The sequence below is a fragment of the Cystobacter fuscus genome, from assembly GCF_002305875.1.
Lineage (GTDB): Bacteria > Myxococcota > Myxococcia > Myxococcales > Myxococcaceae > Cystobacter > Cystobacter fuscus_A.
This window is the reverse complement of the sequence record NZ_CP022098.1, coordinates 629806-860491: the sequence shown is the minus strand read 5'-3', so window position 1 is coordinate 860491 and position 230686 is coordinate 629806. Positions and strand designations below refer to the sequence as shown.

The 230686-nt window shown below is 68.8% G+C and carries 190 protein-coding genes and 2 pseudogenes (1 of these 192 cut by a window edge); 81 read left to right on the top strand and 111 right to left on the bottom strand.

Features of this window, described 5'->3' with window-relative positions; translation table 11 throughout:
- Positions 1-293: the 5' portion of a cupin domain-containing protein gene (locus CYFUS_RS03665; protein WP_095983966.1), read on the bottom strand. 211 nt of this gene lie to the left of the window's left edge; the window shows 293 of its 504 coding nt (coding positions 1-293); its start codon is at positions 291-293; the stop codon falls past the left edge of the window.
- Between the two features lie 134 nt (positions 294-427).
- On the opposite strand from CYFUS_RS03665, the gene CYFUS_RS03660 reads away from it, so the two are divergent.
- A complete protein-coding gene (locus CYFUS_RS03660; protein ID WP_095983965.1) occupies positions 428-1726 on the top strand; it encodes a citrate/2-methylcitrate synthase in 1299 nt (432 codons plus the stop codon).
- 67 nt (positions 1727-1793) lie between these two features.
- Here CYFUS_RS03660 and ychF read toward each other — a convergent pair whose 3' ends face one another.
- The 6 genes from ychF to CYFUS_RS03630 form a co-directional block, all read right to left on the bottom strand.
- Complete coding sequence (ychF, locus tag CYFUS_RS03655) at positions 1794-2903, bottom strand: redox-regulated ATPase YchF (RefSeq protein WP_095983964.1); 1110 nt, start codon at positions 2901-2903, stop codon at positions 1794-1796.
- 32 nt (positions 2904-2935) lie between these two features.
- Positions 2936-3478, bottom strand: a complete 543-nt coding sequence (atpF, locus tag CYFUS_RS03650; protein WP_095983963.1) for a F0F1 ATP synthase subunit B — start codon at positions 3476-3478, stop codon at positions 2936-2938.
- 95 nt (positions 3479-3573) lie between these two features.
- Positions 3574-3804: an ATP synthase F0 subunit C gene (locus CYFUS_RS03645; RefSeq protein WP_071902781.1), complete on the bottom strand. Its 231-nt coding sequence runs from the start codon at positions 3802-3804 to the stop codon at positions 3574-3576.
- 99 nt (positions 3805-3903) lie between these two features.
- On the bottom strand, positions 3904-4962 hold the full coding sequence (gene atpB / locus CYFUS_RS03640) for a F0F1 ATP synthase subunit A (RefSeq protein ID WP_095983962.1): 1059 nt from the start codon (positions 4960-4962) through the stop codon (positions 3904-3906).
- Positions 4962-5360, bottom strand: a complete 399-nt coding sequence (locus CYFUS_RS03635) for a hypothetical protein (protein WP_095983961.1) — start codon at positions 5358-5360, stop codon at positions 4962-4964. The genes atpB and CYFUS_RS03635 overlap by 1 nt, the downstream gene beginning before the upstream one ends.
- Positions 5357-5620, bottom strand: a complete 264-nt coding sequence (locus tag CYFUS_RS03630) for an AtpZ/AtpI family protein (RefSeq protein ID WP_095991775.1) — start codon at positions 5618-5620, stop codon at positions 5357-5359. The genes CYFUS_RS03635 and CYFUS_RS03630 overlap by 4 nt, the downstream gene beginning before the upstream one ends.
- A gap of 229 nt (positions 5621-5849) precedes the next feature.
- Here CYFUS_RS03630 and CYFUS_RS03625 point away from each other — a divergent pair, with 229 nt between their 5' ends.
- The 4 genes from CYFUS_RS03625 (at position 5850) to CYFUS_RS03610 (ending at position 11251) form a co-directional block, all read left to right on the top strand.
- Positions 5850-7982: an ATP-binding protein gene (locus CYFUS_RS03625; RefSeq protein ID WP_232537342.1), complete on the top strand. Its 2133-nt coding sequence runs from the start codon at positions 5850-5852 to the stop codon at positions 7980-7982.
- Positions 7983-8253: 271 nt separating this feature from the next.
- Complete coding sequence (locus CYFUS_RS03620) at positions 8254-9276, top strand: hypothetical protein (RefSeq protein ID WP_095991774.1); 1023 nt, start codon at positions 8254-8256, stop codon at positions 9274-9276.
- Between the two features lie 34 nt (positions 9277-9310).
- A complete protein-coding gene (locus CYFUS_RS53785) occupies positions 9311-10717 on the top strand; it encodes a hypothetical protein (RefSeq protein WP_269770207.1) in 1407 nt (468 codons plus the stop codon).
- 60 nt (positions 10718-10777) lie between these two features.
- Positions 10778-11251 (top strand): ankyrin repeat domain-containing protein, encoded by a 474-nt coding sequence (locus CYFUS_RS03610; RefSeq protein ID WP_095983959.1) that lies wholly within the window; start codon positions 10778-10780, stop codon positions 11249-11251.
- A 34-nt stretch (positions 11252-11285) separates the two neighbouring features.
- Here the strand turns inward: CYFUS_RS03610 and CYFUS_RS03605 are convergent, their stop codons facing one another.
- Entirely contained in the window at positions 11286-12236 is a 951-nt protein-coding gene (locus CYFUS_RS03605; RefSeq protein ID WP_095983958.1) for a hypothetical protein, read from the bottom strand.
- 334 nt (positions 12237-12570) lie between these two features.
- Here CYFUS_RS03605 and CYFUS_RS52305 point away from each other — a divergent pair, with 334 nt between their 5' ends.
- From CYFUS_RS52305 to CYFUS_RS03580, 5 genes are all read left to right on the top strand, one after another.
- Positions 12571-14253, top strand: a complete 1683-nt coding sequence (locus tag CYFUS_RS52305; protein ID WP_095983957.1) for an ATP-binding cassette domain-containing protein — start codon at positions 12571-12573, stop codon at positions 14251-14253.
- Entirely contained in the window at positions 14159-14893 is a 735-nt protein-coding gene (locus CYFUS_RS03595; RefSeq protein ID WP_269770261.1) for an ABC transporter permease, read from the top strand. Before CYFUS_RS52305 ends, CYFUS_RS03595 begins: the two co-directional genes overlap by 95 nt.
- A gap of 58 nt (positions 14894-14951) precedes the next feature.
- Positions 14952-15956: an ABC transporter substrate-binding protein gene (locus CYFUS_RS03590; RefSeq protein ID WP_095983955.1), complete on the top strand. Its 1005-nt coding sequence runs from the start codon at positions 14952-14954 to the stop codon at positions 15954-15956.
- A 129-nt stretch (positions 15957-16085) separates the two neighbouring features.
- Positions 16086-16550 (top strand): hypothetical protein, encoded by a 465-nt coding sequence (locus tag CYFUS_RS03585; RefSeq protein ID WP_095983954.1) that lies wholly within the window; start codon positions 16086-16088, stop codon positions 16548-16550.
- A gap of 41 nt (positions 16551-16591) precedes the next feature.
- Entirely contained in the window at positions 16592-17554 is a 963-nt protein-coding gene (locus CYFUS_RS03580; RefSeq protein ID WP_095983953.1) for a ketopantoate reductase family protein, read from the top strand.
- A gap of 9 nt (positions 17555-17563) precedes the next feature.
- Here the strand turns inward: CYFUS_RS03580 and CYFUS_RS03575 are convergent, their stop codons facing one another.
- Positions 17564-18013 carry a hypothetical protein gene (locus CYFUS_RS03575; protein ID WP_095983952.1) on the bottom strand — a complete coding sequence of 150 codons (450 nt, stop codon included), beginning with the start codon at positions 18011-18013 and terminating at the stop codon, positions 17564-17566.
- A gap of 284 nt (positions 18014-18297) precedes the next feature.
- On the opposite strand from CYFUS_RS03575, the gene CYFUS_RS03570 reads away from it, so the two are divergent.
- Both CYFUS_RS03570 and CYFUS_RS03565 read left to right on the top strand, forming a co-directional pair.
- Positions 18298-20004, top strand: coding sequence for a glutamine--tRNA ligase/YqeY domain fusion protein (locus tag CYFUS_RS03570; RefSeq protein ID WP_095983951.1), 1707 nt, complete (start codon positions 18298-18300; stop codon positions 20002-20004).
- Positions 20005-20281: 277 nt separating this feature from the next.
- On the top strand, positions 20282-25549 hold the full coding sequence (locus CYFUS_RS03565; RefSeq protein WP_095983950.1) for a trifunctional serine/threonine-protein kinase/ATP-binding protein/sensor histidine kinase: 5268 nt from the start codon (positions 20282-20284) through the stop codon (positions 25547-25549).
- A gap of 63 nt (positions 25550-25612) precedes the next feature.
- Here CYFUS_RS03565 and CYFUS_RS03560 read toward each other — a convergent pair whose 3' ends face one another.
- From CYFUS_RS03560 to CYFUS_RS52290, 3 genes and pseudogenes are all read right to left on the bottom strand, one after another.
- Positions 25613-26749 carry a M12 family metallopeptidase gene (locus CYFUS_RS03560; protein ID WP_095983949.1) on the bottom strand — a complete coding sequence of 379 codons (1137 nt, stop codon included), beginning with the start codon at positions 26747-26749 and terminating at the stop codon, positions 25613-25615.
- 164 nt (positions 26750-26913) lie between these two features.
- Complete coding sequence (locus tag CYFUS_RS52295) at positions 26914-28209, bottom strand: styrene monooxygenase/indole monooxygenase family protein (RefSeq protein ID WP_232537341.1); 1296 nt, start codon at positions 28207-28209, stop codon at positions 26914-26916.
- An 80-nt stretch (positions 28210-28289) separates the two neighbouring features.
- Positions 28290-28439 (bottom strand): annotated as a pseudogene (locus tag CYFUS_RS52290) (SMI1/KNR4 family protein); the annotation flags it as partial.
- A gap of 463 nt (positions 28440-28902) precedes the next feature.
- Here CYFUS_RS52290 and CYFUS_RS03545 point away from each other — a divergent pair.
- The 9 genes from CYFUS_RS03545 (at position 28903) to CYFUS_RS03505 (ending at position 41670) form a co-directional block, all read left to right on the top strand.
- Complete coding sequence (locus CYFUS_RS03545) at positions 28903-29400, top strand: Hsp20/alpha crystallin family protein (RefSeq protein ID WP_095983947.1); 498 nt, start codon at positions 28903-28905, stop codon at positions 29398-29400.
- 215 nt (positions 29401-29615) lie between these two features.
- Complete coding sequence (locus CYFUS_RS03540; RefSeq protein WP_095983946.1) at positions 29616-31604, top strand: HEAT repeat domain-containing protein; 1989 nt, start codon at positions 29616-29618, stop codon at positions 31602-31604.
- Between the two features lie 197 nt (positions 31605-31801).
- Positions 31802-32962 carry a hypothetical protein gene (locus CYFUS_RS03535; protein WP_095983945.1) on the top strand — a complete coding sequence of 387 codons (1161 nt, stop codon included), beginning with the start codon at positions 31802-31804 and terminating at the stop codon, positions 32960-32962.
- A 473-nt stretch (positions 32963-33435) separates the two neighbouring features.
- The gene (locus tag CYFUS_RS03530; protein ID WP_157758219.1) at positions 33436-35241 is read left to right on the top strand and encodes a M1 family aminopeptidase; all 1806 of its coding nucleotides are present in this window, start codon (positions 33436-33438) and stop codon (positions 35239-35241) included.
- A gap of 53 nt (positions 35242-35294) precedes the next feature.
- Positions 35295-36167 (top strand): hypothetical protein, encoded by an 873-nt coding sequence (locus tag CYFUS_RS03525; RefSeq protein ID WP_095983943.1) that lies wholly within the window; start codon positions 35295-35297, stop codon positions 36165-36167.
- Positions 36168-36392: 225 nt separating this feature from the next.
- A complete protein-coding gene (locus CYFUS_RS03520) occupies positions 36393-37961 on the top strand; it encodes a M4 family metallopeptidase (RefSeq protein WP_095983942.1) in 1569 nt (522 codons plus the stop codon).
- Between the two features lie 57 nt (positions 37962-38018).
- Positions 38019-38855 carry a Hint domain-containing protein gene (locus CYFUS_RS03515; protein ID WP_095983941.1) on the top strand — a complete coding sequence of 279 codons (837 nt, stop codon included), beginning with the start codon at positions 38019-38021 and terminating at the stop codon, positions 38853-38855.
- Positions 38856-38964: 109 nt separating this feature from the next.
- Complete coding sequence (locus tag CYFUS_RS03510) at positions 38965-39807, top strand: Hint domain-containing protein (protein ID WP_232537340.1); 843 nt, start codon at positions 38965-38967, stop codon at positions 39805-39807.
- Between the two features lie 102 nt (positions 39808-39909).
- Positions 39910-41670 carry a M1 family aminopeptidase gene (locus tag CYFUS_RS03505; protein ID WP_095983939.1) on the top strand — a complete coding sequence of 587 codons (1761 nt, stop codon included), beginning with the start codon at positions 39910-39912 and terminating at the stop codon, positions 41668-41670.
- A 51-nt stretch (positions 41671-41721) separates the two neighbouring features.
- Here CYFUS_RS03505 and CYFUS_RS03500 read toward each other — a convergent pair whose 3' ends face one another.
- The gene (locus tag CYFUS_RS03500; RefSeq protein WP_198316446.1) at positions 41722-42447 is read right to left on the bottom strand and encodes a hypothetical protein; all 726 of its coding nucleotides are present in this window, start codon (positions 42445-42447) and stop codon (positions 41722-41724) included.
- A 123-nt stretch (positions 42448-42570) separates the two neighbouring features.
- Between CYFUS_RS03500 and CYFUS_RS03495 the strand changes: the two genes are divergently transcribed.
- Positions 42571-43044 carry a hypothetical protein gene (locus tag CYFUS_RS03495; RefSeq protein WP_095983938.1) on the top strand — a complete coding sequence of 158 codons (474 nt, stop codon included), beginning with the start codon at positions 42571-42573 and terminating at the stop codon, positions 43042-43044.
- A 5-nt stretch (positions 43045-43049) separates the two neighbouring features.
- Here CYFUS_RS03495 and CYFUS_RS03490 read toward each other — a convergent pair whose 3' ends face one another.
- The gene (locus CYFUS_RS03490; protein ID WP_095983937.1) at positions 43050-43496 is read right to left on the bottom strand and encodes a hypothetical protein; all 447 of its coding nucleotides are present in this window, start codon (positions 43494-43496) and stop codon (positions 43050-43052) included.
- 159 nt (positions 43497-43655) lie between these two features.
- Between CYFUS_RS03490 and CYFUS_RS03485 the strand changes: the two genes are divergently transcribed.
- The 6 genes from CYFUS_RS03485 (at position 43656) to CYFUS_RS03450 (ending at position 50695) form a co-directional block, all read left to right on the top strand.
- On the top strand, positions 43656-44252 hold the full coding sequence (locus CYFUS_RS03485; RefSeq protein WP_095983936.1) for an HD domain-containing protein: 597 nt from the start codon (positions 43656-43658) through the stop codon (positions 44250-44252).
- A 576-nt stretch (positions 44253-44828) separates the two neighbouring features.
- The gene (locus CYFUS_RS03475) at positions 44829-45590 is read left to right on the top strand and encodes a hypothetical protein (protein WP_157758218.1); all 762 of its coding nucleotides are present in this window, start codon (positions 44829-44831) and stop codon (positions 45588-45590) included.
- Positions 45591-46092: 502 nt separating this feature from the next.
- Positions 46093-47781, top strand: coding sequence for a di-heme-cytochrome C peroxidase (locus CYFUS_RS03465; protein WP_157758217.1), 1689 nt, complete (start codon positions 46093-46095; stop codon positions 47779-47781).
- Between the two features lie 18 nt (positions 47782-47799).
- Complete coding sequence (locus CYFUS_RS03460; protein WP_095983931.1) at positions 47800-49305, top strand: DUF4331 family protein; 1506 nt, start codon at positions 47800-47802, stop codon at positions 49303-49305.
- Positions 49302-50438: a hypothetical protein gene (locus tag CYFUS_RS03455; protein WP_095983930.1), complete on the top strand. Its 1137-nt coding sequence runs from the start codon at positions 49302-49304 to the stop codon at positions 50436-50438. Before CYFUS_RS03460 ends, CYFUS_RS03455 begins: the two co-directional genes overlap by 4 nt.
- Entirely contained in the window at positions 50435-50695 is a 261-nt protein-coding gene (locus CYFUS_RS03450) for a hypothetical protein (RefSeq protein WP_095983929.1), read from the top strand. Before CYFUS_RS03455 ends, CYFUS_RS03450 begins: the two co-directional genes overlap by 4 nt.
- A 131-nt stretch (positions 50696-50826) precedes the next feature.
- On the opposite strand, the gene CYFUS_RS03445 is transcribed toward CYFUS_RS03450, so the two are convergent.
- Positions 50827-51531 carry an endonuclease V gene (locus CYFUS_RS03445; protein WP_095983928.1) on the bottom strand — a complete coding sequence of 235 codons (705 nt, stop codon included), beginning with the start codon at positions 51529-51531 and terminating at the stop codon, positions 50827-50829.
- A gap of 381 nt (positions 51532-51912) precedes the next feature.
- Between CYFUS_RS03445 and CYFUS_RS03440 the strand changes: the two genes are divergently transcribed.
- Together CYFUS_RS03440 and CYFUS_RS03435 are read left to right on the top strand one after the other, a co-directional pair.
- Entirely contained in the window at positions 51913-52302 is a 390-nt protein-coding gene (locus CYFUS_RS03440) for a hypothetical protein (protein WP_157758216.1), read from the top strand.
- 134 nt (positions 52303-52436) lie between these two features.
- Positions 52437-54812 carry an FdhF/YdeP family oxidoreductase gene (locus tag CYFUS_RS03435; RefSeq protein ID WP_198316445.1) on the top strand — a complete coding sequence of 792 codons (2376 nt, stop codon included), beginning with the start codon at positions 52437-52439 and terminating at the stop codon, positions 54810-54812.
- Here CYFUS_RS03435 and CYFUS_RS03430 read toward each other — a convergent pair.
- Positions 54809-55540: a PP2C family protein-serine/threonine phosphatase gene (locus tag CYFUS_RS03430; RefSeq protein WP_095983926.1), complete on the bottom strand. Its 732-nt coding sequence runs from the start codon at positions 55538-55540 to the stop codon at positions 54809-54811. The genes CYFUS_RS03435 and CYFUS_RS03430 overlap by 4 nt on opposite strands.
- Before the next feature lie 29 nt (positions 55541-55569).
- Positions 55570-57258, bottom strand: a complete 1689-nt coding sequence (locus CYFUS_RS03425) for a dipeptidase (protein ID WP_095983925.1) — start codon at positions 57256-57258, stop codon at positions 55570-55572.
- Positions 57259-57493: 235 nt separating this feature from the next.
- Here CYFUS_RS03425 and CYFUS_RS03420 point away from each other — a divergent pair, with 235 nt between their 5' ends.
- Entirely contained in the window at positions 57494-59122 is a 1629-nt protein-coding gene (locus tag CYFUS_RS03420) for a fumarate hydratase (RefSeq protein WP_095983924.1), read from the top strand.
- 46 nt (positions 59123-59168) lie between these two features.
- Here CYFUS_RS03420 and CYFUS_RS03415 read toward each other — a convergent pair whose 3' ends face one another.
- The 17 genes from CYFUS_RS03415 to lspA (CYFUS_RS03335) all read right to left on the bottom strand — a co-directional run bounded on the left by CYFUS_RS03415 (position 59169) and on the right by lspA (CYFUS_RS03335) (position 75230).
- Positions 59169-59561 (bottom strand): hypothetical protein, encoded by a 393-nt coding sequence (locus CYFUS_RS03415; RefSeq protein ID WP_157758215.1) that lies wholly within the window; start codon positions 59559-59561, stop codon positions 59169-59171.
- A gap of 56 nt (positions 59562-59617) precedes the next feature.
- Positions 59618-61531, bottom strand: a complete 1914-nt coding sequence (locus tag CYFUS_RS53780) for a response regulator (protein ID WP_095983922.1) — start codon at positions 61529-61531, stop codon at positions 59618-59620.
- A 21-nt stretch (positions 61532-61552) separates the two neighbouring features.
- Positions 61553-63313 carry an ATP-binding protein gene (locus CYFUS_RS03405; protein WP_095983921.1) on the bottom strand — a complete coding sequence of 587 codons (1761 nt, stop codon included), beginning with the start codon at positions 63311-63313 and terminating at the stop codon, positions 61553-61555.
- Positions 63310-64323, bottom strand: a complete 1014-nt coding sequence (locus tag CYFUS_RS03400; protein WP_095983920.1) for an ATP-binding SpoIIE family protein phosphatase — start codon at positions 64321-64323, stop codon at positions 63310-63312. The genes CYFUS_RS03405 and CYFUS_RS03400 overlap by 4 nt, the downstream gene beginning before the upstream one ends.
- Complete coding sequence (locus CYFUS_RS03395) at positions 64314-64694, bottom strand: anti-sigma regulatory factor (RefSeq protein ID WP_198316444.1); 381 nt, start codon at positions 64692-64694, stop codon at positions 64314-64316. Before CYFUS_RS03395 ends, CYFUS_RS03400 begins: the two co-directional genes overlap by 10 nt.
- Before the next feature lie 4 nt (positions 64695-64698).
- Positions 64699-65100: an STAS domain-containing protein gene (locus CYFUS_RS03390; protein WP_095983918.1), complete on the bottom strand. Its 402-nt coding sequence runs from the start codon at positions 65098-65100 to the stop codon at positions 64699-64701.
- Between the two features lie 15 nt (positions 65101-65115).
- On the bottom strand, positions 65116-66042 hold the full coding sequence (locus CYFUS_RS03385) for an STAS domain-containing protein (RefSeq protein WP_232537762.1): 927 nt from the start codon (positions 66040-66042) through the stop codon (positions 65116-65118).
- A gap of 109 nt (positions 66043-66151) precedes the next feature.
- Positions 66152-67525: a serine/threonine-protein kinase gene (locus CYFUS_RS03380; protein ID WP_232537339.1), complete on the bottom strand. Its 1374-nt coding sequence runs from the start codon at positions 67523-67525 to the stop codon at positions 66152-66154.
- Positions 67509-68804 (bottom strand): glutamate-1-semialdehyde 2,1-aminomutase, encoded by a 1296-nt coding sequence (gene hemL, locus CYFUS_RS03375; protein WP_095983915.1) that lies wholly within the window; start codon positions 68802-68804, stop codon positions 67509-67511. Before hemL ends, CYFUS_RS03380 begins: the two co-directional genes overlap by 17 nt.
- 456 nt (positions 68805-69260) lie before the next feature.
- Positions 69261-70205: a tetratricopeptide repeat protein gene (locus tag CYFUS_RS03370; RefSeq protein WP_095983914.1), complete on the bottom strand. Its 945-nt coding sequence runs from the start codon at positions 70203-70205 to the stop codon at positions 69261-69263.
- Positions 70205-70456: a hypothetical protein gene (locus CYFUS_RS03365; protein ID WP_232537338.1), complete on the bottom strand. Its 252-nt coding sequence runs from the start codon at positions 70454-70456 to the stop codon at positions 70205-70207. Before CYFUS_RS03365 ends, CYFUS_RS03370 begins: the two co-directional genes overlap by 1 nt.
- A 60-nt stretch (positions 70457-70516) precedes the next feature.
- A complete protein-coding gene (locus CYFUS_RS03360) occupies positions 70517-70855 on the bottom strand; it encodes a hypothetical protein (RefSeq protein ID WP_095983913.1) in 339 nt (112 codons plus the stop codon).
- A 200-nt stretch (positions 70856-71055) separates the two neighbouring features.
- On the bottom strand, positions 71056-71565 hold the full coding sequence (locus CYFUS_RS03355; RefSeq protein WP_095983912.1) for a KdsC family phosphatase: 510 nt from the start codon (positions 71563-71565) through the stop codon (positions 71056-71058).
- 12 nt (positions 71566-71577) lie between these two features.
- A complete protein-coding gene (locus CYFUS_RS03350) occupies positions 71578-72564 on the bottom strand; it encodes an MXAN_5187 C-terminal domain-containing protein (protein ID WP_232537337.1) in 987 nt (328 codons plus the stop codon).
- A 50-nt stretch (positions 72565-72614) separates the two neighbouring features.
- The gene (locus CYFUS_RS03345) at positions 72615-73898 is read right to left on the bottom strand and encodes a prolipoprotein diacylglyceryl transferase (RefSeq protein ID WP_095983911.1); all 1284 of its coding nucleotides are present in this window, start codon (positions 73896-73898) and stop codon (positions 72615-72617) included.
- An 80-nt stretch (positions 73899-73978) separates the two neighbouring features.
- Positions 73979-74596 carry a signal peptidase II gene (gene lspA / locus CYFUS_RS03340; RefSeq protein WP_095983910.1) on the bottom strand — a complete coding sequence of 206 codons (618 nt, stop codon included), beginning with the start codon at positions 74594-74596 and terminating at the stop codon, positions 73979-73981.
- 10 nt (positions 74597-74606) lie between these two features.
- Positions 74607-75230, bottom strand: coding sequence for a signal peptidase II (lspA, locus tag CYFUS_RS03335; RefSeq protein WP_095983909.1), 624 nt, complete (start codon positions 75228-75230; stop codon positions 74607-74609).
- Between the two features lie 135 nt (positions 75231-75365).
- On the opposite strand from lspA (CYFUS_RS03335), the gene CYFUS_RS03330 reads away from it, so the two are divergent.
- From CYFUS_RS03330 to CYFUS_RS03315, 4 genes are all read left to right on the top strand, one after another.
- Positions 75366-75707: a hypothetical protein gene (locus CYFUS_RS03330; protein ID WP_232537336.1), complete on the top strand. Its 342-nt coding sequence runs from the start codon at positions 75366-75368 to the stop codon at positions 75705-75707.
- Positions 75704-76444 carry a Mut7-C RNAse domain-containing protein gene (locus CYFUS_RS03325; protein ID WP_095983907.1) on the top strand — a complete coding sequence of 247 codons (741 nt, stop codon included), beginning with the start codon at positions 75704-75706 and terminating at the stop codon, positions 76442-76444. The genes CYFUS_RS03330 and CYFUS_RS03325 overlap by 4 nt, the downstream gene beginning before the upstream one ends.
- Before the next feature lie 114 nt (positions 76445-76558).
- Complete coding sequence (gene rd, locus CYFUS_RS03320; RefSeq protein ID WP_095983906.1) at positions 76559-76723, top strand: rubredoxin; 165 nt, start codon at positions 76559-76561, stop codon at positions 76721-76723.
- Between the two features lie 18 nt (positions 76724-76741).
- The gene (locus CYFUS_RS03315) at positions 76742-77980 is read left to right on the top strand and encodes a cytochrome P450 (protein ID WP_095983905.1); all 1239 of its coding nucleotides are present in this window, start codon (positions 76742-76744) and stop codon (positions 77978-77980) included.
- A gap of 6 nt (positions 77981-77986) precedes the next feature.
- Here the strand turns inward: CYFUS_RS03315 and CYFUS_RS03310 are convergent, their stop codons facing one another.
- The gene (locus tag CYFUS_RS03310; protein ID WP_095983904.1) at positions 77987-78904 is read right to left on the bottom strand and encodes a LysR family transcriptional regulator; all 918 of its coding nucleotides are present in this window, start codon (positions 78902-78904) and stop codon (positions 77987-77989) included.
- 109 nt (positions 78905-79013) lie between these two features.
- Between CYFUS_RS03310 and CYFUS_RS03305 the strand changes: the two genes are divergently transcribed.
- The 4 genes from CYFUS_RS03305 (at position 79014) to CYFUS_RS03290 (ending at position 84246) form a co-directional block, all read left to right on the top strand.
- Entirely contained in the window at positions 79014-79718 is a 705-nt protein-coding gene (locus tag CYFUS_RS03305) for a type 1 glutamine amidotransferase domain-containing protein (RefSeq protein ID WP_095983903.1), read from the top strand.
- A gap of 76 nt (positions 79719-79794) precedes the next feature.
- Positions 79795-80958, top strand: coding sequence for an endonuclease/exonuclease/phosphatase family protein (locus CYFUS_RS03300; RefSeq protein WP_095983902.1), 1164 nt, complete (start codon positions 79795-79797; stop codon positions 80956-80958).
- On the top strand, positions 80955-81803 hold the full coding sequence (locus CYFUS_RS03295) for a hypothetical protein (RefSeq protein WP_095983901.1): 849 nt from the start codon (positions 80955-80957) through the stop codon (positions 81801-81803). Before CYFUS_RS03300 ends, CYFUS_RS03295 begins: the two co-directional genes overlap by 4 nt.
- Positions 81804-81942: 139 nt before the next feature.
- Positions 81943-84246 carry a protein kinase domain-containing protein gene (locus tag CYFUS_RS03290; RefSeq protein WP_232537335.1) on the top strand — a complete coding sequence of 768 codons (2304 nt, stop codon included), beginning with the start codon at positions 81943-81945 and terminating at the stop codon, positions 84244-84246.
- A gap of 34 nt (positions 84247-84280) precedes the next feature.
- On the opposite strand, the gene CYFUS_RS03285 is transcribed toward CYFUS_RS03290, so the two are convergent.
- From CYFUS_RS03285 to CYFUS_RS03245, 9 genes are all read right to left on the bottom strand, one after another.
- A complete protein-coding gene (locus tag CYFUS_RS03285; RefSeq protein WP_157758214.1) occupies positions 84281-84814 on the bottom strand; it encodes a DUF6580 family putative transport protein in 534 nt (177 codons plus the stop codon).
- A gap of 121 nt (positions 84815-84935) precedes the next feature.
- Entirely contained in the window at positions 84936-86882 is a 1947-nt protein-coding gene (locus CYFUS_RS03280; RefSeq protein ID WP_198316443.1) for an SAVED domain-containing protein, read from the bottom strand.
- 34 nt (positions 86883-86916) lie between these two features.
- Positions 86917-87360, bottom strand: a complete 444-nt coding sequence (locus CYFUS_RS03275) for a Mov34/MPN/PAD-1 family protein (RefSeq protein ID WP_198316442.1) — start codon at positions 87358-87360, stop codon at positions 86917-86919.
- Between the two features lie 44 nt (positions 87361-87404).
- Positions 87405-89063 (bottom strand): ThiF family adenylyltransferase, encoded by a 1659-nt coding sequence (locus tag CYFUS_RS03270; RefSeq protein ID WP_198316441.1) that lies wholly within the window; start codon positions 89061-89063, stop codon positions 87405-87407.
- Between the two features lie 101 nt (positions 89064-89164).
- The gene (locus CYFUS_RS03265; RefSeq protein WP_095983895.1) at positions 89165-90229 is read right to left on the bottom strand and encodes a nucleotidyltransferase; all 1065 of its coding nucleotides are present in this window, start codon (positions 90227-90229) and stop codon (positions 89165-89167) included.
- A 1-nt stretch (position 90230) separates the two neighbouring features.
- Positions 90231-91637, bottom strand: coding sequence for a hypothetical protein (locus CYFUS_RS03260; protein WP_095983894.1), 1407 nt, complete (start codon positions 91635-91637; stop codon positions 90231-90233).
- A 4-nt stretch (positions 91638-91641) separates the two neighbouring features.
- On the bottom strand, positions 91642-92292 hold the full coding sequence (locus CYFUS_RS03255) for a hypothetical protein (protein ID WP_095983893.1): 651 nt from the start codon (positions 92290-92292) through the stop codon (positions 91642-91644).
- 73 nt (positions 92293-92365) lie between these two features.
- A complete protein-coding gene (locus tag CYFUS_RS03250; RefSeq protein WP_095983892.1) occupies positions 92366-95296 on the bottom strand; it encodes an anti-sigma factor family protein in 2931 nt (976 codons plus the stop codon).
- Positions 95296-95835, bottom strand: coding sequence for an RNA polymerase sigma factor (locus CYFUS_RS03245; protein ID WP_157758213.1), 540 nt, complete (start codon positions 95833-95835; stop codon positions 95296-95298). Before CYFUS_RS03245 ends, CYFUS_RS03250 begins: the two co-directional genes overlap by 1 nt.
- Before the next feature lie 328 nt (positions 95836-96163).
- Between CYFUS_RS03245 and CYFUS_RS03240 the strand changes: the two genes are divergently transcribed.
- Positions 96164-97252 carry a LuxR family transcriptional regulator gene (locus tag CYFUS_RS03240; RefSeq protein WP_157758212.1) on the top strand — a complete coding sequence of 363 codons (1089 nt, stop codon included), beginning with the start codon at positions 96164-96166 and terminating at the stop codon, positions 97250-97252.
- 160 nt (positions 97253-97412) lie between these two features.
- Entirely contained in the window at positions 97413-97814 is a 402-nt protein-coding gene (locus tag CYFUS_RS03235; protein ID WP_095983889.1) for a hypothetical protein, read from the top strand.
- A gap of 49 nt (positions 97815-97863) precedes the next feature.
- Here CYFUS_RS03235 and CYFUS_RS03230 read toward each other — a convergent pair whose 3' ends face one another.
- Complete coding sequence (locus CYFUS_RS03230; RefSeq protein ID WP_095983888.1) at positions 97864-99219, bottom strand: MEDS domain-containing protein; 1356 nt, start codon at positions 99217-99219, stop codon at positions 97864-97866.
- Positions 99220-99632: 413 nt separating this feature from the next.
- On the opposite strand from CYFUS_RS03230, the gene CYFUS_RS03225 reads away from it, so the two are divergent.
- Positions 99633-100535: a hypothetical protein gene (locus tag CYFUS_RS03225; protein ID WP_157758211.1), complete on the top strand. Its 903-nt coding sequence runs from the start codon at positions 99633-99635 to the stop codon at positions 100533-100535.
- Between the two features lie 197 nt (positions 100536-100732).
- On the top strand, positions 100733-102031 hold the full coding sequence (locus tag CYFUS_RS03220; RefSeq protein ID WP_232537334.1) for a cytochrome-c peroxidase: 1299 nt from the start codon (positions 100733-100735) through the stop codon (positions 102029-102031).
- A 76-nt stretch (positions 102032-102107) separates the two neighbouring features.
- Here CYFUS_RS03220 and CYFUS_RS03215 read toward each other — a convergent pair whose 3' ends face one another.
- From CYFUS_RS03215 to ileS, 6 genes are all read right to left on the bottom strand, one after another.
- Positions 102108-102830 carry a hypothetical protein gene (locus CYFUS_RS03215; RefSeq protein WP_095983885.1) on the bottom strand — a complete coding sequence of 241 codons (723 nt, stop codon included), beginning with the start codon at positions 102828-102830 and terminating at the stop codon, positions 102108-102110.
- 182 nt (positions 102831-103012) lie between these two features.
- On the bottom strand, positions 103013-103267 hold the full coding sequence (locus CYFUS_RS03210) for a DUF4430 domain-containing protein (protein WP_095983884.1): 255 nt from the start codon (positions 103265-103267) through the stop codon (positions 103013-103015).
- 119 nt (positions 103268-103386) lie between these two features.
- Positions 103387-103767, bottom strand: a complete 381-nt coding sequence (locus CYFUS_RS03205) for a DUF2019 domain-containing protein (RefSeq protein ID WP_198316440.1) — start codon at positions 103765-103767, stop codon at positions 103387-103389.
- On the bottom strand, positions 103752-105215 hold the full coding sequence (locus CYFUS_RS51560) for a hypothetical protein (RefSeq protein WP_095983883.1): 1464 nt from the start codon (positions 105213-105215) through the stop codon (positions 103752-103754). The genes CYFUS_RS03205 and CYFUS_RS51560 overlap by 16 nt, the downstream gene beginning before the upstream one ends.
- Positions 105216-105422: 207 nt before the next feature.
- The gene (locus CYFUS_RS03195) at positions 105423-105884 is read right to left on the bottom strand and encodes a DUF4430 domain-containing protein (RefSeq protein WP_157758210.1); all 462 of its coding nucleotides are present in this window, start codon (positions 105882-105884) and stop codon (positions 105423-105425) included.
- Positions 105881-108781 carry an isoleucine--tRNA ligase gene (gene ileS, locus CYFUS_RS03190; protein WP_095983881.1) on the bottom strand — a complete coding sequence of 967 codons (2901 nt, stop codon included), beginning with the start codon at positions 108779-108781 and terminating at the stop codon, positions 105881-105883. Before ileS ends, CYFUS_RS03195 begins: the two co-directional genes overlap by 4 nt.
- Before the next feature lie 124 nt (positions 108782-108905).
- Between ileS and CYFUS_RS03185 the strand changes: the two genes are divergently transcribed.
- On the top strand, positions 108906-109196 hold the full coding sequence (locus CYFUS_RS03185; protein WP_095983880.1) for a hypothetical protein: 291 nt from the start codon (positions 108906-108908) through the stop codon (positions 109194-109196).
- A 37-nt stretch (positions 109197-109233) separates the two neighbouring features.
- On the opposite strand, the gene CYFUS_RS03180 is transcribed toward CYFUS_RS03185, so the two are convergent.
- The 5 genes from CYFUS_RS03180 to CYFUS_RS03160 form a co-directional block, all read right to left on the bottom strand.
- On the bottom strand, positions 109234-109998 hold the full coding sequence (locus tag CYFUS_RS03180; protein WP_095983879.1) for a hypothetical protein: 765 nt from the start codon (positions 109996-109998) through the stop codon (positions 109234-109236).
- On the bottom strand, positions 109998-110987 hold the full coding sequence (locus CYFUS_RS03175; RefSeq protein ID WP_095983878.1) for a pilus assembly protein: 990 nt from the start codon (positions 110985-110987) through the stop codon (positions 109998-110000). Before CYFUS_RS03175 ends, CYFUS_RS03180 begins: the two co-directional genes overlap by 1 nt.
- Positions 110987-112588 carry a pilus assembly protein TadG-related protein gene (locus CYFUS_RS03170; protein ID WP_232537333.1) on the bottom strand — a complete coding sequence of 534 codons (1602 nt, stop codon included), beginning with the start codon at positions 112586-112588 and terminating at the stop codon, positions 110987-110989. Before CYFUS_RS03170 ends, CYFUS_RS03175 begins: the two co-directional genes overlap by 1 nt.
- Positions 112585-113343: a TadE family protein gene (locus CYFUS_RS03165; protein ID WP_095983876.1), complete on the bottom strand. Its 759-nt coding sequence runs from the start codon at positions 113341-113343 to the stop codon at positions 112585-112587. The genes CYFUS_RS03170 and CYFUS_RS03165 overlap by 4 nt, the downstream gene beginning before the upstream one ends.
- 164 nt (positions 113344-113507) lie before the next feature.
- Positions 113508-114953 (bottom strand): sigma 54-interacting transcriptional regulator, encoded by a 1446-nt coding sequence (locus CYFUS_RS03160; protein WP_095983875.1) that lies wholly within the window; start codon positions 114951-114953, stop codon positions 113508-113510.
- Between the two features lie 68 nt (positions 114954-115021).
- Between CYFUS_RS03160 and CYFUS_RS03155 the strand changes: the two genes are divergently transcribed.
- The 4 genes from CYFUS_RS03155 (at position 115022) to CYFUS_RS03140 (ending at position 119039) form a co-directional block, all read left to right on the top strand.
- On the top strand, positions 115022-116053 hold the full coding sequence (locus CYFUS_RS03155) for an ATP-grasp domain-containing protein (RefSeq protein ID WP_095983874.1): 1032 nt from the start codon (positions 115022-115024) through the stop codon (positions 116051-116053).
- Positions 116054-116205: 152 nt separating this feature from the next.
- A complete protein-coding gene (locus CYFUS_RS03150) occupies positions 116206-116877 on the top strand; it encodes a DsbA family oxidoreductase (protein ID WP_095983873.1) in 672 nt (223 codons plus the stop codon).
- Between the two features lie 88 nt (positions 116878-116965).
- Positions 116966-118021, top strand: a complete 1056-nt coding sequence (locus CYFUS_RS53775; RefSeq protein ID WP_095983872.1) for a hypothetical protein — start codon at positions 116966-116968, stop codon at positions 118019-118021.
- A 166-nt stretch (positions 118022-118187) separates the two neighbouring features.
- A complete protein-coding gene (locus CYFUS_RS03140; protein ID WP_232537332.1) occupies positions 118188-119039 on the top strand; it encodes a carboxypeptidase regulatory-like domain-containing protein in 852 nt (283 codons plus the stop codon).
- A gap of 18 nt (positions 119040-119057) precedes the next feature.
- Here CYFUS_RS03140 and CYFUS_RS03135 read toward each other — a convergent pair whose 3' ends face one another.
- Together CYFUS_RS03135 and CYFUS_RS03130 are read right to left on the bottom strand one after the other, a co-directional pair.
- The gene (locus CYFUS_RS03135) at positions 119058-120182 is read right to left on the bottom strand and encodes a TolB family protein (protein ID WP_198316790.1); all 1125 of its coding nucleotides are present in this window, start codon (positions 120180-120182) and stop codon (positions 119058-119060) included.
- Positions 120183-120194: 12 nt separating this feature from the next.
- Complete coding sequence (locus CYFUS_RS03130; RefSeq protein WP_095983870.1) at positions 120195-121808, bottom strand: N-acetylmuramoyl-L-alanine amidase; 1614 nt, start codon at positions 121806-121808, stop codon at positions 120195-120197.
- 310 nt (positions 121809-122118) lie between these two features.
- On the opposite strand from CYFUS_RS03130, the gene CYFUS_RS03125 reads away from it, so the two are divergent.
- Entirely contained in the window at positions 122119-122853 is a 735-nt protein-coding gene (locus tag CYFUS_RS03125; protein WP_095991768.1) for a metallophosphoesterase, read from the top strand.
- Between the two features lie 31 nt (positions 122854-122884).
- Here CYFUS_RS03125 and CYFUS_RS03120 read toward each other — a convergent pair whose 3' ends face one another.
- The 3 genes from CYFUS_RS03120 to CYFUS_RS03110 form a co-directional block, all read right to left on the bottom strand.
- Positions 122885-124990 (bottom strand): HYR domain-containing protein, encoded by a 2106-nt coding sequence (locus tag CYFUS_RS03120; RefSeq protein ID WP_232537331.1) that lies wholly within the window; start codon positions 124988-124990, stop codon positions 122885-122887.
- Between the two features lie 210 nt (positions 124991-125200).
- Positions 125201-127132 carry a potassium transporter Kup gene (locus CYFUS_RS03115; RefSeq protein ID WP_095983868.1) on the bottom strand — a complete coding sequence of 644 codons (1932 nt, stop codon included), beginning with the start codon at positions 127130-127132 and terminating at the stop codon, positions 125201-125203.
- Positions 127133-127369: 237 nt separating this feature from the next.
- The gene (locus CYFUS_RS03110; RefSeq protein ID WP_095983867.1) at positions 127370-129265 is read right to left on the bottom strand and encodes a bifunctional acetyl-CoA hydrolase/transferase family protein/GNAT family N-acetyltransferase; all 1896 of its coding nucleotides are present in this window, start codon (positions 129263-129265) and stop codon (positions 127370-127372) included.
- 244 nt (positions 129266-129509) lie between these two features.
- Between CYFUS_RS03110 and CYFUS_RS03105 the strand changes: the two genes are divergently transcribed.
- The 4 genes and pseudogenes from CYFUS_RS03105 to CYFUS_RS03095 all read left to right on the top strand — a co-directional run bounded on the left by CYFUS_RS03105 (position 129510) and on the right by CYFUS_RS03095 (position 135486).
- Positions 129510-132455 (top strand): PAS domain S-box protein, encoded by a 2946-nt coding sequence (locus CYFUS_RS03105; RefSeq protein WP_232537330.1) that lies wholly within the window; start codon positions 129510-129512, stop codon positions 132453-132455.
- A 224-nt stretch (positions 132456-132679) separates the two neighbouring features.
- Positions 132680-133018, top strand: a pseudogene (locus CYFUS_RS03100) (alcohol dehydrogenase catalytic domain-containing protein); the annotation flags it as partial.
- Positions 133019-133020: 2 nt separating this feature from the next.
- Positions 133021-133158: a hypothetical protein gene (locus CYFUS_RS50280; RefSeq protein WP_157758209.1), complete on the top strand. Its 138-nt coding sequence runs from the start codon at positions 133021-133023 to the stop codon at positions 133156-133158.
- Between the two features lie 330 nt (positions 133159-133488).
- Positions 133489-135486 carry a glycoside hydrolase family 88 protein gene (locus CYFUS_RS03095; protein ID WP_232537328.1) on the top strand — a complete coding sequence of 666 codons (1998 nt, stop codon included), beginning with the start codon at positions 133489-133491 and terminating at the stop codon, positions 135484-135486.
- Here the strand turns inward: CYFUS_RS03095 and CYFUS_RS03090 are convergent.
- The 5 genes from CYFUS_RS03090 to CYFUS_RS50275 form a co-directional block, all read right to left on the bottom strand.
- On the bottom strand, positions 135483-138671 hold the full coding sequence (locus CYFUS_RS03090; RefSeq protein WP_095983864.1) for an efflux RND transporter permease subunit: 3189 nt from the start codon (positions 138669-138671) through the stop codon (positions 135483-135485). The genes CYFUS_RS03095 and CYFUS_RS03090 overlap by 4 nt on opposite strands.
- 9 nt (positions 138672-138680) lie before the next feature.
- Positions 138681-139946, bottom strand: a complete 1266-nt coding sequence (locus CYFUS_RS03085) for an efflux RND transporter periplasmic adaptor subunit (RefSeq protein ID WP_095983863.1) — start codon at positions 139944-139946, stop codon at positions 138681-138683.
- The gene (locus CYFUS_RS03080; RefSeq protein WP_232537327.1) at positions 139943-141169 is read right to left on the bottom strand and encodes a TolC family protein; all 1227 of its coding nucleotides are present in this window, start codon (positions 141167-141169) and stop codon (positions 139943-139945) included. Before CYFUS_RS03080 ends, CYFUS_RS03085 begins: the two co-directional genes overlap by 4 nt.
- A gap of 344 nt (positions 141170-141513) precedes the next feature.
- Entirely contained in the window at positions 141514-141840 is a 327-nt protein-coding gene (locus tag CYFUS_RS03075) for a hypothetical protein (RefSeq protein WP_232537326.1), read from the bottom strand.
- Between the two features lie 190 nt (positions 141841-142030).
- Complete coding sequence (locus CYFUS_RS50275) at positions 142031-142237, bottom strand: hypothetical protein (RefSeq protein ID WP_157758208.1); 207 nt, start codon at positions 142235-142237, stop codon at positions 142031-142033.
- On the opposite strand from CYFUS_RS50275, the gene CYFUS_RS03070 reads away from it, so the two are divergent.
- Complete coding sequence (locus CYFUS_RS03070) at positions 142236-143210, top strand: CBS domain-containing protein (RefSeq protein WP_157758207.1); 975 nt, start codon at positions 142236-142238, stop codon at positions 143208-143210. The two genes, CYFUS_RS50275 and CYFUS_RS03070, sit on opposite strands and share 2 nt — an antisense overlap.
- A 56-nt stretch (positions 143211-143266) precedes the next feature.
- Here CYFUS_RS03070 and hypE read toward each other — a convergent pair whose 3' ends face one another.
- The 12 genes from hypE to CYFUS_RS03010 form a co-directional block, all read right to left on the bottom strand.
- Entirely contained in the window at positions 143267-144316 is a 1050-nt protein-coding gene (gene hypE / locus CYFUS_RS03065) for a hydrogenase expression/formation protein HypE (protein ID WP_095983860.1), read from the bottom strand.
- On the bottom strand, positions 144295-145407 hold the full coding sequence (gene hypD / locus CYFUS_RS03060) for a hydrogenase formation protein HypD (RefSeq protein WP_095983859.1): 1113 nt from the start codon (positions 145405-145407) through the stop codon (positions 144295-144297). The genes hypE and hypD overlap by 22 nt, the downstream gene beginning before the upstream one ends.
- Complete coding sequence (locus CYFUS_RS03055) at positions 145404-145655, bottom strand: HypC/HybG/HupF family hydrogenase formation chaperone (protein ID WP_095983858.1); 252 nt, start codon at positions 145653-145655, stop codon at positions 145404-145406. The genes hypD and CYFUS_RS03055 overlap by 4 nt, the downstream gene beginning before the upstream one ends.
- Entirely contained in the window at positions 145633-147924 is a 2292-nt protein-coding gene (gene hypF, locus CYFUS_RS03050; protein WP_095983857.1) for a carbamoyltransferase HypF, read from the bottom strand. The genes CYFUS_RS03055 and hypF overlap by 23 nt, the downstream gene beginning before the upstream one ends.
- Positions 147925-147927: 3 nt before the next feature.
- Positions 147928-148269 carry a hydrogenase maturation nickel metallochaperone HypA gene (locus CYFUS_RS03045; RefSeq protein WP_095983856.1) on the bottom strand — a complete coding sequence of 114 codons (342 nt, stop codon included), beginning with the start codon at positions 148267-148269 and terminating at the stop codon, positions 147928-147930.
- Entirely contained in the window at positions 148251-148745 is a 495-nt protein-coding gene (locus CYFUS_RS03040; RefSeq protein ID WP_095983855.1) for a hydrogenase maturation protease, read from the bottom strand. The genes CYFUS_RS03045 and CYFUS_RS03040 overlap by 19 nt, the downstream gene beginning before the upstream one ends.
- Positions 148742-150040 (bottom strand): Ni/Fe hydrogenase subunit alpha, encoded by a 1299-nt coding sequence (locus CYFUS_RS03035; RefSeq protein ID WP_095983854.1) that lies wholly within the window; start codon positions 150038-150040, stop codon positions 148742-148744. Before CYFUS_RS03035 ends, CYFUS_RS03040 begins: the two co-directional genes overlap by 4 nt.
- The gene (locus CYFUS_RS03030; RefSeq protein ID WP_095983853.1) at positions 150027-150806 is read right to left on the bottom strand and encodes an oxidoreductase; all 780 of its coding nucleotides are present in this window, start codon (positions 150804-150806) and stop codon (positions 150027-150029) included. The genes CYFUS_RS03035 and CYFUS_RS03030 overlap by 14 nt, the downstream gene beginning before the upstream one ends.
- A 2-nt stretch (positions 150807-150808) precedes the next feature.
- The gene (locus tag CYFUS_RS03025) at positions 150809-151657 is read right to left on the bottom strand and encodes an FAD/NAD(P)-binding protein (protein ID WP_095983852.1); all 849 of its coding nucleotides are present in this window, start codon (positions 151655-151657) and stop codon (positions 150809-150811) included.
- Complete coding sequence (locus CYFUS_RS03020) at positions 151654-152115, bottom strand: cyclic nucleotide-binding domain-containing protein (RefSeq protein WP_232537325.1); 462 nt, start codon at positions 152113-152115, stop codon at positions 151654-151656. The genes CYFUS_RS03025 and CYFUS_RS03020 overlap by 4 nt, the downstream gene beginning before the upstream one ends.
- Before the next feature lie 14 nt (positions 152116-152129).
- Entirely contained in the window at positions 152130-153284 is a 1155-nt protein-coding gene (locus CYFUS_RS03015) for a 4Fe-4S dicluster domain-containing protein (protein ID WP_095983850.1), read from the bottom strand.
- A 184-nt stretch (positions 153285-153468) separates the two neighbouring features.
- Positions 153469-154338: a hypothetical protein gene (locus tag CYFUS_RS03010; protein WP_095983849.1), complete on the bottom strand. Its 870-nt coding sequence runs from the start codon at positions 154336-154338 to the stop codon at positions 153469-153471.
- Positions 154339-154579: 241 nt separating this feature from the next.
- On the opposite strand from CYFUS_RS03010, the gene CYFUS_RS03005 reads away from it, so the two are divergent.
- Positions 154580-155821, top strand: coding sequence for a cytochrome-c peroxidase (locus CYFUS_RS03005; protein ID WP_095983848.1), 1242 nt, complete (start codon positions 154580-154582; stop codon positions 155819-155821).
- Positions 155822-155830: 9 nt separating this feature from the next.
- Here the strand turns inward: CYFUS_RS03005 and CYFUS_RS03000 are convergent, their stop codons facing one another.
- A complete protein-coding gene (locus CYFUS_RS03000) occupies positions 155831-157180 on the bottom strand; it encodes a metallophosphoesterase family protein (protein WP_095983847.1) in 1350 nt (449 codons plus the stop codon).
- A gap of 575 nt (positions 157181-157755) precedes the next feature.
- Between CYFUS_RS03000 and CYFUS_RS02990 the strand changes: the two genes are divergently transcribed.
- On the top strand, positions 157756-157932 hold the full coding sequence (locus tag CYFUS_RS02990) for a hypothetical protein (protein WP_232537324.1): 177 nt from the start codon (positions 157756-157758) through the stop codon (positions 157930-157932).
- 50 nt (positions 157933-157982) lie between these two features.
- On the opposite strand, the gene CYFUS_RS02985 is transcribed toward CYFUS_RS02990, so the two are convergent.
- From CYFUS_RS02985 to cra, 10 genes are all read right to left on the bottom strand, one after another.
- Positions 157983-159326: a nicotinate phosphoribosyltransferase gene (locus CYFUS_RS02985; RefSeq protein WP_095983846.1), complete on the bottom strand. Its 1344-nt coding sequence runs from the start codon at positions 159324-159326 to the stop codon at positions 157983-157985.
- Between the two features lie 71 nt (positions 159327-159397).
- Entirely contained in the window at positions 159398-161683 is a 2286-nt protein-coding gene (locus tag CYFUS_RS02980; RefSeq protein ID WP_095983845.1) for a heavy metal translocating P-type ATPase, read from the bottom strand.
- A gap of 1 nt (position 161684) precedes the next feature.
- On the bottom strand, positions 161685-164045 hold the full coding sequence (gene ppsA / locus CYFUS_RS02975; protein WP_095991765.1) for a phosphoenolpyruvate synthase: 2361 nt from the start codon (positions 164043-164045) through the stop codon (positions 161685-161687).
- A gap of 186 nt (positions 164046-164231) precedes the next feature.
- A complete protein-coding gene (locus tag CYFUS_RS02970) occupies positions 164232-164966 on the bottom strand; it encodes an immunity 52 family protein (protein WP_095983844.1) in 735 nt (244 codons plus the stop codon).
- Between the two features lie 12 nt (positions 164967-164978).
- Positions 164979-166805 (bottom strand): Tox-REase-5 domain-containing protein, encoded by a 1827-nt coding sequence (locus CYFUS_RS02965; protein WP_095983843.1) that lies wholly within the window; start codon positions 166803-166805, stop codon positions 164979-164981.
- A gap of 66 nt (positions 166806-166871) precedes the next feature.
- The gene (gene mtnC / locus CYFUS_RS02960) at positions 166872-167549 is read right to left on the bottom strand and encodes an acireductone synthase (protein WP_095983842.1); all 678 of its coding nucleotides are present in this window, start codon (positions 167547-167549) and stop codon (positions 166872-166874) included.
- Positions 167550-167554: 5 nt separating this feature from the next.
- The gene (locus CYFUS_RS02955) at positions 167555-168097 is read right to left on the bottom strand and encodes a 1,2-dihydroxy-3-keto-5-methylthiopentene dioxygenase (protein ID WP_095983841.1); all 543 of its coding nucleotides are present in this window, start codon (positions 168095-168097) and stop codon (positions 167555-167557) included.
- Positions 168094-168708, bottom strand: coding sequence for a methylthioribulose 1-phosphate dehydratase (locus CYFUS_RS02950; protein WP_232537323.1), 615 nt, complete (start codon positions 168706-168708; stop codon positions 168094-168096). Before CYFUS_RS02950 ends, CYFUS_RS02955 begins: the two co-directional genes overlap by 4 nt.
- A gap of 29 nt (positions 168709-168737) precedes the next feature.
- On the bottom strand, positions 168738-169766 hold the full coding sequence (locus CYFUS_RS02945) for an LLM class flavin-dependent oxidoreductase (protein ID WP_095983839.1): 1029 nt from the start codon (positions 169764-169766) through the stop codon (positions 168738-168740).
- 47 nt (positions 169767-169813) lie between these two features.
- Positions 169814-170800, bottom strand: a complete 987-nt coding sequence (gene cra / locus CYFUS_RS02940; RefSeq protein WP_232537322.1) for a catabolite repressor/activator — start codon at positions 170798-170800, stop codon at positions 169814-169816.
- A gap of 139 nt (positions 170801-170939) precedes the next feature.
- On the opposite strand from cra, the gene ptsP reads away from it, so the two are divergent.
- Genes ptsP through CYFUS_RS02925 form a run of 3 tightly spaced genes read left to right on the top strand, consistent with a single transcriptional unit; the run spans position 170940 to position 176574 of the window.
- The gene (gene ptsP / locus CYFUS_RS02935; RefSeq protein ID WP_095983838.1) at positions 170940-173798 is read left to right on the top strand and encodes a phosphoenolpyruvate--protein phosphotransferase; all 2859 of its coding nucleotides are present in this window, start codon (positions 170940-170942) and stop codon (positions 173796-173798) included.
- Complete coding sequence (pfkB, locus tag CYFUS_RS02930; RefSeq protein ID WP_095983837.1) at positions 173798-174769, top strand: 1-phosphofructokinase; 972 nt, start codon at positions 173798-173800, stop codon at positions 174767-174769. Before ptsP ends, pfkB begins: the two co-directional genes overlap by 1 nt.
- A complete protein-coding gene (locus CYFUS_RS02925) occupies positions 174766-176574 on the top strand; it encodes a PTS fructose-like transporter subunit IIB (RefSeq protein WP_095983836.1) in 1809 nt (602 codons plus the stop codon). The genes pfkB and CYFUS_RS02925 overlap by 4 nt, the downstream gene beginning before the upstream one ends.
- A gap of 10 nt (positions 176575-176584) precedes the next feature.
- On the opposite strand, the gene CYFUS_RS02920 is transcribed toward CYFUS_RS02925, so the two are convergent.
- Positions 176585-177367, bottom strand: coding sequence for a DUF4184 family protein (locus CYFUS_RS02920; RefSeq protein WP_157758206.1), 783 nt, complete (start codon positions 177365-177367; stop codon positions 176585-176587).
- A gap of 1 nt (position 177368) precedes the next feature.
- Positions 177369-181025, bottom strand: coding sequence for a hypothetical protein (locus CYFUS_RS02915; RefSeq protein WP_157758205.1), 3657 nt, complete (start codon positions 181023-181025; stop codon positions 177369-177371).
- A 227-nt stretch (positions 181026-181252) separates the two neighbouring features.
- Here CYFUS_RS02915 and CYFUS_RS02910 point away from each other — a divergent pair, with 227 nt between their 5' ends.
- From CYFUS_RS02910 to CYFUS_RS02890, 5 genes are all read left to right on the top strand, one after another.
- On the top strand, positions 181253-182299 hold the full coding sequence (locus CYFUS_RS02910) for a hypothetical protein (RefSeq protein ID WP_157758204.1): 1047 nt from the start codon (positions 181253-181255) through the stop codon (positions 182297-182299).
- A 106-nt stretch (positions 182300-182405) separates the two neighbouring features.
- Positions 182406-183695: a hypothetical protein gene (locus CYFUS_RS02905; protein ID WP_095983832.1), complete on the top strand. Its 1290-nt coding sequence runs from the start codon at positions 182406-182408 to the stop codon at positions 183693-183695.
- 10 nt (positions 183696-183705) lie between these two features.
- Positions 183706-184029: a hypothetical protein gene (locus CYFUS_RS02900; RefSeq protein WP_157758203.1), complete on the top strand. Its 324-nt coding sequence runs from the start codon at positions 183706-183708 to the stop codon at positions 184027-184029.
- A 52-nt stretch (positions 184030-184081) separates the two neighbouring features.
- The gene (locus CYFUS_RS54455) at positions 184082-184405 is read left to right on the top strand and encodes an AHH domain-containing protein (protein ID WP_095983830.1); all 324 of its coding nucleotides are present in this window, start codon (positions 184082-184084) and stop codon (positions 184403-184405) included.
- A 13-nt stretch (positions 184406-184418) separates the two neighbouring features.
- Positions 184419-185666, top strand: a complete 1248-nt coding sequence (locus tag CYFUS_RS02890; protein ID WP_095983829.1) for an imm11 family protein — start codon at positions 184419-184421, stop codon at positions 185664-185666.
- Positions 185667-185915: 249 nt separating this feature from the next.
- On the opposite strand, the gene CYFUS_RS02885 is transcribed toward CYFUS_RS02890, so the two are convergent.
- Positions 185916-190076, bottom strand: a complete 4161-nt coding sequence (locus CYFUS_RS02885) for a HEAT repeat domain-containing protein (RefSeq protein ID WP_095983828.1) — start codon at positions 190074-190076, stop codon at positions 185916-185918.
- Between the two features lie 81 nt (positions 190077-190157).
- On the opposite strand from CYFUS_RS02885, the gene CYFUS_RS53770 reads away from it, so the two are divergent.
- Complete coding sequence (locus CYFUS_RS53770; RefSeq protein WP_269770204.1) at positions 190158-190286, top strand: hypothetical protein; 129 nt, start codon at positions 190158-190160, stop codon at positions 190284-190286.
- A gap of 643 nt (positions 190287-190929) precedes the next feature.
- Here the strand turns inward: CYFUS_RS53770 and CYFUS_RS02875 are convergent.
- Positions 190930-191388 carry a group II truncated hemoglobin gene (locus CYFUS_RS02875; protein WP_095983827.1) on the bottom strand — a complete coding sequence of 153 codons (459 nt, stop codon included), beginning with the start codon at positions 191386-191388 and terminating at the stop codon, positions 190930-190932.
- Positions 191389-191576: 188 nt separating this feature from the next.
- Here CYFUS_RS02875 and CYFUS_RS02870 point away from each other — a divergent pair, with 188 nt between their 5' ends.
- Positions 191577-192161 (top strand): hypothetical protein, encoded by a 585-nt coding sequence (locus tag CYFUS_RS02870; protein ID WP_095983826.1) that lies wholly within the window; start codon positions 191577-191579, stop codon positions 192159-192161.
- An 18-nt stretch (positions 192162-192179) separates the two neighbouring features.
- Here the strand turns inward: CYFUS_RS02870 and CYFUS_RS02865 are convergent, their stop codons facing one another.
- The 3 genes from CYFUS_RS02865 to CYFUS_RS02855 form a co-directional block, all read right to left on the bottom strand.
- On the bottom strand, positions 192180-192941 hold the full coding sequence (locus tag CYFUS_RS02865) for an SDR family NAD(P)-dependent oxidoreductase (RefSeq protein ID WP_095983825.1): 762 nt from the start codon (positions 192939-192941) through the stop codon (positions 192180-192182).
- Between the two features lie 106 nt (positions 192942-193047).
- Positions 193048-193800: a hypothetical protein gene (locus CYFUS_RS02860; protein WP_198316439.1), complete on the bottom strand. Its 753-nt coding sequence runs from the start codon at positions 193798-193800 to the stop codon at positions 193048-193050.
- A gap of 29 nt (positions 193801-193829) precedes the next feature.
- Positions 193830-194588, bottom strand: a complete 759-nt coding sequence (locus CYFUS_RS02855; protein WP_095983824.1) for a hypothetical protein — start codon at positions 194586-194588, stop codon at positions 193830-193832.
- Positions 194589-194897: 309 nt separating this feature from the next.
- Here CYFUS_RS02855 and CYFUS_RS02850 point away from each other — a divergent pair, with 309 nt between their 5' ends.
- From CYFUS_RS02850 to CYFUS_RS02835, 4 genes are all read left to right on the top strand, one after another.
- Positions 194898-196283 (top strand): ferritin-like domain-containing protein, encoded by a 1386-nt coding sequence (locus CYFUS_RS02850; RefSeq protein WP_095983823.1) that lies wholly within the window; start codon positions 194898-194900, stop codon positions 196281-196283.
- 79 nt (positions 196284-196362) lie between these two features.
- The gene (gene cglD, locus CYFUS_RS02845; RefSeq protein WP_095983822.1) at positions 196363-199179 is read left to right on the top strand and encodes an adventurous gliding motility lipoprotein CglD; all 2817 of its coding nucleotides are present in this window, start codon (positions 196363-196365) and stop codon (positions 199177-199179) included.
- A gap of 369 nt (positions 199180-199548) precedes the next feature.
- Positions 199549-201183: a PAS domain-containing sensor histidine kinase gene (locus CYFUS_RS02840; protein WP_095983821.1), complete on the top strand. Its 1635-nt coding sequence runs from the start codon at positions 199549-199551 to the stop codon at positions 201181-201183.
- The gene (locus tag CYFUS_RS02835) at positions 201176-201634 is read left to right on the top strand and encodes a response regulator (RefSeq protein ID WP_095983820.1); all 459 of its coding nucleotides are present in this window, start codon (positions 201176-201178) and stop codon (positions 201632-201634) included. The genes CYFUS_RS02840 and CYFUS_RS02835 overlap by 8 nt, the downstream gene beginning before the upstream one ends.
- 40 nt (positions 201635-201674) lie before the next feature.
- Here the strand turns inward: CYFUS_RS02835 and CYFUS_RS53765 are convergent, their stop codons facing one another.
- Positions 201675-203492 (bottom strand): ATP-binding protein, encoded by a 1818-nt coding sequence (locus tag CYFUS_RS53765; protein WP_269770203.1) that lies wholly within the window; start codon positions 203490-203492, stop codon positions 201675-201677.
- A gap of 434 nt (positions 203493-203926) precedes the next feature.
- On the opposite strand from CYFUS_RS53765, the gene CYFUS_RS02825 reads away from it, so the two are divergent.
- The 6 genes from CYFUS_RS02825 to CYFUS_RS02800 all read left to right on the top strand — a co-directional run bounded on the left by CYFUS_RS02825 (position 203927) and on the right by CYFUS_RS02800 (position 209532).
- Positions 203927-205069 (top strand): PilZ domain-containing protein, encoded by a 1143-nt coding sequence (locus CYFUS_RS02825; protein WP_095983818.1) that lies wholly within the window; start codon positions 203927-203929, stop codon positions 205067-205069.
- Positions 205066-205470 carry a response regulator gene (locus tag CYFUS_RS02820; protein WP_232537321.1) on the top strand — a complete coding sequence of 135 codons (405 nt, stop codon included), beginning with the start codon at positions 205066-205068 and terminating at the stop codon, positions 205468-205470. The genes CYFUS_RS02825 and CYFUS_RS02820 overlap by 4 nt, the downstream gene beginning before the upstream one ends.
- Positions 205471-205491: 21 nt before the next feature.
- Positions 205492-206151, top strand: a complete 660-nt coding sequence (locus tag CYFUS_RS02815; RefSeq protein WP_095983817.1) for a GAF domain-containing protein — start codon at positions 205492-205494, stop codon at positions 206149-206151.
- Positions 206135-207784 (top strand): chemotaxis protein CheA, encoded by a 1650-nt coding sequence (locus CYFUS_RS02810; RefSeq protein WP_095983816.1) that lies wholly within the window; start codon positions 206135-206137, stop codon positions 207782-207784. Before CYFUS_RS02815 ends, CYFUS_RS02810 begins: the two co-directional genes overlap by 17 nt.
- A 143-nt stretch (positions 207785-207927) precedes the next feature.
- On the top strand, positions 207928-208302 hold the full coding sequence (locus tag CYFUS_RS02805; RefSeq protein ID WP_157758202.1) for a hypothetical protein: 375 nt from the start codon (positions 207928-207930) through the stop codon (positions 208300-208302).
- Between the two features lie 168 nt (positions 208303-208470).
- Positions 208471-209532 (top strand): protein-glutamate methylesterase/protein-glutamine glutaminase, encoded by a 1062-nt coding sequence (locus tag CYFUS_RS02800; protein ID WP_198316438.1) that lies wholly within the window; start codon positions 208471-208473, stop codon positions 209530-209532.
- A gap of 6 nt (positions 209533-209538) precedes the next feature.
- On the opposite strand, the gene CYFUS_RS02795 is transcribed toward CYFUS_RS02800, so the two are convergent.
- The 4 genes from CYFUS_RS02795 to CYFUS_RS02780 all read right to left on the bottom strand — a co-directional run bounded on the left by CYFUS_RS02795 (position 209539) and on the right by CYFUS_RS02780 (position 215740).
- Positions 209539-210165: an energy transducer TonB gene (locus CYFUS_RS02795; RefSeq protein WP_095983814.1), complete on the bottom strand. Its 627-nt coding sequence runs from the start codon at positions 210163-210165 to the stop codon at positions 209539-209541.
- Positions 210166-210198: 33 nt separating this feature from the next.
- Entirely contained in the window at positions 210199-211578 is a 1380-nt protein-coding gene (locus tag CYFUS_RS02790) for an MATE family efflux transporter (RefSeq protein WP_095983813.1), read from the bottom strand.
- Positions 211579-211643: 65 nt separating this feature from the next.
- Positions 211644-213737 (bottom strand): beta-propeller domain-containing protein, encoded by a 2094-nt coding sequence (locus CYFUS_RS02785; protein ID WP_095983812.1) that lies wholly within the window; start codon positions 213735-213737, stop codon positions 211644-211646.
- Positions 213738-213925: 188 nt separating this feature from the next.
- Positions 213926-215740 carry an Hsp70 family protein gene (locus tag CYFUS_RS02780; RefSeq protein WP_095983811.1) on the bottom strand — a complete coding sequence of 605 codons (1815 nt, stop codon included), beginning with the start codon at positions 215738-215740 and terminating at the stop codon, positions 213926-213928.
- A 192-nt stretch (positions 215741-215932) separates the two neighbouring features.
- Between CYFUS_RS02780 and atpH the strand changes: the two genes are divergently transcribed.
- From atpH to atpA, 3 genes are all read left to right on the top strand, one after another.
- On the top strand, positions 215933-216478 hold the full coding sequence (atpH, locus tag CYFUS_RS02775; RefSeq protein WP_095983810.1) for an ATP synthase F1 subunit delta: 546 nt from the start codon (positions 215933-215935) through the stop codon (positions 216476-216478).
- A gap of 188 nt (positions 216479-216666) precedes the next feature.
- On the top strand, positions 216667-218079 hold the full coding sequence (locus CYFUS_RS02770; protein WP_232537320.1) for an ATP-binding protein: 1413 nt from the start codon (positions 216667-216669) through the stop codon (positions 218077-218079).
- Positions 218080-218256: 177 nt separating this feature from the next.
- On the top strand, positions 218257-219804 hold the full coding sequence (gene atpA, locus CYFUS_RS02765; protein WP_095983808.1) for a F0F1 ATP synthase subunit alpha: 1548 nt from the start codon (positions 218257-218259) through the stop codon (positions 219802-219804).
- 92 nt (positions 219805-219896) lie between these two features.
- Here atpA and CYFUS_RS02760 read toward each other — a convergent pair whose 3' ends face one another.
- From CYFUS_RS02760 to CYFUS_RS50270, 4 genes are all read right to left on the bottom strand, one after another.
- A complete protein-coding gene (locus CYFUS_RS02760) occupies positions 219897-220223 on the bottom strand; it encodes a hypothetical protein (RefSeq protein ID WP_095983807.1) in 327 nt (108 codons plus the stop codon).
- 3 nt (positions 220224-220226) lie between these two features.
- Positions 220227-221189, bottom strand: a complete 963-nt coding sequence (locus CYFUS_RS02755) for a hypothetical protein (protein ID WP_095983806.1) — start codon at positions 221187-221189, stop codon at positions 220227-220229.
- Between the two features lie 101 nt (positions 221190-221290).
- Positions 221291-222145 (bottom strand): HAD family hydrolase, encoded by an 855-nt coding sequence (locus CYFUS_RS02750; RefSeq protein ID WP_095991760.1) that lies wholly within the window; start codon positions 222143-222145, stop codon positions 221291-221293.
- A gap of 363 nt (positions 222146-222508) precedes the next feature.
- Positions 222509-222742, bottom strand: coding sequence for a hypothetical protein (locus CYFUS_RS50270; protein ID WP_157758201.1), 234 nt, complete (start codon positions 222740-222742; stop codon positions 222509-222511).
- A gap of 196 nt (positions 222743-222938) precedes the next feature.
- Between CYFUS_RS50270 and CYFUS_RS50265 the strand changes: the two genes are divergently transcribed.
- Positions 222939-223313, top strand: a complete 375-nt coding sequence (locus CYFUS_RS50265; protein WP_157758200.1) for an OmpA/MotB family protein — start codon at positions 222939-222941, stop codon at positions 223311-223313.
- A gap of 58 nt (positions 223314-223371) precedes the next feature.
- On the opposite strand, the gene CYFUS_RS02740 is transcribed toward CYFUS_RS50265, so the two are convergent.
- The 3 genes from CYFUS_RS02740 to CYFUS_RS02730 form a co-directional block, all read right to left on the bottom strand.
- Complete coding sequence (locus CYFUS_RS02740; RefSeq protein WP_095983804.1) at positions 223372-224064, bottom strand: nucleotidyltransferase family protein; 693 nt, start codon at positions 224062-224064, stop codon at positions 223372-223374.
- A gap of 158 nt (positions 224065-224222) precedes the next feature.
- Positions 224223-224513 (bottom strand): CBS domain-containing protein, encoded by a 291-nt coding sequence (locus tag CYFUS_RS02735; RefSeq protein WP_198316437.1) that lies wholly within the window; start codon positions 224511-224513, stop codon positions 224223-224225.
- A gap of 160 nt (positions 224514-224673) precedes the next feature.
- Positions 224674-225261: a hypothetical protein gene (locus CYFUS_RS02730; protein WP_420042679.1), complete on the bottom strand. Its 588-nt coding sequence runs from the start codon at positions 225259-225261 to the stop codon at positions 224674-224676.
- A 133-nt stretch (positions 225262-225394) separates the two neighbouring features.
- On the opposite strand from CYFUS_RS02730, the gene CYFUS_RS02725 reads away from it, so the two are divergent.
- Positions 225395-226681: a YecA family protein gene (locus tag CYFUS_RS02725; RefSeq protein WP_095983802.1), complete on the top strand. Its 1287-nt coding sequence runs from the start codon at positions 225395-225397 to the stop codon at positions 226679-226681.
- Positions 226682-226709: 28 nt separating this feature from the next.
- Here the strand turns inward: CYFUS_RS02725 and CYFUS_RS02720 are convergent, their stop codons facing one another.
- The 3 genes from CYFUS_RS02720 to CYFUS_RS02710 all read right to left on the bottom strand — a co-directional run bounded on the left by CYFUS_RS02720 (position 226710) and on the right by CYFUS_RS02710 (position 230528).
- Positions 226710-228029: a carboxypeptidase-like regulatory domain-containing protein gene (locus CYFUS_RS02720; RefSeq protein WP_095983801.1), complete on the bottom strand. Its 1320-nt coding sequence runs from the start codon at positions 228027-228029 to the stop codon at positions 226710-226712.
- A gap of 179 nt (positions 228030-228208) precedes the next feature.
- Positions 228209-228946: a class I SAM-dependent methyltransferase gene (locus CYFUS_RS02715; protein ID WP_095983800.1), complete on the bottom strand. Its 738-nt coding sequence runs from the start codon at positions 228944-228946 to the stop codon at positions 228209-228211.
- Between the two features lie 22 nt (positions 228947-228968).
- On the bottom strand, positions 228969-230528 hold the full coding sequence (locus tag CYFUS_RS02710; RefSeq protein WP_095983799.1) for an LVIVD repeat-containing protein: 1560 nt from the start codon (positions 230526-230528) through the stop codon (positions 228969-228971).
- Positions 230529-230686: the final 158 nt, after the last annotated feature.

Sequence of the window (230686 nt, the reverse complement as noted above, 5' to 3'; positions counted from 1 at the left end):
GCGCACGCGGGCCCCGGGGGCAACGCGACGTAGTCCCCGGCGGTCACGGAGATGCGCTCGTCGCCGAGCCGCAGCGTGCCGGAGCCCTCGAGGACGAAGAGCGCCTCCTCGTTGGCCAGGTGGTAGTGGAAGGGCCAGGACTGCTTGCCCGGGAGCAGTTCCAGCAGACTGCATCCGAGCTTCTGTCCGTGCGCGGCGGCGCCGAGCTGCTTGCGCCGGATGGCGACGCGAGAGCCCTGGACGATGTCGGACCAGGGGATGTCGTTCGAGTGGACGACGTGCGGGGGGGACATGGCTCCTCCTGTTCAGCAACGGGTGGCGACGAGGGCGAAGACGCGGAGAGCTCGACCTGCATGGAACCGAACTCCGAACATGACTCGACAGCCGGTCCAGTCGAGTCGACACTCCCCGCGAGGAGCGACGAGACATGGTTAAGGCGAGAGCCACACCGGCTCAATCTCGATTCGACAGTCGACATGAGGAGCTGGTGTCCGCGCAGCAGGCGGCGGAGCTGCTCGGGGTGAAGCGGGCCACGCTCTACACCTACGTGAGCCGGGGCCTGGTGCGGTGCGTGCCCGAGCCCGGGACGAAGGAGAAGCGTTACGTAAGAGCGGACCTGGCGCGGTTGAAGGTCCGGCATGACGCGCGCGCGGGGCACGCGGCGGTGGCGGCGGGCGCGCTGCGCTGGGGCGAGCCCGTCATCGACTCGGCGGTGTCGCGGGTGGGCGCGGAGGGACTCGCCTACCGGGGGCACTCGGCGGTGCGGCTCGCGGTGGAGGGCCGGAGCCTGGAGGACGTGGCGGAGCTGCTCTGGACGGGAGGCCTCCCGGAGAGCCCCGTGCACTGGCCGTCGCCCGAGCCGCCCCTGCCACCCGCCTCGGTGGCGGCGCTGCTTCCCAAGGACTCGCCTCCGCTGGTGGTGCTGCTGACGGTGACTCCGCTGCTGGGCGCGTGGGACGCCGTGCGCTTCGCGGCTCCCGCGGAGCAGGAACGACTCCGGGCCCGGCGCCTGCTGCGGCACCTGGCGGCCTGGGTGGGAGGAGGACATGCGCCGTCGAGGGTGGGCCGGGCGCTGAAGGAGCGGAGCGTGGCGGACTCACTGGCGATGGCCTGGGGCGTCACGGAGAAGCGCGCGCCCGAGCTGCTGAACCGTGCCCTGGTGTTGTGCGCGGATCACGAGCTGAACGTGTCCACCTTCGCGGCGCGGGTGACGGCCTCGTCGGGGGCGGATCTCTACGCGTGCATGAGCGCCGCGCTGGCAGCGGTGTCGGGGCCCCGGCATGGCGGCGCGAGCGATCGCATCGAGGCCCTGCTCAACGAGGTGGGCACCCCTCAACGGGCGCGCCAGGGAGTGCTCGAGCGGCTGCGACGGGGAGAGAGCGTGCCGGGCTTCGGTCACCGGCTCTACCCGGAGGGAGACCCGCGCACTCCGCCGCTGTTGGAGGTGGTGTACGCGCTGCGCCCGGAGCCCGTGGCCGTGCGGGTGTTGCGAGGGGTGGAGGAGACGATGCGGGAAGCGGGCTACCCGGCGCCCACCGTGGACTTCGGCCTGGTGGCGCTGGCCTCGGCGCTGGGGCTGCCGGCAGGCGCGGCGGCGGCGCTGTTCGCGGTGGGGCGCGCGGCGGGCTGGGTGGCGCACGTGCTGGAGCAGCGCGAGCAGGGAGAGCTGTTGCGACCACGGGCCCGCTACGTGGGGACACCGGGCACGCCAGAAGCATCGAAATGACAGAGGGTGCCGGGACCCGAGCATCGGTCCATCCGGCACCCTCTCCTGCCCTCGAGGGGCGAGCCGCTCAGACGTTGAAGCGGAAGTGCATGCAGTCGCCGTCCTGCACCACGTACTCCTTGCCTTCCACGCGCAGCAGACCCTTCTCCTTCACCGACGACTCACTGCCGTACTTGATGAGGTCTTCCCACCGCATGACCTCGGCCTTGATGAAGCCGCGCTCGAAGTCCGAGTGGATGACGCCCGCCGCCTGCGGCGCCTTGTCGCCCTTGTGGATGGTCCACGCGCGGCACTCCTGCTCTCCCACGGTGAAGTAGGTCTGCAGGCCCAGGAGCTTGTAGCCCTCGCGCACCACCTTGTGCAGGCCCGGCTCGGTGAGGCCCGCGCTCTCCAGGAAGCCCGGACGCTCCTCCTCGGGAAGCTGCTGGATCTCCGACTCCATGGCGGCCGCCAGCACCACCACGCCCGCGCCCTCCTTGGCGGCCATGTCGCGCACCTGCTTCACGTAGGGGTCGGAGTCCTCCTTGCCGATCTGCTTCTCGCCGATGTTGGCCACGTACAGCACCGGCTTGTCCGTCAGCAGGAAGAGATCGCGGATGACGGCGCGCTCGTCGTCGGTGAGCTTCTGCGCGCGCACCGTCGTGCCCGCGTCCAGCCCCGCCTTGATGCGATCGAGCAGCGCGAGCTCGGCCTTGGCCTCCTCGGCCGCCTTGCCGCCCATCTTCGTGTTCTTCTGGGTGCGCTCGCGACGCTTCTCCACGGTCTCCATGTCCTTGAGACACAGCTCCGTGTCCACCACGTCCCGGTCGCGCACCGGATTGACGCCCCCCTCCACGTGGGTGACGTTGTCGTCCTCGAAGCAGCGCAGCACGTGCAGCACCGCGTCCACCTGGCGGATGTTGGCGAGGAACTGGTTGCCCAGGCCCTCGCCCTTGGAGGCGCCGCGCACCAGGCCCGCGATGTCCACGAACTCCAGCGACGTGGGGATCTTCTTGAGCGGCTTCACCAGCGCCGTCAGCTTGTCCAGGCGCTCGTCGGGCACTGGCACCACGCCCACGTTGGGCTCGATGGTGCAGAACGGGTAGTTGGCCGCCTGGGCCCCCGCTGCGGACACCGCGTTGAACAGGGTGGACTTGCCCACGTTGGGCAGACCGACGATGCCGATGGAGAGCGCCATGGTGGACTCCTATACTTCCTGACTGAAGGGGACTACGAGCGGCGCTCGGCCCCGCCCTTGGCGGGCGGCAGACCCTGCACGAACTGCTCGGCCAGGGCGCGGTGCTTGGTCTCGTCCAGCCGCTCGTTGAGCAGCTTGCCGGCCACTTCCATGGCCAGGTCCACCGTCATGGCCTTCACCTCCGCGATGGCCTTGGACTTCTGCTCCTCGATCTCGCGCTGGGCGGACGCCTTGAAGGCATCGGCCTCCTTGCGGCTCTTGGCCATCAGGTCCTCGCGGAACTTCTCCACTTCCTGCTGGTTGCGGCGCAGCAGCTCCTGGGCCTCGCGGCGGGCCTCGGCGATGGCCGTCTTCTGCTCGGCGAGCAGCTTCTCGGCCTCGGCGCGCTCACGCTTGGCGGCCTCGATGGAGCTGGCGATCTGCTTCTCGCGCTCCTCCACGAGCGAGAGGATGGGACCCCAGGCCTTCCAGCGCAGGATGATGGCGACGATGATGAAGGTGACGAGCGTCCAGAAGATGAGGCCCGGGCGGACCTCCACGAAGCTGCTGGCGGCGAGAACGTTGGGCAGGAACATGGCGGCCTTCAGGGGTACGGCGTCAGGGTGGCGGCCGGCGCCCCCCGCGCGAGGCGGAGAGGCGCCAGACCAGGAACTGCTTCAACGCGCCCGGCTCAGGCCTTGATGGCGAGCAGGATGCACACGACCAGCGCGAACAGCGTGGCGCCTTCGATGAGGGCCGCGGCGATGATCATGGTGGTGCGGATGTCGCCACCGGCGGCCGGCTGACGGCCCGTGGCGTCCATGGCGGCGGCGGCGAGCTTACCGATGCCCAGGCCGGCACCGATGATGGAGAGGCCGGCACCGATACCGGCGGCGAGGAAGGCGAGCGCGAAGTTGGTCATGGGAGTGCTTCTTCTTTCTTGCGAAGGGGACCCACTTATTGGGGGGGTCGTGACGGCCCTGGGGACTACCTCCGGCGGCCTTTCGAACCGCCAGGTTCTTTACATGTGGGCACGGCCGTGGTCGTGGCTGTGGCCCAGCTCCTTGCCCTCGGCGCCGTGGTCGTCATGGTGGTGCGCCATGGCGACACCCATTCCGATGAAGAGCGCGGAGAGCATGGTGAAGACGTATGCCTGCACGAAGGCCACGAACAGCTCCAGCAGGTAGATGCCCATGGCGAAGGGCACGCTGACCAGGGCCACCGCGGGGTGGCCGAGCATGAAGATGAGGCCGAGCAGGAAGAAGATGACGATGTGGCCCGCCAGCATGTTGGCGAACAGACGGATGGTGAGCGCGAAGGGCTTGGTGAACAGGCCGAGCACTTCCACCGGAATCATGATGGGCCAGAGCCACGGGGCCACGCCGCCGGTGAGGTGCGCCAGGTAGCCGCCCAGGCCCGCGGCGCGAATGCCGGCGATCTGCGTGAGGACGAAGGTGCACACGGCGAGCGCCACCGTGACGCCGATGTTGCCCGTGGCCGTCGCCATCCAGGGGAACAGGCCCAGCAGGTTCATGAAGAGGATGAAGAAGAACGCGGTGAGCAGGTAGGGCGTGTAGCGCGGGCCCTCCTCCTTGCCGATGTTCTTGATGGCCAGCTCGTCGCGCACGAAGAGCACGAGCATCTCGAAGAGGTTGGCCGACGCGCCCCGGGGCACCAGCTTGGACTTGTCGCGGTTGCTGAAGAGCAGCAGCGAGCCGATGAGCAGCACCGCCGCCAGCCACATCATCACCGTGTGCTTGGTGATGGACAGGTCCAGGCAGCCCTCGCTCCAGCCGGGAACGGCCTTGCCGTGCCCGTCCGGCGTGGGGCGCGGCTCACAGGAGACGCCCGCGCGCAGCGGAATGCCGAACTGCGGCAGGTGGATGGAGATGTGGTTGTCGCTCAGGGGAATCTCGAACTCGTACTCGTTCGAGTCGGAGACGTGGTGGAGGATGTAGCCCGCCACGTCCTGCTCTTCCTTCTCCAGGTGCGACTGGGGCGCCGCGTGCTCGCCCTCCGTGGGAGCGGCGAACGCCATGCCCGCCATCAGGCTGGCGAGAAGAACCATTGCCTTGCGCATCACTCGTCTCCGCCCGCCGCGTTCCGCGACGCGGCCATGACATAGCTCAGTTCAATCCACTGCAGCACGAAGTAGGTCCCGAAGAACCCCGCCACGAACGCCACCACGTCCCACTCCCGCCGCACCACCCAGACCAGCCCCACCACCACCAGGGCCGCCCTCAGCCCGAACACCACCGCTACCACCTTCAGCGCGGCCACCATGTCCCGCCGCAACGCCCGCCGCTTGAGCCACAACCCCACCGCCCCCGTCCCCACCGCGAACAGCGCGCCCAACAACGCGCCCCGTCCCCATCCCACCTGCCCCGGCACCCAGAGCGCCAGGCCCACCGCCAGCACCGCCACCCCCGCCGACAACCCCGCGTAGGTGCGAAAGGACCGCTCGCCGCCGCCGCTCACTGCTTCCTCTTTCCCAGCCGGGCCATCTCGTGCAGGAACCCGTAGAAGCCCGCGGAGATACCCACCAGGCTCAACCCCAGCATCCCCCACGGCCCCGTCCCCAACCCCTTGTCCAGGAAGTAGCCACCCAGCACCCCGACCACCGCTCCACCCACCAGCTTCCACACCGCGGCGATATAGGGCTCGGCCGCCCGCATCTGCCGGGCCGTCTCCGACAACTCGCCGTCCTTCGTCTCTTTCCCGGGCTCCTTCTCCGCCATCGCCTCGACCAGCCTCGGGAAAACCACGGGTTCGCCTGCCCTCGCCCACCCCGCCGTCCTCACACGCGGGCGCCGCTTAGCACTGAAGGCGCGCACCGCGCAACTCAGACGCGCCGCGGGGTCCAGGTCTAGAAGGAAGGCAAATGCCTGGGTCAAGCCGGAGTCCAGGCCCCCCCTCCCGCTCCGCCTCCGCTTCCCTCCTCCGGGCCGGAGTGTCATCGTCCCCCCCGTGACGACGCCTGAAACGGCCCGGGGGGGCACCTATCACCATCTGGATGCCCTGCCCTACGCCATGGTCGTGGTCCGCGAAAGCCACATCATCCACGCCAACCCGGCGTTCCTCTCCTTGATGGGCTACCCGCGCGAACAGGTGGTGGGCGCGAGCATCGAGAAGTTCTCCACCCACGCGGCCCCGCTCATGACCGAGCGGCACCATCGCCGGATGCGCGGCGAGCGCGTCCCGGAAATCTACGAGACGGCGCTGCGCTCCGCCCGGGGCGAGCTGCGCGTGGAGCTGAACGTGTCCCTGTCCGGGCCGGACACGCTGGTGCTGGTGCGGGACCTGTCGGACCGCCTGCTCCAGCGCCAGGTCCTGCAGCGAATGGCCGCCCTGGGCGCCTCGCTGCCGGGCATCCACTCCGAGCAGGAGGTGCTCCACCGCGTCTTCGAGGGGCTCGCCGAGCTGGGGCTGTCCCATGGCTACCTGGTCCCAGAAGGAGAGCGGGTGCGGCTGGCCCACGCGTTCGTGGCCGAGCACACCACCTCCCAGAAGACCCGGTTCACCGGACAGCACCTCGTCGATGCCCAGGGCGCGTGGAGTCCCCTCCTCCAGCGCGCCTGGCGGGAGGGCGCTGCCCATGCGGAGAGCCTCGCCTGGGAGGCGGACCAGTTCGTGGGCGGGGACCGGGACGAGCCGGTACGGGCCTTCCTCCGGCTCCTCGCGCCCCTGCCCGCCGTGTGCGCCCGCATCGATGGAGAGAGGGAAGGGCAGGCCCTGCTGACGGTGGCCGCGCGGTGGCTCAGCGAAGAGGAACTGCCCGCCGTGCACCTCTTCGCCGCCCAGGTGTCCGCCGCCCTCGCCTCCGCGCGCATCATCTCGCGCCTGTCCGCGCACAACACCGCGCTCGCCGCGCTCAACCGCCTGGCCGCGGTGGCCGCCACCGCCCCGGAACCCCGGGACATCTTCGAGCCGGGCGCCACGGAGCTCTTCGCCCTGCTGCGCTGCGAGGCCGTGGCCTTCATGTTGTGGCTCGAGAAGAGCCACGAGATGGAGCTCGTCTGGCACCGGGGCCTCACCGCGCGGACGGTGGAGCGCTACCAACGCTTCTCGCAATACGGGACCATGGCCGAGGAAGTGATGCTCCAGGGCATCCCCCAGTTGCGAAGCACCGAGGACTTCCCCGAGCCCCTGCGTACCCACTTGCGCGAGGCGCAGCGGGCCTCGGTGGGCATGGTGCCCCTGAAGACAGGCTCGCGCATGGTGGGCACGCTCGTGCTCATCTTCAAGGAGCGGCGCGCCCTGTCCCACCTGGAGCAGGAAACCCTGCGGGCCATGGGCGTCCACTTCGCCGCCGCCATCGAGTCCCACCGGCTGCTCCAGGAGGTGCGCGGACGCGCCGAGGAGCTCGCGCGCCTGCACGAGGAGTTGCAGCGCACCCAGCGCCAGCTCGTGGAGCGCGAGCGGCTCGCCGCGCTCGGCGAGCTGTCCGCCGTGCTCGCCCACGAGGTGCGCAATCCCCTGGGCGCCATCTTCAACGCCCTGGCCGCCCTGCGCCGCTACCAGGAGCCCGACAGCCCGGGGCACCTGCTGGTGGGCATCGTCTCGGAGGAGGCCCACCGCCTCAACCGGCTCGTGGATGACCTGCTCGACTTCGCCCGTCCCGCCCAGCCCCACCCCCAGCCCATCCCCCTGGCGCACCTGCTGGAGGAAGCCGTCAACGCGGCCTCCCCCGCCCAGGCCCACGTCCAGGTGGAGTGGGCGCTGGCGCCAGACGTGCCCCCCATCCCCGTGGACGAGCGGATGATGCGCCAGGCATTCCTCAACCTCGCCCTCAACGCCGTGCAGGCCATGCCCCAGGGCGGCACGCTGCGCGTCTCCGCGCGCCGCCGCGCCGAGGGCTCCGGCGCCACCGTGGAGTTCACCGACACCGGCCCCGGCATCCCCCCCCACCTGCGCGCGCGCCTCTTCGAGCCCTTCTTCACCACCAAGGCCACCGGCACCGGCCTGGGCCTCGCCATCGTCCGGCGCAACCTGGATGCCCATGGCGGACAGATCTCCATCGACTTTCCCGCCACCGGCGGCACCACCTTCCGGTTGGAACTCCCCGCCGCCCCCGAGCCCCAGGGACCACGTCAGGGCTGAGTTCCCCTCCCGCCCCCTGGGCAGACCATCGCGCGCCCGTCCAGCCGCTTGCACTCCTTGCAACCCAGGACGTTGTCCGGGAGTCATTTGACACACCTTGTCAAGGGATTCTTCCGGGGCTCTCTGGTCATCCGCGCATGGGAGGAATAAGAAAGAGCGGCCCAGGTTCCGTTCCCGCTCGTTCGGTGTGATCCGGTGCCCCATCGCCCTGGGAACCATGCATCCGGGCGCGATCACGCCAAGCCCCGTGCCCAATCCGGAAGGTGTCGTCATGCGTCAACTGCTCGCAGGGAGTGTCGCGGTGTCCACGTTGTTGTGGGGGGCCGGTGCCCTGGCGGAGGAGGGGTGTGGCGCGACCGCCGCCGGATGGAACGCGCCCAATGGAGCGGTGGTGTTCAACCGGGGCCCCGGTCCCATCCGCTCCGTGCTGGATGCGATTGGCGAATACCGCACCCACTCGATGCTCTCCCATGGGCCCGGCGCGGGCGTGACACACGCCACCATGGCCACCCCCAAGCAGACGGACTGGCCGGGCGTGTGCACCAAGCCGATGAATGGCCAGCAACTGCAGTACGGCTACCCGGGCCTGGAGCAGATCAACCAGGGCGGCATCTACAACTACATGTACACGAATGACGGCACCGAGTGGGCCGGCTGGCAGCAGGGAGATCCCACCCAGGCCGCCATCATCGGCGACGCCATCTGGTACAACCACCCCTACGTCAGTGACGTGTCCCACGTGGATCCCGACCAGGCCATCGACCGGCCCCTGCGCCATGGGCAGCGCGTCAGCTACTCCCTCTTCCAATACCGGGACATGCAGGCCTCCAACCAGGTGCCGGGTGACTCGGTGAACAACGGCATGGTGTGTTCCACCTTCCTCGCCTACGCGCACAACTACGCGGGCCGCGGACAGGTGACGCCCCACACGTACTCGCACGAGGCGATCGCCAACGCCTCCAACTCGCTCTACACGGGCGTCTACAACCAGTGCAAACAGTCGCTCGGCTGGTTCATCAACGCGGCGCTCACCGTCGCCTGCCCCTTCTACAACGTGTGTGGCAACGCCGGAAACCAGGCCGCCAACTGCATGTCCACCAACCTGTGCGACAACACGGATGGCCGCTACTGGAAGAGCGTGCGCGATGATCCCAACGCCACCGCCACCTCCATCAGCCCGGATCGCATCGGCGGCTGGGGCGTGCACCCCATGAGGAACACCATCTGGGGCGTGGACTACACGCACGAGCTCCAATGGAACTCGGGCGGCAACGTCTACGGGTGCTGGCAGTAGCTCCCCCCGCCGCGGACAGGACGCTCCCCCCGAGATGACCTCGACCTCCGAGAACCATTCCCGGCGCCCCGGACGCCCGACGTGGGTGCTGCTCGTGCTGCTCGCCCTCGGAGTCGCCGTGGGCTGGTGGTTGTCGCGCGCGGAGCCGGACGCGCCGCCCGCCGTGACCCAGGCGAGCACCCGCGCCTCGCCGTCCCCCACCAACCCGGCCGCTCCGGCCACCGCCACGGCCCCGGCGGCGCCCCTGGCCGCGGCCCCGACGCCCCAGGCGCCCACGCCCGCGCCCCCCATCGTCGACGAGGTGCGCGTGGAGAAGGAGGAGGTGTGCTCGGGCGAGGAGAACCTCGTCTCCGTTCGCGCCCACACCCCGGACGGCAACGACGCCTACCTGCACTACACCGTGGGCGACGGCACCGGTCAGCGCATCCCCGTGCGCGTGTGGCGCGATGACTCCGGCGCCTACGAGCTGCCCCGCGTCACCGTCTTCACCAAGGACAACGTGTCCGTCACCGTGCCCGTCCCCGCCTACCGGGTGAAGGACTGCGAGCCCGAGCGGCTCGTGCACGTCATGTCCCGGCGCCTGCCCAACTCCGAGGCCGACTACGAGTTCTTCGCCCGCGTGGTGGACAAGCCCACCGCCCCCGGACAGCCCGCCCCCAAGCCCTTCGTCCCCACGCGCTACGTGTGGACCTTCGACGACTCCGCCACCGAGACCACCTCGGGGCCCCTCGTCTCGCATGCCCTCGCCCCGGGCCCGGGCCTCGGCGGCCAGTACACGCAGCACCTCGTGCGCGTGGAGGTCTTCGATGCCTCGGGCCGCAAGGAGACGGGCCGCTCCTCGCTCCAGGTGCTCAACACCTCCTTCGAGAACTTCGACAAGAAGGGCATCGTCACCCTGTTCGCCGCCGGCACGCCGCGCTTCCCCGTGCTCGACGCGGACGGCGTGGTGCGGCAGACCTTCCGCCTCTCCCACCACTTCCGCGGAACCGTGCGCCTCACCCGCGTCACCGCCATCCGCGCCTTCATCGGCGACAAGAATGCTCCGCCGCCCCCGGAGCAGGTGGAGCCCGCGACCCTCTCCGTGTCGGAGATCCCCGAGGGCCCGGGCACCGAGGTGAAGCTCACCTTCGACACCCAGGCCGAGCCCGGCGTCTTCTCCCTCACCTACGCCCTGGAGGGCGTGAGCGCCGACGGCCACCCCGCCCGCGGCACCTTCTCCCTCATGCGGCCTCCGCCCCGCCCCACCCGCGACAACAGCGCACCGATCACCAACCCCGTGCTGCTCGCCAAGGTCAAACGCGCGCGCGAGCTGCTCCACCAGGAGTTCGTCACCGACGAGGATCTCCTCCGCCTGGAGCGCGAGGGGCGCTTCGCGGACCTCCAGGCGAGCGCTCCCCCACCCGCCAAGGCCCAGCCCCCCGCACGTAACCCCGGGCGCTAGCGCCCTCCCGGTGGCGCGGCGCGGGGGAACGCGCCATGCTCCGCGCCCTGGAGGTCGTTCATGTCCCTCTTCGATGCCGTGGTGGCGGGAGACGTGTCGCGCGTGGAGGCCCTGCTCGCCGGGGGCGCCGATCCCAACCCCTTCGACTCCGAGGGCCGCACCCCCCTCATGCTCGCCGCCGAGCGGGGCGAGGAGCAGCTCGCTCGGGTGCTGCTCGCCGGGGGCGCGGATCCCACCCTCACGGACCGCCTGGGCGAGTCCGCCCTCACCAAGGCCGCCGCCCACGGCCACCGCCTGCTCGCCGCGCTCTTCTATCCCCATGCCTCACCGGACGAGCAGGACATGGCGCGCGCGCTGCTCCAGGTGGGCTCCGACTTCTTCTCGATGCCGAGGCAAGCGCCACCTCCGCCCAGCGGGCTGATGCGCAAGCTCGCCTCGGCGACCGCCTATGTCTCCCAGAAGCTGGGCGACGACGTCCCCACGCAGCGGCTCGAGCGGCTCGAGCGCGCGCAGAAGAACAACAAGAAGTCCTGAGCGACCGACGCCTGGACGACGGGCTCGGACAACCTCAGAACTTGTTGGCGCGTGCCTGCTCGAAGGGCACGCGGTGATCCAGGTACGTCTCCTGGAGGCTGTGGTTCTTCACGAGGTTGAGGCCCCCGTCACCGAAGCGGTGCACCACCGCGCCCTTGCCCGCGTCCTTGAGGAAGCTCAGCGGATCGAAGCTCCCCCCGAGCCCGGTGAGCGTGGGCACGGCGTCGCGGTTGTTGACGTAGTGCACGTACTGGGGCCCGTCCGGATACTTCGTCGAAGCCGCCCCGAAGGTCTCCACGTTCACGCGGCCCATCGTCTTCTCGACGTCGGCCTTGCTCATCCCATCTTCGATGCGCAGCCGGTTCTGCACGTCGAACAAGGCCCGCGCGGTGATGAGGCCCCCCTGGCTGTAGCCCATGAGGTGCACCTGCCGGCCCGCCTTGAGCTCCGAGTAGACGGTGTCCGCCAGCGTGTCCACGGCCGGGTTCTTGCCCTTGTCCAGCTTGTCCTTCACGCACTGCGCCAGGTCCGAGATGAAGCCCTCGGTGGAGTTGTGGATGCCGATCGCCTTCGCGCCCGACTTGTCGGCGATGGCCTGCAAGTCACTGGACTGGTTGGCCAACGGCGTGAGGATGCCGTTGACGTAGATGACGGTCTTGTCCGGGTTGGGGTTGTTGCGCGGCGTGACGCCCGGAACCTGGCTCAGCGGCGTGCCGGGCGGGAAGACCTGGCCCCCGGCGCCCACGAGCATGCCGTCCAGGTCCTTCTCCTTGGGCTTGCCCGTCCCCGACAGGGACAGGGGCTGCGCCGCCGGCGCGAGGAAGGCGTCCGACTTCGCGGCCAGCCCCTTGGCGGTACCGGCCACCGGGGGCTTCACCGTGTTCGACGGCGTGGGCGTCACCGGTGAAGGCGTCTTCTCGAGCCCCTGGCGGGCACCCGTTCCAATCGGAGAGGAGAGGTTGCGGTTGCGATCGATGCTCGACACGGGGGGCTCCTGCGGAATCCGCTGAGAAATGCGTCTCTTGATTCTCTCTGAAAACGAGAAGGAGTTGTGTGGGGCCCCGCACTTTTCACCGCCCGGACCCGGCCTGGCGGGCGAGCGCTTCCCGGAGTCCTCCCTCGGAGCCCCCGGGAGGGTCAGGGGACGGACAATCCGGACAGACAAGACCACTCGGGCGGGCGACGGCCTCTCCCCAAAACCAGGGGAAATCCCATTTTGGGATCCTCCCAGCCTTGGCGGCTGAAGGTGGAAGACACACCTTCAACGAGACGAATCACCCCGACTCCGGGGCAAGTACGCGGGCGGAAGGAGAGCGGCCATGAACGAAAGCCTCAGCGGTCCGTGGCAGACCCGGGACGCGCTCTCGACCAGACGGCACGACAACACCCTCGCCACCGCGCATTCATCCCTCGCGCACTACGTCCACCGGCTTCGGCAGGCCCACGCCCGGGGAGGCATCCGGGCCATCGAGCAGGTGATGCGCGAGGGCCGCCTGCCGCGCGCCCTGGTGGAGCCCTATGCCCTGCTGCAACCGGGCCGCTACACGCGCACGCTCGTGTACCGGGACGAGGACATGGAGGTGCTCGTGCTCGGGTGGGGCCGCGGTTCGCGTGCGCCCGTGCATGGGCATGACGGCCAGGACTGCTGCCTGATGACGGTGGCCGGCGAGCTGGAGGTAGAGGACTACCGGCTCGTGGCGGGAGGCAAGGCGCCGGGCTACGCCCTCGTCGAGCGCGTGGGTCCACGCCGGACCCTGCTGCCCGGGGCCCTGGACTCCCGTGACGCCCTCCAGGATCTGCACGCGGTGCGCCCGGGCGCGCGCAGCGGCCAGGCCATCTCGCTGCACGTCTACTGCCGTCCCATCGATGCGTGCCTCGTCTATGACCCCCTCCACTCCCACTGTGAACTGCGCCAGTTGCGCTACGACCGCGCCATGAGCCTCGCCGACCCGGCCTCCTCGCGTACGTCTCCCTCCCAGGCGGTCCAGCCCACCCCAGGACCCCTCTCCCGCCTGTGGCGCACCCTGTTCCGGGGCATGCGCCAGGTGAAGGAGACCGTGAAGGAAACCCTGGTCCCCGCCCGCGTGGGCGAGGACTCGGCGAAGATCGCCGTCAAGGGCATGCAGCACCGCTATGGCAACAAGGTGGTGGCGCTCCAGGACGTCAATCTCAACATCCGCTCGGGCGAGTTCGTCTGCCTCCTGGGCCCCTCGGGCTGCGGCAAGTCCACCCTGCTGTACGCGCTGGCGGGCCACATCCGCCCCACCGGCGGCCACGTGCGCCTGGATGGCAAGGAAATCCAGGGCCCCGGACCGGACCGCCTGCTGATGTTCCAGGAGGCGGCGCTCTTCCCGTGGCTCACGGTGCGGCAGAACCTGGAGTTCGTGCTCGCCGCCCGGGGCCTGTCCAAGGCCGAGCGCTCCGAGCGCGCCCAGCGCTTCATCCGCTATGTCCAGCTCGAGGGCTTCGAGAACACCCTGCCCCATGAGCTGTCGGGCGGAATGAGGATGCGCACGGCGCTCGCCCGGGCGCTGGCGGTCAACTCGCAGGTGATGCTGATGGACGAGCCCTTCGGCTCGTTGGACGCGCAGACGCGCCAGCACATGCACGAGCTGCTGCAGCGCGTGTGGATGGAGACGCACAAGACGATCGTCTTCGTCACGCACGACGTCACCGAGGCACTGATGCTGGCCAACCGGGTGGTGGTGATGGCGCCCCGGCCGGGACGCATCCTCCAGGACCTGGAGGTGCGGCTGCCCATGCCCCGGGGCCCGGACGATCCCGCCCTGGTGGAGCTGGCGCGGCGCATCCGCGTGATGCTCAAGGCGAGCGAGTCCATGAATGGCCCGGGCGCTCCGGGAGAACGGGGAGTGCACCATGAAGGCGTGGCACCTGGGACAAAAGCTGATGGTCCTCGTGGGGTTGTTGGGAGCGTGGGCGCTGCTGGCCCACGTCGGACCCTGGCCGCACCACCTCTTCCCGGGCCCGAGGGCGGTCGCTGACAGCCTCTGGGCGATGGCGCGAGATGGACGGCTGTGGGACGCGCTCGTGCGCTCCATGGGCCGGCTCGCGAAGGGCTATGGCATCTCCGTGCTCATCGGGGTTCCCCTGGGGCTCGCCATGGGACGCATCGCGCTCGTGCGGCGCACCCTGCGGCCGCTGGTGGTGGGCCTGCAGGCCCTGCCCTCCATCTGCTGGCTGCCGCTGGCGCTCCTGTGGTTCGGCCTGACGGAGACCTCCATCATCTTCGTGGTGGTGATGGGCTCGGTGCTGGCCATCTCCATCGCGGTGGAGGACGGGGTGATGAGCGTGGACCCGCTGCTCCTGCGCGTGGCCTCCACGTACGGCATCCGCGGCGCGCGCTTCTACGGCGGCGTGCTGCTGCCCGCGGCCCTGCCGGGCATCGTCACCGGACTCAAGCTGGGCTGGAGCTTCGCCTGGAGGGCGCTCATGGCCGGAGAGCTGCTGTACGTCTCCGGGGGCCTCGGCCAATTGCTCACCATGGGACGCGAGCTGATGGAAACGGCCCAGGTGATGGCGGTGATGGTGTGCATCATCCTCGTGGGCACCCTCATCGACCGGGTCCTCTTCCAGACCGTGGAGACGCGCGTGCGGCGCCGCTGGGGTCTGGTCTCGGAGTGAGCGCTCGCGGTGGTTCTCCGTGGAGGGGCCTTCAAGCCCGCTCCACGCTCGGAGGCATATGCGCGGTGGACTTCTGGCGGTGGGTCTCTCGGTGCTGTGTGTGGCGGCGGCCGGTTGCAAGAAGGAGCAGCCGGCACGGGCGGCGGCGAAGCAGGACGCGGAGCATCCGCTCCGGGTGGGCTTCTTCCCCAACATCACCCATGCCCAGGCCCTGGTGGGCAATGACTCGGGGGCCTTCCAGCGGGCCGTGCCGGGCCTGGAGATGAAGATGTTCAACGCGGGCCCCGCCGCCATGGAGGCGCTCACCGCCGGCTCGCTCGACGCCTCGTACGTGGGCACGGGGCCCGCCATCAACACCTTCCTCAAGGGCGGACGGGAGCTGCGCCTCATCGCCGTGGCGGTGGACTCCGGCGCGGTGCTGGTGACGAAGACGGCGCGCACCCCCGCGGAACTCAAGGGCAAGACGCTCGCCAGCCCCCAGCTCGGCAACACCCAGGACATCGCGCTCAGGCACTGGTTGGGCCAGCAAGGAATGAAGGTCAACAGCGACGTCACCGTCACCCCCCTGTCCAATCCGGACATCCTCAGCCTGTTCATCCACGGCAAGCTCGAGGGCGCGTGGGTGCCCGAGCCGTGGGGCGCGCGCATGGTCGCCGAGGGCGGGGGCCACATCCTCCTGGACGAGCGCCAGGTGTGGCCCCAGCGGCGCTTCCATACCACCGTGCTCGTGACGACACGCCAGGCGCTCGAGCAGCAGCGCGAGCCCCTCAAGAAGCTGCTGCGCATCCACGTGGAGCTCACCCGGCAGTGGCAACGAGAGCCCGAGTCCTTCATCCCCCGTGTCAACGCGGCCTTCGGCAAGGTGACCAGCAAGCCGCTGGCCGAGAACATCCTGCGCGACGCCTTCTCCCGGCTCGAACCCGCGATGGACGTCATGCCGGATCAGCTCCACCAGGCCGCCGAGCACGCCCGGCAACTGCAATTCATCTCCAGCTCGGACCTCTCGGGCATGGTGGACACCTCGCTGCTGGAGGAGGTGCTGCGCGAGAGCCCGACGCCCTGAGCCACCGGGTGAGGGGACATGAGACAGCCCGTCCGCATGGCTGGTCGACTCGTGAACATTTCACCTATGCTCGTCAGGGAGAGCCCGCCCATCCACCCGGAATGGCCCGGAAGGAGGAGGGGGTCCCCCTTGCCCGCGTCCCGTTCCATCGAAATCGACGAGTCGCTCTGGCCCCTGCTCACCATCCGGTACAGGGGCATCACGACGACTCCGCAATACGCGCAGCTGCTCGCCGCGAGGAGCCGGTACCTCGATCGCCACGAGCGGCACCTGATCCTCCATGACATGAGCCAGTCGAGCAACATGAACTCGACAGAGCAGCGCCGCCTCCAGGTGGAGTGGATGAAGCAGGAGGACGCGCGGTTGCGCCAGTGGGTGGTGGGCATCGCCTTCGTCACCGACTCCGTGCCGCTGCGGCTGCTGTTGAGCGTCATCCAACACGTGCGCCCCCTCGCCATGCCCCATGCCATCTTCCCCCGGGTGTCCGATGCACTGCCCTGGATCTCGGCCCAGATGCGGCAGTCCGGACTCGACACCGGGAGCCTCTCGCTCCTCGCCCACTTCGGCCTGGAGCACGACAGGAGCCTGGGCTGAGAAGAGGTGCGCCCCCTTGAGAGGCGCGGTAGGAGGGGCCCATGAACGACAAACCTCGAGTCCTGCTCGTGGGAGCCGGAGCCGTGGGCCAGGTGTTCGGCAAGTACCTGCGGGCGGCGGGCTGTGAGCTGTCCTTCCTCGTGAAGGAGAAATACGCGGAGGAGGCCCGACGGGGCTACACGCTGTACGAGCTGGGCTCCCGCCAGCGCGCACCCGAGCCCACCCTCCTGTCTGGCTTCGACATCCTCGTGTCGGCGCCGGAGGCCGCGCGACGGCGCTTCGATCAGGTGTGGCTGTGCGTCTCCTCCACGGCCCTGCGCGCGGGAGACTGGGTGGAGCAGCTCGCCCGACACACCGGGGAGGCCACCTGGGTGATGCTCCAGCCCGCGCTCGATGACCGCGACTTCCTCCTGCGGTTCATCCCCCCCGAGCGGCTCGTCTCCGGGATGATTCCCTTCCTGAGCTTCCACGCCCCCCTGCGGCCGGAAGACACCTTCCCACCTTCCGGCACGGCCTTCTGGTTCCCGCCCCTGGCGCGGGGACTGTTCAGCGGCCCACCGGAGCGCCTCGAGGCCGTGCTGCGCACGCTCCGGGCCGGGGGCTATCCGGCGCGCGCCACCGGGGATGCCACCCGCGCGGCGGCCCTTCCCACCGCGGTGCTGACCGTGACGGTGGCCGGGCTGGAGGCGGCGGGGTGGCGCTTCGAGCGCTTCCTCCAGCCAGACTCACTGGAGCGGGTGCATCGCGCCGCACGGGAAGCCGTGCGCATCGTCGCCCGGCACACGGGGGCGAAGGCCTCTTTCGTACTGCCGCTGCTCCGGCCCACCCTGTTCAAGGCGCTCCTGCCGGTGGCCTCCCGGGTCGTGCCCATCGACCTGGAGACCTACCTGCGCGTCCACTTCACCAAGGTGGGCGACCAGGGCCGGGCCATCCTGCGCACCTACATCACGCTGGGCAAGAGCGCGGGGCAGCCGGTGCGCTACCTCCAGGAGTTCCAGGGCTGAAGCGGCCGCTCAGTGCACGGCGGGGTCGGGCCCCAGGGCGGGCGCGTCCCGCCGGGTGTAGAGCCGGTAGAAGGCCGGCAGCGCGTGGGCCGAGCCCTGATCCAGCCGCTTGAACACCTTGCCGATGGGATTGCAGTACCTGTGGCCACCGAGCTGGATGACGAGCGGGAAGCCGGTGATTCCTTCCATTGGCGAGCCCACGGTGGCGCACCACGCACCACCCGCCCGGCGCACGAAGACCTCCCCCATGTAACAGCCGAACGCGAAGACGACCTCGGCCATCCGCTCCGACGTCAGGCCCCCCTGACGCAGGTACTCGAGCAGGCCGTCCAGCCGCATCACGCTGTCGACGGAGTAGTCCAGGTCGATGTCGTTGAGGAGCAGGGCGGCGGAGACACACAGGGCCGCGTGCCGGGGCGCCGCTTCGGGCGTGGGGGGGTACTTGAGCCGCAGTTGCATGGACGGACGTTCCTCGCGCTGGGAAGCGGTGGGAACGATGACATGGAGGGTTCGCCGTCGCGACCACCCCCAGGTATGAGACGCACCGCGCACACGGGGAGAGCGCCGCCGCCCGTCCCTCCTCGGGAGGGGGGCCCCTCGTGGAATTCCACCGGACGCCCGTCCACCCGCCCGCTGGGAATAGCGCCCGCGCGGGGAGACTTTTCCAGGGAGCCCCCTGCCTCGGCCCTGGACGTCCCGGAGCCGTTGGGCGAGTGTTCGCTCCTCAGGAGACCGATTCCAGCATGGCCGAGACTGAGTCCAACAAGCCCGTTCACTTCATCCGGCAGATCATCGCGGAAGACAACCAGTCGGGAAAGTTCGACGGACGCGTCCACACCCGCTTCCCGCCCGAGCCCAACGGCTACCTGCACATCGGGCATGCCAAGAGCATCCACCTCAACCACGGCATGGCGGTGGAGCACGGCGGACTGTTCAACATGCGCTTCGACGACACCAACCCGTCGAAGGAGGAGCAGGAGTACGTCGACTCCATCCTCAAGGACGTGAAGTGGGTGGGAGCGGACTGGGGCGACCGGCTCTACTTCGCCTCGGACTACTTCGAGCAGATGTACGCCTACGCCGAGCAGCTCATCCAGAAGGGCAAGGCGTACGTGTGCGACCTGAACGCGGAGCAGATGCGCGAGCACCGCGGCACGCTCACCGAGCCCGGCCGCAACAGCCCCTTCCGCGACCGGAGCGTGGAGGAAAACCTGGATCTCTTCCGCCGCATGCGCGCGGGTGAGTTCCCCGACGGCTCGCGCACCCTGCGCGCGAAGATCGACATGGCGTCGCCCAACTTCAACCTGCGCGACCCCGTGCTCTACCGCATCATCCACGCCCACCATCACCGGCAGGGCGACAAGTGGTGCATCTACCCGATGTACGACTGGGCGCACGGCATCGAGGACTCCCTCGAGCGCATCACCCACTCGCTGTGCACGCTCGAGTTCGAGAACCACCGGCCGCTCTACGACTGGTTCCTCGACGAGCTGGGCGTCTACCACCCGCAGCAGATCGAGTTCTCCCGGCTCAACCTCACCTACACGGTGATGAGCAAGCGCAAGCTCCTGGAGCTGGTGCAGGGCGGCTCGGTGCGCGGCTGGGATGATCCGCGCATGCCCACCCTCTCCGGCCTGCGCCGGCGCGGCTGTACCTCCGAGGCCCTGCGCGCCTTCTGCGAGGACGTGGGCGTCACCAAGTTCGATGCCCTCATCGACGTGGGCCGGCTCGAGAACGCGATGCGCGACGACCTCAACCGCCGCGCCCCACGCCGCATGGCCGTGCTGCGCCCGCTCAAGCTCATCATCGAGAACCTCCCCGAGGGCCAGGTGGAGATGCTCGACGCGGTGAACAACCCCGAGGACCCGTCCGCGGGCTCCCGGCAGGTGCCCTTCTCGCGCGAGCTGTACATCGAGCAGGAAGACTTCATGGAGAACCCGCCCAAGAAGTTCTTCCGGCTCGCGCCCGGCCAGGAGGTGCGGCTGCGCTTCGCCTTCTTCGTCAAGTGCACGAGCGTGGAGAAGGACGCGGCGGGCAACATCACCGCGGTGCGCTGCACCTATGATCCCGCCACGCGCGGCGGCGACGCCCCGGACGGGCGCAAGGTGAAGGCCACCATCCACTGGGTGTCCGCGCAGCACGCGGTGAACGCCGAGGTGCGCCTGTTCGACCGGCTCTTCAACGTGGCCGAGCCGGACCGTGCTCCGAAGGATCCCAAGGCCGCCGCGAGCTTCAACTACAAGCAGAACCTCAACCCGAACTCGCTGGAGATCCTCACCACGGCGAAGCTGGAGCCCGTGCTGGGCTCGGCGAGCGAGGGGGAGCGCTTCCAGTTCGAGCGCCTGGGCTACTTCTGCGTGGACTCCGACTCCAAGCCCGGAGCGCCCGTGTTCAACCGCACGGTGACGCTCAAGGACACCTGGGCCAAGGAGCAGGCCAAGGGCGGCTGAACCCAGACGTCACGGAAGTCCTGAAACCCAGTCACCCAGGTGGCTGGGTTTTTTCTTTGCTCTCACGTGGGCTCGCAATCCCATGGGCAGCGCTCGTGAACGGCGCATCTCTCCTGGAGAGTGTCTGACTTCATGTGATTCCACAGCGGCGAGCAGGCGAGGCTCCGAGGGTAAACAACCCAGGCAAGACACCTGTTCACATGCGAATGCGTACAATCTAGGGTGTTGGTGCGACGGCGTCATGGGGACCGCTTGTCGCCAGCGAGTGTGTTCATCCATGTTGGAGATTCCGGGGTACAAGGTACTTGGCACCCTCCGAGCCACGGGCTCGAACGTCCTGTTCCAGGCGGTGCGCGAGGCCGATGGCCTGCCCGTCCTCATCAAGACGCCCATGGCGCCATCACCCGGCGCCAGGGAGAGCGAGCGGTACCGGCGGGAGTTCGCCATCCTGCAGCGTCTGCGGGACGTGCGCGGCGTGGCCAGGGCCTATGCCTGCGAGCGGCTCCATGAGCGGCCCCTGCTCGTGCTGGAGCAGGTGCAGGGCCAGACCCTGTCCGAGTGCACGGGCCAGCCCCTGGAACGCTCCCGGTTCATGAGCCTGGCCCTCTCGCTGACCTCCACCCTGGGGGAACTCCACTGCCGCAACATCATCCACAAGGACATCAAACCCTCCAACATCATCGAGATGCCCTCGGGTGAAGCCCGAATCATCGACTTCGGTGTGGCCACGCTGCACAAGGTGGAGCACCTGGACGCCGCCCCGACCCACCTGGTCGAAGGGACGCTGGCGTACATGTCGCCCGAGCAGACGGGGCGGATGAACCGGGTGGTGGACTACCGCACGGACTTCTACTCGCTGGGCGTCACCTTCTACGAGCTGCTCACGGGGCAGCGCCCCTTCCAGGGCAAGGACGCGCTCGAGTGGTTCCACGCCCACATGGCGCACGCGCCCAGACCTCCGCACGAGCTGAACCCGCGGGTGCCCCCCGCCTTGTCCGCCATCGTCCTCAAGCTCCTGGCGAAGGTGGCCGAGGAGCGCTACCAGAGCGCCGAGGGACTCCTGGCGGACCTGGAACACTGCCACGAGGCGCTGAGCCAGGGCGAGCAAGAGGTCTTCACGCTGGGCACGCGGGACACCCCCACCCACTTCCAACTGCCGCAACGGCTCTACGGACGCGAGGCGCAGGTGGCCACCCTGCTCGAGGGTTTCGAGCGGGTGGCGCGAACAGGCCAGCCGGAGTTGCTCCTCGTCAGCGGCTACTCGGGCATTGGCAAGTCCTCGGTGGTGAACGAGCTGCACAAGCCCGTGGTCGAGCGCCGCGGCTTCTTCCTGAGTGGCAAGTTCGACCAGTTCCAGCGGGACATTCCCTATGCCACCCCGGCCCAGACGCTCCGAGGCCTGGTGCAGCAGTTGCTGGCGGGCAGTGAGGAGGAGATCGGCAGGTGGAGGGATCAGGTGAACCGGGCCTGGGAAGAAGAAGGCCAGGCCCTCGTGAATCTGGTGCCCCAGTTGGAAGTGCTGGTGGGCCCCCAGCCCGCGCTCCAGGAGGTGCCCCCTGGCGAAGCACAGCGGCGCTTCCATCGGGTCGCCCGTCAATTCCTCTCGGTGTTCGCCACCCCGGAGCACCCCATGGTGGTGTTCCTGGATGACCTGCAGTGGGCGGACCTGGCCAGTCTGCAATGGCTCGCTCGAATGCTGTCCCAGCCCGAACTCCTCCCGGTGCTATGGATTGGCGCCTACCGGGACAACGAGGTGAGCCCCGCGCACTCGTTGATGCAGGTGTTGGAGGAGGCACGCAAGCAGGGGGCGAGAATGACGGACCTCCACCTGGGACCGCTGAGCACGGAGCAGGTGGAGCACCTGGTGGCCGACACGCTGCCTGGAGCGAAACGGGAGGTGGTCGCCCCCCTGTCGGCACTGCTGCACGACAAGACGGGGGGCAACCCCTTCTTCCTGCTGCAACTGCTGGTGGCCCTCCACCAGGATGGCCTGCTGGCGCGGAAACCCGGAGGAGGCTGGCGATGGGACTCCGAAGGGGCGCGGGCCCGGGGCTATTCGGAGAACATCGTCGACTTCATGGTGGGCAAGCTGCGCCAGTTCCCCTCGGACACGCAGCATCTGCTTCGGCTGGCGGCGTGTGTGGGCAATGTCTTCTCCCTCCAGATGTTGAGCACCCTCGCCGGGCTGTCCGCGGAAGGAGAGGTCGAGCAGGGAATCGAGCCCGCGCTCCAGGAAGGCATGCTGGTGCGCGCCGGCCCGGAGAAATACCGCTTCCAACATGACCGCATCCAGCAGGCGGCCCATTGCCTCCTCTCCGAGGCCGAGAGCAAGGCCGTCCACCTGCGCATCGGCCGCCTGCTGCTCGAGAGCCTCTCCCCGGAGAAGCTGCGCGAGTCGCTCTTCGACGTGGTGAGCCAGCTCAACACCGGGTTGGAGCTCATCGAGGACCCTGCGGAGCGCCGTCAGCTCGCGCGGCTGAACATCGAGGCGGGTGACAAGGCCAGGGCCGCGATGGCGCTCCGCCCCGCCATCACCTACTTCTCGACGGCCTTCGCGCTCATTCCGGGAGACCCCTGGGAGACGGACCCCGCGCTGGCCTTCGAACTGCGACTCACCCAGGCGCGCTGCGAATTCATGGACGGCAACATCGCCGAGGCGCGCCGTCAGATCGATGCGCTCCCCGCCCGGGCTCGCACCCGCGCGGACTCCGTGGCCGTCTACCTCCTGAGGGTGAGCATCCACTTCGCCATGAGCGAAAGCCAACAGGGGCTGACCTGCATCCGGGAGTGCCTGGCCTTGCTGGGCATCCCGCTTTCGCGGAACCCCACCTGGGAGGAGGCGGTGGCCGCCCATGACGAGGTGTGGACCTTGCTGGGGGAGCGCACCATCGAAAGCCTCATCGAGCTGCCACTCATGACCGACCCGGACGTGAAGCTGGCCGTCAGCACCCTCCTGGAGTTCTACCCGACCGCGCACGCCACCAACCAGCACCTGTTCATCATCATCGTGAGCCGGATTGTGTCCCTCTCCATCCGCCACGGTTTCGTGGATGCCGCCACGCCCGGATACAGCTGGTTTGGCTTCATCGCCTGCTCATACTTCAAGCGGTACCGGGAAGGTCTTGCCTTCTCCAGGCTCGCCCTCGGATTCGTCGAGCGGTACAGCCTGTCCGCCCACCGGGGAAGGGTTCTCTACAGCATGCAGTTCTGCAGCTGTTGGAACCAGCCCCTGTCCCAAGCGCAGGAGCTCGTCACCAAGGCACTCCACCACGCGCTTCAGGTGGGAGACATCCTGGCCGCCGCCTACAGCAACTGGTACATCGTCTACAACCGTCTCTGCATGGGACATCACCTGGATGAGGTCTACCGGGAGACGCTCGTGCGCGGCGAGTTCTTGAGCAAGACGGGGATCAAGGAGCCTCAGGACTATATCCTGCTGCAGCAGCGCTACGTGCAGCACCTGCGCGGGTCCACCCACTCGTTCGGCACGCTGAACGGGGACGGCTTCGATGAGCAGGCCTTCGAGGCTCAGCTCCCCAAACGCCATGCGGCCCTGAAGGGCAACTATTGGATCGCCAAACTCCAATCGCGATTCATGTGCGGTGCCTACGGAGAGGCGCGGGAGGCGGCGGACAAGGTGGTCGAGGCCCAGTGGGTCATGCGGGGCACGCTCCCCCACTGCACCTTCCACTTCTACCGCGCCCTGACCCTGGCGGCGTGCTTCGAGGAGGCCACGCCCGAGGAGCAGCGGCGGTGGCTCGAGGCCATCCAGGGACACCAGCGGCAGCTCGCGGAGTGGGCGGAGCATTGCCCCGAGAACTTCCACGCGCTCGAGCGACTGGTCTCCGCGGAGCTGGCCCGCCTCGAGGGACGATCCGAGGAGGCCACACGCGCCTATGAGCAAGCCATCCGCTCGGCTCGGGAGAACGGTGCCACCCACTGCGTCGGACTCGCCAGCGAGCTCGCCGCGAACTTCTGGCACACCCGGGAGGCGCCCATCGTCGCCCATGCCTTCGCGCGCGAGGCCCGGGCGGCGTACCAGCAGTGGGGCGCCCTGGGCAAGGTGCAGCACCTGGAGTCCCTCTGGCCCCACCTCCCCTCTTCCGCGGCCCCCCGGGACGAGCAGACCACCAGCAGCACGGACTCCACCCGCATCGACGCGCTCACCGTCGTCAAGGCCCAGCAGGCCGTCTCCAGTGAAATCGAGCTGGAGCGTCTGGTCACCACGCTGCTGCGCGCGGCCATGGAGAACGCGGGCGCCCAGCGAGGCGCCCTGCTGCTACCAGACGGGGACTCGCTCTCGGTGGCCGCCATCTCCGAGACGTCATCGGAGGAAGCGTCCTCCGAGCTTCCGTGGACGCTCCTCGCCTATGTCCGGCGCACCCGGGAGCACGTGCTCATCGGCGATGCCACCAGGCCGCATCCCTTCTCGTCCGATGAGTACCTGGCGCACGGCAGGACGCGGTCGGTGTTGTGCCTGCCCCTGTTGAGGCAGGAGCGGTTCTCCGGAGCGCTGTACCTGGAGAACAACCTGGCGGCCAATGCCTTCAATCCAATGCGGATGGTGTTGCTGGGACACCTGGCTTCCCAGGCGGCCATCTCCATCGAGAACGCCCGGCTCTATGAGGACGTCCAACGCGCCAGGACGGAGCTACACCGGGCGAATGAAGAGCTGGAGCAGCGGGTGGAGGCGCGCACCTACGAGCTCAAGCAGGCCCAGGCCCGGTTGGTGGATACGGCGCGCGAGGTGGGCATGGCGGAGGTGGCCTCCAACGTGCTGCACAACGTGGGCAACGTGCTCACCAGCGCCGTCGTCAACCTCGAGATGATGCGCAAGGCCGTGGGCTCGCTGCGCGTGGGCCGCGTGAAGCAGGCGGGGACGCTCCTCGAGCAACAGCGCGACAACCTGGTGGACTTCCTGACGAACAACCCCCGCGGCAGCCACCTGCCGGGCTACCTCACCGCGCTGGGCGAGGAGTTGATGAAGGAGCAGACGCGCCTGATGGAGGACCTGGAGGCGATGAACCGGCACATCGAGCACATCCGCGCCATCATCCAGGTGCAACAGACGTATGCGAAGCGGTCGCTGCTGACGGAGGAGTGCGAGCTACCCCAGCTCGTCGACGACGCGCTGCGCATCCAGATGGCGGCCTTGCAGCGCCATGGCGTCACCGTGCACCGGGAGCTATCGAGGGTGCCACGGGTGAGGGCGGACAAGCACAAGGTGCTGCAAATCCTCATCAACCTCATCAGCAACGCCAAACAGGCGCTGGATCCGAAGCCCGAGGGCCAGCGCAACCTGTGGGTGAGGATGAAGGCGGAGGGGCCGGTGGTCCGCATCCAGGTGGTGGATGATGGCGTGGGCATTGCCCCCGAGGTGAAGGGCAAGCTGTTCTCCCACGGCTTCACCACGCGCAAGAACGGCCATGGCTTCGGACTGCACTCCAGCGCGCTGGCGGCACAGCTCCTCCATGGCCGCCTGACCATCGAGAGCGAGGGACCGGGAAAGGGCGCCGTCACCACCCTGGAGCTCCCTCTCTCCTAGCCCGAAATCTGATCCCATGAAGCTCCCGGGCGCTCGCTGCCCGGGAGCGGACGAGGGGTCTCGTTACTTCCGTTTGATCCGGAACGAAGAGGTGAGATCGTTGAAGTTGTACTGCACCAGGTTCGGGACATCACAAGCACACCCCAGACCACTTCCGGCGAAATTGATGTCGTTGAACAACGTGAACTCGAAGCCGGGGCTCACCTTGACAGAGGAGATGCGGTCGTTCCATTGCTCCCCTACCCAGGAGCTGTCGCTGGTCGCACAGAAGCTCTCTCCCTTGTAGTCGATGTCAGCATAGAAGCAGACTCCAGTGGTCGTGCCACCACCGTAGATGGCGCGAATGGCTCCGAGGTCGCCAGCGGTAAAGGTGTTGACGCGGTCGTTGCCGACCCACTCGGGAGGAAAACCATTCTTGGGAACGTAATCCCAACGGCCATTCACGAAGTAATTGCGGTAGTGCATCATCGACTCGAAGTCGTACGATCCGATGGGTGTGCCCGCCGACCCCCAGTCAATGGCGTTCTGGCTGCCGCCCGCGTTGACAATGACCCATGAATCGCGGTCTTGACGCACTTGCTCGTGCGCCAGCCCGACAGCGTGGCCGAGCTCGTGCCTGGCGGGATTCACACCGCAGCCGTTGCCCAGCGACAAGTCCTGCCGTCCCCCGATCTTGCCGACGTAGCTCCAACATCCGTCGCCGGTGATGATCCGAACGTAATCGGCCTGGTTGGTTCGGGGCACCCAGCGGATGGAGGTCTTCGCGTCGTAGTCGGCCTTGGCGCCCTCGAAGGCCGTACGCGTTGCCGCGGACGCGGCGGGATCGATCTCGTACGGAATCACACCCCCCGGCCACTTTTGACCGGTGGCGTTGACGATGCCAGAGCCCATGGCCCTGACTCGCGCGTCGCCATCCAACTGCAACAGCACCTGCTTGTCCGCGCTGAGCACCTGCGTGCCAGAGACTTGACCGATCACCTGGTCGCCGACAAAGACATGGTCGCTCTTGAGCACCGCCGTGACGGGGTCTTTCAGGCCGGCCAGCCGCACCTGGAAAGACTGGCCTTTGGGGTACTGTGAGTTGTACACGGCGTCGTTTTCCAGCTCGCGCTCGTGCTCCGTTGCCGCCTGCTCTCCACACGCGGTGCTCAACAAACCCAAGGCAAGAAAAGCCGCGTGACGCATTCCACGGTTGAACATTTCGCCTCCTTCAAGTCGTGCGATACGGCGCGCCGCCTCGATTGCAGGCCACGCACCTTCTCGAACCATTTGCCACTACAGAGGCAACAATTGGCGCAACCGGGTCAAACGACCAATAACGGTTTATGCCGCCAAGACCGTTATAGTCGTTTTATTGGAAAATTCTACTTTAAGCCCCCATCCTCAGCGAATAGATTCCAGAACTGCTCCAGCAGCGCCGGTGGGACGCCCTTGGAGTGCAGGAAGTCGCGGGTGACGGCGGGGTCCACGAACCAGGGGAAGAGAGCCCTCGGATCGTACAAGCCGTCGATCAACGCCGCGGCCACCGCGGGCACTTGGTGCGCCGAGACGAGCACCGCCTGCTGGTGGGGTGCCGGAGGCATGAGCAGGCCAGCCGTCACGCCCATGGAGTACTGGCCATAGGCGAGCCAGAAGTCCTCGAAGGTCCGCTGCATCCACTCCGCGGTGAAGGGCCGCTCGGCGTGCTCGCGGATGCGGGTCCGGTAGAAGTCCGCCATGTGGGTCGCGTTGTTGCCGCCTTGAGCGGCCAGTGGATCATGCAGCATGAGGGCGTCGCCCAGGCCAAGCACCACCCTGCCCGAGGCCAGCCGGCCCACCGGTTCGCGAACGGTGGGCGTGAGGGAGCCGCGAAGCCAGCATTGCTCGGAGGACAGCTCCGCCTCCCGCAGATCCTCGAGCTGCCCGGGGAGCAGTTTGAAGAGGGTCTGCTTGCACTCTTCCAGCAGCTCGCGGCCCGACAGCGCCCGCGAGAGATAGTCGAGCGGCCCTCCCGGGATACCCTCGATGAGGAGGATGCGCGCCTTGAGGTTCTCCCGGCTGTAGAACGGGGTGATGACCACCTCGCCCAGGCCCGGGAGGATCCGGATGGTCCCGCTGCGCACCTCGGGCCGGAAGTTCTTCACGAGGAAGCAGGTGATGTGGCGCTGGGGCTTGTCGAAAGGGCTCCGCCTCGCATCTCGCGGGAACAGGGAGGAGAGCGCACCCTTGCCAGTAGCGACCAGCACGAGGTCGAAGCCAGCCACGTGTGCATCGAGCTGCTCCGGATTCGCCAGGGAAACGACGCGAACGGATGCGCCGCGGCGCTCCAGCTCCCGCATCCACCGTGAGTTCTTCAGCCGTTGATCCACACTGCGATGGGGCCGTGGGACGGGAGGAGCGATGTGCAGTCCGACCGAGCCATCGGGGTTGATCAGCTCGAGGATGGCGCCTTCTCCCCGCGTCATCACGTCTTCCCAGAAGGTGAGCCCCAGCGCGGCTTCCTTCTTCACCGCGTCCTCGAAGAGCCCCATACCCGAGGGGAGCCGGCCGTGGAGGATCTCGTCGGGAGTCTGATCCGAGAACAGGGTGACTTCGTGTCCATCCTCGAGCAGGCCAAAGCCGAGGAAGAGCCCGGCCTGACCCGCGCCAACGATCGCGATGTTCGCCATGCGCGAGAGCATACCCGCCTGTCCTCGAAGGAGCGGGCGATCTGCTTGCAATGCTTCGGGTTGGGCCACGCCTCATGCCAGCCATACAAAGTCCCCCCGTTGCAATGCAGATAGAAAGTGCGAAGAGCGGAATCCAACCTCCAACCCACCCTCCGCTCGAACTCCTCGATCTCTTCAGGAGTAGCGGGAGGATTCGGGAAGTGGTGGCGCGAGATCTCTTCGAGAAGGGACTGAAGAGACATGGGCTTCAATCCGCGCGGGTCAGGGCCGTGCTCGAACTGACAGGATACCTGGTAAGGCGATGGAGCGCCGCTCGCCTGTACGGACGCCCTACGGACAGACAGCCCTCCTCCACTCGGTACCACCCCGCCCGGAACACCTGCTCCTGTCAGCACGTGGACAGTTGCCAGACCTCGGCGCTGCGTTACTGCTGATGGCGTAGGAGGTACCCATGGGCTACTGCCCGAGCTGCCGTCGTTTGTCCCAGCCGAGAATGGCCGTCGGTCCGCAGGGGATTGTCCTCATGCACCGCACGGCCGTTGCCTGAAGTGAGAAAGATTGGCTCGACGGGGAGACTGGACAACACCGCGAGCTGGTTAGATTAGGTGCAAGAGAGAGTTCTTCCGCGAGGGCGGCCGGGAAGACCTTCTCGGACTCCCTCCTCCATCAACAATCAACCGTATTCAATCCAGGAGGTACTTGGATATGTCGCTCATTCGCAGGAACAACAGTGACCGGGGTCTCGTCCAGAACCGTGGTGTGGATCCCTTCGAGGTGATGAGGGACTTGCTGCAGTGGGATCCCTTCCGTGAGCTGCCCCGTGGCGTGGCCGGTGGAGCCGTGACGGGCTTCCTCCCCTCCTTCGAAGTGAAGGAGACGAAGGACTCGTATGTCTTCAAGGCGGACCTCCCCGGGGTCAAGCAGGAGGACCTCAACATCTCCCTCACCGGCAACCGGCTGACCCTCTCCGGCCAGCGCAACGAGGAGAAGAGGGACGAGGGTGAAACGCATTACGTCCATGAGCGCGGCTTCGGCTCCTTCTCACGCTCCTTCTCCCTGCCGGAGGGCATCGATGCGGAACACGTCCAGGCCGAACTCAAGGACGGCGTGCTGAACGTGGTGGTGCCCAAGAAGCCAGAGGTGCAGCCCAAGCGCATCCTCGTCAAGGGCACGCACGAGGGTGACACGAAGGCAAGTGCCTGATTCGCCTCTCCTGAAGCCAAGGGCACCTGGGTTCAAGTGTCACGGCAGGATTCCAATATCACCATCCTTCCGTGACATACCCTGACGGGCGAACACTCCCGCGAGCCCTGGCCGCGCTGCCTCGCGGAGCCGACCAGTGCAATGAAAACGAAAAGGAACAGTAATACTCCAGGTATCCGTGCTAAACAGCACTCCGCAGATATCCTGGGGGTTCCATGCAGTGGAAGCATCGACGTGCTCTGGTGTCGTCGGTCGCCGTCATCCTCATCCTGATGGGGGTGGGGGTGGTCTGGTGGCGGCAGCCCGAGAGTGACGCGCCAGCGCCGCGGGTGGAAAAGGCCACCGCGTCCGCCGCATTGCCCGCCCAGCCCACCGTCGTCGCGGGCCTCGCCGCGCCGAAGGCAGATGGACTGCGTGTGTGGACCCCCGGAATGCTCTACCGCTACGCGCTGAGCACGGAACAGAAGGTGTCCTTCGGCAACAGCAAGCAGCCGGCGGGCGCGCCCACCCTTCCCGGAATGCACCTGACGATCCAGGGAGAGTGGAGCGTGGGGGTCGTCGCGGTGGAGGCCGAGCGCGTCCACGTCCGGGTGAATCTCCAGACGTCCACGTTCCAGCTGAGCGTCGAGGGCAACGACGCGCTTCCCCCCGATGTGCGGCGCACGATGACCGCCGCGCTGGAGCTGCCCTTCTTCCTGACGCTCGACAAGTCGGGGACGGTGGAGCTCACCCACTTCGAGGAGCCGGTGGATGACCTGACGCGCGGCATCCTCCGCACGCTCGTGGCCTCCTCGCAGTTCGTGGTGCGGGGACAGCTCACCCAGGCCTGGCGCAACGACGAGCTCGACACCACGGGCCAGTACGTGGCGGTGTACGTGCGTCAGACGAACAACCGCGTCGAGAAGAAGAAGCAGGTGTACACGCACCTGACCACGCCCCAGGGACTCCAGCCCATCGGCTCGGACGTCCACACCACCACATATACGAGCGCGGTGTTCGAGCTGGGCGAGGATGTCTGGACCCAATCCCTCCAGGACAAGGAGCACCTGGAGGTGGACACGGGCGAGGGCATGCCCCGGGTGTTCAACGATCTCGAGCTGAGCCTGCGACTGCTGGAGCGCCGGATGGACGCGACGCTGAAGGGCTCGCTCGAGGCCCGCCAGGGCCTGTTGAGCACCGCCACCATGGCCACCTTCCAGGGCCGCGCGCAGGATCCCCTGGAGCACTACCGGCAGATCCTCGGCAACCGAACCTTCGATGAACTCATCCAGGCCCTGCGCTCGCTGCCCACCGACGAGAAGGCGCGGGACGACGCGCGCACCCAGGTGATGGAGCAGCTCCGGGCCCTCTTCATGCTCCAGCCCGGCGAGGCATTGAAGGTTCCCGACATCCTGCGCTCGGGAATGCCCCAGCTCGCCGCCAGTCCCATGCTGGGTGCCCTCTCGGCGGCCAGCACCCCGGAGGCCATCCATTCCCTGGCGACCGCGAGTGGAGATCAGTCCCTCGCCCATGATGTCCGGATGGACGCGGTGTCCGCCCTGGGCATGGCGGGCGAGCCCAACCGCGAGGGGGTGGATGCCTTGCGCCAGCTGACGCGCAACCAGGACACGATGCTGCGGGACACCGCGTCCCTGGCGTTTGGCAACGCGGCGTACCAGATGACGGATGACGACGCGCGCGGCGCGGAGGCGCTCGTCCAGGAGATGAAGAACAACTACCGCTCGGCCACCACCCCGGAACAACAGGCCCTGGCCCTGCGGGCCATCGGCAACACCCGGGCCCCCGAAGCCCTGGACACGATCCGGGAGGCGCTCCGCTCCAATGCCATCCAGGTCCGCGTGGCCGCCATGGAAGCACTGCGCAACATCCCCGGGCCCGAGGCCGACCAGCTCCTGTCCGAGCGGCTCCTCGCGGATCCCGCCACCCAGGTGCGCCGCGGCGCCGTCTTCGCCTGTGGTTTCCGTCCCCTCGGCACGCTGCTGCTCGCGCTGAGGCAGGCCCTCCAGAAGGATGTCTCGGACGGAGTCCGCTCCGACATCATCAATCTGCTGGGCACCGTGCGGGGCGCCGCGCCGGAAGCCCTGCTGTTGTTGCAATGGGCCAGCCAGAACGATCCCCATCCCGAACTCCGGCGGATGGCCTCGGTCTTCCTCAATCCCTCCACGGCCCCCTCACCCCTCCCATCAGACTCCCCCTCCCACTGACCCCCATGGCGCGGAGCACCCCCGGCCCGGACTTCCGGGCCTGGACTTCCGGGCCTGGACTCCGATGCGGGGAATCTCCAGGGGTCTGGAAAAAATTGTCTATTCAGGTAATTGTTATTTTCTAATAAATGAAGTAATAGGCGGGCGGCTTTCACTCGAAGGCGTAGTCCTCTCCACCCACACATTGAAGGATGCCCATGAGCATGAAAAAGCTGCGCACCCTCGCGTTGGTCGCCGTTGCTGCTCCCGGTATCGCCGCCGCCCAGAGCTTCACGGACCCCACCACCTATACCATCCAGCCGCAGAAGTACCCGGCCACGACGCTGGCGCCGGGCTACATCATGAACGACAACCCCGCCTACCCGTGGGAGTCCACGGTGGTCGGGTTCGACGTCAACGCGACGTACTCGCCCGGTCAGCAGAACGCGATCGCCGTGGACGAGCGCAACCGTACGGGAGGCACGCTCAGCTATGACCCGAGCGACTACTCGTACGAGGTGACCGTCGAGCAGGGGCTGATCCCCGAGGCCAACCAGCACATGGTGCCGGGGCCGCTGGAGTTCCTGCCCTGGACCAATCCCAACCAGACGTTCAACAAGACCTACACGCGCATCGAGCGGTTCGGCAACAGCGTGTTCGGCGCGGGCTATGCGCTGAACGCGACGGTCACCGCCGATACGGCGACGACGAACCGGGACAAGAAGATCGACGCGGTGGCCGAGGGCAAGGTCTTCGGTACCGCGTTCTCGTACGAGAAGGAGCTCGTGCTGGGCCGGGCCAACATCTCCGGGCAGCAGGGCGGCGACAACAGCGGTACCGCGGCGCTGTATGCGCTGGGCCAGCAGATCTGGTCCACCAGCCTCTACGCCACCTACTCGCCGACGCCCATCAACTGGAGCCGCACCTTCTTCTCCGCGACCAAGCGCTTCATGGTGGGCCCCGTGCCCATCTCGGTGAAGGCCTCGCTCGCCGGCGGCGTCAAGCTCACCGTGCTCGGCCAGATCGGTCCGACGGTCGCCAAGCTCAGCGCGATTCCGGGCGGCTGGGCCAACGTCAACGCCTCCGCCGCCGTGGATGTCGTCATCCTCGCGTTCGGCCTCGAGGGCGCCCTGTCCCTCATCAACGCCAGCCTGCCCTCCTCGGGTGAGGTGTTCTGGCCCATCTGCACGCTGGACTGGAAGCTCAAGTCGAACCTCGAGCTGAACACGCTCTCGGGCACCCTGAAGCTGTTCGCCAAGCTGAAGATCCTCTTCATCAAGAAGACCTGGTGGGTGACGATCGCGAGCTGGTCGGGCATCACGCGCAACTGGTCGCTGCTCGACCTCGGCGGCTCCCAGCCGCTGGGCATCTGCAGCTGAGTCCCCGCTTCACCCGGCTCGCCGCGCCCCGTCCATGCTGGGAGGGGGCGCGGCGGCCTCGAGCACGAGGCTGCGCCGCCGCGTGAGTCCTTCCGTGGCGAAAGCCCTCTCATCCAGCTGACGCCTGCTCGCGCGCGAAGTGTTGCTTCCCAGTCCACAGCCCGCCGCCCGGGAAGCAGGGCTGGGAATTCAACTCCACTGGAAAGTAAGAAAAAAGCCCGGAGAGTCTTGATTTACAATTCTAATGGTGTAGAAGAGAGAACACATTTAACCCGGCTTTCAAGTTTTCAACCCGGGTAGGACATGGCTCATGAGGGGGGGAGCTGGCGGTGGCGGTAACCTTTCATGACCAGGTCCTGAACAGCGGGTGAGAGCATCGTCTCTTGGAGGGCCCACCGGGTGGGCTCGCCACTGCGTTTTGTCTTTCTTGAAGGGCACCATCGATGCGATTCGCGCGAGGGTGCAGCGAGGCCATGCGTCAGGGAAAGGCATCTGTCTGTCTGGTGGGTTTGGTGTTGGGGACCACGGGGTTCCTGGGTGGCTGCGAGGAGCCCGCCCCGTCCGTCACCGAGCCCGGGACGATTCAGCATGGGAACGAGCAGCCCCAGACGACCCCTCCCGAGCCGCCCGGCGAGCCCCCGCCCACGGAGCCGGGGAGCACCGAGCCCCCGCCGCCCTCCTCCGTCGACTTCGCCGCGCGGGTGCTCCATTACCACTATGGCTTCGACCTGCGGCCCACGGGCAACACGCCGCACCCGGCCCACTCGCGCCTGTACTTGAAGGTGCCCGCCACGGGCGGTGACTGCACCGTCCTGAAGGGTCCGCCAGGCATCACCCAGGTGAAGTGGAATGGGGCCGCCGCCACCCGCGTCGAGGAGCTCACCGGCGCCTGGCGCATCTGCGGCCCCTCGCTCCCGAATCAACCGCTCGTCATCGAGGCGGACATCAGCGTCCCGGTGGCGACGTATGACTATACGCAGGTGGGCTTCTCCCAGCGGAGGGACCGCAAGGGCCAGCTCGCTTCGTACCTCATGAGCTGGGTCGAGCAGTGTGACCGGCTGGGGCTGTGTGACGACGCCCCCGGCCAGCTCGCGACCTTCAGCTACGAGGTGGAGCACGACGCCGCCGACGTCGTCCTGTGCCCGGGCACGCGGCTGAACGTCAGTGACACCCAGACGCGCTGCGGGAGCTACCTGCAGCAGGCCCCCACCTATTCCTCCTTCGCCATCGCCTCCAATCCCTCCTGGGTGCGTACGACGTTCGCGGAAGCCGGCCCCTACCGGCTCGAGTTCTTCGAGGGGCCCGGGGGCTTGCTGGCCCCCGCGCTCCAGTCGGCCGTCTTCGCGGACTACCTGGAGTGGATCACCGGACTGCTGGGCCCGCTGCCGTACGGAGACACCCTGCGTGTCGCGGGAGCCCCCACGGAGTTCCTCGGAATGGAGCACCCGGGCAACATCATCCTGTCCGAGGAGCTGCCCGTGCTGCGCAGCGAGTACGCCGACCAGACCCGGCACACGCTGATGCACGAGATCGCCCACCAGTGGGCGGGCAACCGCACGACCATGGCGGAGGCCTATGACTTCGCCTGGAAGGAGGCCATCGCCGAGTACCTGGCCTATGTCTATGAGGCGCGGCACTGGCCCCAGGACGCCGCCAAGACGCGCGCCTACTGGGACCGGATGGCCCGCTCGGCCATGTTCTATCCGCGGCCGGAGGACCGTCCCGCCCCCTTCCTGACGTTCGCCGCGGACGTGTATGGCACCGGGCCGATGCTCCTCTTCCTGCAACTCGAGGAGCTGCTGCCCGGGGGCCAGGAGGACGTCCTGCGCGGCATCCAGCACTTCCTCGCGGTGCCCGGCGCGCGCACCACCCAGCACCTGCACGAATCCCTGGAGCAGGGCGCCCACCTGGCACCGGGCTCGCTGGACTCCTATTTCGACGCGTGGATCCACGGCAGCAACGAGCCGGACTGGCCCTACTTCGACGTGGAACCGACGCTGGATGAAGAAACGGGACATCTCACCCTCGCCGTCACCCAGCAGACCTACGAGGGAGGCATCTACCCGGTGAAGGTGAAGGTGCGGGTCCAGGGCGCCACGCAGACCCGGGACATCCTCGTCGACTACGGGCTCGCGCCCACCAGCGCCACGCTCGTCACCCCCCCGGAGCCCTTCCCCGAGCCCGTGATCCAGGTGACGGTGGATCCCGAGAACCGGGTGGTCAATCGCAGGTTCTTCGGCGCGATCAAAGAGGCCGCGCCGCCCCGTTGGCACTTCTGACTTCCACGCGACTCCCTCCCCGCGCTCGAGCCATTGAAGAAGGAGTTGTCCAGGTGAACGCACGACACGACAACCAGAACGCCACGCCACGCTTGCGCTGGAGCCGCTGGGGCGGTCCGGGCCTCGCGATCCTCGTCCTCGCGGGCGCGGGCTCCTATGCCCTCTTCACCCGGTCGGCTCCGACGTCCGGAGAGCTTCCGGCCGCCGGAGAGTCCGGCACGCCGTCCACCCCCGGCGCACGGGCCACGAACGCCGCCAGGGGCACGGCCGCGGGAGCCCGCTCTACCCCAGCCTCGCCGGCCACCTCCGCGGCGAGCGCCTCCTCCCCGGGAACCACCGTCCTCCCACCGGCCGCTCCGTCCCCGACGGCGGAGGTGGCAGCGGGGCAGGAGCCGACGATGGCCCAGCGCCGCGAGGAGGTGCGCCAGGCGGCGAACAAGTTCCGCCACGGGCGCTTCAATGCCTTCTTCCGCGAGGAGAAGTTCCTGGAGGAGTTCGCGCAGGGCGGCCCGGCGCAGCTCGCCGCGCTGAAGGAGGAGCTGACGGACCCCACGTCCCTGTCCGAGCTGCCCGCGGGCACCTCCTTCATGCATGGAAAGCCAGAGGCGGTGCTCGAGCGCATGTCGATGATCGACATGCTCCACTCGCTGGCCCCCAAGGATCCCAGCGCGCGCGATACCATGGTGGCGTTGTTGATGGAGCCGGTGGACAGCTCGCTGTCCGACACCGCGAAGAAGGGGCTGGTGGGGGAGAAGTTCGATCTGCTCTTCCGGCTGGCCCAGTTGGATCGGCAGCTCGCGGTGGACTCCTACGCCCAGCTCGACAACCCGAAGTTGAAGAGCCTCCTGCGCGAGGCCCTCCTCGCGGGACTGTCCGAGTCGGGCGCGAGCATGGACGAGGTGAAGCGGCTGACGCGGCACCTCTGAGGACGCATCTGGCAGTCGAAGTCGTGTAGACGCAGCTGTAAGCCGGTCCCCTCTTGTCTCCGCTCGTCCGCCCCGGTCCGGGGCGAAAGGGAGACATGCACCGGAATCCCCCTTGAAAACACCCGGGCGCACACCGGTCGGGCCGGAACGGCACGGGTGCGCCCGTTTCACGAGTTCGTCGTGGCGGCAAGGCAACGTTGTACCTCTCGACGCAAGGAGAAGTCAGTGATCCAGAATTGGAAGCAGGGACTCATCGGAGCTTGCTGTGTGGCTTTCGGCGCGGCGTGTGGGGACGCCCCGGAGACGCAGCAGCAGGCGGGCGACGACGTGCAGGCGGCCCTGAGCGCGCTGGGCAAGGTGGAGCTGGTGGACATGGGTCCGGGCAACGTGCCCACCTTCATCCGCGGCAGCTTCGGCAAGGTGGACACCTCCTTCACCGCCCCGGGGCTGCGCGTCTCGGGTGAGCTCGCCCACCAGGCGCTGCGGCCCGTGCTCGACCGGGTCGCCCCGGCGTTCCGCCTGAGCACGAAGGAGCTGAGCCTCCGGTCGGTGCGCACGGATGACCTCGGTTTCACCCACGTGCGCTATGACCAGACGCGCAACGGCCTGCGCGTGGTGGGCGGAGAGCTCCTCCTCCACGTCAACAAGGCGGGAGAGGTGTTCGCGGCCAATGGCAACGCGCGCGGCGCCAGCGAGCCGACGACCCTCAAGCGGGTGTCCCTCGAGGCCGCCGCCCGGGCCGCCGTGGGCTCGGAGACGGGCCTCACGGCGCAGGGCACGCCCGGCCCGGTCTACTTCCTGAGCGCCCAGGGCGAGCTGTCCCCGGCCTATGAGGTGACGGTGGTGGGAACGCGCGAGGGCGAGCCCGCGCGCGACCTGGTCTATGTGAGCGCCCTGTCCGGCGAGGTGCTCGACGTGCGCCCGCAGCTGCACTCCATCAACCGGGCCCTCTACTCGGCCAACAACGATTGGAGCACGCCGGGCACGCTGCGCCGCAGCGAGGGCGGCGGCGCCACGGGCGACAACCACGTCGACACCAACTACAACCTCATCGGGACGACCTACAACTGCTACGACACCCTGTTCGGGCGTGACTCGTTCGACGACCGCGGCGGGCGCATCCAGAGCACCGTCCACTACGGCCAGGCCTACGTCAACGCGTACTGGGATGGCGTGCAGATCACCTTCGGGGACGGCGACAACGCCAACTCGGGCGAGCTGGGCCGGGACCTGGACGTGGTCGCGCACGAGTTCACCCACGCCGTGACGCAGTACGAGTCGGGGCTCGCCTACCGCAACGAGTCGGGCGCGCTCAACGAGAGCCTGTCGGACGTCGCCGCGGCCTTCTGCTCGAGCTGGTCGCGCGGGGGCGCCGTCGACGCGGACATCTGGAAGATCGGCGAGTACATCTGGACGCCGGGCATCGGCGGGGACGCGCTGCGCTACATGAACAACCCCACGCAGGACGGCTCGTCGAAGGATTACTACCCCGAGCGCTACACGGGCACCTCCGACAACGGGGGCGTGCACTGGAACTCCGGCATCCCCAACCTGGTGTTCAAGCTGCTGGTCACCGGTGGCACGCACCCGCGCGGCAAGACGGGCGTCAACGTGACCGGCGTGGGCATGAACCGCGCGGCGCAGACCTGGTACCACGCGAACGCCAACTACTTCACCTCCACCACCACCATGTCCCAGGCGCGCGCCTGGACCGTCCAGGCGGCGCAGGACCGCTACGACGCCACGGTGGTGCAGGCCGTGCGCGATGCCTGGAGCGCCGTGGGCGTGCAGTAGGCGGCGCCTCGGACGAAGTGCAACACCCCACACCCAACACCCATACAAGGAAGAGACATGAAGAACATCATTCCCGCGCTCATGCTCGTCGTCACGGGCGTTTCGACCTCCGCCGTGGCCCAGCTCAGCGCCCGCTGCTCGCTGGATGACCAGCTCACCACCACCACCTCGGCGCAGGGCCGCAATGCCTGGTCGCGCAAGTGCGGCTACATCTCCGCTTCGCGCGAGGCGTACCTCAACTCGGAGAACGAGTATCAGGTCTACACCAACGCCTGCGCCAGCTACCCCACGGTGCAGCCCGGCTCCACGTGTGCCCAGTACGTGCCCGACAACGAGGCCGCGGCGTGCATCGCCGGCCTCGTCAAGCTGGGCAGCTGCGTGACCGGCTGCTTCACCCCCTCGCAGCGCGTGGACTTCGCGGGCCGCCAGCTGCCCGTGCCGGAGGCCTACGCCAACGGCATGAAGGAAGTGACGGCCCTCACGCCCGCGGCGCAGCCGGGCCTGCTGTCCTTCGCCAACCAGACCATCCGCGCCTACGTCGCGGGTGACACGCAGGAGGACATCTTCCTGCTCAAGACCCGCGAGGGGCGCAGCCTCGAGGTCACCGCCGAGCACCCCATGCTCCTGAACGATGGCACCATGGTGAAGGCGCGGACCCTGAAGGTGGGCGACACGCTGATGGGCGCGGATGGCAAGGCGCTCACCCTCTCCAACGTGACCGTGTTCAACTTCAAGGGCCAGGTCTGGAACGTGCGTCCGCAGAGCACCGACAAGGCGGAGAACGTCATGAGCGCCGAGGGCTTCCTCACCGGCTCGGTGCGCTTCCAGAACGAGTGGGCGGCGGACGACTACCGTCTGTCCCTGCGTGACGAGTTCGAGGTCGGCGGCCTGTAGTCCACCGCCCCGTCCACCGGCCCCGGCCTCGCCGCCGGGGCCGGCACCTTCCCCGTCTCAAAAAACATAAAACAGTAAATCGAGTAATTCGTAACAAAGGAGATACAAGATGAGAGCATCGATGTTCGTCGCTGTGTTCGCCTTCGTGGGCATCTCCTCTCCCGCGATGGCCCAGCTCGCCACCCGCTGCACCCTGGACGACCAGCTCACCAACGCCACCCTCGCCCAGGGCCGCAACGCCTGGGCACGCAAGTGCGGCTTCATCTCCGCGGCCAAGGAGGCCTATCTCAACTCCGAGGGCGAGTATCAGGTCTTCCTCGAGGGCTGCTACGCCTACCCCAGCGTCATCGCCGGCTCCTCCTGCGCCAGGTTCATCCCCGCCGACGCCAATGCCGCCTGCATTGGCCTGAATGAGATCAGCAAGCTGGGCACCTGCGTCACCGGCTGCCTCACCCCCACCCAGAAGGTGTCCTTCGGCGGCAAGCACATGCCCATCCCCGAGGCCCTCGAGTCCGGTGCGCCCACCGTCACCGCCCTCACCCCCGCGGCCACGCTGCTCGCCCCCACCTTCTCCGAGCAGCCCATCCGGGCCTATATCGCCGGCGACACCATCGAGGATGTCTTCTCCCTCCACCTCGCCAATGGCGTCACCCTCGAGGTCACCTCCGAGCACCCCATGGTCGACGGCGAGGGCAATGTCGTGAAGGCCAAGTCCCTCAAGCCCGGTGAGTTCCTCCTCGCCTCCGATGGCCAGAAGGTCGCCATCTCCGACATCAACGTCTTCCGCTTCAAGGGCTACGTCTGGAACGTCCAGCCCTCCAGCCACGACAAGGCCGAGAACATCTTCGACGTGGAAGGCCTGCTCACCGGCTCCGTGCGCTTCCAGAACGAGTGGGCCGACATCCACTACCGCCTCGCCACCCGCGAGGAAGCCGACGTCCAGGGCCTCTAGTCCCATCCCTGTTCCATTCCCCCACCCGCCCGGTGCGCCTTCCCGGGCGGGTGGGCTGTTTTGAAGTCCCTGAACCTTGCCCCATCTCAAAAGGACTCACCCATGAGGGTCGTTGCCAGCACTGATTACAAGCCCCGCGCACGGGGACGTCTTTCCACCGTTCTCTTCCTCGGCGGCGTGCTGGGCTCGGGTTGCGGAGCTCCAGACACGGAGCCCACTCCTGGAGATGGGTGTTCCAACACGACCTGCGAGCCCAGCGTCCAAGGACAGGACATCATCGGCGATCGCCAGTACAACGTCCTCCAATATAAATATGGCATCGATCTCACGAGCCGGCAGGCCAGCTCGGAACTCGTGGTCCAACCGAGTGAGACCATCGACTGCCTCAGCATTCCCGGGCCCGCCAGCGTCCAGAACGTCTCCTGGCAATGGGGTGGCACCTCCGTGCTGCAGGGCTTCAACTGGTCCAATGAGCACTTGAACATCTGCTCCACTTCGGATGTGGACGGCACCCGGGGGCCGTCGATCATCAAGAGCACCTACACCGTCCCCGAGGCGACGTACGACTACAGCCAGGTCGGCTTCTCCAGGCGCCAGGACTTCTCGGGAGGCCAGTTCACGTACCTGCTGGGATGGGTGGAGTCGTGCGACCTGTTCGGGCCGTGCGACGACGCCGCGGATCAACTCACGCGCGTCTCCTTCACCGTGGATCACCCGGAGAATCAGCTCGTGCTCTGTCCCGGAGTGCGCACCACGCCGAGCAACCGTCAGACCCGGTGCGACCTGCCGGCGAATACCAAAGCCCCCACCTACTCGTCCTTCGCCGTCGCCTCCAACCCGAACTGGGTGGAAACCCAGTTCCTGACCTCACCCGTGAACGTGAAGTTCTATGAGGTCCCCAACGGCCGGCTCATCCCCGCGCTCAACCGGAACGACGTCTCGCACTTCCTCGGGTGGATCACCGAGCAGTTGGGTGCACTGCCCTACGGCTCGGAGCTGCGGATCGCGAGCGGGCCCACGGAGTGGTTGGGCATGGAGCACCCGGCCAACATCATCCTTCGCGACGATCTGCCCCTGTTGCGCAAGGACTACGCCAACATGACCATGCACACGCTCATGCACGAGGTGGTGCATCAGTGGGCGGGCAACCGGACCACGCTGTCCAGCAAGTGGGACTTCGCCTGGAAGGAAGCCCTGGCCGATTACATGACGTACCTCTATGAGGAGCAATACCGCGGTGGCGAGGCCGGGCAGACGCGCGCGTACTGGGACCGCCTGGCCCGGTCGGCGACCTACTACCTGCAGCCGCAAGACAACCCCGCCCCCAACTACATCACCTTCGTCAACAGCACGTACGGCTCGGGGCCGATGATCCTCTTCCTGCAACTGGAGCCGCTGATTGGCAAGGACAAGGTGCTCGCCGGCATCAAGAGCTTCCTGTCCGCGTCCGCGGCCCGGAGCATCGACGATCTGCGCGTGGCCATGCAGAACGCGTCGGGAAAGGACCTCACGCCCTACTTCAACGCCTGGGTGAAGCGGAGCGGCGAGCCGAACTGGCCCTATTACGTGGACAACGGCTGGAAGCGCACCAATGGCAAGCTGACCTTCAAGGTGCTGCAGCAATCCGACATCTACTACCCCGGCTACGTGGAGGTCGAGGTGTCGTTCCACGACCGCACCGACAAGAGGATCGGACTGGCGAAGTTCGAGCTCACGGGACAGAACAAGGAGGTGTCGGTGGAGGTGGCCATCGGTGACGGCTGGGAGCCCTCGGGCTTCGTGGTGGACCCCTACAACAAGTTCGTCAACAGCAAGCTCATGGGCCTCGTTGCGGAGCCCGAGCCCATCCGCTGGAGGCTGTAGTCCTCCCAAGGACCGGCCCCGGCGCGAACGCCGGGGCCGGGGCCCGGCCCACTACTGTGCCGGTACCGGCTCCAACGGGCACATGGGCAACATGCCGTTCACCTCACGGCCCGACAGGCAATAGACGCCGCCGCAGTCATCCGGGCAGTTGTAGCGCGTCTCCGGGGAGCGGCAGATGCCATCGCCGCAATAGCTGCAGTCCTGGGCGCAGTTGCTCCCGTTCTCCCCACCGTTGCACACCCCGTCACCGCACCGGGTGCCGCAATCCGTCCAGCACGTCACCGTCGACTCGTTGTTGTTGCATACCCCGTTGCCACACTGATTGGGGCAGCCACAATCGCGCGGGCACGTGTTGACGGTCTCGCTGCCATTGCAGAGGTTGTCGCCGCAGTAACAGTCCGAGGCGCAGTTCAAATCGCTCTCGCCGGCCGCGGGGCTGCACACCCCATCTCCACAGTACGAGGGGTAGCCGCAGTCCTCCGGGCAGCTGTTCTGGGTCTCCCCGTAGCACAGGCCGTCACCGCAGTAGTAGCAGTACGACGGCAGCAGGTTCTGCTCATCCGCCGCGAGCGGAATGGCGGGGCACATCTCCACCAGCGCGTCGCGGGAGCGCGCCAGGCCCTCCGGCTCCAAAGCCTCTCCTGGCAGGTTGGGACCACATCCCCCCAGGAGCAGGCCCGTCAACGCGAGCACGAGCCCGCCCGAGACCGACACCTTCTTGAATGGGGAGCGTGAATGAGAATTCCGGGCCGGTGTCACCGCGAGCCACGCCTTCATGCGTACCTCCTGCAATGTGGTGGATATTCTGTACCTCAGAATGGCTGGAAAAATAAACCAGGACAGAAAAATCCTTTATAATGGAAATCTCAGTAAAGCCGGATCAAAAGAAAGGAAGTCACCATGAAGGCATTGTTTTCCGCCGTCCTGCTCACCCTCGTGGGCATGTCCTCCACCGCGATGGCGCAGATCTACGAGCGCTGTCGGGTGGATGATGTCCTCTTGAATGAGACCGTGAGGCTCGGGCGCAATGCCTGGGCACGCAAGTGCGGCTTCATCACCCCCGCGAAGGAGGCGTACTACAACGCGGAAGGCGAGTACCTGGTCTTCTTCCAGGGCTGCTACGCGTACCCGAACGTCGCACCGGGCTCGAGCTGCTACGTCCACGTGCCGATCTCGGAGTCAGCGGCCTGTGTCCCGCTCGATCAACTCACCAAGATTGGCGTCTGCGTGAATGCCTTCGCGCCGGCGGCCCCGGGGGAGAACCTCGAGGAGCAGCACGGAGAACTCACCGCGGACTCCCTCCCCCAGGCCCTGTGGGCCTACCTCCACCGCCGCCTCCTCGTGCGTGAGGAGGCCAACGTCCGGGAGCTGTAGCACGCTCAGGAAGTGGGACGCGCGCCGAGCAGGGTGTCCAGGCTCGGCGCGGCGGCCCAGAGGTAGCGCGTGGCCGGAGAGGCAATGTCCGCGAGCATGGTATCGGATGGCGCACCCTCCAGGCGGGCATCGCACGAGCCGACCGGTGTCAGTCCCCCGATGCAGGGCGCGTACTCCGAGGCGGGAACGAAGTACACACAGTTGTTGGCCGTCGGCGCGCACGGCTGGGTGAAGCAGCCGTTGGCGAACACCTGGTACTCGCTGAAGCTGTTGAGATTGGCCTCCCGGGTCGTGCTGATGTAGCCGCACTTGCGCGCCCAGGCGTTGCGGCCCTTCTTCTGCGCCAACGTCGTCAGCCGGTCATCCGAAGTGCAACGGAGGGCGAGCTGGGCCTGCGCCACGCCCGATACACCCACACACGCGAGCACCACCATGAGCCGAATGTCTTTCATGCCGCCGTCCCTCTGGGGAGTTCAACACCGGAATCAAATTCTACCCAGAATAGAAAGTAATTCAAGGGAGGAAGGGCAAGAAGGGTCCCCCCGGGGTGCCGAAAGGCTCGTTCCTCCTTTCCCCACACCGCTTCCGGCGCGCGGCTAGCCTCGGCGCCCATGCACACCAAGGCCGCTCCTTCCATCGCGCTGCTCCAGGGCCGGCGCACCCTGCCCCTGCTCGAGGCCTACTTCGAGCTGCACCACCTCAAGCAGCTCTACCGCCAGGGCTGGCTGCGCGTGGGCATCCCCCGGGCCACCTGCGAGAGCGTGGCCGAGCACTCCTTCTTCGTGGCGCTCTTGTGCCTGTTCCTCGCCGACACCTGCTTTCCCGAGGCCGATGCCTCGAAGCTGGTGCGCATGGCGCTCCTGCACGACGTGGGCGAGGCGCGCGCCGGAGACATCACCCCCCATGACGGCGTGAGCCGCGAGGAGAAGCAGCGGCGCGAGCGCGAGGCCGTCCAGCGCATCTTCTCCGAGCTGCCCCGCGGCGCCGACTCCCTCGCCCTGTGGGAGGAGTACGAGCAGGGCACGTCCTTCGAGGCCCGGCTCGTGCGCCAGGTGGACCGGCTGGAGATGGGTCTACAGGCCACCGTCTACGAGCACCAGGGCGCTGGGGATTTGTCGCAGTTCTTCGCCTCGGTGCACAAGGTGCTGGAGACGCCCGAACTCCAGGCGCTGCTCGCCGAGTTGGAGACCCTGCGGCCCGCCCGCTGAGGGACGGGGCTCACTCGCTTCGCCCTCGCGGAGAACAAGGGGCTCATCGCCCAGCGCAACTCGAATGCCCACATCCGAGTCTACGCGGCCCTCCGGGTCCCGGAGGACTGGCACGCCCCTCCCCACCTGGGAGGGCATCGGAAGGAGCGCCGTATGGCCGACACCATGAGAAGCTGGAGCCGAAGGGGGGGTCTCCATGACGCGCTGGTCGCTGATGTCCCTCATACTCGCCCTGTGCACGGCCTGCCCGGAGACGTGGCGGGAAGGGGGGACCATCGACCGGGCGATGGCGAAGGACATCCAGGACGGGTTGCGCTCACGGCGGCGGCCACCGGCCTGCCAGATGTCCGACAAGGAATGGGCGGAGCGATGTGACTTCGCCGAAGGCACGTTGCCTTCCACCCGATGCCCTCCCAGTTGCAGGGACTAGACTCGAACATGAAAGGACGCCTCCGAACCGGGCTCGCGGTGCTGGGAACGCTGCTCCTCCCCCTTCCCTTGTTGGGGCTCTGCGCCCTCATGCTGATGAAAACCCTTCAGGAGACGTCCCGCGTTCAGGAGCCTGTGGTCATCCCCATGCTCCACCCCGTGGAACGGGAAGGCACGCTCACCTATGGCCGGGAATGCCAGAACGACAGCGACTGCGATCCCCGACTCCGTTGTTTCTTCAGCATGGTGCTCCAGTCCAGCTACTGCACGGACAGCCGCTGCATGACGGACAAAGAATGTCCGGAAGGTTTTTCCTGCCAGACCTACACGGCGGATGATGAACGAGCGCTGCTCAAGGCCTGCTCTCGGGTGGGAGACCGGAAGGAAGGGGAGGAGTGCGAGGTCCTGACCGTCGAGTCGGACTCGGGTTGCGAACGGGGGTTGTTGTGCCAGGGCTGGTGTGGCCGACCCTGCACGCCCGGCAGCCCCGCCACCTGTCCCGAGGGCTTCTTCTGCCATGCGTCCCGAGAGGGAGCGGTGTGTCAACCCACCTGCGAGGGACGGGCCTGTCCCGACGGGCAGCGCTGCATCGACGTGGGCGGCAAGCGTTCCGTCTGCGCTCAGGTCCATGGGACGGATTGCCAGGCCGTCGCCTGTGGTCCGGGACAGGACTGCTCGGCGCGGACCTATCCCTGGGCGCCTGGAGAGGTGTGGATGCAGTGCTCCCAGACATGCGAGTTGGAGGGCAAGCCGCCGTGCCCCGAAGGCACCGCCTGTGCCGTTCACCGCTGCCGCCCCGTCTGCTCGCCTGACGGCGGAGCCCCCTGCGCGGAGAGGTTCGAGTGCACGAGCCACCCGAACCAGCCCGCGGTCTGCGCGCCGGATGTCGCCGATCAGAGCCCGCCGTAGCGTCCCGCGGCGATCTCCAGGGCACGCCGCCCAGTCGCGATGCGCCCCCAGGCCCTTCACCCCGCCGGTGATGATGGGCATCTCGACGCACCTTTTGACGGCCCCCGCGCAGTGGCGCGCCTCCCGGACGGCGAGGGTGTGCTCAGGAGAGAGGGCCACCCCAGGCCACGGGGTGTTGAGGCTCAAGCCGCCAGGACCAAGAAAGCCAGGCCCCTGCCGCGCACCTCATGGGAGGGCGGCCTGGGCCGACGTGTACCCCAAGGGGCTGTGAGACTTCTCCACAAGGGGCTGTACGAGTAGGGCGCTGCGAAGCCCTCGCGGGCATCGCCCGGAGCTACAACCTCCGCTTCCTGTCACCTACTGCTCAATCCCCTCAGGCGTGAGGACAGGTACGGCGGAAGGTCGCACGCAATACGCTGCCGACCCGCGGTTACCCGCGATCGGGGGCACCTCTATGCAAAGACGCGTCAGCAGTCCTTCGTCCTCCGTTGCGGCGCTTCCGGTGTTGATCTTGTTGCTCGCGGCACCTGCGACCGCCCAGCCTGCTCCTGTCATCTACCTCGACCAGGGATGGTCGAAGGAGGACCGCGAGTGGTACTATCAGGTCTCGCAGGGCTCGACGGCGCTCTCGTATGACCTCTTCCTGAACCTGGAGGTCGCCACCGGCCAGGACCTCTTCCGGTCGGATGCCAACAGCGACCGCTACGGGTTGATCACCCAGGCCGCGAACCCCCGAAACAACCCCGACGGATTGCCGATCGGCCTAGCGAAGACGGTGGTCACCGAGGGTCGCTCGAAGGGGACTTACGTCGGCATCACCTGCGCGGCCTGTCACAACACCCAGTTGAACTTCAAGGGCAAGCGCATCCGCGTCGATGGAGGCGTCGGCAACACCTTCGACATGATGGCCTACGTCCAGGCCCTCGATGACGCGCTGCAGGCAACCCTGGCCGACTCAGCCAAGTTCGGCCGGCTCGCGGGGCGCCTCAAAGCCTCCAGCCCGGAGGCAAAGACCGACTTGCGCAAGCGCTTCGAGAGAGAAGCCGCTCGGGTCCACGAGTACCGCACCCGCACCCTGGCCTCGGCCATTACCTGGGGGCCCGCGCGGATCGACGCGATCGCGATGATCGTGAATCGCCTCACCGCGACGCTGACCGGCATTCCCGAGAACACGTCCACCCCCCTCGCGCCCACCAAGCCTCCGTTTCTCTGGAACGCCCCTCAGGCGACGTGGACACAGTGGCGCGGGGTGCAACAGGACCCGATTCAACGCAACCTGACCGAGACGATGGGGGTGTTCCTCGACGTCGACCTTCAGTCGAAGAGTCCCTCGGAGGGGCTCTTCGACTCGAACGCCGCGATCTCGAATCTCCAGCAGATCGAGAACCTGCTGACCCGCCTCGCGCCCCCCCAATGGCCGGAGGAGGTGTTCGGCAAGATCGACCGCAAGAAGGCAGAAGCTGGCAAGGCGCTCTTCATCTCCATCTGCGCGGACTGCCACAACGCCTGGCCCTACACCTGGACGGAGCCGAACAAGCACGGCAAGCGCTTCCTCCTGGTGGGGCTGGTGCCTCAGTCCTACGTGGGCACCGATAAGGGACAGTTCGACGCTCTGCGCCCCTATGCGATCACCGGTCAGCTCAGCGACCAACTGCCGCCGCCGCTCAAAGGCGAGAAGGTGATTCCGACCGACCAGCTCTACGAAGCTCTTCAGGAGGCGGTCCTCGCGAAGGCGCTCTCGAAGCTCAAGCTGACTGATGCCCAGGCCGCGGATCTGCATGGATACCGCGAGTTCCCGCTGCCGCCGAAGCCGATGGCCGTCTACAAGGCGGCTCCGCGGGACGGGGTGTGGGCCACTCCGCCCTTCCTGCACAACGGCTCGGTCCCCAACCTCTACGAGCTGCTGCTCCCCGCCAGCGAGCGCACCAAGAAGTTCTACGTCGGGCGCGAGTTCGATCCGGTGAAGGTGGGGCTCGACACCCGGTCGGGCACCTTCCTCCTGGACACAACCTTGAGGGGGAACTCGAACGCCGGCCACTCCTTCGAGGACGGTCCTCTCGGGAACGGCGTGATCGGCCCGCGCTTGTCTGACGAGCAGCGCTGGGCGATCATCGAGTACCTGAAGTCTATTCCCGAGCAGGCCGGGCGGGTCACGCCCTTCGGTGGCCCGCCGGCGAGCCCGGCTCGCTGAGGCAGGGGGGGAACCCAGATGTCAGACCACGTGGACGGGCCGCGATCGATCGGAGACCCCGCGGGGGACCTCACCGATCTGTTCGCGTTCACCAGCCCTGAGAACGCGGGCCGGACGGTGCTGGCCGCGAACGTCTTTCCGTCGGCTGGCGCGGAGGCGGTGTTCTCCAACGCGATCAATCACTCGCTCGTCGTTCGCCGGGTGACCGTCGCCGGCATCGGAAATGCGGCGAAGTTCAAGGCGGACGAGAAGGAGGTTCGCTTCAGCTTCCGCTTCGACGTGCTCGAAAAAAGCGCCTCGGGCGGGAAGCCCGTGCAACGCGGAACCTGCTCCCTGCCCGACGGTCGGGCGCTGAAGTTGACGGTCAATGACGAGAAGGGGGCCTCCACTCCGGATGGCGTCTTCCGCGTCTTCGCGGGGCTGCGCTCCGACCCGTTCTTCCTCGCGTGGCTGCCGGCGACGCTGAAGAAGTCCCCCAACCTCCTCCAGCACGACAATGTGCTCTGCATGGTGGTGGAGTTCGACACGCAGAAGGTCCTCGACAGCGCGAGCGGCTCGCTGTTCGGAGCCATCGCCGAGACGGTCCCGATCCCGCAGCCGGGAGGTCTGATCGGCCATCCGCCCCCGCGCATCGACTGGATCGGGCGGCCGGAGCACACCAACATGCGGCTCAACAATCCGGGGCTCGCCGGAACGGACGACCTGCGCGACCTCTGGAACCAGCAGACGCCCTTCGCGATCCCCGCTGACCTCCAGCCCCTCTTCCTCAACCGCCTCAAGCAGAGCATCGCGAACTGGGACCTGCGCGACGGGAAGGCGGACTGGACTCCGGAGGCGCTGGCGGCAAATGCCAACGTCTTCCTCGACGACTTCCTGGTGTTCGACGTCGCCAAGCCGACCACCGACAAGAGCCACCTGGAGATCGAGAAGAGCACGCTCCTGGGGCGGCCCTACCAGACCGGCGGCGGTCGCACCGTCAATGCCAACGTGATCGACATCCTGCTCACCTGGTTGGTGAACCACGACCGCGAGTTCTTGCAAGGGGGAGCGACCGGCGCGACCAAGCCCGGCACCAAGGCCTTCCCGTACTTCGCCCAGCCGAACACGGAGCTGCAGACGGTGGCGGAGCGAGTGGACCTCGCCGCCGCGCCGGAGAAGGTCTGGGCGGTGATCGGGCAGTTCGGCGGGATGTGGCATCCCCTGATCGCCAGCATCCAGCTTGCCGGGAAGGGGATCGGGCAGCTGCGTACCATCGAGACGATCGACGGCAAGCAGATCATCGAACGCCTCGAGGCCATCGACGAGGCGAAGCGGACCTATCGCTACTCGAACGTCAGTGGGATTCCCGCTTCGGATTACACGGGGACGATCGAGGTCAAGCCGAGCGGCACCGGCAGCTCCGTCGCATGGCGCGCGCAGTTCCTCGCAAATGGACAACCCGACATTGTGGTGAGGACCATCGTCTCCACCTTGCTGAAGACAGGGCTCGAGAGCCTGAAGCCGCGCTTTGGAGCGTCGAAGTGATCGATCCGGACAATGAGACCGATCTCGTCCCTGTGACCGACGGCGCGATCGCCCTGATCAACCTGGAGAGCGCCCGTCGGCGTGCCTGGGAGCGGTTCTCGCGCGACCCGAATCGAGAGGGAATCGCCGAGGGCCTGTTCGAGCAGGAACAGCTGACGGCGCAGTTCCTGGGCGATGCGGGTTCAATCGACCGACTCGAGACGATGGTGAGCCAGCTCGATGAAGCAGATCCAGGCTCCGGTCGAACGGCGCTGATCCACGCCCAGTTTTCCTCGCTGACGCATCGGTTTGAGGAAGCCAGAGAGCACCTGTCCGCGGCCGCGCGCCGAGGAGCGCCGCCGGAGGCAGTCAACCGGCTCGCGTTGAGCATCGACCAGGCCTGCGGAACGCGCCAGGAGCAAGTGCTGGAGAGCAGGCGGCGGTTGGCTGCGGCGTCCGGGCGCCTGGACGAGCTGGTGCCCCTGGCCGCGCTGCTCGCCGATCTGCGCGAGTTCACGGAGGCCGACGCGCTGTATCGGCGCGCCCTGCGTGAGTACCGGGAGGTCTCGCCATTCGCGGTCTCATGGGCCTGCTTCCAGCTCGGAGTGCTGTGGGGGGAACTCGTCCCCGATCGACAGCCGAACCGGGCAGCACAGTGGTACCGAAGAGCCATCTCCTACCTTCCCTGCTACGTGAAGGCGCGCGTGCACCTCGCGGAGATCCTTTCGAGCGCTGGCCAGGTGCTCGACGCGGAAGCGCTGCTGGTTCCGGCGGTGGCGAGCGGCGACCCGGAGGTGCGATGGCGACTCGCCGACGCGTTGACCGCGGACGGGAGGCTCGTCGAGGCAGAGGCGCACCTGGAGGCGGCGCGGTCCGGGTTCGAACGTCTGCTGGAGAGGCACCTCCTCGCTTTCGCGGACCACGGCGCGGAGTTCTATTCCGGCCGCGGCAACGACGCCCGGAAGGCACTCGACCTCGCCCGCATCAACGTCGCGAATCGGCCGACGCTGCGAGCGCTCGAGCAGGCCTACGCGATCGCGGTCGGCGCAGGTGAAGCGGCCGCTGCAGAGGAGATTCGTTGGGACGCGACGAACCGCTGGGGCCGCACCCAGGCGTTCCAGCTCTCGCCGCTGGCGCGTGGAGAGTCCGCATGATGATCGACCGCAGAACGTTCCTCGTCGGCTCAGCGTGCGTTGTGGTGCCCGCTGTCGCGAATCTCCTGTCTCCCCTCACTTTGGTTCCGGATTCGCTTTCGCCTCAACCGGCCAGTGACGCGAACGGCCTTACCTTCGGGATCGCCGGATGGAGTCGTCCGGACGATGGCGCGTCGGAGGGGCCCGTGAGTTCCGACCCTGGCCACGACCAGGTGTGGATCAGCATCAGCCAGTCGTGGCGGGCCGCCTGGCGTTGACCGAGCATAAGAAGAAGAGAAGGGGTGTGAGCCTGCCCCGGTTTTGTGGCTCTCCCGCACTTTGTATGCTCGACGCCTAGAACACCGCGCCGTGCTGGAGACCCTGCGGCCCGCCCGCTGAGGGATGGGGCTCACTCGCGGGAGGACGCCCGCGCCGCGAGCGCCTCGCGCCGCACCTCGTTCACCAGCCGGTGCGCGTGCCGCGTCGTCTCCGGCTCCCGGTAGCGCGACGTCATCCGCAATACCCACTCCACCGCCGTGGGCAGATCCATCAGATGTCCCGGCGACACGTAGACGGGCAACACGCCGCGCCGCGTGCGCACCGCCCGACCCACCACCTCGCCCTGATGGAGGATGTCCGCCACCGCGCCGCGCTCCTCGCCCAGGGGCCCATGCTCGCCCACCAGCAGGGACTTGGCGCAGCCGATGGAGGGCACCCCGAACAGCAGGCCCCCGTGACACGCCAGCCCCAGGCGCCGGGGGTGCGCCGTGCCCTGGCCATCGAAGATGATCACATCCGGCCGCACCTCCAGCCGAGCCCACGCCTCCATCAGCACGGGCAGCTCCCGGAAGGACAAGAGCCCCGGCACGTAGGGAAAGCCCAGCCGCGTCACCGCGCTCGCCCGGGCCACCGGCGCCCGGGTCTCCGCGTCCAGCACCACGAAGCCCCCGGACGCCCAGTCCTCCCCCCGGCTCATGGAGATGTCCGCCCCCGCCACCCTCTCCACCTTCAGTCCCTCCGGCGGACGCAGCACCACGCGCTCCTTCAACTCCCGCTGCAGCGCCACCGCCTGGGCCGGCGTCAGGTCCCAGCCATGCAGGGAATGCCGTTCCATTCCACCCTCCTCTTGAGGTCAACCCGCTCGCACTACCTCCCAGATTAGTCCTTCCCCCGCCGGAGCACAGCCGTCTTCGCCAGCGAGCCCCCATTCGCCCCCAACTGGGGCAAGCGCGTCCTGCTCAAGCTCGACCTCCAGGACTTCTCCGCGCATGCTCAACCCGCGGCAGGCAGAGCAGCTCGAGACGCGGTGGGAGCAGTCTCTTCTCCCTACGAGAGAATGGAGGCGCGGGTGGCACGAGAGTGGGGGCAGTGGAGCAAGACGGAGGTTTCGGGCAAGTATTGGCTCGATGTTTCAACATCCCATCACTCGCCATGCGCGAGCGGCTCGCCACTGGAGCTGGAGCAATGGTTGTCGTTGTCGGGATGGACAGACAGCGTGAGCCTTGTCAACCGCGAGTGGCTCTTGCCGTGTGAGGGCAATTTCATTGATGGACTCCTGGAGGAGATTGTCGCGAGCGACCTCAACCAGGTTTCATCCAAAGAGGTGGCCTCCAGGCGGGGGGCTGAGTTGATCGGCCTCTTCGAAGATCTTCGGGCCCTGCTTGGACTGGACGAAGTGGAGCCTTGGCGCCGCTACGAATTCGCCCGCTGGTTTCGGGGACAGGGCCAGTCGCGAGGCAGGAGGTACTCACCCGAGACCGACGTGTTTTTCTCTCGCGAGGAGTCGCTCTACCAGGGCGCCGTCTGGAAGCTCACGACGCTCATCAGTGGGCACCTTGTCTGTCCTGACGTGGGTCTTCATTTCAAGAAAGGGTGGGGCTGGTGAAGACACGCTGATGGGCCGGGAAACCGCTCCTGCCAGCCAGGCGGGCAAGCCTCTTCGCGCCACGCTGGGAGCGGTAGACTTCCAACTCCCTGGGTCCGCCGTAGTCCCTGTCCTGGACCCGCGAGGAGGAGCGCATGGCGGCTACACCCCCTTCGGCACGGACGGCGCAGTCCCACGAGCACGGCCCGACCCCCTCCGAGCCGCTTCCGAGCGCCCAGCCCCCCATCGTCCCCGAGCCGCTGCGCATCGGCGAGCCCTCGACGGCCGCGGGCGGCGTGCCGGCGGTGCTCTCCTCGCTGAAGCACGCCTGGGAGGAAATGGGCGTGGCGCGCGGCGCCCAGACGCTCCTGCGGGTCAATCAGCCGCACGGCTTCGATTGTCCGGGCTGCGCGTGGCCCGACCCCGCCCACCGCTCGGCCTTCGAGTTCTGTGAGAATGGCGCGAAGGCCGTGGCCGAGGAGGCCACCACCGCCCGGGTGACGCCCGCGTTCTTCCAGCAGTGGAGCCTCGTGGACCTGGCCGCCCAGACGGACCACTGGCTGGGCAAGCAGGGCCGGCTCACCCACCCCATGGTGCTGCGCGAGGGCGCCACGCACTACGAGCCCCTGTCCTGGGACGAGGCCTTCGCGCTCATCGCCAGCGAGTTGCAAGCGCTCGGCTCGCCGGACGAGGCGTGCTTCTACACCTCGGGCCGCACGAGCAACGAGGCCGCCTTCCTCTATCAGCTCTTCGTGCGGCGCTTCGGCACCAACAACCTGCCGGACTGCTCGAACATGTGCCACGAGTCGAGCGGCACCGCCCTGAACGAGACCGTCGGCATCGGCAAGGGCACGGTGACGCTCGAGGACTTCGGCAAGGCCCGGGTCATCGTCGTCATCGGGCAGAACCCGGGCACCAACCACCCGCGCATGCTCACGGCGCTCGAGGCCGCCAAGCGCCAGGGTTGCCGCATCCTCAGCATCAACCCGCTGCCCGAGACGGGCCTGCAGCGCTTCAAGCACCCGCAGACGGTGCGCGGCGTGCTCGGCGCGGGCACGGCGCTCGCGGACCTGTTCCTCCAGGTCCGCATCAACGGAGACGTGGCGCTCCTGCAGGGCCTGGGCAAGGCGCTGCTCGAGCGCGAGGCGAAGCGGCCGGGCTCGGTGGTCGCGCGCGACTTCGTGGAGGGCCAGACGCTCGGCTTCGAGGCGTACGCGGCGCACCTGGCGGGCGTGTCCTGGGACGACGTGGTGGAGCAGAGTGGCATCCCGCGCGAGCAGATCGAAACGGCCGCGGACTGGATCGCGGAGACCGACCAGGTCATCTGGTGCTGGGCCATGGGGCTCACCCAGCACCGCAACGCGGTGGGCAACATCCAGGAGGTCGTCAACCTGGCACTCCTGCGCGGGAGCATCGGCAAGCCCGGCGCGGGCCTGTGCCCGGTGCGCGGCCACAGCAACGTGCAGGGGGACCGCACCATGGGCATCTGGGAGAAGCCCCCGCCCGCGTTCCTCGACGCGCTGGAGCGGGAGTTCGGCTTCTCGCCGCCCCGGCATCACGGCCACGACGTGGTGGGCGCCATCCAGGCCATGCACGCTGGCGAGGTGAAGGTCTTCTTCGCGCTGGGAGGCAACTTCCTGTCGGCCACGCCCGACACGGAGCTCACCGCCGAGGCCCTGCGCCGCACCCGGCTCACCGTGCACGTGTCCACCAAGCTCAACCGGGCCCACCTCGTCACCGGGCGCCGGGCGCTCATCCTGCCGTGCCTGGGCCGCACCGAGAAAGACAGCCAGGCCGGTGGCGCCCAGTTCGTCACCGTGGAGAACTCCATGGGCGTGGTGCACGCCTCGCGCGGCACCCTGCCCCCCGCCTCCGAGCACCTGCTGAGCGAGCCCACCCTCGTGGCACGGCTCGCGCGCGCGGTGCTCGGGCCGGCGGACGCGGTGGCCTGGGAGGCGCTGGTGGAGGACTACGATCGGGTGCGCGACCTCATCGCCCGGACGATTCCCGGCTTCACGGACTTCAACCGCCGGGTGCGCGAGCGGGGAGGCTTCGCCCTGCCCAACGGGCCGCGCGAGGGCCGCTTCACCACCCGCGACGGCAAGGGGCACTTCACGGTGCACCAGATGCCGCGGCTGGCGCTGGAGCCGGGCCAGTTGCTGATGATGACCCTCCGCACGCACGACCAGTACAACACCACGGTGTACGGGCTGCATGACCGCTACCGGGGCATCCACAACGGCCGGCGCGTGGTGCTGCTCAACGCCGAGGACATGAAGGAGCTGGGCGTGAAGGCCGGGCAGGAGGTGGACCTCACCAGCCACTTCGAGGGCCAGCGGCGCGTGGCGCGGAAGTTCGTCGTGGTCGCGTACGACATTCCGCGGCGGTGCGCCGCCACCTACTTCCCCGAGGCCAACGTGCTGGTGCCCCTGGGCAGCATGGCGGAGAAGAGCCGCACGCCGACGTCCAAGTCGGTCGTCATCAGCCTCGCCCCCTCCGTGGAGCTGCCCGCCCTGGCGTCCGGGGCCTAGCCGTTGTCCAGCACCCGCAGCACGATGCCCGTGATGTTGTCCGTCCCGCCCCGCTCATAGGCCCGGGCCACGAGCCGCTCGGCGACTTCCTGCGCCGAGCCTCCCTGGGCCAGTAGCTCGACCATCATCTCCGGCGGCACCAGCTCGTACAGGCCATCACTGCACAGGAGCAGCACGTCGCCGGAACTCAACGGCACCCGGCCGCACTCTGGCTCCACGCTGTCCTCCATGCCCACCGCGCCCGTGAGCGAGTTGCGGTGGCGCAACGCGAACGGGGTCTTCGTGTCGAGCCCCGCCGCTTCCATCTCCGCGATGACCGTGTGATCGCGCGTGAGCCGCCGCACCACCCCGTCACGCACCAGGAAGGTGCGGCTGTCGCCGATGTTGCACACCACCACCTCGGCCTCGCGCAGCAGCACCCCGGTGAGCGTCGAGGCCATCATGGACAGCTTGCCGCGCTGCTGGTCCCGCACCGCCTCGTGCGCCAGCCGCACCCCCTCGAGCAGGAGCTGCTCGGGGGTCTCCTCCCCGGAAGCCCCCGAGGCCAGGAAGTCCGTCACCGTGCGCAGCACGAGCTGGCTGGCCACTTCCCCGCCCTCGTGGCCACCCAGGCCATCGGCGACCGCGAAGAAGCCCAGCTCGGGCCGCTGACAGAAGGAGTCCTCGTTGTTCGAGCGGCGGCCGATGTGGGTCGCGGCGCCACTATCGATTCGTGGTGTGACGGGCATTGAATGCCTTTTAGACGAGATGATGGCCCTCAGGGGGCGGGAGCGACCGTGGGCTTCGACTGGGGCGCGGGAGCCGGGGGCTTGACGTCCGGCGCCGCGGGGGTCTCGGGAACCGCCAGCCGGGGGCCCGCGTCCTTCACGATGGTCCGGTACCACGAGTCCGGGTACTTGGGATGGTTCACCTTGCCCGATTCGTCGCGCACGTTGCCGTCGATGTACTTCACCAGGAGCTGCTCGCCCAGCTTGCGCCAGCGGGTGTGCACCTTGCCCCCCTGCTGGGACGAGTAGTCGGTGAGGTAGGCACGCGCCTGCTCGGGCGAGCTCTTGTACAGCTCCAGCGCCGCCTTCTCGATGTCACCCTGGTCCGCGAGGAACTGGCCCTCCAGCTCCCCCTGCACCTTGCGCACGTCGACGCTCATGTCGCTCCAGCGCCCGTAGGCCTGGTTGGACACCCAGTTGAACACCCAGAAGGAGGAGTCCCAGGAGAACTCGCCCCGGCTGGCCACACCCTGGGCGAAGTTGGCCGGCGCGCGGCGCACGCCCGCGTACACCGGCGTGTAGACGGTGGTGGCGGTGTCATCCACGCCGAACCACAGCACCCCGCCCACCGGCGCCGGCATCCACGAGCGCATCTGCGCCACGAACGAGAAGCCCGTCTGCTGCGTGGAGATGGCCCGCTCGTGGACATACTCCTTGCCATCCACCTTCCACGTCATCGGCCGCCAGCGGTAGGGCACCGCGTAGGGCCCCGCGCCCACGTCCTTGGACATGTCCAGCGGCGTGCCCTCGAAGTGGTCGCGCATCAGCCCCATCACGTCCTGCACCGACAGCTTGCCGTCCGGCTTCACCCACAGGGGCAGCCGCAGGTCCGGCTTCGAGCCATCCGCGTACTCCACCCCCAGCCCGAGCGACGGCGCCGCGCGGCGGAAGATGCTCCACACGCGCCCCTCGGCGAAGCGGATGCCGCCGAAGTCCAGCGGGTGGTAGGTGTCCGCGAAGCTGAAGTCCTTGTCCGCCCCGCTGAACCAGCCCTTCTCGCGCGCGAAGGAGATGACGTCCTTGGAGTACAGGGCGTTGGCGGAATCGTTGAGCGGGAACTGGCGGATGCGCGCCTGGTTGGCGTGCGCGGAAATCGTCCCCTCGGGCAGCCGCCGGGCCACCCACACCGCCCCCTTCTGCCCCGCGCCCTTGCCAATCATCTCGAGGATCCACGCCTCCTTGGGATCCGCGATGGAGAAGGACTCGCCCGTGGAGGCGTAGCCGTACTCGGCCACCAGGTCCGTCATCACCTGGATGGCTTCCCGGGCCGTCTTCGCGCGCTCCAGCGCCGTGTAGATGAGCGAGCCGTAGTCGATGATGCCCGAGGGCCCTTCCAGCTCCTTACGCCCGGTGAAGGTGGACTCACCGATGGAGACCTGGTGCTCGTTCATGTTGCCCACCACCGACCAGGTGACGGGGACTTCCTTGATGCGGCCCAGGAACTTGCCCGTGTCCCACTCGAAGATGTCGCGCTGGGAGCCGGGCGCGTTGCGGCGCGCCGGGGTGTAATACAGCTCCCCATACAGCTCGTGCGAGTCCGCCGCGTAGGTGATGAGGGTGGAGCCGTCGGCCGAGGCCCCCTTGCTCACCAGCAGGCTGGTGCAGGCGAGGGCCGCGGGCGCCGCCAGCCCCGCCGCGACGGCCAGGGGGGGAAGGAACTTCGAGAAGGACCGGATCATGGCGGCGGATGCTACCAGGGAGCTTCGCGTCCCGGTGGGATGGAGAGGCGTGCTTCCCCAGCACTCGGGCGAGCCAGGAGCCCGGCTTGCCTCTACAATCGCTCGTGACTCGCATGAGGGCAGGTTCTCGGCGCGTCCGCGCCCATCCCCCGGGCGGGTGGCACCCGGTGGACAATCAGGGCATGGCAACCCGGGCCCCCGTGGCCCCGCCCCCCCTTCTTGGAGAAGGCCCACGATGAACGACTTCCAGTTCCAGGACATGCTTCCGCTCGGCAAGGACGAGACGCCCTACCGGCTGCTCACGAAGGACGGCGTCTCCACCTTCGAGGCTGGCGGCAAGAGCTTCGTCCAGGTGGCCCCCGAGGCCCTCACGCTCCTCACCCGCGAGGCCATGCGCGACATCTCGCACCTCTTGCGGCCCGGACACCTCCAACAGCTCGCCCACATCCTCAAGGATCCCGAGGCCTCGCCCAATGATCGCTTCGTGGCGGTGGAGCTGCTCAAGAACGCCAACATCGCCGCGGGCGGCGTGCTGCCCTCCTGCCAGGACACCGGCACCGCCATCGTGATGGGCAAGAAGGGCCAGTACGTGCTCACCGAGGGCGGCGACGAGGCGGCCATCGCCCGGGGCGTGTTCGACACGTACCGCACCGCCAACCTGCGCTACTCGCAGATGGCCGCGCTCGACATGTACAAGGAGGTCAACACCGGCAACAACCTCCCGGCGCAGATCGAGCTGTACGCGACCGACGGCGACGCCTACAAGTTCCTCTTCATGGCCAAGGGCGGCGGCTCGGCCAACAAGAGCTACCTCTTCCAGGAGACCAAGGCACTGCTCAACCCGCAGAGCCTCCTGTCCTTCCTCGACGCGAAGATCCGCTCGCTGGGCACCGCGGCGTGCCCGCCCTACCACCTGGCCATCGTGGTGGGCGGCACCTCGGCCGAGTTCGCGCTCAAGACGGCCAAGTACGCCTCGGCGCGCTACCTGGACACGCTGCCCACCGAGGGCAACGCGCTCGGCCGGGGCTTCCGCGACGTGGCGCTGGAGCAGGAGGTGCTCAAGCTCACCCAGCGCACCGGCATCGGCGCCCAGTTCGGCGGCAAGTACTTCTGCCATGACGTGCGCGTCATCCGCCTGCCCCGCCACGGTGCCTCGTGCCCGGTGGCCATCGCCGTGTCGTGCTCGGCGGACCGGCAGGCGCTCGGGAAGATCACCCGCGAGGGCATCTTCCTCGAGCAGCTCGAGACGGACCCCGCGAAGTACCTGCCGGAGACGGCGGACTCGGACCTGTCCGGCGAGGTGGTGAAGATCGACCTGCGCCGCCCCATGGCGGACATCCGCGCCGAGCTGTCGCGCTACCCCATCAAGACGCGCCTGTCGCTCTCGGGCCCCATGGTGGTGGCGCGCGACATCGCTCACGCCAGGCTCAAGGAGCGGCTGGACAAGGGCGAGGGCATGCCCCAGTACCTCAAGGACTACATGGTGTACTACGCGGGCCCGGCGAAGACGCCGGAGGGGTACGCCTCGGGCTCGTTCGGCCCCACGACGGCGGGCCGCATGGACGCCTACGTGGACCAGTTCCAGGCGGAGGGAGGCAGCTACGTGATGCTCGCCAAGGGCAACCGCTCGCCCGCCGTCACCGAGGCCTGCAAGAAGCACGGCGGCTTCTACCTGGGCTCCATCGGCGGCCCCGCGGCGCGGCTGGCCAAGGACTGCATCACCAAGGTGGAGGTGCTCGAGTACCCCGAGCTGGGCATGGAGGCCGTCTGGAAGATCGAGGTGGTGGACTTCCCCGCCTTCATCGTCGTGGACGACAAGGGCAACGACTTCTTCGCCCACATCAACAAGCCCGCGAAGAAGTGAGCGGCCCGGGGGCTCCGGGCCCATCGCCCGGGGCCCCTCGAGCGCTTCAGTGCTTGAGCCCGGCCACGTGCTGGGTGGGCATGTTCTCCAGCCCGTGGGTGAGCTGGAAGGTGTAGCGCACGCGCGGCGCGGACTTGGTCCCGCCGAGCACCTTGAAGAGGAAGTAGCCCCGGTCCACGTTCTCCGGGTCCGCCAGCACCTGCACGTGCATCAGGTCGGTGGTGTCGAGCACCATCTCGCCCACCAGGCGCTTGCCCATGATGAGCTGCACCACGGGCGTGCCGTTGTCCTCCGAGAACAGCACCCAGTGGAGCGCCTCGGTGTCGTACAGCCAGGCCTCCTCCGTGCCGACACTGAGGAGGCAGTTGGTGTGGTCCAGGATCCAATCCCAGAAGCGCTCAAAGGGGAGCGTCACTCCCGATTCCGTCTCGATCGCCATGCTCCCCCACATAGCGCAGGTCGGGCCGTGGGGGGCATGACCAATCGCGGCGTGTCCTAGGCCCTGGACTTGCGCGCCGGGAGCTGGTTGAGCAGCCGCTCCAGTTCGTCCGGTTTCACCGGCTTCACCACGTGCAGATCGAAGCCCGCCTCCACCGCGCGTGAACGGTGCTCGCCGCTGTAGCCCGTGAGTGCCACCAGGTAGACGTCCTGGCCGCCCTCGCTCTCGCGGATCTTCCGCGCCACCTGGAACCCGTCCATCCCTGGCAGGCCCAGGTCCACCAGGGCCACGTGCGGCCGCAGCATGGGGAAGCGCTCCACGCCCCGAAAGCCATCCTCGGCCACCGCCACCTCGTGGCCCCACATCTCCAGCAGCTCGCGCAGCACCTCGCGCGTGTCCTCGTTGTCCTCCACCAGCAACACCCGCCGCGCCGTAGCCGTCTCGGGGGAAGAGACCCGCGTCTCGACGGGCGTGGAGACCACCGCCTGAGCCGCCAGCGGCAGGGTCACCACCAGCTCGCTGCCCCTGCCCTCGCCCTCGCTGTACACCCGGACCACGCCCCCATGCAGCTCCACGAGGCGCCGCACCAGCGTCAACCCGATGCCCAGGCCACCGCGAGAGCGATCCAACTGCTGCTCACCCTGCACGAAGAGCTCGAACACCCGGGTCTGGAGCTCCAGGCTCATGCCGATGCCCGTGTCCTTCACGCGCAGCACCACCTGGCGCTCCTGGCCCCGCTGCTCCACCGTCAGGCCGACGAAGACGTGGCCGCCCACCGGGGTGTACTTCCTCGCGTTGTCCAGCAGGTTGGACACCACCTGCTCCAGCCGCGTGGCGTCGCCCTCCAGCCACAGCGCCTCGGCCGGCAGCGTCAGCTCCAGGTGCAACCCCTTGTCCAGCAGCGACTGACGGCGCGCCTCCACTCCGTGCTGCACCACCTGGCGCAGATCCACCAGCGCGCGCCGCAGCTCGATGTGGCCACGGTTGAAGCGCGACACGTCCAGCAGATCATCCACCATGCGCGCCATGTGCTGACTCTGCCGCGTCAGCACGCGCATGGCCCGGGACTCGGCGCCCTGGGGCTGGGTGGCCTCGGCCAGGTGCAGGGAGTTGACGATGGCGGCCAGGGGATTGCGCAGCTCGTGCGCCAGCATCGCGAGGAACTCGTCCTTGCGCCGGTCCGCCTCCGCCAGCTCCGCCGCGCGCCGTTGCAGCTCCTCCTGGAGCTGCCGGTGGGGAGTGATGTCCGTGAGGATGCGCACCGCGCCCGTCACCTGTCCCGACTCGCCGTCCACGGGGTTGGCCGCCACGCGGTACCAGCGCGAGCCCAGACACACCGAGGCCTCCTCGCGACAGTCCAGCGCCTCGCCACAGCTCGCGGGCAGCTCCTCGCCGCCCGCCGCCTCTCGCATCAGCGCCGCGAAGGACTGGCCGAGTACCGCCTCCTGGCTCCCGCCGAACAGCGACACGAAGGAGCGGTTGGCGCGCATCACCCGGCCCTGTCCATCCAGCAGACACACGCCATCACCCAGCGAGTCGAAGGTCGACGTCCACTGCACGGCCGCGCGGCGCGCGTCCTCCTCGGCCCGGCGCAGGCGCAACAGCGAGCGCACCGTGGCCAGCAGCTCCGCGGTGTCCACCGGCTGCGTCAGGTAGCCATCCGCGCCGCTCTCCAACCCCTCCACCTTGTTCTCGGTGCGGATGTAGTTGGCCGACAGGTGCATCACGACGATGTTCGACGTGTGGGGATCCGACTTGAGCCGCCGACATACCTCGATGCCATTGATGTCCGGCAGCTTCACGTCGAGGATGATGAGGGCCGGGCGCAGCTCGGCGGCGAGCAGGAGCGCCTCGGCGCCCGTGCCGCCCTCGGCCACCTGGAAGCCCGACGCGCGCAGGATGCGCGTCACCGCGTACCGATTCGCTTCATTGTCGTTGATGTTGAGGAGGATGGGTTCGCGGTGGGGCACGAGGCGCTCTCCGAAGGGGTGTCAGGACCGCCGTTCCGGGCCAGACAAGGCACGTTGCAGGAGGTCGAACGCCGCATCCCGGGTGAGTCCGCTCTTCGAGAGGATACCCAACACATGGGGGAGCAGGCGTCCACGCTCCTGCTCGGTCAGGGAACGGCTGGTGTGGATGATGACGGGGATGTCACGCGTGGTGCTCTCGCGCCGCAGCGTCTCCAGGACCTCGAAGCCGTCCATGCCCGGCAGCGACAGATCCAACACGATGGCGGAGGGGTGGAGCTGGTTGGCCAGGCGCACGCCCTCCAGGCCCGTGGTGGCCTCGCGGAACTGCAACGAGGTGTCGGCCAGCAGGCGCTTGAGCAGGTAGCGCACCACCTCGTCATCGTCCACGAGCAGCACGGTGCGCGGACGCGACGCGTCCCCCGGTGCCTCGGGCTCCACCGGCTCGTCATCCACCAGGGGCTTCTGCCGCTGGGTGTAGTCGAGCGCCACCCGGGCCCGGAAGGTGCTGCCCCGGCCCTTCTGGCTCTCCACGGAGAGCGAGCCTCCCAACAGCTCCGCCAGCCGCCGCGACAGGGGCAGCCCGAGCCCCGTGCCCTTGACGCCCTGCTGGTGCGGCCCCTCCACCTGCACGAACTCCTCGAAGATGCGCTCCTGGTCCTCGGGCGCGATGCCCACGCCGGTGTCGCTCACCGCGAACTCCACCACGCCGCGGGGATCGACCATCGCCGACACCCGCACCTCGCCCCGCTGGGTGAACTTGAGGGCATTGGAGACGAGGTTGCGGAGGATCTGCGACAGCTTGCGCTCGTCGGTGTGCAGCTCCGGCAGTCCCACGGGCTCGTCGAAGACGAGCGCCACCCCCTCGTTCACCTTCAAGGGGCGCAGCATCCCGCGCAGCGAGCCGAACAGCTCCCCCACGGAGAAGCGCGTGGGGAGCACCTCGGAGCGGCCGGACTCGATCTTCGCCAGATCCAACAGGTCGTCGATGAGCTCCTGCAGGGCCTCGCCGGACTTGCGGATGAAGGTGACCTGCTTCTCCTGCTCCTCGTTGAGCGGCCCGTCCAGCCGGTCCAACAGCAGCCGCGACAGGTTGACGACGGAGCTGATGGGCGTGCGCAGCTCGTGGCTGACGTTGGAGATGAAGCGCGTCTTCATGTCCGACGCGCGGCGCAGCGCCTCGGCCTTCTCCTCCAGCTCGGCGTAGAGCGCCACGACGCCGCGGTTGGTCTCCTCCAGCTCCCGGTTGAGCCGATCCACCTCGGCCTTGCGCGCCTGGAGCTCCTCCAGCGTGCGCAAGAGCTCCTCGTTCTGCCGCGACAGCTCGTCCACGGCGTTGGAGCGCCGCTGCCGCTCCAGCTCGGAGCGCAGCGACTGCAACACGTACGAGGAAGGCGCGGCACGCGGCAGGCGGTGGGCCAGCTCCAGCACCAGCCCGCCATCCTCCACCCGCAGGGACACGCGATCCATCAACCGCTGCGCGGGGGCGAGCGCGGGGCCGGGCCGGGGCGCCGCCGGGGGCACCCCCGACACGAGCCCCGGGGTCGACGCCGGAGCCCGCACGCGCACGAGCAGGGAGGGCGACTGCGTCTCCTCCAGGATGAACTCGATGTGACCGTTGGCCTGGGACGCCGCGAGCCGGGCCACCTCGGAGATGGCCGTGGCGATGCGCACCTGATCCTGCCCCTCGAACCCGAGCACCTGGGCGATATGGCGGCCCCGCTGCCGGGTGTTCACCACGTCCTGCCCGGTGCGCAGCTCGGATTGAAAGAGGAAGAAGCTCACGAGGCGCTCCGCGGGGCCTCTCGAGCCACCAGCACCGTCACGTCATCCCGCCCCCGGGAGAAATCCCGGTAGAGCACGCCCGCCACCAGGGAGGGGTGGCGGTTGATCAGCCCGGGGGAGCCGTCCACCCGCCACTGGGTGAGCAGACCATCCGAGCACATCACCAGCACCGAGTCCGGGCTCCACGTATAGGCGAACGACTGAACGCGGTGCATCTGGTGACCCACCGTTCCATTCATGGACACCATGCGCTGCATGCTTCTCTGGGGGGAGAGCACGGAGGCGGCGATGTTGCCCACCCCGGCGAAGTCGAGTCGCACGTCTCCAGGACGCAGGGAAGCGAGGGCCACCGCCGCGCCGCGGGTGCTGCGCAGCTCCCCATGGGAGCCCTTGAGCAGCTCGGTCACGTCCGGCGTGCCTTGCTCGAGAAAGGACACCACGGCCGCGCGCGAGGCACGGGCCGCCTCGGGCCCATGGCCCAGACCATCGGCGACGAGGAACACGGAGCGGCCGTCCTTGAGGTCCAGGCTCCAGGCATCCCCGCAGACCTCCTCGCCCTGGATGGGCACACACACCGCGCCCACCTCCACCTCGGCGCGCGGCGGCTTGCTCAGCCACAACTGGGCGAGCAGCGCCGTGCCCACGCCTGGCTGGGAATAGATGTCGAAGACGGTGGACATGCGCCGCATGGCGCCCAGTCCCGAGCCCCCCGTGCCGGCGGTCGTGTAGCCATCGCGCATGCAGCGGTCCACGTCCGCCATGCCGGGCCCCTTGTCCAGTGCGAGCAATTCCACACCCACGTGAGAGCCCGCATGCAGGGCACGCAAGAGGATCTGGCCCTCGCGCGCATGGGCGACGAGGTTCTTGGCGGCCTCGCTCGCCACGAGCGCCACCTTGCCCTGGGCCTCCTCGTTGAAGCCCAGCTTGGAGGCAAGCGCGGCGGCGGTCCTCCGGGCATGGCCCGCCTGGCTGCTCTCCGTGACGGGAAGCACCGTGGTGCTCACTTCCATCGCGTCACCGTGACCCGTGTGCCCTCCCCCACCTTGCTGACGATCTCGAAGTCGTTCACCAGCCGCTTGGAGCCACCCAGACCCAGTCCCATGCCGCCTCCCGACGTGTAGCCATCACGCAGCGCCAGTTCGACATCGGGAATCCCTGGCCCTTGATCTTCAAAAGACAACCGCAGACCGCGCCGGATTCCATCCTGGACCAGTTGCAGGGTGACATTGCCTCCCCCCCCGTAATCCAGGGTGTTGCGGGCCAGCTCACTGGCCGCCGTCACCATCTTCGTCTGCTCCACGAGGCTGAACTTCAATTCAGCCGACCAGGAACGGACCGCCTGGCGCACCAGCACCAGGTCCTGGGAGGAGCGGATGGGCATGATCTCACTCCTCAAGATATTCATCCGAGACCTCGATTCGAGCCTCGTCCTCCTCTATGGAAGCTCGCAACAGCACCATCCCCTTCTCGATGTTGAGGGCGGTGCGGATGCCGGGCAGGGACATGCCCAGTTCCACCAGGGTGATGGCCACCGCGGGCTGCATGCCCACCACGACCGTCTGGGCATCCAGCACCCGTGACATGGTCGCGATGTTGCCCAGGATGCGTCCGATGAAGGAGTCCACCACCTCGAGCGAGGAGATGTCGATGAGCACGCCGCGCGCGCCCGTGTCGACGATCCTCGACGTCAGATCGTCCTGGAGGTTCACGGCGACCTGATCGTGCATGTCCATCTGGATGGTGACGATCAGCACCTGCCCCATGCGGAGGATGGGAATACGCTCCATGAGCCGGGGCCTCCGCTAGACCTTGCCCGGGGCCTGGGCGCCGGGGGCCTGGACGTTCTGGTTGATGCGCCGCAGCGCCCAGCGGAAGGCTCCCGCGAGGCTCGACTTGGTCACCACGCCGGACAGGTCCACGCCCAGGTGGACGATGGTCTGGGCGATCTGCGGACGGATGCCGCTGATGACGCACTCCGCGCCCATGAGGCGCGTGGCGGTGACGGTCTTGATGAGGTGCTGCGCGGTGAGCGTGTCCACGGTGGGCACGCCGGTGATGTCGACGATGGCGATCTCCGCGCCCGTCTCGACGATGCGCTGCAGGAGCGTCTCCATCACCGTCTGGGTGCGCCCGCTGTCCAGCGTGCCGATGAGCGGCAGGGCCACGATGCGATCCCACAACTGCACCACGGGCGTGGACAGCTCCAGCATCTCCTGCTGCTGGCGCATGATGACCTCCTCACGCGTGCGCTGGTGCACCTCGGTGGTGAACAGACCGAGCTTGTCGAGCAGCAGCGTGGCAATCCACATGTCCTCGGCCACCTGCTGCGGCTGGCTGGCGGTCTCCCGGCGCAACCAGGAGAACAGGGGCTGCTTGAAGCTGAAGATGAAGGTGGCCGTCTCCGACGGGGAGAAGCCCAGGAGGCTGCGCGAGCGCGACAGCCGCTCGAGCAGCTCGCGCACGGGCGTGAACACCGAGGCATTGATGTCGGCGACGTTGCCGTGCTGGCTGGCCTGGGTGAGCAGGCGGAGGAACTCCGCGCACTGCTCGCGCAGTTCGCCTTCCTTCATCAGTGCATCACGCCGAACGCCGCTGTTCGACAGATTGGAAAACCATTCCGTCAACAGCTCGGATGAGTGGTTTTTGAGGATCTCGTGGATGCGGTTGGTCAACAAACTCCTCCTGACGGACAGCCTGTACCACAAGGGGTAGCGCCAGGAGCCAACCACGAACCGGGCGGCGGACAGCCCGGACATGACTGTTCAATCCCCGATAACCCCCCGGGAGAGGGTGGGCATTTCCCATCCCGCCCGAGTGGAACAAGACGCACGCGGTGTCTCAGGCCAGCAGCCACACCAGGAGGAAACCCACCACGAGCGCGGCGAGGAACAAGGCCCCCGCACGCCAGCCCTTCCAGGAAGGAGCCGCCGGGCTGGCGGGAAGCACCTCGTCCTCGACGTCCTCCACGACGGCGCGGACCAGCCCGGAGCCCTCGTCGCGCCGCGCCACCTCGGACTCGTGCGTGGAGAGGTCCACGTCGAAGGCCACGCGCACCTCGCGAGAGGTGGGCGAGCGCGCCAGGCGCGGCCCGGGCTCATCCACCAGGGTCACCGCCGAGGAGGGCAGGAAGTCCGCGGGCGCATCGAGCGCGCGGTGCTCGAAGGCGAGCGCGGTGGGAGGCGCGAAGGCGGGCAGTTCCTTCTCGGTGAGGGGACGGCGCAGGGCGGAGCGGCCCCGGAGCAGCTCTCCGAGCACGCCATCCTCCACCCGCTTCTCGCGCGCGAAGGCGTCGCTCATGAGCCGCGCCAGGTCCGAGTCACCCAGGCCGGGCGACACCTCCTCGCGCACCGAGCGCAACGCGCGGGCGAAGGTGGTGGCGTCCTGGAAGCGCGCGTCGGGCTCGGTGGCCAGCGCCTTCATCACCACCGCGTCCACGCGCGGGGACAGGCCCTCTCGGTGCTGGCTGGGAGGAGCCCACTCGGGGTAGGCCGCGCGGCGCCAGCGCTCGACAACGTCGCCCTGCTGGGCCAGGGGCTGCCAGGAGAGCAGCTCCCAGAGCACCACCCCCGTCGCGTACACGTCCGCGCGCCGATCCACGCGCTGCTTGCGCGCATGCTCCGGCGCCATGTACGCGAGGCTGCCCATCACCACGCTGGGCGCCGTCTGGGCCTCCTTGAGCGTGGACTGCGCCGCGCCGAAGTCGATGATCTTCACCTCGCCCGCGTAGGAGATGCACACGTTGGCGGGAGACAGGTCGCGGTGCACCAGGTGCAGCGGGTGGCCGTGCTCGTCCGTCACGTCGTGCGCGTGGGCGAGGCCCTGGCACATGCGCTCGGCCACGAGCAGGGCGAGCCCCACGGGCAACGTCCGGCCCTGTTTGCGCAGCCGCCAGGCGAGCCGGTTGAGCGTCTTGCCGGCCACGTACTCCATGGCGAGGTAGAGCTCACCGGCCACCTCGCCCATGTCCCACACGCGGGCGATGTTGGGGTGGCTCAGCCGCCGCACCACGCGCGCCTCGTCCCGGAAGCGGGCGAGGAACTGCGCGTTGCCGGCGAGCCCCGGCAACACCTTCTTCACCACGCAGGCACGGCCCGGCCGCTCCTCGCGCGCGAGGAACACCTCCCCCATGCCCCCGTACCCGATGCGCCGCACCAGGGTATAGGGGCCGAAGGAGACGGGCCCTTGGGCCTGTGACTCAGGAGCCTTGTCCAAGCGCGCGGAACGCCCGGCGAGCGGCCCGGAGGAGGTGCGCCACCTCGGGCTCGTTGATGGACAGGGACAGGAAGGCCGACTCGAACTGGCTGGGCGGCAGGTACACGCCCTCCTCCAGCATGTGGTGGAAGAAGCGGCCGTAGCGCGCCGTGTCGCTCTTCTTCGCGCTCGCGTAGTCGAACACCGGCCCCTCGGTGAAGAAGACGGTGAACATGCTGCCCACGCGGTTGATGGTGACGGGCACGCGCGCCTCCTCCGCCTCCGCGCGCAGACCCGCCTCCAGCTCCCGGCCAATCGCGTCCAGACGCTCGTACACGCCCGGCGAGCGCAGGGCCTGGAGCGTCGCCAGGCCCGCGGCCACCGCCACGGGGTTCCCCGACAGCGTGCCCGACTGGTACACCGGCCCCTCGGGCGCCACCTTCGCCATGACGTCGCGCCGCCCGCCGTAGGCCGCCAGCGGCATGCCTCCGCCCACCACCTTGCCGAAGGTGCTCAGGTCCGGCCGCAGCCCGTACACCTCCTGGGCGCCGCCGCGCGCGAGCCGGAAGCCCGTCATCACCTCGTCCAGCACGAAGAGCACCCCGTGCGCCCGGCACAGCGCCTGGAGCCCCTGGAGGTAGCCCTCCTCGGGGATGAGCACGCCCATGTTGCCCACCACCGGCTCGATGATGGCGCAGGCGATGTCCTTGGCGCGCTCGGCGAACAGCCGCTCCACCGCCCCCAGGTCATTGAAGGGCACCGTCAGCGTGAGCCCCGCCACCGCCGCGGGCACCCCCGGCGAGTCCGGCAGTCCCAGCGTCTCCACGCCGCTGCCCGCCTTCACCAGGAAGGGATCGCCCGCGCCGTGGAAGCAGCCCTCGAACTTGAGGATGTGGTCGCGGCCCGTGAAGCCCCGCGCCAGCCGGATGGCCGCCACCGTGGCCTCCGTGCCGCTGGACACCAGCCGCACCTTCTCCACGCTCGGCACCGTGGCGCAGATGAGTTCGGCGAACTGCACCTCCACGTCCGTGGGCGCCCCGAACGTCGTCCCCCGGCGCGCCGCCTCGGTGATGGCCGCCACCACCGGCGGCCACGCATGGCCGAGGATGAGCGGACCCCAGCTTCCCACCAGGTCCACGTACCGGTTGCCATCCACGTCCGTCAGCCACGCGCCCGCCCCCTCCTTGAAGAAGACGGGCTCGCCACCAACTCCACGAAAGGCGCGCACCGGTGAGTTCACCCCTCCCGGAATGAGCTCCTGCGCACGCGAGAAGAGGGCCTTGCTCTGCGAGTGGTTCATGAGCGCTCCATACCACGCGACCCCCTCCTCCCGGCCCCCTTCACTCCAGGTGGATCGCTTGATTCTCAACGTGCGGTCGTTTACAAATTATCTCTGCTTACACTCGGAGTCTTTGTTATAAGCAGAAGGAAAAATTCCACGATACCAGGAATGAGCTCCGCCTGAGCGCGCGGCACTGGAACGGGCAGCACCGGCGAGCTCTCCCGCTCCCCGCGTCCACGAGGACGCCGCGGTCGAGCGAGAGCACTGGACCTCCACCGATTTCAGCAGGAGGCCGGGCCGGTACGCTGAACGAGGGCCGGGGTGGGGGTATCCGGGGGAAGTCCCCCACCCCGGCTCTCTCCCAGGGGACGGGTGGGAACGCTTTCCAGGGAAGTGTGCTCGCGCCGGATGACACACGCGTGTTCCTCGACGGCGTGGACGCGAAGGTGAAGCGGGAGGGCGTCGCCGGCGAGCTCAGTCGCCGTGATCCCTCGCAGCCTCCTCGGCCGAGCCGCCCACCGCCTCCACCGAGGTGCGCGCGGGCCGCGCGGGGACCTTGGCGAAGGCCGACACGCGCGAGCCGATGTTCTCCGGCGTCGTCGCGGCGAGGCGGCGGCGCGCCCGGGCGATGGCGTCCTGCACCATGGACGGATCCGGGTGGCTCTTGAGGGCCTGCACCCACATCTCGATGGCCTTCTCGTTGTCACCCGCCTCGGCCTTGAGCTTGCCCGCCTCGAACATGGCGTGCGGGGCCAGCTCCGAGTCGCCAAAGCGCGTGAGCAGATCCGCGTAGGCGAGCGAGGCCTCCTGCCGGAAGCGCTGCACCTCGGCGGTGCTCGGGGAGCCCTGGACCGACTGCATGTGCAGCGCCTGGGCCTGGAGGAAGAGCGCGTCGTCCACGAAGGCGCTGGTGGCGAAGCGCTCGACCAGCTTGCGCGACTCGAGCACGCACTGGCTGTAGTCCTGCAGCTCGAAGTACAGCTTGGCCACCTGGTAGTGCAGCTCGGCGCCCTGGGGCGGATTGCGCGCGAGCGCGGCGGTGAGCTGATCAATGGCGCCGCGGGGGTCGCGGAAGTGCACCCGCAGCAGCTCGGCGAGCACCACCCGGGACTCCTGGGCCTCGGGAGACTCGGGACACTGGGTGATGAGCTCCTTGTAGACGCTCACCGCCTCCTTCACCTTGCGCAGCTCCAGCCAGTACACGTCCGCGGCGCCCTTGAGCGCGCGCGCCCGGAGCACCGGGGCCTGGGGGGAGTCATCCATCCGCAGCGCATCCAGCGCCTTGCGGTACTCCACGAGCGCCTCGTCGGGACGCTTCTCGTAGACGGAGTCGCGGGCGCGCTGCAGGTGATCGGTGGCGCCGTCTCGGGAGCAACCCGGGGCGAGCACGAGGGCCAGGAGGAGAAGGGAACGCCGCACTAGCAGGTCTCCGGCGGGACGCGGACACAGTAGGTGTCCAGACAACGGATGCATTCCAAGGGGCCCGGAATGTCCCTCACGCACAACGTCATGGTCGGCGAACGCGGACAGTCCTCGGAGGCGACACAGCGGTAGGCCCCGCCCTGAGCATCGAGCACGCTCACGGGCTTGCACGCCTCGGAGTCGGAGGGGCCACAGCCCGCGAGCCCGGTCACGGTGGCGAGGATGAGCGCTGTGATCCGGGTTCTCACGGGGCCGGAGTTCTAGCCGGATTCGGCCGCTCCGTCACGCACTCGACACCCGCCAGGGGCCTAGCGGCTCATCGCTCCCTGGAAGGCCGAGGAGAGGACCGTGCCCGCTGACGCCACGCGTTGAGCACGCGCCTTCTCCTCCTGCCGCTTCAGCAGGTTCGCCATGCCCCGCAGATGATCCTCCGACACCTGGCACTGGATGGCGGACACCTGGCCGTGCCGCTGCTCCAGCTCCTGCCACAGGTGCATGCGGGCCTGATTGCCCAGCAGCCGGACCTCCACGGCGTCGAACGCCGCGTCCATGCGCCGATCCTCCTCCTCGAGCAGCGCGAGCCGCGCCTGGGCCTCGTCCTGGGGGAAGTCGACCACGCATCCGCTCGCCATCCAGAGCACCACCATCGCCCCCGCGAGCCTCCAGCGTCGTGTCCCTCCAGCCATCTCCCACCTCGGGTTGTCCGGTCCAATGCCCGTTCGCGTCCGCCAGGGCCCACGGGGGCCCTCGCGCGGCGCGCAACCTAGGGATGCGCTCGCCTGGGGGGAACCACTTCGTGCGACGGGTGGGCGTTTTGGGAGGGGAGAAGGCTCAACACCCGACAGAGTCAGGGCACACGGCGGTGTCGGAGGATGAACTCACACACCTCACGCGCCGCGCCGAAGCCCGCCGCCCGCTGCGCGACATAGTGCACCCGGGAGCGCACCTCGTCCGGGGCCTCGGGGGGCGCCGCCGAGAAGCCCACCGCCTGGAGCAGCGGCAGATCCACCAGCTCGTCCCCCATGTAGCCACACCGCTCCGGCGTCACCTTGAGCAGCTCCAGCAGCGTCTCGAAGTGCGCCACCTTGTCCTGACTGCCGAAGTGCACGTGCTTGATGCCCAGCGACTGCATCCGCATCTGCGCCGAGAGGCTGTCCCCGCCGGAGATGGCCGCCACCTCCAGGCCCGCCTCCTGCAGCCGCTTGATGCCCATGCCGTCGCGCACGCTGTACATCTGCGTCCAGCCCGAGTTGGGCACCCAGAAGATGCGTCCGTCCGTGAGCGTGCCGTCGATGTCGAAGATCATCACCGACAGCCCGCTCACCCGCGCCTTGAGCGACTCGAGGTCCTGGTTCATCCGCGCGGGCGCCTACTTGGGCACGGCCTTGAGCACGGCCTTGCCATCCTTGATGACGACCTTGAACTCCACCGAGCTCGCCTTGTGCTGCTTCATCAACTCCGGCACCTGCTTGCGCAGCGAGGCGGCCACGGAGTCGTAGCTCATCTTGGAGGTGTCCTCCTTGTTGTTGCGCTTGGCCGCCACGTAGGCGTCGTACACGGACTTGAGCCGGGCGTCGGACAGGTCGTTCGAGCCGGACGCGGCGGCGGGACGCGCCGCGGGCGGAGCGACACGGGGAGGCGCCGCGGGACGGGCCGCCACGGGCGCCACGGAGGGCACCAGGGGCTTGACCGCGGGCGCCACCGACGGCACCAGGGGCGCGATGGCCGGAATGACGGGCGCCACGGAGGGCACCAGGGGCTTGACCGCGGGCGCCACCGGCGCCACCGACGGCACCAGGGGTGCCACCGACGGCACCAACGGGGCCACCGACGGCACGCCGCGCACGGGCCCGTCCAGCGAGTCCAGCTCATCGTCGGGCAACTCCAGCGAGCCGTGGGTGCGCGGCCTGTCGGAGCCCGACTTCTTGTCATTGCGGCGACGGGCCTTGGCCACGTCCCGCTTGTAGGTGCCGTTCTCGATCTCCTGAATCGTGCGCTGCCACAGCCGCTCGTAGGTGGTGAACTTGCCGTGGATGCTCTGCACGCGGAACTTCGCCGAGGTGTTGCGCACGAAGCTGCTCTTGAGCCGCATCACGCGCTTCTTCAGGTCCTCGTACTGCCGCGTTGGAGGGACGCGCTCGTTGCCCATGAAGTAATGCTCGTAGGCCACCTTGAGCGCCGCGATCTCCTCCTCGATGGCTTCACACTCCTGGAACGTCACCTCGCTGCCCGACATCGCGGGCATGCCGGACTTCGTGTCGCCGCTGGTGGCAGCCAGCTTGGCGGCGGACTTGGCCGAGGTACCGACCTTCGTGGCCTGATTCTTCGTGGATGACTTCGCGGACTCGTACGCCATGGGCACCCACGAGTGTCCCCAAGACGCGCGCTCCGATCAACCTCGCAGCCTCACGCGGGGCTGGGAGTCGGTCCCACGCCCGGCAGCTCACCGGACTGGCGGATCCGCCGGTACAACAAAGTAGCGCCAAAAGTGAACATACACAGCGAGATGAACTGGCTGGTGGAGATGTTGTACCAGGCCTCCAGGGGCACCGCGTCGGCTAGACGCGATGCGCCAAGCGACTCGAGCAGGCCGTGCAGGGTGCCGCGCTCGGTGTCCCCGCGGAACAGCTCCACGGTGGTGCGCAGCACCGCGTAGCACATGAGCCACAGGGCGAAGATCTGCCCATGGAAGCGCCGGTAGCGCCGCGCGTACAGGAGCACGCAGAAGAGCACGAGCTGCCCGACGGACTCGTAGATTTGAGTGGGATGGACCGGCAGGGTGGTGCCGTGCTGGGCCACCCACTCGGAGATGCGCACCGCGCCCGGGACGGGGTAGTGGAGGATGAGCCCGGAGTCCGGCAGGACGAAGCGCCCATCCTGGGCCTGGGACTGGAAGGCGAGGCTGGCGGAGCCCGAGAGCCGGCCGAACAAGTCCTGGGCGAGCCCGGCGCCCGGAAAGCGGGCCATGAAGCGCGCGCCAGACGCGGCGACATCACCCCAGCAGCACCCGGCGGAGAAGCACCCGAGCCGGCCCAGGCACTGGCCGAGCGACACCGTGGGAATGGCCACGTCCGCCAGACGCAGGAAGTCCATGCCGTGGCGGCGCGCGAAGAGCCACGCCGCCAGGGCCGCGCCGATGAGGCCGCCGTAGAACACGAGCCCACCGCCCAGCGAGAACACCTGCGTCCAGTCGCGCGCGTAGTCCTTCCAGTTGACGAGCACGAAGAGGAGGCGGCTGCCCACCAGGCCTCCCACGAGCACGTGGAAGCCCAGGTCCAGCACCGCCTCGCGCTTGCGCGGCCCCTCGGTGTCCACCCACTGGCCGCCCCCGGCCGCGTCCGGCACCCACGACATCGAGCGCCACTCGTCCTGGGCCAGCCGCGACGCCACCGACATCGCCGTGAGGAAGCCGGCGGCCAGCAACAACCCATAGGTGTGCACGGGGATGCCCTGGCCCTGGCCTCCGGGGATGGCGTCCGCGGGCAGGGCGTAGCGCAGACCGACGAAGGCCAACCCCGCCGCGACGGCGCCATAGCCAAGCGCGCGCGTGAGCCGCCCCTCGGACGAAGGACCCTCGGCGCCGAGCCAGCCGTTCCGGGCGATGGACACCACCATGACGAGCGCCACCGCGTACAGCAGCAGTTGCGAGGCGAGCGAGGTGAAGGTGAAGTGGATGAGGACGGGAAGCATGATGGGGGAGCCTCGGGAAGCGCGCGGCCCGACAGCCTGGCCGGTCGGGGGATCCGGACGAAAAAGGGCCGCCCGGCGGCTCAGGAGCCGAGTTCCGCGGACTTGCCCTCCGTGGGCGTCTCCTTGCGCACGAAGGCATCCACCAGCAGCAGCCCCACGCCCACCACGATGGCCGAGTCGGCCACGTTGAACGAGGGCCACGCGGCCTTGTCGTACCAATGGGCCTCGAGGAAATCGATGACGAAGGCCCGGGCGAGCCGGTCGATGTAGTTGCCCAGCGCGCCGCCGAGCACCAGCGGCAGGCCCCACAACGCCCAGCGCTCCTTCGGATCCTTCCCACTGAGCTTGCTGAAGTACCAGGTGATGAACACCACGGCGCCCAGGCTCACCACGTGGAAGAGCGGTCCCCGGATGTGGGGCGGCAGGCCGCGGAACATCCCCCAGGCGGCACCAGGATTCTCCGCGTAGCGCAGGCGGAAGAACGAGGGGGCGATCTCGATGTGCCGCTTGGACCGGAAGTGCAGTCCGTCATAGCCCGGCGGGGGCGGATCGCCATACATCGCCGACAGCCGCTCGCCCAGCGTGGGCCGATCATCGAAGCGCGTGGTGAGCTCGCGCACGACGAGGTACTTCGTCCACTGATCGAGGAAGATGACGCCGAGCGCCACCGACAGCAGGAGAAGGTATTTACGGGGCACGGCAGGCGGCTTACACCACCTGGCCCCCCGGCGTCACGGATTCCACGGGCTGGCGCGTCAGGAAGGAGTCGAGCAGCAGCAGTCCCACCCCCACGCAGATGGCCGCGTCGGCCACGTTGAAGGTGGGCCAGCGCATCCCCGGCTGGTTGCGCCAGTGCCAGTCGATGAAGTCGATGACGTAGCCGCGCAGGAGCCGATCCACGAAGTTGCCCAGCGCGCCGCCGGTGACGAGCGCCAGCGCCCAGCGCGACCGGACCTGATCCGGCGTCAGCTTCAGGTACATGTAGAGGATGAAGCCGAGCGCGACGAGGCTCACCCCATGGAAGAAGGGCCGGCGCACCCCCTCGGGCAGGTTGGCGAACATCCCCCACGCCGCCCCGGGGTTCTCCACGTAGCGGAAGTGCCAGTAGTCCTCGATGAAGCGGTAGGGCCGGGTCGAGCGGCGGAACGCCCCCTCCACGGGCGGGTCGTTGTCCAGGTTGCGCTCGGACACGAAGCCTTCCAGCCGGGCCGCCAGGCCCGTGCGCCCGTCGAGCGCCTCCGTCAGATGGGCCACGGCCAGGTACTTGGTCACCTGGTCGGCGGCGAGGGTGGCGAGGCCCACGAGGATGAGGACACGAAAGCGTTTCACCATGAGACCCCTACCTCTACCCCGGCCGCCCGGATCCTGACAATCCGCGCCGCCTGGGAGACGAACAGGCGTCGGGCTCGCTCGCTGGCTTCCCGGAAGTGGGGCATGGTGGGGGCAATGGCGACTGTTGAACCTCCCGTGACTCCGAATCCAGACCTGACGACCACTCCCCCGGCCACCGTGAAGCCCAAGCCGAAGCTCATGGAACGCCTCCAGGAGTTCATCACCCGCTATGGCATGTTGGCCATCGTGGTGCACTGGGGCCTCTTCAGCCTCTTCCTCGTGGGCTTCATGCTGCTCATCCGCGCGGGCTTCAGGGTGGAGAGCGCCGCGGGCGCCGCGGGCACCTTCGCGGGTGCCTACCTCGCCTGCCAGGCCATCAAGATTCCCCGCTTCGCCCTCACCTTCGCCGTCACCCCGCTCATCGATCGGCTCATCCAGCGGATGCGCCAGAAGAAGCAGCCGCCCCCCGTGCCGTGAACCCCCTCACGCTGCGCTTCCACGGCCCCCTCAACGACTTCCTCGCCCCGGAGCGCCGGGGCGTCGAGTTCGCCCATCCCCTGCCCGCGCCGTGCTCGGTGAAGGATCTCATCGAGTCGCTCGGTCCGCCCCACCCCGAGGTGGACGTGGTGCTCGTGGATGGCGAGGCGGTGGACTTCTCCCACCGGGTCCAGCACGGACAGCGCATCGCCGTCCATCCCCCCGGCTGCCCTCCGGACGGGATGCCCTCCCTCCGCGTGGGCCCTCCCGCCCTGAGCGAGCCCCGCTTCCTGCTCGACGTGGGCCTGGGCCGGCTCGCCTCCCTGCTGCGCATGCTCGGCTTCGACACCGTGTGGCGCAACGACTTCGCGGATGACGTGCTGGCCCGGCGCTCGCGCGACGAGCAGCGCATCCTGCTCACGCGAGACCTGGGAGTGCTCAAGCGCTCCGAGGTGGTGCACGGCTACTTCCCCCGCGAAACGAACCCCTCGCGGCAACTGCCCGAGGTGGCGCGGCGCTACGGACTCGTCCCGCGCATGCGCCCCTTCACCCGCTGCCTCGCCTGCAACACGCCGCTCGTCGGCACATCCCCCGACGAGGTGCGCGGACGTGTGCCCGAGCGGGTGCTCGCGACGTTCTCGAGCTTCCAGCACTGCCCCGGCTGCCAGCGCGTCTTCTGGGCGGGCTCCCACCACGACCGCATGCGGGCGCTGATCGACTCACTGCGCGGGGTGTAGTAGTCCCTTCACGCCGTCCTCACGAGCACGGCCCGAGCGATTACACGCCCCCACCTCGCGGCCCCCCGGCGACTCGACGCCGGCAGGTGCCGCTCCTCGAAGGAGCAGGTCCTCATGAAGAAGTATCGCTGCATCCCCTGCGGTCACATCTACGATCCCACGGTAGGCGACCCGGACACCGGCATTGCGCCCGGCACGGCCTTCGAGAGTCTGCCGGACGACTGGTACTGCCCGGACTGCGGCGCAACCAAGGCCGACTTCGAGCCGCTCGACGACTGAGACGCGAGGGAGAGACCCATGCTTCAGAAAACGCCTACGCCCGACCACGGGCCGGACTTCGTGCTCGACATGGAAGACCCGGCCTTCGTCCACAATCCCTACCCCACGTACGCGTGGCTCCGGGAGAAGGCCCCCGCCTACCGGTGGAAGGCCCGCGGCGATGCCATCGTCTTCAGCCGCCACAAGGACGTGCGGGCCCTCGTGCTCGACCGCCGCTTCAGCAACGACTACCGGATGTGGGAGTTCGCCCGGAAGGAGGAGTGGCCCGCCGAGCACGCCGAGTACAAGTCCATCATGGACAACGGGCTCTTCGGCCTGGCCGACGCCGACCACCTGCGGGTGCGCAAGCTCGTCAGCCCCGCCTTCACGCCGCGCGCCGCCGAGCGGATGCGCGATGAAATCCAGAAGGCGGTCGACGACATCATCGCCGAGCAGGTGAAGGGCGAGCGCGTCGACCTCACGACCATCACCGAGCCGCTGCCCATGCGCGTCGTCAGCGACATGCTCAAGATTCCCGAGGACCTGCGCGGCGAGTTCCGTGCCTTCGGCCTGGCGTCCATCCGCAGCTCCGTCCTCTTCACCAAGAGCGAGGAGCTCTTCGCGCTCATTGCCCCGATGCCCCGGTGGATCCGCATGCTGCGCGAGGTCATCGCCGAGCGCCGCGCGAACCTGCTCGAGAACGATCTGCTCAGCACCCTCATCACCGCGAGCGACGAGGGCCAGAAGCTGACCGAGGAGGAGATGATCTCCCTCGTCCACGCGCTCATCGTCGCCGGCTCGGACACCACGGTGCACGCGGCCAACTGGGCGCTCTACAGCCTCCTGCGGCATCCGGACCAGTTCGCCCTGCTGCGCGATGAGCCCTCGCTCATCCGCAACACCATCGAGGAGACCCTGCGCTACGACCTGTTCGGCAAGGGCGGACTGCCCAAGTTCGCCCGGGAGGAGATGGAATTCGCGGGCACGAAGCTGCGCAAGGGCCAGATGGTGATGCCCTTCATCCCCGCCGCGCTCCACGACCCCGAGGTGTTCCCCGAGCCGGAGCGCTTCGACATCCGCCGCGACGTCAGCCAGACCATCGCCTTCAGCGCGGGGCAGCACTTCTGCCTCGGCGCCGCCCTCGCCCGGCAGGAGCTGGATCTCGTCGTCGGCACCCTGGTGCGGCGCTTCCCCCACATGCGCCTGAGCCAGGAGCCGGAGTTCGTGCCGCACCCCATCATGCGCGCCCTGACGCGGCTCGAGGTCACCCTGAGCTGACGCGGGTCAGGCTCCTGGAGTCCCTTCCAGGAGCCAGTCGCGCACCGCGAGGAATCGCGCGGTGGGCGCCGCGGCCCGGCGCCACGCGACCCAGAGCGTCCCCCGGGGACGCCGGCTCGAGCGCCGGCCGGACTCCGGCGCGAGCACCACCACGCGCCCCGCGCGGATCGCCGGCTCCACCAGGTAGTCGGGCAGCACCGCGATGCCACTGCCCGCCTCGGCGAGCGCCAGCATCTCATCCAGGTTGGCGATGCGGCACACCACGTGCGTGGGCAGCGGCTCGCGTGCACCGAAGGCCGCCCGCCACCACGGGCCGAGCATCGCCAGGTCCGCGTCGAACGCGATGAAGCGCTGGGCGGCGAACTCCCGGGCCGTGCGGGGCGTGCCCCACCGCCGCACATGCGCGGGCGAGGCCACGGCCACGAACTCCTCCTGACCCACCGACCGCACCTCCAGCCCCGGGGCCGCGGGCGGCACCCCCACGAGGGCCACGTCCAGCTCGCCCGCGAGCAGCCGGCGCTCGAGCAGGCTCGGCACGTCGAAGCGCACGCTCAAGCGCAGGTCCGGATGGCGCTCCAACAACGCCGGCAGACGCGGACGCAACCAGAACCGGAAGAAGGGCCAGGGCCCGCCCAGGGACACCTCGCCCCGCACGGCGCGTTGGGCCTCGGAGGCCTCCTCGAGCGCCGCGTCCAGCGCGGGCAGGTGCTCCCCGAGCCGCGCGACGAGCGCCGCCCCCGCGGCCGTGAGCCGGGCCCGCCGCCCCACCCGCTCGAACAGCGCCACGCCCACGCGTGCCTCCAGCGCCTTGAGCTGCTGTCCCACGGCGGAAGGGGTGATGCCCAGGCGCGCGGCCGCCGCGGCATGGGTCCCCGCGCGGCTCACCTCCCAGAGCGTCCACAGCGCCTCGTGATTGCCAAGCATGGCTTCACATTATGCGAAGAGCCCCTCGATTTTCTTCAGCCCAGCGCGGCGGTACTTGTTCGTTCCGTTGGCCCCCGAACCCGGTGGGCCCGATGAAGGAGCACGCACCATGAAGGCCCTGACCGCCGTGAAGATCCTGCTGATCGTCACCAGCCACACGCAGCTCGGGAACACCAAGGAGCCCACCGGCTTCTGGCTCGAGGAGCTGGCGGCGCCCTACGCCGAGTTCACCCAGGCGGGCGCGCAGGTGGACATCGCCTCGCCCCTGGGCGGCAAGCCCCTGGCGGACCCCAAGAGCGAGAAGGAGCCCAACGAGGCCACCCGCGCCTTCCTCGCGGACGCCGGAGCGAAGAAGAAGCTCGCGAACACGCTCGTGCTGGAGAAGGTGAAGGACACCTATGACGCCTACTTCGTAGTGGGCGGCCACGGCGTGATGTGGGACCTGGCGACGCACACGCCGCTGCACTCGCTGCTCACGGCGGCGTATGCCCGGGGCGCGGTGGTCTCGGCCGTGTGCCACGGGCCCGCGGCGCTCGTGGGCGTGAAGGCCCCGGATGGCAAGCCCATCGTGGCGGGCAAGCGCGTGGCGGCCTTCACCAACGAGGAGGAGAAGGCGGGGAAGCTCGACACGGTGATGCCCTTCCTCCTGGAGACCCGGCTGCGCGAGCAGGGCGCCCGCCACGAGTCCGGCCCCATGTGGGGTAGCTTCGCGGTGCGTGACGGCAACCTCATCACCGGCCAGAACCCGGCCTCGTCCGTGGCCACCGCGCGCGAGGTCATCGCCGCGCTGCGTGAGAAGAGCGAGAAGAAGTAACCGTCCCGGATTCCTCCATGGGGGGAGCGGCGTTCCCCCTGGCGTCTGCTCCATACCGACGTAGCATCCACCGCGCATGAGACGACTCCGCCCGCTGCTCCTCCTGATGCCTCTGCTGGCCGGCTGTGAATGGGTGGCCGACCCGCTGTCCTTCACCCGGGAAGAAGTCCCCCGCTTCAAGGCCCACGCGGACCACCCCGCGCCGGTGGACAACCCCACGTCCCTCAAGGTGATGGCGTGGAACGTGAAGTACGGCGCCTGCCGCATCGACTTCTGGTTCGACTTCTGGGGCGACCGTGTCCAGATGTCCTCCACCGAGGTGACGGACTGCCTCACCCGGGTCGCGGCGCTCATCCGCGAGTACGACCCGGACATCCTCATGACGGAGGAGATCGAGGTCGACTCCAAGCGCAGCGCCTACATCGATCAGGTGCGCTTCCTGCTGGAGAACACGAACCTGCGCTACGCGGGCTACATGTCCACCTGGAAGGCGCGCTACGTGCCGTCCGAGGGCGTGGGCCGCATGGACCTGGGCAACGCCATCCTCTCGCGCTACCCCATCCTCAAGGCCGAGCGCATCCGCCAGGAGGATCGCACGGATCAGGATCCGCTCACGTCGACCTTCTACATCAAGCGCGCCATCGGCCGGGTGGAGGTGGACGTGGGCCAGGGCCGGAGGATCGCCGCCTACGTGGTGCACACCGAGGCGTATGACCAGGACGGCACCAAGCAGAAGCAGATCCAGCAGATCCACGACGTCCTGAAGGCGGAGACGCTGCCCTGGGTCATCGGAGGCGACTTCAACGAGCTGCCGCCCGTGTGCGACGAGCGCGCGGCCGCGGGCACTCCCGAGTCCTGTGAGGGCAAGCTGCGGCTGAGTGGCTTCCTCGACGAGCGCGAGAGCAGCAAGGGCACCGATTTCGAGCAGCCGCCCTACACGCCCAGCGTCATGAAGCAGTACTACGACGACTTCGAACCCTCCATTCCCCTCTCCCGCTACGGCGTGGGCGAGGCGAACCAGCGGCGCTACTTCACGCACTCGGTCCTCGGCCCGGACAGCATGAACGACCAGGGTGTGCCCGGGTACTGGAACCGCACGCTGGACTACCTCTTCATCCGCAAGGGCGAGCAGTGGACGGATACCGACGTCATCCAGGGGCCTGGCCCGTTTGGCATCCAGAGCGACGCGCTCCGGCTGTCGGATCACGCCCCCGTCGTCGGAACCTGGAGGCTGCCATGAAGGCGCTGCTGCTCTCTGTACTCCTGGCCGGCACGCTCGCCGCCGCCGATCCCCGCCCCGCGAGGGACACCGCGGACGTGGGCCCGCGAGGCTCCTGGAGCGTGGGCGTGTTCAACCCGTTGCGCCTGGCGATCCTCGACGGGGTCGAACTCCAGACCCATCCCCTCGTCTTCCTCGTGGCCCCCAACCTGGACGCCCGCTTCGCCCTGGTGCGCTCCTCGTCGGTGCGGCTCACGGCCGAGGCCGGACTGTCGCTGCCCACCTTCGGCCTGCGGCTCACCAAGGGCTACCTCTTCCCGGCATGGGCCACGAGCGAGAACGACATCGGATGGATGCTGATTCCGCGCGCGGGGCTGCTGCTGTCCGGCGACGTGGGCCGGCACGGCGTGTGGACGCTCAAGGCGGATGGCGCCTGGCGCGTGAAGCTCGGACCCAACAGCGCCACCCAGCTCCACTCCTTCCTCGCCCCCCTGGACATCCTGCTCGCCGCGCCGCTCACAGGCTCCTCCTACCGCGTGGGCGGAGCGTACGACCACGCCCTCTCCGAGCGGCTGCGCCTGCGCGGTGAGCTCAACCTCTACGCCACCGGACTCCAGGGCCGGCTCACCGTGTCGGGGACGGACGTGGGGCCCATCGCCGAGCTGTCCCCGCTCATCGTCACCGCCCACGTGGGACTCGACGTGGCCGTCTTCAAGCACAGCCGTTTCACCGTGGGTGTGTTGTGGGCCAACGCGGACCAGGGCGCCACCCGACTGGTGACGGGCCCGGACGGATACTCGGAGCGAGAGCGGGTGCGCGGCAACAACATCGTGCCGACGCTGGACTTCATCTGGGCGGGGCCCTGAGGCTCCATGGCGAAGGAGAGGGGGGACACGTTAAGCTCCACGCCCCTTGGCCGAGACACCTCCGTCCTCCCGCTCCCTCCCTGACGAAGGCGACCGCACCGTCATCCGTCCCCCATCCCCGGAAGACGGGGGAGGCACGTTGTTCGCCGGACGCTACACACTCCTGCGGACGCTGGGCCGGGGAGGCATGGGCACGGTGTACCAGGCACGAGACAGCCTGGTGGGCGACCTCGTGGCGCTCAAGATGCTGCAACTCGGCGAGCACGCGGGCCCGGAGGCGCTGGAGCGCTTCCGCCGCGAGGTCCGGCTCGCCCGCCGCATCACCCACCCCCACGTGGCGCGGATGCACGACCTGGGCACCCACGAGGGCCAGGCCTTCCTCACCATGGAGTACGTCCAGGGCGAGGACCTCCGCTCGCGGCTCGCCCGTGAGCGCACGCTGAGTGCACCCCACGGCGCGCGCATCGCCCTCGCCGTCTGCGAGGGGCTCGCCGCGGCCCATGCCGCCGGCGTGGTGCACCGCGACCTCAAGCCCGCCAACGTCCTGCTGGAGTCCGAGGGACGCGTCGTGCTCACCGACTTCGGCATCGCCCGCGCACTGGCCCGGGAGGCCGCCTCGAGCACCCAGGGCGCCATCGGCACGCCGCTGTACATGGCGCCGGAGCAGGTGGCGGGAGAGCCGGTGGATGCCCGCGCGGACCTCTACGCCGTGGGCCTGCTGCTCTACGAGATGCTCACGGGCCAGATGCCCTTCGGCTCGGACGAGCCCTGGGCGGTCGCCATGGCCCGCCTGCGCCAGCCAGCGCCCGATCTGCGCCAGCACCCGGGCATCCCCGCGCCGCTCGCCGAGCTGGTGAACCACTGCCTGGCGCGAGCCCCCGAGGAGCGTCCCGCGAGCGCGAGCGAGATCGCGCGGAGGCTGCACGATTGGCTCGCCAGCGAGGGACAGCTCGCCGAGCCGCAGTACACCTGCCCCGAGCCCACCGTGCAGCAGTGGCCCTCCGTGTCCGGCCCGCCCACGCCTCGTGCCACGCCCCGCTCCGCCCACACCCCGGTGACGCGAGGCGTGGCCATCCTGCCCCTGCGCTACCAGGGCCCTCGCGAGTCCGAGTTCCTCGCGGAAGCACTGACCGACTCCCTCATCGATCAGCTCGCGCGCGCGCGGGGCTTCCGGGTGCTCGGCAGCGGGGTGACGGCGCGCTTTCGCGACACGCGCGACCCGCGCACCGTGGCAAGCGAGCTGAAGGTGGAGCTGGTGGTGGATGGGACGATGCAGAGCGCGGGCAAGGCGGTGCGTGTCGCCATCCGGCTGCTCGAGGCGCGCTCGGGGACGCAGCTGTGGAACGACCGGTTCGAGTTCCCCTCCACGGATGTGTTCGAGCTCCAGGACAAGCTGGCGCCCCGCATCTCCGAGCATCTCCGGGTGGAGGGGGTGCTCTCCACCTGGAGCACGAGCCTGTCCCCCGAGGTGCTGGCGCTCTACCGCCAGGCGAACCAGCAGCTCTACAGCTCGTTCTGGTCCCTGAACGAGGGACCCCTGGCGATGATCAACGCGTGCCTGGAGCTGGCACCGGACTTCCCGCCCGCCCTGGCGCTGCACGCCGTCGCCAGCGCGCGCACGTGGTTCATGGGGACGAGAAACGCCAGCGACAACCTGGGTCAGACCGCTCGCGACAGCATCGAGCGGGCACTGCACCTGGCGCCCGACATGGTGGAGACCCACCTGGCGCGGGCGATGCTCGCGGCGCAGGAGAATGACTGGCGCCAGACGGTGCGCGGCGTGCGCAAGGCGCTGGACATCGCGCCCTACCATGCGCCGTCGATGCTGTACCTGGGCAACATGCAGTGCGAGTCGGGCCAGGCGGACGAGGGGCTCGTGCGCTTGCGGCTCGCCCACGAGCTGTCCCCCTCCCTGACGATGTCGCTCTACGAGTTCGCCCGCTGCAGCGCGCTGCGCGGACGGATGGAGGACTACCACTGGGCGGTGGAACGGCTGGCGGCCTCGCCTCCCCACCATTCCGCGACGGCGGCCTTGCGGCTGCGCGTCGCCGCGTGGAACCGGGACCTGGAGGAGCTGCGGCGTCACCGGGATTCCGTCACGGGTGGAGGACATCCCATCTCACACCTGGTGAGCCTCTATACCGCCGCGATGCTGGGCGAGTTGCCCGTCTCCGAGGTCGCGGCCCAGGTGGACCAACGGCTGCTTCAAGACAACAGCCCGCGGTTCGTCTCCCTGCTGTGCCAGCTCACGGCGGAGGTGCTGTGCCTGTGCGGCGAGCCGGACAAGGCCCTGGGCTACTTCCAGCGGGCCGCGGACACGGTGCTCATCGACCTGGAGTGGATCGAACACTGCCCGGCACTCGAGCCCCTGCGGGCGCTGCCGGGTTTCATGGAAGGGCGCCGCAAGGTGCGCGCCCGGGTCGAGGCCATCTGGGCCGGATGAGAGCCCGGAAACAAGGGCTCAGAGCAGCAAGGGCTCAGGCGGTAGCGCGAGCGACGGCCGAGCGCCGGGCGGCGCCGACGAGCGCCCAGGCGCCGAAGAGCATCCCGGACCAGAAGAGATCGCCCAGGAGCGAGTTGCGCAGGAACGGCAGGGCGGCGACGTAGCAGCTCACGAGCCCCGAGAGGGAGTACTCGTACATGCCGGAGGACAGCCAGACGGCGAAGTTGGTGCCCACGAAGAAGAGCGCCGAGGAGCCCACGGCGCCGGCGCCCACGGTGGTCACCGCCAGGCGGCGCTTGAGCACGGCGCTCAGCAGCACGGGGGCCATGAGGCACAGGTAGACCACGCCCATGACCTTGTAATCGTAGACACCCAGCACCGCGTCGCTGATGAGCATGCTCGCCAGGGGCACGCAGGCGGCGAACGACATGTGCCGCATGAAGTAGCCAGAGAACAGGGCGGTCGCGGCGATGGGCGTGAAGTTGGGCTCATGGGGGAGCAGGCGACCGGCCACGCCGAGTGCCACCAACATCAAGAACATCCCCACCTCGGTCATCCATGCTTTCATGAGTCCTCCAGATCCTGGAATCCAGGAGCTTTATCCCCCGTATCCCTACCCGTCAACTGGGCCCGGGTGCGTGTCGGAGCCCCTGACACACCCGTCGACCGTTCATGACCTCGAGTGGAGCTCAGAAGACATCAACGAGCGGTGAACCCGTGGGATCCGCGCGAAGCCAGAGCCGCCACTTGTACCGAGGAAGCTCCTGGGCTCCGTAATTATACACGCAGCAGGCGGGCAGACCCGTCGCGGCCAATGCCTGGCCCAGCCGGAACGCGATGCTGACGGGGACGGATGCGAAGACATGAAGAGCCTGAATGCGGCTGTTTCCCGCCACGTACCGATCGAGCGCCGCTCTGATTTGTTGAATGTACGCCTGGACCTGAGCCTCCCTCCTGACGATTCCCCTCTGTGGCGTCTTGACGGTGAAGTGAAGATCCAGCCCCACGTCTCGAGAAGGCAGGACTTCCTCGCAGTCGTTGACGTTCACGGTCGCGGAGATCGAAAGCCGGAGCCTGGCAACGCTCCCCGTCGCATACTCACTCCGCTTCTTCCTCAAGGGAGGAAAACTCCCCGTCGCGTCGCGCATCCAGGTGAAGCGCTCGACCTCGCGATCGTACTCGACCACATGCACGGGGCGGGTGTTGGCCAGGAATCCCACGAGGACCGCCAGGGGGATGTAGGGAAAGCCGTAGTAGACGAGTTCGGTATCGCGCTTCGTGAGGAGTTGGAGGAGTTCACCTTCGGGCGATAGCAGCCATTTCACCTCGTCTCCCAAGCGCTCCCAGTTCCTGCCCTTGAGCGCGAGCGTCTGGTCGATGACGACCTTTCGGGCCTCGCGGTTGGAGAAGAGGGCGGGGACATCGTCGGCCCCGGGCGCGACATATGCCCTGTCATAAGCCTCATGACAGAGAAGGACGAGCTCCCCGCTGCGGGTGGGAAGCACCCGAGGGGCTGGCGTTGAGCGGCGGAAGGGATCCAGTGCCGCGTCATCTCCTTCCCGGGCGTAGAGTTGGAGCGAGGCCCAATCCAGCGATTTTTGCAGGAACAGTTGTTGGCGCGCCGCGACCAACGCGGTGCGCAGATGACCGCTGCCCCCCAGTAATTCCTCGTAGAACGCCTTCGTGAAGAGGATGGAACCCGTTCCCGACAGCGGCAGCCTCGATGCGATGACGGCGGGGATGCCCTGTCGGTGAAACGCCTCCGCGATACTTCCCAGCAGGTGGGCCGGAGTTCCCGTATGACTGCTCTGACATACGCACAGGACGATCAGCCGGGGCGGCTTCTCGATCGTCGAAACCAACCGCCGGATATCCGATGGAGTCAGGTAGTCCGGCCCCTCCTCCCGGTCCTCGGAGTTGAGCACGAGGCCGCAGGTGTTTCCCTCCAGTTGCTTGCCATGGCACAACAGGTGCAGCACGTCGATGGGACGATCCGGGTCGCGCAATGCCAGCGCCAGGGACTGACGGTTGGCGTTGGACAGGAATGAGAGTTCCGTCCTGGCGGAGATGATGCCCGCCCTCGACGACCGAGCATCCTCGATCGCTTCGCGATGTTCAGCGAACGGTACGCGCTCACCCGCGGCGGAGCATGCCAGGAGGATGCGGATGGTGTCCTGGCCCGCATCCTGGGATTGGGTTCCAGGCCATTGATAACGGAGGAGGAAATCGGGCAGCTCTCCGAGCAGCGTTCCACTGACGCGCAGAGGCAGGAGTTCCCATGGTAGATAATACAATTCGGCGGCATGCGAGCGGATGGTCAGATGAACGGGCCGCTTCTCCCTGAGTGCTTTTTCCAGCGCTTCCTCGTCCGCAGCCCAATCCGCTGTGTCCAGGAACTCACGAAGGCGTCTTCCAATCCGAGCCACGGCGAGGTCATTGGGGCGAAGTGCACTCAAGCCCGCGAGATCCTTTTGGAGTTGAGTGTCATCCCATGGGAAGAAAGCGGGTTTGGGAGCGCCGTAACTGCGCATGACGATATACTCCTCTCGCTCATAGGAGAAGTTGTAGGGGTCATGCGTCTTGTTCTTCCGGAGGAATTCGAGGGAGAGTTCTTCGACTTTGGAGGTTCTTGGCATTCGCGCCATACCAGGACGCCCTCAGGGTGGATTGTTACCTCATCTCTTCCAACGGGAGGATGACGCCCGAACGGCGGCGGCCCTCCCACATGCGCACCTGCTGGGTCCCCACGATGACGAACAGGAGGAACTCCGCCTCGAAGCGATCCTCGGCCAGACGTCTTCGCCACTCGGAAAGGTCCACGAGGGACGGTGTTGGCGTGGCCTCCGGGTGGGTATGCCACTCGCCGAGGTAGTGGCAGGTGCCCTCCGATTCCTTCCACCGCTGTTCGATGAGCCACTGGTGCGCCCGCTGGTGTCGGAAGAAGGAGAAGCGCGTGCGCCGATCTCCTGGCATCGGGCTCGACACCTCATCCACCACCACGGCCTCGCTGTCCACGATGTAGCGGCCGAGCAGGATGCCCCCGGCTTCCGGCTGCCGGGCCCCCACCTGCCGGAAGGAGTGCAGGCGCTGGAAGACATCCACGCTGAGCTTCACACCGGCACCTCCTTGCCGTCGGAACACGAGCCCCTCGGATGGATTCACGTCTGACATACGGCGCAATCCGGGCGGATGTACGCGAGTGTTTCCGCGAAGGCTCCGGTCTGGGACTCGTAACGGGAGGTGACTTCGTACCCCGCCTGGAGAAAGGCACGTGCATCTCCCTTCCATGACTGCAGGGGAGCACCCTCCACCTCTCCCCGAAGCACCCTCAGGGCGAGACGGGCGGTGAGCTGCGCGGTGTTCTGCGCGTCGAGATCCCCAAAGGGCAAATACCGGCCTCCACAACCGAACGAGTCTCGGGTGTATGCCTCGCCCGGCTTCGCGAATGCCGCCAGGTTCTCCAGGGCCGCGCCCCGGACGGGGTGGTCGTACAGGCACTCCAGACACCCTCTCGCCGGGCTCTGTGAAGCTCGGCCATGGGTCAGCAGGGCGTGCCCTCCCAACCCCAGGGGTTCCAACCAGCAGAACAGGGCGGGAGCGTTCCGGTGGGATGACCAGATCCTCCGGTTCAGCTCGAGTTCGATGGTGGGATTGCCCAGAGCGGCGATCACCAGGTCATGTGAGTCCAACGTCTGTGGTCGCTCATGGAGGAACGCTTCGAGCCGCTGCTGGTAGGGGCTCACGGTGATGTAGGGAACGAGCCGCTCGATCTCCTGTCTGAGTCCAAACACCTTGGGCATGCCATTCCGAGCGATTCCACAGACGTGGCGGTACGTATTCGCCAGCTCGAAAACGTCCCCGTCCACCAGGGTCAGCGAGCCCACACCGGCTCGAGCCAGTGCCATCGCCAGGTATCCGCCCACCGCGCCACACCCGGCGAGCAGGACCTTGCGCCCGCGCAGGTGGGGATCCGCCCCACCCCTGGACGCCAGGAAGGGCGCATCCCTGCGCTGCAACTCAATCTTCTCGACACTCCCGCCGTTTCCTTCATGGGCCAATGGATGTCCACCTCGTGTGTCATGGAACTGGATGCCAACGAGCGCCCGCTCGCCTTCCGGACGCCGCACCCCCAGGATGACCAGCGGGGAGTGTTTGCCGCTACGACCCAGGAGCTTGTCCAGCACACGCCCATCCCTCGACGGCAGGGCACGTACGTACTTTCGGAGTTCACTCAGGGTCGCGAGCTTGTCCGGATGGAAGGCGGGATCCCCGGCGAGCGGGTCGATGGGGATGTAGATCGCGTTCCGCAGCGTGCACGGTGGTAATCGTGAGAAGTCTGGCGAGAAGCGGGCCGGTTCCCGGGGATCGTCCGCCACGGCGAGCAGGAGCTCTTCGAAATAAAGAGCCTTCGTCAGGCGCGGCCGATCATCTGGAGCCACGAAACATGGCACTGGAAGTCCGCGGGGCGAGCCCTTCCAGTAGGAGATGAGTTCTCGTGCGAACTCCGCCGCGCGGTCTCCGGTGAGAATCTGATGGAGAAGGCGATGCGCCCGCACGAGTGTCTCGCGGAGGATTCCCCAGGGATCGTGTACATCCAGAAGGAGGTCGGACTCCGCTTCAATGCAGAGCCTGCCATCCGTCAGGATGTGGGGACGGCGCTCCACCCGAGGCGAGATGCTGTCGATGAAGACCTTGGCCAGGCACAATGGAAAGGTCGGCGGCAGCTCGACTCGAACCCCAATCTCATACCCATCCATGCGGATGAGGCCCCGGAGGAACTCCCGGCGCCCTCCATCCGTCAAGAGGAGGGATTCCATCTCTCCCCCCTCGATGAGTTCCTGGCATCGGCTCAGGTGCTCCAACAGCGCCCTCCGCATCGAGGCGGAGAGCGGAATACCCGAGGGAGACGGAGGGAGGCTCAAGCGGACGTGCCACTCGTGGTCGTGGCGATGCCGCGCACGGCTCCCGTCTTGCTCTTGTCGGGCACGGGAAATGCCTCGCCAAACTCCTTGAGCATCCGCGTGCACGCATCGACGGGGTCCAGCTCGTGTTCCACCGCATCGAGCTGGTCCCTGAGTTGAATCAATCTGTCGCGGAAAGTCGACATCTGTCCCGAGGTCATCCGCTCGAAGATGTCACCGTGGGGAACCACGGGCACCCGCACCTCGAGCCTGTAGAGTGAAGAGCCGTCCGTCTTGTGCCCCGCCAGATGGAACTCCCGAACCATCCGGTCGACGAAAGCCCGCATGGCCGTGCGGTCATCGAAGGCGATCGGGCCCGAAAAGGGGCGTTTGATGCTCGGCACGAACCACTGACCCGCGGCCACCGTGAGGCCGATTCCCGACGGCGCGTTCTGCCCGTCCGTCTTGAACTTCTCCGTCTTCCACCGCTTCAAGGCACGGATCACCCTCAGGAACTGGGCTTCTTCTTCCTTGTTGGAGAACCGGTTCTCCACCCAGTCGCAGAGTTCCTGGGGACTGGACTCCTCCCATTTGCGATCGCCCAGGCCCGAGCCGTGCTCGCCCTTGGCGATGACGAGGCGCGAGGAGTTCGCGTGCGCGTAGACGTAGACGGCGAGATCGACGTGATAGGCCTGCTCACCGTTCTGCTTGTAATACACCGTGACGCAAGAGCGCCGCATCCTCGTGGGAATGGAGGTATGCCCTTCCAGGGCATCCGCCACCACTTGCTTCAACGCGACCGGATTCGAGTATTTCGTCTGATCACAGTTGAAGCGCAGTCCCACGTCGATGTCGTACTCTCCCCCCTCCGCGGGCTGGATGCCCGTGCCCATCTGGTAGCTGCCCTGATTGAACGTTTCGAACGAGGGGATGTCGGCTCCAGCTCGCCGCATCGCCTCGAACTTCTCGCGCAGCCGACGGTGGATGGCATCTCGCTTCTCACGCAGCATCTGGTTCTCGTCGAACCGTTTGAGCCGGATGTCCTCGTCGAACTGCTCGAAATACTTCTGGATGTTGGCCATGTCAGGCCTCCTCGGTGGATGGGGGATGGGGCAGCCGCGCCGCGGGATCTCCCAGCAGCACGTAGGCCATGAGGTCTTGCCGTTGCAGCCACAGGTAGGCATGAGCTGCGGCGTCCATGGACGGGCGCTCGCTGCCCCTCAGCGCGTCCTGGGCGTGCCGGGCCGTCAGCTCCATGTTGGCGTCGTTGAAGAAGTCCAGGAGCGCGCGCATGGCGTTCCCGGCGCGATGGCCGAGCGCGAGCGCCCTCAGCACACTCCAGAAGCGCGAGGACGTGCGCTGGCCCCGATCGATGAAACCGCAGGACCAGGCGAGGTCCACGTGTCCCATCACCGCGAGCGGACCCTCGGGGTTGGCCAGCGCCGCCTGGGGTAGCGCGGCGATGAAGGGCCGCTCCTCGCCCCGGGTCGCCAGCCACGACAGGACTCGCTGATAATCCGAGCCCCGGGTCGCCAGCCGGCGCAGGAAGGGAGTGTAGAGACCGCGCGCCGGCGTCCCCGCGCTGAAGCACGCGAAGCAGAACCACATCCCCCCGGCCAGGAAGGGGCCGGTGGCGAGGTCCGCGCCCTCCAGTCGCCGTCGGCGCGAGAGGATCAGTGCCCCCTGGCCGCTACGCCGTGCGGACGCATGCGCCTCGCCTTCGGGCAAGCATGCCCCGTGACTCACGGACAACAGGACCGCCGGGCCGGGTTCCGCGGCGGCCTCCAGGAGGTGTCGTTCAGGCGCCTCCGGCTCGTAGCGCAGTTCCCGCGCTTCAACCCCTTTCAATGCGCCCGCCTGCTGCCGCCGCCGGAATGTGTCCAGGCAGGGCTCCACCAGTTCCCGATGCCCCAGCCTGGTCGCGGAGGAGTCATCCCTCGCGGTGTAGAAGAGCAGGCGCGTGCGGGTTTCGCAGGCGGCCGCTCCCTCCCAACGCAGGACTTTGGAGACATAGTTCGCGTAGCCCACGTCCGAGGCGAATGCCAGTCGGCCGACGAAGGCATCCGTGGACAGGGCCTGCTGTAGCTCGAGCGACACGAGGTCCAGGTCTCCGAGCACCAGCAGGTAGCGGGGACGCTCTTCCTCGGGCACGTCATCATGCCGGAAGACCTGCTTCTTCCAACGCGAGGCGCCCCCGGCGTCCAGCCCGGTGGGGACCACATAGACCCGTGCGGGAGCGCCTTGCTGGGCCTCCCGTGCCGCGCGCAGCGGAGCCACGAGCGAAAGCAACCGCTCGCCCTCCGGCCCTTGTGGAATCACCAGCCCCCAACGCTGGCGCGCGAGGTCATCGAGCCCGCCGCTCGAGTCCCATAGCCGCGAGGGAGGCTCCAGCGGCGCGATCGGTAGTTCCGCCAGGGCCTCGTCCTCGATTCCTCCGGGCAACACGGGCTGCCCATCCTCGAGTCGGGCCAGCAACAATTCGATGGGCATGACGTCAAGGAGCGGGAGGAAGAAAGAGGTACTCGCCCACGACGCTTTCGGGCAGTGGGGGGACGGCGAACAACTCCACGTGACAGTCCTCCCGTCGCAGGCGCGCGAGGAGTCGCGGCAGGTCCTCCGTCACGCTTCCCTTGAGCGCGAAGAGCACCGTGGGTGGGGACCCGTGGAGTCCAAGCACCAGGAATCCGGACGGGTCGCGCACGGGGACGAGGATGGCGCGTCGCGCGGCGGATCCTCCCTGGGCCCACAAGGGGGCGCTTCCCCGCGCCGGATAGGCCTGGACCCGGTCCGATGCCAATCCAGCCACGGGCGGCTTCGGGGGAGCCTCGAACTCGTGGCCCTCGAAGGGCGGCGGAGCACCGTACTTCTCGATCAGCTCCCTTGGGACCGGTGGCAGGGCGTACAGTCCCACCCGTGCGCTCTCACGCAGCATCCGCTCGATGAAGAACCCCAGGTTCTCCAGAAGCGAGCCCCGGGCAACGAAGCTCACCTCCGCGGAGGCCCCGAGAACGCCGAAGGCCACGAACAGGGAAGGATCGGGAGCTGGCATCAAGAACACGCGGCGGGTAGCCGTGTCATTCGAGGGCCAGAGGGGCACGTCATTGGGAAACTCGAGGTCGTGGAAGGGCGGCGTCGATGGGCTCAAGAGAGGCTCCGGTCCTGGAGGCGGTGATGCGTGACAACCCGCTCTCAAGACGCGGACGACGCCGTTTGTTACCTCATTCGAAGAGCAACACGCTGTCGAGCCACGTCGAGCCAGGATGCTCCTGACGCCAGCGCAGGCGCTCGTCGCGAAGGGCGACGGACGGAGGGGCCCCCTGGCGGATGCGCTCGCGAATGGATGTGAACACGGCCATGGCCGCCCGGTCGGGAATCTCTTCCGTGGCGGCGAGGACCCCCCGCGCTCCCGCCTTCATGAAGGCCGCTGGGAGGCTCAGCGGCTCTTGAGTGGAATAGGCCGTGGCCGCCGCACGGCAAGCGGCCAGTACGACAAAGGGCGAGCCGCTCAGTGTCGCGGCACGCACATCCCTTGCTCGCAGCTCCGCTCCCTCCCTGCCCTGGGCGAGCACCAGCGAGGAGGTATCCAACGAACCATTGTCTTTGCCATGGACCATGAGATCGATCTCCGTGGCCCCCCGCATCTCTCCGAGGACCCTTTCGGGCGTCGCCTCGGTGCCCGTCAATTCCAGTCGGACTTCTCCAGAGGCGAAAGAAGGCACCCACGGGTTGAGCCTCGGCAGGTGGTACTCGCGAGGCGTCTCCACGGCGTGGACCGCCAGATGGCGTCCCCGGGTGGGAGGCGGAGTCTGGTCGGGTGTCGTCCTCGTCAGGTAGCTCCACGCCATGTCGAGCGGCAGCAGCCCGGGCCGGCCATGAAGAGGCGGCCTCGCGAGCACTTCCACCTGGGGACAGACGCGCAGGGAGGTCAGGAGTGTCTCGGGAACCACCCCAATCAAATCCATCGGCAGGGGCTGACGCCGGGAATCATCGAAGTGACCCACCACTTCGCCCCCCGCTCCCCGGGCGATGAGCAAGGTCCGCTCCGAATCCGCGCTGGCCGTCAACACGCACGTGCGTGGCAGCGCCAATCCCCGTTCCCGCTCCATCCACTCCAGCGCCTGCGCGAAGGCGGCGTGGCGCCCCGCGTCCATGAGCAGCGAGGTATAGCTGTAGGTCCTCGCTCTGGCGGCTGCGGGGTCCTGCTGGAGGGCGGCGTCGGTGGACTCCTCGATGCTTCGCCAGAGCAGTTCGTGACCCCGGACCGGATCGCGCTCGATGAAGAATCGTCCACGCACATGCGTGGCGATCACACGTTCGCCCGGAGTCAGACCGGGCTGGGCCTTCTCCAACGCGGCCTCCAACTGGGCTTCGTCCGTGGGCGCGGGACTCAAACGTGAGAGGTCCGCCAGGGCGAAAGCACCATTGAAGGACAGGGGCTGTCCCGTGGCGAGCGCGGCGTTGAGTTCCCGCCGGGCTTCCTCTACTCGCAGCTCGTGGAAGGCGACCTCCGCGAGGTGTTGGTGGACCCGGCGCAGGACGTCTGGTTTGTCGGAGTCTCTCGCGAGGAACTCCCCATAGCGGGCGCGCGCCAGGGGCGCGTCGTTCACATAGCGGGAGACCTGCGCCAGATTCCACAGCAGGCTCCCCTCCAGCCACCACTCATTGTGCGCCCGTGCTGTCTCCCATCCGCGCGTGGCGTACTCGCGGGCCTCCTCCGGCTGGATACGTTGGAGGAACAGGCTCGACAGCTCGAGTTCCAGCCACATGCACCGGTACTCGAGCCCTGGCGATGGGCACCTGGCATGGGCCTCCCGGAGCGTGCGGGCCGCCCGATCGAAGTGTCCCGCCGCCTTTTCGGCCTTCCCCCGCTCCTGCTCCACGAGCAGGTCGAACCAGGGGTCCTCGAGCATCTTCACCGCCTCCGCGAACGCATCCAGATGGCGCGCCGTCTCCTCGAGCCGGAGGAGCACGCCCAGCAACAGGTCTTCGTTCCCGGACGAGCCTCGCAAGCTCGCGATCAACTTCTCCTGTTCCTGGACGGCAGGCCGTGTGCCCTTGAGTGCCACGTACTCCTGGACGAGCCGTTCCCTCCGGGTGAAGTCCGACTTCGACACGCGCTGGACGTAGTCCTCCAACACGTGGCCCGTGGCCCTGACGTCCAGTTCCCGGGCGAGGGGCAACAGCTCCAGGACGCGATCGCGAGAGGGCGCGCTCCATACGGCGATATAGAAGTGGAGTCGCGCGCTCGGCGCCTGGCTGAAGTCCGAGGAGAGCGCATGAAGGCCAGGACGAGTGAGTTCGTCGCCGTCCGTCTGGACGTCCTTCCATCGGGACTGGCGCTCCGCTTCCTGCTCGCGCAGGTGCCGGGCCCTGTCGCGGGCTTCCTCCGCCCAGCCTGGCTCCTGCTGGCTGGCCACCTCCTCGAAGCTCTGGGCCGCGAACCAGGGCAGACCCAGTTCCATCAAGGCCAGTCCCCGGTTCCAAAGCGCAGGGGCGTAACCGGGACGTGCCGACAGGGCCGCATCCGCCGCCACGAGCGCCTTCTCGAACTCGTTGTCGAGCAGCAGGGCCGCGGCACGGTCGCTGTCCAGTTCGGGTGACGACCCGAGGGATTCGAGGATCTGCAAGGTCCGCTGCACCGCTCCCGGCTCATTGCGCACCAGGAAGGCCGTTGCCTCTCCCCATGGGTCATTCCTCCGGAGTTCATCCAGAGCGGAGTAGGGAAGCGCCTCGAGCTTCTCCCTCGGGCCCATGAGCCTGTCGCGCAGGGGCCGGTAGTTGCTGGCCTTGGGGTGGCTCAAGCGCGCGGGCAACAACCGTTCCGTCGTGGCGGTGAGCCAGACGTCCTCGGTGGGAGCCACGACACGCGGGTACACGAAGCGCCCGGCCACCACCAGGAGCACGAGCATGAGGGCAGCCCCTGCGAAGGGCGGCAGCCAACGCGGAACGCGCCACGGAGTGGGTTGGGCCTCGGCCCGTCCCTCGTCCATCTCCAGATGGCGTTTCGTCAGCAGTTCGAGTTGCAGGAAGTTGGCGAGTTCCCGCTGGCAACGGGCGCAGTCCGGCAGGTGTTGCCGGAACAGCTCGGCCCGTTCAGGAGGAAGCTCCCCCTCCATGAATAGCTCGACGTCATCACAAGGACGGGCCATCAGTTGTCCCCAGGGGGAAGGAACCGTTGAAGAACCTTGCGCAGTTTCTTTCGGGCGTCGTGCAGTCGTTTGCGCACGGCTCCCTCCCGGATGCGCAACAGCCCAGCGATCTCTCGGCCGGTCTTGCCCTCGACATCCAATTTGAGGGTGGCGAGCGCGTCGGGGGTCAACTCGTCGAAGGCCTGCTGGATCTGCTCGTCCGTAATGGAGTCGTACACGGGGGGGAGCGTCTCCACGGAAGACTCCTCGATGGCACGTGCATGGAGCAGTTCCGGAACGGCCTTCCGCTGGGTCTTTTGTTTCCGGTATTGAGTGGTGAAGAGATGGGTGAAGGTATTGGACAACCACGCCTCACAACTGCGTTCACTGGGCAATGAGTCCACGGAACCAAAGGTGTCGATGAAACGCTTGAGCGTCTCCTGGACCAGATCCTGTGCGTCCTGCTCGTTCTGGCCCCATTTCCTGGCCCGATTCAGCAGCGTCGTCCGATAGCGCGCGGCGAACTCTCCGGCACGCCGTTGAGCCTTCTCGACATCCATGGGTGTGGAGCGTGGCTTGGAGGACACGACGCCATCATCTCCCAGGTTGGACGATTCGCTCATGGGGAATCCTCGGGCATCGCACGCATCAGACGCTGGCGGCCTGTCAGGGCGTTACCGCGGAGGAATGTGGGAGCAGAAAGAAGGGTCATGGCGCGCTCGGTTCCATTCAGGACGCGCAGCGCCGGATTTGTTACCTCGAATTTTTCGAAGGATTGAAGGGTCGCCCGGGTCCTCTCTCAGCCCAAGTGGCCACCAGCCAGGGGCTCGGCACTATACTCCGGGAGGAAATGGGGTCACGATCCGTGAACCCCGGAGGAGACACCTCGTGGATTCATTGCCGGGCTTGAATGAGGCGGAACTGGACCTCGCCCTCTCCGTCGCTGACGACCTCAACAGCTCCTTGGAGCTCGAGACGATGTTCTCCAACGCCCGGGAAGGGCTGGGCAGGTTGATTCCCATGGATGCCATGGCGTTGTGTATCTCCCGACCACTGGGGGAGACCCTCGGATACGACTGGATGCCCTCGGGGTTGGATTCCTCTTTCTTCCATCACTACCAGGAAGTGGCGCCGTATGACTTCGTGCAGGCCAGCACGACGCGCGCTCCCAACACGGTCCTCCGGGACTCGCAGATGATTCCGCGTGCCCAGCTGATCCGTAATCCCATGTACGAGCGCTTGCGCGAACTCGGCCAGCCCATCGAGCACTGCATGTCGGTGTCGCTCTGGGTGAGCCCCGAGTGGCATGGCGGCGTGACGCTCTACAGCGCCCGGCGCAGGCCCTTCTCCACCCGTCATCAGGCGCGCATGCAGTGGCTGACGCCCCGGCTGGCAAGGGCCATCAGTCACTGTCGGACGTATGCACAGACGCGATCCCAGGCCTCGCTCCTGCGCGAGGTGGCCACGCGCCAGGGACCGTTCATTCTCGTGCAGGGCGCGCGCCTGGAGCACTGGACGCCCACGCCGTCGGCCACGGCACTGTTGGCGGAATGGTTTTCGCCCTCGGAGCTCGCCGGGGGTCGTCTTCCCGAGGAGTTCCGGGCACGGCTGGCCTCATTGGCCCGGCGCGCGGGCGGTCCCGATGACGGGCCCGAGGTGTGGCTCAAGCAGGGCACGGACAAGGACTTGAGGGTGAGCTTCGAATCCCTGCCCGTGCTGGACTCGGAGCGCGCCTGGCTCCTGCAACTCCAGGAGAAACGGTCCTTCATCCCCCTGCCCGAGAGCTGGCGCGGCAGAATCTCGAACCGAGAGGCGGAGGTGGTATCCCTGGCCTTCCGCTTCTGGGACTACGCGACCATCGCCGAGCATCTGAAGATCAAGGTCAACACGGTGAAGCAGCACATCGAGAGCGCGTGCGACGAGCTGGCGGCGGACAATCTCAAGAAGCTCATGGCACTGGCGCTGAGCGAGGTGTGACTCGCTCGACGTCCAGGCCACTGACCTTCGAAGCGCCACACTCGGCTCGCTTCACCGAGTTGGCCGACATGCCTCCTGCACCTCAGTGCACGCGCTTGCGACGTCACATGGGCGGATTCGGGACTCCATTGGGATGTACGCCCCCTCAAGGAGTCCTCTCATGCTCTTCCGTCTTCCCGTGGTGAGCGCGCTCGCCCTCACCAGTGCTCTGCTCGGTATGTCCGGAACCTCATGGGCCCAGGCGTCCGCCCCACCCGAGCCCAAGGCGCCCCAGCATCTCACCCAGTCCTGCGGCGGCTTTCCCGGCACGCCCTGTCCCCAGGGGCAGGTCTGCATCGACGACCCCAGCGATGATTGCGATCCGGACAACGGAGGCGCCGACTGTATTGGCATCTGCGTGAAGAAGAGCCAATGCGCGTCCTCATCCTGCGACTACAACGATCCGCGCAGGCGCTATGTCAGCAAAAGCCCCCAGCTCTGCAGCACCATCCGCTTCGTCTGCCAACCGGGTGAGCAGGTGTTCTTCGACGCCTGCGGCTGCGGCTGCGAACGCGGACAGTAGGAGGGAGTCCTCCCGGGCCCTCGCGTTCTCCGGCGCAATGACGTGACGCTCAGTCGAGCGGCAGCATGAGCGTGAATGTGGCGCCCGCCCCGGGCCGGCTGGAGAGCGTCACGCTGCCCTGGTGGGCCTCCACCATCTGCTTCACGATCCACAGCCCCAGGCCGAATCCTCCCGCGAACGTCTGGCTCCCCGCCTGGACGAAACGCTCGAATATCCGCTCGTGGTCCTTCTCGGAGACTCCCGGCCCGCCGTCTCGCACGACGATCCTCACCCAGGGACCTTCCGCCTGCACCCGGATGTGCACCGGAGCGCCCGGGGCGTAGCGGGCCGCGTTCTGCAACAGGTTGGTGAGCGCCTGCTCGACACGCATCCTGTCCCAGCAGCCCACGATGGCCTCGCGCGCCTCGACGGTGACCTGGCAGCGGGCCCGCGTGAACTCCTCCGCGAAGCGCTCCACGGTCTCCGCCACCAGCTCCGACATGTCGAAGGACTCCCGCTGGAGCACCGGCGCCCTGGCATCCGCACGCGACACATCCAGCAGGTTGTTGATGAGCTTCTCCAGCCGGCCGCACTGCTCCTGGATCCGGCTCAGCCGGGCATTGAGCTGTTCCGCGCTCAGCATCCCCTTGGACTGGGCGCGAACCATGCCCTGCACATAGAGCTGGAGCGAGGTGATGGGCGTCTTCAACTCGTGCGACGCGACGGAGAGAAAATCATCGCGTGCCTGGACCGCGTGCGCGAGCGCGGCGGTGCGCTCGAGGACCCGGCGTTCGAGCTCGGCGTTGAGGCGCTGCAGCTCATTCTTCGCCATGCACAGCGCGGCACTCTCGATCATCTGCCAGTGGCCCGCCCGGCGAGTGAGGGCGAACTGGTGGTTGGCGACCACGTCGAGGATGTCATGCGGCTGGCAGCGGCCCAGGCAATAGCTACACATCCCGATGATGTGACGGCCCTGGAAGGTGCGCGAGACGCGGGCCTCGTAATCGACGAAGCCATTCCAATCCGAGCGCTCGACCCAGTACGTATTCCCCGTCAGCCGCAGCCCGGCGAACCCATCCGCCAGGGCCCGCTCCTCCCGCTCGACCCATCCGCGCAGGGTGGCGTCCGGGTCCGCCTTTCCCGTGCGCGCGTACCAGTCCTGGTGGTTGATGATCTCGATCTGATTGCGCCGCTCCCGCGCCTCGAGGTCCGGGACGACCTGACGAAGCGCCGTCCGGGCGTCTTCGGCCCGAAGAGGCTCCGAGGTCACCCACAGACACGTCTCGTTGTTGTCGAGGCCCGCCTTGAAATAGGGCACGAGCGAGTCCACGAGATCTTCCCGCCCCTCATAGAACTGGCAGAAGTGTGCCCCCCAGGGTAGGGAGCCGACGACCGAGAGTCCGCTGGGCCTGAGTTGATCGTGCATGGAGAGTCCTCTTTAGGGCGCAGCCGATGGTCCCACAACCCAAGGATGGGCCCTTGTCGGAAAGTCCCTACAAGCGGCCATGGCCCAGCCCGCCAGGCGAGCGCTCGTCGAGTAGACGAAGGAGGGGGGGCGCCGTGGCTCGTCCTGGCGTGAGGGGATCGCTCCTCGTTGTTCACGAGGACCTCGATGCGCCCCAGGTCGTCGGTCAGAGGTCCAATCAACACGTCTTTATACCCATGATGAGCAAGGACACCTGACGACGCGTGAGGCCTCATCACGAGGCCTCGCCCTTCAAACGTTTGACGTGATAGCCGCCAGGAGAGCCGCGGAAGCCCAACAGCGGTGCTTGCTCCTCGAAGCCTCATGGAAAGTGGAAGGCCATCACCTTGAAACTCACAACGTCTGGAATGTTCTTGTTCGCAACCTCCCTGCTGTCTGCCTGCGGCGCCGCGCCCGAGCAGAGCGGTGAGCCGCTGGGGAGCTCGAGCCCCGCGGCCTCGAGCGTGTCACGGCAAGCGGCGGCGGCGGACACGTACGCGTGCCTGAGCTGGGAGAATGATCCCGTCACGGGCCAGAAGTGCCCGATCAACACGCCCTGCACCGCCTACGCGGACTGTGGCGTGCAGACGCAAAGCTCGAGCGGCGTGGGCCCGGGCAACCCGTATTGGTACTGCTCGCCCACCACCAGCGTCTGCCAGTTCCTGCCGGTGTCGAACGGCTTCTCGACGGCCACTGGCACCTGCACGGGTCAGTTGCAGTTCCGGCAGAACACCGCCGCGCCCCATGACAAGAAGATCCTTCCACCCGACGGGGTGAGCTTCCGCCAGGGCACGACGCTGGCCTTCGAGGTCACCAACACGACGACGAGCACCCTGTACCTGGATCAAATTCCTCTCACGCTCGAGATGGCGGGGACCAGCCCGTCTCGGTTCGATGTGAACTCCATCAAGATGTATCAGGCCGGCACCCGCGCCGACTCCGGTGACGGCTCGGGGCTGCAGCTCATCTGCGTCAGCCCCAGCACGCCGTTCGGCAGCTCCGTCAACTTCACCCTCGGCACCGGCGCCACGGGCGGGTGCGGCGGCAGCTCCTTCTCGCGCATCACGGCTGGCGGGACGGCGCGTTTCCTCGTTGATCTCACGTTCTCGGCCAACGCGACGTACCTCGCCAACCGGCAGTACCGGCTGAAGATCGGCTCGCTCGCCACGGGCCTCAAGGCACGCACGTCGACCGCCAGCACCGCGGCCGCCTATACGGGGTGCGCCTTGCCGACGACCGGCATGACCGGTGCGTACCTCATCTTCAGCAATCCCTGACAGACGTATGGCGGCTGGCCTGGCTCACGGAATCTGGCGGGGATGACCCTCCCGGCAGTCAATGTTCTCGAGCACACAGGGCCGCTTCTGACAGGGCTTTCTTGAAAAGCCGGACAATCGACTACGTCCCCGAGCCCATTGTCGGCGGAGGGCAGTCGGTGTCACTCATCGGATCCCCCCTCCCTTGAGGTGCTCCGATGCGTTCGTGGAAAGCCTGGGTGCTTCCATCCCTGATGTGTGGACTGGTGGCCTGTGACATGGGCCCCTCTCCGAATGAGTCGCGGGCGCCAGGAACACCGGAAGCGACGGCCGGGTTGCGCGCGGAGGTGAAGGCCCCCGTGGCGGCGCTCCAACCCAAGGAGTTGCTCGGCAGGCTGTTGTTCTTCGACAAGAGGCTCTCCGAGCCACCCGGTCAAGCGTGTGCGTCCTGCCATCACCCGTCGACGGGCTGGATGGGACCGGACACGCACGCCAATGGGACCGGGGGCGTGCACGAGGGCGCTGTCCCGGGGCGGTTCGGCAATCGCAAGCCTCCCTCGAGCGCCTACGCCACGCGCGCCCCCATCTTCCAACCGGCCATCTGGGCGGAGGGGGTCTTCGTGGGGGGCAGCTTCTGGGATGGCCGCGCCACGGGCGAGGAGCTGGGCACTCCCGCCACGGACCAGGCGCAGCTGCCCTTCCTCAACCCGGTGGAGCAGAACAACCCCAACGAGGCGGCCGTCGTCGCCAAGGTGTGCACCGGGCCCTACGCGGCGCACTTCCTTCTGCTCTACGGGTGGACCATGTGCCAGCCGGGCCAGGTGGCGCGGGCCTACGACAACATCGCCCGGGCCATCGCGGCCTACGAGGCCTCGTCCGAGATGAATCCCTTCTCCTCCAAGTACGATGCGTACCTGGCCGGGCGCGCCCGTCTGACGGACCAGGAGCTGCGGGGCCTGGGGCTCTTCGAGGGCAAGGCGCTGTGCTCCAGTTGTCACCTGAGCCAGCGCGGGGCCCGCGGCGAGCCGCCCCTCTTCACCGACCACACCTATGCGAACCTCGGCGTGCCGCGCAACCCGCTCAACCCCTGGTACGAGCAGCGCGAGTTCAACCCGCGGGGCTGGGAGTGGACGGACCAGGGCCTGGGGGCCTTCCTGCAGACGCGCCCGGAGTGGCGGCGGTACGCGCGGGAGAACCTCGGGAAGCAGAAGGTCCCCACCTTGCGCAACGTGGACAAGCGGCCCAACCCGGCCTTCGTCAAAGCCTACATGCACAACGGTTACTTCAAGGACCTCAAGAGCGTGGTGCACTTCTACAACACGCGCGACGCCCTGCCCGTGTGCCGCGCGGAAGGCTCCCGAGAGCAAGCCGTCCCCGGCGTCGATTGCTGGCCGTCCCCCGAGGTGAAGCAGAACGTCGACACCAGCCAGATGGGCAACCTCGGCCTCACCTCCGAGGAGGAAGACGCCCTCGTCGCCTTCCTGCGAACCTTGTCGGACGGCTACGTCCAGCGCTGAACGGCTCGGCCAGAAGCAGCTCGAGGGTGCCCCGCGCTTCAAGGGACGCGCATCTGATGAGCGGCCCTTCTCGTGCTCAGTCGACGCTGATGTCGTCGAGTTCGATGGAGACGACGAGGGGCTCGGGGATCGCGCGGTTCTGGGCATCGCGGCCGTAGATCATTCGCGTCGTGGGGATGACGATGCCGGAGATCTCCCGATGGCCGCTCATGTATTGCACGCTCGGCACGCCGCCCGCGATGTCCACCTGGTAATCGCGCCGGCGAAGCAGACCATCGGAATCGACATACAGCGTCTGCTCGGCGTTATGCGTGGCGAGACTGCTTGGATAGGTGACCTTGAGCCGCCGCCACGTCTCGCCCTGCTCCCGCCAGGGGTCGAGTTCCACCGTCTGAACACCGGGAAAGGTGAACGAGTACGGCTCGCTCACGTAGGTCCACATGGCGTAACCGGTGAAGTACGCGAGTTGGAGCGGGGTCCAGGGCGTCTCCAGGGTGTGGCCGGCGAACGAGGCGCGCGGATCGTTGAGCTCCTCGATGATCCCCTTGCTCGTGGATTCGATCGCCACGCGCGTCGGAGTGAAGACGCTGCGACGGTCCGCCGCGGTGAAGGGAGTGATCGAGGTCCACGGCTTCTGGATGGCGACGGTGACCCTCGCGTCATCGACGATGCCGCTCACCTGCTTGAGCGGCCAGAGGACACCTCCGAAGCGCTGATGCGCGGAGATCTTGTTCACCTTCTTCCAGCGCTCGATGCCGCCATAGGTGCTCAAAACTCGTGCGAGAAGATCTGACGACATGCGTTGCTCCCTGGAGGTGTGATCGCTGGAGTGCTCCGGCGGTCCCGGTGGCTTCGAAGCGGCAGAATATGACCGGTCGTCTTGGTTGGCCAATCAAAAGCGCACGGACAGGAGCCGAGGGCTTCCTGGCGCCTACGGCCGTGGCGATGGAGCGCGGCAGGGCCTCGGGGGAAGAATGGGACTCAGGAGCCCGATGGAGGGGGCGGCGCGAACTTCCAGAGCACCTTGTCGCCCGCCTGGAGCACCTTGGCGCCCACGCCCGCGTCGGCGTAGGTGCCGTTGACCCAGAGCTGCCAGTTGCGCTTGTCGCGCCCGCCGCCCTGGTTCTTCACCCCATCGATTCCAGTGACGTACACCATCGCGCCACTGCCCGAGTGTTTGATGGCGATGGCAGGGGTGCGCCGCGCCGCGGCCTGGGTCGCCACCCAGGCCGTCATTCCCTCCCGTATCACCCGCCGGGATTGTCCCGCTTGCGCCCTCTCCGCCTGTCACTCGCGGCGCGCTCCGTGCGTGGTCGGCCGCGCTTGCTGGGCGGTGCCGGGCGGGGTGCTTCTGGCTACCCCGCAACATCCTCGGTTGGATCGAGTGCCCAAGTGCCCTCTTCCCAGCGTTTCAGGGCCTCCGAAGCTTCAAAAGCGGCCAGTCCTTCACCTTTTGCGATCTCCAGTAAGACGGCCTTGGCTTCCGCCGTCCGATAGCGCAGCAGGTAGACCGCCGCCATGCCTCGTACGTCCATTCGCGGGTGCGTGAGCAACATGGCGAGCGCATCCCGCCCCGCGTTCCCGTGAGCGCGCAACTTCTTGAACGTAGCGATCCGCTGCTTCGCGTGCCTGTTTCCGGTTCTGGCATCACCTCGAAAGATTGCGTCCGTCTGTTCTGCTGTGTGGTGGGCAAACTTTTCCGCCAGTTCTTCTAGCTGTCTTACCTGACTTTCCAAATTCCTCTCCTGATATTTTCAATTGCCTTCAATCCGAACTGACGCTGGGCTTCGTATGATTGAGTGCCAAGCCATCGCCGAATCGTCAGGGTGTTGGAGCCGGTGATTCCTTCTCGGATCGACGAGTAGAAGGCGCTCACGTCGGTGTGTAGCCCCTCGGTGAGTGCGGTGATGTTTTCAGTATTGTGAAGGGCCTCGCCTCCAAACCGCTTCACATTGCCCGGGGTCTGCTCCACGATGTGATGCCATTGCTTTCCCGAGCCCGCTGGCCCCATGGCCGACTTGAAGCCACTAAACGACCCCCACGCCCTGTGCCCGTTGGGGAGGAGCCTACCCCGAGTTGGGGCAGGACTCCCAGCGCCAACGCCCCGGGCGACCATGGCCACGGCATGAGGCGCCAACACCACGCGGATCGCCCCTTCTGGCACAGAGACAATAAGGCGCTCGGCTCCGGTTGTGGTCTCCAGCAGGCCCAACCCAGTACGGGCCGCGACTTTCTCCGACGCTTGCGCGAATCCGGGGAGCTTGGGGGCCTTGGAAGCAAGGGACACCGTTTCGCCAATGGCCGCCGTCCCCACGATGACGAGGATCCGCACACTGTTGGGACCGATGACACGCCCGAAACGCTCGCCAATCTCGCGTAACTCCGCAAAGGAGGAGGCCCGGGGCGCATCTTCGTAAAGCCGCGCATAGGCCCGCAGCAAATCGAAGAACTCATAACCAAGATAACCCCACAAAGCGGCACTAAACACCAGGGCCGCGCCCTTTGTTATCGGCTCGGGCACTGGCGCCAACAGCAGCGCCATATAAACCGTGATGCTCATGCTCAGCATTGCGAGCATTTGTGTAGGATTGAGCATGGCGCGCACTTCCGCGTTCACACCCTCCAGGGCTGGCCCTACTGCCAGGGCGAGCGCAAGGCTTCGCTTGTCGTCATCCTGGAAGCGAGGCCCGTCCTCAAACAGCGTCAGGCAGTCCCCTGGAGTGCCGCACCCCTCACAAAACTGCCCATAGGACCGAGCCAGGTCTGATTGCCACGCTTCGCCGCTCACGGACGCGGAAGCCAACGCCAGCCTACGGCCGACATACAACGAGGGCCGAGATGCGGCCACCCGGAGCGGCATGTCAAGCCAAAGCGTTGTCATGGCTGCCGAAAACTCAGCGTCGCTCACCTGTACAGGCGCGAAGTCCGTAGGCAGCCTGGCAAAGAAAGCCTCTCCCTGGCCCCAGTCCTCCAGGATCCAGTCCTCGGCTTCTGACTTCTGCGCCCACGGCTCGGGCGAGTCGCGCGGCACGGGCGAATGGTAACGGAAAGCCGTCAACCCTCCACCCGTGGGGGCCCCCGTGGAGCACGCTGTCATCAGCATCAGCGCCGCCAGGGCCAGCGCCCCCGCGCGCGGGGGCCACCGCGTGTCCGCGGAACGCGAATTGTCGGAATGTTTCAACATCGCCGCACCTCTCCGGGCGAGCCACCCGAGTTGGGAGCCCAAACCCGAGGATTACAGAGGGCGGCTGACAGCAAGGTCAATCCATTGTCGGAACGAGACGTTTCCCTCCACCGCCACGCTTCCCGGGTGGGTTTCGCCTCTGGGCTGGCTGTAGCTCCGGGCTTTCTCTATCCTGAGTGCGTTTGCTGGGTGGTGAGTGGACACTCATCAGGAGCCCGGTGGAGGGGGCGGCGCGAACTTCCAGAGCACCTTGTCGCCCGCCTGGAGCACCTTGGCGCCCACGCCCGCGTCGGCGTAGGTGCCGTTGACCCAGAGCTGCCAGTTGCGCTTGTCGCGCCCGCCGCCCTGGTTCTTCACCCCGTCGATTCCGGTGACGTACACCATCGCCCCACTGCCCGAGTGTTTGAGCTCGATGGGAGGGGAACGCCGCGCCGCTGCCTGGGTCGCCTCCCAGGCCGTCATGCCCTGGCGCCACTCGATGCCCGTCAGGGCCTTCTCCTTGCCATTGCCATAATCAAAGACAACCGAGACGGTCGCGGGGGCGCTCTTGCCTTCCGGGGCCTTCTTCGCCGGCTCATCCGCCCAGGTGGGCACCGAGGCGAACCCCAGCACCACCAGCGCCAGACAGCCCAACAGGGAACGACGTGACGGATTCAGGACTCCACTCATGACAGCGCCTCCTGGCATTTGCCGCAGACGGAAGCGCCCGCGGCCACCTGCTCCGAGTACGTCCAGCAACGAGGGCACTTGGCGCCCCGGGCCGGCAGCACCTCCGCCTTCACGTCCTCGCCGAGCGCCTGCGCCACGGCGAGCACCTGGGCCTTCTCCCCCGCCTCGTCCGCCAGTTCCACCTGGCTCACGATGAGCAGCCCCGGCAGTTCCGCCGCGTGGGCCTGGAGGAACTCGCGCGCCTTGCCGCTCGCGCTCAGCACCACCCGCGCCTCCAGCGAGGAGCCAATCATCTTCTCGCGCCGCGCCGCCTCCAACAGCCCCTGCACGGCGCCACGCACCGCGAAGAGCTTCGCGTACCGCTCGGCCAGGACCGCGTCGGGCTTCACCGCGGGCTCCGGGAAGTCCGTCAGGAAGACGCTCTCCGTCTTCTTCCCCGGCAGGTACTGCCACGCCTCCTCCGCCGTGAAGCTCATGATGGGCGCCAGCACTCGCAGCAGCACCGTGGCCACCTCGTACAGCACCGTCTGTGCGCCACGCCGCGCCTCGCCCGTCGCCTTGGACGTGTAGAGCCGGTCCTTGAGGATGTCGAAGTACACCGCCGACAGGTCCCCCGCGCAGAAGTCCACCACCGTCGCGTACACGAGGTGGAACTCGTACGCCTCGTAGGCCTTCTTCACCCGCGCCACGACTTCCGCGAGCCGACCCCGCGCCCACGTGTCCAGGGGCTGCAACCGCTCCGCGGCCACCGCGTCCCGCTCCGGCTCGAAGTCATACAGGTTGCTCAGCGTGTAGCGGATGGTGTTGCGGATCTTCCGGTAGCCCTCGCTCAGGCCCTTGAGGATCTGATCCGACAGGCGCACGTCGTTGCGGTAATCGCTGCTGGCCACCCACAGCCGGAGCACCTCGGCGCCATACTGCTGGATGATCTTCTCCGGGGCCACCGTGTTGCCCACGCTCTTGGACATCTTCTCGCCCTTGCCGTCCACCACGAAGCCGTGCGTGAGGCAGGCCTTGTAGGGCGACACGTCGCGCGTGCCCACCGACACCAGGATGGACGAGTGGAACCAGCCCCGGTGCTGATCACTCCCCTCGAGGAACAGGTCCGCCGGAACGCGCTGGCGTCGGTCCAGCACCGCGCTGAACATGCACGCCGAGTCGAACCACACGTCCAGGATGTCCGTCTCGCGGCGGAAGCCCGTCTTGCCGCACCTGCCGCACGCGCGCTGGCCCTCGGGCAGGAAGTGCTCCACCGGCGTGCGGTACCACACGCCCACGCCCTGCTTCTCCACCGCCGCCGCCACGTTCTCCATCAACTCGGGGGAGATGAGCGCCTCGTCGCAGCCCTCGCAGTAGGCGATGGGGATGGGCACGCCCCAGCTCCGCTGACGGCTGATGCACCAGTCCGGCCGCGTCTCCAGCATGCCCCGGATGCGGCTCTGCCCCCACGAGGGCACCCACTGCACCCGGTCCACCTCGTCCAGCACCTGCTGGCGGTACGTCTTGCCCTCGCCCCCGTGCAGCGGCTTGTCCAGCGGGATGAACCACTGGTACGTGGCGCTGAGGATGACCGGGTTGTGGCAGCGCCAGCAGTGCGGATAGCTGTGCTCCACCTTGTCCGTCTTGCCGTTGAGCAGCACGCCCTTGTCGGCGAGCACGTCGATGACGATCGGATTGGCCTCGAAGACCTTCTTGCCCGCGAGCCACTCGCCCACGCTGTCGTCGAAGCGGCCGTCGTGGCGGATGGGGTTGTAGATGTCGAGCCCGTACTTCAGGCCCACCTCGTAGTCCTCCTGGCCATGGCCGGGTGCCGTGTGCACCAGGCCCGTACCGGCCTCCAGCGTCACGTGCTCGCCGAGGAGGATCTTCCCCTCACGCGGATGGAAGACGTGCCGGTAGGTGCAGCCCTCCAGCTCATCGCCCCGCGCGTAGGCGAGGATGCGCTCGGGCTCCACCAGCGCCGTCGCCGACACCTCGCTGCCCTTCACCTTCACCGTCTTCACTTCCAGCTCGTCCGCCTTCACCTCGGCGAGCACCCGGGACAGCAGATCCTTCGCCACGCAGATGACGCGCTCGCCGAGCGCGTAGAACACGTACTCGTACTCGGCGTTCACCGCGATGGCGAGGTTGGCCGGCAGCGTCCAGGGCGTGGTGGTCCAGATGACGAAGGAGACCTCGCGGCCCGCGAGCACCGGCACGCGCTCGGCCACCTCGGGGCCCGCGGGAAAGGCCACGTACACGGACGGGCTCGAGTGCTGCTCGTACTCCACCTCGGCCTCGGCGAGCGCCGTCTGATCCGTGAGGCAGAAGTACACCGGCTTCTTGCGCCGGTAGAGCATGCCGCGCCGGGCGAAGGTGGCCAGCTCGCGGATCTCCTGCGCCTCGTAGCTGAAGTCGAGCGTGCGATAGGGATTGTCCCAGTCCCCGAGCACGCCCAGGCGCTTGAACTCGGTGCGCTGGATGTCGATGAACTCCAGCGCGTACTCGCGGCACTGGGAGAGGAAGGCCTCGCGGTCCAGCGTGCGCTTGTCGATCTTCTTGTCCTTGAGCCGCTTCTCCACCGCCTGCTCGATGGGCAGGCCGTGCGTGTCCCAGCCGGGGATGTAGTCACACTGGCGGCCGGAGAGATTGCGGTACTTCACCACGATGTCCTTGAGGACCTTGTTGAGCGCGTGGCCCGCGTGCAGGTGGCCGTTGGCGTACGGCGGCCCGTCGGCGATGACGAAGGGCTCGTGGCCCACTCGCCGCGCGAGGATCTTTCCCCAGATGCCGTGGTCCGCCCACCAGCCGAGCATGCGCGGCTCGAGCTGGGCGAGGTTTCCCTTCATGGGGAAGTCCGTCTTGGGAAGATTGACCGTGTCCTTGGGATCCTGGGGAGGCGCTCCGGCATCGTTCATGTCGGGGCCGTAACATGGAGGGACGGGCGCTTCAATTACAGTCCAGTGGCGCCTATAATCGCTCCCCCGCCGGGCAGTGCAGGCCCTCCGGCGAGCCCCCGTCCCCTACCCTGGAACTCCTCTCATGAAACACTCCCCGCTGTTGGCCCTCGCGCTCTGCTGTCTCCTGCCCGCCGCCGCCCTCGCCAAGGACCCGTCTCCCACCCGGCGGGACAAGGAGCCCAAGCCGGTCATGAACACCCAGCAGGCCCAGGCGCTCAACAAGTGCATGTCGAAGTGCCAGGACCCCATGAAGTCGTGTGTGGAAGATTGCAAGGGCAACCAGGACTGCAGCATGAGCTGTGGCGAGAAGTTCACCACCTGCATCACCAAGACGTGCGGAGACCTGCTCCCCGAGGCCAAGCCGCTGGATTAGGCGCGCGGGGTGAAGGCGGCCCGGCGCCCGAGCCCGCTCAAGGGGCCGGAGCCGCCGGGTCCACTCCGCCCAGCTGACGCACCAGCCACACCATCAGCCCCTTGTCGTCCGACCGGGCACGCACCCGCAGCCACTCCGTGCCCCGCCGGTATTCCCCCGACTGTCCGGTGGCCTTGTAGCCCGCCTTCTCCAGCTGCTCGCGATAGAAGGCCTGGACCTTGTCGGGTGTGCTGTCCACGTCGTAGGCCGCGCTCGACTGTCCCTCCGCCTCCGTGCGCAAGAGGTTGCGCGCGCCCGGCATCAGGGGTGCCCACCCGAGTGACTGGCTCTGGTTCTGTGGCTTCCAGGCCCCCACGTTCGCCGTGCCCAGGATGACCGAGGTGGTCTTGTCCGGATTGGCCTGGAGGATGACCGTATAGGACAGCATCTGCTTGGGATCCAACGCCGTGAGCTGGGGCTCACGGGAGATGGCGGCCTGCTTCTCGAGCGGAGCGACGTAGAGCCCCGCCTTCTCGAAGAAGCGCACGAAGTGCGAGGCGAGGTCATCCACGGATCGGGACGAGCGCGCCAGTTGGATGAGGACCGGTATGCCATTGGCCGCGATGGGCCCATCCGTGTCCACCCACGCGAGCAACCCCGGGACATCCCAGCGCAGGGGAACCGGCGTGCCGGAAGGCGCGGACGGCAGCCCGTTCACCGGGGTCCCCGACGGCGCGCTCGGGGCGCCCGCGGTGGCGCGCTCCGGAGCAGGGGATGGCGAGGTGGGGCTCGCCGCCAACAGCCAGGTCAGGACGAGGAGCATCAGGGGCAATCCTTTCCGAGGAAGCAGCCATCCCGCTTGAGGTAGGCAAACGAATACGCCAGACCCGGAACACCGATGGGCGCCGCCCCGGGGGTGGTGGGCCAGAGCGGCCAGCCCTCGGCCATGGAGAAGCCAGTGGGCTGGAGGAAGAGCGGCTCGCCCGCGCTGCTCATCCAGAACATGTTCTCGCCGCCATAGAAGAAGGGCATGGGCATCCTCTTGACGATGCCCATGGCCATCCGGCTGCCGGCGATTCCCTGGCCCAGCCCGTTGAGCGTGAAGACACTGGCGGCCATCGCATAGAAGGGAAGGTTGGTGGGGCACGGCGCGGGGACGTCGGGGATGAAGGGGCAGATGCCGGACTCGGAGTCTCCGGACAGGCCCCAGTCATCCAGCGCCATGGTCAGCCGGCCCGTGCAGACGCCCCCCCGGGCCCGGCCCATGCCGCACACGCGGAAGGGATCGGGACGCAGCAGGTGCGGCTGGGAGAAGAAGCCATTGGCGTCCTCCATGAACTTCCGGGGAAGCGTATAGGCGCCCACCGGCTCGACGAGCGCCTCGGACTGGCAGCTCAATCCGCCCGCGTCCTCATACGCTACGCTGGTCAACAGGCTCGGACCGAACGAGGGGCCGGCGCCCGTGCGGCAGGTCACGTTCAGGCCCGAGACGCGGGTGAAGACCTGGGCGAGCCCGTCTCCGTGGGCGGTGGAGGTCCGGCTGTCGAAGTCCCGGTAGCGCTCGGTGGCCTCCGCGGCGGCGATCTCCGCGGCCCGGTCGGAGGGATTGTTGTTCGACGGCCACGAGTGCAGTCTGTGCCCGGTGGTGTCCAGCAGCGCCGAGTGCGACGCCTCCGTCACCTTCACCGACAGGTAGCCGATCTCCGCGAAGTGGATGCCGAACATCAGCACCGTGACGAAGACCAGCAGCCCGAGCACCAGTTCCACCAGCGACTGACCGCGCGAGGCGCGACGGCGCGAAAGGCTTCTCATCACGGACCTCCCTCATAGCCCTGGCCACGCAGGGCCTCGAAAGTCTCCCCCGCCCACCCGGTGCCCACGTCGCCCAACGTATCGGGGACATCGTCCTCGCCATCCTCATCGACCGTGAGGGGAACCAGGGTGGCACGCCAGTAGGGATTGAGCAGGTTGGGCGGCTCCTTCCAGTGCCCCTTGCGGTGGTAGTAGGCGATGCCCGCCGACAGCGCCGTCTGCTTGCTGATGTCGGTTCCGTCCGCGAGCACCAGTGCCCGGTTGTCGAAGCCAGACTCCCGGGAGGGACTGAAGCGGAAGCGGAAGCCGAGGTTCCACGGGTCCACGGACTGACCGCTGGCCGCGCGCACGCTGTAGTCGCGCTGGATGACGGCGAAGTTCTTCGGCTGCCCGAAGTTGTCATCCTCCTGCACCAGGGGCAGGGGGTTGTAGTCGATGAAGGTGGGCCACATGCTCGGACAGCGCACGCACCGGCCCAGCGTGTGACGCGCGGGCGCGGGGACCGTGTCCACGAAGAAGAAGGGGCTCCAGACGTGCAGGTCCGTCGGGTCCGTCGAGTCCGTGGAGTTCAACAAGACCATCGTGGGGAACGCGGACTGGTAGCGGCGACACGGCATGAAGGTGTGGTTGTAGCGCAGCGTGTTCATGCCGTGGTCATCCGTCCAGGAGTACTTGCCGTTGACCAGGGGCCACAACGCGCCGTGGTTGGGCAGCGTGGAGAAGTAGGAGCTGCCCTGGTTCACGACCGTCGCCCTGTCCGGGGGCACCACGTAGCCCAGGGCCTGCAATTGCTGCTGGATCACCATCGCGGGAATGCCGGAGCGGCCGGTGATGAAGGAGAAGCCCCGGCTGCCCATGGCCGCGAAGACATGGTGGGAGTTGAGGATGTCGATGGGCGTGGTCGCGCCCGTGAAGAAACCAATCTCCCGGTTGGAGACCGAGTCACCTCCGCCCGGCGCGCTCCACTCTCCCGCCACCCGGCTGCCCCCCTTCGCGGCATCCACGATCTCATCGGCCATGCTCTGGTTGTTGATCTCTCCCATCAGTCGCACGTACTCGAGCAGTTGCACCCCATGCAGGCGCATGGCCGCGTCCTGCAGGCGCAGCGACTGGGCGGCCGCGGCCGTGTCCAGCGCCTCGAACTGCATGGACTCCGCGACGTCCCGGGTCCAGACCTGGAAGGCCTTCAAGCCCGACACGGCGGAAGCGGCGATGGAGCAGCCACACAGGTGGGGACAGGGCGAGTACTTCTTGCAGCACCTGGCGGCGTCCTTGGCGTGCTGCGCCGAGATGATGGAATAGTTGAGGGAGGTGGCCGCGACGTTGGCCCGGAAGAGCGTGGACCAACTGATGAGGCTCTGCACCGCCGCCATGGACACCATGTGGGCGATCTGCGCGCGGCTCAGCAGGGCGATCTCGTTGTAGACGCGCGCGGTGACGGCCGCGTTGCTGTAGGCGGCCGCATCCGCCACGGCCTGCACCTCCATCTTCTCGCGCACCTTGGAGCCGATGGACAGGGTGAGCGTCACCATCAGCGTGAGCAGGAAGAGGGAGATGACCATGAGGACCATGGTCTGGCCCCGACGAGGGTAGGGTTTCACAGGACCTCCGGCGCCGGAGCGCAGTTCTGCGTCTGGAAGTGCAGTCGGCGCACCGGCGTCATCATCCGCAGGCTCGCCGAGGCATGAATGGGCATGGAGTAGAAGCCAATCGAGATGCGGCGCCGCAGCTCGTCGCGGATGGCCCCCTCGAGCGAGGTGGGGTTCTCCGCGGTCCAGTTCGCCCGCCGCGTGGGGGAGAGCGGATCCTGCGCCGTGTAGTCCTGCAGGCCCCAGCGCGCCAGCGTCATGCGGCTGATGACCCAGTCGGCGAAGGGAATCTTGAGCGGGTACCAGTAGACGAGCCGGATCTCCATGCGCCGGTTGGCGCCGTCCGCCTGATCGAAGTTCTGGTCCTCGTTGGGAACCGAAGCGGCCACGGGGCTGTCGCGGAGGATCCACACCAGGGCGCCCTCGACGGGATTGCCCCGCGCCGAGGTCCGGTAGACGTTGTCCTTGTACCTGCCGAACGCCTGGCCGAGCTTCTGGGCGGGCGAGCCGCCACCCGCCATGAAGGAGTGGTAGCTGGGCATCAAGGCGAGCACGGCCGCGTGCGTCATCGCCGTGCAGTCCCCATGCTTCACGCTCCCCGAGCGCACCGCCCGGAAGGCCGCGTACTCGGCCATGATGCGGCCCTGGAGCATCAGGAACAGCTGCAGGGTCCCCAGCATCAGGAAGACGACGAGCGGCAAGGACAGGGCTGCTTCGACGGATGCCTGCCCGGACTGTCCTCGGTTGGGGGGAACACGCGGAGTCATGGGACTCTCGTTTTCTTATAACCGATAGTTGAAATCCCATCGGTCAAGTGGACGCCTCCCCGCTTGGGCAAAGGCTCGCCCTCAACCCCTGGCGAGGACCGAGGCTCTCCCGTACGCAAATTATTTGTAAATTCGTCCTGGGCCCGCCCGCCGAGCCACCGGGCTCAGCGTGGCTTCATGCCCTTGGCATCGAGCTGGTACTTCTTCACCAGCCGCTCGATGGATTTGCGGTGCAGGCCGCTCTCGCGCGCCGCGCGGGACAGGTTGCCCTCGCAGCGCGAGAGGACGCGGGTGATGTACTCGCGCTCGAAGTTCTCCAGGAGCTGTTCCTTGGCGTCCTTGAAGGTGAGGTGCTCGTTGAAGGGCAGCGGCACCTCGCGGGCCTGGCCCCGCACGCGCGCGGGCAGGTGCTCGGGCAGCACCTCCTCGCCCTCGCTGAAGGCGAGCACGTGCGAGAGCACGTTCACCAGCTCGCGCACGTTGCCCGGCCAGGCGTAGGCCATGAGCAGGGCGAGGGCCTCGGGGGAGATGTGCTTGCGGCCATGGCGCGCGAGCACCTCGGGATCCGCCAGGGCGCGCGAGAGGATGAGGGGAATGTCCTCGCGGCGCTCGCGCAGCGGCGGCAGTTGCAGGTGGATGACGGACAGGCGGAAGAAGAGGTCCTCGCGGAAGTGGCCCGCGGCGATCTCCTTCACCAGGTCGCGGTTGGTGGCGGCGATGACGCGGCAGTCCACCGACAGCACGTCGTTGCCACCCACGCGCCGCACCTCACGGTTCTCCAGCACGCGCAGGAGCTTGGGTTGCAGATCCAACCGCAGCTCCCCCAGCTCGTCGAGGAAGATGGTGCCGCCGTGGGCGCGCTCGAAGGCCCCCGGCCGCTCCGCCATCGCACCGGTGAAGGCCCCCTTCTCGTGGCCGAACAGCTCGCTCTCGATGAGGTGGGGCGGAATGGCGCCACAGTCGAGCACCACCAGGGGGCCCTTGCTCCGGCTGCTGCGCTCGTGGATGGCGCGCGCCACCAGCTCCTTGCCCGTGCCCGTCTCGCCCCCGATGATGACGGACACGTCCAGCGGGGCGATCTTCTTGATGAGCGCGAACACCTGCCGCATGTGCACGCTCTGCCCCACCAGTCCCCCGAGCTCGCCCTCGCGGTCCGGCTCGACCGTCACCTCCTCGTCGATGGGGGTGAAGGAGAGCACCGAGGAGCCCGCGCGCACCACGGCCCCCGCAGACAGGTAGGCGCGCTCCACGCGCCGCCCCTCCAGGAAGGTGCCATTGGTGGAGTTGAGGTCCACCAGGAGCCAGCCCCGCTCGGTGTTGAGGATCTCGAAGTGGTGGCGGCTGGCGGTGCGATCCTCGGCGAGCACCAGGTCATTGGTGGGGTGGGCCCCGCAGCGCAGGCGCTCCTTGTCCGACACGATCGAGCGCCCCTCGTCCGGTCCGGCCGTCACCTGGACGCGGCATTTGCGCAACTTGAGCGTGGCGCGGGGCTCCAACACGAGGATTTCCGTGCCGGCGCCGGCGCCCGCCTCCGGGGCCACGACGGAGTCGAGACCGTTCTCTCCCGGATTGGTGAGGATGTCGTCCGGGTGCGGTTCGGGGGTACGCATTCTCCCGTCATCATAGCAAACACCACCGGCGCGGCCCGCGCACGTCCGTGGTAGGGTCCCGCGCCCCCATGCCCGCCAAGAAGGTCTCGTCCAAGAAGGCGTCCGTCCAGGCGCGCGCCAAGGCGCCCCCGCGCACCGTGGAGCCCCGGCCCTCCTCCGGCGCGGCCCCCCCACCCCGCCTGCCCCGGTCGAAGCGGACCGTGGTCATCCTCTCGCGCAAACGCTCGCTCTACTCCACCCGCCGGCTGGTGGAGGCCATCCGGCAGCGCGGGCATCGGCCCCTGGTACTCGACACGCTGCGCTGCACCATGGTGCTCGCCCCCAGCCAACCGCGGATGCTCTACCGGGGGGTGGACATCAAGGGCGTGGACGTGGTGATTCCGCGCATTGGCGCCTCCATCACCGGCTATGGCCTGGCCGTGGTGGCGCACTTCGAGATGATGGGGGTGCCGGTGCTCAACGGCGCCCTGGCCATCTCCCAGAGCCGCGACAAGCTCCGGGCGCTCCAGTTGCTGTGCCGCGCGGGCCTGGACGCGCCGCGCACGGTGATGGCGCATGACCGCAGCAACATGCGCAAGCTGGTGGAGGAGGTGGGCGGGCTGCCCGTCATCATCAAGCTCTTGCGCGGCACCCAGGGCGTGGGGGTGATGATCGCCCACACGCTGCAGGAGGTGCAGACCATCGGCAGCACCTTCTGGGACCTGGGACAGGAGGTGGTGCTCCAGGAGTTCGTCGCGGAGAGCAAGGGCCGGGACGTGCGCGCCCTGGTGGTGGGCGACAAGGTGGTGGGCGCCATGCGCAGGCGGGCCAAGCAGGGCGAGTTCCGCTCCAACATCCACCGGGGCGGCGAGGGCAGTCCGGTGGAGCTGTCCGCCACCTATGTCGAGGTGGCGGTGCGGGCCGCTCGCCTGCTCGGGCTGGGGATCGCGGGGGTGGACATGCTGGAGGGCCATCACGGGCCGCGGCTCATGGAGCTCAACTCCAGTCCGGGCTTCGAGGGCCTGGAGCGGGCGACGGGGCAGGACATCGCCGGGGAGATGATCGACCACGCGCTCGCCCTGGTCGAGGCGCGCGCGATCGCCACCCGCCCGACGTTGTAAGTCAAGGCGAGGAGGGAAGCCGGCCCGGACTTCCAGGGCAGGCGGGCGGACGAGCCCCATGCCTGGCCCTCCTGGGAATGGCCTGGGCGGCGATGGGTTCTGGGGGGAGTGACAACGAGAGCGGGGCCTTCGTAATCTGTGCGCGCTCGCACATGAAGCCCTCCTCCAAACCACTGCAGATCACCATCTACCAGGACGTGTTGTGCTCCTGGTGCTACCTGGCCGACCTGCGGCTGGAGACCCTCAAGCATGAGTTCGGAGACATCGTCCGCTGGCGCGTGCGCCCCTATCCCCTGCGCGTCCACGACAAGCGGCCCACGGAGAAGGAGCTGCGGGGACTGACGCAGGAGATCAGTCTGGCGCAGAAGGAGCCGGAGCCGGTGGCGCGGCTGTTGTCGACGGAGCTGTGGCGGGGAGGAGATCCGCCGCGCTCGAGCATCCCGGCGCTCGCGGCGCTGGAGGCGGCGAACCTGCAGGGTCCCACGGCGCGCGCGCACCTCGCGCGGGCCATGCAGAAGACGGCGCTGGAGCAGGGCGTCAACGTGACGCGCACGGATGTCATCTTCGAGCTGGCCACCCGCGTGGGCCTGGACATGAGCCCCTTCTCGGTGGCGTACCACTCGGCCGACACGCGCAAGCTCATCCTCGACGAGCACCAGCTCGCCGCGAGCCGGGGCGTGCGCGGAGTGCCCACGCTCGTCATCGCCGGCAGGTGGATGGTGTGCGGCCTGCGCGAGGTGAGCGAGTACCGCGAGTACATCCTCGGCTGTCTGAGCAAGCTGTACACGCCCCGCGCCGGCTCGTCCGAGCGCGTGGTCCATTGAGGGTTGAATTTTCATCTCTCCGGGCCGTCCAGGCGTGTCGTCGTGCAGCACCGCGCGAGGCCCACCGCCCCGGGCCTGGAGAACCTCAATGCGTCGCCTCCTCTTCCTCAGCGTGTCGGCCGCCCTGGTGATGGGCTCCGGCTGTGTCGCCCACTACCATCGGCCCGCGACCTATCGCGTGTACGAGTACCATTACGCGGGCGCCCACCCGGACGTGTACGGAGGCTGGTGCACCGAGGACTACGACCACGTCCACGACTACGCGCCCTCGGACGTCAACGCCTACACCTACTCGAATCAGGTGTACGTCTACCGGGGCCCGCGCCTGGTCTGGTACTTCGACTACCACCCGGGTCCGAACGGGGACACCTGCTACCTGCACGGCCGGCACCACCACGACTACTTCCCGCGCACCTACTCGGGCAGCACGTACAACTGGGACCGGGGCCGCTCGGTGTACGTCTACAACAACTACCGCCCGCCCCCGCCGCGCCACTCCTCCGGGGGATGGGACAGGGGCAACGACCACGACGCCTCGCCCGCGCGCCCGCCCCGGGGCGGTGGCTACCCGTCGCCCTCCTCGCCGCGTCCGCGTGACGACGACTGGGGCTCGTCGGGCAACCGGCCGCCGCCGGGAGCCGGTCATGGCTCGCGGCCTCCCAGGGGTGAGGACTCGAATGGCGGTTGGGGTAACCCGCCGCCTCCGCCCGCCTCGGGAGGAGGCCAGGGCAGGCCGCCTCCGGGGACGAGCACCGGCTCCCAGCCTCCGGGGGGTGGCTGGGGCCAGCCCAATCCTCCTCCGAGCAATCCGGGCAATCCGAACACGGATCCGCCCGCGCCCCGCGACAACACCAGCCCGGGCCGCCCCTCGAGGGATCGGGACGATTCGCCTTCCCGCGGCGGTGGTTGGGGCCGTGGCGGCGGGGACAGTTCGCCGCCCCCCTCGCGCGGCGGGGACAATGGGGGTGGCAACAGCGGTGGCTGGGGCCGCGGTGGCAACAGCGACAACGGTGGTGGCCGGAGCAGCAGTGGCGGCAGCAGTGGCGGCTGGGGCCGCGGCGGCAACAGTGACAACGGTGGTGGCCGGAGCAGCAGCGGCGACAACGGCGGTGGCCGGGGCAACGGTGGCTGGGGTCGCCGCTAAGCGGGGGTAACGACCTCGCCAGGCTGTTCCAGGGGCCGCTCCCTTCCTCTCTGGAGGACGGGGGGCGGCCCTTCTTCGTGTCCCGATGTTCGTTCTCCGCCCAACGCCCAGTACCCGGGGGGTGGATTGCCAACAGGCCGGAGCGTGGAGAACTTGGCATCCAGTCATGAAGCGTTCGAATGTCCTCCTTTTCTGCGCGCTGGTGGGTCTGCTCCCCACCGCCTGTTCGTCCGGTGGCGCTCCGGATCCCAACGGCAATCGCAGTACCCAGGTGGATCTCGATCACCTGACCATCACCGTGTCCGGCCGCGCCGAGCTGCTTCCCGAGGCCGCACATCTGCTCGACGCCCAGGGGCAGCGGCTGCCCGCGCTCGACGGGCTCACCGTCACCCTCGAGGAGCCCTGGGGCATGGGGGTGAATGACGAGAACGCCGTCCTGGGCGAGGGACTCCTCGGCGAGGACCATGCCTTCTCCGTGTCCGACGTGCTCGTGCGCGGCATCCACCTGAGCCTCGCGGCGCGCCTGGAACACCCGGGACTCGTGCGCAGCTCCACCGTCATCTTCGACACCGCGCTCGCGCGCACGCGGCCGAGCACCGACATCTCCGACACGCGCGCCTGGGCCCTGCCCGAGGCCTTCGAGCAGACCCTGACGCGCTCCATCGGCGAGGCGGCCATCCGCGGCCACAGCGATCAGCGCGCGGGCACCCTGCGCGACGCGGGCTTCGTCCTCGGCCGCATCGTGGATGCCTCCGGCGAGCCGCTCGCGGGGGCCGTCGTGGTGCCCGACCGCGAGGAGCTCGCCTCGCGCATCTACTACCCCTCGCCGGACTTCCAGGGCGCTCCCCAGGACGGCACGAGCACCACGGGACTCTTCGTCTACGTGCACTCGGCCACCGCGCCGGAGAGCTTCCTGCTCTCGGTGAAGGGGAGCGAGGATCACGGGCACCGCAACGTGGCGGTCACGCCCGGCACGGCTCTCGTGCTCACGCTCTCGCCGGGCAACGACGCGCGCTGAGCCACCCGAGCGCCCGCGTCAGGGGCTGCCCGCGTCCGGCGACGGCGGCTTCCGGGGAATGAACCAGCGCGGCAACCAGTCCGCGCCTTGGGACGTCGTCAATCGGGTCTGCCCGCTGCCGTCCGCCCGCATCAGGAACAGCTCCACGTCTCCCGTGCGGTCCGAGGCGAACACCAGGTGCTTGCCCTCCGGGCTCCACGCCGGCTGATCATCCACGGCCTGGCCTCGCGTCAGCGCCACCGGCTCGCCGCCCGCCACGTCCACCACCCAGATGCGTGCCTTCGTGTCCTTCGAGGCCGCGACGAACGCCAGCTTGCGTCCATCCGGGCTCCACGCGGGCTCGCGCTCCTCGCCCACCGTGGCGCTGCCCGACACCGGGCGCAGCTGCGTCCCGTCCGGCTTCATCACATACAGCCGCGTGCGCCCCTCCCGGTCGCTCAAGAAGGAAATCCACTGCCCATCCGGACTCCAGCGCGGAACCATGTCCTCCCGGTGGAAGTGGGTGAGCCGGCGCACGTCCGTCCCATCCGCCTTCATCACGTACAGCTCCGGGTCCCCGTCGCGGCTGGACACGAACACCACCCGGGTGCCATCCGGAGACACGCTCGGCTCGAAGTTGCCCTCGCGCGCGGTGGCCAGTTCCAGCACCTCCGCGTCCGCGCGCGGCGCCTGCCGCACCACGTCGCTGAAGCCCCGTGCATCCGACTCGACCACCAGCCAGCTTCCATCTGGCGCCCAGCTCGGGTTGCGCGCCCGCCCGCGCGGCTCGGTCACCTTCACGCGCGGGCCTCCCCCCAACGGCACGAGCCAGAGCTGCTCCAGGTGCAGCCCCCCCACTTCCGCCGCGGACACCACCAACATCGCCGCGCCATCCGGAGACGGCGCGACGGGGTACTCGTCCTCGGGAGCACGCGTGAGCTGGGACTCCCCGCCCGAGGGCCGCACCAGCCAGACATCGCGCTGGGGCGCCCGCTCGGACACGAAGGCGATGACGCCCGGCAGGGCCCGCCGCTCCTCCAGGGACATGGGCGCGGACGCATCCCCGCCACACCTCCCCGCCCCACACCCGGCCAGGGCCAGGGCGAGCATGGCCAGCCGCCGCGCTCCACCCCGTCCCCTCCTCATCGCCCGCTCACGCGTCATCACGTGCCACGCCTATTGCACGCGGATGGCGTCCGCGATGACCACGTAGCCATCGGCGGCCCAGCGGCTGAGCTGCACCTTGTTCCACCCGGCCGGGAAGCTCCAGGTGCCCAGCGTGTTCCAGGTCCCGCCCCCTGTCTGCTGGTCCTTGTTCACCGTGGCCAGCTTCGTGCTGCCCGCGTAGATGATGAAGGGCGCCGCGGCCGAGCGGTTGCTGCCCGCCGTCCACCAGGCGGAGATCGTCCGGGAGCCCGCCGCGGGCAGGTAGAAGTAGAAGGTCGCCGGGTCCGATACGGCCGCCGTCTCCGCGTAGAAGTAGCCCGAGCCGTAGTAGCCCCCCGTCGTGGACGTGGACACCCAGTTGCCCGACACCTCGATGTAGCCCTTGTTGACGGTGTCGTTGTTGGCGTTGTTGCTGTCGACGATGATGGACGAGGTGTCGGTGCTACCGCAGGCGCTCTTCACCTTGCTGAGGTACGTGCTCCACGGCCAGTTGGGACCCGGGTCCGTGCGGGTGGCCGGCTGGAGCTTGCCGTGGGCCACGATGTGGTAGCTGTCGATGGGGATCGCCTGGCGCTTGGAGATGTCGCACGAGAGCTTCGCCGACGCGTCGATCTGCCCCGTCGGGAAGGAGCTCTGGCTGGCCGAGCCGCCGTGCTCGATGCCCACCGAGAAGTGGTTCACCGACACGTCTTTCAGCGACCCCAGCGTGCCCCCGTTGAGGCTCGGATCATAGGACGCACCCACGTGCCAACCCCGGTCCGCCTCGCTCACGAGCTGGGAGATCTCTCCGCCGTCCTCCTTCACCACGTAGTGCGCGCTCACCCCGGAGGCCGAGTTCGTCAGCCAGCTCCAGCAGCTCGAGTAGGTGCCCTCACACGTGTGGATGACGATCATCTGCACGTCACCCTGGGCGCCCGTGGGACGCGAGCCGTAGTTGGGCGAGGGACGCCAGACGGCCGAGGCGTAGTCCTTACCCGCCAGCATCGCGCGCACGCTCGGCGAGGCGAACCGGGCCGCCACCTCGCTCGGCATCAGCGACACCGCCACCCGGCCCTCCGGCGTCTGCGCCACCACGCCCTTGCGCATCACCCCGTACACGTCCCGGTGCACGTACTCCGCCTGCGCCTCCGGATTCGTGATTCCGCTCAGCTTCACCACCACCGGAGCCCACGCCCCCACGTCGCTCCGGTCCAGTCCCGCTTCCGCCGCGTAGCTCGACAGCAGCGCCGCCGCCGCCCGGATGTTCTCCTCCGGCCTCGTGCGCGCCGCCTCCTCCGTCACGCCCGCCAGCCTCGCGCCTTCCGCCAGCTTCTCGCCCCGCAGCGCCATCAGACCGTGCGCCGCCGGCATTCCCTCGAACTCCTGCTGGCCGGAGATCATCTCGAAGCGCGTCTCCGTGTAGGCAATGGCCTTGAGCAGATCCGCCGGGACCTGGAAGTCATTGGCCGCCCGGGTAAAGGCCTCGTTGAGCTCATGAGGCGTGCGCTGGGCCTCGCGCTGCTCCGGGGTGCGCGAGTCTTCCACGGCGGAGCCAGCGGCGCCCTCCACGGCGTCTTGCGGACCACAGGCGGAAAGGCACAACGCGGCGACAGCGGCCACCATCGGGGGACGGAAAGGACGCATGGGCAATCTCCTTCAAACAAGGATGGGGGTGGGCGGCTAAAATGCTCTTTCCCTTTCCCCATGGGAAGTCGGTTTTTTCTCAGAACCTGAGTTTCGAGGAAAAAAGCCGCGTTTCGCACCGCGTCCAACGTCTCACTCCGACGCGGAGTCTGTCCCGTCTGAGACTGTCATTCATGGTGGCGGGCGCACGCGCCGCGCAACGCCATGCGGCGAAACGTCCGCCAACCCGCACCCCATTCGTCCCGAGGAGAGACAGATGGGGGACGTCGAGGACGACGCGGGTGGCGGCTTTGGGCTAGGAGAGGACACCATGCGTCTCTTCGCCATCGGCGACACCCACCTGCCCTCCACCCGCAACAAGGACATGCACCGCTTCGGGTGGACGGATCACCCCCTGCCCCTGCAACGCGCCTGGGACGAGAAGGTCCGACCCGAGGACGTGGTGCTCGTGGTGGGCGACATCTCGTGGGCCACGCGCCCCCACGAGGTGTTGGACGACCTCAAGTGGCTGGACGAGCGGCCGGGGCGCAAGGTGCTGGTGCGTGGCAACCACGACTATTGGTGGGGCGACTCGGCGTCGAAGCTGCGCAAGCTGCTCGAGCCCTACAAGACGGTGGAGGGCTTCCTCCACAACAGCTCGGTCATCATCGGCCGGTGGGTGATCGCCGGCACGCGGCTGTGGACCGCGCCCGAGGCCCCGCCCATGCCCGGCGGGGAGATGGGCGATGAGTCCGGGGACGCGGGCTACGTGGAGCGCGAGACGCGCCGGCTGATGACGTCCATCGCGGAGGCGGAGAAGAAGGAGAAGGAGAGCCCCACGCCCCTCACGCGCGTGGTGGCGGTGCACTTCCCTCCCATCTACGCCAACGAGAAGCCCACCGCGTTCCTCGGGCCCATCGAGGCGTACAAGCCCAAGGTGTGCGTCTACGGGCACCTGCACGCCGGAGGCATCCCCGCGGGCTTCACCGGGGAGCGCGCCGGCATCCGCTACGTGCTGGCCTCGTGCGACGCGGCGGGCTTCTCGCCCCTGCTGCTGGACGAGTAGGCCCGCCCCCCTTTGGGTCAGGGAGGCCCCCTCAGCGGGCCTTGGAGACCAGGGGCTTCCATGCGGGCGCACCGCCCTCGCTCCGGCACGTGCGCCACTGCTCGCCGCTGTCGTGCACGGGCGCCCCGCCGCGCTCCAGCGGCACGCCCACCGGGCACAGCCCCCGGGTGACATTGCCCGCCGCGTCCCGCACCTCGAAGTGCAGTGAGTACACACGGCCATCTCCCTCGGCCTCGCGGTCCACGCGCACCTTCACCGTCGTGGCGTCCACGAAGACGACGTCCGGCTCGCTCCCCTTCGGCTCGTCCGAGGACACGCAGGTGATGCCGCCCGTGGCCCCCGTCTGCGTGAGCCCACCGCTGCACCGGTCGTACACCGTGATGCAGTCCTCCAGGCGCAGCGTGCGGTACTTCTGATCCACCGGCCACAGGGGCTCGGGCGGCGTCACGTCCACCGTGGGCGGCGTCTGATCCACCACCTGGATGGTGGAGGTGCACGACGCCTCGTTGCCCGAGCCGTCCCGCGCCGTGTAGCGCACGGTGTTGACGCCCAGCGGGTAGAAGTCCGCCTCGGGGCCGGACAGCGCGGCCTCGGTGCAGGAGTCCGTGGCGTGGGCCGCGCCGGGCGTCACCCAGGCGGAGTTGCGGCCGGTGCACTCGGTGGTGATGGGCGCGGGGCACGCCACCGAGGGCGGCCGCGAGTCCACCACCGTGACCTTGGGCGCGCACGTGGCGGTGTTGCCGGCCGAGTCCGTCGCCGTGTAGACGAGCTCATGCGTGCCCAGCGGCAGCGTGCCCCCCTCGGGCCGCGTCACCCGGGCCACGCCGCAGTTGTCCGTGGCGCCCACCTCGGGCGGCGACACGGGCGCACTGCCTTCCGCCGAGCACTCCACCGTGAAGTCCGCCGGGCACGTGAACCGAGGCGCCTCGCAGTCGCGCACCGTCACGTTGGACCAGCACGAGTCGATCTTCCGCCCATCCGACGCGGTGACGCACAGGCCATGCACACCCGGCGCATAGGGGCCCAGCGGGTGCGTGTCCCACGAAATCTCGTCGCCGTCCGCATCCGTCGCGGTGGCCAGGCCCGTGGGGCTCGTGGCGACACACAGCCCCGGATCCGTGCACACCGTGGCATCGCGGCAGGTGACCTCGGGCGCGTGGTTCTCGTTCTGGCACGAGGCGCCGCACCCATCGCCGCCCACCGTGTTGCCGTCATCACACGCCTCGCCGGGATCCACCCGACCATTGCCGCACACCTGGCAGTCCGGGTCCTCGCCGTCCACCGCGCCATCCCCGTCGTTGTCGCGCCCATCCGCGCAGTCCTCGGCGGTGAGGACGATGGCCGAGCCCCCGAGCATCACCGGCAGACCCTTGTCCGGGTGGTAGACCTCGTCGTTGACGGCGAGCACGCGCAGGCCCGAGTAGCCGCTCGGCCCGGTGAAGACGTTGTGGAAGGACTTGTGGCTGAGCTCCGCGCTCGTCAGCGAGGGCGCGAAAGCGGTCAGCTCCTGGGTCGGCTGGGCGAAGTCGAACTCGGTGTCCCGGGTGGTGAGCGGCAGGGGAAGGAAGCCCCAACCCCCGGTGACCCCCGCCTGGGTGAGCGCGATGAGCGAGCCACCCCGCTCGTTGACGAAGCGCGACAGGTCCGGCTGGCGCTCGTTGAGGGCGCCGATCTGCCTGGCGGTGAGTCCCCCGAGCGTGTGCTGCTGCGCCGACGGCAGGTAGACGAAGGCGTAGCGGGAGAAGTCCACCCGCGAGATGTCCTCGGTGGAGCGCACGTGGGTGACGAGAGCACCCGGGCCGCCCTGGGCCGGATCATTCCAGCTCTCGAAGGCCGTCAGGGCCTGCTCGCCGTTCACACCGATGGCGAGGATGCCCTGGCCTCCCGTGCGCGAGCGGGAGAGCGCCTCGCGGAAGAGCGAGGGGAAGAGCCCACCACACAGCGAGCCCTCGCAGTGCCACAGGTCATCGGCGTCATCGCCGGTGACCACGACGAAGCCCCCCAGCGCGGGCGTCTTGCCGGGCGTGGGGGGAGCGGGCTGGGGCGTGGAGGGGTTGCCGGTGGACGGCAGACCACCCGGCGGGGTGGGGCCACTCCGGGGCGGCACGAGCGGCTCGTCCTCCCAGCTGTAACTCACACACGCCGTCCCCAACGACAGCCAGGACAGCAGGCACAACGACAGACCGAGACGGACACACGCACCGGATGAGCGGCGAGGAGAGGGCGGGGGGGGCATGGGGCACATCAGTAAGGCCACCCGGGCCCGACCGACGAGCGCGTGGACGGCTGAAGCCCTCCCGAGCTGTTCAGCCGTTGACGGAACGGAGGTACCGGCGTCCGCTGGTGGCTACAGCTCCACCTGCGCGCCCAGCTCCACCACGCGGTTGGGGGGAATGCGGAAGTAGGACGTCGCGCTGCGCGCGTTGCGGCTCATCCACGCGAACAACGCCTCGCGCCACATGGCCATGCCGGGCTTCTTGCTCGGAATGAGCGTCTCGCGCCCGAGGAAGAAGGACGTGCCCATCAGGTTGAACTGCAACCCCTTCTCGCGCGCCCGCTTGAGGATCTCCGGGATGCTCGGGTTCTCCATGAAGCCGTGACGCGAAATCACCCGCACGAACCCCGCCTCCAGGCGGATGACCTCCACGCGGTCCTCCGGGGGCACGTGCGGCACCTCCTCGGAGGCGATGGTCAGGAGCATCACCTGTTCGTGCAGTACCTTGTTGTGCTTGAGGTTGTGCAGGAGCGCGGGCGGCGTGCCCTCGGGGTTGCCCGTCATGAAGATGGCCGTGCCCGACACGCGCACGGGCGGGTGGTCGCCGAAGCTCTCCAGGAGCTGGGTGAGCGGGATGCTGCTCGAGCGCAGCCGCTGGGCCAGGATGTCGCGCCCCCGCTTCCACGTCGTCATCAGCGTGAACACCGCCAGGGCGAGCAGCAACGGGAACCAGCCGCCCGCGGCGATCTTCACCGCGTTGGCGCTGAAGAAGGACAGGTCCATGATGGCGAAGAGGCCCGCCACCGGCAGCGCCACCGCGCGCGACACGTTCCAGCGCTCGCGCGCCACCACGTACGCGAGCACCGTGGTGATGCTCATGGCCGTCGACACCGCGATGCCGTAGGCCGCCGCCAGGTTCGTGGAGGACTTGAAGCCGAGCACCGTCAGGATGACGCCCACGAGCAGCGCCAGGTTGATGCCCGGCAGGTAGATCTGCCCCCGCTCCTCCGCGGACGTGTGCACCACCTCCAGGCGCGGGCTGTAACCGAGCTGGATGGCCTGCTGGGTGATGGAGAACGCCCCGGAGATGAGCGCCTGCGCGGCGATCACCGCCGCGCCCGTGGACAGGGCCACCAGCGGGTAGAGCGCCCAGTCCGGCGCCAGGAGGAAGAAGGGGTTGCGCGCGGCGTTGGGATCGCGCAGGAGCAGCGCGCCCTGCCCCATGTAGTTGAGCATCAGCGACGGGAGCACCACCCCGAACCAGGCCAACTTGATGGGCTTCGCGCCGAAGTGGCCCATGTCCGCGTAGAGCGCCTCGCCACCCGTCACCACCAGGAACACCCCGCCGAGCGCCAGGAAGCCGTGCCCCTTGTTGGCCAGGAAGAAGTTCACCCCATGCAGGGGCGACAGCGCCCCCAACACGGCCGGATACGTCACCATCTCCTTCACGCCCAGCACCGCCAGCGTGAGGAACCACAGGAGCATGAAGGGCCCGAAGATGGCGCCGATGCCGGCCGTGCCATGCCGCTGGATGAGGAACAGGCCCATCAGGATGAGGATCGTCAGGGGACGGATGTAGGCCTCGAACATGGGCGTGGCCACGCTCAGGCCCTCCACCGCGCTGAGCACGGAGATGGCCGGTGTGATGAGCCCATCTCCATAGAGGAGCGCGGCGCCGAACAGGCCGAAGGTGATGACCACCGGCCGCACCTTCACCTCCTCGCCCCGCTTGCGCTGCATCGCCAGCGCCATGAGCGCCAGGATGCCGCCCTCGCCCCGGTTGTCCGCCCTCATCACGAACACCAGGTACTTCACCGACACCACCATGATGAGCGCCCAGAAGATGAGCGACAGCACCCCGAGCACGTTGTCATGCGTCGGCGCCACGCCGTGCTCACCCGTGAAGCACTCGCGCAGCGCGTAGAGCGGGCTCGTCCCGATGTCTCCGTAGACGATGCCCAACGCCGCCATCGCCAGCGCGGCGAGGCGTTTGTTTGAGTCCGGAGCACCCGGAACGGAGGGCACGGAGGGCACGGAGGACAAGGAGGGAGGTGATGCACTCATGGGCGCTCCTCCTAGCCCAACCCCAGCCCGGGAACAGCAGATTGCCACCCTTCCGTCACCTTGAATTCCAGGAATACTTGAATAAGACCCCGGTTTTGTCACTTGGAGTCCGTCTCCAATTCACTCCGTGAGACAAATGGACGGTGAGTGGCCGGGTTGTCCGGGCGGAAGCCACGGGCCATGGGCGCGCGATGCGAGGGGGACCCGCCGGAGTGGGCGGAGGAAGAACCGGTCGGCTCAGGTGTGGACGGCGCCCGTGGGTCGGGCCGCATGGCGAGAGGCCTCGCCCCCGGGAAAGAGCAGCTCCAGGTGGTAGCAGCCGTCCTCCAGGCGGGCCTGCACGGTGAGCCCGCTCTCGTGGAAGACGTCGAGCATGGGCTTGTTCACCACCAGCACGTCGGCCTGGAAGCCCGGAAGGCCCCGGGCCTGGGCGGCCTCGCGGATGCGCTTCATCAGCGCCGTGCCCACCCCCTTGCCCTGCCAGTCGTCGCGCACCACGAAGGCCACGTCTCCCAGCCCCGTCGAGGGCACCACGTCGTAGCGCACCACGCCCACCAGCTCGTCCGTCCCCGGCACCCACGCCACCAGGGCCATGTTCTGCTCGAAGTCCGGGTTGACGAGCTGCTGCACCTCCTCGTGCGGGTGCCACTTCTTGAAGCCCATGAAGCGCCGGTACGTGCTGTCGTCGCTCAGCCCGTACAACAGCTCCTGCATCGCCCGCTCGTCGGTGATGCGCGCGGGGCGGATGAGCAGCTCCTGCCCGGAGAGGATGCGCTCCACCCGCTCCTCCGTCCACGGGTAGCGGGCTCGCGGAACCACCTGATCCGGCAGCACCCAGTGCCGCGCCTTGGCCGCCGCCATCAACTCCGCGCGGAAGTCCGGGTGGGCGATGTGGATGAGCGCCTTGGCGCGCTCGCGGATGTCCTTGCCCCACAAGTCCGCCACCCCGTACTCCGTCACCACGTAATGCACGTCCCCCCGGCTCGTCACCACGCCAGTGCCCCCCTCCAGCGCCACCTGGATGCGGCTCATCGTGCCGCCCTTCGCCGTCGAGGGCAGCGCGATGATGGGCCGGCCTCCCCGGCTGCGCGCCGCGCCCCGGATGAAGTCCACCTGCCCGCCAATGCCCGAGAAGAAACACCCGCCCAGCGTGTCCGCCGCCACCTGCCCGGTGAGGTCCACCGCCAGGGCCCCGTTGATGGCCACCATCCGCTCGTTCTGGGCAATCACTCCCGGCTCGTTGGTGAAGTCACTCGGCCGCATCTCGATGGCCGGGTTGTCGTGCGCCCACTCGTACAGCCGCTGGGTACCCATGATGAAGGACGTCACCAGCTTGCCCGGCAGCAGCGTCTTCGCGCGCCCGGTGATGACGCCCGCATCCACCAGGTGCATCACCCCGTCGGACAGCATCTCCGTGTGCAGCCCGAGGTCCGCGTGGTGCGTGAGCTGCGCCAGGACCGCGTCCGGAATGCCGCCGATTCCCAGTTGCAGCGTGGCCCCATCGGGAATCAGGCGCGCGATGTGGCCGCCAATCTCCCGGGACACCTCGTCCTGGGGCTCGAGGGGGCGCTCCAGGAGTGGCTGATCCACCGGTACCAGGCGGTGCAGGCGGCTCACGTGGACGAACGAGTCCCCATGCGTGCGGGGCATGCGCGGGTTGACCTCGGCGATGAGCAGCGGGGCCGCCTCCACCGCCGAGCGCACCACGTCCACCGACACCCCCAGGCTCACGTACCCGTGCCCATCCGGCGGGCTCACCTGGAGCAGGGCCACGTCCACCCGGACGCGATGGCTGCGGATGAGCTCGGGAATCTCCGAGAGGAACACGGGCATGAAGTCCGCCCGGCCCTCCTGCACCGCCTGGCGCGTGTTGGCGCCAATGAAGAAGGCGATGTGCCGGAAGCGGTAGCGATGCTCGGGCTCCACGTAGGGCGCCGGGCCCAGCGTCAGCAGGTGCACCACCTCGTTGTCGAACAGGTGCTCGCCCTTCTCCACCATGGCCTGGACCAGGGTCATGGGCTCGGCCGCTCCCGAGCCGATGAGGATGCGCCGCCCCGGGGGAATCAAGCGGATGGCCTCCTCCGCCGTCGACACCTTGTCCGCGTACCGCACCTGCCAGTCCCGCGGGTCCATGAGTCCTCTCTTCCTGGCGCGCCAGCAGCCTCCATCTGAACGGTGCTGCCGGGAAAAGGCGGTGTCATCTGGTGCCATCCGTGCGCCCCGAAGTGGGCACCCATCGCAACCCGTGCAGGCCTCGCTCTCCTGGAGACTCGGGGGGCAAGCGATCACCTTCCATGAGGTGTTCGGGTCGGGCGCCCAGCCACGTTGAGTACGGCAGTTGCTGCCCACTCCAGGCGACAGGCACTACTCCAGTCTCATGACGACGTCGCATCATCGCGATTCTCTCCATCAGCTCGACCAGGCGCTCGCGCGGTTGGTGCCAGCCGCGAGCGTCCTCGCTGTTCTGGTGGCATCTCTCGATCTGCTCGGCTGGGCTCTGGGCAGCAGGTTCCTCGTCCGGATCGTCCCCCTGCCGGAGGCGGGAATCATGATGCCGAACACCGCGATCGGCTTCGTCCTGAGTGGCACCGCGCTCTGGCTGCTCCACGAAGAAGAGGCGAACCGGCGACGGCGCAGGACAGGTCAGGCCCTGGCGCTCGTGGTCATGCTGTTGGGAGGACTGACCCTCTCCGAGTACATCTTCGGAGTCGACCTCGGAATCGACCACCTGTTCTTCAGCGAGACCGTCAAGCACCTGGCCCCTGCTCTCCCGGGACGGCCTTCGTCCATGAGCGCGCTGAGCTTCTGTCTCATGGGGCTGGCTCTCCTGGTGCTACATGTCAGGACCCGCCGGGGGTGGCTTCCCACCCGGCTCCTGAGCCTGGCCGTCACGCTCCTCTCCGCTCAGAGCCTCATCGGGTACCTCTACCTGGAGGAGAGTCTGTTCGAATCCGAGCGGCTCATTTCCACCGTGCCGCCCTACACCCCCATGGCGGTTCACACGGCGCTCCTCTTCCTGCTGTTGTCGCTCGGCATCCTGTCCGTTCATCGCGAGCATGGACTGACAGGAGTGCTCCTCCGAGACGACCTGGGGGGCATCATGGCCCGCCGGCTTCTCCCAGCCGCCATCCTCACCCCCCTGCTGGTGGGCGGAGTCCGGCTCCTGGGTGAGCGGCTGGGGCTCTACGGGACCACCTTCGGAGTCTCTGTCTTCGTGCTCATCACGATGGCGTCCTTCCTGCTCGTGGTCGTGCGGAATGCGAACGCCCTCTCCCGGCTGGAAGTGCAGCACCGGAACATGGAGCAGTCGCTCCGGTTATCGGAGGCCCGCTTCGCCGGCATCGTCTCCAATGCGGCCGATGCCATCATCTCGATCGACGAGGAGCAGAAAATCACCCTCTTCAACACGGGGGCGGAACGTATCTTCGGCTACTCCACGAGCGAAGCCCTGGGGCGGCCCCTGGACCTGCTCCTCCCCGAGCAGTTCCAGGCCCGCCACAAGCAGTACATCCGGGAGTTCGCGGCCACCGGGAGGACCGCCCGTCAGATGGGTGAGCGGCTGCCCATCCTCGGGCGGCGCAAGAGTGGCGAGGAGTTCCCCGCGGAAGCCACCATTTCGAGGTTGGAGTTGGACGGGACGAGGCTCCTCACCGTCATATTGCGCGACATCACCGTGCGCAAGCGCGCGGAGGAAGGGCTCCGCAACAGTGAGGAGCGCTTCCGGACTGCCTTCGAGGATGCTCCGATCGGCATGGCCCTGGTCGGCCTGGACGGGCTGTTCCTGAACGTGAATGGCTCACTGTGCGAGATCGTCGGCTACTCGCAGAAGGAGCTCCTCACCAAGACGTTCCAGGACATCACCTGGCCCGAAGATCTGGAGCTGGACCTGGCGAACGCGCGGCGCATGCGCCAAGGAGAACTCAGCTCCTACCAATTGGAGAAGCGCTACATCCACAAGGATGGCCACCTCGTGACCATCCTGCGGACGGGCTCGCTGGTGCGCGACTCCCAGGGGAGGCCGCTCTACTACATCGCGCAGATCCAGGACATCTCCGAGCGCAAGCAGCTCGAGCGGGCATGGCGCTTCCTGGCCGAGGCGGGCCCACGGCTCGCGGCTTCGCTCGAGCCCCAGACCACCCTCGCCACCGTCGCGGGGTTGACCGTTCCATCGCTGGCGGACTGGTGTGTGATCGACCTCCTCGGTGAGGACGGGCGGGTGCAGTGGGTGGAAAGCAGGGCGGCCTCTCCAGAGAAGTCACGGGTCCTGCGCGAGATGCTCACCGCCTATCCCCATGAGCCATTGCGCCAGGGACACATTGTCGCCGATGTCCTCCGGACAGGACAGCCGGCGCTCCTCCCGCAGATCCCCGAAGCGGTGCTCGAGGCGACGGCGGAGGACGCGCGTCACCAGGAACTGCTCCACCGCCTCGAGCCCCGCTCGGGCATCGTCGTGCCCCTCGTCGCTCGCGGACGCATCCTGGGCGCGGTCATCCTCACGGCGTCTGAATCCGGGCGCCGCTACGGTGCCCGAGACCTCGCCCTGGCCGAAGAGCTGGCCCGCCGCGCCGCGCTCGCCATCGACAATGCCCGCCTCCACGAGAAGTCCGAACAGGCGACACGCACGCGCGACGAGGTCCTCCGGATCGTCGCTCACGACCTTCGCACCCCCCTGAATGTCATCGCACTGAACGCCGGGAAGCTCCTGAAGTGTCCGCCAGAGAAGAGAGCCACCGACACGAAGCCGCTGGAATCCATACGGAAGGCGGTCGACCGGGCAACCCGACTCATCCAGGACTTGCTGGACGTCGCCCGGATGGAGGCCGGCCGTCTCTCGGTGGACCGCGAACCGGAGCAGACCGCTCCACTCGTCAAGGAGGCCGCCGAGCTGCATCGCACGCTCGTAGAGGAGAAGTGCATCCAGCTCACGGTCACTGTCCCGGAGGACGCTCCAAGTGTCTTCGCCGACCGTGACCGGGTGCTCCAGATCCTCTCGAACCTGCTCGGCAACGCGCTCAAGTTCACGCCCATGGGTGGGCAGATCACGCTTCGGGCCGAGCCGACGGGGAGCATGGTGCGGTTCTCGGTGCGCGACACGGGGTCTGGGATTGCCGAGGAGGATCTGCCCCACCTCTTCGAACCCTTCTGGCAGGCCCCCGCGGGAAGGAAGCAAGGGGCTGGCCTGGGCCTCGCCATCGTGAAGGGGCTCGTTGACGCCCATGGTGGGCACATCTGGGTCGAGAGCAACCCTGGAGTAGGGAGTACCTTCTTCTTCACGCTCCCTACCGCGAGTCCGGCCGAGGAACATCCCACACATCACGCGTGAGATGCACGAATGGGTCATCCCTCCGGGGGGACCCGAGGCCCACCCGAGCGCGGCACCAGCGGAGCATCCAGGGGTCCATCGTCCGCGGAGGCAGGGGGACGTGTGCCGCCCGACGGTGCACGAGCCGGCTCTGTACGGAAGGGCGCGCTCCCTCCTCCGGGACGGATGGGGACGACGAGGTGCGGTGTCACCGTGTGCCCCGCGCCTCAAGGAGGGAGCGAGCCATGCGGGCCAACGTCTTTCGTGGTGTGAATCAATTTGGCATCGAAGAGGTCGAGCACCCCAAGGCGGGCCCCGGTGAGGCGGTGGTGCGGATGACGCTCACCACCATCTGTGGCACGGACCTGCACATCGTGCGTGGCGAGTACCCGGTGAAGCCGGGGCTGGTCATCGGCCATGAGCTCGTGGGAGTCATCGAGGAGCTGGGCCCCGGCGTGGAGGGCTATCAGGCCGGGCAGCGGGTCCTGGTGGGCGCCATCACTCCATGCGGCCAGTGCCGCGCCTGCCTCTGCGGACTGCTCTCGCAGTGCGGACACGGCGGCGGCCACGAGGCGCTCGGCGGCTGATGGAGATGGTGCGCGGCAAGCGGGTGGATCTCACACCGCTGCTCACGCATCACTACAAGCTCGACGATATCCGGAATGCCTATGCTCTCTTCGGCGAGCGGCGCGAGGGCGTCATCAAGGTCGCCATCCGGCCTTGAGCGCCACCCTGAATTGGCGAAGTCCCGGCTGTCGAATCACCCGTGATGCGCGGCCCGGCGGTGTCATGGCATGACCCCCGGTTGGAGGATGGACGTCCTCCCTCCCACCCGGTCAATGGCAGACGGATTCGCGCACGCCATCTTGTCCGCCAATCCACGAGGAGGCGGGGAATGGGTGAAGGGGTGAAAACAAGACACGGTGTCTGTCTTCTCTTTGGCCTCTGTTGCGCGCTGGCCGCGGTTCCGGTGCAGGCTTTCGACGAGGCGGCGGCCTCCCAGACCTTGCAAGTCGTCAGGCGGAAGCTCACACGGACGGCGGCGGAACTCCCCGTGGGTCAGTACCCCAAGAGCTCCCGGCCCGATGGAACCTGGCTGCTCATCCCCGCCGACAACATGATTGGCTGGACGCAGGGGTTCTTCCCCGGTGAACTCTGGCTCATGTACGACCAGTCGAGGGAGCCCGACTGGAGGACGCGGGCGGAGGCCTGGACGCAGCCACTCGAGGTCCAGCAGTACAACGTGCAGACGCATGACCTGGGCTTCAAGTTCCTGCCCAGCTACGGGCTCGCGTACCGGCTGACGAACGACGACTATTACAGACAGGTGCTGCTGCGGGCGGCCGGCTCGCTGGCCTCCCGCTACAACCCCCGGGTGGGCATCATCAGTTGCTGCGACTGGAACCCGGACTGGCACCTGCCGCTGGTCGTCGACACGATGATGAACCTGGAGCTGCTGCTGTGGGCCTCGCGCAACGGAGGGCAGAGCGGCTGGCGGGACATGGCACTCAACCATGCCCTGCGGACCCAGGCGGACATCGTGCGCCCGGATGGCAGCACCTACCATGTGGTGGATTACGACCCGAACACGGGGGCACAGCTCTTCCGGGGCACCTACCAGGGGTACTCGGACACATCCACCTGGGCGCGCGGGCACGCCTGGGCCATCCATGGCTTCACCCTGGTCTATCGGTACACGAGGGATCCACGCATGCTGGAAGCCGCCCAGCACGTCACCGACTACTACCTGGGCCGACTCCCCGAGGACGCCATTCCCAACTGGGACCTCGATGCGCCCACCCCCCAGAAGGACTCCTCCGCGGCCGCCATCATCGCCTCGGCGCTGCTGGAGCTGAGCAACTACGTCCCAGACACGGACAAGAAGGTGGCGTATTGGAACGCGGCCCTCCGGATGCTCGACTCGCTCGGCTCCCCGGCCTACCTGGACACGGCGGACACCAGCCCCGGCATCCTCCTGCATGGCGTGGGCAACTTCCCGGCCGGCCAGGAGGTGGACGTGAGCCTCGTCTACGGGGACTACTACTTCCTCGAGGCCGTGCGCCGCTTCCAGCGTCAGACCCGGCCTCCCCTCCCCTCCGACTGGTACTCGCGCTTCGACTTCGCCGCGGCCACGCACACGCTCGGCGGCGGCAACACCGGGCTCCAGGTGGCCGAGTTCGATGTGACGCCCTTGAACCATCCGCTCGACGCGGTCATCGGCTACGCCGACAGCGCCACCTCCGTCACCGCCTTCTCCCAGCTCTCCATGCTCATCCGCATGAACACGAGCGGACTCTTCGACGTGCGCAACGGGGCCGTCTACGCCGCCACCAACCCCGTGCCCTACGAGGCCCTCTCCACCTACCACGTGCGCATGGTGACCGACCTCGGGGCCGGACAGTACAGCGTCTGGATCACCCCCCCGGGCGGCGCGGAGATCCTCCTGGCGGATCGCTTCGTCTTCCGCTCGGGCGCGCCGCCCATCGATGACCTCGGCCAGGTGGTGCTCAAGAGCGGCGCCGTGGACGAGGAGTACCGGGTGTCCGGCCATACCGTGGGCGGCGTCCGGTCTTCCCAGCCGGGCTTCGCCGCGGGCACGCGCGCGCTCGGCGACGGCAACACCGGGGTCCTGGTGGCCGAGTTCGATGTGACACCGCGCACCCGGCCCCTGGACGGGGTCATCGGTTATGCCGACAGCTCCGCCCGCGTCACGTCGCGCTCCGCGCTCGCCCTGAGCCTGCGCCTGAGCCCGGCCGGCGTCTTCGACGCGTACGACGGCACCCGGTATGCCGCCACCAACCCCGTGCCCTACGAGGCCAACGCCACCTACCACGTGCGCATCGTGGCCGACCTGCCCGCCGGGAGGTACAGCATCTGGCTCGAGCCGCCCTCGGGCCCGGAGGTGCTGCTGGCGGACCGCTTCGCCTTCCGCGCTGGCGCCCCCGTGACCGATGACCTCGGACAGCTCACGCTCAAGAGCACCACCGCGGGCGAGTTCCAGATCGCGGGCCATACGCTGAGGCCCGCCGCGGGTGCGCTCCCGGCGCCCTAGCCCGGTGATGACCCTCCATACGACGCACCCCCTTCGGGAGCGGGAGCGCCCCCCATGGGAGCCGGGGACCTCTCCGGGGAGGCTGGCGTCCGCTCGCGGCCGTCCCTGTCGAACCAGATGTAGACGGAGGGCAGCACCAGCAAGGTGAGCAGCGTCGAGCTGAGCAGCCCGCCGATGACGACGGTGGCGAGTGGCTTCTGCACCTCGGCCCCCGCCCCGCTGGCGAATGCCATGGGGATGAAGCCGAGCGAGGCCACCAGTGCCGTGGTGAGGACGGGCCGCAGCCGCACGTGGGCCGCGTCACGGGCGGCCTGGGCTGGCGAGTGTCCGTCCTGGCGCAGCTTGCGGATGTAGGCCACCAGCACGAGTCCGTTGAGCACCGCCACACCGAAGAGGGCGATGAACCCCACCGCCGCGGAGATGGACAGCGGCATGCCGCGCACGAGCAGGGCCAGCACGCCGCCCGTCACCGCGAAGGGAATGTTGAGGTAGATGAGGATGGCGGGCCGCACCGCGTTGAACGTGGTGTAGAGCAGCACGAAGATGAGCAGCAGGGTGAGCGGCACCACGAAGGCCAGCCGGCGCGTGGCGGACTGGAGATTCTCGAACTGGCCTCCCCAGTCGAGCCAGTAGCCGGGCGGCAGCTTCACCTCGCGCGCGATGACGTCCCGTGCCTCGGTGACGAAGCCCTGGAGGTCCCTCCCGCGCACGTTGGCCTCGATGGTGAGCCGGCGCTGGATGTTCTCCCGGCTCACCTGGGCGGGGCCCTCCTCCACCACCACCCTGGCCAGTTGGGAGAGGGGGATGAGCTGGCCCGAGGGACTGGACACCTTGAGGCCCTCGAGCTGCTCCACGCTCTGCCGGGCGCTGGGCGCGAAGCGAGCCTGGAGGGAGAAGCGCTTCTGCCCTTCCAGGACCGTGCCCACCTCCTTGCCGCCGATGGTCTCGATGGTGTTCAGCACGTCCCGCGCGTTGATGCCGTAGCGGGCAATGGCCTGGCGGTCCACCTGGATGCGCGCGACGGGCAGGCCCGCGACCTGTTCGGCCTTGACGTCGGCGGCTCCTGGCACCTTCGACAGCGCGGCGGCGAGCTGGTCTCCCGTCTTCTTCAGGAGCTCCATGTCCTCGCCGTAGAGCTTCAGCGCCACGTCCGAGCGCACCCCGGAGATGAGCTCGCTCACACGCAGCTCGATCGGTTGCGAGTAGCTGAAGAGACTGCCGGCTACCTCCCTTCTCAACGCCTCGTCGAGACGCGCGATGAGCTCCTCTCGGTCGCTGGCCGTCGTCCACTCCTCGTGGGGCTTGAGCATGACGTAGATGTCACTGATTTCCACGCCCATCGGGTCGGTGGCGATCTCGGCGCGGCCCGTACGGGAGACGACGGTGGTGACCTCGGGGAAGCGCTTGAGCACCTTCTCGATGAGGCCCGTCTGGCGGACGGACTCCTCCAAGGACACCGAGGGAACGCGCCATGCCTGGAGCGCGATGGCGCCCTCGTCCAGCCGGGGGATGAACTCCGCCCCCAGGAAGGGCACGATGGCGAGACTCGCCGCGAGCACCGCGGCGGCGATGCCCACCACGGCCTCGCGCCGCTTCAGGCACCAGTCGAGCGCGGGCTCGTACACGCGACGGGCACCGCGGATGATGAAGCTCTCCTCCTCCTTCGCCTTTCGGGGCAGGAAGAGCGAGGCGATCGCCGGCACGAACGTCAGGGAGAGCACGAACGCCCCCGCCAACGCGCAGATGACGGCGATGGCCATGGGCCTGAACATCTTTCCCTCGACACCGCTGAGGGCGAGGATGGGCAGGTAGACGACGGCGATGATGGCCTCGCCGAACGCGGCGGCCTGGCGGATCTCCACGGCGGAGCGGTACACCACCTCGTCGCGCTCCTCGCGGGTGAGTGGCCGGCCCAGCTCGTGGCTCTTCTCCGCGACGTGCCGCACGGCGTTCTCGATGATGATGAGCGCGCCGTCCACGATGAGGCCGAAGTCGATGGCCCCCAGCGACATGAGGTTGCCGGAGATCCCCAGCGCCCTCATGCCGATGAAGGCGCACAGCATGCAGAGTGGAATCACGCTCGCGACGATGAGGCCGGCGCGCAGGTTGCGCAGCATGAGGAAGAGCACGACGATGACCAGGACACCGCCCTCGATGAGGTTCTTGGCGACCGTGTGGATGGTTTTGCGGACGAGGTCCGTGCGGTCGTAGAAGGTGTCGAGGGTGACGCCTTCGGGCAGGGTGGGCCGGATGGCCTCCACGGCCTCCTTCACGCGGTTGACCACCTCGCGCGAGTTCTCCCCGATGCGCATCATGACGATGCCGGTGACGGCCTCTCCGCGCCCATCGCGGGTGACGGCCCCCTGGCGCACCCTGGGGGCGAACTTCACCTCGGCCACGTTGCGGATGTAGACGGGGACGCCCTGGGGCGAGGTGGCGACGACGATGTTGCCGATGTCCTCCAGCGACTCGACGAGCCCCTCGCCGCGAATGAGCACCTGCTCGGGCCCATGGGTGATGTACGCACCGCCGGCGTTGGCGTTGTTCTCCTCGAGGGCGCGGAACACCTGCGCGAGCGACAGCCCGTAGGCGGTGAGCCTCGCCGGGTCGAGCTGCACCTCGTACGTCTTGAGCTCGCCGCCGAAGGCGTTGACCTCGACGACACCCGGCACGGAGCGCAGCCGTGGCGAAACCTGCCACTCCAGGATGCTGCGCAGCTCCATGAGACTCTTGCCCTCGCCCTTCACCTCGAACTGGTAGATTTCGCCCAGGCCCGAGGAGACGGGTCCCATCTCCGGCGTGCCGTAGCCCTCGGGGATGGCCTCCTTCGCGGCGGCGAGGCGCTCTCCGACGAGCTGGCGGGCGAAGTAGATGTTCACCTCGTCCTTGAAGACGATGGTGACGACGGACAGGCCGAACTTGGAGACGGAGCGGATTTCCTCCGTGTCCGGCATGCCACTCATCGCCGTTTCAATGGGCACGGTGATGAACTGCTCCACCTCCACCGGCCCCAGGCCCGGCGAGGAGGTGAGGACCTGCACCTGGACGTTGGTGACGTCCGGGACGGCGTCGATGGGCAGGTGGCTCAGCGCGCTCAGGCCGGAGCCAATGAGAACCACCGACAGGACGAGGACGAGGACGAGGACGCGGTTCTTGATGGAGAAATGGATGAGCTTGTCGAACATGGCGCCCGCCTAATCGGAATGGCCCTCGCCCATGCTCTCCTTGGAGAGCTCGGACTTGAGGATGAATGCCCCCTGCGTGACGACCAGGGCGCCCGACTCGAGACCGGAGAGGACCTCCACCTCCTTCGCGGAGCTGGCGCCCGTGCGCACCTTGATGGGCTTGAACTGGTTTTCTCCCGAGGGGACGAAGACCACCTGCTCCTCGCCCACCTTCTGCACGGCCTCGCGGGGAAGCACCACGCGCGGGGCTTGCGCACCGCCTCCGTCGGCGTTGACCTCCGCCCTCGTGGAGATCTCCGCCTGGGCGAACATGCCCGGTTTGAGCGCCCTGTCCGCATTGGGCACCACCACGCGCACCGGGATGGTGCGCGTCTTCTCGTCGACGATGTCACCGATATACTCCACGCGGCCCGTGAAGCGCCGCTCGGGCAGCGCGGAGACGGTGAAGTCCACCGGCTGGCCCTCGCGCACCTGGGCGAGCTGGGACTCGGAGATGTCGAGCAGCACCCACAGCTCGGAGAGGTCGGCCACGGTGAAGAGGGTCGTGGCCGCTTCCACCGTCTGGCCCACGATGCCGGCGATTTCCACCACCGTGCCGTCCAGCGGGCTGGGGGCGGGAAAGCGAGAGCTGTAGTGCTCGTTTCCGCGCAGGGCGGCGATTTCCGCGTCCGAGAGGCCGACCGCGTGCAGCCGCCCATCGGCCGCGTTGCGCTCCGCCTGGGCGGTGACGAAGGCGCTCTCCGCCTCGCGCATTTCCCGCTCGCTGCTGATGCCCTTGGCGAAGAGCTCCTTCTCCCGGCGGAAGTTGTCCTCGGCCACCCGTGTCTTGGTGGCGGCGGAGAGATAGTCGGCGCGGGCTCGGCCAAGCTCCGGGCTCTCCAGGTAGCCCAGCGCCTGGCCCTTCTTCACCTTCTGGCCGAGCGAGGCTTCAATGCTGGCGAGTCGGCCTGGAACCCGGGCCGCCACCCGGGCCACCCCCATCTGGGTGAAGGCCACGCGCCCTGGGACGGCGAGCCCCACGGCGAGCGCCTTGCGCTGCACCGTCTCCGTCTTCAACTGCGCCGAGCGCACCGCTTCGGGAGTGAGCTGGATGACCTCCTCATGCGCACCGCCTGCGCCGTGGGCCTTCCCTTCCCCTCCCTGGTCCGCATCACCGTGGGCCTGGGCGGCCGCGTCTTCCCGGGCGTCGGATTGCGCGCCTCCCTTGCCGCGACAGGCGAGCAGCAGGGTGGATGACAGCGCGAGAGACAACAACGTACGAGAATTCAAATTCATTGGATGCTCCCGACTGCCCGCTTGAGTTGTGCATCCGCGTTGGCGAGCTCCTCGAGCGTTTCGATGTAGCCGCGCCGCGCGTCGAGGGCGTCTCGTCGGATGAGGAGAAGCTGGAGGAAGTCCACCTTGCCGGACCGGTACGCCTCGTTGACCAGCTCGAGGTTCTGCTGGAGTGCCGCCAGCACCTCCTCGTTGAACACCTCGGCCGCGGCGCTCGCCACCCGGTGGCGCTCCAGGGCGAGCCCGACTTCCGAGCGCACGAGCCGCTCCGTGGCCTCGAGTGACGCCTCGGCCTGGGCCACCCGCGCGGCACCGACACCGCGGGCCGCCTGGTTGCGGTTGAAGAAGGGCAGCTCGATGCCGAGCGTGCCCTGGATGATGTTCGCGCCTTCCTCGCGGCTGTAGCTGGCCCCGAGCCGGGGGGTGGGCAGCGCCTCGCGCGCGGCGAGCGTCGCCTCCGCGCGCGCCGCTTCCAATTCGGAGCGCGCCGCTTTCACGTCGGCCCGTCGCGCGAGGGCCCGCTCCACGAGCGCGTCGAGGGGCAGGGGCGCGGGGGAACCCGGCCGCAAGCCGCCCTGGAGCACCAGCTCCTCGGAAGGCTCCAGGCCCAGCAGCAGACGGAACTCCGCCAGTGCCACGATCCGCCGCTGTGCCACGAGCGCCACCTCTCGGGCGGCCCTCCCCAACTCCACGCGCGCGGTATTCACCTCGATGAGGGAGGCGGCACCCGCCGCCCGGCGCTCCCCCGCGGCCTTCAGGGATTGTTCCGCGAGGGAGCGTCCCTCACCGGCCAGGAGCGCCAGCTGTTCGGCCGCCAGCGCCCTGGCGAAGGCCTCCCGCACCTCGGAGGCGAGTTGCACCCGCAGCGCCTCGAGCCGCGCGTCGCTCGCGGTGAGCTGTGCCTCGGCGGACTCCTTGCGCGCGCCGCGCTGACCGAAGACCTCGAGCCGCTGACTCAACCCCACCCCCACGTCGATGCTGTTGCCGCCCGTGTCCTTCAATCGGGGGCCCACGGAGCCTTGGAGTTCCGGGTTCGCCTGCGAGAGCAGGGAGGCACCTCGCAGCCGGGCCCGGGCCGCGGCGGCGTCGGCCCGGGCGGAAACGAGACGGGGGCTGCGCTCGAGCGCGAGGGCAACCGACTCGTCCAGGGTCAGCGAGCGGGCCGCGAGGGCGGGAGCCGCCACGAATAACAGCAGGCATGTGATGCGAAGGCGTGCGAGCACGTGACTCACCAACGGAAGGAAGGGAGGCCTGGTCCAAGGCGGTGCCGGGCTGGCAATGGCCCTGGGAGTCCCGAGGCGGACACACCGCCTGGGCTCCGGGGCATGACCAAGCTCCGGTTCACCGCCAGAGATCGTGGGGGCACCCGCGGACGTGGGGATGGCTACCCGCGAGCGATGTTCGGCCGGACTCCTCGCGTCCTGCTCGGCGCGACTCTCAGGCCGCATCGAATCGTCCGCCCTGGGGCCTCAGCCACCCGGGCGAATGACAGACACGAGCCTTCGACAGACCGCGCGGAGCGCATGTTCATGCCCCGAAAGGGGCACTCACGGAGGAACGCCAGCCGCTAGGCGGATATGGGAGGCCGTAGGAGGCGAGCACGCATCCCCTCGGCGACCTTCTCGTGGACGAAGGGAGTTCGTGGCGATTCCACCACGTCCACGAGCACCCAACGGTGCACCACGACGGGAATGACCGATTGGCTCGCACAGCACCGGCAATGGTGGTCCGTGGGGCCGCAGCCATGCTCCTTGCCCGTATTCAAGTCGGTCTCACCCGACTCGAAGTGCGCCACGTGGCCGGAGGCGACATAGTGAACGACTGCCTCGAGCGCCTCCCCGAAGGAAGGCACCAGGCCATTCACCATCGCGATGACCAGGAGCAGGCGCAGCACGGTTAGAGCATTAGCGCACTGCCTGTCTCACCGCAACCCCGGGCCCCGCCCAAGAAAATGAATTCAAACGGGCGGCCGTGGCTCCGCTCATCCTCTTGGTGCAAACGACAACGGATTCCGCGGAGAGGCGGGGACGCTGCTGCTCGATGCGCTGGCGTCCGAGCATGGCGCGCGGCTGGTGGCCACCGGGTCAGCCTCGGAGTGGCTCGAGGAGCGCCTGGGGCGACGCGCCGGCGATCGCCTCGGGGGCGAGACCCCGGTCCGGGGAGTAGCCCGGAAGTCCCTCGTCGTCCCGAGCGTCCGGCGGAGGAAGGGACGAGAGCGGATTGCTCCACGCCTCCAGCATCCTGAACTTCAAGGGAGAGGTCAGCGGCTCACCGCCGCAGGAGGGCACCATGGCATCCAATCATCCGGAACCGCCCGGGCCCGGTACGGCTCGGCCAGAGTCCACCCCTGAATTCACCCATGGGACTCCCAAACCCGGGGAGCATGCCAGCGTGCCCCTGACGTCGCGGCTGTGTGTACGCGACGTGATGAGCCAGAAGGTCTCCACCCTCCACGCGAGCGAGGCACTGCCCCTGGAGGAGCTGCTCAAGAAGTTCCGCCATGTCCGGCACCTTCCCGTCGTCGGCGCGAACAGTCGCCTCGTCGGCATGGTGACGAGGATGGACGTCCTCGAGGAAGCGCTCCTGCTCGGCAGGGAGCGCTGGGTGCGCGTGAGGGATCTGCTGTCCTGCCCCGTGGAGAAGATCCCCGAGAACGAGAGCCTTTCCGTGGCCGCACGGGCGATGCGCAAGGCCCAGGTCCACTCGCTCCCAGTGGTCGATGCGAGCGGGCACATGGTGGGCATCCTGACCGATGGAGATCTGCTCGCCGCCATGGCGGGCGAGCATCTGTCCGCGCCCGGCGACCCGTGGGAGCTGCCCGTCGACACGCTGATGACGCACGAGCCCTACACGCTCGGACCGGATGCGACACTGGAGGAGGCGGCCGGGGTGCTCATCGACGCGGACGTGCGGCACCTGCCGGTGGTGGATGAAGACGAGCGGCTGGTGGGCATCCTCTCCGAGCGCGACCTGCGCGAGCGGCTGGGCGGGGGGGCGCGAGAATGGCCCCGTGCGGCCCGCGAGGCGTTGGATGTGCGGCTGGGCGAAGCGATGACGCCCGACCCACTCTCCTTGCGCTCCGGGGCACCCGTCGCCCAGGCGCTGGAGATCTTCACCGACGAGCGGATAGGCGCGATTCCGGTGGTGGATGAGGAGGAGCGGCTGCTGGGGATCCTCTCGTACATCGACCTGCTGCGCTGGCTGCGCGAGCGGCCCGGCGAGGCACGGAAGCAGGAGGGCGGCGAGCCGCCATCACCCCATTGACGCGAAGGGCAACCGTGCGCCGCACCGTCCCGGCGTAGCCGGGCCCGCTCAGGCGATCAACAGATGCGCGGGAGCTGCTCCCCGGAAAGCAGGTCCAGCAGCCGCTGTCCACCGAGCCGCGTGCGCAGGGAGACCATGCCCGCGGGCCCCTCGGTGACGCGGCCGATGCGCGCGGCCCCGGCGCCGAGCGGGTGACGGACCAGCACCTCCAGCGCCCGCTCCACCTGGGGCTCGGGGACGAAGGCCACCATGCGGCCCTCGCAGGCCACATAGAGTGGATCCAACCCCAGCAGCTCACAGGCTCCCGCCACGGATGCGTCCACCGGCACGGCGGGCTCGTCCACCACGAGCCCCACCCCGGCGTCGAGCGCGATCTCATTGAGCGCGGTGGCCAGCCCCCCACGCGTGGTATCGCGCAGGCAGTGCACCTCCACGCCCGCCTCGAAGAGGGCCTCCACCAGCGGAGCGAGCGAGGCGCAATCGCTCACCACCGGCGTGTCGAAGGCGAGCCCCTCGCGCACCGAGAGCACCGCGATGCCGTGCCGCCCCACGTCCCCGGAGACGAGCACCGCGTCTCCAGGTGTCACGCGCCGGGGATGGACGGACACGCCCTCGAGGACCCGGCCCACGCCCGAGGTGTTGATGAAGAGCCCGTCCGCCTTGCCCCGATCCACCACCTTGGTGTCTCCCGTGACGATCTCCACGCCACACTCCCGCGCGGCCTCGCGCATGGAGGCCACCACCCGGCGCAGCTCGTCCAACGCCAGCCCCTCCTCGAGGATGAAGCCCGCGCTCAGGTACAGGGGCTTCGCGCCGGCCATGGCCAGATCGTTCACCGTGCCGTGGACCGCGAGCGTCCCGATGTTTCCGCCCGGGAAGAAGCGGGGCATCACCACATAGGAGTCCGTGGTGAAGGCCAGCCGCTGCCCTCCGAGCGGCACCACCGCGCTGTCATGGCGCTCGGCGAGGGCTGGAGCGCGGAAGTCCTCCAGGAAGATGTCCTCCAGCAGTTGGCGCATGAGGCGCCCTCCCCCACCGTGGGCGAGCTGCACGGTGGTGTGGCGTCCCAGGGGCATGGGGCAGCTCAGGGCGAGGTCGGCGGACATGGGGACTGGAACCTCCGGTAGCGGTAGTAGGCGGCGCACGCCCCCTCGGACGACACCATCGTCGCGCCGAGCGGCGTGTCGGGGGTGCAGCGGGTACCGAACGCGGGGCACTCGGGGGGCTTGAGCCGGCCCTGGAGCACGAGGCCGCTCTGGCACCCGGCGTCCTCGCGTCCTCCCACGGAGACGACGTCGAACTTGCGCGCGGCGTCCCAGTCCGCGAAGGCGGCGCGCAGTCCCAGGCCGCTCGCCGCGATGGGGCCGATGCCGCGCCACGTCCTCGGCACCACCTCGAACACCTCGCGCAACATGGCCTGGGCGCTCTCGTTGCCGACCACGCGGACGGCGCGGGCGTACTGGTTCTCCACCGTGGCCCGCCCGGACTCGAGCTGTGCCACGCACATGTGGATGCCCTGCAGCAGGTCCAACGGCTCGAAGCCCGTGACGACGATGGGCACGCGGTACGCGCGGGCGAGGGGCTCGTAGGCCTCCATGCCCATGATGGTGCACACGTGGCCCGCGGCCAGGAAGCCATCCATCCGCCGGCCAGGGGCCGCGAGCAGGGCCTCCATCGCCGGGGGCACCAGCACGTGCGCCACCAGGAGGGAGAAGTTGCGCAGCCCGCGCCGCCTCGCCTCGTGGACGGCCATGGCACACGCGGGCGCGGTGGTCTCGAACCCCACGGCGAAGAAGACGACCTCGCGTTCCGGCAGCCGCTCGGCCAGGGCCAGCGCGTCCATGGGCGAGTAGACGATGCGCACGTCCCCGCCCGCGGCCTTCACGGACAGCAGGTCCCTCCCCGAGCCGGGCACCCGGAGCATGTCGCCGAACGAGCAGAAGACCACGCCGGGGCGCGAGGCGATGGCCAGCGCCTTGTCCAGCATCTCCACCGGCGTGACGCACACCGGGCAGCCCGGGCCGTGCAGCAGTGTGATTTGCGGCGGAAGCAACTGATCGATGCCGAAGCGGACGATGGCGTGCGTCTGTCCGCCACACACCTCCATCAACGTCCAGGGCCGCGTCACCAGCGACTGGAGCGCCCGCGCATACCGCCGGGCCTCGTCCGCGCCCCGGTACTCTTCCACGTACCTCATCGCGACTCCCCCTCTCGCACTTCGTCCGTCCCGCCGATCTCCTCCAGGTAGGCGAAGACGCGCCGCGCGCCCTCGGGATCGACCCGGCTGATGGCGAAGCCGGCGTGCACCACCACGAAGTCACCGGGCGTGGCCTCGGGGACATAGGCCAGACACACGTCCTTGGTGACGCCGCCGAAGGCCACCCGGCCCATACGCAGCGGGCCGTCCACCGCGGAGAGCACCTCACCGGGGATTCCGAGACACATCGTGCGCCTCCTCGAGCCAGCGGGCCGCGACCGCGACCTGTCCCAGGGACAGTCCGCCATCGTTGGGGGGATAGTGCCGCGGCCAGAACACCTCGAATCCCCGCGCGCGCAGTCGCGCCTGGACGTCGCGCAGCAGACGCGGGTTCTGGAAGCACCCGCCCGAGAGCACCACGCGCGGCAGGCCCACGCGCACCGCGATGGACTCGGCGAGCACCGCCAGCGCGGCATGGAACCGGGCGGCCAAGAGCGGCGCGGGAACGCCGCGCTTCCGCTCGTCCAGCAACGCCTCGAGCAGCGGCTCCCAATCCGCCACCGCGGGGGCTCCGTTCCCCAGGGGCAGTGGATAGGGCTCCGCCTCCCCTTCCCCCGCGGCGTACTCGAGCGCCATGGCCGCCTGTCCCTCGAAGCCCGCCCGCGCGCGGATGCCGGAGAGCGCCGCGACGGCGTCGAACAGCCGGCCCATGCTGGTGGTCCTCGGTGACTGGAGCCCGCGGGCGAGCATCGCCACGAGCACCTCACCCTCCCGCGCCGTGAAGCACTCCCGGAGGGAGTCGAGGGCCCCGGCGCCTCGCACCTCGTGCACCAACCCGAGCGCGGCCCGCCTCGGCTCGCGCAGGGCCCGCTCGCCTCCGGGCAGGGAGAAGGGTCGCAGGTGCGCCACACGGCGGAAGGCCGCCCCCTCGACGACGAGGGCCTCGCCCCCCCAGAGCGTGCCATCCGTCCCGAGCCCGGCCCCATCCCAGGCGAGGCCGAGCACCGGCCCCACGAGTCCGTGCTCGGCCATGCAGGCCGCGACGTGGGCGTGGTGGTGCTGCACACGCACCAGGGGCACGCCCCACTCGCCCGAGAGGCGCTCGGCGAGCCGCGTGGAGACGTAGTCCGGATGGAGGTCGCACGCGAGCGCCACCGGGCGCGCGTCCAGCAGTCGCCGCAACTCCTCGGCGGTGCGCTCCAGGAGCCGCGAGCCCTCGGGCGAGCCGAGGTCCCCGAGGTGCTGGCTCACCACCACCTGCTCGCCCACGCACAGGGCCACGGTGCTCTTCAACTGCCCGCCGAGCCCGAGCAGGCACGGTGCCCCTGGAAGCGGCAGGGGAAGGGGCGCGTACCCCCGCGCGCGCCGCAGCACCTGGAGCCCCTCGGGCAGCAGGCGCGCCACGGAGTCATCCACGGGGCGGACGATGGGCCGGTCGTGGACGAGGAAGCGGTCGGCCACCTCGCGCAGCCGCGTCAGGGCTTCGCCCGGGGCGATGCAGAGGGGCTCATCGGAGAGGTTCCCGCTGGTGCACACCAGGGGGCGGCCGGCGGCTTCGAGCAACAACACGTGCAGAGGCGTGTAGGGCAGCAAGGCGCCGAGCCATGGATTGCCGGGGGCCACGGCCTCCGCGATGGCGCCCTCGCCTCCGGGCATGCGCTTGTGGAGCAGGAGGATGGGAGCGGCCGGCGAGGTGAGCACCGCGGCTTCCTCCGGGGACACCTCGCAGTGCGAGCGCAGCACCTCGAGCGAGGGGAACATCACCGCGAAGGGCTTGTCCGGGCGGCGCTTGCGCTCGCGCAGCAGCGTCACGGCCTCGGGGCTCGTGGCATCCACCAGGAGGTGGAAACCTCCCATCCCCCGCAGGGCGAGCACCCGGCCCTCGCGCACCGTCTCCACCGCTCCCCGCAGCGCCGCCTCGTCCCGCGCGAGCCGCGAGCCATCCGGCGCGAGCAACGACACACGCGGCCCACACACGGGGCAGGCGATGGGCTGGGCATGGAAGCGCCGGTCCGCGGGGTCGCGGTACTCGGCCGCGCAGTCCGCGCAGGGGGTGAAGCCCTTCATGGACGTGCGCGACCGGTCATAGGGAAGCGACTCGATGAGCGTCCAGCGGGGCCCGCAGCGGGTGCAGTGGGTGAACGGGTAGCGGAAGCGCCGCTGCCCGGGCGAGGCCACTTCCGCCAGACACTCCGGGCAGGTGGCCAGGTCCGCGGGCACGGTGGGCCGCGGGGGCGCATCCGGATCGCTGGCGAGGATGTGGAAGGCGCGCTCGTGCCGGGGGTGCACCTCGGAGACCAGGACGTGGGTGAGGCGGGCCGCGGGAGGGGCCTCGCGCGAGAGGGCCTTCACGAAGTCCTCCACCGCGGGCTCCGGCCCCTCCACCTCGATGCGGACGCCATCGGCGCGGTTGCGCACCCAGCCGGCCAGTCCCCGAGCCATGGCGGCGGCATGGACGAAGGGCCGGAAGCCCACGCCCTGCACCACACCGTGCACGGTGATGGCTCGCCGCACCATCCCCTACTCCACCTCGATGGCCGTGACGGCGAGCCCCGTGCGCCCGAGCAGCTCCCCGTCGGTGCTCCCACACCCCGGGCACAGCAGGAGGTGGTGCTCGGGGGCATAGGTGCGGTCACAGGCCCGGCAGCGTGCCTCCACGTGGATGAGCTCCAACTGAAGCCGGGCACCCTCCGCGCTCGTGCCCCGGGCGTGGGCGGCGAAGTGGAAGGACAGGCTCTCGGCGGAGAGGGACTCGGTCTCCGCCACCCAACCCCGCACCACGCGCACGCGCGAGGCCCGCTCGGAGAGGGAATGCTGGAGAACGGTCTTGAGCACCCACCGGGCTAGCGTGGACTCATGCATGGAAACGCTCCTGGGTCGTGAGAGGAGACGGCACGAAGGACCTGCTCGGCGGCGCGTGGGACGGCGGCGGCCACCTCGGGGGAGAGCCCCCGCTGGAAGCGCTCCGGCCGGGAGATGCTCACCCCGACGATGCGGATGGACGGCGACACCCCCGAGGGAGACAGCAGCCTCGCCAGCGCCACCGCCTGGGAGACTCCCACTCCGTGCGTCGACATCGTGGAGAGCCCCCGCTGCTCCAGCTCGTCCGGCTCCAGCACGAGCACCTCGCCGGCGGGCGTCGCCAGCACCGCGTCCACCAGCACCACCGGGGCGGGCGTCTCCAGCAGGGAGAGCAGCGCGCTCGGCTCCGGGGCCAGGAGCAATTCCAGACACTCGGGGGCACCGAGCGAGCGCAAGTGCTCGATGACGGCCAGTCCCACCTGGTCATCTCCGGCCGCCGCCTGGCCGAGCCCGATGACACGTCCGCGAGTGCTCATGTCCGCTCCACCTTCAGGGTGAGGAAGTGCGTCGCGCAGGAGATGCACGGGTCGTGGTTGCGAATGGCCTGCTCGGCCAGCCGGGTGGCTTCCGCGTGGGCCCGCGAGGCGAGCTGGGGCGCCAGCACGCGCAGGTCGTCCTCGATGGAGCGCTGGTTCTGGGACGTGGGCGGGACGATACGGGCGTCCTGGATGGTGCCGTCCGCGTCGAGCGTGTAGCGGTGGTAGAGCAGCCCGCGCGGGGCCTCGGAGGCGCCGTACCCCGTGGCCGCCCGGGACGGCGTGTCCACGTGGGGCACGGTGGGCGCCTCATACGCCTCGATGAGGCGGATGGCCTCGGTGAACGCCTGGAGCATCTCCACCAGCCGCACGAGCAGCGCGCGGAAGGGATTGCGGCACGGCACGGACAGCCCGGCCCGGCGCGCGGCCTCCCGCACCGAGGGATGCAGCCGGTCGAAGTTGAGGTTGAAGCGGGCCAGCGGGCCGCACAGGTAGGCACCCCGTCCCACGCGCCGCGCGTGCAGCGCGTTCGTGTATGGCACCTGCTCCTCCACGAAGTGCGCGTCCCAGTCGCGCACGTCGATGTCCAGCCCCTCTGAGGACACCACCCGCCCTCCGGCGATGGGGTACTCGTCCGGGTGGCGCAGCGAGACGAACTCGTAGTCGCGCTCGAGCTCCGGGAAGGGGAAGCGGGCCATCCACTCCAACGACTCCCCGGTGGCGTCGTGCCCCCAGCGCAGCTCGGGCAGGAGCGACTCCAGCTCGGCCCGGGTGGGGGCCCGGTAGAACCCCCCCACGCGCACGTTGATGGGATGGATGGCCCTGCCGCCCATGAGGGCAACGAGCGAGTTGCCCGCCTTCTTGATGCGCAGGCCCCGCTGGACCCACTCCCCATGCTGCTTCGCCATGGAGAGCGCGTCCGGGTAGCCGAGGAAGTCCGGCGCGTGCAGCAGGAAGACATGCAGCCCGTGGCTCTCGATCCACTCGCCACAATAGAGGAGGCGGCGCAGCGCGCGCAGCGGCCCCTCCACCGTCACGCCCAACGCGTCCTCCATGGCGAGACAGGCGCTCGTCAGGTACGCCACCGGGCAGATGCCGCAGATGCGCGAGGTGATGTCGGGCGCCTCCAGGTACGAGCGCCCCCGCAGCAGGGCCTCGAAGAAGCGGGGCGGCTCGAAGATGGCCAGGCGCACGTCCGTGGCGCGGTCGCCCTCCAGGCGCACGGTGAGAGAGGCCTCGCCCTCCACGCGCGTGAGGTAGTCCACCTCGAGGGTGCGCGGCTCATTCTTCTTCATGGCGCTCGCTCTCCTCACGGAACGCGGGGGCATTGGCGTTGAAGTTGCGGAAGGAGCGCACGAGCTCCGTCTCCGACCGCCCGGCGGCCTGGAAGGCCCGGGCCAGCGAGGGCGTGTTGGGGGCCTCCATCGGCCCGAAGCAGCCGTAGCAGCCGCGGTGGTACGTGGGGCAGAGCGCGCCACAGCCGGCGTGCGTCACCGGCCCCAGGCAGGGCGTGCCCGTCACCATCACACAGACGTTGCCGCGCAGCTTGCACTCCACGCACACGCTGTGGGCGGGGATGTTGGGCCGTCGCCCGTTCAGGAAGGCGTTGAGCACCTCCAGCAACTGCCACTTGTCGATGGGGCAGCCCCGCAGCTCGAAGTCCACCGGGACGTGGTCCGCGATGGCGGTGGAGGTGGCGAGCGTCTCGATGTACTCGGGCTTCGCGTAGACGGTGGAGAGGAACTCGCGCACGTCGCGGAAGTTGCGCAGCGCCTGGATGCCACCCGCCGTGGCGCACGCGCCGATGCTCACCAGATAGCGGGAGGCGCGCCGCACCTCGCGGATGCGCACGGCGTCCGCGGGGGTGGTGATGGAGCCATCCACGAGTGACAAGTCATAGGGCCCCTTCAGCGCCGTGCTGGTGGCCTCGGCGAAATATGCGATGCGCACGGCATCCGCGAGCGCGAGCAGCTCGTCCTCCAGGTCCAGCACGGTGAGCTGGCACCCGTCGCACGAGGCGAACTTCCACACGGCGAGCGAGGGCTTCTTCCGGCGGGCCATCGTCACACCTCGCGGACGTGCAGGAAGGGGCGGAGCCGGTCGTAGGGAAGCACCGGTCCGTCCTTGCACACGAAGAACGGGACGAGCTGGCAGTGGCCGCAGAAGCCCACGGCGCACTTCATGTTGCGCTCCAGCGAGAGGTGGATGCGCGTGTCGGGCACGCCCAGGCGCTCCAGCTCGCGCACGGTGAAGCGCATCATCACCTCGGGCCCGCACATGAGGGCCACGGTGCGCGAGGCGTCCAACGCCATGTCCCGCAGCAGCGCGGGCACCACGCCCACGTGTTCCTTCCACTCGGGGCCCGCCTGGTCCACGGTGATGAGCACCTTCAACCGGGGGTCCTTCCCCCAGCGTGCCAGCTCGCGGCGGTACAGCAGTCCTTCCGGCGAGCGGGCTCCCACCAGCAGTGACACCCGGCCGTACGCCTCGCGGTGGCGCAGCAGGTGGAGGATGACGGAGCGCAGCGGAGCCAGTCCGAGCCCTCCGGCCACCACCACCACGTCCAGGCCCCGGGCCTCCTCCAGGGGCCATGGCCGACCATAGGGGCCGCGCACGCCCATCCACCCGCCCCGGCCCACGCGGCGCAGCGCCTCGGTGACGGAGCCCACGACACGGATGGTGTGGAGCAGCTCGCCCGGGCGCCCCGGGTCTCCGCTGATGGAGATGGGCACCTCCCCCACGCCCAGGGCATACAGCATGTTGAACTGGCCCGGCTGGAAGGGAAAACCTCCGGGACGCCCGGACACGTCCAGCGAGACCGTGAACGTATCGGCCGATTCGCGGCGCAGGCTTCGCACGCGCAGGGGCACCGGCGCCATCGGTTGGGCCGTGGAGAGGGCGCCGGTGCTCATGCGCCCCCCTTGTAGAGGTCCAACCGCTGCATGCGGACGCGCTCCAGACGCTCGTAGAGCTGGCGCACCAGGCGCATGGCCAGGGCCGGCTCCAGCACGGGATGCTCGGGGCTGGGGCCGCGCAGGCACGCGGCGTCGAGGGCGAAGACCTCCACGGGCTCCACGGCCCGCGCGTCCAGGTGCCAGCGGTAGGGCGGAAAGAGCCAGGACAGGCCGAGGATGTCGCCCCCCTTCAGCGACTCGAGCTGGCGGGGCCCCTGGCCGGGGATGTTCAGCTCCAGCGACACGCGGCCGGTGCGCAACAAGAAGAGCGTGCGTGCCTCGTCTCCCTCGCGCAGCAGCAGGGCACCCGCGGGGAAGGACTCCTCGCGCACCTCGCAGGCAATGGCCTTCACCTGCGCGGGGGAGAGGCCGCGCAGGAAGGGGTGTTCCTCGAGGGGTGCGAGGGCCAGGGCCATGGGGTCGTCCTCGCTCATGCGCCTGGCCGGGCACCCTCGGTGGCGCGAAGGGCGGCCACCTCCTCGGTGATGTCGATGCCCACCGGGCACCAGGTGATGCAGCGTCCGCAGCCGATGCACCCCGAGGTGCCGAACTGATCCCACCAGCTCGCCACCTTGTGGGTGAGCCACTGCCGGTAGCGCGAGCGCAGGGCGTGACGGACGCTGCCCCCGTGCAGATAGGAGTGGTCCAGGGTGAAGCACGAGTCCCAGCGCCGCCAGCGCTCGGCCACGCCCCCGAGCAGATCCGTCGTGTCCTCCACCGTGGCGCAGAAGCAGGTGGGGCACACCAGGGTGCAGTTGGTGCATCCCAGGCAGCGCTCGGAGACGTTGTCCCAGCGCGGGTGCTCCTGGTTGCGGTAGAGCAGCCCCTTGATGTCCGTGGTGTCCATGACGCGACCCATGCTCTGGGCGGTGCGCTCCACCACCGCGTCGGCGGCCCGGGTGTCCGGCTCCCGGGCGGGAGTGGCGCCCACGCGTGCCAGCAACGCCGCGCCGCGCTCGCTGCCCGGCTCCGCGAGGAAGCGGTGTCCGCCCTCGAGCAGCTCGGTGAGGGCCACGTCGAAGCCGAAGGTGGCGCGCGGACCGGTCCGCATCGACACACAGAAGCAGGTGCCTCCGGCCTGTCCGCAGTTCACCGCCACCACGAAGAGCCGCTCGCGGCGCGCCGCGTAGTCGGGGTCCTCGTAGGGGCCCTCCAGGAAGGTGCGGTCCTGGACGGCGATGGCGTGCAGATCACACGAGCGCGCCCCGATGAGGGCCAGCCGGGGCGGAGGCTCGGTGGGCTCCGGCTCCACCTGGAACCCCTCCTCCTGGCGGTGCGCGCGGAACAGCCGTGTCTTGGGGAGGAAGAGCAGGTGCTTCCAGGACCTGGGGCCCACCGCGTAGCCGAAGAACGCCCCATCCTCGCGCCGGGCCAGCCGGTAGGCGCCCGCCACCTGCACCTCCGTCATGCCCCGGGGCAGTTCCTCCCGCCCCCGGATCTCCGCATGGTCGATGGCGCCATCCCTCACGGTGGGACCCATCAGTCGCCAGCCATCGCTCCGCAGCGCCGCCAGCAGGGCGTCGAATGCCTCCAGGGACAGGAGGAAGCGCTCCTTCACGGCTTCGGGCGGAGCGACGTCAGGCATACGGACTCCAGGAGCGGAGGACACGGGGACATGGCTCGCCAAGCTATGCACCCGCCATGGAGTCCCGGGAACCGGAGCCCCCGTCCGGCACGTCCTCCGACCAACGCTCGCGGCCTCGCTCATTCCCCACAGGACATCCACCTTGGCCACACGGGCAGGGTGCTGTCGCGGACGTGGAAGGATTTCACTCCGTCCCCGTCAGCCGGTAGTACGCATGGGGACGGTGCATGCGGATGAACGTCCGCGCGAGCGGGCTCATCTCCCATTTGATGGGGAGTGGGTCCACGACGAATCCCATGTCATCCTTGAACTGGCTCAACTGGGGGACCTCGCGTGAATGAAGGCCCCCCGTGAACGTATGCACGCACTCGAGCCTGCGGCAGAGCTGCGCGAACTCGAAGACCAACCCGGTGGAGATGTTGGTCGGCAGCGCCCACGTGGCGTAGTACGCGTTGGCCCCATACGCGACACCATCCACCACATAGCCATCCAGGTACCCGCCCAGCTTGCCCTCGATGATGCCCGCGAGGACGCACCAGTGGTTGCCTCGGAAGTATTTCTTCACCTGCTCGAGATATTGCTCACGCGAGGGAGGTTTCTTGTGCTGGGTTCGTGAGAGCGCATCGAGGATCAGCGCATGACCCTGCTCCTCCAGGAGCTCGGGGCCGGTCAACTGAACGATCCTGACGAGCCTCTGGCATTTCCTGAGCTTGTTCCTCCGGTTCGCCGAGAGGCTGTTGACTTCGTAATTCGCCAGGTCCGGCAGCCGCAGGACGGGGACGGAGCCATTCGCGGCGCTGGCGGCGTTCGGCGCCAACGTGGCGCGATAGCCCCAGCTCCACGGCGTGGGCCTGGTTGCCTCCTCGGGATTCAGGCGTGCCAGCAGATGCACGGGCTGGAAGAACCCGGGTGCGCCGGTCTGCTCCCAGTAATGACGGCCATGCTGGATGACGCGCGCGCCTTCGTTGCGCCGGATGTCGGCGAGCTCCCGCTCGGTGAGGACCGCGAAGGCCGCCGCCGAAACATCACGTACCTGAAGATTGGACATGAGCATTCAGACCTTTCCGCCAGGGGTGTATGGCGATTCGCGCGAAAAGGTATTCATGAACCCAGACGCCACGAGCGTGGAGCCCCCCGCGGTGGCACACGAGCATCGTGGAGGATGCGGTCGCCGCGATGACCTGTGCACTTGCCGATTCTCCCCTACGCTCCGAGGGCAGGAAGCATGAGCCCCGAGGGTAGTGGAGCGAGCGGGCGGAGGGTTCCATCCTAACGCATTCTCGAGAGGTCATGCCATGTCAATGATTCGACTCTCCCTGCTCGCCGGATTGATGATCGGCAATTGCCAACCCTCCACGGACAAGCCTCCCCCCGAAATGCCAACACCCGTGACGCAGCTCACGCCCACGGAGTTGCTCGGCGGAAAACTCTTCTTCGACACCAACCTGTCCGAGCCGCGCGGACAATCCTGCGCCGTCTGCCACGGGCCCGAGGTGGGCTGGACGGGGCCGAACGAGCTGCTCAACAAGCTCGGCTCCATCTACGAAGGCGCGGTGCCAGGGCGGTTCGGCAACCGCAAGGCGCCTTCCTCCGCGTACGCCACGCCCTCCCCCATCTTCCACCTCGTGGACGCGCAGCAGGGCACCTTCGAGGGAGGCAACTTCTGGGACGGCCGCGCCACGGGTGAGAAGCTGGGCAACCCCGCGGCGGATCAGGCCCAGGGGCCCTTCCTCAATCCCGTGGAGCAGAACAACCCGAGTGCCGCGGCCGTGGTGGCCAAGGTGTGTGCCGGCTCCCATGGCAATCTCTTCCGCTCCGTCTACGGAGCGGACATCTGCGCCCCCTCCCAGGTGGACAAGGCCTACGACAGCATCGCCCTGGCCATCGCCGCCTACGAGGGCTCGAGGGAAGTGAGTGCCTTCACCTCCAAGTTCGACGCGTACCGGGCCGGGCACGCCACGCTGACGGACCAGGAGAAGCAGGGCCTGCGGCTCTTCGAGGACAAGGCGAAGTGCTCCAACTGCCACACGAGTCAGCCCGGCCCCAACGGGGAGCCTCCCCTCTTCACCGACTACACCTATGACAACCTGGGCGTGCCACGAAACCCGCTCAATCCCTGGTACGGGCAGTTCGAGTTCAACCCGTTGGGCCGGGCATGGACAGACTACGGAGTGGCGGACTTCCTGGTGACGCGCCCGGAGTGGCGGCAGTACGCGCGAGGCAACCTCGGGCGGCAGAAGGTGCCCACCTTGCGCAACGTGGACAAGCGGCCCCGGCCCGACTTCGTGAAGGCCTACGCGCACAACGGCTACTTCAAGAGCCTGAAGTCCATCGTCCACTTCTACAACACGCGCGATGTGCTCCCCGTCTGCCTGCCGGAGAACCCCGGCACCCCTGGCGTCGACTGCTGGCCCCCACCCGAGGTCGGGCTGAACGTCAACACGCAGGAGATGGGCAACCTCGGCCTCACCTCGGAGGAGGAGGACGCCCTCGTCGCCTTCCTCGGGACGCTCTCGGACGGGTACTTCCTGCCCTGAGCCCGACCCTCAGGTCATCGTCTCCTCGTGAAGCGGCGGGCCCGGCGCTGGCACGCGGCCGGGGACGAGCAGCCGGTTCTCCATCTGGTAGTAGCGCGCGGTGAGCCGGGGCCCCTCGAGCCTGAGGATGGTATAGGCGTGGCAGTCGAAGAGGCCATCGTTGCCGAGCCGCACGCCGGGCAACGTCCGGGGCAGCCCGCTCTCTCCCGGAGCGGGGAGGAGGCCGGGCACGGGGTGGTTCCACTGCTCGTGGCGCAGCGTGGGCACCGCGCCCGCGCCGATGCACCGGCCTCGCGTCAAGCCCGCGTAGGGCTCGTAGACATGGAGGTTGTGCTCATGTCCCCAGAGCCAGAGCGCCACGTCCCCGAGCACGCTCGCCAGCGGCTCGCCCAGGTGCGGGTTGATGGCGAGTGGCCGGCGCGTGGAGTCATGGCCCACGCTCGCCAGCGAGAAGAGCGGGTGATGCGAGAACAGCACGGAGCGCCGACCCCCGGCGTGCTGGAACTTGTCCAGTACCCAGGCCACCTCCGAGTCCTCGAGCCACGTCATCGTGTCCGCGAGGGCACGCGGGTTGAAGTCATGCAGCCCGGTGTCCATGCCCATCAATTGCCAGGAGCGGTTGCGCAGACAGAAGTAGCTGGCTGGCTGGCCGAGCGCCTCCAGGAGTTGCCGGTAGCCCTCGCCGCCCGAGTAGCGGTCATGGTTGCCGGACAGCGACAGCACCCGGGGCCAGCGCGAGCCGAAGACGCGCGTGAAGACATCGAGGAAGTGGGCGCGCACCTCGTGCGGAGTTCCCGAGTAGTAGATGTCCCCGAGGTGGATGACGGCGTCCGGAGAGAAGCGGGCCACCTGCTCCAACAGGGCCTGCGCGTCTGGCATGCCGGTGCCCCAGTCCGCGATGACGGCCACCGTCGCCTCATCCGGCAGGTCTGGCAGGATGAAGTCCGTGAGTGAGTCGTGGCGCCGGTAGAAAGGCTGGCGATGGAGCAGAAGCGCGCGCTCGTACTCCACCACCGACTCCAGCCAGAGCGGATCACACGAGGCGAAGCGCACCTCGCTCTCCAGCCGCTGGGCTTCCTCCCGGTCTCCATGGAAACGCGCGAGAGCCCACCGCGCGGCGAGCCGCCCGCAGACACTCGCCCGCTGGAGCAGGGTCGGCGGACCCTCCCGGTCATGGCAGCCCGCGTGCTCCATCGCGGCGGCGGTCGCGTCCTCCATCACCGGATGCGCCGTGGAGACATCCAGTCCCGCCCCTGACGCGGGTCCGCCGCTCCTGCGTGCGAGCACCCGGTGAAGACAGGATTGCCACAGCGAGAGCGCTGGATCGCGAACCGTGGAGATGGCTTTTCGGATGTGCACGGAGAGCCCTCTCCCTCGTCATTGGGGATCCATCCAGCCACGGGCAACTGGCGCACGGGCTCGCCTGCCTTCTGGCGGTGATGGGAAGTGCGCTTGCGGGCAGACAGCGCCCGGGATTCCTCCCTCCTGGCCGGGAGGCGTGGCGAGCCGCTCATTTCCGCCGGGCTCTATCTTTGCGCGAGTGAGAGGCCTCACTCGCCACGAATGGAGGCACCATCATGAAGGCCCGATATGGAGCACTGCTCGCCACATCCCTCTTCCTGGGGTCATCCGCCCTTGCCCTGCAGGACACGCCCCCCCAGCCCCCCTCCGGGTGCTGTCCCTGTCCCCCGGGTGGGGGTCAGGGGCCCGGCCAGGGTGGGGGTCAATGGCCCGGCCAGGGTGGGGGTCAGGGGCCCGGACAGGGTGGGGGTCAATGGCCCGGCCAGGGTGGGGGTCAGGGTGGGGGTCAATGGCCCGGCCAGGGTGGGGGTCAGGGTGGGGGTCAGTGGCCCGGACAGGGTGGAGGTCAATGGCCCGGCCAGGGTGGGGGGCAGGGAGGAGCGGGGATGGAACGGGGACCCATGAACTGTGTGATGAGCGAAATCGCCAACGTCTCGGTCGAGCAGACGTCCGACGGTGCCGTCGTGCGGCTCACGGCGAAGGACCCCAACCAGGTGGAGCAGGTCCAGCAGATGGCGCGGAGGATGGAGAACTGCATGGCGGGAGAGCAGCAGTCACCCGACCAGCAGACCCCAGCACCCAAGCCGTGATGAGCGCACCTGGAAGCACTTCCCCGACTCTCCGTCGAGGAAGTGCCACGTCAGGGAGCGTGTGACGCCTCATGGAGCTCCGCGATCACCTGCCGTCGCGCCGCGCCCAGTTCGGTGCTCACGTCCACCGGATAGGCAGGCCGCGCGGGCTCCAGCCGCCGCACCTCCCGGGGCAGGCGTCCCAACTCCTCCCGAGCGTGCGCCCGGATGGTCGCGAGCGGGGGCGAGGCATCCGACAGCCGCCGGCCCGCGTGCATCACCCGCCGCAGCAGCGGCCGGCCCGGCAGCGCCTCGCCGTGACGGGCGAGCACGTCCCGCCGGGCCACGCCGTCCTCCTCCTCGCGGAACACCTGCTTGCGCCCGGGCAGCAGCACCTTGCCCGTCGACAGCTTGAGCCGCCCGTGGCCCGCGTACTCCACCAGCTTGTAGGCCATGTCCAGCGCGGGCGCGTCCGCGGAGACGCCCATCGCCGTGCCCACGCCGAAGGCGTCGATGGGCGCGTGGTGCGCGAGCAGCCGCGCCACCTCGTCCTCGTCCAACCCGCCGCTCGCGAAGATCTGGACGTGCGCCAGCCCCGCGGTATCCAGCAGGCAGCGCGCCGCGTGTGACAGGGCCACCAGGTCTCCCGAGTCCAATCGCACCGCGCGCACCTGGAAGTCCGGGCCGAGCTCCCGAGCCAGCCGCACCACCTTCCGCACGCCCTCCAGCGTGTCGTACGTGTCCACCAGGAGCGTCGTCTCCGGGAAGCGGCGGACGTAGGCGCGGAAGGCGGCCAGCTCGTCGTCGTGCGCCTGGACGTAGCTGTGCGCCATGGTGCCCGCCACCGGAATGCCATGGCGCTGGCCGGCCAGCAGGTTGGACGTGGCGCCCACTCCGGCGACATGGGCGGCACGCGCCACCTCGAGGCCCGCGTCTTCTCCGTGCATGCGCCGCACCCCGAAATCCACCACGGGCCGTCCCCCCGCCGCCTCCACCACCCGGGCCGCCTTGGACGCCGCCAGCGTTTGCAGGTGCACCTGGTTGATGAGGGCCGTCTCCACGAGCTGCGCCTCGGGCAACGGGGCGATGACCTCCAGCAGGGGCTCCTCGGCGAAGAGGGGTGTTCCCTCGGGCACCGCGTGCACGTCGCCGGTGAAGTGGAAGTGCTCCAGCCAGTCCAGCAGCCGCCGGGAGAAGCGCCCCAGTGACTCCAGCCAGGCGAGCTCCTCCGGAGAGAAGCGGAGTGTCTCCAGGTACGTGAGGGCCTGCTCCAGTCCGCAGGCGAGCAGGTAGTTGCGGCGCGCGGGCAGCCGGCGGACGAAGAGGCTGAAGGCCGCCTCGTCTTGGAGCCCCTCCGAGAGGTAGGCATCCACCATGGTCAACTCATAGAGATCCATGAGGAGCGCCGACGCCATGGTCTTCCTCCTGGCCCTCGAGATGGCCACGTCCGGGGGCCTCGCCCCTGAAGGTAGCCATGCCGGAGCGCTCAGGAGACGGTCTGGAAGAGTTCCTCCTCCTGGGCGAAGTGGAGCTGGAGGATGGCGCCCAGCCCATAGAGGAGCCGGCGCAACTCCCGTCGCTCGGCGGGATCCGGCCCCTCCTCGGGCAGGTCCGATACCCGCCGCTGGTAGAGCCGCCCGAGGTGGGCGATCTCCCGGTGGGTGCGGCTCATGCTGCCCAGCGGATCCTCTCCCCCCAACAGCGGGGCCAGGGTGGGATAGAGCTCGGTGTCATCGCGGCGCTCGTGGGGCAGCAACCGGCTGCACAGCAACCCCTCGAGCGCCAGCAGCTCGGAGCGCTGCCGCCGCGGCTCGAGCGCATCCAGCCGATCCGCCAGGGCCTGGATGCGATCGAGCACGGGGCGCAGCTCCTGGTGCTCGGCCCGTAGCTGGCGCACCGTCTCGGCCGGGAGCGCGTGGTGCACCGGACGCGGACCGCCCCCACCCAATGCCCGCAGGGCGTTGAGGATGGACGCCACGTCGATGCCCTCCTGCAGGAGCGCCCCCGCCACCGGGCCCAGCATGCCGACGGCCGCGAAGCCCATGGCCACCAGGGACAGGCCCATGCCCATCAGCATGCTCTGCAACGCGATGGCGCGTGCGCGCCGGGCCACGAGCAGCGCCTCCACGAGCCGATCCAACCGGTCCACCAGCACCACCACGTCCGCGGCCTCGGAGGAGGCTCCGGAGCCGCGCGCGCCCATGGCCACGCCCACGTCGGCGGCCGCCAGCGCGGGCGCGTCGTTGATGCCATCACCCACCATGAGGGTGACACCCGCGGAGCGCTCGGTGAGCACGGCGCGCACCTTGTCCTGGGGACTGCGCTCGGCGAGCACCCCATCCACACCCAGTGCCGCGGCGATGCTCTCGACCACGTCCGCCCGGTCCCCGCTCACCATGACGAACCGGTCCACCCCAGCCTCGCGCAACAGGCGCAGTGCCCGGGGGGTCTCGGGGCGGATCTCATCCGCGAGCAGCAGCGCTCCGGCCAGCCGGCCGTCGATGGAGACGAAGACGCCCGAGCACCCCTCGTAGCCCATGCGCCGCAGCACCGTGCGGGCCCAGGGGGAGGGAGGACCCGGGCCCTCCACGAAGTCATGCAGGCCGAGCTTCAGCCGGCGGCCCTCCACCACGCCGCTCATCCCGGCGCCCGGAGCCTCCGAGGAGTCGGTGGGTAGCGACAGGGACAGGCCTCGCTCGCGCGCGGCGGAGACGATGGTGCTGGCCATGACGTGCTGGGACACCTGCTCGAGGGAGGCGCTCAGCCGCAGCAGCTCCGCGGGATCCGTGTCGCCCGTGATCTCGATGGCCGTGAGCCGGGCCTGCCCGGTGGTGAGGGTGCCGGTCTTGTCGAACAGCAGGACATGGGCACGGGCGAGCGTCTCCAGGGCGGTCCCATCCTTGATGAGCACACCGCGTCGGGCGGCCCGGGAGATGCCGGAGACGATGGCCACCGGCACGGCGAGCAGGAGGGGGCAGGGCGTGGCCACCACCAGCACGGAGAGGGCGCGCACCGGGTCGCCCGACAGCACCCAGGCCAGGGCGGCCAGGGCGAGGGTGAAGGGGACGAAGAGCAGCGCGTAGCGGTCCGCCATGCGCACGAAGGGGGCCTTGGAGGCCTGGGCGGATTGCACCAGCCGCACCACTCCCGCGTAGGTGCTCTCGGCCGCGGTGGTGAGCACGCGCAGTTCGAAGGGCGAGCCAGCATTGACGGGGCCACTGCGCACGCGCTCGCCCGTCTCGTGCGACACGGGGAGCGACTCGCCCGTGAGGGCCGATTCGTCCAGCACCGCCTCGGCGGACAGCACGAGCCCATCCACCGGAATCACCTCGCCCCCCTTGATGAGCAGGCGATCCCCGGGCCGCAGCGACTCCACTGACACCTGCTCGAGCCCACCGTCCTCGTAGCGGGTGGCCACCTTGGGTGCCCGGCCGAGCAGCGCCGACAGCTCGCGTCGCGCACGGGCCCGGGCATGATCCTCCAGGGCCCGTCCCGTGGAGAACATGAGGGCGATGATGATGCCCGCGAGGAACTGGCCGAGCGCCAGGGAGCCCGCCATGGACAGCAGGGCGATGATGTCCACGCCCATGTTTCCCTGGCGCAGGGCGGTCACGATGGAGCCCGCCACGACGACCAGCACGGGCACGGTGCCCACCGCCCAGGCGAGGTCCGCCACTCGCGCGTTCCCGAACAGCCAGGCGATGCCACCCACCAGCAGCCCTCCCGCCGACACGGCCAGGGGGCCCGCGCTCATGTTCCGGGAGATCTTCATGTCACGAAGGAGTGCCTCGGGCTGCCTCCAACAGCAGCCGGCGTTCGGCGGCGGCCACCACCCGCCGCGCATCTCCCACCGCGCCGGGGTCCACCGAGATGGAGGTGATTCCCGCCCGCACCAGGTGCTCGGCGAACTCGGGCCGGTTCGAGGGGGCCTGGCCGCACAGCGAGCACGTCACCCCCGCTTCCCGGCTGGAGCGGATGATGCGGACAATGGCATCCAGCACCGCCGCGTCCGACTCGTCGAACAGCTCCGCGCACGTCTCCGAGTCCCGGTCCACCCCGAGCATGAGCTGGGTCAAATCGTTGGAGCCGATCGAGACTCCCGTCACGCCCAGCCGCGCGTACTCGGGGATGCGGTACACCACCGAGGGCACCTCCGCCATCACCCAGCGCTCCAGCCCGCGCTGCCGCCCCAGGGGGCTGGTGTCCATCAATTCCAGACACGCCTCCAGCTCCCAGAGCGTGCGCACGAAGGGAATCATCACGTGCAGGTTGGGGGACTGCTCCCGCACCCGCGCGAGCGCCTCCAATTCCAGCCGGAACACCTCCGGCTCGCGCAGGTAGCGGTAGCAGCCGCGAAAGCCGATCATCGGGTTGGCCTCGCCGGGCTCGTACTCCGCGCCGCCCTCCAGTCCCCGGAACTCGTTGGTGCGGAAGTCCGTCGTCCGGTACACCACCGGCCGCGGATGGAACGCCCGGGCGATCTCCAGGAGCGGGCCCACCATGCGCTCCACGAACTCGCGCTGGCGCCCCTCGGCGATCAGCTTGCGCGGGTGGACTCCGCCCAGCGCATCGGTGAGGAGGAACTCCGCCCGCAGGAGCCCCACGCCGTCCACGGGCAGCGCGGCCGCCTCGCGCGCCTGTCCCGGCAGGGCCAGGTTCACGTACAGCTTCGTCGCCAGGGGCTCGGGCTCGCCCGCGGCGACGGCGCGGGGTGCCTCGACGAGCCGTGCCGCTTCCACCCGGGGCGGGACCACCTCCTCCACCCGGCCCTCGAACACCTCGCCCGAGCGCCCATCCACCGTCACTTCCTCGCCGTCGCGAAGCACGCGCGTGGCGTTGCGCGTGCCCACCACGCAGGGCAGGCGCAGCTCGCGGCTGACGATGGCCGCGTGGCTCGTCATGCCTCCGCTGTCGGTGATGATGGCCACGGCCCGGCGCATGGTGGCCACCCAGTCGGGTGACGTCATGGGGGCGACGAGCACCTCGCCCTTCTTCAACCGCCCGCCCTCCTCGGGGCGGCTCAGCACCCTCACCTTCCCGGTGACACGCCCCGGCGAGGCGCCCAGTCCCGTCACGAGCGCGGGCTTCCGGGCCTCCTCCCGCTTCGACTCGGGCGCCCCCTGGCCCAGGGTGGTGATGGGCCGCGACTGCACCAGGTACAGCCGCCCTCCCTGCTCGGCCCACTCGATGTCCTGGGGCGAGCCATAGTGCGACTCCACGCGCGCGCCCAGGCGAGCCAGTGTCAGCACCTCCTCGTCCGCCAGCACGCGCTCGCGGGCCCGCTCCTCGCTCAGCTCCACGCGCCGGTCTCCCCCCTCGGGCGAGCGCTCCAGCAGGAAGTCCTTGTGCCCCACCCGCACCTCGCGCAGCCGCGGGCCCTGCTTGTCCACCGTGTACGTGTCCGGCTCCACCTGCCCGCCCACCACCACCTCGCCCAGGCCCCAGGCGGCCTCGATGATGAGCCGGCGCGTGTCCCCCGTGGCCGGGTCCGCGGTGAACATCACTCCCGAGCGCGCCGAGTCCACCATCTCCTGCACCACCACCGCGAGGGCGGGCAGCTCGGTGAGGCCCTGGCTCTTGCGGTAGGCCACCACCCGCTGTCCGAACGCCGAGGCCCAGCAGTCGCGCAGCCGTGCCAGCACGGCCTCGTCCCCCAGCACATGGGTATAGGATTCGTGCATGCCGGCGAACGAGGTGGCGGCCGTGTCCTCGTCCGTCGCCGAGGAGCGCACGGCCACCACCCCCTCGTGGCCCAGCTGGTGGTAGGCCGCGAGCAGGGCCTCGCACAGCTCGGCGGGCAGATCCACCTGACGCACGAACTCGCGCAGCTCGGCCGAGCGCTCCGCCAACGACTCCGGGTCGTCCACGTCGATGTCCCGCCACAGCTCTTCCAGCCGCGAGCGCACCGGCCGCAGGGCTTCCCGGAAGGACTCCGACGTCACCACGAAACCCCGGGGGACTGGCAGCCCCGCCTGGGTCATCTCGCCCAGGTTGGCGCCCTTGCCTCCCGCGAGCGGCACGTCCTCGCGCGAGAGGGAATCGAACCACACCACCCAGGGATGCCGCTGCTCGCCCGGGCGCTCACCTCGCGTGTCCCGGAGTGGCGCCTGCTCCGTCTCCGTCGTCGGTTCCATGCACCACAGGGTGGGGATGGGCGCGGCGCGGAGCGACCTGTCGGAGGGCAGGCACCAAACGAACGGCTTGCCCTCGAATGGATGGCCTCCCAAGCCGGGCGAAGTCATTCCTTCAGGGGTCAGAACGCCGTGGCCGACTTATGGGGTATGTCCACTGAAACGGGGCAGGCTCACCCGGACCTCGGCTCAGACCTTCGGCCGGGCAGACGGGTGGACCATCAACCGGAACAGCCCCCGCTCCTCCAGCAGCTTCTGTATGCGCCAGGCGAGCGCAACGTGCTCGGGATTGCTCGGAGTGAGCCGCTCGGAAGTCAGGGTGACGAGCGTACCCTTGTCACCTACGGGCTCCACGTGCACGGGCGCGGGTAGCGCTGGCACCTCGCCACGTTCCCGCGAGAAGTACGTCATCCAACCCACGAAACAGCCGAGCCGACTGCCTCCGGAGAGTTCGTCCCACAGTCCATCGGCCGTCGCGACCGCCCACTCCGGCTCCCAGGCCACCGCGATGGCACGCATGGCGCCAGAGACGACAGGCCCCGTGACTACGCGCTCCTGACCCAGGGCCTCCTTGGGGAGGGAGAGCCAGAGATAGTTCGGAGCAAACTCCGCCGCCGACCCACAGCTAAGCGTCACCCCCCCACCCTTGCCCTGCTCCACGTGCCCCGTCCAGGCGCCGAACGCAAACCCGTCGTCCAGGATCTGGTACTTCTCCCGTCCGAAGAACCTCTGGAACGTCTCGCGGGTGGGCTCAAACCCAAGCTGTAGCGCCTCCCGGGCAGAGTTGCCCTTCTCGTACCATTGCGTGAAGTCGGAGTGGCACTCCCCGAGAAGGCGGAAGAATGTCTCCGCGCGCCGAGCGCATTCGTCGGCCGGCTCCGGACGGTGTCCCCAGTACGCTTTGATTCCGTACCTCTCGCTCATGCGCGGTACTCCTCACTTGACCGGCGCAGTGTAAACGACCTCTATGCTTCCAAGGTCCGCCTCGCCGAAATGCTTCCGAAGCACGGCCACCATCCGAGGCTCGGCGACGTGCCAGCGGATCGGTTGCCCGGCTGCCATCCGATACTGACGTGCAGCTTGTTTGAGCAAGTCCTCCAGGCCGCCGTAGAACTCGTGCACAGGGTTGAGGTCCTTGTCGAACCACTGTTCGTACCCGCGCGCCTTGCCCTCAAGCAGCACTCCCTCAGTTGAATCAAAGCCGTCGTACTCGACGCACTTCCCATTCCGGCACACCTTGTAACACCAGCCTTTGGGGGCACCAGTCACCTGGGCCTGGTAGGCCCGGGCCTGCTCCGACATGCTCGAGGTGTCCTCTACCCACTGACCGGGCCCACCAACCGGAGGCCACCCGCCACCGCCTCCCGCGCCATGGGCGCCCGTGTTGGCCATGTGCAGCACGTAGGTGGCGCTCAGCGCCGGCGCGGCCGCGGTGGCAACACTCCCCACGGGCACGGCCACCAACCGCACCGCCAGGACCCCGTCACCCGAGAGCGACAGCAGGGGCACCGTGAGGCCTCCCAGCTTGCCGCCCCAGGCCGCCACCTTCGCGGTTCCAGCACCGGCCGTGCCCACCGTCAGCACCGCGCCCGTCGCGAGCCGCGACACGGTGCGCACCTTCTCAGCGTAGGGCTTGTGGCGAAACTCCTCCCACAGTTGCGGCGAGTTCTCGTAGAGCTGCCTCACCGCCCCAGGGAGTTGCGCGAGCCCCTCCAACGTCTCACTCGTGTAGAAGACGAGCCGGTAGAGGCCCTCCACCATGTCCACCACCGCGAGCACCGCCCCTTCGGCTACCGCGAGCGCTGGATTGTCGTCGGGCTCATACAGACCCGCCGGACGCGCCCCTTTCGGAACCTCGAGCCTCTGGTCCACCGGGAAGAGGCGCTCCCCATCAATGGCGTAGAAGGGGCCCACCTCGAACCGCCCGGCCCGTAGCGTCCCGTCCTCGGCGAGCACCACCTGCCCGGCTTTCTGGACCGCCACTCCCGAGGTGGCCCTCACCAGATAGCCATCCGGGCGCAGCACCAGCAGCCGCGAAAAGCGCCGCATGCGCGCGTGGAACTCGTCCCGCGTGACGACCCGCTCCCCCGTGGCCACCTCCATGAGGAGGTGAGCCGCCATCCGTCGCATCCCGAAGTTTCCCAGTGTCAGCGGCGTGGCGAGCAGATGGGGTACCAACTCCAATGCCTGCTGAGGCGTCAGCGTGCGCCCGTCCCTGGGCAGCGCGGTGCCAGGCACGCCAGCCTGCACGAGGAAGCCCTGGAAGTAGTCGAGCGTCATGGGCACCTCGAACGGCCGCCCGTCGCCCACTCCATCCGGCCATCCAATGCCCTTCCCCGCCAGGTGTACCTCCTCGTCCACCTCGCTCCCGCGGCGCGCCCGGTACCGAAGCCGCTCCGCCGCCCCGCCAACCTTGGCCGTGCCCTCCTCCGCCGCGACAGAGGCGTTGCGCTCCTCGGCGCCGGCGGCAGTACCCTCCAGGTCCTCGCGGGCTCCCCCGGGCCTCGATACCGACGCCGCCCGGGCCCTGACAGCGCTCTCCTCTACCTCGGGACTCGTGCGATGTACGCGCCCCCCGTGGCGCGTCGGGCCCGCGAGCATCCCGCCCATGGGGTAGCCCGTCGCGCACGCCGTCGGCAGCGCAAGCACCCACAGCACCACCGCACGCGAGGTCCACCACGGCCTGTCCCGCGAACTCCGCCGAGCCTCGAGCTGCGTACCGCCGCCCTTCCCCGCCCCAGGACTTCGGGACTCCTTCGACATGGCGCTGGCCTTTCCCCCAGGTGAAACAACCCTGAAGGATACCTACCCAAACCTGGTTGGGATGGCTTAGACGGACAGCTCGTCGAAGCTGTGCGCCACCGGGTGCGGCCCCGGATCCACGGCGGGGCCCTCGCCGCGCATGAGGCAAGCGGTGTGCAGACCCGAGACAGCCGCCGCGTCCAGCTCCGCCCGCACGTCCGACAGGAAGAGGATGTCCGCGGCGGGCAATCCCAGCTCCCGGACGATCTCCGCGTAGGAGGCCGCCTCTCTCTTGCCGCCGATGCCGGTGTCGAAGTACCCGCGGAACAGCGGCGTCAGGTCCCCGAAGCGGGTGTGGCGGAAGAGCAGCATCTGCGCGTGCACCGAGCCCGAGGAGTAGACGTACAGGCGCAATCCCCGGGCATGCCACTCGCGCAGCCGCCGGGCGGCGTCCTCATAGACGTGGCCCTGGAAGTCTCCCTGCCGGTAGCCCTCCTCCCACATGAGGCCCTGGAGCCCCTTGAGCGGCCCCACCTTCCGGTCCTCCTCCATCCACCGCCGCAGCACGGCCACGAGTCGCGCGTCGTCCAGGTCGCCCCCGGCCAGCTCCCGGGCCCCGTCCAACAACCGGCGCACCTGGGGCTCGTGGCCACGAGCGCGCACGAAGTCCTCCAGGTGGCGCGCCGCGTACGGGAAGAGCACCTCGTGGACGAAGGACAGGCTCGAGGTGGTGCCCTCGATGTCGGTGACGATGGCCCGGAGCATGTGGCTCATTCCAGACGGGGAAAGCGCGAGGCGATGTCATCGCCCGTCATCCGCGCGATCCACCCTTCCTTGTTGGTGAAGAGGCGGATGGCCGTGAAGCTCGGCCGGGGACCCATGTCGAACCAGTGCGGCGTCCCGTCCGGCACGCTGATGAGGTCGTCCTTCTCGCACAGCACGAAGAAGACGCGGCCCGCCTTGTGGATGCAGAACAGGCCCTTTCCCTCGACGAAGAAGCGCACCTCGTCCTCGCTGTGCGTGTGCTCCTCGAGGAACTTGGCGCGCATCGCCTCGCGCTGCGGGTGGTCCGGCACCATGCCCAGCACGTCCACCGATTGCAGGCCGCGCTCCTCCATCAGCCGCCGCACCGGCCCCGCGTAGGCCGCGAGGATCTCCTCCTGGCCCGCTCCGGGCTTCAGCGGCAGGTTCGCCTCCCAGCGCTCGAAGCGGATGCCCACTTCGCCCAGCTCGCGCCGGATGGTGTCGAAGTCGCGCGTGTGCACCCGCGCCCGCGCACTGTCTGCCTCGTCGAAAACCCTCAACTCGCTCATCGGCTCAACCTCCTGACTTCCAACTCGCACGCCAGCAGGAACTCGAACGCTTCCACATGCCGCCGGGCTTCCGCCACCGAGCGGCCCCACGTGTACAGCCCATGGCCCTCGATGAGGTAACCCGGCAGGCCAGGGTGCTCGCTCAAGTGGGCCTCCACGCGGGCGGCCAGCCGGGGAATATCCTGATCATTGCCGAACACGGGCACCTCCAGGCGCGCCGTGTGCGAGTCCACTCCGGGCAGGGCCTTGAGCACCTCGTAGCCCTCGAGCACCACGCCGCCGGGGCTCAGGCGCGAGAGCACCGTGGCCGCCAGCGAGTGCGTGTGCAGCACCGCCCCCACGTCCGGCCCGCTCCGGTAGCGCCGCAGGTGCAACGCCGTCTCCGCCGAGGGCTTGCCACCCGGGGGCCGCACATCCTTCAGGGTCTCATCGTCCAGGCCCACCACCAGGAAGTCCCCGACTCCGAGCTCGCCCTTGTGACGGCCCGAGGCGGTGATGACCATGTGGTGCGCATCCAGCCGCGCCGAGAAGTTGCCGGCGGTGGCCGGCACCCAACCCCGATCGAAGAAGAGCCGGCCCGCGCGGCTCAACTCCTCGCTTCGAGCGCTCATCTGCTCCATGCCGTCCATGGCCGCGAACTCTACACCGGAGACGGGGTCTGGGGAGCCGGAGCACTCGCGGCGAGTGCATCGCGCACCTGTGCGGCGAGCTCGAAGGAGCGCACCCGGGCGGCATGATCGTGGATCTGCGCGGTCACCATCAGCTCGTCCGCGCGCGTGCGCTGGAGGAAGCGCTCCAGCCCCTGGCGCACGGTGGAGGGCGAGCCCACGAACGAACAGGCCAGCGCGTGCTCCACCCGGGCGCGCTCCAGCTCCGTCCAGCGCGCGTCCATGTCGTCCACGGGCGGCTGCATGATTCCAGGCGTGCCGCGCTGCAGGTTGAGGAAGTGCTGCTGGAGCGTGGTGAAGAGGCGCGTGGCCTCGGCGTCCGTGTCGGCGGCGAAGACGTTGGCGCAGAGCATGACGTAGGGCCGTGCCAGGGCCTCGGAGGGCTTGAACTGCTCGCGGTACATCTCGATGGCCGACCACATCAGCTCGGGGGCGAAGTGGGAGGCGAAGGCGAACGGCAGGCCGAGCGCGGCGGCGAGCTGGGCGCTGAAGAGGCTGGAGCCCAACAGCCACAGGGGCACGTTGAGCCCCTCGCCCGGCACGGCCCGCGTCCGCTGGCCGGGCGTGGCCGGACGGAAGTAGGACTGCAGCTCGAGCACGTCCTGGGGGAAGGAATCGGAGCTGGCCACGAGGTTGCGGCGCAAGGCCTGGGCCGTGCGCTGATCCGTCCCCGGCGCCCGCCCGAGCCCCAGGTCGATGCGGCCCGGGTAGAGCGACTCCAGCGTGCCGAACTGCTCGGCGATCACCAACGGCGAGTGGTTGGGCAGCATGATGCCTCCCGACCCGACCCGGATGGTGGAGGTGCCACCGGCCACGTGGCCGATGACCACCGAGGTCGCCGCGCTGGCGATGCCCGGCATGCCGTGGTGCTCGGCCAACCAGTAGCGCCGGAATCCCCAGCGCTCGGCGTGGCGGGCCAGGTCCAGGGAGTTGCGGAAGGACTGCGCGGCGTCGAACCCCTTGAGGATGGGCGACAGATCGAGGACGGAGAAGGGAACCATGGCCCTGTCATACAACCGGGCCCGCTCCATGGCATCCCCAACAGCCCTCAGTCCCGGCGCTTGAGCTCCCGGGCCACCACCTCGCAGCCAGGCGTGTAGGTGCCACGCACCGCGTCCAGGGCGCGCGCCAGGGTCACCTCGGCGATGCGCTCGTGCCGCTGCGGCAGCGAGTTGATCCGCAACGGCAGGAAGTCCAGCAGGCGGTCATCCCCGAACGTCGCCATCCGCAGCGACCGGGGCAGGCCGTCGGGGAACTGGAGCAGCACGTCGAGCACGCCCTGCATCAGCGTGTACGAGCACGTGACGAGCGCGTCGGGCAGGCCATGCTTCTCGATCAGCTCGCGCATCATCTGGGCACCGCTCTCCCGGTCGTAGCGCGCCCCGGACAGCTCGTGCACGTGCTCGATCTGCCCCTGCACCGCGCGCCGGAAGCCCTCGCGCCGCTCGACGGTGACCGCCAGCGAGGGCACCGCGTCCAGCCAGGCCACGCGCCGCGTGCCCTCTTGGATCACCGAGCGCGTCAGCGTCTCGGCCGCCAGGGTGTTCTCGCTCACGACACACACGAAGCGCTCCGGGTTGAGCGCCCGGTCCACGGCGATCACCGGCGTGCCCGACTCCATCAGCCCCGCGTAGAACGTGTCCTCGGGCGGCAGCGAGCTCGCGACGATCAGCGCATCACAGCGCCGCGCGCGCAGCATCAGCGCCAGCTCCCGCTCGGTGTGCGGCTCGTCGTCGGAGCCGACGATCAACAACTGGTAGCCCTCGCGCCGCGCGCCGTGCTCGAACAGCTTGGCCAGCCGCGCGTAGCTCACGTTCTCCAGATCCGGAACGATGAGGCCCAGGGTGCGGCTGGCGCCGCGCCGCAACGCCGCCGCCTGGGCGTCGATGCGGAAGTTGTGGTGCTCGACCACCGCCATCACCCGAGCCGCCGTCTTGGCGCTGATGCGTCGGGCCTCTGCCTGCCCGTTGAGCACGTAGCTGGCCGTGGTCCGCGAGACCCCCGCCAGGCGAGCGATGTCCGTCAGTGTCATCATGGCTTCCCGCGCAATGAACTCCCCGACCCGACACTCATGTCATCCCGAAATTTTCGGGTGGCACAAACCTATTTTACCCAAAAGGGTGACACGATTCAGCATCTCCATTATAAGCGGCAAAACAAGGAGACCGCAATAGATGCTAATGCTGACACGAGACGACGTCCAGCTCGGTTGTCATGCCGCGGACTGGAGGGGGGCCTTGGCTCAAGCAGCGGCGGCACTGGTCGACGCGGGCCGGGTCTCGGTCGAGTACGGGGAGGGATTGATCGCCCGGGAAGCCCAGTCCTCCACCTACCTCGGCAAGGGGATCGCCATTCCGCACGGCACGCCGGAGAGCCGCCGCCACGTCCGCTCCACGGGCGTGCGAGTGCTGCAATTTCCCCAGGGCGTGGCGTGGCATGACGGCTCGCGCGTCAACCTGCTGGTGACGATCGCCGCGCAGTCCGACGAGCACCTGGACATCCTGCGCCAGCTCACGCACGTGCTGGACCGGGAAGGCGTGGCCGAGTCGCTGGCGAGCGCGACGAGTCCCGAGGAGGTCATCGCCACGCTCTCGCGCCAGCCGGTGACGGCGAAGCTCGACGCCCAGACGCTCAGCCTGGGCCTGCCCGTGAAGGACCGGTGGGAGCTGGCGCTCGCCGCCGCGGCCCGGCTGCGTCACGCGGGCTGCGTGGACGCGGGCTTCGTCGCCACCATCGCCGGGCAGCCTCCCGTGTCGCTCGGCCAGGGGCTGTGGCTCGTGGTCGGCACCTCGGGCGTGCGCACCCCCGCGCTCGCGCTGGCCACGCCGGACAAGTCCCTCCGGGACGAGGCCGGAGACGTGGCGGGCGTCTTCTGCCTCGCCGCCCAGGGCGACGCGCACCGCGCCCTGCTCGAGCGGCTCGACGGGCTGCTCGCCCACGGCGAGGGCGCGCGGTTGCTCGGGCTGTCCGCGGAGGCCGTCCTGTCGCGGCTCGCCGGAGAGTCCGCCCAGGCGCAGACCGCCCGCGTCCGTCTGCTCAACGCGCATGGCCTGCACGCCCGGCCGGCCCGGGCGCTCGTCCAGGTGGCACGGGAGCAGACGCTGCCCGTGCGCGTGCGACTGCTGGAGGGCAGCGGTGAGGCGGTCTCCGCGACGAGCCTGAGCAAGGTGCTCGGCCTGGGAGCACGCCGGGGTCAGACGCTCGTGTTCTCCGCCGAGGGCGAGGGCGCCACCCAGGCCGTCTCCGCCCTGGTGGAAGCCGTGCTCGGCGGACTGGGTGAGCCGGTGACGCCCCTGAGCGAGGCGCTCGAGAAGGCGCCTGTTCCCCTCGCCCCCCGGAAGGAGCCCGTTGCCGCGCCTCCCGTGGATGAGCCCCTGACGGCCGTGCCCGCCGCGCCCGGCATCGCGATCGCGCCCGCCTACGTGCTGCGGCCCCCGGAGTTCCGCTACGCCGAGCGCGCCCAGGACGCGGCGCGGGAGCGGAGCCGGCTGGACAAGGCCCTGCTCGGCGCGAAGCAACAGCTCTCCGCGATGGTGCAGCGCACCGTGGGCAACGAAGTCGCCCAGATCATGTCCATCCACCTGGAGATGCTGGAGGACCCGGCCCTGCGCGACCCGGCGCTGGAGTCCATCGGCGAAGGCGCGTCGGCGGAGGCCAGCTGGTGGCGGGCCATCGACACGGCGGCGCGCGCCCAGGAGTCGCTGGCGGATCGCCTCCTGGCCGAGCGCGCCGCGGACCTGCGCGACGTGGGCCGGCGCGTGCTCGGACTGCTGTGCGACGTGGAGCTGCCCACGCCCCCCGAGCACCCCTACATCCTCGTGGCCGAGGACGTGGGGCCCTCGGACGTGGCCCGGCTGGACACGGCCCAGGTGCGCGGCCTCGTCACCGCGCGGGGTGGAGCCACCTCGCACAGCGCCATCCTCGCCCGGGCGCTCGGCATCGCCGCCGTGGCGGGCGCGGGCGAGGGCGTCATGGCGCTTGTCTCCGGCGTGGAGCTGATCGTCGACGGAGAGTTGGGCCGGGTGGTCGCCGCGCCGAGCCCCACGCGCCGCGAGCGCACCGAGCGGCGCATCGCGGAGCAGGAGACGCGGCGGCAGGCGGCCCACGCGCGGCGCCACGAGGAGGCGCGCACGCAGGACGGACACCGCGTGGAGGTGGCCGCCAACCTGGGCAGCACCGCGCATACCGCGGATGCCGTGGAGCGCGGCGCCGAGGGCGTGGGCCTGTTGCGCACCGAGTTCGTCTTCATGGCGCATCCCCAGGAGCCCGATCTGGCGACGCAGATCGCCGAGTACAGCAAGGCCTTCGACGCGCTCGCGGGCCGGCCGCTCGTGGCGCGCACGCTCGACGTGGGCGGGGACAAGCCCTTGTCGTACTGGCCCATGCCCCAGGAGGACAACCCGTTCCTCGGCCTGCGCGGCATCCGCCTGACGCTCACCCGACCCGAGGTGCTGGAGACCCAGTTGCGCGCCCTGCTCACCGCGGCGGGGACGCGCCCGGTGCGCATCATGTTCCCCATGGTGAAGGACCTCGAGGAGTTCCGCGCGGGCAAGGCCCTCTTCGACAAGGTGCAGGCCCAGGTGCGGGCCGCCGACGTGCAGCTCGGTGTGATGATCGAGGTGCCCTCGTGCGCGCTGCTCGCCCCGACGCTCGCCAAGGAGGCCGACTTCTTCTCCATCGGCACCAATGATCTCACCCAGTACACACTCGCCATCGATCGCGGTCATCCGCAACTGTCCGCGCAGTCCGACGCGCTCCACCCCGGCGTGCTCCAGCTCATCCGCCTGACGGTCGAGGCCGCCCATGCCGAGGGCCGCTGGGTGGGCGTGTGTGGCGAGCTCGGCTCGGATCCCCAGGCCATCCCCGTGCTGGTGGGCCTGGGCGTGGACGAGCTGTCCGTGAGCAGCCGCCGCGTGCCCCTCGTGAAGGCCCGTGTCCGTGAATTGACCCTGTCCCGAGCGCGTGAACTGGCGCGGCTCGCCCTCCAACAACCCACCGCCGCGGCCGTCCGCGAAGCCCTGGAGAACGCGTGATGGCACGCATCCTCACCCTCACCCTCAATCCCGCCCTCGATCTGACCGTCCGCGCCGGAGGCACCCTGCGGCTCGGCGAGGTCAACCGCACCGAGAGCACCCGCATCGACGCCGCCGGCAAGGGCATCAACGTGGCGCGCGTGCTCGCCAAGCTCGGCCACGACGTCACCGTCTCCGGCCTGCTCGGCGCCAACAACGAGACGGACTTCGTGCGCGCCTTCGCCGCGTGTGGCCTGCGCGACGCGTTCATCCGCGTGCCGGGCGAGACGCGCATCAACATCAAGCTGTCCGAGGCCGGCGGGCGCGTCACCGACCTGAATGGTCCTGGCCTGCGCATCCCCTCCTCCGCGCTGCAAGCCCTGTTCGCGCGGCTGGACACCCTGTTGTCCGCCGGGCTCGACGCCGTCGTCATCTCCGGCAGCCTCCCGCAGGGCATTCCCCCGTCGACCCCCTCGGACCTCATCACCCGCATCCGCGAGCACCAGGTGCCGGTCTGGCTCGACACCAGCGGAGCGGCCCTCGTGTCCGGGCTCGCCGCGCGGCCCTCGGGCGTCAAACCCAATGATCTCGAGCTGGCCGACTGGGCGGGGCATCCGCTCGACACGTACGAGGCGCGGCTCCGGGCGGCGAGGCGGCTCCATGACGATGGCATCGCGGACGTGCTCCTGTCCCTGGGTTCCGAGGGCGTGCTCTGGGCCTCGGACGGCGCCGCCCTGACCGCCACGCCGCCTCCGGTCTCCGTCGTCAGTACCGTGGGCGCGGGGGACACCCTGCTGGCCGGCACGCTGCATGGCGTGTTGTCCGGCTGGCCCCGCGAGCGCGTCCTGCGCTTCGCCACGGCGCTCGCCGCCGAGTCCGTGCGACACATCGGCGTCGGCGAGCCCGACGCCGTGGATTTCGAGCAGCTCCACCAACACACCCTCGTCCAGAGCCTGTCCATGGACCCGAGCGCCGGGGAGACGCACCCATGAACGTGATCCTCATCACGGCCTGCCCCAGCGGCGTGGCCACGACCTTCCTGGCGGCGCGGGGGCTCGAGCGCGCTGCGGCCCAGCGCGGCTGGAAGACGTCCGTGGAGATGCACGGCCAGCTCGCGCCGCTCGTCCCCATCGACGCGGCCACCCTCGAGGCCGCCCAACTGGTCGTCGTCGCGGCGAGCGCTCCGGTGGATCTCGCGCGCTTCGCGGGCAAGCGCGTCTTCCAGGCCCCCATCTCGGAGGCGCTGCCCGACCCGCGCGCGTTCCTCACCCGCGCCGAGGCCGAGGCCCGGCCCTGGAACCCCACGGTCCCCGCCAACAGCACTCCCCCATTGCCAGCGGCCACCGCGGGCTCGCCGCGCATCGTCGCCGTCACCGCCTGTCCCACGGGCGTGGCCCACACCTTCATGGCGGCCGAGGCCCTGCTGCAGGCCGGACGGGGACTCGGCTATCCGCTGCGCGTGGAGACCCAGGGCTCGGTGGGAGCGCAGGACGCGCTGACGGCGGAGGAGATCCGCGAGGCGGACGTGGTCATCCTCGCCTGTGACATCGAGGTGGACCCCTCGCGCTTCGTGGGCAAGCGCGTCTGGCGCACCTCCACGGGCGCCGCGCTGAAGAAGTCCACGCAGACCCTCCGCGAGGCCCTGGACAAGGCCACGGTCCTGGAGGGCGCGAAGGGCGAGCGGGCCGCGGCCCCCGCCGGCAAGAGCGGCCAGCGCGGACCCTACCGGCACCTGCTCACGGGCGTGTCGTTCATGCTGCCCATGGTCGTCGCGGGTGGCCTGCTCATCGCGCTGTCCTTCGTCTTCGGCATCGAGGCCTTCAAGGAGAAGGGCACGCTGGCGGCGGCGCTGATGGACATTGGAGGAGGCGCGGCGTTCAAGCTGATGGTGCCGCTGCTCGCGGGCTACATCGCGTACTCCATCGCGGACCGGCCCGGCATCGCGCCCGGCATGGTGGGCGGCTATCTGGCGAGCACCCTGGGCGCGGGCTTCCTCGGAGGCATCGCCGCGGGCTTCATCGCGGGCTATGGGGCCCAGGCCCTGAGCCGCTACGTCAAGCTGCCCGCCAGCATGGAGGCGCTCAAGCCCATCCTCATCATCCCCCTGGTGGCGAGCCTCGTCACCGGACTGGTGATGATCTACGTCATTGGCGCGCCCGTGGCCGCGCTCCTGTCTTCCGTCACCACGTTCCTCAAGACGATGAACACCGGCAACGCGCTCTTCCTGGGGGCGCTGCTGGGCGCGATGATGTGCTTCGACCTCGGCGGCCCCATCAACAAGGCGGCGTATGCCTTTGGCGTGGGGCTCATCTCGGAGAACACCTACGGGCCCATGGCCGCCATCATGGCCGCGGGCATGGTGCCGCCCATCGGCATGGGCATCGCGAGCATGCTCGCCCGCAACAAGTTCTCCAAGCCGGAGCGCGACGCGGGCAAGGCGGCGCTGGCACTGGGTCTGTGCTTCATCTCCGAGGGCGCCATCCCCTTCATGGCCAAGGATCCGCTGCGCGTGATTCCCGTCAGCGTGCTCGGGGGAGCGATCACCGGGGCCATGTCCATGTTCTTCGGCGTCCAGCTCATGGCACCCCACGGGGGCCTCTTCGTGTTGCTCATCCCCCACGCGGTGAACCACGTGCTCATCTACCTGCTGTCCATCGTCGCGGGCTCGCTCGTCATCGGCGTGGGCTACGCGCTGGTGAAGACGGGCAAGGCGGAGCTGCCCGGCACCGCGGCCACGCCCACGAAGGAGTCGGCCTCCGTCGTGGGCAAGAGCGGCGCGGCGGTCGGCTCGAACTGAGCGCGAGCCGTCACCGGGGCGCGGAGAGCCTGGCCGCTCCGCGCCCCTCGTACCACCGCACGAGCGCGCACCCGAGCGTGAACCCCACGAGCGCGCCCGTCACGGTGGGCCAGAACACCCACCAGACCTGTGCCTCCAGCGCCCCCATGGACTCGGGGCGCGACAGCCTCCACGCGAGCCCCGCGCAGGCTCCGGCGAGCGTGGGCAGCAGCAGCCGGAGGAAGGCCGCCCACGAGCCCCCTGGCACGGGCTCCAGGTGCCGGTAGCGCCTCACCATGTACCCGAGCACCCCGAGCGAGCCGACCACGGACGAGAGGTGCTGGAAGACACGGGAGAGCGACAGCTCCCGGCTCCCCACGGGGACGTAGATGCCCCGATAGAGCACGTTCGCGGGCCACATGTCGCGATGGGTGAAACCATCCCAGAGCAGGTGCGTGGCGGCGCCCACCAGCAGGGCCCCGAGCACCACGGCCCACGCGAGCAGGGTGCGCGGAGGGGACTCCAGCCGCACGAAGCGACCCCACTGCACACCCGCCACCTCGGGCAGGGCCCGCCTCAGCGCGGGCAGGACGAGCACTTGCAGCCACACCAGCACCCCGAGTCCCACGGGGAGGCAATACTGGAAGAGGCCCGGGACGGTATGCGCCACCCGTCCCCACCCGTGAGGCACGTAGATATAGGAGAAGTCCGGGGAGCAGGCGCCGACGACGAGCGCGGTGCGCACCCAGTGGCTGGAGACGAACCGGAAGAACGGCAGGACCGCGGCGGCGTGGGCCGGAAGGGTGACGGGCATGTCAGGCGGCGTCCGTGCGCGAAGGAGCGTCCTCCACGTCGTTGGGTTTCCAGGGCCACACGCGGGGAGCGATGCGCGCGTAGAGCAGGAACAGGGCCTCCCCCTCTCCATGTTCCGCGCAGACCCGGGTGGCCTCGCGCAGCAGCGCGCCCGGCCCCAGCGACCGCCCGGACCTGCGCAGCATCTCCCTCAGCTCTCCGGGCACCGCCGCGAGGATGCCCTCCTTGGTGAGCCGCTCGTCATTCGCCTCGGCGCACAGCTCCAGGTGCCGCGCCAGCTCGGCCTTCAGCCGCGCGTCGTACCCGAAGACGTACGCGCACATCTGGAACAGCTCCGAGCCCGCCTCCGTCATCAGGTCCGACTGCTCGCGCGCGAAGCCCGGCTCGCCCGCGGCCCGCCACAGGCAGTCCCACCGCGCCTGTGACGCCTGGCGCGCGTACAGCGCCCGCGCCGTGAGGTAGCTCTGCATCGAGTCATGGAAGAAGCGCACGTGCGTGGGCACCGGGCCCGGCCGCGCGTCCGCGGGCACCAGCAGCCCCGCGTCCAGCAGCCCCTGGAGCTTGTGCTCGTCCGGACTGTCCCGGAAGACGATGAGCCGGCTGCGGTGCTCCCAATAGCTGTCCAGGCACAGTGCCTCCGCGAACGCGAGCATCTCCGAGGTGGCCGCGTCGTCCGGGTCGCGCTTGAGCAGTCCCGCGAACACGGAGCGATAGAGGTTGATGACGCTGTCCACGCCCCCGCCCCCGAAGCGCAACGCCAGGCGCACCAGCAGCGGCACATAGGTGCCATCCCCCCCACGCCCCCGGCAGATGCGTTGCAGCGCGCCGGAGAGCACCTGGAGCTGTCCCTTCTCGTCCGGGTACGCGGCCTGGAAACGCGCGAGCCCCGCCTCGTCCAATCGCTTGGGCTCCACCGCCATCCAGCGCAGCGAGTGGGACATCGCCAGGCGGTACGCCTCGTTGGGCCGGGCCGACAGGAGCAGGGGCGCATGCAGCCCCATCTCACGCTCCAGGTAGCGGCGCAGCGCCTCGGGCTCCACCCGCGACTCGGTGAGGCCGTCCAGCACGAGGAAGAAGTCCCCCGACTCGAGCAGCGCGTTGCGCAGTTCCTCCGGCAGGCCCAGGTCCTGCAGTGCCTCCTTCGCCGCGCTCTCCAGATCCTCCGCCGCGGGGTCGATGAAGACAGGCAGGGGCGAGGAGGGCCGCTGCTCGAAGCGCTCCAATGACAGCCGCACGAGCTGGCGCAACAGGGCGCTCTTGCCCCGGCCTCCCGCGCATTGGATGAGCAGGTGCGCGCGCTCGTGCGTGAGCAGCAGGCACAGCTCCGCGGCGGTGCGCTCGGAGGGAGAAGGCGGCACACCGGGCCCGCCATGCTCGACGACGTGCGCGGAGAGGTCCACGAACACCTCGCCATTGGCCTGCGCCGAGGCCACCTCCACCCGGCGGCGCACCTGCCGCACGTGGGTGGCGAAGAAGCGGCGGCGGAAGGCGGGCGAGCGCAACAGTGGCGCGGCGGCCCAGGAGAACGGATGGGTGAAGACGAGCTTGCGGAACACGACGGGAGACAACAGGCCCAGGCACGCGCACAGCACGACCTCGGCGCTCACCACGCCCACCACCGTGGGCAGGTGGATGCGCAGTCCGCCCAACAGGCCCAGCACCTCGCTGCCCCCCGCGCCCACGAGCGACACGCTGTAGCCGAGCAGCGGCAACCACCGGCGGGGCGCGGCCGAGGGCCGCAGGAGCAGTAGCGGCAACAGCAACAGCAGCGTCAACCCGACGCACGCGAGCGCGGTGCGCACCCAGACCTGATCCAGCAGGGGCACGCCGAAGGGCACGTGGCGGAAGCTGGCGGTGAGCCGCGAGCCGTTCTCCACCTCGGGCGAGGACACCTGGAGATCGTAGAGGTGCTCGGTGCTTCCCGGCGGCTCCGTCCATTGGAAGAGCAGTCCCTCGGGCTCGACGAACCGCCGCAGGCCCTGCCCCACCAGGTTGCCGTTCTCGTCGCGCACCTCGATCCGCAGGCCGCTCTCCAGACCCTTCGCCCGCACGAGCCCCGGCCAGTCCACCTCCAGGGACGAGAGCGCCGCCCCCGCCTCGGGCGTCCCGGTCATCTGGACCGCGCCCTCCGCGCCGCGCTCCAGGACAGCACCGCCCGCGAAGCCCACCTCCACGCGCCGCACCTCGGAGACGGGAGCCTGGACGTAGCTGCGCGGGGTGCCGGCGATCCAGAAGCGCTCCGTGCCCGAGATGGGCCGCACGTCGCCCAGGTCCACGCCCTCGAGCACCAGGGAAAGGGAGAGCCCCTCCGGTCCGAGCCGCAGCCGGTGCAAGCGCGTCTCCTCGTCCGAGACGAACCACACGCCGTGCGCATCCCACGCGCGCGCGACCGGAGCGCGCAGGTTCGTCGGGTCCGAGGCCGTCACGACGAGCGCCGAGTCCTTCATGGACAGCAGGCGGACGAAGCCGTCGCGCGACACGATCCACGCCTGCTCCGCCGACACCGGCAGGAGCGCGTCCACGTCGGAGAATGACTTGCTGCGCGCCAACTCATCCCCCGTGTCACCCAGGCGGTAGACGCGGTGCTCATCGCGCGCCCACGCGGCCCCATCCGGCGAATGCGCGATCAATGGAGCGCCCTCCACCTGCACGCCGGAGCCCACCGGCCCCTCGGGTGTCACCAGCTTCAGCGACAGCCCCGCTGGCGTGGTCACCGAGGACCCCGGGGACTTCGCGGCCTTGGGCTCGGGGACCACCAACCAGAGCGAGTCGCCCCGTTGATGGACGAAGGGCCGCTGGACCGTGTCGGGGAGGGGCGGTGAGGGCTCCACATTCTTGTCGGCCGCCCCCTCCCGGCCCGTCTGGAGCAACCGGGGCGCCGTCTGTCTGGACGAATCCAACACCCAGACACGCTGGGCCCGCGAGGTGGGAATCAGCTCCCTCACGTTGCGCGCGCTCAGCGGACGGGGGTTGAACTTGGATTTCGCCTGGAGATCCACCTGGTGGAGGTTCTGGTCGAGCACGAGCCAGCCCTGCCGCCCATCCCCCACCGGCACCAGCGTCGCCCGGCCCACGGCGGCGGAGGCTTGTCCCGGGATGGACAGGGCCACCGCCTCCACGCCTCCCGCCGGGTCGATGACCCAGAGGGTCTTCGCGGTGAACAGGGACACGACCCACAGTCGCTCATGGCCCTCGGAGGGCGCGAGCACCAGCTCCTGCGAGGGAAGCGCGTCGATGCGCTGGAGCGAGCCCTGATGATCCACGCTGTACACGGCGTTGGCCCGCCCGGCCTCCGGTGAGACCACCTCCACGTGCACCCAGGCGCGCTCGGGGTCCGCCGAGGGGATGACGTCCACCACCCGCGCGTTCTCGTCCCCGAGTCTCACCGACAGCTCGCCGCCGTCCGCGTCCACCAGCCCCAGCCCGGCCCGCTGGGGTGTCCAGGCCCAGACATGGTTGCCATGTCCGCATGGCGCCAGCCGGCTGGCCCGGGAGAAGGGCCGCACCCAGTACCCCGCGACCGAGGCCTCCACGGGCGCGGGAACCTGCTCGCTCCGGGCGCAGCCCACGAAACCCAGGAGCACGGCGCTCGCGAGCCACGGCGCTCGACGCAACAGGCTCCGCCAGGTGGGTGATCCAGCGCGGGGGGAAGTCTTCATGGGGGCGGCCCTCCGTGACACCGGAGAATCCAGGCGCCGATGCCCGGCCTCCCGCGACGCACCACATTGTGCCACAGCGGAGCGCCACGGCGGGCTCGCCCCCCAGGGCCTTCACCAGCCAACACTTCGAGGCCCCGCGGTCGGAAAAGAATGACGGGGTAGGTGGTGCACTCCCCGGGAGGGCGACCCATCTTCCGCGCACGGTTATGACCAGGAGACCCGTGTCTATGCGGCTTGTCGCTTCCTTGTTGTGTCTTGGACTGCTGTCCGCCCCGGGGCTCGCGCGGGCACAATCCTCGCAGTCCACGGAGGCCTCGCCTCCCCTGCTTGCCCAGACGGAGCCCATCCCGGCGCCACCGCCTCCTCCCGAGCCCGAGTACGTCCCCCCGCCCCCACCCAGCCAGGGGCCCGCGGAGGCACCCGCCGAGCGCGCAGCGCGCTACAGCCGCTTCTCCAGTGGCGAGGGCGGCCTGCTGCTCATCTTCACCGAGCTGCTCAGCGGCGTGGTGACGGGCGGCATCTACGGCCACGCGCTCGGGACGAGCAACGGGGCGTACGTGGGCGGAGTCGTCACCGGGTTGACACTCGGCACGGCGGCGGCGGTGTACCAGTACTACGTGCCGGTGGAGCGCAACGAGTCGATGCTCGCGGCGGGAGGCGCGGCGCTCGGCTTCCTGGCGGGCTTCGGGTACGGCACCACGCAGAAGCTCAGCGACACCAGCCGTGCGGTCACCGCGCTGCTCACCACCCAACTGGGCATCATCGGCGTGCTCGCGGCCACCGCGCCCTATGGGGACGTGAGCGATGGGGACACGGCGCTGGTGGGGATGAGCGCGCTCTATGCCTTCGTGCTCACCGGGCTGGTCCAGTCCACGTTCGTGCTCGCGGACGACCGGGACATCGATCTCACCCCGGCGCTGGTGGCACCTTTGATTGGCATGGGCGTGGGCGGCCTGTTGGCGGTGCCCTTCGAGCTGTCGCCTGGCCGCGTCTTCAAGCTCACCGCGCTGCCGTTGGGAGTGGGCGCGGTGCTGTTGGTGGTGGGCACGGCGCTGGCAGATGGTCCCGCCGTGCCGCTGTCCGCGCTGGGAGGCGTGGCGGCCACCTTCGTCATCACGCTGCTGGCCACGGCGGAGCCGCCCACGGAGTACCCGCCCTCGCGGACCGGGCCGCGACTGCGCTCCACGGGCTTCCAGGCCATGCCGGTGCCGGTGCTCATGCGCAACCGCAATGACTCGATGACGGCTGGCCCCGGCATGCTGCTGCGCTTCTAGGCACGGGAGCACACCCTGGCGGAGGGCGGGCACGCCTCCCCCTGTCTCGTGGGAATGACCCTCGTCTATCCTCCCGGGTCGTTTCCACTTGGGGGAGGCACCAGCCTTGGAGAGACGAGTACATCCACGATGGGCGGCGACCGGAGTCCTCTGGCTGATTGTCCTGGTCCTCCACGCCGCATGCGCCACGGGCATTCCTCGGGGCAGCCTGCTGGCGGAGGCCGGGGAAGAGCAGGAGGGCGAGGCCGCGGACGAGCGGGTTCGCCTCTCCCTGCCCACCCGATTCGGGGCCGTGCGGGTGAGCGACTTCGAGCTCGATGAAGCCCTCACCACCCTGGTGCTGAACATGCCGCTGCGGGTGGCCGGCGCCCACGTCCCGCTCTACCTCCACCGGAAGCTGGCGCTGGCCTCGGTTCCGCTCACGGGCGAGGAGTGGCACACACCTCTGGCGCGCTCCTACGGGGGCTTCTGCGAGCGCCAAGGTACGCCGGGTGACTGCCTCGAGTTGTTCAAGGACGGGCCGGGCCTGGATGGCGAGGACAAGCGCGACCTCGCCCTGGCGCTCTCCGTGAATGCGGCGCTGGAGTCCCGGGACGCGCAGCTGCGCGGCATGTTCTCCACGACGCAGCTCTGGACGGCGCTGAGCCTCACCCTCATTGGATACTTGGCCCTGATCGCGGCGCCCGAGCCCGTTTCCAAAGGCGTCGCCGCCGCACTCGCCCTGCTCATGTGGGGCTATCTCGGGTGGGAACTCTTCGATCTGGTAGAGGCCTATTTCCAGCTCTGGGAGGAGGCAGCGGAGGCCAGCACGTTCGCGGAGCTGCGCGAGGCGGGAGACCGCTTCGGCAAGGTCATCGGGCCCAACAGCGTGCGGGTTCTCCTCCTGCTGGGCACGGCGGCGGTGGGGGAGACGGCGACGCTCGTGTCCAAGGCCCCAACGCTGCCGGGCTTCGCGAAAGCCGCCGGTGCGCTCAAATCCCATGCTGGCATCCGAGACGTGCTCACGGCCGTGCGGGAAGCGGACAAGGTGAAGGTCGCCGTGGCCGAGGGCACCTTCAGTGTCATCCTGCCCGCCAATGCCGTGAGCATGGCGGTGAACGGGCCCTCGAGATCCGAGCATGCCCGGCAGCGACAAATGGAGGGCCGACCTGTCGGGACAGCGTTCAACGACGCGAGGAACGCACGACCTGCCGACGTCTTCATTCAGTCGGAGAACGGCAGATTCGTCATTCGGGGTCCGAACGGTCGAGAACACATCTTCGAGCAGAACGGTACGCACGTTACGACTGTAGCCGTGCGCAGCGCGGCTGCGCACAGGAGTAGAGCCCAAAGTGGTGTTCTCCGGCTGGCTACCGAGCACGAGTTCAATGCATTCAAGTCTCTCTTCGGGAGGTGATATGGAGCCCATGAGTCTGGAGGTGTTGCTGGAACTCGTCTCTGGCGACGTCGTTGGCATGAAGCGCCATCAGGAAGTTCTGAGGACACTTCTCTCCAGTCCAGCCGGTGAGTGGCGGGATCTCCGGCGACTCGACCCGACTGACGCGCTCGCAGCAGAGTGCCAAAACTACTCTCCGGACGTGGGTCCAAGGGTTCTGGAGGGTCTCCGGCTAGCGTGGACGCCCCATCCGGATGAGCCGTCAGACAGTCCTTACTGTCTCATCCTGTTCTTCTACGGCCGAGACGGGTTGATATGGCACTCCCTGGCCATCTTCAACCGCGACACGCTGTAATGGGTCGTTTTGTAGGGCGAGGCGTGGAGTCGCGCTCGTTGCTGCGGCACAGGTGCACCACATCGCCACCGTTGAGAACAGCAAGTCCACTGCGCGAGGCGGGCCTTGGACGCAACGGTTCCAGGAACTCTTCGACAAGGCGGGCATGTCGATGGAAGCTCAAGCCAACAAGGTCCCCCTCGAAGGGCACAAGGGACCTCACCCCCAGGCGTACCACGAGGCGGTCTACAGGCGACTGCGCGACGCAACGAGCACATGCCGGAGCACCCTGGATTGTCGAAAAGCCCTGGTCACTGAACTCCGACAGATGGCACAGGAACTCACCGATAGAAGTTCCAAGCTCTACAAGCTCCTCTCCGAGGACGCTCGGCGTTAAGTAAGAATGTGTCATGCCGAACCGGTATTTCGACCTGAGTGACGACGTCTACGTTCCCGGTCGATGGGACCTGGACACCCCCACTGACGCGCAGGGCCGGGAGGTTGATGACTACGTGTTCACGAAGGGAGCGCCGACCACCATCGAGGGGCGGCTCAGAATTCCCTTCCGAGGAGGCGATGGGAAAGCACTGGACTACTCCGAAGCGGGCATCGGCGTTCCCCTCGTCAGCGCCAGAGTCGCCGCGGTCTTCGCCGAGCTGGCCCCCAGGGATGTGCAGCTCATCCCGGTGGATGTCGAAGCGCACGCCGAGCAGTTCTACATCCTGGTCTGCACGCGCGTCGTGAAGTGCATCGACGACGAAGCATCCGACGAGGTGCGGTATTGGAAACCGGAGGACGGCCGTCCGGAGAAGACGGGCAGGTACCGGTCCGTGATCGGCATGCGCATCGACCCCACGAAGGTAGGGGATGCCAAGGTCTTCCGCTCGTGGGGGTGGGACGTGGTCCTCATCATTTCCGAGGACATCAAGCAGGCCCTGGAGCGCGTGGGCGCAACGGGGGCGAAGTTCACGGAGGTCACCGGCCCCAGCACCATCAGCGCGGAGGAACGCGCGCGGGACCAGAAAAGCCGCGAGTTGTTCGAGCAGGCGGACACCGCTCGTGAGGCGGCGTGGCGCACCCTGGGGTCGCTGGACAAGGAGGTCTTCATGCCCATCGCCATGAGCGGCGCGTGGCCGGGCCATCGGCAGCTCTGGAGCGTCATTCGTCGCGAGGCGGGGCGCACCCTGCTCGTGACGCACGGGCTCTCGGACCCCTTCATCGAGCGCCTGGAGCCCTCCGTGGGCTTCGGTCTGGAACTCGCCATGGAGGTGGACGCGGCCGTGAAGGACATCTCCAAGGGCTGGCCCCTGCTGCTGTTGAACCGTGTGGCGGATGAAGTCGCCGAGCACGAGCACGTGCGCAAGCGCGTGAAGGCGGGCATCTTCTCCATGGAGGTGTCCGGCAAGGGCCTGCCCAAGTCCCTCGTCACCGAGGAAGGCCGGGTGGCCGTGCTGCTGGGCGTGACGTCACGCACGCTGCCGGGTCACTTCTCTACGCCTTACGGGCAGGTGAAGCTCGTCACCGTCAAGGCGCTGCTGCCCTCGGAGCTGGCGTACCTGCTGGAACACGGCGCGGAGGGCCAAGCCGAGCTGGCACGACGCTTCGCCGAGAGCGGCGAGGAGCACCTGTCGCGTCTCAGAAGGAAGCCCGTGGCGTAGCACGGAGCGGCGGAAGCTCTGGGCTGGTGATGCTACACGACGCTCAAGGCCAAAAAGGCCGGGGGCTCTCGTGGGCCACTGCCAGAATGCAACTGCGAGAGAGCGGGGAGAGCGTCAGGGGGCGCGCGTCTCGGGCGCGGTGCTCCCGTTGCCCTTCGGGCTCTTCGTCCGAGACCAGCGGCCGATCCGGTCACGGTTGCACGACGTCCGTGCCCGGAGCCGAAGCCCGGGCACCCGCCCAGCAGATCCTCACGTGGTCGAGGGTGCCAGGTCGCGAGGTTTGAAGCTGCGCTCGAACTCGTCCCCGAGAAAGTGGCAGCAAGCCCGCCAAAGGAAGTCTTCCCATCCTTCGCCGCTTTGCAGCACCCACAGCCAGTCGCGCGTCTCCTGGTGTGCGTCCAGGCGCTCACGCCATTCGTCAGCGCTCTTCGGTAATGAAGCGGAGAGCCACTCCACGATTTGGCTTGCCGGATGAGCCACAGGCAAGGCCTTGGCCGCGGCGATCCCTTGGAAGTTCAGCCCGCGGGTTGAAGCAGCGCACAACATCAAAAATGCTTTTGCCTCTCGTTGCTCCTCGGACTCGGCGAAGATTGGCTCCGACGACTCCCAGCTGCGCGGAGCCAGAAGGCCCAGCATTATCACCGCCAGTCCTGATAACCAGGGGTTTCGATGCTTCGCTAGTTCCACGAGGGGTTGGATCAGGTCCAACTGCTCCGTGGGCTGCTTCTGTACGAGGCGATGCAGCACCAACAGTGCGTTGATTCGTATCGATCTCTGGGCCCACTGCCTTTTGGACGATTTAGGGCTCCCCGCAACGTGGATCAACACCGATGGCAACTCCGCGACCGCCAGCGCCTCCAAGAACTTGCACACCAGATCGTGAACGAAGGGATCAGAGTTGGAGGCAACACCTCCTCGCACGAACTCCAGCAATTGCGAGATGACGTCCTGCGGCAGTTCTCCACTCAGTGTCGTCAAAACACGCGCGGCCTCTCGCGCGATGCGATGCCCCACCTCGTCTCCGTAGGGGTCATCGGACCAGTCGGTTTCATCTCGCAGGAACTCGCACAGTACATCCACTCCATCCAGCCAGTGGTGCTGACGGATAGCTTCAACGTACGCCAAGCGCACCATGTCACTGGGCTCCTTCCTTGCCAACCGTAGCAGCTCCCGCCGCTCGTCAGGCGTTGCAGAGGACGCGAGGGCGCGGAGTGCCTGCTCCCGGCAGGCGAAGTACGAGTCCTCCAGTGCGCGACGCAGGAGTTGCCGCGCTTCCCCCTCCGGATGCAGCGCCAGTGCCCTCACGGCGGCGAGCCGGGCCCTCTCATCCGGATGGCTCAGCGCGGGACGCACCAGCTCGAGAACCGGCTCTCCCACTGCGGCCAACATCACCAGAGCACCACGACTTGGAATGAATGCCGGTTCGGCGGCCCACTCCTGGAGCGTCCGCAAGTCCTCTGGGCGCAATGGAGGAAGCTGGGAAGCACCCAGCTCCTCCCCGCGTTCGGCACGCTCACAGCAGTCGAGGAGCACTTCGCGATCCGGCACGAGCGTGGATGCCAGCATCTTTTGAAGCGCAAGCGCCTGCTCCTCAAGCGGCCCATGAGCACTCCGGCTGCTCAGGACGATCGCCGCGCGCTGAACGTCAGAGAGCGGTGGCGGATTGGCCTTGATCAGCGCCTTCAACTGCTCCGGCGAGACAACGCGTGCCACGGCCCCGAGATACTCCTCCAGGTCGTCCTGCTTGACCTCTCCCAGCGCTGCAACCAGCTCTGGGGCAATCAGAGACCACTGCTTGCCGTGGATTGTCCGTGCGACCCGGCTCAGTTCCTCCGGCTGGCAAGCCGCGAAGAACGCCAACATCTCCTCCTTGGTGAGTCCTTCATCCTCCCGCTGCAAGGCAGCCCCCCAATTCCCAAGCAGGCGCGCTCGCCACGCATGCTTGACCAGCCACTCATAGCCCTCCACCCTTCGGCGTTCGGCGACAAGTTCCTCCAACGCAGAGCTGTACGGGTATGCTCGCTCAGAGAAGTATTCGTCAGCGTCCTGCGCGCGCGCACCTGGAGGCGCCATCCCACGCGCGACCTCCTGGCGATGAGCTTTCGCGTCCCGCTCGACCTCATCCAAGCCTCGCAGGAGCTTGTCGGCCAGGCTATCGAAGGAGGCCCTATCCGTGAGCATCGCCCCCAGCGCGAGTTCACGGACTCCGTCTGCCTGCTCCTCCACCGCCACGACGACTGCGTCGGGATAGACAGTCGAGAGGTTCCACAGCTCCGAGAGCCAGCGAGGCCTGTCTAGAACCCCAACAAAGATTTCGGAATGGTATGGCACGACATAGCGTATGTGCCGTTCAACGATCCGCCGTGCTTCCTTTGAAGCCAGCACGGACTCCCGCTCGGCGGTCGTCCACGTGGGGCGGTGCCATTCCCGGATCGCAAAAGATGCCTTCTTGACCGGCTTCGACTCGGCTGCGAGCGCCTGCACCATCAGAGAAACTGGATCACGCCCGTTCGACCAGCGTACGGCCTTGAAGAAGGTATCTCGGAAGCGCTCCTCACCATCATCTGCCAACAACTGCTCACGCAAGGAGTTTGCGATGGCGCTCCGCACATCGGCAGGGATCCAATCCTGTCGATCGCGAAGGTTTTCGGCGATACCGAGTGCATCGGCGAACTGACTGACCGCGACCAATCCCGAGAGCAACGGCTCCAACACCCCCCGAGCCATGTCCGCCCTCTTCCCCTTAATGAGTTGCTCCAAGCCCTGAATGGTCGTGGGGTGCGCCCGGTAGGTTGCGTCATCCGAGTCGAGCCACCGCTCTCCAGCCATCCACAAGGCGAGCCGGCTCACCTCCAGGTAGGGAGCAAACGGTGGGGCCACCCGCCGGGCCAAGCTCCCACGCTGTTCCATCGCGGCGCGGGAGAAAGTCGGAGTCTCGCACAGCAGGGACCAGAGCACGGCCGCAGCGGGTACGGCCTCCCAGGTGAGAAGCCCGATCTCCCGCTCCACGAGATCAGCCAGCACATTGACACCAGAGGCTTGGATCAACCGCGACAAGACGACGTTTTCAGAGGACTTCGCCTTCTTCAGCTGCTCTGCGAACCTCTGGAGCGAGATAGGAGCCTCCAGTTGATTAACGATCCTTGTCGCGGACTCCAGGGCAAGTTGCCGCTGCCAGGGCTGCGCATCGCGCAGCATGTTGGTGAGGATCCTCCTGCGCGCTCCCTCGTCGTAGTGCTCGTAATCAATCCGGACACAGAAGTCCTCCACATCCTCCATGCCCTCCGCATCCTCGAGAATGGACTGGCGTGAGGTGATGATGAACTTCTTCTGCTCTCCCGCCTGACGCAGGAAGCTACCCAACTCGCTCACCCACTGGTCGGCGTCCACGCTCAACTTGGACTTGCCCCACGGGTCCTCGATGATGAACAGGACAGAGCCCGGGCTCGCCAATTCTCTCCTGGCGTCCTGGGGCACCTTCGCGCGGCAGATCATAAAGGGCGTCTGCTGTTCCTGCTCGGGCCCCTCGGGAGTACTGAGCTTGTACTCCAGGAACTGTGCAGTCAGCGTCTTGCCAGCACCTGCCTGACCGATCAACACCACGACATGCTTGTTGGCAAGTTGCTGTTCGATCTGCCTGATGTGTTTTGGCGGAACGAATGTATCCAGGGCCGGTGTCGGGTACAGGCTGCCACCGAACCGCTGGGCTTCCGCGAGGATCTCCCCGCGGGTCCATCGCCTCGATCCAATTCCCAGGAGGCGATTGCGGACGCTCTCGATCAACCTGCGAAGACACTCCTCGGCTCTCGTCGACGGGACATGCAGCCGGTACGTGAGGAACTCCTTGGCCTTGAAGGCGACGAGTTCCAGGGGCTGCTCGGCCAACACGGCGATGCGCTTCGCCAACTCCTGACCCCCGTCTCCCTCGGTACACTCTTCGGGCATGACAGCATTGCCAGGTTGGGAGAACAGCTCCTCCACGCGGAGAGACTGTAGCTTGGGCGCGAGCTGCGCGTTGGTGATCAACAGATAGCGCCGAAGAGGATCCGCGCCGAGGAACTCCCAGGCCCGTTGGCGTGGGGCCGGGCCCTGCTTTCCCTTCTTCGTCTTGGGCTTCCCCTGCAGCAGTTCCCGAAAAGCCGCAGGCTTCCACTCCGAACCACGGAACTTCACCTGAATGGACAGGGTCTCGACGCGGAGGACTGCCGATGCCTCGTCCGGATTCACCCTGAGATTGGCTTCGATGTCCTCCTGAGAGGCCGGTTCAATCTCGATGTGAGGGAGGCCCCGTTTGAAGATCAGCTCCAGTGCTACCCAGACGGTCACGAAGATCTGGTACTCGTACCCGATGTAGGCCGGCAGCCCTTCGTTCTCCAGGGTATCGTTCTCGCCTCTGCCCTCGCTTCCCATGCCGGGTTGCCTACCACGACCCTGGAACTCGGGCGAGCGGACCTGCCGGTGAGCCGCTCGGGATTGCTCAGGAGCAAGAAGATGCGCGTCGATGTGGTGGGCCCCGTGGGGCAGAAGTACCACTATGAGCTCCTGTCTGGGACGGACTCGAACTTCGAGCTTCACGGACGGAGGATGGCGAGCACCTTCTTCCGTATGATCTTCTTCTGAGATGCGCGTGAGCCCGAACATCCACTACGAGAACCGGGAGATCGAGGGCGAACGGTTGGAGCTGACCGACAAGGCAGCCATGTACTGGCTCGGGCCCAACCTCACCCTGCGGCGCTGCACCGTGGTCCTCGGCATCGGAGGGCGGCAGTTAGTCCCGATGTGGGGGAAGCTGATCGACTGCACCATCGAGGCAAAGCGTGAAGTCGTGAACCAGTGGTGGACGTCCATGCGGTTCGAGGGCTGCCGGTTCAAGGGCCGCTATTCGGGCGTCGGGTTCGGCCAGCGGGTCGGAGTCGACAAGTGGTGGGAGCACGGAGGGATGGAGAACTGCGACTTCTCCGAGGCCCGGCTGGACCTGTGCAGCTTCCACGGTTGCGACATGCGGACCATCCGGCTCCCGAAGTGGCCGAGCTTCACCATCGTGGATCCACTCAAGCACGGGCGGGAACTGCTGAGCGTGCCGTGGCCGGGCGACTTCACCCCGGTCATCCTCGAGGGGCCGCTCAAGGAGTCGGAGAACACGTCCGCGGTGACGCGCTACGCGCCGGCCGAGGCGAAGCGCTCACGGGCGACCCTGGCGGAGTTCCGACGGCCGTGGAGCGGTTCGACTTCATCGTGCGCCGAGGCTGGGGAGTCCGCCCGCTCACCCCTCGGTGTTGCGCAGGAAGTCGGCCACCTCGGCGAAGCGCTGATCGAGGAAGCGCCGCACCCCACCCTTCACGCCCCGAGCATCCAGGGCCCGCTGCATGCTGCGCACCCAGGCGTCACGGTGGGCGAGGTTCACCGGCAGGTGGCCATGGCGCATGCGCAGGCGCGGATGGCCATGCTTCTCCATGTAGTGCTGGGGACCGCCGAGCCAGCCGATGAGGAAGAGGCCGAAGCGCTCCCGGGTGCCCGGCCCCACCTTGCCGTTCGCATCCAGCTCGTGCAGCCGGGCGAGCTCCGGCTCGTTCGCATCCATGGCGTCATAGAAGGCCTCGGCGAGCGCTCGCACGCCGGCTTCTCCCCCCAGGCGATGGAAGGGCATGTCCTCCATGCGGGGAATCCAGTCATCGTCGGCGTCGGGAATGTTCAGCCCGATGGGCTTCATCTCAATGGACATATCGTTGTTCAACCCACTCTACCTCTGCGCCATTTCGGCGCGTCCCACAACCCCGGAGATAGGGCGTGGGCGCGGGCGAGCAACACACGCGGTATGAGTCGTGCTCATGCGAGTGAACGAGCACGCGGAGACGTCCCCCGCGAGGGGTGGACCTGGGAGGGCGGGTCTGGGCTAAGCTGCGCCCCCTCATGCGACGCGCGACGAGTCTCGGAAGCCTGGTGGTGCTGCTGTGGGCGGGGACGTCGGAAGCGGGGCCGTGGCGGGGGTACGCCTCGCTGAGCGCCGGTTTCGTCATCGACCATACCTCCGGAATCGGAGCCCGAGGAGGAGGGCTCCAGGCCTACGTGGGCGTGGAAACCCCCTTCGGGCTCTCCCTCGGCGTGGTGGGCGAGGGCGTGGAGACGTGGGGACGGCGCTTCCAGGGGCAGACGACCGAGCTGGACTACCTGTCGCTGGGAGGAGAGCTGCGGCTGCGCTTCCTGCGCGATGGCAACGTGACGCCGTGGGTCGGACTGCGCGTGGCCCAGAGCCGCGCCACGCCCCTGACGCTGACGGATCTCGGGACGGGCTCGCCGCAGCGCATGCTGCACTCGGGGTTGAGCACGGCGGTGCGGCTCGGCGTGGACGCGTGGGTGGGCGATCACCTGGGCATCACCGCCTCCACGGCCTGGCAATGGTGCGACGTGCGTGTGGACAGCCTCGAGTCCGCCACCGCCGAGGCCTGCGCCAAGCCGCTGCACTCCATCCTGCTCGGGCCCACGCTGCGCTTCTGAGCGGGCCCGCCCGGGGCCTCAGAGCACCTTGCTGGCCACGGCGTCGAAGAGCGCGTTGGGCACCCACCGGGCCATCCCGACCGCGCGGGCCATGGGCCAGGGAAAGCCGTACACATCCTCCCCGCGCAGGATGGCCTGGCCCATGTGCTCCACGGCCGGATCCGCCTCCAGCAGGAAGGGCATGGGGTGCTGGATGCCCGCGGTGATCTCCGTCTTCACGAAGCCGGGCCGGATGCAGGTGACGCGCACCCCGGTGCCGTGCAGGTCCACGCGCAGGCTCTCCAGGAAGGTGTCGAGGAAGGCCTTGGAGGCGGAGTAGGCGGCGTTCTGCGGAAGACCGCGGCAGCTCGCCAGACTGGAGATGCCCACCAGGTGGCCGCGATCGCGCTCCACCATCCGGGGCAGCACCGCGGACAGCGTGGCCGCGGCCCCGGTGACGTTCACGTCGATGACCCGTTTGGCGTCCTCCCAGGGGAAGTCGCGGGCGTTGGTGGGAAAGCCCACGCCCGCGTTGGCCACCACCAGATCCAACCCGCCACAGGCCTCGTCCAGCTCGCGCACGCGCGCGAGCGTGGCGTCCGCCTGGGAGACGTCCAGCTCCACGGGCTCGAGGGTGGCGCCGAGGGCCTTGCCCTCCTGGGCGAGTGTCTCGAGCCGGGGCAGCCGCCGCGCGGCGGCGTACACCTTCACGCCCCGCTTGCCCAACCACAACGCCAGACCCCGCCCCAGACCGCTGGAGGCCCCCGTCACGAGGGCCGTCCGATAGCTCATCTCCGCCATGTGCTTCCTCCTCGGCGGGAGGGCTTAGCGTGGGGCCCGGTGGCCGCCAACCCCGCTCTCGCGCGGAGGCTCGCCAGAGCACACCGGTCGACATCCCAACACCGTGTCAGGGAATGACGAAGCCCGGGTTCGCCTTGAAGCCGTTGTTGATGATGTTCTGGGCCTCGGTGCGAGCAAAGTCACGCATGGCCTGGGTGGTGCGGGTGCCGTCGACGCGGAACCACCAGAGGTAGAGCACCTGATACATGTTGGCGCCCTTGTAGCCCCAGCTGCTGTCGCACGAGGCTCCGCGCGGGCACGACGAGCCGGCATCGTGTGACTTGCCCGCGCCGTGGCGGGACTCGTGGAGGATGGTGCCCGCGCGCTGCACCACGTTCTCCCCGTAGAAGAAGGGCCAGTACAGCTCGGTGTAGTTGTCGATGATGGGGCCGTGCACGGTCGTGGCGCGAGCGCCCGTGTTCTTGTCGCCGGAGCCACAGCGGCCATCCAGCTCGTCGATGTACGTGGACGAATACGGATAGGCCCAGCGCAGCGCGTTGCCGCTGAAGTCACTGGTGCTGCGGGCGTAGTCCTCGGCCGAATAGGCGAGCAGATACAGCGCGTTGAAGGTTCGCGCCAGGGGCCGGTTCAGATCGCACGCGGCCTCATAGCCGAAGCCATCGTCCCAGTCTCCCTTGTCGAAGTCGAAGTGATTCCAGAACTGGTCGATGTACTTCTGATTGCAGGTGAAGGCGCCATAGAAGACGTCACCGCTCGTGGTGTTGTTGCCCGGCTGGTAGTAGCAGGTGGCGGCGCGCGCGGAGAGGGACGTCAGGCTGACGGCGGCCAGGAGCATCATCTTCGGGACGAAGTTCTTCATCGTGGGTTCTCCTCAATCGGGGGACGGATTCAGCGGGCGATGGGGCTCTCGTCGTCGGACTCGCGCTTCCGGGGCCGCATGTCCTCGGGGGTGTCGTCCGGATGCGCGACGCCGCGCACCTCGGTGACCCGGAGGGTGATGAGCCAGTGGTCGCTGGTGGGCAGGTTGGCCTGCAAGAGCTTCGCCCGGGCGTCGTAGTCCGAGCCGGCCGCGAGGTAGCCGCGCACCGCGCGCTGGCGGATGGACAGATCCGAGTGCTGGGAGAGGCGCAGCAGGTAGCTCCCGGCCTCGGTGACACCGAGCTTCGCCAGGGAGGCGAGCCCGTCCACGGCGGCCACGCGGATGTTGGACTCCTGCCCGGTGGTGAAGAACTCGTCGCTGCCGCCGCGCTCGGCGGGAATCGTGGACAGGGCGATGCGCACCAGTCCCGACAAGGCCTCGCGTTGGTTCAGCGACGCGAGCGTGTAGACGAGCTGCCAGCGCAGGAAATACTCGGTCTCCACCGTCTTGGCATAGGCGTCCTGGAGCAGGCGCACGGCCTCGGGCTCCTTCTGGATGAGGCGCAGGGACTCCTGGTAGCGCGACTCGACCTCCTCGCCCACGGACACCATGAGGTTCAGGTGGCGCGTGAGCAGATCGCCCACCGTCGACGAGGGGAAGAGCGGCGACGTGGGCACGGGAGTGCCGGGCTGGGCGATGTCGGGCGGGGGGCGGGTCTGGGCATGCGCGGCCCCTCCGGTGGACAGCAGGACGCAAGCGCTCAGCAGCGTGGCTCGAACAGCATTCATGGGATCCTCGACGGGATGAAGGAAATGCCAGACAGCCAACACCCACCCCGCTCGGGACCGGGGGGGCTCCAATTCCTCGCTGCCTCGCACCTCCTCTACGCAGCGCCCGGTGGATATTCCCGGGGCTTTTTTCGCGACCCAGGCGGGGACGGACCCGTCGGAATTCCCGTGCGAGCCCCCTCAGGTTTTTGAGTCGGGTGGCACCTCGCGGTGCTCCCCGGACAAGCTCCTCCTCTGAGGACGGGAGCAGGCGGCCCTGGCATCCGCATTGCTTTTCCATCGCCCCCGCGTTCTCACCCAGGAGATTCCATGCACTCGCCCCCGCTGCGCCTGCTCTTCGCCCGTACCCTCCGCGCCTCGCTCCTCTCACCCCTGGTGCTCACGGGGTGTGGTGTCATCGAGCCTCCAGCTGGAGGGCCCTGTGGAGAGCCGCACCAGGAGCAGTGTCCTGGCGTGGACCTGACGGGCTACGCCCGGCCCACTTGTGACCAGAACGCGCTCGCGGTGAGCGGCCTCTCGCCCGCGGTCGCTCCGGACGTCGTGCAGCTCCGGGTCGTCGGCACGAAGTTCAACTCCGGAACGTTTCCCCAGCGGGTGGTCTCGACCTCGGGCACGGCCTGCGCGACGGCCTCGGATCCATCGGCGTGCCAGTCCGCGCTGGAGCAGCTCGGCTCGACCCAGGGCTTCCACGAGCACTGCGAGCAGGTGTGCAGCGCCTACTATCTCGCGACGACCCGGGGTGACGAGGTGACCGCGCACACTTCCCTGGAGGCGCTCAAGAGCTTCCTCCGACCCATCGACACGACCCAGGAGGCCGCGCTGCTCGCCTTCGGCCAGGGGCTCAACGTGAGCTGTGGGAACCTGACATCCGGCGCGGTGAAAGCCAATCCCGACGGGAGCTTCAACGTCGTTGGCACCGAGGGCAGCACCTGCGGAGCCGGCACCAACCTGTACCAGATCGTCATGAAGGTCTCTCCGTCGGGAGACCTCACGGAGGAGAAGCGCACGCTGCTGCAGAAGGGCGACCCCAATTGCATCGTTGGCCGGAGGCCGGACGGATTGCACGCCGCGGCGAGCGTGGACTGCGACAGTGCCCTGGGCCGGCACTTCGCCCACGCCGCACACATGGAGGCGGCCTCCATCCAGGCCTTCCTGCGACTGCGCGAGGAGCTCGCCCTGCACGGCGCGGACGAGTCCCTGCGCAACGATGCCCTGGCGAGCGCCCTGGACGAGGTGATGCACACCGACGTGAGCACCCGCCTGGCGCGCCGCTTCGGTGCGACGCCTCCCCGGCTCCAGGTGGAAACGCCGCCCCCGCGCTCCCTGTTCGAGGTGGCACTGGAGAACATCGTGGAGGGCTGCACGCGCGAGACGTATGGCGCGCTGGTGGCGCACTACCAGGCGATGCACGCGCGGGACGAGGAGATCCGCGGCGTCATGGCGCGCATCGCCGAGGACGAGACGCGTCACGCCGAGCTGTCCTGGGCCATCGATCACTGGGCCCACGAGCGGCTGTCGGACGCGGAGCGCGCCACCCTGCGCGAGGCGCGGCGTCAGGCCGTGCAGACGCTGCGTGAGGAGCTGGCCCATCCGCTGGACGCCCAGCTCATCGACGAGGCGGGCCTGCCTCCGCCCGAGGTCGCCGCGTCGATGCTGGCCTCGCTCGAGCGGGAGCTGTGGGCAGGACATCCCTGAGAAGCCCACACCGCGAGTGTCAGACGGCTGGAATAGAGAACAAGCAAGCAACCGCTGAACTCCCTTCCAGATAAGGCTTATGAGAAAACCTTCCCGTCCCCTCGCCGCGCTCCTGACCCTGCTCGCCGTGGGTTGTTCCTCGAGGGACACGGATGGGCCCGATACGGGCTCTCCGACCGATATGCCGACCCGGGGTGCCCCGTCCGGTGATTCCCCGTCGGACCTCGCGCCTCCCTCCGGGCTCGCGCTGCAGGCACTCGTCGAACTCGACACGGACTGTGATGGTCTGTCGGACGCCGAGGAGTGGAGCAATGTCTACGTGGGTGTGAAGCTCACGGACCGGAGCAAGCAGGACACGGACGGCGACGGCCTGCGCGATGGCGTGGAGGTGACCCGGACTTCCACCCTCAACACCCAACCCGAGTGCGTGCTCTCCTTCATCGCGGACGCGGATCCCTCGAGCCGCACCAACCCGACCAACCCAGACACGGACGGGGACGGAATCCTCGACGGCCTGGAGGATCGCAATCACAACGGCCGGGTGGACCCGGGCGAGACGGATCCCGCCAAACAGGACTCGGATGCGGACGGCCTGACGGATGGCGAGGAAGACGCCAACCACAACGGCCTGGTGGACCCGGGCGAGACGGACCCCACCCGGCCCGACACGGACAGCGACGGTCTGTCGGATTTCATCGAGCTGAAGACCAGCGGCACGGATCCGCTCAACGCCGACATGGACGGCGACACGTGCCTGGATGGGGCCGAGGACCGCAATGGCAACGGCATCCCGGATCCGGGCGAGACGAATCCGAAGAATGGCGCGGATTGCTCGACGCCCAGCCTGGATACGGACGGCGACGGCCTCTCGGACGCGTTCGAGCAGGCGCATGGCACCGACTGGCGCACCCCGGACTCGGACTGCGACGGCCTGTTGGATGGACCCAACCGGGGCACCTTCCTGGGCGAGGACCCGAACGCCAACGGCGTGCAGGACCCGGGCGAGACGCACCCCACCCAGCGTGACACGGATGGAGACGGTCTGCTGGACGGCGTGGAGCGCGGCGTGGCCACCAGCGCGGCCCCCGTCACGACCTGCGGCTATGTCGGCGACGCGGACCCGTCCACCCAGACGAGCCCCACCACCGCGGACAGCGACGGCGATGGCATCGCCGACGGCGTCGAGGACTCCAACCAGAACGGCAAGGTGGACCCGGGCGAGCGCGACCCGCGCAATGGCGCGGACATCATCCCGCCCGAGGGCCAGGCCTGCGCCCCACAGAACCAGCGAGAGGTGATCTTCAAGGAGGACAACGGCAGTGACATCCGCCTGGCGCTCCGCCCCACCTTCGGAGAGGTGAAGCCCATCTCCTCGGGCAGCATCAAGGGCTTCATCGGCTACGACAGCACCCACAAGGTGACCTTCATCGCCTACAAGCGCGGCCAGGCGGGCACCTCCACCACGGTGGCGGGCGACGAGCAGTTCGTGCGCGGCCAGTTGGCGCCGTCGGTGACGGAGACCACCCAGCTCTTCACCACCTGGGACGGTCATCCCGCCTCGCAGGCCTTCTATGAGCAGTCGTCCACCACCACCCTGGCGGCCTACACCAACTCGGTGGTCAACCTCCTCGTCGGCTCGGGGGCGGGGACGCTCACGGGCGGCACGGAGGTCTCGGGCCCGTTCAAGGTCCAGGCGCAGTACGTGCACCGCTCCAACTCGAGCGTGCTCGTGGTGCTGGCCATCACCCCCAAGGCGCGCTACGCGGAGCCGGGGCTCTTCGTCATGGGCGACACCGCGGGCGGCACGGCGCTGGCCCAGTTCGGTGACGCGGACGCGGTGCGGTGCGAGACCTTCACCACCACCGGCAGTGGCCCCACGGACTTCCTGTTCGTGGTGGATGACAGCGGCTCCATGGCCGCGTCCCAGGCGGCCCTGGGTGAGGCCGCCAATGCCATGGCCGCGCGGCTGGGCAACTCCGACTGGCGCATCGCCCTGGTGACCACCTCCTACGGCGCGACCTACAGCAACAACCGCAACATCTTCCGGGGCTTCACCCGGGACATCAACCAGTTCAAGGCCTGGTTGCAGCAGAACGCCCAGTGCCCGGACTCCACGCAGGGCTGCTGGATTGGTGTCAACGGCATCGCCGATGAAGTGCACCTGAAACCGGCGCGCAAGGCCGTCAACGACATGACCGCCGCCACCACGACCGACGTCAACAAGCGCTTGCGTCCCGACGCCCGCCTGGTCGTCATCCTCCTCACGGACACGCGCGACCAGTCCACGGACAGTGCCGGGCCCGGCTCCGGCAACACGCTCGAGGAGTTCGTCACCTACTTCAAGGGCGCCAATCCCACGGGCAAGGCCATCCAGATGCACGGCATCCTCTGCGATCCCGTCGACGGCACCCGGTGCAACAGCCAGGAGGAGCACCTCAACCCGGTGCACAAGGACGCCATCCAGGCGCTGGGCGGCATCGTGGGCAGCATCCGCACCGCGTCGAGCATCCAGACGGCCATCAACAGCATCCTGGACAACGTGATCGGCTCCGCGGGTTACAAGACGCTCGAGCTGCCCATCGGCGCGTCCGTGCGCGTGGCGCTGGCGCAGGTGCGTGACGCCTCGAAGTGCAACCCGAACGATCTGCCACGCAGCCGCACGGATGGCTTCGACGTGGACGGCCGCAGCCAGGCCCTGTCCTTCTACGGGGCGTGCCGTCCGCCCGAGACGGTCACCACCCAGGGGGCCATCTCCTACCGCTCCTGGAGCGACATCACGAGCAACCCGGAGGGCAACGCGCCGCCCTGCTCCACCGACATCTACTACGCTCCAGCCGAGCCGGACTTCTGCCTGGACACCCGCGTGTGCAACCGGCAGACGAACCGGTGCGAGTGATCCGCGGCTCGCGGTAGCGGCACACCTGGACTGAACCCGGGCGGAAGTGAATCAGGGGCCCGGCGGCACGGTAGCCGCCGGGCCCCTGTCGCGAGAGAAGCCGTCGTCGTTCCAGCGCGGCCGGCGGGGAGCGGCGGCGCCAGGCGGGATTCCAACCGGCGTGGCCCTGGCTCCTCCGGCTACCAGGCATCCATCCACTCGCGCCCGGCATCGAGATGACTGTCACGCCGGACGATTGTTATTCTCGCCCCGTCTTCACCAGAGTCAGGCTCTTGGCGGAAGCGCCTTCACGTCCATCTCCAAGCGTCTCCGCCGTTGCGCGACCGGCCCCGCGTGTGCGCCCCGCGTCGACAGCCCCCGTCCCGCACCATGACCATCCCGTCCTTCACGATGACCTCTCCCGATGAGATGGCCACGCTCCTCTTCCAGGTCGAATACCTGGACATGCTGCGCGCCATCCTCGACAGCGCCTCCGAGGGCATGTCCGTCGTCGACACGACGGGCCGCCGGCTCTACATGAATGAGCAGTGCCACAAACTGCTCGGCATCTCGCCCACGGACCCCGCCCCGGACGACTGGAGCGAGGAGTACGGGCTCTTCCTCCCGGACACGCGGACGCTGTGCCCTTCCGAGCGGCTCCCGATGCACCGCGCCTTCCAGACCGAGGAGGCCGCCGAGGAGGAGCTCTTCGTGCGCAACCGAGCCATCCCGGAAGGCCGGTACATCCACGTGAGCGCCAGACCCATCCGCGACCGCCAGGGAAAACACCTGGGCGCCGTGCTCTACGTGCGAGACATCCACGAGCAGCGTCTGGCCGAGGCCGAGCGGCGTCGCACCGAGCTGCGCTTCCAGCGCATCGTGGAGGCCGCCCAGGAGGGCCTCTGGATGATCGACGGCGCCCGGCGCGTCACCTACGTCAACCGCTTCGCGGCCGAGCTGCTGGGTTACACGCCCGAGGAAATCATCGGCAGGGACCTCTACGAGTTCCTCGGGCAGGAGGAAGTCCGCCGCACCCAGGAGACCATCGAGGTGCAGCGCCAGGGACAGACCGTCCTCATCAATGAGTTCAAGATGTTGCACAAGGATGGAACGCACATCTGGACCATGATCTCCACCTGCCCGCTCAACGACGAGGGCGGCAGCTACGAGGGCTCGCTGGCCATCGTCATCGACATCCGCCACCGGCGCGAGGCCGAGCAGCAGGTGCACCAGCTCAATGCGCAGTTGGAGCGCCGCATCGCCGAGCGCACCGCCCAGCTCGAGTTCTCCAATCGCGAGCTGGAGGCCTTCGCCTACTCCGTGGCGCATGACTTGCGCACCCCCCTGCGCAGCATCTCCAACTTCACCCTCGCGCTGACGGAGGACTGCGCGGACAAGCTGGATGCCACCGGCCTGGACTACGTCCAGCGCATCCGCGCCGCCTCGCGGCGCATGGCCGATCTCATCGACGGCATCCTCTCGCTCTCGCGCGTCAACCGCACCGAGTTCATCGAGACGGACGTCGACCTGTCCACCCTGGCGCACACCATCCGCGAGCAGCTCCAGCGCTGGCAGCCCCAGCGCACCGCGCGCTTCCACATCCAGGAAGGGCTGGTGGACCGCGGGGACGCCCAGTTGCTGGGTGCGATGCTGGAGAACCTGCTGGGCAATGCCTGGAAGTTCTCCCGGGGCCGGGAGGTGGCGGAGATCGAGTTCGGCACCCTCCCGCCACGGGAGGGCCCGCGCGTCTACTTCGTCCGGGACAACGGGGACGGCTTCGACATGGAGTACCAGAAGAAGCTCTTCGGCGTGTTCCAGCGGCTGCACACCCAGCAGGAGTTCGAGGGCAATGGCGTGGGGCTCGCCACCGTGCAGCGCATCATCCAGCGCCACGGAGGAGACGTCTGGGGCGAGGGGCGCGTGGGACAGGGCGCCACCTTCTACTTCACCCTCCACGCGCCCGCCGGACAGCACGCCAGTCGCCCACCCGCTCCCGAATCCCCGAGGACCCCCCCCCATGTATGATCCCAGCCAACGCATCATCCTGCTCGTCGAGGACAACGCCGACGACGAGCTGATGACCCTGCGAGCCTTCCGCAAGAGCAACATCCACAACCCGGTGGTCGTCGTGCGCGATGGGGCCGAGGCGATCGACTACCTCTTCATCCAGGGCAAGCACGCGAACAGGAATCCGGACATCCGGCCCCAGGTCATCCTGTTGGATCTCCACCTGCCGCGCATCGACGGGCTGGAGGTGCTGCGGCGCATCCGCGCCCACGAGCAGACCCGGACCCTGCCCGTGGTCGTCCTCACCTCCTCCAAGGAGGAGAGGGATCTGGTGGACAGCTATCAGCTCGGGGTCAACAGCTTCGTGCACAAGCCGGTGGACGTCACCTCCTTCTTCGAGGCGGTGCGGCAGCTCGGCATGTACTGGCTCGTCCTCAACGAGATGCCGCTTCCACGACGCGGCCCCTGAGAAGCTCATGGGTACGGCAGCCTGATGCCTTCCGGGACCGTCAGGCGGGTCGGGTGGAGACGAGCGACGCCACCACCGAGAGCAACCGCGAGGCGTTCACCGGCTTGGCGACGTGCATGTCGAAGCCCTCGGCCAGGGCGCGCCAGCGATCCTCGCTCCGGGCGAAGGCCGTGAGCGCCACCGCGGGCAGCCGCTCCCCAGCACGCTCCCGGGCGCGGAGCCGGCGAATCAACTCGTAGCCGTCCCCTCCCGCCATGCCGATGTCCGAGATGAGCACGTCGGCGCGCAACGGGCCGAGCAGCAACGCGAGGGCCTCCTGGGCGCTCGCCGCGCACATCACCTGGGCCCGGCTGCCCTCCAACATCTCGGTGAGCAGGGCCCGGGTATCCGGCGCGTCCTCCACCAAGAGGACGCGCACCCCCTCGAGCGAAGGCGCCTCGGCCGCAGGAGGCCCGGTCCCCCGCGCCGGTCGGGCCCGAGGGGCGGAAAGAGGCGCTGGCACGCCCGACTGCGTCGACGGCAGGACGACGCGGAAGGTGGAGCCGCGGCCCGGCCCCTCGCTGTACGCCGACACACTGCCCCCATGCATCTCCACCACGTGGCGTACGATGGCCAGACCCAGGCCCAGGCCCCCATGGGTGCGCGTGGTGCTGCTGTCGGCCTGGCGGAAGCGCTCGAAGACGTGGGGCAGGAAGGCCGGATCGATGCCCTGGCCCGTGTCCTCCACTTCCAGCCGGGCCTCGCCCTCTCCCCGCTCCAGCCGGACGACCACCTGGCCTCCCGAGGGCGTGAACTTGATGGCGTTGGTCAGCAGGTTCCACACCACCTGCTGCAAGCGCTCGGCATCCACGAGCAGTGGCCCCATGCCGGGGGCGACGCGCAGGGCCAGCCGGACGCCCCGGGCATCGGCCGCCGGGCGGACCGCGTCGAGCGCCGCCTCCAGCACCGGCAGGGGTTCCACCGGGTGCACATCCAGCCGCATCTTCCCCGTGACGATGCGGCTGATGTCCAGCAGCTCCTCGATGAGCTGCGTCTGCGCCCGTGCATTGCGCTCGATGGTCTCCAGGGCTCGCTGGCGCTTGTCCTCCGACATCTCGCGCGTGCGCAGCAACTGGGCCCAGCCGAGGATGGAGGTGAGGGGCGTGCGCAGCTCGTGGGACAGCGTGGAGAGGAACTCGTCCTTCATCCGGCTGGCGGCCTCGGCCTCGTGGCGGGCCAGGCGCTCGCGCACCAGCAGGCGCTCGCGCTCCTGTTCGGCCTTGGCCTTCTCCATCGCCACCGAGGCGATGTGGGCCATGGTCTCGATGAGGTGCAGCTCGTGCTCGGTGGGGGCCCGGGGCTCGTTGTAATACATGGCCAGCGTCCCCAGCACCTGCCCCTCCGAGGAGAGGATGGGGCCGGACCAGCACGCCTGCAGCCGGAACTCCTTTATCTTGTCCCGATAGGGCGCCCAGTTGGGATGCGTGCTGATGTCCGTCACCACCACCATCCGCTTCGAGTACGCGGCCGCGCCACAGGAGCCCACGGTGGGGCCGATCGCCAACCCCTCGACGACGGCGTTGTAGGCCGGCGGCAGGCTCGCCCCCGCGCCCACATGGAGGAGCCCCGCGTCATCCAGCAACAGCACCGAGGCCATCATCCCCGGGCTCAACAGCTCGATGGCGCGGGTGATGGAGTGCAGCATCTCTGGCAGCGGCGTGCCGCGCGCCACCAGCTCCAGCAACCGGTTCTGCATCGCCAGGCGTGCTTCCACCGGGTCGCGCTCGTCCGCCTTGCCGCTCGCGGCCTCGGAAAGCTCCTCCGAATTCCGAAGCGGTGCGTCCGGCGCACCTGGCGAGGAAGCAGGGGGGTGTTCCATGCGAGAACCTCATCCGCACGAGCACCCCAGGGGGAGAGCTCGCGCCCAGGTTCATTCTATGGGTCACTGAAGTGGCGTACAGCGGGCCCTTGCCCGCCTGGAGGAAATGACCGGTCTTCCAAGCCCCGAGACTCCCGAGCCCCCGCCACGCCCTCGAGGGGAGCGTGACCAGGTAGGCAAGCCCCCCGGCGTGGCGCGGTCCCCTCTCCGCCCCACCGGGGGCCTTCCGCCTCGACTTCACCCCCAACCGCCGATCTCCGCGTGCCCCCCTCGCCTCGCATGCTCTATGCTCACCTGCCCCATGCGCTTTGACATCGAAGCAAGGACCATCAGCCTGGGGAGAAGCGCGATGCCCCGGGAGATGCGGCCCGGGGAGCAAGTGCGTCGAGGGGGATGTCGTCCATGCGGGCCATGAAGGGGGATCGGGTCAGGTCATGAGCGCGAGCGGCGGGGTCATCCTCATTGAGAACGCGAACCCGTTGCGGGCGCAGACCATCCAGGCGATCCAGGCCGCGGACCGCGAATGCGTCGCCGTGGGAGACCTCACGGAGGCCCTGGCCGAGTCCAGGAGGCAACGTCCCCTCATGCTCATGCTGGACTGCTCGTCCTTCATGCCAGCGGAGGAGAGCACCCTCTCCCGGTTGCAGGAGCTGCGGCGGATGGTGGGCGCCCCCCTGGTCCTCCTGGCCAACCTGGAAACGCCCACCGAGTTCATCGAGAGTCTCAGCCAGATGGGCGCGGACGACTGCCTGCTCAAGCCGCTGCGGCAGCATCAACTCCAACCCCGCTTCGAGGTGGCCGCCACCCCCACGCCTCGCGTGAACCCGTCTTCCCTGGGAAGGTTGGGCCCGAAGGTCGTCTCCCTCCTGCATGGGCAGCAGAACTTCGCCTGGCGCACGGGCGAGCTGCTCGAGCAGAGTGGCTACCACGTGCTCTACGGCTCGCTCGAGGACGAGCGCGAGCCGCCCCCCGGGTCCAACATCGAGTTGCACATCCTGTGCGCCGCGTCGCGCGAGGAACTGAGCCGCGTGCTGCGGCTGCGCCATCCGGAAGAGACCTGGGCGGGGTCGCGTTGGTTCCTCATCTGCCCCGGAGGTCCCGGGGAACTCGCCACCCACTCCGGCGGGGGATTGGTGGCTGGCTTCGACATGACCCAGGTCTTCCCGGAGCATGTCGTCCAGAAGGCCAATGCCTGGTTCTCCCGCGTCAGCAATGCCCTCCAACCCGAGGCGCGCGTGCCTTTCTTCTGCCCGGTCGAGTATCGTGAGGCGGGCAATCTCTTTGGCGACTGGAACTCCTGCTACTCGTATGACCTCAGCCCCGGGGGCATCTTCCTGCGCACGCTCGTGCCGGCGCGTCCGGGGGCCGCGGTGGAGCTGAAGATCCACCTGACCACCCAACGCACGGAGCTGCGGGGCTCGGGAGTCGTGGCCTGGGCCAATACGTATGCCCAGCGCAAGGCCTTCTCCCATCCCGTCGGCATGGGGGTGCAGTTTCTCGGGATGAGCCCCAAGGGACTCTCGCTGCTGCGCGAGTTGTGTGGTGTGGATCCCGCCGCGCGCAACAAGCCGGAATGAACGGCTCGCTCCGTCTGGAGAACGTGACGATGACACGCAAGAAGATCCTGCTCGTGGATGACTCCAACACCGTGCTGCTCATGCACCGGATGATGCTGAGTGGCGGCGGCTACGAGCTGCTGATCGCCCGCAATGGCGTGGAGGCGGTGGACCTGGCGCTGCGCGAGCGGCCGGATCTCATCTTCATGGACGTCGTGATGCCGCAGATGGACGGCCTGCAGGCCTGCAGGCGCATCCGCGCGAGCCCGGAGATGCACGCCACCCCCATCATCATGGTCACCACCCGGGGAGAGCCACACAGCGTGCAGGCAGGCTATGAGAGCGGCTGCACCGAATACATCACCAAGCCCTTCGACAAGGGCGATCTGCTCCAGAAGCTGCGCCAGCACCTCGGCGAGTAGCCGTTCTCCCTCGCGTTCCTCATGAGCCAGGACCCTCCCTCCAAGCCCGCGACCCCCGACCCCACAGCGCTCCAGCGCACCGAAGAGCGTCTGGGAGAGCTGCGGGCGGAGAACGCGTCCCTGCGCACCCGACTGGACGCCTTGCACCAGGAGCGGGCCCGGCTCGAGGAGCGGCTGTGCGAGGCGGACGCGCGGGTGACGAGCCTGGTGGGCCTGTACGCGGCCAGCCACCGGCTGCACGAGACCCTGGAGCGACGGGCACTGCTCGACATCCTGCGCGACATCATCAACAACATCGTCGGCTCCGAGGAGCTGGGCATCTTCGAGCTCGATGAGCAGCACTCGACGCTCGTGCTGGTGCACTCGATGGGCATCGAGCCGGCGGGGCTCCAGTCCATCCCCCTGGGCAGCGGCATCATCGGCCAGACGGCCCTCACCGGGCAGCTCTTCGTCGCCAGCGAGGGCAAGCGTCCCCCCGCCACCGGCAACGAGCCGGCGCTCACCGCCTGCGTCCCGCTGCGCATCGGCAGCCGCGTCTGGGGCGTCATCGCCATCTTCGGCATGCTGCCGCACAAACCCACGCTGGGAGACTCGGACCTGGAGCTCTTCGCGCTGTTGGAAAAACAAGCCGGTCTGGTGCTGGCCGCTTCCGAGACGGAGCCCGATGGACATCGATCGTGACGAACTGCTGAAGGTCTTCGTCCTCGAGTGCGACGAGGTCTTCGCCCTCATGGAGGAGCAGCTCGTCGGTCTGGAGCAACAGCCGGATCCCGAGCGGCTGCGGACCATCTTCCGCGCGGCCCATACCCTCAAGGGCAACGCCACGTGCGTGGAGCTTCCCGCCTTCGTGGAGTTCACCCACGAGCTGGAGGACCTGCTCGAGCGCCTGCACACGGGGGAACTCGCCGTATCGCACGGGCTCGTGTCCCTGCTGCTGTCCGCCGTGGATGCGATGCGACAACTGCGAGGGCAGCTCGCGGCGGGGCAGGTCACGCTGACGGCTCAGCACCGCGCGGTGATGGCGCTCATGACCCGCTGGGGCCGCGCGGAGCTCACGGCCCCGGTTCCGGCCGCCAGCGAGACGGAGTCCTCGCCTCCCCCCTCTCCCTCCGAGCGCAAACCCCTGGCCGAGGAGGAGCGGGCGCGCAACCTCCGGGTGGGCATCACCAAGTTGGATCGGATGGTGGATCTCATCGGGGAGCTGTCCATCGCCCAGGGGAAGTTGACCGCCATGCTCGAGGGCGACCGGCCGCGCGAGCAACTGCTCGAGGCGAGCCACGACGGCGAGCGCCTGCTGCGCGAGTTGCAGGAGCTGGTGATGAACGTGCGCATGGTGCCGCTCGGCCCCACGTTCCGCCAGTACGTGAGGACCGTGAGGGATCTGGCCGCGTCGCGGGACAAGCACGTCGAGCTCGTCTTCGAGGGCGAGGACGTGGAGATGGACACCGCGCTGGTGGAGAACGTGCGGGATCCGCTGCTGCACATGATTCGCAACGCCATCGACCACGGCATCGAGACGCCGGACATCCGCCGGGCGCGGGGCAAACCAGAGCTCTCCCAGCTCAAGCTGCGCGCCGCCCATGACGCTGGCGGCATCCTGCTCGAGGTCATCGACGACGGGGCGGGCCTGAACAAGGAGCGCATCATCGAGCGCGCCCGTGCGCTGGGGCTGTCGCGGGAACCGGAGTCCCTGCCGGAAGCGGAGCTCTTCTCGTTCATCTTCGAGCCGGGCTTCTCCACCGCGCGGGAGCTCACCGCCACGTCGGGCCGGGGCGTGGGCATGGACGTGGTGCGCCGCAACGTGGAGGCCCTGCGCGGCAAGGTCACCGTCCAGAGCCGGGAGGGACACGGCGTCACCATCTCCCTGCGGCTCCCGCTCACGTTCGCCATCATCGAGGGGTTCCTGGTGGGCGTCGGCGCGGAGACGTACGTCGTGCCGCTCGAGTCCGTGCACGAGTGCATCGAGCTGCCCGAGAGCGCGCGGGGGCGGGCCGGGGAGCGCGATGGCGTGCTGAACCTGCGGGGCGAGGTCATTCCCTATCTCCGGCTGCGCCACCTCTTCAGCCCCGGCACGCAGGCGCCGCCTCGCGAGAGCATGGTCATCGTCCAGCACCCGCAGGGCAAGGTGGGCCTGGTCGTGGACATGCTCCACGGAGAGCGCCAGACGGTCATCAAGCCCCTGGGCTCGCTGTTCAAGGACCTGCCGTGCATCTCGGGCGCGAGCATCCTGGGCAACGGGCGGATCGCGTTGATCCTCGATGACGCCGCGCTCCTGCGCGAGGCCACCCGGGCGAGGCGCTCCGCGGCGTCCTGACGCTCCGGCCGAGCCTCGGCCGAAGAGGAGGAAGAAGAGGAAGGGCCCGCTGACGGAGGCCCGGCCGGATTCCCATCTTCCCGGGTGGGACGGCTGGGAAGAACCGGCCGCCCCTGTCCCCTCAGCGCGCGGAGGAGCGAGCGATGGCACAGCGAATGGATGTTCGGGTGGGCATGGTGGTGAAGAGCAGGGATGGGCACCAGATGGGCAGGGTCATCGGCCTGCTGGAAGACGCCTTCGTCGTGGAGAAGGGCGTGCTCTATGCCAGGGACTATCGGGTCCCCTTCAGGGCCGTGGAGAGGATCGAGGACGAGGACATCCACCTCGTCCTCGACAAGGACCAAATGCACAAGGCGAGCCTGGGCGAGGTGCTGGAGGCGTCCATCGGGAACGGGTTGACCCTCGGGCCCCAGGCGTTGAGCGAGGCGCGCATGAACATCACCAGCTTCCAGGACCGCGACGCGTCCGACGTGCGCTCCGAGGCGGAGAAGGACGAGGAGGCGGCGCACCACCCGTAGGCCCCCACGCGCGCCGCCCGCCGGGAGCCGGACGGTAGGGCCGCCAGCATGCCCGGCACGGACCTGGAGTCCTACCCGCCGGGCCTCGGGTGGCGTGTGCGCGCGGTGACGCGTAACCTCCAGGGGCCGCGACTCCTGGCGGGTGAGACCGGCGGACGAGGATACGACTTGGCTCCTGTGCTGCGGGTGCTCGTGGTGGATGACTCGGCGGTGGTGCGCCAGGGCATGCTGATGCTGCTCAAGCACGTGCCGGACATGGTGGCCGAGGTGGCGTCGGATCCCCTCATCGCCCGGCAGAAGATGACGAGCCACCGACCGGACGTGATCCTGTTGGATCTGGAGATGCCGCGCATGGACGGGCTGACGTTCCTGCGCGAGTTGATGCGGGAGGAGGCACCGGTGCCGGTGGTGGTGTGCTCGGGGCTGGCGGGGCCGGGCACGGAGCTGGCGGTGCGCGCGCTGGAGGAAGGCGCGGTGGAGATCATCTCCAAGCCCCCGCTGGGCGTGGGCGAGTTCCTGCGCGAGTCCCGGATGCGATTCGTGCAGTCCCTGCGCGACGCGGCGAAGGCACGTCCCCGGCCGGAGCGGTACGTTCCCCCGGCACGGGGGGAGCAGGAGCCAGCGGAGAAGCCCATGGCTTCCCTGCTCACGGTGACGACGGACAAGGTGGTGGCGGTGGGGGCCTCCACGGGGGGCACCGATGCACTGCGACAACTGCTGCAACCGATGCCTCCGGACTGCCCGGGAATCGTCATCGTGCAGCACATGCCGGAGCAGTTCACGCTGGCCTTCGCCCAGCGGCTCAACGAGCTGTGCCGCATCGAGGTGAAGGAGGCGGAGCAGGGCGACCGGGTGCTGCAGGGCCGAGCGCTCATCGCGCCGGGCAACCGGCACCTGCGGGTGCGGCGCACCGGGGGCCACTACCAGGTGGAGGTGGCGGACGGAAAGCGGGTCTCGGGACACAAGCCGAGCGTGGACGTGCTGTTCCACTCGGTGGCGCGCGCGGCGGGGGCGAACGCGGTGGGCGTGCTGCTCACGGGGATGGGCGAGGACGGGGCGGAAGGGCTGCTGCTGATGAAGCAGGCCGGCGCGGCGACGATTGCCCAGGACGAGGCGAGCAGCGTGGTGTTCGGCATGCCGCGCGCGGCCATCGAGCGCGGCGCGGCGGACCAGGTGCTCCCGCTCAAGGCCATCAACGAGGCCATCCGCCGTCGGGCCCGCCAGGGCTGAATCCGCTCACCCCGTGGGGATGCGGACGACGAAGGTGTAGTCCACGTCGATGGGCTTGCCCTGGGCGGTCGCGGGGGTGACACGCCAGGTGGACAGGGCCTCGAGCAGCTCCTGATTCATGTAGGGCAGGCCCTTGAGCAGCCGGCAATTCGTCACCCGGCCCTCGCGGGTCGCCACACAGCGCACCAGCGCGGCGCCCCGCACGCGCTCGGCCTGGGCCTCCGGGGTGAGTTGGGGCTCCCGCCCGCTCACCCGCTGGGGCCGCGTCATCACCGAGGGATCGAAGGCCACGGGCTCGCCCGACCCGAGCGACACGCCGTCCGACGGGGGCCGCCTCGGCTCGGACGCTCTCGCCGCCATGGAGGTCCCCGTCGCCGCCTTCGCCTCGGACGCGGGCCGGGCCGCGGTGCGCTTGGAGGCCTTGGGGCGCTCGGCCTTCACCACGGGAGCCGGGGCCGGAGGGGGCTCGGGCGTCGGCGCCGGCGCCGGCTCGGCGATGGGCTCGGGCGCGGGGGGCGCCGCGATCGTCGCCCGAGAGGCCGTGGCACACCCGATCCCCCCGAGGGAGACCACCGCGGCCAGCAAGCCAAAGAGGGCAAGTCGAGACTTCACGGACAAGACAGAGCCAATCATGGTGTAATTTTACACTAAATGAACCCCGTGCGCTCATCCCTCCATGGGACGGAGGGTGCCGGCGCTCTGGCGCTCGAAGCGCCACAGGAGCGCGAGTCCCACGAAGGTGAGACCCGCGCACAAGCCCCACCAGATTCCCACCACGCCCAGCTTCAGTCCGAAGCCGAGCACCAGCGCCACGGGCAGGCCCACCGCGTAGTGCCCCACCACGTTGGCCAGGAAGGTGAAGCGCGTCTCGCCCGCGCCGCGCAGCACGCCCGCGCCCACGCCCTGCACGCCGTCGGAGAGCTGGAAGACGGCGCACACCATCAGCAGGGGCACCACCAGGGGCCGCACCTCGGGGGGCGTGCCCATGAGGTCCGCCAGTTGCGGAGCGAAGAGGGCGTACACCAGTCCGGAGAGCGCCATGAAGGCCGCGCCCGAGGCGAACGCCATCATCCCGCTGCGCCGGGCGCGCGGCGTATCCCGCGCCCCCACGGCCCAGCCCACCCGCACGCTGCCCGCGTTGCCGATGCCCAACGCCATGGCGAAGGAGAGGCTGCCGTAGGAGATGGCGATCTGATGCGCGCTCATGCTCTCCGGGCTCACCCAGCGCGCGAGCACGCCCGCCAGGGAGAAGACACCCACCTCCGCCGCGACGTGCAGTCCGATGGGCACGCCCACGCGCAACGCCTGCAGGATGTCCGCGCGCACCGGACGCACCCAGCCCAACCCCTCCGCACCCGGCGCCATCCGCACCGCCCACGCGGCGATGGCCCACTGCACGAGCGTCGCCAGCAGCGTGGCGAGCGCCGAGCCCTTCACGCCCAGGGCGGGCATCGCGCGCAAGGGCCCGAGGAAGGCGGGCAGCCCCTCGCCGCCGAAGACGAACAGCACGTTGGCCGCGAGGTTGAACACGTTGGCCACCACGGTGGACACCACCAGGACCTGGGGCCGCCCCACCCCCTGGAGATAGGCCCGGGCGGTGATGAAGAGCAGCACCAGCGGCAGGCTGAACGCGCGCCAGGTGAGGTAGTCCCGGACCTCGGGCAGCTCCGGGAAGCTCACGCCCACGAGCGGCAGCAGCCGGGGCCCCACCACCAGGGGCACCGCCAGCACGGTGCCGACGATCAGCGCCAGGTAGCTGCCCTGCCAGAAGAGCACCCGCGCACGGGAGAGGTTGCGCGCGCCGATGGCCTGGGACACCAGCGGATCCAACCCCATCATCAGCCCCATGGCGAAGCTGCTCAGGGCGAAGAAGATGGAGGAGGACAGGCCCACCGCCGCCAGCGCCTGGGTCCCCGCGCGGCTCACCACCGCCGTGTCCACGAAGCCCATGAGGTGCTGGCCCGCCTGGGCGATGGCGATGGGCAGGGCGAGCTTCCAGAGTTGCTGGAGTTCCTCGCGGCGGCTGGGAAGGGGTTCGGACGTCATGGCAGCCGGGCCCTTATCACGGCCCGGCACGCCCGGCGCGCGCTCCCCTTCCCCAACGCCACGCGTCAGTACACGACGGTGGGCTGGAAGCGCTCCGTGGCCAGCGGCGTGGAGAGCTGGTTCACGTGGGACACGCGCACACCGCCATCCGAGATGGCGTACACGTAGTCATCCGCCATCACGCTGCGGCGCACGTAGGGCTGGTACCAGTAGTTCCACCGGTTGGTGCTGAGGGTGCGGTACACGTCGCTCATGGAGAGCGCGCCCAGGGGAGTGAAGCCCGTGGCCGTATCCACGCGGAAGACGCGCAGGTCGCTCACGAAGTTGTCCCAGTAGTAGCCGGTGGACGACGGGGCCCAGTCGGTGAAGGGAATGGCCAGCAGGCCCTTGGCCGCGAAGAAGTTGAAGGCCTTGTGATCATAGAGCGCCTCGCTGCCACTGCTGGGCGAGCCCACCAGTTGCGTGAAGGCCTCGCGGGGGTGGGCGAGGTCCGACACGTCGAAGAGCGACAGCTTGAGCGAGCGCGAGCGCCAGTCGCCGTTCTCCGCCACCTGCACCCCCAGGGTCAGCAGGTGCGTGTCGCCCAGCGGGTGGATGTACGTGGAGAAGCCCGGCACCTTGAGCTCGCCCACCTTGCGCGGGTGCGCCGGGTCCGAGAGATCGAAGGTGAAGAGCGGATCCACCTGGCGGAACGTCACCACGTAGCCCTTGTTGCCCAGGAAGCGCGCGCTGAAGATGCGCTCGCCCTTGGCCAGGTCCTCGCTGCGCCCCAGCGACTTGAGCCGATTGCCCTCCTGACGCAGGGTGGAGACGCGGTTGGTCGTCTCGGTGCGGCCCCAGGGGTTGCCGGCTTCATCCACGCGCCAGGAGATGGTGGTAGCCGTGCGCAGCACGCCCTCGTGCTCATCCAGGCTGAACTGGTCCAGCAGGTGGCCCTCCAGGGTGCCGCTGGCCACGTAGCGGACGCGCCCCGGCTGCTCCAGGTCGAGCTTGTGGATGTAGGTGTAGTCCCGCTGCCCCGGCGTCCACCACCACCACCAGTGCCGCGCGGTGAGGTAGAGCGCATCGCCATTGGCGTAGAGGATGTCCGGCTGGGCCACCAGGGTGGTGCGTCCGGGCGCCTGCGCCACCGCCGCGTTCAGGTCGATCGAGGCCACGGTGACGTAGCCCAGTTGCGTGGGCGCGTTCGTCTTGTGGAAGTCGCGGCAGTCCTGGGCCACCGGCACCTGGGTGCCGTCCGGCTGCTTGAAGTACCCGTCCCGCCTCCAGTCCGACAGGGAGCGCGCGCGGATGAGCTGCTCGTTGGCGTCCTTGAGCGCGTCGATCTCCCGCTCCAGCCGCGACGTGTCCGCCCAGAGCTCCGCGTTGTATTCGGGGTACCAGCGCATCCCGGCGGGCCAGACGAAGAACTCGTTCAACACCAGGCGCACCGAGCCGCCCGACAGCCGCGCGTCGTGGTAGCCACCCGGCAGATACAACTCGCCCGTCACCTGGGGAGCGGCGAGCTGGGACACGTCCACCGTGGTGACCTTGGTGGAGACGATTCCACCGGCCACGCAGATCGACAGGTAGTTGCACCCGACCGTCGAGTCACTCGCGCCCCCGGCTCCCGACGGGTTCGTATTCGAATACACCTCGGAGAAGACGACCACCTTGTCGCCGTGCAGGAACATCTGCCGGGGCCGGCCCTCGATGGTGAGCGAGGACTCGGTGCGCAACGACTCGGCGGGCCAGGAGCGGTGGAGATAGAGCTTCTGTCCGGAGAGGACGAAGAGGCGCGTGCCGTCGTTCTTCACGAAGTCCGCCTCGTCCACGCCGGCCACCTGGTTGTTGGTGCCCGTGTAGCTCCCCGGCGAGGCGCCCCCGCCCGAGTCCGAGTTGGGCGCGGAGGGGGGAGCCGCCCCGTCACTGAAGACCACGCCGCCCCCCCAACTCCGCCAGTAGGAGGGCTTGGAGCGCTCCAGCGAGGCGCGCATGTCGAGCACCGCGGCGTTCTCGATATAGGACTCGAGCCCCTCACAGCTCTCGAAGGCCTCGAGTCTCGCCGACATCTGCACGGGCTGGTTCTCCGGGATGTCCCGTGAGCTGGAGCACCCCACGAGACCCATCAGCGCGAGAACCACTCCAGTTTGTTTGGTTGGATGTTTGTTTGAATGCATGACCCTGACTCCTCGCCATGTGTCTTTCGGCGGGAGCGCGTATTGCCACCCGTGTGCCAGCATGGAGCGGGTGCCGGGTGTCTGGGATTCCAAGGGGTTGGCGTGGCGCACGCGGAGGCGGGGCCCTCGGAAAACCGAGACCCGGAGGAAGGGGTGAGCCAGAAAACCGCCAGTGCGCGCGTCGTCGCCTAGCGTCCCGCGAGGAGTTGGGTGAGCTGACGGGCCACCTGGGCGCACCGCTCGGCGTCCTGGGCCTCGAGGGCGGCGCGGCCCGACTCCAGGAGCGAGCGCACGTTGGCCACCGCCGCCTGGGCCTCCTCACCGGGGTTCTCCTCGGCGCCGTGCTGCAGGAGCCGGGCGAGCTTCTCCCCCCGCTCCAGCAGCTTGCGGAACTTGTCCTCGGACTTGCGCGCGTCCTGCTGGGCCTGCTTCTGCGCGTACGCGGCCTGCTCCTTCACGAGCCGGTCGGCCTCCCTGGCCGGCAGGTGGGGGCGCGCCTCCATGCGCACCTCCTCGCTCAGGCCCGATTGCAGATCCACGGCGCGCACCGCGAGCAGCCCCTCGTTGGACAGCTCGAAGGTGACTTCCAGGGACGTGTCCGCGCGCGAGCCCGCCTGGAGGTTGCGCAGCACCACCTCGCCCAGCTTGCGGTTCTCGTCCTGCAGGTCGCTCTCCCCCTGGTACACGGGGATGCGCGCCTCGGTCTGCCCATGGCGGCCGGGGTGGAAGATCTCCCTGGCCACCACGGGCACCGAGCGGTTGCGGGGGATGAGGCGCCGCACCTTGCCCCCCAGCACCCCCACGCCCAGCGAGTTGCTCACCACGTCGAGCAGCAGCGCCGCGCCGGACTGACGCGCCAGCTCGTCGGCCTGGATGGCCGCGCCGAGCGCCACCGCCTCGTCGGGGTTGACCTCGGTGGAGGGGGGCTTGCCGAAGAAGTCCGTCACGAGCTGGCGGATGAGGGGCACGCGCGTCATGCCGCCCACCAGCAGCACCGTGTCCACCGCCGAGGGCTTCAGGCCGGCGTCCCTCATCACCGAGCGGCACACCGCCAGACACCGCTCGGAGAGCGACTCGCACAACTGATTGAAGTAGGAGCGCGTGAGCACGGTCTCCAACCCCGTCAGCTTGCGCGCCGACTGCGTCTGATCCCCCAGGCCCGCCAGCGAGATGAGCGTCTCCTCGTACTCGGACAGCTCGCGCTTGGCCTGTTCGGCGGCCACCTTCAGCTTGTGCTGGGACACCACGTCGCGGTGCACGCTCTCGCGCAGGGGCTCGTCGATCTGCGACAGCAACCAGTCGACGATCTTCAGATCGAAGTCCTCGCCACCCAGCGCCGAGTCACCCCCGGTGGCCTTGACCTCGTAGACGCCGTCGGTGACCTCCAGCACGGTCACGTCGAAGGTACCGCCGCCCAGGTCGAACACGAGCGCATGGCCCTGGAAGCCCCGCGACAGGCCATAGGCGAGCGCCGCGGCGGTGGGCTCGTTGATGAGGCGCAGCACGTCCAGCCCGGCGATGGCGGCGGCCTCGCGCGTGGCCTGCCGCTGCCCGTCGTCGAAGTTGGCCGGAACGGTGATGACGCACCGGTTCGCCTCGCGTCCGAAGTAGGCCTCGGCGTCCAGCTTCAGCTCGCCGAGGATCATGGCCGCCACCTGGGTGACGGGCACGGTGCGCCCGGCCATCTTCACGCGCACGTCCCCGGTGGTCCCCCCGAGGATGGGGTAGGGCACCACCGAGCGCGCCGCCTGGACGAGCTCCGGGGTGAAGCGCCGCCCGATGAAGCGCTTGGTGGCCCACACCACGCAGTCCGGATGCTCCGAGGCGAGCGCCTGGGCGGCAGCGCCCACCACGCGCTCGGTCGTGTTCGGGGTGAAGCCCACGACGGAAGGCGTCAGGCGCCCTCCCACGCGCGAGGGAATGACACGGGGCCTTCCCTCCTCCACGGTGGCCACCACGCTGTTGGTGGTGCCCAGGTCGATGCCGATGATGGGGTCACGCATGGAGAGAAACCAGGGTCCGGCAGGCAAATCCGTACGGTCATGATACGCCGGGAAAGCCGGACGCTGGCGCGCCTCTTTCACCGCTTCACCCCGCGTGCGGCCCGGGGGCGCAGGAGAACTAATGGCTCGCTCCGGGCGGCGGATGCGCGAGGCATTGCCGAGAAAGGAGGGGCGTGCTAAGCGCGCCGCGCCATGGTGAACGTGTCTATTGCCCGCCGTTACGCCCGTGCCCTCCTCGACGTCGCCACCGAGACGGGGCGCGCCGACGCCGTGTCCGAGCAGGTCTCGACCTTCGCCAAACTGGTGGCCGACAACCGGGAGCTGGCGGACATCCTCCTCAACCCCGCCTACACCCGCGAGCAGCGCCTGCGCGTCGTCGAGGCGCTCATCAAGGCGTCCGGCACGCTGGAGCCCGCGCTGGTCAACACCCTGCGCCTGCTGGTGGATCGCAACCGACTCGCCTACCTGCCGGACATCGCCCGGCTCTACCGGGACATGGCCGATGCCCAGGCGGGCCGCCTGCGGGGCCACGTCACCAGCGCCATCCCCCTGTCCAAGGACACCCTCCAGACGCTCTCGGGTACCCTGCAGGCCCTCACCCAGCGCAACGTGGTGCTCGAGCCCCGGGTCGACCCCAACGTGCTGGGTGGAGTTGCCGCCCAGGTGGGCAGCCTCCTCTATGATGGCACCCTGCGCACCCAGCTCGAGCAGATGCGCCGCGAGCTGAAGCAGCGCTGAGCACCCTCCCTGGGAAGTCGCGTTGTCCGCTCGCGCGCATTTCCCAGCAAGCCCGGTATTCCCAGCGCCTCCGGGAACGGATATGGTGGTGTCACGGGCCCGGCCCGTGACCCTTTCCGATCATGGCGCAGCCCGTCCTCCACCGTTCTCACGCCGGTTCACTGGCGACCTCCCCAGCCGAGGAGGCATTGTCCTGTCTGGGGGCGTTGCTCCAGTCCACGGGGTTGGCTCTGGCCTGCGTGGATCGGGAATTCCGCTTCCATTTCGTCAGCACCGCCCTCATTGCCCTGAGCGGGCAGACTGGCTCCTCGTACGAGGGCCGCACGGTGGCGGAGGTCTGGCCGGGGCTCGCGCCGGCGCTGATGCCCCTGCTCCAGCGCGCGATGGCGGGTGAGAGCCTCCAGGGCTCGCGGTTGTCCGGTACGTTCGGGAGCACCCCGGGCAACGCCCGCCACTTCCGGCTCTCCCTGTTTCCGGCCCCCACGGGTGCGTCGCGCCCGGGCGTGAGCCTGATGCTGGAGGACGACACGGAGCGGGTGAACCGGGAGCTCGCCCTGCGCGAGAGCGAGGAGCGCCTGCGCGGCCTCGTCGCCGTCTCCTGTGACGGCTTCTGCCTGCACGAGAACGGCATCATCCTCGAGACGAGCCCGGCCCTGGCCCAGCTCCTGGGCACCACCCCCGAGGACATGGCGGGCCAGTCGCTCATGCGGTGGATCGCCCCCGAGTCGCGCGAGACCGTGCAGCGCGCCATGGCGCGGCGGGTGGAGGCGCCCTACGAGGCGACGGGCATGCGCGCCGACGGCAAGCGGCTGTTCCTGGAGCTGCTGGCCCGGCAGGTGGAGCATGGCAGCCGCTCCGTGCGCATGGCGGCCGTCTGGGACATCAGCGCGCGCAAGGCGACCGAGGAGGCCGCGGCCCGCGCCGACACCTTCCGCGAGCAGTTGCTGGGTGTGGTGGGGCATGATCTGCGCACCCCGCTCCATGCCATCCAACTGAGCGTGGGGGCCCTGCAGCGCGGGGGCGAGCTGAACGAGAACCAGGCCCGGCAGGTGACGCACGTGGCCACCGCCACCCGGCGCATGGAGCGGATGATCCACGAGCTGCTGGATTACACCCGCGCGCGGCTGGCCGGGGGCATCCCCGTGCGCCCCACGCCCTTCGCCCTGGACAAGCTCCTGGAGCGGTTGGTGGATCAATTCCAGGCGTCGCACCCCACCCGCCTCATCGTCTCCAAGACGGAAGGCGATCTGGTGGGCACCTGGGACGAGTCCCGGCTCGGCCAGCTGCTGGACAACCTGATAGGCAACGCCCTGCAGCACAGCCCCGAGGACACCCCGGTGGAGGTGCGCCTGGAGGGCAAGGCGGACGGCATCAACCTCTCGGTGCGCAACGAGGGGCCGCCGGTGCCCCTGGAAGAGCGGGCCACCCTCTTCGAGCCCTTCAAGCGGGGCAAGCGCGCCCATGGCGACGGGCTGGGCCTGGGCCTCTACATCGTCCGGCAGATCGCCTCGGCGCACGGGGGCCGCATCTCGGTGGAGTCCGGAACGGGCCTCGGCACGCGCTTCGTCGTCTGGCTGCCGCGCCACGCTCCGGGTTGCTGAACCCCCTTCAGCGTCGGGGCCCTGGCTTAAGGGCCCGATGATCCCGTGTATCCGAGAGCCCCCATGCGCGTTGCGGTGGGCCGGGAACGCGTGTTAAGGGCCCCCCCCACGACGACTTTCAGGTAGCCCCCCTCCGGCGGCCCCTCGCACGTGCCGCCCCGTGCCAAGGACTCAGAGATGGAAATCCGCGCCGACGAGATCAGCAGAATCATCCGGGAGCAGATCAAGGACTATGGCAAGAAGGTCACCGTCTCCGAGACCGGAACGGTGCTGTCGGTGGGCGACGGTATCGCCCGCATCTACGGCCTGGAGGGCGTGCTCTCGGGCGAGCTGGTGGAGTTCTCCAACGGGGTGAAGGGCCTGGTGCTCAACCTCGAGGAGGACAACGTCGGTGTCGCCATCATGGGCGACTTCAAGGACATCCGCGAGGGCGACACGGTCAAGCGCACCGCGCAGATCGCCTCGGTGCCCGTGGGCAAGGGGCTGCTGGGCCGCGTGGTGAACCCGCTGGGCGAGCCGGTGGACGGCAAGGGCCCCATCGTGTCCACCGAGACGCGCAAGCTGGAGGTGAAGGCCCCCGGCATCGTCAAGCGCAAGAGCGTGCACGAGCCCCTGCAGACGGGCATCAAGGCCCTGGACGCCCTGGTGCCGATCGGCCGCGGCCAGCGCGAGCTCATCATCGGTGACCGCCAGACGGGCAAGACGGCCGTCGCCATCGACGCCATCATCAACCAGAAGGGCCTCAACGTCTTCTGCGTGTACGTGGCCATCGGCCAGAAGCAGTCCACCGTGGCCCAGGTGGTGGAGAAGCTCACCCGCGCGGGCGCCATGGAGTACACCGTGGTGGTGACGGCCAACGCCTCCGACCCGGCCCCCATGCAGTTCTTCGCCCCGTACGCGGGCGTGGCCATCGGCGAGTACTTCCGCGACAACAAGATGCACTCGCTCATCGTGTACGACGACCTGTCCAAGCAGGCCGTGGCGTACCGCCAGCTCTCGCTCCTGCTGCGCCGTCCCCCGGGACGCGAGGCCTACCCGGGCGACGTGTTCTTCATCCACAGCCGCCTGCTCGAGCGCGCCGCCAAGCTGTCGGACGCCGAGGGCGCGGGCTCCCTCACCGCCCTGCCCATCATCGAGACGCAGGCCGGTGACGTGTCCGCCTACATCCCGACGAACGTCATCTCCATCACCGACGGGCAGATCTTCCTCGAGACGGACCTGTTCTTCGCCGGTGTGCGCCCCGCCATCAACGTGGGTCTCTCCGTGTCCCGCGTGGGCAGCGCCGCGCAGATCAAGGCCATGAAGCAGGTGGCCGGCACGCTCAAGCTGGACCTGGCCCAGTACCGCGAGCTCGCGGCCTTCGCCCAGTTCGGCTCGGACCTCGACAAGGCCACCCAGGACACGCTGGCGCGCGGCGCCCGCCTCGTGGAGGTGCTCAAGCAGGGCCAGTACGAGCCCATGCCCGTCGAGAAGCAGGTCATGCAGCTCTACGCCGCCATCAACCGCGAGGACCCGAGCAAGCGCGGGTGGATCCGCCAGGTGCCCGTGAGCGACGTGGTGCGCTGGATGAAGGAGTTCCTCGAGTTCACCGACAGCCGCCACCCGCAGGTCGCCAAGGACATCCTCGCCAAGCGCGAGCTGACGGCCGACATCAAGACCGCGCTGAACAAGGCCATCACCGAGTTCAACGAGCTGTTCCAGGCCACCCCGGGCGCCAAGGTCTGACCCAGGCCCCACCTCCGTGAGGTCCCGCCCGGCCCCGCGCTCCCTCCTGGGAACGCGGGGTTCGGCGTTTCAGGGGCCCCTCTTCGGGCGTTTCAGGCGATGACCTTGCCCGCCACCGCGAGCGCCTGATCCAAATAGCCGGCGAGCTCGCCCAGGCGCGCCACCACCTGGGTGGCCTGCTTCACGTCCTGGGCGGCGCGGGCCAGCTCCTGGTTCGTGTCACTCAGGGAGGCACTGGCCTTCTGGAACTCGGCCGAGGCCGCGTCGAAGCGCGCGCCGAGCAGCCGCATCAACAACTCGCGCAGGCGCTTGCCGTGGGCGAGGTACTCGGCGCGCGTCGCGGGCGGCACGGCGCCACTCATGGACAGATCGAAACAGCGCTCGACGAGCTGGGTCAGCGTCTGGGTATCGAAGTACATGGCTCACTCCCGGGGCGGCGCATGGATGGCCTGGACGGCGGCGGCGGCGATGCGCACCCGGCCCTGGAAGGCCTGCATCGCGCCGGACAGCTCCTCGAACGACGTCAGCTCGCGCCCGGAGCGGGCGAAGCGCAACAGGGCCTCGTGCGCGTCGCGCAGCGCCCGCGCCAGCTCCACCGGGTGCGCCACCACCAGGGCCTCGTACACGGTGGAGGCCTCGCGGATGTCCTCGAGCACCGCCCGTCGCTCGGCCAGCGAGAGCTTGTCCCGCTGGAGGTTGTAGTACATCACCCGCGAGGACAGGGCCTGCTTGGCGCCCGTGAGGCGCTGGGGCCCGAGCACCTCCACCAGGTCCGTCTCGAGCAGGTCCAACAGCGCCCCCACCACCGGAGCCCCCTGCTCCAGGCCCTTCTGGAGCGCCTGGGCCTGCTGGTGCTCCAGGTAGAGCGAGGCCACCACCCCCACCAGCGCGGTCACCGGGGCCACGTAGCGGCTGGCGGTGGCGTCCCCCCGACCCGCCAGCGTCTCCATCCGCGCGCCCAGCGAGCCCAACTGCTTGCCCAGCGCCTGCGTGCCCTCGGGCAGCTTGCCCGCGTCCTCGGCGCCCGCCAGCGTCGCCAGCCGCTCGGCGTACACCCCCAACAGGGCGATGGCGTCCATGCGCGCCTGGATGGACTCGGGCGAGAAGAGCTTGCCCACCAGGGGCGTGGGCTGGCCCGCCGCGTCGGTGGCGAGCACCTCCAGCCCCGTGTCGTACAAGCGCTCGTCGAGGTAGAGGTCGCGCTCGAACCGGTTGAGCTCCGCGTAGTACTTGCCCAGGGCGGTGCTCGCCGCGGTGTTGCCCTCCTGGAAGAGCGCCACGGGCTCGCGGAAGCTGCCCGGCGTCTTGCAACCCGGCCCCAGCACCAGCGCGAGCATCACCACCCCCCCCGGCAACGCCCGGGTCCTGCCTCGCATGCGATTCATCGGCTCCCCCTGGAGACGGTGTGGCGGATGTCTCCAGCCCACCAGCCTAGCGCGATGCGGTGACGGATGCGCCCGGTTCTCCCCTCGCTTCAGCCCCTGCCTCAGCCCACCAGCCGCGGGAGGATGGCGCGCAGGCTGGGATCCATGCCGCCCCTGTCCCCGAGCGCGAGGATGGCCCGGCGCTCGTACTCCAACGCGTTGTGGCGCGTCACGAACTGCACCTGGGCGCCCAGGGCCGCGGGCATCGCCAGGTCCAGCTCGAAGATGTCGCCCGCCACCAGCGTCGTCTCCGGGGTGGTGCCCGTGTCGCGCCAGATGCGGCGCAGCGCCTCATAATAGTGGCCCCGGCGCAGGTGGATGGGGCGCTTGAGGGCCCCCTCCACCCGCGTCGTCTCGGGCAGGGCACCAAAACGCGCGTCCGGCTCGGCGGGCGGCTCGACGAGGAACTTGCGCGCATCCCCCGACACCCGCAGGCGCTCGCGGCCCCGAGGCGCCAGCTTCGTGAGCTTGGCCTCCACCGTGTCCGTGTGCGCATTCGTCACCACGTGCACCGGCAGCCCCGTGTCCAGCAGCGCCTCCAGCACCTCCCTGGCCTCGGGCTTGAAGGCCACCCCCGCCAGCACGTAGGCCTCGCGGTAGAGCACGTTGAGCAGCTCCGCCCGCTCGGCCAGGTCCGTCAGCACCCCCAACCGGTCACACAGCCGCCGCGCCACGAAGTTGCTCAGCAGGTAGGGGTCCGCGACGGCCGGCGCCACCACGCGCCCCGCCACCTCCCAGCCGGGCTCCTCGGAGCTGTGCAGCACCCGCTCCTCCTCCTGCGCCCACCCCGCATCCTCCACGTCCCGGCCAAGCAGCTCCGACAGGCGCCGACGGAAGTGCTCGACGTAGGGGGTGCCCTCGGCCACCACGTCCGTGAACGTCCCATCGAAATCCAACACCACGCACCGGATCGCCATCGTCGCCATGCCCTCGCAGTCGAGCCGGGCAGTGTGCAACAGGAGCCCTTCCCTTTGGAATGCACCCCGGGCGTGGGCATGTCAGACCCCCCCTGTACATCCGTGGGCGTTGGCGCGCGACACGCCAGCTGCCCCGTGAGCCCCCTGGGAGGAGCTCCGGAGCACCTCGAAGTACCGCTGCACGTCCGCCCGCTCCTGCCCGGGAGCGGTGTGGTGGAGGCGGCGCGTCCGAACCCCTCCACGGACGCGCCGCCTTTATTTTCGACGCGGCGCGTCATCCGGTCCGCCCCACCCATCCACTGCGTGACACGGCCCACTCCTTCTCCTTGAGACCTACCCGCGCTCTCTGAATACAGTCGGGCTTCAAACCTTCTCCCGGAAGGAGCCCATGGAGCTGACGGCGGATGACGAGGTGGTGCCCCGAAGCACCCGGCGGCCCAGGTGGCTGCTCCTGGGAACACTGGCGGTGCTGGGGCTGGGCGGCTGGATGGCCACCCGCTCCATCAGCTCGCTGGTGGAGCGCACGGAGCAGTTGGAGCGCGAGGCGGCCGAGTCCGAGGCCCGGGTGGCGGAGTTGCAGGTGCTGCGCGACAGCATGGCCCGGAGGTTGCGCGTGCTGGAGCAGCAGCAGCGCGCGGAGGCCGCGCAGCGGGTGGCCTCGGCGCGGCGGCAGGGGGAGGCGGGAGTGAAGCGCGCACGGCGCGAGGCGGCACGCGGGGAACTGGAGTCTTTATTACAGCCCGAAAGGGAACGCGGCGCCGCCTTCCTGGCTGAGTCGGAGGGCCAGCTCCGGGTGGAGTTGGCGGATCCCCTGCTCTTCGCCCCGCGCGGCACGGCGCTGACCCCCGAGGGCACGGCGCTGCTCACCCGGGTGGGTGCGAAGCTGGCGGTGGAGGGTCATGTCATCCAGGTGGCGGCGTACACCGACACCCTGCCCGAAGCATCCCCCGCGAGCTGGGAGCTGTCGGCGGCCCGGGCGGTGACGGTGACACGCTTCCTGGCGGAGACGCTGAAGCTTCCCCCCGAGCAGCTCGTGGCCATGGGCCATGTGCTTCCCCCGGCCTCGGCGTGGACGGAGCAGGGCTCCGGGATGGAGCCCACCCGGCGGCTGGAGCTGCGGCTGGTGCCCGCGCCCCGCGCCCCGGGCCACGACCGACCCAGGGGGTAGGCCGACAAGGAGCCTGGTACCCTCGGGACCCCCGGCCGGGTCCCGAGCCCCCCGACACTCACGTGCCCTGCAGACCCTCGGAGGCCGCGTTCAGGGACGAGGCGGACGTGTCCTCCTCGGTGGTGGTGGACGCATCCGCCTTCTTGCCGCGGCGCTTGGGCGGCGGCGCGAGCTTGGGCGCCGAGCCGAACAGCCGCTCGTAGGTCTCCGGGGTGTTGATGTTGACGATGACGCCCGGATCCTTCACGGGAATGCGGCGCAGTTGCAGGCCGCGCACGGCGCCCTCCAACTGGGCCTCCCCCGCCGTCTCGCGGAGCCGCTCGGCCGTCGCGCGCGACAGGAGCAGCGGATAGCCCGGCGCCCCCTCGAACTCGGGACGCAGCCCCTCCGTGGACTCCCCGAGCGCCTTGAGCAACGACTTGAGGGTGGTGGCGCGCACGGCCGGCATGTCCACCGGGTGGAGCAACACCACGTCCGCGCCCTCTTCCAACGCCGCGTCCAGGCCGGCCTTCACCGAGCTGAACTGGCTGTCGCTCCAACGTGTGTTCTCCACCAGATGGATGGCCGGGTGCTGCTCGCGCACCGCCTCCGCGTCCTTGCCCACGACGGCGAGCACGGAGCAGCCCGCCTTGCCGAACGTCGATGAGAGCGATTGGAGGAAGCTCTTGCCCCCCTCATGCTCGATGAGCGCCTTGGAATGGCTGATCCGCCTGGCTTCACCCGCTGCGAGAATGACCGCGATGACCTTCATGGCCCACGCCTCCTTCTAGCCCCCATCGGTTGGCGTGGGGGCGGCCCGTTACACCCTGGCAAGCCCGGAAGCTTCTGGCCGCGACCCCAAGGGCAGGTCGTCAGGAAGAAGGCACTTGGCGAACACGAGATGTTCACCAGCACGCCCCTCTTCATCCTCTAGTGGACCCAAGTCGAGCACGATCCCTGTTCTTCCGCGACGAACGCCACGCGCACCGGACGCGGCGCTGCAATTCCTTCCGTGGCCAGCGCCGCGCGCGCCGTCAGAATTTCAGCCATCCGGGCCAGCGGCAGCGTGTTGCCCAGGCGACGCAGCTCCTCGAGCGTGACGTGCCCGAGCACCTCGCCGTGCCGCTCCTCCACCACCGGCAACAGGTGCGCCCCATAGCGGTGCATCACCTCGAGCGCCCGCATCACCGTATCCCGGGGATAGAGGATGATGTCAGGCATTGCTTCGACTCGGGTCTCGACCGTGTGCGGCATCGCAGCGACCTCCGGTGGAAAAGCCATCCAGCGGTCTGAAGCCTTAGCAATCTCCTTGCCGCACGCCGACCCTGGCGGGAGGACCCACCCGGGTGGATCCTCGACCGCTCGTCTCCCCGCCCGCCCTCTACTTCTTCTTCACCGACTCCACGAGCTTGCGGAAGCCCTTCTCCGCGCCGGCCACCGTGCGCTCGGTGCCGGTGAGCTTGAAGAACAGCGGACCCTCGGGACCCTCGACGATGATGCCCAGCAGACGCGAGCCCGCCTTCGGCGAGGAGGGACCCATCATCGGACCGCCCCCGGTGTAGGTGCCCTTCACGTCCACCGTGGTGACGGCGAGCCCGTTGAGCGTCTCCTTCTTCGTGCGCACGTCCTTGTCCGTGAGCGCCGTGCCGTCCGCCTTCTGGAACTGCCCCACCCAGCGCTTCACGTTGGCGTCCACCGCGCCGCCCTGGCCCTGGCCGAAGTAGAACACGGCCAGCTCCGCCGGCTCCGTGTCTCCCTTCGCGGGAGCGATCCGATAGGTCGCCGCCCGCATGGGCCGCGCCGGCAGGGCCTCCCACTCCTTGGGAGCCGTCCAGCTCAGTCCGCCCGCCTCCGCCACCGCTCCCTGCGGGGCCGGCTGCGCCGCCGCGGGAGGAGCCTTCTGCGTCTGCTGCGCCTGGGCCAGGCCCACCGCCGCCAGGATGGTCATCGCACCGAGGAATCGTTTCATGCCCGCGAACCTAATGCCAAAACGGCCTCCTGGCATGAACCGTTTCCCCTCCAGTGCCGCGACGGCCGTGGACCTCGCGACACCGGAACACCTCTGCTAGAGGGGCTCGGATTCTTCGACAGGAGAGGTAGACGTGAGCCGCCAGAAGCCCGGACGCAACGAGCCCTGCCCTTGCGGCAGCGGCAAGAAGTACAAGGTCTGCCACGCCGCCGAGGACCGGGCGCGCGAGGCGGCGGCCCCTCCCCCGCCATCCCGCCACCCGCTCGCCGAGGACCTGCAGGCGGCCATGGAGATGCTGCGCGGCGAGGACCTGTCGCGCGTCTCCTCCACCCTGGAGCACCTGGGCTCGCTGCTCACCGGCTGGGGGCCCGTGCCCGGCCTGCGCTTCGACGCCGAGCTCTTCCACGCGCACGTGTCCCGGCAGCTCGAGCAGCTCACCGAGGCCGTCGAGCGCGACCCCGCCCAGGCGCGCCACATGCTGCGGCTGAGCACCGTGCGCGAGCTGGGCACACGGGCCTTCCTCGAGAAGCTGCGCGCCGCGCTGCTCGCGCGCGCCACCACCTCGGGCCTGTCCGCCGAGGACCGGCGGGCGCTGTGCCTCGGCGCCCTGCTCGCCTCCACCCCCAAGGACGGCCGTGTCGCCGCCGAGGATCGCCCGGTGCTCGACGTGCTGTTCAACGTGCAGTGGCGCGAGTGGGGCGCCCAGCACGGCCAGAAGCTCGCCGCGGGCCTGGAGGCGCAGGACACGGACCTGCCCGAGGAGGCACGCGAGGCGCTGCGCAAGGCGAGCAAGGGCGAGATGGAGGCCCTGGTGAAGTACGTGGAGTCGGATCCCGGCCTCGCCGCGCGCATCGCCCAGGAGGCGCGCGAGCGCGCCATGCGCGTGGAGACCCTCATGCGCCAGCCGAACACGCCCTCGCTGCTCGCCCCCGAGGAGCAGGTGTGGCTCACCGCCGTCCTCTGGGAGCCGTTGAGCGCGCTCAAGTCCCCGGACATGGACGCGAAGGCCCGGAGCGCCGCGGTGGTCACCTTCCTGGGCGCCGTGCGCAAGGCCCTGGACGTGGACAAGGACTTCCTGGCGAACCTGCTCGAGCGCGTGCGCACCCGGTCCAAGGACTCCACGCTCGACGACGCGACGCGCGCCTTCTTCACCGAGGCCGCCGTGGCCTTCGAGGCCGAGCCGGTGCGCATGGTGCTCGCCGCCATCCTCACCTCGCGCGCCGAGCCCGAGGCCCGCTCGGCCGAGGAGCAGGTGGTGCGCGCGGACCTGGAGGCCAAGACGCGCTGGACGGCCGAGGACCTCGAGCCCTACCGCGCGCTGCTCGCGAGCATGAGCCTGCCCGCCGCCACCGAGCGCATCCACCGCGCCCAGGAGTGGCTGCGCGCCCATCCCATCGAGCAGCCCCCCGCGGGCGCGTGAAGACCCGCGGGGACTCCGAGGCCGCGGCCTACGGGTGCGTCTCGACGTAGAGGTGCGAGCCACACGGATGGTCCCCCGCGGCCACGTCGGCGAGGGTGATGTTGTTGCCCGCGGCGTTCTTCGGGTAGCCGGTGAAGGTCTGCGGCCCGGTGATGAACTGCGTGAGTCCACCCGTGGCCCAGTACTGGGGATAGGTGGCGGACGCCGGCGGCGTCGAGGTGAGCGTGAGGTTGGCGCCGCAGTAGGCGGGAGCGCCCGGCGGGAACTCCACGGACAGCTTCAGGGCGGTGCTGGCGCGCAGGTTGGTGAGCGCGATGAACGACGTGCCCGAGCCCGACGCCAGCGTCTTCGACTTGGGCGTCCCGCTCACGGTGTTCTGCTCGAAACCCACCTCGATGCCGGGCTCGGGCGTGGTGCCCGGGGGCGGGTTGTAGCAATCCAGGGGGATGTTCACGAACTCGATGAGCGTGCACGCGGGGGTGGTCACCTCGATGTCCGCGTTCCACGTGCCCAGGCCGTCACCGGGAATGAGCTCTCCCTTGCGCTGGCCGACGATCTTCAACGAGGTGCCCGTGGTGGAGAACTGGGCGCTCGCCGCCTGCTCCTTCCACAGGCCCGTGAGCGGATCGAACAGCCAGATGGCGGCCCGGCACGTCCCGTTGAGCACGCACGCGGGCATGCTTCCCCCCACGGCCGCGGGGACGGGGATGCGCACGTCCAGGATCCTGCCGGGAATCAGGCTCAGGGTGTTGCCACTGGCGTCCACCGCCGCCAGCGTCACCGCGCCCACGGTCTCGAGCGCCACCGGCTGACCGGCGGAGTTCCTCGCGCTGAAGTCGCCGGGCATCGTGTCCGGGCCATGCGGCGAGATGGAGAACGATACCTGCCCCGTGGCGGGTACGCCCGCCGAAGTCTGGAGGCTGTTGGCGGGCACCAGCACCCGGATGCCCGACTTGGGATCGATGAGCTCGGTGGTCGCCACCGGGTTGATCACCTTCGTGAAGCCCTGGGCGAGCACATGCTTCTGCCCGATCTGGCCCGCCGTCTTGAGCGTGTTCACCGGCGCGTAGCCATCCTTGCGGATGTCGAGCCGGTAGCCGGTCCCCGAGTCGGTCACCGAGACACTGTACGTGCCCGTGGTGCTGGTCACGCGGACGATTCCATTCACCGTCACGCGTGCGCCGGCGATGGGCTTGCCCAGCTCGTCCACCACCGTGCCCGAGAAGACCGCCGAGAGCGCGGCGGACTCGAGCCGGGTGGACGCGGGGGTGGACCCAGCGGTGGTCTCCGCCTCGCCACAGGCGAGACCAAGCAGCGAGGGCAACAGCAGCAGTGCGGTGCGATTCATGACGGGGTTCTCCTGTAGGGGTGTCCTGTCAGGAATTGCACGGCCCATACCAAGACATACGCGCTCTCGTTCTCCTCTGGAGCCACCGGGACGAGCGCCCGCCACGCGCCGGTTTGTCGACGCGAGAGCAACAAGGAGGACCCGGGACAGTGGCCCTCCTGGCTACGCGGACGAGTCGCTCAGTGCGTCTGGTATTGGAACACCAGAAAATACTGCTCGGGCAGGAATGAGAGCGTCTGGGACTGGCTGTAGCCCGCGGCCTCGAACTCCTCCCGCACGCGCTCGGGCGACAGCTTGTGCGCGGGCGGAGGCCCCATGGAGGACTCCACGCGGAAGTCGATGATGACCACGCGCCCTCCCGGACGTAGCTTCTCCGCCAACCGCTGGAGCCACGCCACGCGCTCGCCCACGTGATGATACGAGTCAACGATGAGCACCAGGTCCACCGGCTCGGGCAGCTTCGCGTCCTCGGCCGAGGCCAGCACGGGCGTGAGGTTGCTCAATCCCTCGCGCCGGGCGCGCTCGCCCATGTAACGCACCATGTCGGGCTCGATGTCGACGCCGTACACCCGGCCCTCGGGGACCGCGCGCGCGAGCCGCACCGCGAAGTAGCCCGTCCCCGCGCCGATGTCCGCCACCTTCGCGTCCGCGGCGAGGCCGAGCGCCTTCACCACCTCGTCGGGCTTCTGCCACGCCTCGCGCCCGGGCTCCTCGAAGCGCTTCACCCACTCCTCCGCGTTCTCGAAGCGGTGGGGCATCCCTCCGTGATGTCCTCCATGGCCGTGCGGCGGCGCGGCGTCCGCGGCTGGCGCGGGAGCCTCGGACGAGGTCCGGTGCGCACAGGCTCCGGAGCCCAGGAGCAGCGTGGTGCCCCAGGTGCATGCGGCGCGGCGGAAGAAGGAGCGCTTCGAGATCATGACGGTCTCCAGGTAGGTGGTGTCAGGGCTCGGGGAAGACGAGCAGCCCCCGCGAGGTGTCGATGACATACACAAACCCATCGCCCGGCACCCGCATCCCGATGGCACCATCGTAGAAGCTCGTGCCCCGCTCCGGGTCCGTCTCGCGGAAGGTGTTGGAGTAGGCCACCTCGCGCGGGCTCTCCGGCACCGACACGTCCAGCACCCGCACGCCGTGCTGATAGTGCGCCACGTAGAGCCTCGAGCCCTTCAACACCATGTTGTGGAGGGACACGTTCGAGCCCAGCGAGTACTCGCCCACCTTCACCGGATGCGCCGGGTCCGTCACGTCCAGCACCCGCAGGTGCGCGCCCCAGTTCTCTCCGCCCTCGAAGGCGATGAGCCGCTCGCCGAACCGGCCCACCGCGTTCGCGTGGCTCGTGGCGTAGGGGTAGACGAACTCGCCCAGCTTCCTCGGGGCCACCGGGTCGCTCACGTCCACGATGAGGTAACCCTGGGACCAGTGATTGATGTACAGCCGCCCCTCCAGGGCCAGCGCGTCATGGGGATAGCCCGGGGGCAAGCCAGCGGCCGGCGGCTCCGCGTACTCACCGATCAGCACCGGCTCCCGGGGCTCACGGATGTCGAAGACGAGCGTCCGGGGCCGGGGGCTCGGCGACATGGCATACAACCGGTCTCCCTCCTCGAACACGGTGTGCACGTCGAGCGGCCCCTGATCCGAGGGAACCTGCCGCACGAGCCTCGGCGTGGCGGGCTCCGAGATGTCGAAGACGATCACCCCCGAATCGGCGCTCGCCACGTAGAGCGCGTTCCCCTTCGCCCACACTCCGTTCCAATAGTTGTCCGTCGGCAGGCTGAGGGTGCTCCGGAGTACCGGGGCCGCCGGGTTGCTCACGTCGAACACCGTGAGTCCCCCCTTCTCGGGGCCATTCGGGATGGACACCACATAGGCATGGCCCTGGGTGACGTAGACGTCTACCGGTAGGCCCTGCTCCACGAAGGACTCGGACGTGAGCCGCAGCCCCGAGGCCTCCTCCTCCCCCGCGCGCCGCGTCCACCGCTCGGCCAGGAAGGTGCCAAAACGGGTGTACCTGCCGTTGCGGCAACTGGCGAAACAGCCATACAGCCAGGTGCCCTCGGCGCGGCAGCCCACCAGGGTGTTGCGCACCGTGACGGTCGGGGACAAGGTCCGGGTACTCGTCAGGAAGAACTCGCGCGGGCCGATGCGGCGTTCCGTCGGGGGCGCGCCGTGAAAGGAATCGAGGCGCCCATCCGCCGAGACCCGGAAGGCGTCCGCACCGATTCCGGGCACCTGGGAGTCGGTGCGATACACCAGGGTGTAGATGCCGTCCGCCGGCACCTGGGCCAGCGACGCCGCGTCACACGAGGACACATCGAAGGTCTCCCGGTCCCCACACGCCCTGCCCTGCACCGAGTACACGTTGCATGCGGCATAGCGACCCGTGTCCGTCCAGTCGCCGTCCCCCTGGACGAGAGACGGCGAAACCGGCTTCTCCTCACAGCCCGACATCACCATCCCGGCGATCAGGACGGAGACGCCCCACTTACGACTCAGGTGCATGCGGCATCATACCGAGCCCATCCAGAGCAGGACCTCGGGCAGCGCTTCCTGGCTCCCGCGCTCCCGGCGTTCTCTGACGTCCAATGACTGGTACCTTTTACGGGATTTTCCTGGTACAGTGCATCTGAAAGATTCTTCCAGCACGGCCAAGGAGTCCC

Bases quoted from the DNA above. Each gene is read 5' to 3' on its own strand.
- CYFUS_RS03660 (WP_095983965.1), top strand. From the start codon at position 428: ATGGTTAAGGCGAGAGCCACACCGGCTCAATCTCGATTCGACAGTCGA.
- ychF (WP_095983964.1), bottom strand. From the start codon at position 2,903: ATGGCGCTCTCCATCGGCATCGTCGGTCTGCCCAACGTGGGCAAGTCC.
- atpF (WP_095983963.1), bottom strand. From the start codon at position 3,478: ATGTTCCTGCCCAACGTTCTCGCCGCCAGCAGCTTCGTGGAGGTCCGC.
- CYFUS_RS03645 (WP_071902781.1), bottom strand. From the start codon at position 3,804: ATGACCAACTTCGCGCTCGCCTTCCTCGCCGCCGGTATCGGTGCCGGC.
- atpB (WP_095983962.1), bottom strand. From the start codon at position 4,962: ATGCGCAAGGCAATGGTTCTTCTCGCCAGCCTGATGGCGGGCATGGCG.
- CYFUS_RS03630 (WP_095991775.1), bottom strand. From the start codon at position 5,620: ATGGCGGAGAAGGAGCCCGGGAAAGAGACGAAGGACGGCGAGTTGTCG.
- CYFUS_RS03620 (WP_095991774.1), top strand. From the start codon at position 8,254: ATGCGTCAACTGCTCGCAGGGAGTGTCGCGGTGTCCACGTTGTTGTGG.
- CYFUS_RS53785 (WP_269770207.1), top strand. From the start codon at position 9,311: ATGACCTCGACCTCCGAGAACCATTCCCGGCGCCCCGGACGCCCGACG.
- CYFUS_RS03610 (WP_095983959.1), top strand. From the start codon at position 10,778: ATGTCCCTCTTCGATGCCGTGGTGGCGGGAGACGTGTCGCGCGTGGAG.
- CYFUS_RS52305 (WP_095983957.1), top strand. From the start codon at position 12,571: ATGAACGAAAGCCTCAGCGGTCCGTGGCAGACCCGGGACGCGCTCTCG.
- CYFUS_RS03595 (WP_269770261.1), top strand. From the start codon at position 14,159: ATGGTCCTCGTGGGGTTGTTGGGAGCGTGGGCGCTGCTGGCCCACGTC.
- CYFUS_RS03590 (WP_095983955.1), top strand. From the start codon at position 14,952: ATGCGCGGTGGACTTCTGGCGGTGGGTCTCTCGGTGCTGTGTGTGGCG.
- CYFUS_RS03580 (WP_095983953.1), top strand. From the start codon at position 16,592: ATGAACGACAAACCTCGAGTCCTGCTCGTGGGAGCCGGAGCCGTGGGC.
- CYFUS_RS03575 (WP_095983952.1), bottom strand. From the start codon at position 18,013: ATGCAACTGCGGCTCAAGTACCCCCCCACGCCCGAAGCGGCGCCCCGG.
- CYFUS_RS03570 (WP_095983951.1), top strand. From the start codon at position 18,298: ATGGCCGAGACTGAGTCCAACAAGCCCGTTCACTTCATCCGGCAGATC.
- CYFUS_RS03565 (WP_095983950.1), top strand. From the start codon at position 20,282: ATGTTGGAGATTCCGGGGTACAAGGTACTTGGCACCCTCCGAGCCACG.
- CYFUS_RS03560 (WP_095983949.1), bottom strand. From the start codon at position 26,749: ATGTTCAACCGTGGAATGCGTCACGCGGCTTTTCTTGCCTTGGGTTTG.
- CYFUS_RS52295 (WP_232537341.1), bottom strand. From the start codon at position 28,209: ATGCTCTCGCGCATGGCGAACATCGCGATCGTTGGCGCGGGTCAGGCC.
- CYFUS_RS03545 (WP_095983947.1), top strand. From the start codon at position 28,903: ATGTCGCTCATTCGCAGGAACAACAGTGACCGGGGTCTCGTCCAGAAC.
- CYFUS_RS03540 (WP_095983946.1), top strand. From the start codon at position 29,616: ATGCAGTGGAAGCATCGACGTGCTCTGGTGTCGTCGGTCGCCGTCATC.
- CYFUS_RS03535 (WP_095983945.1), top strand. From the start codon at position 31,802: ATGAGCATGAAAAAGCTGCGCACCCTCGCGTTGGTCGCCGTTGCTGCT.
- CYFUS_RS03530 (WP_157758219.1), top strand. From the start codon at position 33,436: ATGCGTCAGGGAAAGGCATCTGTCTGTCTGGTGGGTTTGGTGTTGGGG.
- CYFUS_RS03515 (WP_095983941.1), top strand. From the start codon at position 38,019: ATGAAGAACATCATTCCCGCGCTCATGCTCGTCGTCACGGGCGTTTCG.
- CYFUS_RS03510 (WP_232537340.1), top strand. From the start codon at position 38,965: ATGAGAGCATCGATGTTCGTCGCTGTGTTCGCCTTCGTGGGCATCTCC.
- CYFUS_RS03505 (WP_095983939.1), top strand. From the start codon at position 39,910: ATGAGGGTCGTTGCCAGCACTGATTACAAGCCCCGCGCACGGGGACGT.
- CYFUS_RS03500 (WP_198316446.1), bottom strand. From the start codon at position 42,447: ATGAAGGCGTGGCTCGCGGTGACACCGGCCCGGAATTCTCATTCACGC.
- CYFUS_RS03495 (WP_095983938.1), top strand. From the start codon at position 42,571: ATGAAGGCATTGTTTTCCGCCGTCCTGCTCACCCTCGTGGGCATGTCC.
- CYFUS_RS03490 (WP_095983937.1), bottom strand. From the start codon at position 43,496: ATGAAAGACATTCGGCTCATGGTGGTGCTCGCGTGTGTGGGTGTATCG.
- CYFUS_RS03485 (WP_095983936.1), top strand. From the start codon at position 43,656: ATGCACACCAAGGCCGCTCCTTCCATCGCGCTGCTCCAGGGCCGGCGC.
- CYFUS_RS03475 (WP_157758218.1), top strand. From the start codon at position 44,829: ATGCTCCACCCCGTGGAACGGGAAGGCACGCTCACCTATGGCCGGGAA.
- CYFUS_RS03460 (WP_095983931.1), top strand. From the start codon at position 47,800: ATGTCAGACCACGTGGACGGGCCGCGATCGATCGGAGACCCCGCGGGG.
- CYFUS_RS03450 (WP_095983929.1), top strand. From the start codon at position 50,435: ATGATGATCGACCGCAGAACGTTCCTCGTCGGCTCAGCGTGCGTTGTG.
- CYFUS_RS03445 (WP_095983928.1), bottom strand. From the start codon at position 51,531: ATGGAACGGCATTCCCTGCATGGCTGGGACCTGACGCCGGCCCAGGCG.
- CYFUS_RS03435 (WP_198316445.1), top strand. From the start codon at position 52,437: ATGGCGGCTACACCCCCTTCGGCACGGACGGCGCAGTCCCACGAGCAC.
- CYFUS_RS03430 (WP_095983926.1), bottom strand. From the start codon at position 55,540: ATGCCCGTCACACCACGAATCGATAGTGGCGCCGCGACCCACATCGGC.
- CYFUS_RS03425 (WP_095983925.1), bottom strand. From the start codon at position 57,258: ATGATCCGGTCCTTCTCGAAGTTCCTTCCCCCCCTGGCCGTCGCGGCG.
- CYFUS_RS03420 (WP_095983924.1), top strand. From the start codon at position 57,494: ATGAACGACTTCCAGTTCCAGGACATGCTTCCGCTCGGCAAGGACGAG.
- CYFUS_RS03415 (WP_157758215.1), bottom strand. From the start codon at position 59,561: ATGGCGATCGAGACGGAATCGGGAGTGACGCTCCCCTTTGAGCGCTTC.
- CYFUS_RS03400 (WP_095983920.1), bottom strand. From the start codon at position 64,323: ATGGAAGTGAGCACCACGGTGCTTCCCGTCACGGAGAGCAGCCAGGCG.
- CYFUS_RS03395 (WP_198316444.1), bottom strand. From the start codon at position 64,694: ATGCCCATCCGCTCCTCCCAGGACCTGGTGCTGGTGCGCCAGGCGGTC.
- CYFUS_RS03390 (WP_095983918.1), bottom strand. From the start codon at position 65,100: ATGGAGCGTATTCCCATCCTCCGCATGGGGCAGGTGCTGATCGTCACC.
- hemL (WP_095983915.1), bottom strand. From the start codon at position 68,804: ATGAACCACTCGCAGAGCAAGGCCCTCTTCTCGCGTGCGCAGGAGCTC.
- CYFUS_RS03360 (WP_095983913.1), bottom strand. From the start codon at position 70,855: ATGGTGGTGCTCTGGATGGCGAGCGGATGCGTGGTCGACTTCCCCCAG.
- CYFUS_RS03355 (WP_095983912.1), bottom strand. From the start codon at position 71,565: ATGAACCAGGACCTCGAGTCGCTCAAGGCGCGGGTGAGCGGGCTGTCG.
- CYFUS_RS03350 (WP_232537337.1), bottom strand. From the start codon at position 72,564: ATGGCGTACGAGTCCGCGAAGTCATCCACGAAGAATCAGGCCACGAAG.
- CYFUS_RS03345 (WP_095983911.1), bottom strand. From the start codon at position 73,898: ATGCTTCCCGTCCTCATCCACTTCACCTTCACCTCGCTCGCCTCGCAA.
- lspA (WP_095983909.1), bottom strand. From the start codon at position 75,230: ATGGTGAAACGCTTTCGTGTCCTCATCCTCGTGGGCCTCGCCACCCTC.
- rd (WP_095983906.1), top strand. From the start codon at position 76,559: ATGAAGAAGTATCGCTGCATCCCCTGCGGTCACATCTACGATCCCACG.
- CYFUS_RS03315 (WP_095983905.1), top strand. From the start codon at position 76,742: ATGCTTCAGAAAACGCCTACGCCCGACCACGGGCCGGACTTCGTGCTC.
- CYFUS_RS03310 (WP_095983904.1), bottom strand. From the start codon at position 78,904: ATGCTTGGCAATCACGAGGCGCTGTGGACGCTCTGGGAGGTGAGCCGC.
- CYFUS_RS03305 (WP_095983903.1), top strand. From the start codon at position 79,014: ATGAAGGCCCTGACCGCCGTGAAGATCCTGCTGATCGTCACCAGCCAC.
- CYFUS_RS03300 (WP_095983902.1), top strand. From the start codon at position 79,795: ATGAGACGACTCCGCCCGCTGCTCCTCCTGATGCCTCTGCTGGCCGGC.
- CYFUS_RS03295 (WP_095983901.1), top strand. From the start codon at position 80,955: ATGAAGGCGCTGCTGCTCTCTGTACTCCTGGCCGGCACGCTCGCCGCC.
- CYFUS_RS03285 (WP_157758214.1), bottom strand. From the start codon at position 84,814: ATGAAAGCATGGATGACCGAGGTGGGGATGTTCTTGATGTTGGTGGCA.
- CYFUS_RS03280 (WP_198316443.1), bottom strand. From the start codon at position 86,882: ATGCCAAGAACCTCCAAAGTCGAAGAACTCTCCCTCGAATTCCTCCGG.
- CYFUS_RS03270 (WP_198316441.1), bottom strand. From the start codon at position 89,063: ATGGAATCCCTCCTCTTGACGGATGGAGGGCGCCGGGAGTTCCTCCGG.
- CYFUS_RS03265 (WP_095983895.1), bottom strand. From the start codon at position 90,229: ATGGCCAACATCCAGAAGTATTTCGAGCAGTTCGACGAGGACATCCGG.
- CYFUS_RS03260 (WP_095983894.1), bottom strand. From the start codon at position 91,637: ATGCCCATCGAATTGTTGCTGGCCCGACTCGAGGATGGGCAGCCCGTG.
- CYFUS_RS03250 (WP_095983892.1), bottom strand. From the start codon at position 95,296: ATGGCCCGTCCTTGTGATGACGTCGAGCTATTCATGGAGGGGGAGCTT.
- CYFUS_RS03245 (WP_157758213.1), bottom strand. From the start codon at position 95,835: ATGGATGTCGAGAAGGCTCAACGGCGTGCCGGAGAGTTCGCCGCGCGC.
- CYFUS_RS03235 (WP_095983889.1), top strand. From the start codon at position 97,413: ATGCTCTTCCGTCTTCCCGTGGTGAGCGCGCTCGCCCTCACCAGTGCT.
- CYFUS_RS03230 (WP_095983888.1), bottom strand. From the start codon at position 99,219: ATGCACGATCAACTCAGGCCCAGCGGACTCTCGGTCGTCGGCTCCCTA.
- CYFUS_RS03220 (WP_232537334.1), top strand. From the start codon at position 100,733: ATGCGTTCGTGGAAAGCCTGGGTGCTTCCATCCCTGATGTGTGGACTG.
- CYFUS_RS03215 (WP_095983885.1), bottom strand. From the start codon at position 102,830: ATGTCGTCAGATCTTCTCGCACGAGTTTTGAGCACCTATGGCGGCATC.
- CYFUS_RS03210 (WP_095983884.1), bottom strand. From the start codon at position 103,267: ATGACGGCCTGGGTGGCGACCCAGGCCGCGGCGCGGCGCACCCCTGCC.
- CYFUS_RS51560 (WP_095983883.1), bottom strand. From the start codon at position 105,215: ATGTTGAAACATTCCGACAATTCGCGTTCCGCGGACACGCGGTGGCCC.
- CYFUS_RS03195 (WP_157758210.1), bottom strand. From the start codon at position 105,884: ATGAGTGGAGTCCTGAATCCGTCACGTCGTTCCCTGTTGGGCTGTCTG.
- ileS (WP_095983881.1), bottom strand. From the start codon at position 108,781: ATGAACGATGCCGGAGCGCCTCCCCAGGATCCCAAGGACACGGTCAAT.
- CYFUS_RS03185 (WP_095983880.1), top strand. From the start codon at position 108,906: ATGAAACACTCCCCGCTGTTGGCCCTCGCGCTCTGCTGTCTCCTGCCC.
- CYFUS_RS03180 (WP_095983879.1), bottom strand. From the start codon at position 109,998: ATGCTCCTCGTCCTGACCTGGCTGTTGGCGGCGAGCCCCACCTCGCCA.
- CYFUS_RS03175 (WP_095983878.1), bottom strand. From the start codon at position 110,987: ATGAGAAGCCTTTCGCGCCGTCGCGCCTCGCGCGGTCAGTCGCTGGTG.
- CYFUS_RS03165 (WP_095983876.1), bottom strand. From the start codon at position 113,343: ATGACTCCGCGTGTTCCCCCCAACCGAGGACAGTCCGGGCAGGCATCC.
- CYFUS_RS03160 (WP_095983875.1), bottom strand. From the start codon at position 114,953: ATGCGTACCCCCGAACCGCACCCGGACGACATCCTCACCAATCCGGGA.
- CYFUS_RS03155 (WP_095983874.1), top strand. From the start codon at position 115,022: ATGCCCGCCAAGAAGGTCTCGTCCAAGAAGGCGTCCGTCCAGGCGCGC.
- CYFUS_RS03150 (WP_095983873.1), top strand. From the start codon at position 116,206: ATGAAGCCCTCCTCCAAACCACTGCAGATCACCATCTACCAGGACGTG.
- CYFUS_RS53775 (WP_095983872.1), top strand. From the start codon at position 116,966: ATGCGTCGCCTCCTCTTCCTCAGCGTGTCGGCCGCCCTGGTGATGGGC.
- CYFUS_RS03140 (WP_232537332.1), top strand. From the start codon at position 118,188: ATGAAGCGTTCGAATGTCCTCCTTTTCTGCGCGCTGGTGGGTCTGCTC.
- CYFUS_RS03135 (WP_198316790.1), bottom strand. From the start codon at position 120,182: ATGACGCGTGAGCGGGCGATGAGGAGGGGACGGGGTGGAGCGCGGCGG.
- CYFUS_RS03130 (WP_095983870.1), bottom strand. From the start codon at position 121,808: ATGCGTCCTTTCCGTCCCCCGATGGTGGCCGCTGTCGCCGCGTTGTGC.
- CYFUS_RS03125 (WP_095991768.1), top strand. From the start codon at position 122,119: ATGCGTCTCTTCGCCATCGGCGACACCCACCTGCCCTCCACCCGCAAC.
- CYFUS_RS03115 (WP_095983868.1), bottom strand. From the start codon at position 127,132: ATGAGTGCATCACCTCCCTCCTTGTCCTCCGTGCCCTCCGTGCCCTCC.
- CYFUS_RS03110 (WP_095983867.1), bottom strand. From the start codon at position 129,265: ATGGACCCGCGGGACTGGCAGGTGCGGTACGCGGACAAGGTGTCGACG.
- CYFUS_RS03105 (WP_232537330.1), top strand. From the start codon at position 129,510: ATGACGACGTCGCATCATCGCGATTCTCTCCATCAGCTCGACCAGGCG.
- CYFUS_RS50280 (WP_157758209.1), top strand. From the start codon at position 133,021: ATGGAGATGGTGCGCGGCAAGCGGGTGGATCTCACACCGCTGCTCACG.
- CYFUS_RS03090 (WP_095983864.1), bottom strand. From the start codon at position 138,671: ATGTTCGACAAGCTCATCCATTTCTCCATCAAGAACCGCGTCCTCGTC.
- CYFUS_RS03085 (WP_095983863.1), bottom strand. From the start codon at position 139,946: ATGAATTTGAATTCTCGTACGTTGTTGTCTCTCGCGCTGTCATCCACC.
- CYFUS_RS03070 (WP_157758207.1), top strand. From the start codon at position 142,236: ATGGCATCCAATCATCCGGAACCGCCCGGGCCCGGTACGGCTCGGCCA.
- CYFUS_RS50275 (WP_157758208.1), bottom strand. From the start codon at position 142,237: ATGGTGCCCTCCTGCGGCGGTGAGCCGCTGACCTCTCCCTTGAAGTTC.
- hypE (WP_095983860.1), bottom strand. From the start codon at position 144,316: ATGTCCGCCGACCTCGCCCTGAGCTGCCCCATGCCCCTGGGACGCCAC.
- hypD (WP_095983859.1), bottom strand. From the start codon at position 145,407: ATGAGGTACGTGGAAGAGTACCGGGGCGCGGACGAGGCCCGGCGGTAT.
- CYFUS_RS03055 (WP_095983858.1), bottom strand. From the start codon at position 145,655: ATGTGTCTCGGAATCCCCGGTGAGGTGCTCTCCGCGGTGGACGGCCCG.
- hypF (WP_095983857.1), bottom strand. From the start codon at position 147,924: ATGGTGCGGCGAGCCATCACCGTGCACGGTGTGGTGCAGGGCGTGGGC.
- CYFUS_RS03045 (WP_095983856.1), bottom strand. From the start codon at position 148,269: ATGCATGAGTCCACGCTAGCCCGGTGGGTGCTCAAGACCGTTCTCCAG.
- CYFUS_RS03040 (WP_095983855.1), bottom strand. From the start codon at position 148,745: ATGAGCACTCGCGGACGTGTCATCGGGCTCGGCCAGGCGGCGGCCGGA.
- CYFUS_RS03035 (WP_095983854.1), bottom strand. From the start codon at position 150,040: ATGAAGAAGAATGAGCCGCGCACCCTCGAGGTGGACTACCTCACGCGC.
- CYFUS_RS03030 (WP_095983853.1), bottom strand. From the start codon at position 150,806: ATGGCCCGCCGGAAGAAGCCCTCGCTCGCCGTGTGGAAGTTCGCCTCG.
- CYFUS_RS03025 (WP_095983852.1), bottom strand. From the start codon at position 151,657: ATGAGCACCGGCGCCCTCTCCACGGCCCAACCGATGGCGCCGGTGCCC.
- CYFUS_RS03020 (WP_232537325.1), bottom strand. From the start codon at position 152,115: ATGGCCCTGGCCCTCGCACCCCTCGAGGAACACCCCTTCCTGCGCGGC.
- CYFUS_RS03015 (WP_095983850.1), bottom strand. From the start codon at position 153,284: ATGCCTGACGTCGCTCCGCCCGAAGCCGTGAAGGAGCGCTTCCTCCTG.
- CYFUS_RS03010 (WP_095983849.1), bottom strand. From the start codon at position 154,338: ATGCTCATGTCCAATCTTCAGGTACGTGATGTTTCGGCGGCGGCCTTC.
- CYFUS_RS03005 (WP_095983848.1), top strand. From the start codon at position 154,580: ATGTCAATGATTCGACTCTCCCTGCTCGCCGGATTGATGATCGGCAAT.
- CYFUS_RS02990 (WP_232537324.1), top strand. From the start codon at position 157,756: ATGAGCGAAATCGCCAACGTCTCGGTCGAGCAGACGTCCGACGGTGCC.
- CYFUS_RS02985 (WP_095983846.1), bottom strand. From the start codon at position 159,326: ATGGCGTCGGCGCTCCTCATGGATCTCTATGAGTTGACCATGGTGGAT.
- CYFUS_RS02980 (WP_095983845.1), bottom strand. From the start codon at position 161,683: ATGAAGATCTCCCGGAACATGAGCGCGGGCCCCCTGGCCGTGTCGGCG.
- ppsA (WP_095991765.1), bottom strand. From the start codon at position 164,045: ATGGAACCGACGACGGAGACGGAGCAGGCGCCACTCCGGGACACGCGA.
- CYFUS_RS02970 (WP_095983844.1), bottom strand. From the start codon at position 164,966: ATGAGCGAGAGGTACGGAATCAAAGCGTACTGGGGACACCGTCCGGAG.
- CYFUS_RS02965 (WP_095983843.1), bottom strand. From the start codon at position 166,805: ATGTCGAAGGAGTCCCGAAGTCCTGGGGCGGGGAAGGGCGGCGGTACG.
- mtnC (WP_095983842.1), bottom strand. From the start codon at position 167,549: ATGCTCCGGGCCATCGTCACCGACATCGAGGGCACCACCTCGAGCCTG.
- CYFUS_RS02955 (WP_095983841.1), bottom strand. From the start codon at position 168,097: ATGAGCGAGTTGAGGGTTTTCGACGAGGCAGACAGTGCGCGGGCGCGG.
- CYFUS_RS02950 (WP_232537323.1), bottom strand. From the start codon at position 168,708: ATGAGCGCTCGAAGCGAGGAGTTGAGCCGCGCGGGCCGGCTCTTCTTC.
- CYFUS_RS02945 (WP_095983839.1), bottom strand. From the start codon at position 169,766: ATGGTTCCCTTCTCCGTCCTCGATCTGTCGCCCATCCTCAAGGGGTTC.
- cra (WP_232537322.1), bottom strand. From the start codon at position 170,800: ATGATGACACTGACGGACATCGCTCGCCTGGCGGGGGTCTCGCGGACC.
- ptsP (WP_095983838.1), top strand. From the start codon at position 170,940: ATGCTAATGCTGACACGAGACGACGTCCAGCTCGGTTGTCATGCCGCG.
- pfkB (WP_095983837.1), top strand. From the start codon at position 173,798: ATGGCACGCATCCTCACCCTCACCCTCAATCCCGCCCTCGATCTGACC.
- CYFUS_RS02925 (WP_095983836.1), top strand. From the start codon at position 174,766: ATGAACGTGATCCTCATCACGGCCTGCCCCAGCGGCGTGGCCACGACC.
- CYFUS_RS02920 (WP_157758206.1), bottom strand. From the start codon at position 177,367: ATGCCCGTCACCCTTCCGGCCCACGCCGCCGCGGTCCTGCCGTTCTTC.
- CYFUS_RS02915 (WP_157758205.1), bottom strand. From the start codon at position 181,025: ATGAAGACTTCCCCCCGCGCTGGATCACCCACCTGGCGGAGCCTGTTG.
- CYFUS_RS02910 (WP_157758204.1), top strand. From the start codon at position 181,253: ATGCGGCTTGTCGCTTCCTTGTTGTGTCTTGGACTGCTGTCCGCCCCG.
- CYFUS_RS02900 (WP_157758203.1), top strand. From the start codon at position 183,706: ATGAGTCTGGAGGTGTTGCTGGAACTCGTCTCTGGCGACGTCGTTGGC.
- CYFUS_RS02890 (WP_095983829.1), top strand. From the start codon at position 184,419: ATGCCGAACCGGTATTTCGACCTGAGTGACGACGTCTACGTTCCCGGT.
- CYFUS_RS02885 (WP_095983828.1), bottom strand. From the start codon at position 190,076: ATGGGAAGCGAGGGCAGAGGCGAGAACGATACCCTGGAGAACGAAGGG.
- CYFUS_RS53770 (WP_269770204.1), top strand. From the start codon at position 190,158: ATGCGCGTCGATGTGGTGGGCCCCGTGGGGCAGAAGTACCACTATGAG.
- CYFUS_RS02875 (WP_095983827.1), bottom strand. From the start codon at position 191,388: ATGTCCATTGAGATGAAGCCCATCGGGCTGAACATTCCCGACGCCGAC.
- CYFUS_RS02870 (WP_095983826.1), top strand. From the start codon at position 191,577: ATGCGACGCGCGACGAGTCTCGGAAGCCTGGTGGTGCTGCTGTGGGCG.
- CYFUS_RS02865 (WP_095983825.1), bottom strand. From the start codon at position 192,941: ATGGCGGAGATGAGCTATCGGACGGCCCTCGTGACGGGGGCCTCCAGC.
- CYFUS_RS02860 (WP_198316439.1), bottom strand. From the start codon at position 193,800: ATGAAGAACTTCGTCCCGAAGATGATGCTCCTGGCCGCCGTCAGCCTG.
- CYFUS_RS02855 (WP_095983824.1), bottom strand. From the start codon at position 194,588: ATGAATGCTGTTCGAGCCACGCTGCTGAGCGCTTGCGTCCTGCTGTCC.
- CYFUS_RS02850 (WP_095983823.1), top strand. From the start codon at position 194,898: ATGCACTCGCCCCCGCTGCGCCTGCTCTTCGCCCGTACCCTCCGCGCC.
- cglD (WP_095983822.1), top strand. From the start codon at position 196,363: ATGAGAAAACCTTCCCGTCCCCTCGCCGCGCTCCTGACCCTGCTCGCC.
- CYFUS_RS02840 (WP_095983821.1), top strand. From the start codon at position 199,549: ATGACCATCCCGTCCTTCACGATGACCTCTCCCGATGAGATGGCCACG.
- CYFUS_RS02835 (WP_095983820.1), top strand. From the start codon at position 201,176: ATGTATGATCCCAGCCAACGCATCATCCTGCTCGTCGAGGACAACGCC.
- CYFUS_RS53765 (WP_269770203.1), bottom strand. From the start codon at position 203,492: ATGGAACACCCCCCTGCTTCCTCGCCAGGTGCGCCGGACGCACCGCTT.
- CYFUS_RS02825 (WP_095983818.1), top strand. From the start codon at position 203,927: ATGAGCGCGAGCGGCGGGGTCATCCTCATTGAGAACGCGAACCCGTTG.
- CYFUS_RS02820 (WP_232537321.1), top strand. From the start codon at position 205,066: ATGAACGGCTCGCTCCGTCTGGAGAACGTGACGATGACACGCAAGAAG.
- CYFUS_RS02815 (WP_095983817.1), top strand. From the start codon at position 205,492: ATGAGCCAGGACCCTCCCTCCAAGCCCGCGACCCCCGACCCCACAGCG.
- CYFUS_RS02810 (WP_095983816.1), top strand. From the start codon at position 206,135: ATGGACATCGATCGTGACGAACTGCTGAAGGTCTTCGTCCTCGAGTGC.
- CYFUS_RS02805 (WP_157758202.1), top strand. From the start codon at position 207,928: ATGGCACAGCGAATGGATGTTCGGGTGGGCATGGTGGTGAAGAGCAGG.
- CYFUS_RS02795 (WP_095983814.1), bottom strand. From the start codon at position 210,165: ATGATTGGCTCTGTCTTGTCCGTGAAGTCTCGACTTGCCCTCTTTGGC.
- CYFUS_RS02790 (WP_095983813.1), bottom strand. From the start codon at position 211,578: ATGACGTCCGAACCCCTTCCCAGCCGCCGCGAGGAACTCCAGCAACTC.
- CYFUS_RS02785 (WP_095983812.1), bottom strand. From the start codon at position 213,737: ATGCATTCAAACAAACATCCAACCAAACAAACTGGAGTGGTTCTCGCG.
- CYFUS_RS02780 (WP_095983811.1), bottom strand. From the start codon at position 215,740: ATGCGTGACCCCATCATCGGCATCGACCTGGGCACCACCAACAGCGTG.
- atpH (WP_095983810.1), top strand. From the start codon at position 215,933: ATGGTGAACGTGTCTATTGCCCGCCGTTACGCCCGTGCCCTCCTCGAC.
- atpA (WP_095983808.1), top strand. From the start codon at position 218,257: ATGGAAATCCGCGCCGACGAGATCAGCAGAATCATCCGGGAGCAGATC.
- CYFUS_RS02760 (WP_095983807.1), bottom strand. From the start codon at position 220,223: ATGTACTTCGATACCCAGACGCTGACCCAGCTCGTCGAGCGCTGTTTC.
- CYFUS_RS02755 (WP_095983806.1), bottom strand. From the start codon at position 221,189: ATGAATCGCATGCGAGGCAGGACCCGGGCGTTGCCGGGGGGGGTGGTG.
- CYFUS_RS02750 (WP_095991760.1), bottom strand. From the start codon at position 222,145: ATGGCGATCCGGTGCGTGGTGTTGGATTTCGATGGGACGTTCACGGAC.
- CYFUS_RS50270 (WP_157758201.1), bottom strand. From the start codon at position 222,742: ATGCTGTCGCGCAGCACCTGCAACTCCGCCACCCGGGCCTCGGACTCG.
- CYFUS_RS02740 (WP_095983804.1), bottom strand. From the start codon at position 224,064: ATGAAGGTCATCGCGGTCATTCTCGCAGCGGGTGAAGCCAGGCGGATC.
- CYFUS_RS02735 (WP_198316437.1), bottom strand. From the start codon at position 224,513: ATGCCTGACATCATCCTCTATCCCCGGGATACGGTGATGCGGGCGCTC.
- CYFUS_RS02730 (WP_420042679.1), bottom strand. From the start codon at position 225,261: ATGAAACGATTCCTCGGTGCGATGACCATCCTGGCGGCGGTGGGCCTG.
- CYFUS_RS02720 (WP_095983801.1), bottom strand. From the start codon at position 228,029: ATGAATCGCACCGCACTGCTGCTGTTGCCCTCGCTGCTTGGTCTCGCC.
- CYFUS_RS02715 (WP_095983800.1), bottom strand. From the start codon at position 228,946: ATGATCTCGAAGCGCTCCTTCTTCCGCCGCGCCGCATGCACCTGGGGC.
- CYFUS_RS02710 (WP_095983799.1), bottom strand. From the start codon at position 230,528: ATGCACCTGAGTCGTAAGTGGGGCGTCTCCGTCCTGATCGCCGGGATG.